The sequence below is a fragment of the Mesorhizobium sp. BR1-1-13 genome, assembly GCF_020165515.1.
Classification (GTDB): Bacteria; Pseudomonadota; Alphaproteobacteria; order Rhizobiales; family Rhizobiaceae; genus Mesorhizobium.
The window spans coordinates 335,641-560,218 of record NZ_JAIUIH010000001.1 but is presented as its reverse complement, the minus strand read 5'-3'; the positions used below and the strand labels follow the sequence as shown (position 1 = coordinate 560,218).

Genomic DNA, 224,578 nt, shown 5'->3' with positions numbered 1-224,578 from the left:
GACAATGGTAAAATGATCGCCCTCGATCTTCTCGAAGAGCTGGATGCCTTCGCCTTCGACCTGGTAGGCCCCGACGCTCGACAGCGCCCTTGAGCCGACGCGCGCCAGATGGCGGCCGATGAAGGCCGGATCGAGCTTGCGCATGGTGAGGCTGGCTATGCCGACATGGCGCCACAGCACCCCGCCGTCGCGGACCAGGACCGCGGCGCTGTTGAGCTGATGGGTCTTTCCCGACAGCGCCAGCAGATGGCGGCGCGCCCCTTCCATGTCGGTTGGCTTGTGGAACACCTCGTCGCCGAGCGACAGCGTCTGGTCGCAGCCGAGCACCAGCGCACCGGGCCTGCGCTCGCTTACTTCGGTGGCCTTGGCCTCAGCCAGCACCAGCGCGACATCCTCGGGCGAGGCGCCGCTGCCTTGCAGGGGCGCCTCGAGCGCGCGCTCGTCGACCTCAGGCGCAACCGCCTCGACGTCGATGCCGGCAGCGAGCAGCATCGCCTTGCGGAATGGGCTGCCGGAAGCGAGGATGATTTTTTCGGTCATGGGCGTCTCGTTCCTTCGCGCCAGCGTTCCGGACCTAGCGCGTCTTCCCCCGCAGGGCAACGATGGCCGCCGCCGTTTCCTCGATCGAGCGGCGGCTGACGTCGATCATCGGCCAGCCGTGGCGGGTGCAGATCTGGCGGGCATAGGCGAGTTCCTCGTTGATGGCGGCGCGGTCGACATAGTCGGTCGGCACATAGGCGCTCGAGTTGCCGAGGATGCGGTTCTGGCGGACATGCGAGATCCGCTCGGCGGTGGCGACGAGGCCGACGATCAGCGGCGTCCTGGCGTTGACCAGGCTTTCGGGCACCGGCACGCCGAGCACGATCGGAATGTTGGCGGTCTTGATGCCTCTGTTGGCGAGATAGATGCTGGTCGGCGTCTTGGACGTGCGCGAAATGCCGACCAGCACGATGTCGGCATCGTCCATATTGGCCGGCAACTGGCCGTCATCATGCTCCATGGTGAAGTTGAGCGCGTCGATGCGGCGGAAATATTCGGCGTCGAGGACATGCTGGGCGCCGACGCGGCGGCCGGCCGGCGTGCCCAGATAGGACTGGAAGACGGTGAGCACCGGCTCCAGCACGGAGACGCAGGGCAGGCCCATCGCGGCGCAACGCTCGTCGATGCCGCGCGCCAGCTTCTGGTCGACGACGGTATAGAGGATGATGCCCGGCTCCTCCTCGATGTCCTCGAACACTTTGGCCACCTGTTTTTCGGTTCGGATGAGCGGGTAGATGTGCTCGATGGCGCGCGCATCCTTGTATTGGGCCGAAGCCGCGCGGCCGGCGGCGAGCAGCGTTTCGCCGGTGGCGTCGGAGATCAGGTGCAGGTGGAAGAAGCTCTGGGGTTTGTTCACAGGGTTTTACCTAGGGCTGTGGGCGGATGTGGATAAAGCAGGGTTCGGAAAACCCGCCGGCCGGAGCGACTGTATCAGATGCCGGTTTGTCCACAATTCGACGCGCTGTAGGCTTCGTCGGGCGGCTGGGGACAAGTCCGTGGACGAAGATTTTTGCCTTTTGTCTGTCCACAGGACCAGCCTGCAGGATCGCTGCTCTAGCGTATTGAGTCCAATGGAAGATTCCGGCTCGTCCCCAGAACCCTGCAAGGGGCGATTGGAAATGCGCGACAATATGCTTGCTGGTGTTTTGACGGCCAAAGCGGGACAGGTGACAACCACCACAACCAACAGACTCTTAGAATCAGAAGATTCTCTAGAAATAAGATATTTGTTTAAGGGAAAGCCGGGAGAGGCGAGCGCTCTATGCCTGCAAGACGGATCATGCTGGACGTGCTGAAGGGTGAGACGGTGTTTCCGCCGCCGCTCTGGATGATGCGCCAGGCCGGGCGCTATCTGCCGGAATACCGCGAGACGCGCCGACGCGCAGGTTCATTCCTCGACCTCTGCTATGATCCCGACCTTGCCTTCGAGGTGACCATGCAGCCGATCGAGCGCTTCGGCTTCGACGCCTCGATCCTGTTCTCCGACATCCTTGTCGTTCCGCATGCGCTTGGCCGCGACGTGCGCTTCGAAGAGGGGCGAGGGCCGCTGCTGACGCCGATCACGGCGGCTGAAATCGCAGCCCTGGACAGCACGGTGTTTCACGTGAATCTCGAACCGGTCTACGAGACGGTTCGCCGGTTGCGGGCGAAACTGCCCGATGAAACCACCTTGATCGGCTTCTGCGGCGCGCCATGGACGGTGGCGACCTACATGATCGCCGGGCACGGCACGCCGGACCAGGCGCCGGCGCGGCTGTTCGCCTATCGCGAGCCGGCGGCGTTTCGTCAGTTGCTCAAGGTGCTGGCCGATCATTCGGCCGCCTATCTCATCAGGCAGATCGAGGCTGGCGCCGATGTGGTGCAGATATTCGATTCCTGGTCCGGCGTGCTCGACGATGCTTGTTTCGAGCTGTTCTGCGTCGAGCCGGTGGCCGAGATCGTCAGGCAGGTTCGAGCGGTCCATCCCGATGTGCCGATCATCGGTTTTCCGAAGGGCGCCGGCACGCGCTACCGCAGCTATCGCGAGAAGACCGGCGTCACGGGGCTGGGGATCGACTGGACGGTGCCGCTGGAGACAGCGAAGGCGTTGCAGCGGGAAGGAGCCGTCCAGGGCAATCTCGATCCACTGCGGCTGGTCGCCGGCGGCAAGGCGCTGGCCGACGGCGTCAGCGCGATATTGGAGAGCCTGGGAAGCGGACCGCTGATCTTCAATCTCGGCCACGGCATCACCCCGGAAACGCCCATGGCCCATGTCGAGGCGATGGTGAAACTGGTGAGGAGCGCGACACGCTGATGGCCGGAATGAGCAACACCAACAGCACGGGCCAGGCGATGATGCGCATGGTGATCGGCATCGCCGCTTTGGTCGTGCTGACGGCGCTGCTGTTTCTGGCAGCGCCCGACGGCTTTTATCTCTGGGCCAAGGCGATCCATGTTCTTGCCGTCATCTCGTGGATGGCGGGCATGCTCTATCTGCCGCGGCTGCTGGTCTATCACGCAGACGCCGAGAAGGGTTCGGTGCAGTCGGAGACCTTCAAGGTGATGGAGCGCCGGCTGCTGCGCGGCATCATCAACCCGGCGATGATCGTCACCTGGGTGTTCGGCCTGTGGCTGGCCTGGAAAGGTTTCGGTTTCCAGGGCGGCTGGCTGCATGGCAAGATCGCGCTGGTGCTGGTTCTGTCGGGCATCCACGGCTATCTGGCCGGCGCTGTGCGAAAATTCGCCGAGGACCGCAATGAAAAGCCCGCGAGGCACTGGCGGATCGTCAACGAGATCCCCACATTGCTGATGATCGCTATCGTGATCCTGGTCGTCGTCAAGCCGTTATGAACCTTCAGACCTCTCTCACGACTTGCTAAAAGGCGGCTTGCTCTTTCAGCCGGCCGACGATAAAAGACGGGTCTTCCTTCCCGTCATGCGCCGCCCTTCATTGCTTTTGGCCGCGCCCGGCATTTATCGCATCCCGCCGATTTCCTCCCAAAAGCCTACCCAGAGTCTATCCTAATGCAAGAAATGAAACTCACCGAGTTCAAGAACAAGAAACCGCCAGAGCTGATCGCCTATGCCGAATCGCTCGAGGTGGAGAACGCCAGCGTCATGCGCAAGCAGGAGCTGATGTTCGCAATCCTCAAGAAGCTGGCCGCCCAGGACATCGAGATCATCGGCGACGGCGTGGTCGAAGTCTTGCAGGACGGTTTCGGTTTCCTGCGCTCGGCCAACGCCAATTATCTGCCGGGTCCCGACGACATCTATATTTCGCCCTCGCAGATCCGGCGCTTTTCGCTCAAGACCGGCGATACGGTCGAAGGGCCGATCCGCAGCCCGAAAGAGGGCGAGCGCTATTTCGCGCTGCTCAAGGTCAACACGATCAATTTCGACGATCCCGAGAAGATCCGCCACAAGATCCACTTCGACAATCTGACGCCGCTCTATCCGACCAAGCGGCTGAAGATGGAGATCGATAACCCGACCTCCAAGGATATCTCGCCGCGCGTGATCGACCTGGTGGCGCCGATCGGCAAGGGACAACGCGCGTTGATCAACGCGCAGCCGCGTACCGGCAAGACGGTTCTCATGCAGAACATCGCCCACTCGATCACCGCCAACCATCCGGAATGCTACCTGATCGTGCTTCTGATCGACGAGCGGCCGGAGGAAGTGACCGACATGCAGCGCTCGGTGAAGGGCGAGGTGATCTCCTCGACCTTCGACGAGCCGGCGGTGCGCCACGTGCAGGTCGCCGAGATGGTCATCGAGAAGGCCAAGCGGCTGGTCGAGCATGGCCGCGACGTCGTCATCCTGCTCGATTCCATCACCCGTCTTGGCCGCGCCTACAACACCGTGGTGCCGTCCTCGGGCAAGGTGCTGACCGGCGGCGTCGACGCCAACGCGCTGCAGCGCCCGAAGCGCTTCTTCGGTGCTGCCCGCAACATCGAGGAAGGCGGTTCGCTAACCATCATCGCCACGGCGCTGATCGATACCGGCAGCCGCATGGACGAAGTCATCTTTGAAGAGTTCAAGGGCACCGGCAACTGCGAAATCCAGCTCGACCGCAAGGTCGCCGACAAGCGCATCTACCCGGCCATGGACATTCTGAAGTCGGGTACCCGCAAGGAAGACCTGCTGGTGCCGCGCGCTGACCTGCAGAAGATCTTCGTGCTACGCCGCATCCTGGCGCCGATGGGAACGACCGACGCGATCGAGTTCCTCATCGACAAGCTGAAGCAGACCAAGACCAATGCGGACTTCTTCGATTCGATGAATACGTAAGCGGGCAAGGCGGGCCTCGCTTTCGTCATCCTCGGGCTTGACCCGAGGATCGATGCCGTCTCCCCGGAGGGTGCGACGGGAGCAGAACTGGCACTGTTGCAACGCTCTGATGTCACGGCATGGATCCTATGGTCTGCGCCGCGTCGCTTCACTCCTTGCTCCGCCATAGGATGACGAACTCTATCGTCTTCGCCGCAAAAATCCTTCCAGTTCATCACCATCCGTGATGACCGGCAGACACACCTGCCCCGTACAGAGCCACGCACCGGGCTTGTCCGTCGGCGGCAATACTCCACCCGGCAAGGAAGCTCGATTCGCCTGCGTACCGATCGCCAGCACAATATCCACCCGACGCGGATCGGGATTGCGATTCGCGACCGGAGCGAGCCCTGGATTCGCCAGATCGTCCACAAGCACCAGCTTTAGCGGCTCTATGGCGAGCGCCGAAGCGTTGACGATGCCGGCCTGGCCATAGGCCTGGTGCGCCGCGCGGCCGGCGGCGTGTTCGGCGACTTTCGTCGCTTTCTCCTGCAGGTCGAGATCGCCGGTCAGCGCGGCGAGCCGGACCAGCGCCTCGATGACCTGACCGGTGACCGACGCAATAGCCTCGTCGACGTCGCCCCTGATGCGGATCGGCACGTCGGTGCTGTCGGATGCGGTGAGATAATAACCGGTGCCGTCGGCATCGGCATGCCAGCGGTCGAGCTGCTCGACGAATTGCCGGGCCCGATCGGCGTAGCTCCAGTCGCCGGTGGCTTCGAACAGGGCGATCGCCGCATTGGCCATCGCCGCATAGTCGCTCGACAGGGCCGGGAACAGTTTCTTGGGGCCGAGCATGGAATGGGGCAGCCGTCCGCCCTCGGCGGAGGAGGCGATATGATCGAATGCGGCCTTGGCCGCGTCGATCCAGTCTTGGCGCGCCAGCGCGCGGCCGGCCTCGGCGAGTGCCAAGATCATCTGGCCGTTCCAGTCGGCGAGGACCTTGCCGTCGCGGCCGGGCCTGACGCGCCGTTCACGGACCGCCAGCAGCCTTGACTTGAGAGCGGCCAGAAGCGGTTGCTCGGCAATGCCTTGCACCTGCTGGGCCGGCGTCTGGTGGATGACAGGCTTGCCTTCCCAACCGGGTGGGCTGGAGAGCATGAAGTGATTGAAAAACAACGGAGAATCGTCGCCGAGCGCGGCCTCGATCTCTTCCCGGCTCCAGGTGTAGAAAAGGCCCTCCTCGCCCTCGCTGTCGGCATCGAGACTGGCGGCGAAGGCGCCGCCCTCGACGCGCATCTCACGCAGCAGCCAGTCGACGGTCTCCTCGATTCGGACCCGGAACAAATCCTTTCCGCCCGCGGCGTAGGCCCAGTTGCAAAAACGGATGAGCTGCGCGTTGTCGTAGAGCATCTTTTCGAAATGCGGCACCAGCCATTGCGCGTCCGTGGAATAGCGGCTGAGCCCGCCGCCGACATGATCGTAGATGCCGCCGGCCAGCATCCGTTCGAGGCTCAACAGGACATCGTCGCGGTGACCGGCATTGCCGTCGCGCAGCCACGACAGCCACAGTGTCTGCATGAACGGCGCGTTGGGGAATTTCGGCGCGCCGCGCAGGCCGCCGAGATCCTTGTCGATCATGCCGTCTATGCCTCTGGCGAGCGCGGCCAGCGTGTCGCGGTCGAGCGCGGTGCGGGCATGCGCTCCTGCGAGCCGGGTCTCGACATGCGAGGTCAGCCCATCGGCGCTCTGGTTCAGGCTTGCTCTTTTCTCGCGCCAAGCCTTGTCGATCGCCTCCATCACCTGAATGAAGCCCGGGCGGCCATAGCGCGGCTCGCGCGGGAAATAGGTGCCGCCCCAGAACGGCTTGCCCTGCGGCGTCAGGAACATGGTCAGCGGCCAGCCGCCCTGCTCGCCCATCGAGGACAGCGCCGCCATATAGATCTGGTCGATGTCGGGACGCTCCTCGCGGTCGACCTTGATATTGACGAACAGACGGTTCATGACGGCGGCGACGTCGTCATTCTCGAAGCTTTCATGGGCCATGACATGGCACCAGTGGCAGGCGGCATAGCCGACCGACAGCAGGATCGGCCGATCCAGCACCCTCGCCTCGTCAAGCGACGCCGGCGACCAGGCCCGCCAATGCACCGGATTGCCGCTGTGCTGCTGCAAATAGGGGCTGGCTTCGTCGGCAAGCAGATTTTGCGCAGGCAGTGTCACAATGAGCGGTCCGGCGAAACAGGGGTTGGATAGTGAAGCTAGGGCGGTCCAACAAGGCGGGCAAATGATTTCGGCCGACACCATCGTCGCGCTTTCCAGCGGGCGCCTGCCCGCCGGCGTCGCCGTCATTCGCATTTCGGGGCCAAAGACTCGATTCGTTATCGAAACGATTGCCGGCGGCATGGTTAAGAGCCGCGTGGCCAGCCTGCGCAGGCTGCGGGAGCCCGATGGGGGCGTGCTAGACAACGGCCTGGTGATCTTTTTCCCGGGCCCCGGTAGCTTCACCGGCGAGGACGTGGCGGAATTCCAGGTGCATGGCGGCCGCGCCGTGGTGGCGAGACTGTTGGAGACGATCGCCGGCTTCGAAGGCGTCAGGCACGCCGAAGCGGGCGAGTTCACGCGCCGGGCCTTCCTCAATGGCAAGGTCGATCTGGTGAGGACGGAGGCGCTGGCCGATCTGGTCAACGCCGAGACCGAGGCGCAGCGGCGCTTCGCGGTGCAGAATGCCGAGGGTGCGCAGGCCGAGCTTTATCTGAGCTGGCGGCAGCGGCTTATCCATGCGCGCGCCATGATCGAGGCCGAGATCGACTTTGCCGACGAAGACGACATTCCCGGCTCCGTTTCGGATACGGTCTGGTCTGATGTTTCGGCGCTGATCGGGGAGATCGAGCGCCACATTGCCGGGTTTCGTGCCGGTGAAATCATCCGCGACGGATTCGAGGTCGTTATCCTCGGCGCCCCGAATGCCGGCAAGTCGAGCCTGTTCAACGCTTTGGCGCGGCGCGATGCAGCTATTGTAACGGATGAACCGGGCACGACGCGGGATCTGCTCGAGATCGTGCTTGACCTCGAAGGCCTGCGGGTCAGGCTGACCGATACCGCCGGCCTGCGCGATACCGCCGGCAAGGTGGAAGCGATCGGCATCGAGAAGGCGCGAGCCAAGGCGCATGGCGCCGACCTCTTGCTTTTGCTCGAGGACATCGCCGACCCGCATCCCCTTGCTCTGCCACGCGAGGGTATCACGACATTGCGCGTGGGCACCAAGCTCGATCTGGTGCAGGAAAGAGCCCCCGCCGGCCTGACAGGTGGTTATGATCGCGTCATTTCCACCAAGGACGGGACAGGCGTGACGGAACTGCTGGCCGAAATCGCCAGGCTCGCGGCTGCGCAGGTCGGCGAAGCGGGCGACATCCTGCCTTCGCGGCTTCGCCATGTCGAGTTGCTCAGGGAAGCCAATCGCTTCCTGCTGCGCGCGGCCAAGAGCCCGGACGCCGGGCAGGAACTGCGCGCCGAGGATCTGCGGCTGGCCGCCGACCGGCTCGGCCGTATCGTCGGCGCGGTCGATGTCGAGGACATGCTGGATGTGATTTTTTCGCAGTTCTGCATCGGGAAATGATTCACGTGGAACATCGTCGGGGTGCGGAGGCTTCCGTCGCCATACGGGGAGAAGGTGCCAGCGGGCGGATGAGGGGCAGCGCTGACTTCGGCTCCTGTTACTCCGGACCCGGCCGATGACTCACGTGAAACAGGGGGCTCTCCGGCCCGGCGCTGTTTCACGTGAAACGGCTGCGCCGGGCCAATCGCCGGCGTCGGCGCTGCCCCTCACCTGCCTGCCGGCATCCTCTCCCATAAAGTGACCGGGAGAGGGATGCTGTCATCGCCGGCTTCGCCAATCGCTAACGTTGCAAGAATGAGCGCCGGCGTTGCGGCCAATTCCCTTCTCCCGTCACTATACAGGGAAAAGGTGCCCGCAGGCGGATGAGGGGCGGCGCCGACCTTAGCGCTTGACTCACGTGAAACACGCAACGAGGTTGGCCGTCCTGTTTCACGTGAAACTCCCGCGAAGTTTCTTGACACCGTCCCGCTGCGGGGACATCTCTCCACCAAACTTTGAATCCAGGGCGTTTAAAATGACCGATCACTATGATGTGGTTGTGGTGGGTGGCGGCCATGCGGGCAGCGAGGCGGCCAGCGCGGCTGCGCGTGCTGGCGCCAGGACAGCGCTGGTGACGCTGCGTTTCGACACGATCGGCGTCATGTCCTGCAATCCGGCCATCGGCGGGCTCGGCAAGGGCCATCTGGTGCGCGAGATCGATGCCATGGACGGGCTGATGGGCCGGGTGGCGGACGCCGCCGGCATCCAGTTTCGCCTGCTCAACCGGCGCAAGGGGCCAGCCGTGCGCGGCCCGCGCACCCAGGCCGACCGAAAGCTTTACCGGCTCGCCATGCAGGAAGCGATTCGCGAGCAGAACGATCTCGACGTGGTCGAGGGCGAGGTGCTCGATTTCGACATCGACGATTCGGGGTGCCTGCGCGCCGTTATCCTGGCCGACGGCCGGCGCCTTGCCTGCGGCGCGGTGGTCCTGACCACCGGAACCTTCCTGCGGGGGCTGATCCATATCGGCGAGAGGAAGATCGTCGCCGGCCGCATGAACGAACAGGCGAGCCTTGGGCTATCGGCGACGATGAGCCGCGCGGGCTTCAAGCTCGGCCGCCTGAAGACGGGCACGCCGCCGCGCCTCGACGGGCGAACCATCGACTGGGCGTCGCTTGAAAGCCAGGCGGCGGATGACGATCCGGTGCCGTTCTCGCTGATGACCGACCGCATCGAGACGCCGCAGATCGAGTGCGGCATCACGCGCACGACCGCGGCCACGCATGAGCTGATCCGCGCCAATCTCGGGCGCTCGGCCATGTATTCGGGTTCGATCGAAGGCGTCGGGCCTCGCTACTGTCCGTCGATCGAAGACAAGATCGTCAAGTTCGGCGACCGCGAAGGCCACCAGATTTTTCTCGAACCGGAAGGCCTGGACGACGACACGGTCTACCCGAACGGCATCTCGACCTCGCTGCCGGAGGAGGTGCAGCTCGAAATCCTGAAGACCATCCCGGGGCTGGAACGCGCGGTGATGCTGCAGCCCGGCTATGCCATCGAATACGACCATGTCGACCCGCGCGAGCTCAACCCGACGCTGGAGACCAAGCGCGTCGCCGGCCTGTTCCTGGCCGGGCAGATCAACGGCACGACGGGCTATGAGGAGGCCGCCGCGCAAGGCCTGCTGGCGGGCCTCAATGCCGCAAGGCGGGCGTCGGGCAGCGAGCAGGTCGTGCTCAGCCGCACCGAAGCCTATATCGGCGTGATGGTCGACGATCTGACCAGCCGCGGCATCAGCGAGCCCTACCGCATGTTCACCTCGCGCGCCGAATTCCGGCTTTCGCTGCGCGCCGACAATGCCGACGAGCGGCTGACGCCGCTGGCTGCAAGTCTGGGTATGGCATCAGCCGGGCGGATGCGGCGGTTCGGTGCGGTGGAGCAGCGCCTCGACGAAGCGCGCCGGCTGGCGCTCGGCGTCAAGCTGACACCCAACGAGGCGGCGCGCCATGGGCTGGAGGTCAATCGCGACGGCGTGCGCAGATCCGCCTATGAACTGCTCGCCTATCCCGGCGTCGATGTGGCCTGGCTGGCCCGGATCGATGGGAATTTCGGGACGATCGACGCCAGGACGGCGGAGCGCCTCGAAACGGAAGCGAAATATTCGGTTTATCTCGATCGCCAGAAGAGCGACGTCGCCCAGATTCGGCACGAGGAAAGCCGGCTCATCCCCGAGACGCTCGACTTCGCCGAGGTTCCGGGACTGTCGAACGAGTTGAAGCAGAAGATGCGTGCAAGGCGGCCGCGTTCGGTTGCCGACGCGCAGCGCATGGAAGGCATGACGCCGGCGGCGCTGGCGATCATCGTCGCTCATATTAGGCATTCCGAAAGCGCGCAAAGGGACGTCGCGTGAGCGCTGCTTCCTGGGAGAGCCTGCGCAACGCCGCCGGTCCGGTTTCACGTGAAACATTCGATCGCCTGGTGGCGTTCGAAGAGATGTTCCAGAAATGGAACCGCAGCATCAATCTCGTCGCGCAGTCGACGGCGGGCGATGTCTGGCAACGCCACATACTGGACAGCGCGCAGCTCTGGCGAATCGAGGACAAAGCGCGGCGATGGGTCGATATCGGCTCGGGCGGCGGATTTCCGGGACTGGTGCTGGCGTTCCTGCTTGCCGAGCATGACGGCGCCAGCATCGACCTGGTCGAAAGCAATCGCAAGAAGGCGGGATTCCTGCAAGCCGTCGTCGGCCAGTTCGGGCTGCCGGCGCGTGTCGTGGCGCGCCGCATCGACGAGAGCCATGCGCTTGTCGAGGCACCGGAAATCGTCACGGCGCGGGCGCTGGCGCCGCTTTCGACCTTGCTCGAGCTGGCGGGACCGTGGCTGATGGCTGGTGCGCGCGGGCTGTTCCACAAAGGCCGGGATTACCGCGCCGAAGTGCAAGAAAGCGTTAACCGCTGGAGCTTCGATCTGGTAGAACATCCAAGCATGACCGACCCTGGCGGCGTCATCCTTGAACTGTCCAATGTGCGACCTGTCTGAACAAAGACCTGTCCGAATCCGTGTTGGCGACCCAAAATGAATTCCTGGCATAGACCCATGATGAAGAACGGCCCTCGAATCATCACCGTAGCCAACCAGAAGGGCGGTGTCGGCAAGACCACCACTGCCATCAACCTGGCCACCGCGCTGGCGGCGATCGGCGAGAAGGTGCTGATCGTCGACCTCGATCCGCAAGGCAATGCCAGCACCGGCCTCGGCATCGACCGCAAGGACCGGACAGTGTCGTCCTATGACGTGCTGACCGGCGAGCTGGAGCTTGAGGAGGCGGCGATCCCGACGGCGGTGCCCGGCCTGTCGATCGTGCCGTCGACGCTCGATCTGCTCGGCATCGAGATGGAGATCGCCTCGGCGCCGGACCGGGTGCTGCGGCTGCGCAACGCCCTGCGCGCCGCATCTGGGCGTTCGGCCGGGTTTGGCTATGTGCTGATCGACTGTCCGCCGTCGCTCAATCTCTTGACCTTGAATTCGATGGCGGCGGCCGATTCCGTTCTGGTGCCGCTGCAATGCGAGTTCTTCGCGCTGGAAGGTCTCAGCCAGCTGCTCGAAACCGTCGAGCAGGTGCGCCGCTCTATCAACCCGGATCTCACCATCCAGGGCATCGTTCTGACCATGTATGACGGCCGCAACAACCTCGCCAACCAGGTGGTGCAGGACGTGCGCGAGCATATGGGGGACAAGGTCTACGAGACCATCATTCCGCGCAATGTGCGGGTGTCAGAAGCGCCGTCCTACGGCAAACCGGCGATCCTCTACGACCTCAAATGCTCCGGCAGCCAGGCTTATCTGCAGCTTGCGTCGGAAGTGATCCGCCGCGAGCGTAAATTGCGCGCCGCTTAACAAGCGGCCGCGCATGGAGCAAAAGCCGATTCGACACCGAAACAATCTGGAACCGAAATGAGCGAAGACCTTTCGAGAAAAAGACTGGGCCGCGGGCTGGCGGCGCTGATCGGCGAGATCGACCGTCCGAGCGCGCCGGAGAAGCCTGCCATGAGTGCCGACGGCAAGGTGCCGATCGAGTTCCTGACGCCCAATCCGAAAAACCCGCGCCGGCATTTCGGCGACGCCGAGCTGACCGACCTGGCGCAGTCGATCCGCGAGCACGGCGTGGTGCAGCCGGTGGTGGCGCGGCCTTCGCCGGCACAGGCCGGGCGCTACGAGATCATCGCCGGCGAGCGGCGCTGGCGTGCCGCGCAACGCGCCGGATTGACCGAGATCCCGGTCATCGTGCGCGAGGTCAACGACCGCACGGCGCTGGAACTGGCAATCATCGAGAACGTCCAGCGCGCCGATCTCAACCCGGTCGAGGAAGCGCTCGGCTATCAGCAGCTCATCGACGATCACGGCTACACCCAGGCCGATCTCGGCCAGGTCATCGGCAAAAGCCGCAGCCATGTCGCCAACACGCTGCGGCTGTTGAAGCTGCCCGACGTGATCCGCGACATGCTGGTCGACGGAGCCTTGTCGGCGGGCCATGCCCGCACGCTGGTGACGGCGGAGGACCCGGCGGGGCTTGCCAAGCGCATCGTCGAGGAAGGGCTCTCGGTGCGCCAGGCCGAAGCGCTGGCGCAGATGCCGGCCGGTCCGACGCCGGCCAAGCCGAAGCAGGCGAAAAGCGCGCCGGAAAAAGACGCCGACACGCTGGCGCTGGAAAAGCTGATGACCGGCACGCTCGGCATGATCGTGACCATCGACCACACGAACAAAGGCGGCGAGATTCGCGTGGCGTACCGGACGCTGGAGCAGCTTGACGAGCTGTGTCGGAGATTGAAACAAGAGCGGTAGTTAGCCGGCGAACTTCAACGAAGCGGAAGCTACAACGCAGGGAAAACGAGGGCTGGCTGTCCGCCAGCCCTTTCGTTTGAAGCGGTGGCGATCGGCGAAAAAACAGCGCCATCAGTATCTGTCGCCAGCCGCGCTCGCGGCTTGACAGTGCCCGGCAACGGCGTAACCTCTATTAGACAAGGCTTAAATGAATTGCCCTGGCGTGCCGGTCAGTCGCGGCGAGGGCTATCTGCCATTCCTGCAACAGGCGTGAAATGGCACCGCCTCGCCAAAGCGACATGCCGACGCGCGCCTGACGCAAATGGGAGGTGCAAATGGCAGTCCGTTGGCAATTGTCCGGAAGTTACTTCGAAAACTGTAGCTGCGATGTCGTGTGTCCTTGCCTGCTGTCCACCAACGCGCAGCTGACATCAAGGCCGACGAAAGGTTTTTGTGACGTCGGTCTGGTCTTTCATATCGATGCGGGCAGTTACGGCGACGTTCGGTTGGATGGGCTCAGCGTCGCCATGGTTGCCCACACGCCGGGTCCGATGGCAGACGGCAATTGGACGGCCGCCGCCTATATCGACGAACGGGCCGATGACAGGCAGACAGAGGCGCTAGGCGCCATCTTCACTGGCGTCGCGGGCGGCCCCATGGCGGTGCTGGCACCCATGATCGGCACGAATCTCGGCGCCAAGAAGGTGCCGATAAGCTACCGGATAGACGGCAACAAGCGGTCGGCGGAGATTGCCGGCGTCATGCGGATGGCGGTCGAGCCGCTGCCGACGATGCGCGAGGACGGGCAGATGTGGGCGGCCACCGGCCATCCCGTCAATCCCGACTGGCTCGCCTTGGCGATGGGGGCGGAAGGCAGCACATTCAGCGACTATGGCATGAGTTGGGACAATTCCCGTCGAAACGGACATTACGCACCAATCAATTGGTCTGGCCAGCAGTAGCCGTTGGCCGCAGAGTACGGGACGTACTTCGTCCATGGTGCAGACGTTGCAGCGATACATCATTCTCGCGCTGCTGATCGCTATCGCGGCGGCGGCGTGGACCTTGCTTATCTGGCAGCAGACGGGCATGGACGCGGACATGCGCATGGAAATGTACTCACTCACCATGGGCATGAAGGCGCCGCTGTTTCTTGCCGTCTGGATGATCATGATGATTGCCATGATGTTTCCGACGGCCGCGCCCATGATCCTGACATTTCACCGGGTCCAGGCCGGCAAACGGGGCCGGGGCGAGACCTTTGTCTCGAGCTGGGTGTTCGTGGCCGGGTACATGCTGGTCTGGGGCGTGATGGGCGTTATCGCCTTTGCCGGCGCGGCGGGTGCGGAGATGCTTGCCGGACATGTGGGATTGTCCACGGCGACGGCCGCGCGTATCGGCGGCGCGCTGCTGATGCTTGGGGGCGCCTATCAACTTTCCCCACTGAAGGATCTGTGTCTGGCCAAATGCCGCACGCCGATCGGCTTCATCCTGACCTCATGGCGCGATGGTTACTGGGGCGCGGTTCGCATGGGCCTGGAGCATGGACTTTTCTGCCTGGGCTGCTGCTGGCTTTTGTTTCTCGCCCTCTTTCCTCTCGGGATCATGAACGTTGCGGCAATGGCCGTGGTCACCTTGCTTATATTTGCGGAAAAGACCCTGCCGTCTGGAGATGGGATCGCGAAGCTGTCGGGTATCGCTCTGCTGCTCTACGGCGCTGCGGTGCTGGTCTTTCCACAGGCGCTGCCGACCTTTGAGCCGGTGGGCGCCATGACAATGAATTGACCAACGGAGGCAGGCGCCCGGCGCCAAAGGCCTAACGCTGCGCCAGCCTTGCGCTTTCCACCGCGATGCCGAGCAGCGCCTGCCTTGCCAGCGCCACCGACAGGTCCGGCCTTCGCCGTGTCTGCAGCACGGCGGTCTGCAGCCGGGTCAGCGCGCGGCCGAGCGCCTCGACGCTCCAGCGTTCCAGCGCCTTCTCCACCAGCTTGCGGCGCGAGAAGAAAACCGGCGGGCGCGCCGCCGCCACCACCGACGCGGCATTGCGGCCGCCGGCCTCCATCTGGCCGCGCATTGACTGCATCGCCTGAAACTGCCGCATCGCCGAGGACAGCACCAGGAAGGGCTGGCCGCCTGCCTGGCAATGGCGGGTGAAGGCGGTGTCAAACTCGCCGACCTTGCCTTCGAGAAGCGCGTCGACGGCATCATCGAAGGACGCGCCGGACACGTCGCCGGACATCGCCCTGACGTCGTCGAGGCCGATTTCCTTCTGGCCATGGACATAAAGCAGCAGCTTGTCGATCTCGCCGCGCGAGGCCAGCCGGTCGCCGCCGAGATTGCGGCGCAGCGCCTGTCTTGCCTCCAGCGTCATCGTCGCGCCGATCTTGCGCAGCTCGTCGTCGATGACGGCATCGATGTCCCTGGCCTCGTCGGCATAGCAGGGCAGCGCCATGGCGTTATCTGCCGCTTCGACGACGGCGCGCAGCCCGACGCCCTTCTTCAGATCGCCGGCCTCGATGAGGATGATCGCGTCCCGCACGGGCTCCGCCGTCAGCGCCTTGACGTCGTCGGCAAGCGCCTTCTGGCCGCCGGCATTGCGCACCCACAGCAGGCGCCGGTCGGAAAACATCGGCACGGTGCGCGCCTCGTCGAGCAGGCGGCCCTCGTCGCGCTCGACTTCGGAGCCGTCGAGCCTGACCACCGAGAAGGGGTCGTCGAGCGGCAGGCCGGTCGCGGCCGCAAAAGCCTTGGCGCGCTCCGAGACGAGGCCGCGATCGGGACCATAGAGCAGCACGATCGCCATGCGCGGATCGGGCTTCGCGAGCCAGGAATCCACCTCGTATGCTTTCTTCTGTGCCATCGAGGGTGGTTAGCATGATGTTGGGGCGGAGTGAACGTTTTCCAGTTCAACTCCGAAGGACTGCTTCGAGGGAAGATCGCCCCCCACTCCGTCGCCTTCGCTCGACACCTCGCCCCCGATCGACGGGGGAGAAGAAGGGCGCCAGGTTTGGCGAACCCGCGCTTTTCCTCTCCGAGAACCCAAGTCTTGCCACCCAATTCTCTCATCTGGCGGCAAACCTGCTGCGATCTTGCGCCAAGTTGCGCGCCGCACCGCAACATCGACAAGAAATTTCGCGGACATATCTTCATCCTGGTGCGGGGAGGCTGCATCGGCCGGCGTGGTCGGCGCGATGCGCGGAGGCTTGCCCGACGAATTGGCACTGGTGGGGCGATATGCGAATATCCACATCAGGCAACATTGGAGGACAGAGGTCATGGCCGATGCTGGGATGTTGCGCTTCCATGTTCCGGAGCCCGAGGTACGGCCGGGCGGCACGCCTGATTTCTCCAACGTGACCATCGCCGCTGCCGGCTCGGTGCCGCGCCCCGAAATCGATGTCGATCCGCGCACCATCCGCGACATGGCTTTCTCGATCATCCGCGTGCTGAACCGCAACGGCGAAGCCGTCGGGCCGTGGGCGGGGCTGCTTTCCGACGAGGAACTGCTCGAAGGCCTGCGCCACATGATGACGCTGAGGACCTTCGACGCGCGCATGCAGATGGCGCAGCGGCAGGGCAAGACCTCCTTCTACATGCAGCATCTGGGCGAAGAGGCGGTGAGCTGCGCCTTCCGCAAGGCGCTCGCCCCCGGCGACATGAATTTTCCGACCTATCGGCAGGCCGGGCTGCTCATCGCCGATGGCTACCCGATGGTCACGATGATGAACCAGATCTATTCCAACGAGGCCGACCCGCTGAAAGGCCGGCAGCTGCCGATCATGTACTCCTCGAAGGAACACGGCTTCTTCTCGATCTCGGGCAATCTGGCGACGCAGTATATCCAGGCGGTCGGCTGGGCGATGGCCTCGGCCATCTCGAACGATTCGCGTATCGCGGCGGCCTGGATCGGCGACGGCTCCACCGCGGAATCCGACTTCCATTCGGCGCTGGTGTTCGCCTCCACCTACAAGGCTCCCGTGGTGCTCAACGTCGTCAACAACCAGTGGGCGATCTCGACCTTTCAAGGCATAGCGCGCGGCGGTTCAGGCACTTTCGCGGCTCGGGGCCTCGGCTTCGGCATCCCGGCGCTGCGCGTCGACGGCAACGACTATCTGGCCGTCCACGCCGTGGCGAAATGGGCGGCGGAGCGGGCGCGGCAGAATCTCGGGCCGACTCTGGTCGAATATGTCACCTACCGCGCCGGCGCGCATTCGAGCTCCGACGATCCCTCCGCCTACCGGCCCAAGACCGAATCCGATGCCTGGCCGCTCGGCGACCCGGTGGTTCGGCTGAAGAACCATCTCATCCGGCTCGGCGTCTGGTCGGAGGAGCGGCACAAGCAGGCCGAAGCGGAAATCCTCGACACGGTGATCGCGGCGCAGAAGGAGGCCGAAAGCCACGGCACGCTGCACGCCGGCGGCAAGCCGTCGACGCGCGACATGTTCGAGGGCCTCTATGCCGAGATGCCGCCGCATCTGCGGCGCCAGCGCCAGCAGGCGGGGGTCTGAGCCATGCCGAGGCGGACCATGATCGAGGCCATTCGCGACGCGATGGACGTGTCGATGGGGCGCGACGCCAAAGTCGTCGTGTTCGGCGAGGATGTCGGCTTTTTCGGCGGCGTGTTCCGCTGCACGCAAGGCCTGCAGGCGAAATACGGCAAGAGCCGCTGCTTCGACGCGCCGATCAACGAATCCGGCATCGTAGGCTCGGCCATCGGCATGGCCGCCTACGGGCTGAAGCCCTGCGTGGAAATCCAGTTTGCCGACTACATGTATCCGGCCTACGACCAGCTGACCCAGGAAGCCGCGAGGCTGCGCTACCGCTCCAACGGCGATTTCACCTGCCCTATAGTCGTGCGCATGCCGACCGGCGGCGGCATTTTCGGCGGCCAGACCCACAGCCAAAGCCCGGAAGCGCTGTTCACCCATGTGTCGGGGCTGAAGACCGTCGTGCCCTCGAACCCGCATGACGCCAAGGGGCTGCTGATCGCCGCTATCGAAGATCCCGACCCGGTCATCTTCCTCGAGCCGAAGCGTCTCTACAACGGCCCTTTCGACGGCCATCACGACCGGCCGGTGACGCCGTGGTCGAAGCATGAGCTGGGCGAGGTCGCCGACGGCCACTACACCGTGCCGCTCGGCAAGGCGGCGATCCGCCGGGCCGGCTCCGCCGTCACGGTGCTCGCCTACGGCACCATGGTCTATGTCGCGCAGGCGGCGGTCGAGGAGACCGGTATCGACGCCGAGATCATCGATCTCAGGACGCTGTTGCCGCTCGACCTCGACGCCATCGTGGCGTCGGTGAAGAAGACCGGGCGCTGCGTCGTGGTGCACGAGGCGACGCTGACCTCCGGCTTCGGCGCGGAGCTGGTCGCGCTGGTGCAGGAAAACTGCTTCTACCATCTGGAGGCGCCGGTGGCCCGCGTCGCCGGCTGGGACACGCCCTATCCGCATGCGCAGGAATGGGACTATTTTCCCGGACCGGCCCGCGTCGGCCGTGCGCTCATCGAAACATTGCAAGCATAGATTGGGGAGCCTGAGATGGGCGAACACATCATCAAGCTGCCCGATGTCGGCGAGGGCGTCGCCGAGGCCGAGCTCGTCGAATGGCATGTCAAGGTCGGCGACATCGTGCGCGAGGACATGATGCTTGCCGCCGTGATGACCGACAAGGCGACGGTGGAAATCCCGTCGCCCGTCGATGGCGAGATCCTGTGGCTGGGCGCCGAGATCGGCGACACGGTGGCGATCGGCTCGCCCATCGTGAGGCTGAAGGTGGCCGGGGAGGGCAATGCGACGACGCAAAGCGGCGAGGCCCTGGCTGCCGAACCTCCAGCGAAGTTACCGACCCCGAAGCCCGAGACCGCCGTCCCGCCCGCAAAGCCCCCGCTAAAGGCCGGCGAGCCGGACGTGAAACCCGCTCCGGCAATCTCGAAAAACATCAGACAGCCTTCCGTCTCCGGCGCTCCTCGCCCGGAGGGTGAAAGGCCGCTGGCGTCGCCGGCCGTGCGGCTGCGTGCGAAGGAAGCGGGCATCGACCTCCGGCAGGTCCAGGGAAGCGGCCCGGCCGGCCGCATCGGCCATGAGGACATCGAGGCGTTCCTGGCGCGCGGGCCGCAAATGGCCAAGGCATCCGGCCTCGCCCGCAACGATGCCGTCGAGGACATCAAGGTGGTGGGCTTGCGGCGCAAGATCGCCGAGAAGATGACGCTGGCCAAATCGCGCATCCCGCACATCACCTATGTCGAGGAGATCGACGTCACCGCGCTGGAGGAGTTGCGCGCCGCGCTCAACAAGGAGAAGCGGGCGGCCAAGGGGGCGCAAAGGCCCAAGCTGACGCTGCTGCCGTTCCTGATGCGCGCGATGGTCAGGGCGATCGCGGACCAGCCCAGCCTCAATGCGCTGTTCGACGACGAGGCCGGCATCATCCACCAGCATGGCGGCATCCATATCGGCATCGCCGCGCAGACGCCGTCGGGACTGGTGGTGCCGGTCGTCAAGCACGCCGAAGCGCTGGATATCTGGGAATGTGGCGCCGAGGTCGTCAGGCTGGCCGAGGCGGCCAAGTCGGGAACCGCGACACGCGACGAGCTCTCCGGCTCGACCATCACCATCACCTCGCTCGGCGCGATGGGCGGCGTGGCGACGACTCCGGTCATCAACCACCCGGAAGTGGCGATCATCGGCGTCAACAAGATGATGGTGCGGCCGGTATGGGACGGCACCCAGTTCATCCCGCGCAAGATGATGAACCTGTCGTCGAGCTTCGACCACCGCGTCATCGACGGCTGGGACGCGGCGGTCTTCATCCAGCGCATCAAGACGCTGCTGGAAACGCCGGCGCTGATTTTCGTGGATTGAGGGTGACAAGGTTGATCGCGACGCGTGAGACGGATCGTCGGAAGTCGCCGGGGCCGGTGGGTGGGCTCCCCCTTCTCCCCTTGTGGGAGAAGGTGTCGCCGAAGGCGACGGATGAGGGGTGCTCCAGGGAACGCCAACGCCTCACTCCGCTGGAACACCCCTCATCCGTCTCGGCGCTAACGCGCCGATCCACCTTCCCCCACAAGGGGGGAAGGAAAGGGCGTGTCGTGGCCTTCGCCGAAAGGGAGCAGCTGCCATGAAAGAAATCTCCTGCAAGCTGCTGGTCATTGGCGCCGGGCCGGGCGGCTATATCTCAGCCATCCGCGCCGGGCAGCTCGGCGTCGACACCGTCATCGTCGAGGCTGGCAAGCCGGGCGGCACCTGCCTCAATGTCGGCTGCATTCCCTCCAAGGCGCTGATCCATGCAGCGGAGGAGTTCGAGAAGGTCGCGCAGATGGCGGGCGGCAAGAATCCGCTCGGCATTTCGTTGGCCGCTCCGGCGCTGGATCTGGGCAAGACGGTGGCCTGGAAGGACGGTATCGTTAGCCGGCTGAACAGCGGCGTCGCCGGCCTGTTGAAGAAGTCCGGGGTGAAGACCGTGCACGGCTGGGCGACGTTCCGCGACGGCAAGACGGTCGCGGTCGAGACCGAGACGGGAAGCCAGGTGATCCGCGCCGAAACGGTGGTGATCGCCACCGGCTCGGCGCCGGTCGAGTTGCCGTTCCTGCCGTTCGGCGGGCCGGTGATCTCGTCGACGGAAGCGCTGGCTCTGAAAGAAGTGCCGCAGCGGCTGGCGGTGGTCGGCGGCGGCTATATCGGCCTGGAGCTCGGCACGGCCTTCGCCAAGCTGGGCGCGGCGGTGACCGTGGTAGAGGCCTTGCCGCGCGTGCTGGCGCAGTATGACGCCGAACTGACGCGGCCGGTGGTCAAGCGGCTGGCGGCACTCGGCATCGAAATAATGCCAGGCGCCAAGGCCAAGGGCCTGTCGACGAAAGGCGATGCGCTGCTGGTCGAGACCCCGGATGGCAAGGATGCGAGGATCGCCGTCGACAAGATCCTGGTCACGGTCGGCCGCAAGCCGGTGACGGAAGGGTGGGGGCTCGACCAGATCGACCTCGACATGTCGGGGCGATTCATCCGCATCGACGAGCAGTGCCGCACCTCCATGCGTGGCATCTTTGCCATTGGCGACGTCACCGGCGAGCCGATGCTGGCGCACCGGGCGATGGCGCAAGGCGAGATGGTCGCCGAAATCGTCGCCGGCCATAAGCGGAGCTGGGACAAGCGGGCTATCCCCGCTGTCTGCTTCACCGATCCGGAGCTGGTCACCGTCGGCCTGTCGCCCGAAGAGGCCAAGGCGCTCGGCGGCGAAATCAAGATCGGGATGTTTCCCTTCGCCGCCAATGGCCGCGCGATGACCAGGCTTGGCGAGGATGGCTTTGTCCGCGTCGTCGCCCGCGCGGACAATCATCTGGTGCTGGGCATCCAGGCGGTCGGCCAAAGCGTGTCGGAACTGTCGACGGCCTTCGGCCTGGCGCTCGAAATGGGCGCGCGGCTGGAGGACATCGCCGGCACCATCCATGCCCATCCGACACAGGGCGAAGGCTTCCAGGAAGCGGCCCTGAAGGCGCTGGGACACGCGCTGCATATTTAGAAGAGGATGGAGCCACCCTTTTCTTCGTCATCCTAGGGCGGAGCTGAAGCGAAGCGGAAGCGCAGACCCTAGGATCCATGCCGTTCCTTCCGAGAGCGACTACGGTGCGGAATAGTCTTCTACCCTGCCAAAAGGACCCTTCTGACCGCTACGCGCCTCGGCTGAGGTCACGGCATGGATCCTCGGGTCAAGCCTGAGGATGACGAAGGCGAGCTGGCGACCTGAGAGAGTTAATTCGCCGCGCTCATCGCCTTGTCGAGCGCTTGCTTCACGTCGGCCGGCCAGTCCTTTGCCGGCGGCCATGCATCCGGCTGGCCGTTCTCGCCGCGGCGAGCGAAATAGAGCTTGTGCTGGCCCGGGTCGACCGCCATGAAGCCGTCATTGCCGCCGCAATCGTGCGGCACGCAGCCGCTGGCGTAGAAGGCGCCGGACGCGGTCTTTTCAGTGCCGCCGCCGACCAGCAGGCTGGTCGCCATGTCGGGCATGTCCTTGCCGAGCAGCGCCTCGGCCGCCTTGTAGACGGCCTCATTGTGGAAGGCATCGATGATGTTGTCGTATTTCGACGGATCAATGTCCTTCCAGTCGGTGCCGGGTTCGGGCATGTAGGTCAAATTGCCGGAGATCGTCAGCCCCGATGTCGGCGACCACTGCAATGCCGGTTTCGAATCGCCGGGCAGGAGATAAGGCACGAAATAGATGGCGCTGTCGGAGACGGCCGTGGGCGGCGCGCCGCACTCGTCCTGCTCTACGGTGGTGCTCTGGATCTCCGCGCCTTCCGGTTTCCAGACGATCACTGTCGCCGGCCCGCACTGATTGCCGCCGTCGCCGACGTCGAACAGCGCCACCTTGACGCCGCCGACCTCGACGATCTTGTCGAAGAAGACGTCGTAATTGCTGGCCAGCTGCTTGCCGTCATAGGCAAGCACCTTCTCGCCATACTGTTCCTGCTGGGTGATGGTGAACTGGCCGCCCTCGAACGGCACCGGCGCCTGTTTGTCGTCGTCGGAAACGTCGGCGGCTCCCTGATCCGTGGCCGGCGTCTCGCTTGCCGCCGGTGGCTGCGCTGGCGTCTCGGCCTGCGCATGCGCGCCGGCCATCGTCGCCACGGTCATGGCCAGGGCGCAGGCGCTGGCAAGAAGCGGGCGTGTCATGACTGTTCCTCCTTCAGCCGCCGCAAACCCGGCCAGCGGCGGCCGGGCCGATGTCGTCAGCCGCGCCACTCAGGCCCAGGGGCGCAGCTCGGCGTTCTTCTTCTCGAACGAAGCGATGGCGCCGGCCTTCTCCATGGTCAGGCCGATATCGTCGAGGCCGTTCAGCAGGCAATGGCGCTTGAAGTCATCGAGGTCGAACTTGACCACGCCGCCGTCGGGCCCGCGAATCTCCTTGGCCTCGAGGTCGATCGACAAAGTGGCGTTGGAGCCGCGCGAAGCGTCGTCCATCAGCTTGTCGAGATCCTCGGGGCTGACGGTTATGGGCAGCACGCCGTTCTTGAAGCAGTTGTTGTAGAAGATGTCGGCGAAAGAGGTCGAGATGACACAGCGTATGCCGAAATCGAGCAGCGCCCACGGCGCGTGCTCGCGCGAGGAGCCGCAGCCGAAATTGTCGCCGGCGACAAGGATCTGCGCCTTGCGGTAGGCCGGCTTGTTGAGCACGAAATCCGGATTCTCCGAACCGTCGTCCCTGTAGCGCATCTCGGCGAACAGGCCGCTGCCGAGCCCGGTGCGCTTGATCGTCTTGAGATAATCCTTGGGGATGATCATGTCGGTGTCGACATTGACGATCGGCATGGGCGCGGCGACGCCGGTGAGCTTGGTGAATTTTTCCATGGTCTTTGCCCGTCTTCCTGGCATTGCGGGGGATTGCTGGCGCCCGGTTTACACAAAGCCGGCGACAAATAAAAGGCAGGTGTTCGCGCGCGTCGGCACGGGTGTCGCACAAACGGCTTCGAATTCGCGGCCCGATGGTGCAGTCTGGCTGTGATGGCTGAAAAAATCCTCTATGCCCGCGAACCCGCGCTCGACGTCGCCGAATTCCGCCGCGTGCTGGTGGACTCCGGCCTTGGCGAGATCCGTCCCGTCGATGATGCCGACAGGCTGCGGGCGATGCTGTCGGGCGCCAATCTGGTGCTGACCGCGCGGCTGGACATCGAAGGCAAGCCGCTGGTCGGCGTCATCAGGGCCGTGACGGACTTCTCCTGGGTCTGCTACATCTCCGATCTCGCCGTTTCCGGATCGGCGCAGGGGCTCGGCATCGGCAAGGGACTGATGGACGAGGCGCGGCGGCAGCTCGGCCCGTCCGTCGCCATCAGCCTGGTTTCCGTGCCCGACGCCGTCGGCTTCTACGAACGCATCGGCATGATGCGCATGGCCGACGCCTTCTGGTTCTCCCGCACGCGCTGACATTTTTTCCCCTGTGGCCGGATCCAGCAGCCGTTGGCATGACATGTCGCGCTTGACATGCAACCAAATGGTTGCATATTAAAGCCATGAGCATGGACGCCGTCTTTCGCGCTTTGGCCGACCCGACCCGCCGGCAATTGCTGGACAGCCTCCATGCCAGGAACGGGCAGACGCTGAACGGGCTGTGCGCTGAGATGGATATGACGCGCCAGGCGGTGACCAAGCACCTGGCGATCCTAGAGGAGGCAAACCTCGTCACCACCATCCGCAAGGGGCGCGAGAAGGAGCACTACCTCAACCCGGTTCCGATCAACGAGATCGCCGAGCGCTGGATCGGCAAATTCGAGCGGGGGCGGCTCTCCGCCCTCAGCGATCTGAAGAGACGCCTCGAAAGGGAAGACTGATGAGCAATGCCTTCGTTTATGTGACCTACATCCGCACCACGCCCGAGACGCTTTGGGAAGCGCTGACCGATCCGGAATTTCACGAGCAATATTTTCTCGGCGCCCGCATGCAGAGCGACTGGAGAAAGGGCTCGGCGTGGAAGATGGTCTATGCCGACGGCCGAGTGACCGATAGCGGCGAGATTCTTGAGATCGATCCGCCAAGGCGCCTGGTGATCAAATGGCGCAATGAGTTCATGCCGGACGTGAAGGCCGATGGCTACACCACCTGCACCTTCGTCATCGAGCAGGAGGGCGACATGATGAAGCTAGCCGTCACCCACGCGGCCGACGGCCCGCACAAGCTGCTGGAGCATGTCGGCAAGGGCTGGCCGCTCGTCCTGTCGAGCCTGAAAAGCCTGCTCGAAACCGGGCGGGGCCTATCGCGGCCGGCGTCGAAAGGCTGAAAAATTGTTTCCGAGCCGAAATAATCCTCCGGAGGCATCGATGTTGCTTGCCCCAATGCCAACGTCAGCCGTGCAGAGCATGACCAATGGCGAGACCGTGATGGCCCAGGCCGAGATCGGCGCGCCGGCCGAGCGCGTTTTCCGCGCGCTGATCACCGACGAGGTCGAACAATGGTGGGGATCCGCCGACACCTGTCGGATGGTAAAATGGTCGGCAGACCTTCGCGCCGGCGGCCGATGGACTGTCACGGTCCGTGGAGCCGACGGCAGCGAGCTGCCGGCCAACGGGGAATTCCTCGATATCGAGGTGCCGCGCCGGATCGTGCAGACAAGGGCCTATGCCTGGGATCATCCGACGCTTGGCCGCCGGCAAACGACGGTCGCCTGGCTGCTGGAACCAACCGCCGCGGGCACGCGCCTCACCATCTGCCATGGCGGCTTTGCCGGACTGAGCGAAGCGGCAGCCGAACATGCCGAGGGCTGGGGACGCGTGCTGAGCTGGCTACAGGCGTATTTGGGTGCGGGAAGCCGAGTGGCGGGTTAGCCGACTGGTGGCGGTGCAGACCCCCCTTGATGTCAGCGTCAAAGAGGACCCTAAACTCGCCTCAAATCACATTCAATTCGCGGAACGCCCGCCCCTCGGCCACGCGTTCGTAGCCAAAGGGCGAGCAATCGACCGTGCGGTAGCCGCCATGGACGATCAGCTCGGCCAGCGCCTTGCCGACGGCGGGCGCCTGCTGCAGGCCGTGGCCGGAAAAGCCGTTGGCGAAGAGGAAATTGCCGACTTCGGGATGCGGGCCGATCACCGCGTTCTGGTCGAGCGTGTTGTAGTCGTAATGACCGGCCCAGGCGCGCGTCGGCTTGATTGCCTCGAAGGCCGGGATGCGGGTCGCCAGCACCGGCCAGATCACCTCTTCGAACAGCGGCCAGTCGACGTCGAAATCGGCGGCATCGGCCGGGCCGTCGCCCTCTTCCGGCTCGGCGCCGCCGGTGAGATAGACCGAGCCTTCCGGCCTGACATAGATGCCGGAGGGATCGACCAGCAGCGGCATGTCGGAATATTTCTCACGCGCCTCGAAGACGAACACGTTGCGCTTGCGCGGCTCGACCGGCAGCGCCAGCCCGGCGAGTGCGGCGACCTTACCGGCATTCGGCCCTGCGGCATTGATGAGGATGCCCGCCTCGAGCCGTTCGCCATTGTCGAGGCTGACGCCGGTAACGCGGGCACCCTGCCGCTCGATGCCGGTGACCGAAGCGTTGATGAAGTCGATCTTCTTCTCCCGCAACGCCTTGCGGAACAGCGTCAGCATGGCATGCGCGTCGAACCAGCCCTCGCCGCTGCGGCCATAGGCGCCGGCGGTGATGCCCTCGGCCGACAGCCAAGGGAAACGGCGCACGAGCTGTTCGGCGTCCTCCAGCAAAATGTCGGCGCCTTCGGCAAGCTGTGCCTCGTGGTTGGCCCTGAGGATCGGCAGCCCGGCCTCGCCGGCGAGAATAAGATAGCCGCCCTCGCGAAAACCGATGTCGGCGTCGGCGCCGAATTCTTCCTTCAGCCGACGGAACAGTTTCAGCGTGAATTGCGACAGGCGGATGTTTTCCGGAATCGAGAATTGCTGGCGGATCGAGGCCATGGATAGCGTCGTCGCCGCATGGGAAAATTGCGGGTCGCGCTCGACCAGCGCGATCCTGCCGGAAAAGCCCTCCTCGCGCAGATAATAGGCGATCGAGGAGCCGACGATGGCTCCGCCGATGATGACAATGTCGTAGCGCACTTTTTTCTCCGATCGCTGCCGGCGTCCTTACGCGACCGGCAAAACAATCTCGAAGCGCGTGCCGCGCTCGGAGTCAACCGGCCTGATCGTGCCATCCTGCGCTTTCAGGAGGGCCAGCACGATGCCGAGCCCCATGTCGGTAGCGCCGGTAGAGCGCCGCGCGATGCCGCCTGCTCCCTTGCCTCAACCCGCGGCAGGCGGCATAGATTTGGCATGACGACCGATCCCTACCGCCCGCGCCGCTCGGTGCTCTATGTCCCCGCCTCGAACGACAAGGCGCTGGCCAAGATGGCGCAGCTTGTCTGCGACACCGTCATCATCGACCTGGAGGATGCCGTCGCCCCGGCCGACAAGGCCGTGGCGCGCGAAAGACTGGCCGGCATCTTCAGCAGTCGTCCTGATACCAACCATAGTGGCCGGCGCTGCGAGATGGTGGTGCGCATCAATGCGCTCTCGAGTGAATGGGGTGGCGCCGACCTGCTGGCGGCGGCCAAGGCGGAGCCGGACGGCATCCTGCTGGCCAAGGTCGACACGCCCCGCGACGTGCTCGAGGCCGGTGACGTGCTCGACGACAATTCCGTTCCCGACAGCGTGAAACTATGGGCGATGATCGAGACACCCAAGGCCGTGCTCAATGTCGGCGCCATCGCCGAACTTGGCCGCGATCCTGCCTCACGGCTTGATTGTTTCGTTGCCGGAACGAATGACCTGACCAAGGACACCGGCATTCTGGCGACGCCGGACCGGCGTTATCTCCTGCCGTGGCTGATGCAGATGGTGCTGGCGGCGCGTGCCGGCGACCTCGATATCGTCGACGGGGTCTTCAACGATTTTCGCGCGCTCGATGCTTTCAGCCGCGAATGCACGGAAGCGGCCGCCATGGGCTTCGACGGCAAGACGCTCATCCATCCCGCCCAGATCGAGGCGGCGAACCGCGCCTTTGCGCCATCGGCGGAGGCGGTGGCCAAGGCCCGCGCAGTGAAGCAGGCCTTTGCGCTTCCGGAAAACACCGGCAAGAACGTGATTGCGCTGGAGGGAAGGATGGTCGAACGGCTGCACCTTGCGCAGGCCGAAAAACTGCTGGCGAAGACGGCGGCCGTCGGCGCATGATGTGCCGTGTTGGATTGCCGATCGCGGGCGATGGACTGACGACAGGAATTGAATGATGAAACTCTACCGCTTTCTCACCGCTCCGGACGACGCCAGCTTCTGTCACAAGGTGACGGCGGCGCTGAACAAGGGCTGGCACCTGTTCGGCTCGCCCACCTACGCCTACGACAAGAAGACCAAGACCATGCGCTGCGGCCAGGCCGTGGTGAAGGATGTCGAGGGCCAGGAATACGGGCCGGACACCAAGCTCAGCGACTGGTAGGCGAAAGCGCTGAAGGGGCCTACTCGGCTGCCTCTTCGATCTTCTCCATATCGTCGTCCGACAGGCCAAAATGGTGGCCGATCTCGTGGATGAGCACATGGGTGACGATGTCGCCCAAGGTCTCCTCGTTCTCGGCCCAGTAGTCGAGGATGGCGCGGCGGTAGAGCGTGATGCGGTTCGGGCCTTCGCCGGTCTGCGGGTTCCAGCGCTCGGCAATGCCGCGTCCCTCGAACAGGCCGAGCAGGTCGAAGGGGGTTTCCAGCGACAGGTCGTCCATGATCTCGTCGGTGGGGAATTCGGCGATCTGGATGACGATCTCGCCGGTCAGCTTGCGAAAATCCTCGGGCAGATGGGCGTAGGCCTCTAGCGCCAGGAACTCTATCTCGTCCATCGACGGCGAAAGCTGGTCGTGCCAAATGCGGGTCTTGTAGATGCGGGCCATGCTTTGTCCTTTGATCCCGGCATATAGGCTTTCGCGCCACAATCGGCAAATGACGCGGCGGCCAACCCCGGGGAATTGCTTACGGCGCCGGGGAGCCGTTTCGCATGGCTTGCGGCGCTGACCGGCTTTGCCGACTCGCGTTGAACCTTCTTATTGAAGAGGAATAAATTCCCCATGAGTCTGCTTGACTCTTCGGGTCGCCTCTGGAATCAATAGGAACATAACAGGAACAATTGTGAGTGGAAGCTGACCGTCATGGCGATGACCGCCGTGGCGCGGGAGACTGTTTTTGCCCTGCGCCGCCAGATCTCGAAAATCGAGGGAACGCTGCCCGAGCGCCTGCAGGCGCCGGCCGGCGCGGCTTCCGGCGCCGGCATGGCCGACGCGGACCGCACCGTGGTCCGGCGCGGCATCGCCGTGGCCAGGCCGGATGCTTTCCTGCGCACCGGCATCGGCCGTCTCGATGCCGCCCTCGGTGGCGATTGGGGCGGCAATTTGGGCGGCGGCCTGCCGAAAGCGGCCTTGAGCGAAATCCATGGCGTCGAGACCCGCGATGCCGGCGCCGTCGCCGGCTTCGCCCTGTCGCTCGCCAGCCTGATCCTCAAGCCCAGCCTGATCCTCAAGCAAGGGCCGCGATCGCCGGTGCTGTGGATCGGCACCCAGGAGGTTTTTCGCGAGGCGGGCTTTCCCTATGCCCGGGGCCTCCACGCCGCCTTCGGCATCGAGCCGGAGCAATTGCTGTTTTCCGAGGCGCCACGGCTCGCCGATGCGCTGTGGGTCGCCGAGGAGGCGGCCCGCATGACGGCGCTCGCCGCCGTCATCCTTGAAGTCCGCGGCAATCCGCAGCGGCTGGACCTGACCGCGACGCGCCGGCTGCACGCCCGCGCGCAGAGCGCCGGCCGACCGGTCTTCCTGCTGCGGCAGGCGGCCGAACCCGAACCGACGGCGGCGCCCGTCCGCCTCATCGTCTCGGCGGCGCCGGCAGGGCCGCGCGACACGGTGGCCGGGCCGCTTGCCGGCTCGATCGGCCGCCCCGCCTTCACCATCAGCATCGGCAAGAGCCGCACGGCCCTGCCAGGACAATTCATATTGGAGTGGAACCCCGATGAACGCATATTCGATGAAAGAAGGATTGGGGAAAGAAGGGCCGGGGAAGAACGAGCAAAGAATCCTGTCCCTGTGGTTTCCCTATCTCGCGGCCGAACGGATCCTGCGGCAGCGCCTGGGGCGGTCCTGGCGTTCCCGGCCGTCGGATCACCGGCCGCTGGTGATCAGCCATCGCGACAGCAACGCGCAGCGCATCTTAGCCCTCGACGAGCGGGCTGAGGCGCTGCATCTGAAGCCCGGCATGGGCATCGCCGATGCGCGCGCCATGCATCCGTCGATCGACATAATGGAGGCCGATGCCGAAGCCGACCGGCGCCTGCTCGAAGGCCTTGCCGACTGGTGCGACCGCTATACCCCGCTGGTGGCGCTCGACGGGACCGACGGCCTGTTCCTCGACGTCACCGGCTGCACCCATCTTTTCGGCGGCGAACGCACCATGCTGGACGAGATCCTGTCGCGCTTCTTCCATCAGGGCTTCGACGTCCGCGCCGGGCTTGCCGCGACGCCCGGCGCCGCCTGGGCGGCGGCGCGGTTCTGCGGCGACCGCATCGTTGCCGGCGGCGAGGAGGAAGCGCTTCTGGCGCCCTTGCCGTTGGCGGCGCTGCGTATCGCGCCGGAAACCCGCGCCAGCCTGGAAAGCGTGGGCCTGCGCACGGCGGGCGCGGTCCTGGCCGCGCCGCGCGCGCCGCTCGCCCGCCGCTTCGGCGCCTCCCTGCTCTTGCGCCTCGACCAGGCGCTCGGCCGTCTCGACGAAGCGGTGTCGCCGCGCCTGCCCGTCGCGCCGCTTTCGGTCGAACGCCATTTGGCCGAGCCCGTCACGCTGACAGAGGACATAGAACGGCTGGTGGGCATGCTGGCGACGACCCTGAAGATCGACCTCGAGCGGCGCGGCGAAGGCGCGAGAAGCCTGGCGCTGCTCTTGTTCCGCGTCGACGGCGCCGTCAGCCGCATCGCGCTCGGCACGTCGCGGCCGATGCGCGAACCCCGGCTGATCCAGAAATTGTTCCATGAGCGGCTGGCCGCCCTCGAGCAGCATATCGATGCCGGCTATGGCTTCGACCTGGTGCGGCTCTCGGTGCTGGCGGCGGCGGCCTTCGACATGCCGCAGGCCGACCTGACAGGCGAAACGACCGACGACGGCGCCGATATCGCGCTGTTCGCCGACCGCATCCGCGCCCGGCTCGGCGAGGGAGCGGTTCTCAAGCCGGTCGCCGTGGAAAGCCATCTGCCCGAGCGTGCCGTCGTCACCATCCCCTTCACGGAAACCCCGCGCCGCACCACGCCGCCGAAGAAACCGGACAGGATTGAGGCGCCGATGACCATCTTCCCGCCGGAGCGGCCGATCCGGCTTTTCCGCTCGCCCGAGCCGATCGAGGTGCCGGCCACCGAAATGCCCGAGGGACCGCCGCTGAATTTCCGCTGGCGGCGCGCGCTCTACCGGGTCACCCGGGCAGAAGGGCCCGAACGCATCGCGCCGGAATGGTGGCGTGAATTTTCGAGCGACGAGGCGGCGTCGACACGTGACTATTTCCGCATCGAGGATGCCGACGGCCGCCGCTACTGGCTCTACCGGCAAGGTCTCTATGGCGGCTCTGAAATCCCGCCGCGCTGGTTCCTGCACGGGGTCTTCGCATGAACGCGCTGACCGCCATTCCCTATGCGGAATTCGGCATCCAGTCGAATTTCTCCTTCCTGCGCGGCGCCTCCAAGCCGGAAGAGCTGGTGGTCGCGGCCAAGCTCATGGGGTTCTCCGCGATCGGGCTCGCCGACCGCAACACGGTGGCGGGCGTGGTGCGCGCCTGGCAGCAGGCCAAGGTCGAGACGTTTGCCTACCACCCCGGCTGCCGGCTGGTTTTCTGCGACGGCACGCCTGATATTCTCGCCTATCCGCAGAACCGCAAGGGCTGGGGGCATCTGTGCCGCATGCTCACGCAAGCCAATCTGCGCGAGGAGACCGAAAAGGGCGCGACCCTTTTGAGGCGCAGCGACCTTCTGGAATGGGGCGATCTGATGTCGCTGGCGGTCCTGCCCGACCTGACGACGGGGGCCGAGGGCACACTGGCCCTGCTTGGCGAGCTCAAGCACCGTTTCGGCGAAAGCCTGCGGCTTGGCGTTTCGCCCGACTATGCGGGAAACGACCGCTTCAGGATCGAGCAGGCGGCGGCGCTGGCCGAGAGTGCCGGCCTGCCCTTGATGGCGACCAACGACGTTCTCTACCACACGGCCGAACGCCGCCCGCTGCAGGACGTGCTGACCGCGATCCGCCTCAACATTCCCGTTTCGGAGGTCGGGCTGGAACTCACGGCGAATGCCGAACGTCATCTGAAGCCGCCGCTGGAGATGGCGCGCCTGTTCCGCAGGCATCCCGACGCGCTGGCCGAGACGCTGCGCTTCGCGCAGGAATTGACCTTCTCGCTCAGCGACCTTCAGTACAATTACCCCGACGAGCCGACGCAATCGGGCCTCGGCCCGCAGGCGGAGCTGGAAAGGCTGGCACGGGAGGGGGCGGCCAGGCGCTATCCCTCGGGCGTGCCGCAATCGGTGACGAAGCGCATCGAGGAAGAGCTCGCCCTCATCGAGCGCCTGAACTATGCCCGTTATTTCCTGACCGTCCACGACATCGTCACATTCGCCCGCAGCCAGGACATTCTCTGCCAGGGACGCGGTTCGGCCGCCAATTCAGTCGTCTGCTTCTGCATCGGCATCACCGAGGTCGGGCCGGATCGGATCGATACGCTGTTCGAACGCTTCATTTCCGAGGAGAGAAACGAGCCGCCCGACATCGACGTCGATTTCGAGCATGAAAAGCGCGAGACGGTCATCCAATATATCTACGAGAAATACAGCTCCAAGCGCACCGCGCTGGCCGCCGCCGTCATCAGCTATCGCGGCCGCTCGGCGCTGCGCGAAGTGTCGAAGGCGATGGGCCTGTCCGAGGATGTCAGGGCATCGCTCTCCGGCTCGATCTGGGGCTGGTCGACCTCGGAGCTTGGCGAGAAGGAAGCCCGGGCCGGCGGCCTCGACCGCGCCGATCCCATATCGCGACATGTGATGGAGCGCGCCAACGAGATCATGGGCTTTCCCCGTCACCTCTCCCAGCATGTCGGCGGCTTCGTTATCACCCGCGACCGGCTCGACGAGATCGTCCCCATCGTCAAGACGGCGATGGAGGAACGCAAGATGGTCGAATGGGACAAGGACGATCTCGACGCGGTCAAGATCCTCAAGGTCGACGTTCTGGCACTCGGCATGCTGACCTGCCTGAAGCGCGCCTTCACTCTGCTGACTGAGCATTATCCGCAGGCGCGAGACCCTTACGGGCAGCCCTATGTCCTTGCCACCCTGCCGGAAGAGGACGAGCAGGTCTATAAGATGATCGGCCGCGCCGACACGATCGGCGTCTTCCAGATCGAATCGCGCGCGCAGATGTCGATGCTGCCGCGTCTCAAACCAAAAAAATTCTATGACCTCGTCATCGAGGTGGCGATCGTGCGGCCCGGTCCGATCCAGGGTGACATGGTCCACCCCTATCTGCGCCGCCGGCAAGGCAAGGAGCAGCCCGAGTATCAGAAACCGGAGCTGGAGGCGATCCTCCGCAAGACGCTGGGCGTTCCTCTGTTCCAGGAACAGGCGATGAACATCGCCATCGTGGCCGGTGGCTTCAAGCCGGGCGAGGCCGACGAGTTGCGCCGCGCCATGGCAACCTTCAAGCGCACCGGCACGATCGGCAATTACCGCCGGCGCATGATCGACGGCATGGTCGGCAAGGGCTACACCCGGGACTTCGCCGAGCGCTGCTTCAAGCAGATCGAGGGTTTTGGCGAATATGGCTTTCCCGAAAGCCATGCCGCCTCCTTCGCGCTGCTGGTCTATGCCTCCTGCTGGTTCAAGACCTTCTATCCCGACGTGTTCTGCGCCGCGATCCTGAATTCACAGCCCATGGGGTTTTACCAACCGGCCCAGCTTGTTCGTGATGCGCGCGACCATGGCGTCGACATCCGCGAGGTCGACGTCAATTTCTCGGTCTGGGACTGCACGCTGGAGCAGGCGGCTTTCGACCCGGCCCGCATCCTGCCGCGCCATGCCGAAATGCGCGGCGTCATCGCGACGCAGCACGCGGTGCGGCTCGGCTTCAGGCAGATCAAGGGACTTTCCAAGGAGCGCATGGACGCCTTCGTCGAGCGGCGCGGTTCAGGCTACGCATCCGTCCGGGATGTCTGGCTGCGCTCCGGCCTCGATGTCGCCGAGATCGAAAGACTGGCGCAGGCCGATGCCTTCCGCTCGCTCGGCCTCGACCGCCGCGCCGCACTTTGGGCGGTGCGCGCCCTCGACGGCAAGAGTGCCGCCGAAAAGCTGCCGCTTTTCGACCAGCCGGCGCTGCGGCTACGCGAGCTGGAGCCGGAGACGAAGCTGCCGAAAATGCCGCTCGGCGAGCATGTCATCCACGATTATCGCTCGCTCGGCCTCTCCTTGAAGGCGCACCCGGTCGCCTTCCTGCGCGAGCGGCTCGACCGGGCCGGGGTCACGCCCAATGCCAGGCTGGGCTCCGTACGCGACGGACGGCGCGTCTCGGTCGCCGGGCTCGTTCTGGTGCGGCAGCGCCCCGGCAAGGGCAATGCGGTCTTCCTGACGCTGGAGGATGACGAGGCGGTCGCCAACGTCATCTTCTGGGAGCGGACCTTCGACCGCTTCCGGCCCATCGTCATGGGCGCGCGCTTCGTCAAGGTCACCGGCAAATTGCAGTCGGAATCGGATGTCGTCCACATCGTCGCCGAGAAGATCGAGGATTTGACGCCCTGGCTGACGGTGTTGCTGGAGGAAGTGACGCCCGACGCGGCTGCGCGACGGGACATCGCGACGTTGTCGGGAAAGGCGGAAGAGGTCATGCCGAAGGGGCGGAATTTTCAATGATGCTCAGGAGCGTCGCGGGACAGCGCCGTAGAACGCAGACCTTAAGAACCGCCTCACTCAGCCACAACGTCACGTCGAATTGCCCGGCCCGCCCAGCCGGGGCGGCGACAGCACGTCTTCCGCCGGGATGCTCCGCGCCTCCGAAGGCAGCATGATCGGGATGCCGTCGCGCACGGGATAGGCGAGCTTGGCGACCCGCGAGATCAGTTCGCCGCGCTCGGGATCCCAGGCCAGCGGCCCCTTGGTCAGCGGGCAAGCCAGCAGCTCCAGCATCCTGGGGTCGACATTCGTGTTCTTGCCGTCCCGTCCGTCCGTCGCCATGGTGCCCTCTCCATCTGCAGGCCGGCATCACCCGATATCGACGCATCTTACTGCAGGCTCGAGCCAAAATCCTCGTTCTCGCGCGCCAGCGCCATTTCGGTGATGGCGATCAGCGTTTCGGCGCGGGTTTTCAGATCGGCCGCTTCGAGCAGCGCCTGCTTCTCGGCCGGTCCATAGGGCGCCATCATCGACAGCGCGTTGACCAGCATGGCGTTTTCGGCACGGCTGACGCTTTCCCAGTCGGCCTCCAGGTCGTTGGCCTGCAGATAGGAGCGGAACGCCCGCAGCAGCGCCGGCCGGTCGACCTCGGCGGCCGCCTGGTCGTCGTCGAGATCGGCGAGAAAGGGGGCGATCTTGCCTTGGCGGAACGGCGTCTTGACCGTCAGCTCATGGGTGACACGGAACCGGCACACGCCCTGCAGCGAGATCAGATAGCGGCCGTCGCCGGTCTCGGAAAGCGCTATGATGCGGCCGGCGCAGCCGACATTGCACAGTTCCGGCTCGCCATCGTCGCGCAAGGCGCCGTCGAGGCTGGGCTGGATGACGCCGATGAGACGGGAGCCGGCGATCGCCTCGTCGACCATCTGCAGGTAGCGCGGCTCGAAAATGTTGAGCGGCATGCGGCCGCCCGGCAGCAGAAGCGCGCCCTCGAGCGGAAAGACCGGAATGGTCGACGGCAGGTCCTTGCCGAGCCGGTAGTGAGCGTTTCCCGCTTGCACCTCGTTCCTCCGATCGCTTCGCCCGGGAAGCGCGTCCATGCCGCGATCCGCCTGCCGCCGCCCGGGTTGTTGGCTTCCCGAGGGAAAGGCGGGCCGGATTCGTCCTATCTGGCGCGGCTGGCGCCGGGTGCAAGCCCCGCGCGACCATTCGGCCGCGCCGGCTCAGGAAAACAGCAGCGACGACAATTTGCGCCGCGCGGCAAGCGTCGCCTCGTCGGTCATGCCCCAGGCCTCGAAGAAGCGCAGCAATTGCGCCCTGGCGCCGTCCTCGTTCCAGCCGCGGTCAGCCTTGATGATGGCCAGGAGATTGTCGGCGGCCGCGTGGCGCTCGCCCCTGGCGTTCTGGACCATGGCCAGATCGAAGCGGGCCTGATGGTCGCCGGGATTCTCGGCCAGGCGGCGCTCGAACTCCGCCGGGTTGCCGAGTTCGGACGCTTGCGCGGCCAGTGTCATCCTGGCGCGCAGCGCGGCCAGCGGCGGCGCATCGGCCTTGGCCTCCGGCGCCCGCGCCAGCATTGCCTCGGCGCCTTCGGTATCACCAGCCTCGAACAGCAACTCGCCCAGCCCCGCTATCGCCTCGATCGTCTCCGGCGCCTGCTCGAGCACGGCGTCATAGATGTCGGCCGCCGTCTGCACGTCGCCCGCCGCGCGCGCCTCGGCCGCCGCCGCCAGCGCCTCGGTCACATCGGGGGCGCCATTGCCCTTGCCGCCGACCTTGTCGATGAACTGGGCGATCTGGCTCTCGGGGATGGCGCCCATGAAGCCGTCGACCGGCTGGCCGTCCTTGAAGGCGATGACCGCGGGAATGGACTGGATGCCGAGCTGGCCGGCGATCGAGGGATGGTCGTCGATGTTCATCTTGACCAGCTTGACCTTGCCGCCGGCGGCGCGGACTGCCTTTTCCAGTTGCGGCGTCAGCTGCTTGCACGGCCCGCACCACGGCGCCCAGAAATCCACCAGCACCGGCTGGCGGCGCGATTCCTGGATGACATCGGCGGCAAAGGCCGCGGTGGTCGTATCCTTGATGACGTCGCCGGCGGGCGCGGCGCCGGCCGCGGGTTTTTGCGGTTCCGCGCCGCCGCCATACTGCACCGTCGTCGCATACTGGCCGCTGCTGTTGCCAAAGGAGCCGCCAAACGGATTGTTGTCACTCATGTCGTCGCCCTTTCGGTGGCGCCAGCGGATCGGCGCACTGTCCTTGGTTGGAAACCGGTTTCGCCATCCATGTGGCGATCATGCCGAGACTTTCAAGATAGCAGCATCGTGCCCGGTTGCCTCGACGAATCTGACGAGGTCGCCCGATGCGATCGACGTCGTCGCCTCATTGGTCAGCGGGTGCGCGTTGATCACCGCATGCCGCATCAGCGCCTCGTCGAGCACGACCTTGACCCTGTGCTGCGTGTCGTTGATCAGGCCAAACACCGTGACTGCGCCCGGGGCGACGCCCAGAAGCTCCATCAGCATCTCCGGCTTGCCGAAGGAAACGCGGCCGGCGGCGCCGATCACATGATGGATCTGCTTCAGGTCGACGACAGCGTCCTCGCCGACCGTGACCAGGAAGAAGGCGTCCTTCTTGTCCTTCAGGAACAGGTTCTTGGTGTGGCCGCCGGCGATTTCGCCGCGCAGCGCCTGCGAATCGGCGACCGTATAGAGCGGCGGATGGCGTTTCGTCGAAACGGCGATGCCGAGTTCGGCAAGAAAGGCAAAGAGCTCGGCTTCGGTCCTGGGCATGGGGTTCTCGTCTTCGGCTGGTTTCCAGCCATGCCGTTTACGGCCAATGACAGGGTCGAGACAAGACCGCCGCGCGACGCGGCGCCGAATCCTTCCGCCTGTCGACTGCGGCCCCGCCGGCCTCGTCCGGCGCAATGAAAAAAGCCTGCGATTTCCCTGTTGCAATCGCCGCGCTCTTCAGCCATATAGGCCCGGCTTGCGGCCCAAAGCCGCGCGAGCGGGTGTAGCTCAGGGGTAGAGCACAACCTTGCCAAGGTTGGGGTCGAGCGTTCGAATCGCTTCACCCGCTCCAGTTTCCTTCCAAGGGAATCAAGCAATTAAAAGAAAAGCGCCGCCTAGTGCGGCGCTTCTTTTTTTGCCCGTAGGTCATAGATATCTCCCATGACTTGGCAAGCCAGGGCACGATCTTTGTCGGTTCGCCATAGCTCTGGTCTGTTAGCGAATCGACAAGCTGACAAACGTCAACCGATCCATACCCGTAGTTGCTTTCTTGCGAATCGATGCAATCCGCCTGACTCGGACTGTCGCACCATCTCCGCTACGCACTGCCCAGAGCGATCGCGATACCCTGTCCGACACCGATGCACATCGTCGCCAGGGCCAGTCGTGCTTTTCGGGACCGCAACTCAAGCGCGGCAGTGCCGGTGATGCGAATGCCCGACATCCCAAGCGGGTGCCCGAGCGCGATCGCTCCGCCGTTCGGATTCACATGCTCCGCGTCCTCGGGGATCCCGAGTTCGCGGAGCACGGCGATGCCTTGGGAGGCAAATGCTTCATTCAGCTCGATGATGTCGAAGTCCGAAGGCGCGATGCCGAGGCGCGCGCAAAGCTTGCGTGTTGCCGGAGCCGGGCCTATCCCCATGATCCGTGGGGCAACCCCGGCCGTCGCGACGCCCAGAATCCGGGCGATCGGTGTGAGCCCGAATGCCTTGACGGAAGCTTCGGACGCGATGATCAGCGCTGCCGCTCCGTCGTTCACGCCAGAAGCGTTGCCCGCGGTGACGGTGCCGCCTTCCTTTTTGAACGGCGCTGGAAGCTTGGCGAGCGACTCGGTTGTCGTTCCGGCGCGTGGATGTTCGTCGCGATCGACCACGATCGCAGCGCCTTTGCGCTGGGGTACGATCACCGGAGTGATCTCCAGCGCCAGCCGGCCATTTTCCTGAGCGGCGGCGGTCCTGGCCTGGCTGCGTGCCGCGAATCTATCCTGATCGGCGCGGCTGACCTTGAAGGCTTCCGCAATGTTTTCGCCCGTCTCCGGCATCGAATCGACGCCATACTGCTTCTTCATCAATGGATTGACGAAGCGCCAACCGATCGTGGTGTCGTAGATCTCGGCGTTGCGCGAGAACGCCTCGCCCGCCTTCGGAAGCACGAACGGCGCGCGGCTCATGGATTCGACGCCACCGGCGATGATCAGGTCGGCTTCGCCGGCCTTGATGGCCCGTGCGGCGATGCCCACGGCGTCCATTCCAGAACCGCACAGGCGGTTGACCGTGCTGCCGGGGACTTCGATCGGCAGTCCCGCCAACAGCGATGACATGCGCGCGACATTGCGGTTGTCCTCTCCTGCCTGGTTGGCGCAGCCAAAGATGACCTCATCCACTGCGAACCAGTCCAGGCCTGGATTGCGTTGCTGCAGCGCTCTCAGCGGCACTGCGCCGAGATCGTCGGCCCGGACCGAGGACAGCGAACCGCCAAACCTGCCGATCGGGGTGCGGATGAAGTCGCAGATGAAGGCCTCAGTCATTCAGAGCTCCGGTGCCGTCAAGGATTTGATTTCACCATCGACCTTAAGCTCTGCGCCCGTCAGCGCCTGCAATTCATCGAAGCCCAGCGCAAGCAGCTTCTCGCGCAGCACGAAACGACAATCGATGATGTCTATGACCGCCAGGCTCGTGTAGACCCTCGTCACGCAGTGCACGCCGGTCAGGGGAAGGCTGCAGGCTTTCACCAGTTTCGGACGACCGTCCTTGGTGACGTGATCGGTGATGACGGCCACGCGTTTTGCTCCGTGCACCAGATCCATGGCACCACCGACCGCTGGTATGCCCTTGGGTCCTGTGCTCCAGTTCGCGAGGTCACCGGTCTCGGCCACCTCGTAGGCGCCGAGAATGGCGACGTCGAGGTGTTCGCCACGCACCATCGCGAAACTGTCGGCATGGTGGAAGAACGAAGCGCCCGGATTGAGCGTGACCGCCTTCTTGCCCGCATTGATCAGATCCCAGTCCTCGTCGCCTGCCGCCGGGGCCTCGCCAAAATTGAGGATGCCGTTTTCGGTGTGGAAGATGGCCCGACGCCCAGGCGGCTGAAAGCTCGCCACCATCTCGGGAAAGCCTATGCCGAGGTTCACATAAGCGCCGTCCTCAATGTCCTGCGCGGCGCGCCATGCAATCTGCGCGTTGGTCAGCTTGACAGTCATGCGTATGCGACCCCTTGGCGGATAAGCGCCTCTTCCTGCATCGGATTCGAGACCTCGATCACCTGGTCCACGAAGATCCCGGGCGTCACGACCATCTCGGGATCAATCGCACCGGGCTGGACGATCCGGCGCGCCTGAACGACGGTCGTGCGCGCGGCCATCGCCATCAGCGGCGAGAAGTTGCGTGCCGCCTTCCTGTAGGTGAGGTTGCCATGATGGTCGGCAAGTTCCGCCTTGATGAGGGTCACATCCGCCTTTAGCCAACGTTCCTGCACATAGTGGCGCCCCTCGAACTCGGCCACAGGCTTGCCGGCCGCGAGATCGGTCCCGTAGCTCGTCGGCGTGTAGAAAGCCGGGATGCCCGCGCCACCGGCGCGGATTCGTTCGGCCAGGGTCCCCTGTGGAACCAGTTCGAGCGCGATTTCCCCGGCGAGGTACCGCTCGGTGAATGCCCGCGGATCGGACGAGCGCGGGAACGAGCAGATCATCTTGGCGACCATGCCACCGTCGATCATGGCGGCGATGCCGATCCCTCCGTTCCCTGCATTGTTGTTGACGATCGTAAGGTTTTTCGGGGCGCCGGTAGCGCGAAAGTGGTCAATCAGTGCGTGGATCAGCTCTATCGGAGCACCTGCGCCGCCGAAGCCGCCGATCATGACGGTCATGCCGTCTTCGACGACTGCCACTGCTTCCGCGAGGCTCGCGATTGTCTTGTCCACGTAACCAGCCTTTCCGGCACCAAGATCGATTTCGCCGCCACACGTATCGGCAGATGAGATCTTTCGGCAAGCTGGCTTGTGCGATATCATTCATTTGTTGACATATCGCACAAGGTGAATGGATGCCCATTTCCGAACGGGACACGATGGGTGGCTTAGCCAAGGGATTGTCTGTCATAGAGACGTTCACGGTGGAACGGCCACGGCAGTCGATCACGGACGTCGCGAATGCATCGGGTCTCGACAGGGCGACGGCCAGGCGCTGTCTCCTTACGCTTTCCCATCTCGGCTACGCCGACTACGACGGAAAGTTCTTCACGCTCACTCCGCGCGTATTGAGGCTCGGGACCGCCTGTCTGGCAACCATGCCGCTGCCGCATCTGGTGCAGCCTTTGCTGGATGGCCTTTCGGAGCGGCTCGGCGAAAGCTCGTCCGTCTCGATTCTGGACGGCACCGACGTCGTCTATGTCGCGCGCGCCGCGCAGCGAAAGGTGATGTCGATCGCGCTGATGCCCGGCTCGCGGCTTCCGGCGTACTGCACGTCCATGGGGCGCGTGCTCCTGGCAGCCATGCCTCCGGAACGCGCTGCACATCTTCTATCTTCCCATGCCCTGCCGGCGCGGACTGCTCACACCTTGACCGATCCCGACACCATCCTTGCGGAGTTGGGGCGGGTGCGGACGCAAGGGTTCGCGTTGATCGATCAGGAGGTCGAGCTCGGATTGCGCTCGATCGCCGTGCCGTTGATGACCGTGCGCGGGACAGTGATCGCAGCCGTGAACGTCGGCGTTGCGGCGACACAGGTGGGTGTCAGCAATCTCGTTCCGCTCTACCTGGAGCCGTTGCGCGCGCTTCAAGCTGAACTGCGGGCAGTGTTACGTTAGGGCGCAGCCACAGAGGGAACTAGCGTCCAAGTCGCTCGAGATAGGAGAGCATGTTCCCACCCATGATCTTGTCGATGCCCGCTTCATCGTAGCCGCGGCGGGCGAGCTCATGGAAGATCAAGGTCGCGGATCACGCCGAACACATCCGCGAGAAGGCGGTCCCAGCGCCTGCAGCCTTGGGCGCGAGGCGATATTCTATCCGGGCAGCAAACCCTGAACGCAATGGGCGAGGCCTTCAACCCCGAGGATTTCCATCGAGTGGTTTTCGGAGGGGTGGAGCCGGACATTCGCCGCCGTCGAGACGGAGATCGCGAAACTACATTCTCGGCTCAAGGCGCGACGGTTCTTCGCGCAGTGACCGGCCTCTTACGCACCGCCCTGTCGCTGATCCGCTGCGGCATTCTTTGTGGCCATAGCCGATCCGTTGTAGGCCTGCATCTGCGCCAGCTTCGCCATGCGCTGCGCGGCCTCTGCGAGCGCCGCGCAATGCTGTTTGAAGTTTTGCTCTATGATCTGACCGTAGGGTCCCGTAAGTCCCACCGCGTATATAACCTCACCGCTCGTCGGCCTTATCGGAAATGCGATCGAGCCCAGGCCCGGAACATGCTCGGCCAGGTCCATGGCGTAACCCTGCTCCCGAACCTCGGCCAATTCCCTGGTCAACTCCGCGATCTTCGTTTTCGTCCGATCGGTATAGCTGCGCAGCTCCATCGCCAGGATCCTCTTCACGGTCTCCTGCGGATGAAACGCAAGGATCGCCTTGGCGGAAGCGGTCGCATTTACAGGCATGGCCATGCCCGGCATGACATAGGTCCGGACCGGAGTGTCGGGCGCGACGCAGGTGACCGAGCGCACTTCGGTACCGTCGAACTTCGACAGGAACGCCGACTGGCCGGTGCGGTCGGCCAAATCCTGAAGCGGTCGCTGCGCGAGCGTCGTCAGCCAGCCGCTATCCGGAGACATCTGTAGCAGCTGCAGCAAGCGATCGCCGAGACGGTATGTCCGATTGCGAACGCTCTCGGCGGTGATCATCCCGCTTTCGATCAAGGCATGCAGCAGCCTGTTGATCGTGGTTTTGGGCAATCCAAGCGTCGTTTCGAGTTCGATCGCCGTCAGGCCATGCTCGAACGGCGCGACCGTCTCCATGATCGAGATGTAGCGCTCGAGGGGGCTGTCCTTGGCGCTCGGCTTCTTCGACTTCGTATTCAAGGGCACCTACGCCGATCTGACAATTGCAACTGCAAGAAGGTTATCGTTCAAAACAGACTTGAGGGGCAAGGTCGGCCCCTTGTTATTCCGCCGCGCCTTGAGTCCGAGGGGCTCCGTAGAACAGCCGAACGGCCGCACGCCCTCGGTTGTCGGGCTCCCGTTAGTAACCCCGAATCCGAAATGTCCTCACGAGTAATTCCGAAATTCGGTATTATCCCCATTTTATGGTCCCCTCGGTTGACTCGCAAGCCAAATCCTGATTATCGGACTAAATACCGATTTTCGGAGGAACTTGAAATGGCTGAACTCCCGCGTGTGACCTACTCGAACATCGGAGTGGATTTTTCCCCGGTTCACGTTCACCTCGACGCAATGATCCCGGATTTCGAGAAGAACACACTGGGTCGCGAGTGGTCGACGCCGTTTGCGACTGGCGCTCGGAAAGAGATCCTGAGCCCTATCGACAAGAAGATCTCTCTCGGCAAGTTCCCGGTTTCAACCCCGTCAGACGTCAAGTCGGCGATCCAGGCTGCCCGAGCCGGGGCGAAGGCCTGGAACCGTTCGACGCTGGACGATCGCCTTGCATTCGGCGCTCGCTGGCGAGAGGCGCTGGCGGAGCGGAAGTATGACCTTGGTTTGGCGGCGCTCTACGAGATCGGAAAGTCCCGCATCGAGGCAGTCGGCGAAGCCGAGGAATGCCTCGACATGGTCGAGTACTATGCGTCGGAGATGAAGGCGAACAACGGGTTCGTCCGGCCGATGAACGTGTTGGTCGAAAACGAGACCGCTACCAGCGTCATGAAGCCCTATGGCGTCTTCGCGGTCATCGCGCCTTTCAACTTTCCGCTCGCCTTGTCGATCGGCATGGTCTCGGGTGCGCTGTTGACAGGCAATGCGGTGGTCTACAAGCCGTCGCCGGGTTGCGCACTGACCGGACTGCTCATCGCTGAAACTCTCCACGCAGCGGGATTGCCCGAAGGTGTTTTCAACATCGTGCTCGGCGATGGAGAGGTGGGGCGCCTTCTTGCCACCGACAACGGCATCGATGGAGTTGCATTCACGGGCTCCCATAAGACCGGCATGAGCATCTTCCGTCATATGGCAACGCTGCCCCACATGAAGCCTGTCATCGCCGAAATGGGTGGCAAGAACCCCGCCTACGTAACCAGCAAGGCCGACCTCGACCGCGCGGCGCAAGGGGTAGCGCGCTCCGCTTTCGGCCTGCAAGGCCAGAAGTGCTCCGCATGCTCGGTCGTGTATGTCGACGAGAAGGTCAAGGCGGAATTCATCGAGAAGCTGGTAGCATTCGCCGGAAAGCTGGTGGTCGGAGATCCTCGCAAGGCCGAGACCTTTATGGGCCCTGTCTATGGCGACGCCACAGTCGCCCGTTTCCAGGCCGCGCTATCGGAAGTCGAGGGCAAAGGCAAGGTACATTTTGGGGGCGCCGCCCTGGGCCAGGGCTTTGCGGACAACTACGTCCTGCCGACGGTCGTCGAACTTGATGGTCCAGGCCGGCTGACCCGCGACGAACTCTTCATGCCTTTCGTGGTCGTCCGCGGTTTCGATAGTCTCGATGCCGCGATCGAAGAGGGCAACGACGTCGCCTACGGACTATCCGCCGGCATCTTTACCAACGACCAGAAAGAGTTGCGCCACTTCCTCGACACCGCCGAAGCAGGGGTTCTCTACGCCAACCGTGCGAGCGGCGCGACGACGGGTGCATGGCCAGGCGCGCAGCCATTCTGCGGCTGGAAGGGCACCGGGGTCAGCGGCAAGGGCGGTCTCGGCTCCTGGTTCCTGCCACAGTACCTGCGCGAGCAGAGCCACACGATCATGACCAGGTGATCGAAAGAGGTCGCGCCCTTCGTCGCGGCCATCCAGGGCTGTCTCCTTCATCGGTTTACAAGATTATGCGCCACTATCCAGATTCAATGCCGAAATCCCGCGAGATGTTCGAACGGGCCCGCAAGGTCATGCCGGGAGGGAACACCCGGACAACGGTCTTCATCGACCCGTTTCCGATCTATGCCCAGCGCGGCGAGGGCTGCCGCGTCTGGGACGTCGATGGAAACGTCTACTACGACTGCATCAACAATTTCACGGCCATGATCCATGGCTACGGCCATCCCGCCGTCACGGCGGCGGTGGTGGACCAGATCTCCCTGGGATCGGCTTTCGGAGCGCCCACCGAGAGCGAACTTGATCTTGCTGAACTGTTGGTGGAGCGCCTCCCGTCGGTCGAGCAGGTTCGCTTCGCCAACTCCGGCACGGAAGGCGTCATGATGGCGATCAAGGCGGCTCGGGCGTTCACCGAGCGACCGAAGATCGTCAAGATCGAAGGTGCCTACCATGGCTCCTACGACTTCGCGGAAGTCAGCCTGGACAGCTCGCCCGCCAACTGGGGCGACATGCCTGCCTCCACGGCATACGCGAAAGGCACGCCGAAGGGCGTTCTCGATGATGTCATCGCGGTACCGTTCAACGATGCGGAGGCGCTGCGCGCCGTCTTCGACGCGCATGGCGACACGATAGCGGGTGTTCTGATCGACCCGATGCCGAACCGCGCCGGACTTATCCCCGCGCGGAAGGATTATCTCGACGCGATGATCGAGATCGCTCATGCCGCCGGCTCGCTGGTAATCTTCGACGAGGTGATCTCGCTCCGCCTTGGTTATTCGGGAGCGCAGGGCCTGTGGGGCATCACGCCCGATCTGACGGCTCTCGGCAAGATCATCGGCGGAGGCTTCCCGGTCGGCGCCGTCGGCGGCCGCGCCGACGTGATGGCGGTGTTCGATCCAACGCGAGGCAAGCCTGCATTGCCGCATGGCGGCACCTTCACCGCGAACCCGGTGACGATGCGAGCCGGTCTGGCGGCGATGCGCGCGTTGACCCCGGCCAGCTTCGCGCATCTGGACGCTATCGGCAGCCTGCTTCGCGAGGGCATCACGGCCTCGCTTGTGCGCCACGGCCTCAACGGGCAGTGCGTCGGTCTGGGCTCGCTCTTCAAAGTCCATTTCACGGCGTTGCCGATCACGGACTATCGGTCAGTCTATCCGGGTGCGTCCGAACGCACGAAGCTCGACCTGTTCCACAAGGGTCTGCTCGACCGCGGCGTGCTTTCGGCGAGTTATGGGCTCTTCGCGCTTTCCACCTCGATGACCGAGGAAGACGCACGCGAGATCCTTTCCGCAATCGACGGCGCCTTCGCAGCAATCGCGGCGAAGCGATGACGTAGCGCGTCCGGCGCCGGATCCATCCGGCACGGGACGACGCAGCAACAGATGGAAGTCACATGACAGCTTCTCCTCACGTCGTCGTCATCGGTGCGGGCACCCTCGGCATGTGCTCTGCGCACGCGCTCGCGGAACAGGGCGCTCGCGTCACCGTCATCGACGCACAATCCATTGCGTCAGGATCCAGCGGCCGCTCGGTCGGGGTCGTTGGCACACAGCTGACGGATCCGTTCGAGATCCAGCTGCGCATGCAATCCGTGCAGCGCATCCGCCGGTGGCAGGAGCGCCTCGGTCTCGGCTTCAACCATATCGGCTACCTGCGTCTGGCACGCACCTCCGAGCAGATGGAACTGTTCGCCCGATCGGTGGAGATCCAGCGCGATGCCGGCTTCAGATCCAGGGTCTACCAGGCGAACGAGCTTCAGCAACTCGTGCCGCACTTGAGTTCAGATGGGCTCGAAGGCGGCATCTTCGGGCCGGACGACGGCTTCCTCGATCCCCACGAAATGTGCACGTTGCTGGCGCAAGAGGTGAAGAAGCTCGGTTCCGAGGTTGTCCAGTTCCGCAAGCTGCTTGGTGTTGCGCGGACATCCGGTGGCTATCGGTTGGACACCAGCAAGGGTCCGATCGGCTGCGACTTCGTCGTGAATGCGGCAGGCGCCTGGGCACCACGCGTTGCCGAGATGCTTGGACAGACGCTTCACATCCACCCCGAGCGCCACGAGGCGCTGACAATCCACCTGGATGCGCCGCTCCCCTACACAATGCCGATGGTCATGGATCTGGTGAACGGGCAGGGCACCGGACTCAACTTTCGGCACGAGAAAGCGAGCGAGCTCATCGCCGAGATACACAAGGTAAGTTCGCCGTCGCCCGAGGATCCGGACAATTACAACGAGCAGTGCGAGGAAGGGTCCAAGGTCATGCTGGCCGAGATGCTGATCGAGCGCCTGCCTGATCTGCCGGGCGCCCGGCTCGGCCGGGGCTGGGCAGGGCTTTACCCTGTCACCGCCGACCACCGTCCCTATGTCGGACCAGTCGATCAGTCCGAGCCCGGTCTGATCACCGCGGCCGGTGCGGGCGGCTATGGGATCCAGCTCGCGCCGGTGATTGGCCTGATCGTCGCAGACTGGGTGCTCAAGGGCTCTCCCGCATCGATCCCAGGCACCGAGAGTCTCGCTCCAACTCCGGAAAGAAACGTTCCCGCCGCACATACTGCGGCGGCCTGACCAGTAGGACACCGGCGTTAGCGCAAGGACAAAGAAGCCATGCCCGAGGCAGAAAACATCGTCCGCATCAAGAACATCAACGTGATCTATGGCGGCCATCACGCCGTGAGGAACGTCTCGCTCGACATCACGCGCGGCGAGGTCGTGGCGATCGTCGGACCCAGCGGCGCGGGGAAGAGCACGCTGCTGCGTGCGATCAACATGCTCGAACAACCGTCATCCGGTACCCTCGAAGTGGGCGCCATCCGGTTTTCGGTCGACCGCAATCTGTCCGCCGGAGAGCTGTTGAGGCTCCGACGTTCCACCGGGATGGTTTTCCAGTCCTTCAACCTGTTTCCGCACATGACCGTGCAGCGCAACATTTCGCTGCCGCAGATGCGGGTTCTGGGGCGCACCAGGGAGCAGGCGGACGCGCGCACCGCCCAATTGCTCGAACGCGTACACCTGACGGACAAGGCGCACTCCTACCCGGCGCGCCTGTCGGGTGGCCAGCAGCAGCGTATCGCGATCGCGCGCGCCTTGGCTCTTGACCCCAAGGTGATGCTCTTCGACGAACCCACGAGCGCCCTGGATCCCGAACTCGGGCTCGAGGTGTTGGCCGTGATGCGCGAGCTCGCCCAGGAAGGCATGACAATGATCATCGTCACGCACGAGATCGCCTTTGCCGCAGATGTCGCCGACCGCGTGATCGTCATGGCCAATGGAGAGATCATCGAGCAGGGCCCGCCTGATGCCGTGATCCGCAACCCGTCGTCGCCCCGCACGCGGCAGTTCTTCCGTGCCGTGGTCGATCGCAGATGATCGACCTGCTGATTTCACTGCTCAGAGGCGTTCCGGCCACGCTGCTGGTGACCTTCGGCGCTTTCGTAATCGGGGCCATCGCAGCCGTGCCGCTGGTGCTGATGCGACGGTCCCGGTGGCTCCTGCTAAGCACGCCGGCGCGCATATACATCGACGTTGTCCGAGGAATCCCACCGATCGTCTGGCTGTTCATTATCTTCTTCGGATTGGGCAGCGGAGTGATCGTTCTCAGTTCTTATCAGGCTGCCATCCTGGGTATGGGGCTGGTATCAACGGCCTATCTCGCTGAAATCTATAGGGGTGGCTTCCTGGCCCTCGCGAAGGGCCAGCGGGAGGCATCCACGGCGCTCGGTATGACGCGCCTGGATACGCTGCGCTACATCCTGGCGCCGCAGGTCCTGCGCGTCTCGGTCCCGCCCATGGCGACCTTCCTCGTCAGCCTGCTCAAAGACACGACCGTGGCCTCCACGATCGGTGTCCGCGACGTGATGATGTACGCATCGCAGCAGGCTCAAGGCGGAGGCGGCAGTTTCATGCCGTTCATTTTCGCAGCGCTTCTCTACAACGTGCTGTCGATACCCGTTGTCGTGTTGGCACGCGCCATGGACGAGCGGCTGCGCTCAAGAGGGCAAGCGAAATGAGCGAGACGCTGGCTAACTGGCTGGACTGGTCCCCCCAGCTTTTCCAAGGAGTTATTGTCAGTCTCCAGTTGGCGGGCCTGGCGCTGCTGTTCGGATTGCCTATCGGCCTCGTTCTTGCGCTTGCCTCCTCCTCTGGAAACAGGCTCGTCCGCTATTTCGCGGTGGTACTGGTCGAGATCGGGCGCGGTGCGCCTGCGCTCGTCGTCCTGCAGATGGTCTACTATGGATTGCCTGCTTCCGGGATGACCGTAAGTGCCTTCACCTCTGGCGTGATTGCGTTGGCGCTAACGACAGGCGCCTACACCAGCGAGATCCTTCGGGCCGGTCTGAACGCGGTTCCGCATTGTGAGATCGAGGCGGGCTTGGCGCTCGGCATGACCCGCCGGGACATCCTGCGCTTCGTGGTGATCCCCCAGGGAATCCTGTTCGCAATACCCGCATTGATGGGCTTTGCCATTCTCATCTTCCAGGCGACGGCCCTTACATACACGATCGCCATCCCCGAACTTCTGGCGCGCGCCTATCGCGTGGGTGCGGCCACCTACCTCTACCTCGATGTCCTGATCTTGGCGGGCCTGTTCTATCTCGCCATCACCGTCCCGTTCGGGTGGCTGGTCTCGTACACCGAACGTAGGCTGGGCAGCCATCTCGGCTGACCTGCAATCAAAAACCATCAATGTCAGAGGAGAGCAAAGTGAAAAATTGGAGTAAGATTATCTCGGCCGCAGCCATTGCCACGGCCTTGGGTGCCAGCGTCGCGTCCGCACAGGATTGCAAGCCGCAGCATGCTTTTGAAACCGTGTCGGCGGGCAAACTCACCGTCGCGCTCACCAACACCGCTCCGTATTCGCTCGAAAAAGACAGCGGCATCGCTGGTATCGACGGCGATCTCGTGAAGCGTTTTGCCAAGGAGAATTGCCTGGAGATCGCGTATGAGATCTTCACATATCCAGGTGCGGTTTCCGCAGTTCAGTCGCGGCGCGCGGACATCGCGCTTGGCGGCTTCTATCGTACCGCCGCCCGCGCCAAGGTCGTCGCTCTGTCCACGCCGGTCTATCTCGACCAACTGTCCGTCACCTCGACCAACGGCATTGATACCGTCGATGGTCTGCTGGGCAAGAAGGTCGGCACCGTGGAAGGATATCTGTGGGTCCAGGACATGGAGAAGCTCTACGAAGGCTCCAAGACCTATCCATCGTCGCTGAATCTCGCTCAGGACCTTCATGCCGGCCGTATCGAGGCGGCGCTCGACGGCTTCGGCTCCGCTGTCATTCAGAACGAAGGGCAGAACTACAAGGTGCATGTCCTGAAGCCGGATCCGCGCATCGATGCGACCATGAACCCGTCGCAGACCGCCTTCCTGTTGGACAAGAGCAATGAGGGCTTCGTTAAGGCGGTTGACGCTTCGCTCGATGTCTACCGCAAGAACGGCGCTATCGCCGAAGCGCTCAAGGCTTACGGGCTGGATCCGTCGGCCGCAGATGTCGGTGAAGCCCGCGTCATCGAGTAAGCCGCTGGTATGAAGGGCCGCTCCGCCTGCGCCCCCCGCTCTAGGAAGAAAACCGGGTGCGGCGGGCGGCCTGTACATTTGCTGCGCGGCTGCCATCCGCGAGCGGAATCTCATCGCGGCGCGGGTGACGGTCGAGTTCCACTCGAGCGGCAGGCGGTTGACGGCTCCCGCAAGCCTGCTTCCTCGCAACGTGGCGACGAGGCCTGCCAGTACCGGTAATAGGCTGACCGGCTCACGCCAGCCAGCCCGGACGCCATCATCGACTGGATGACCGCGTAGATGTCGTCCCGCGAGGCGCGCCGCTACGCTGGTGCGCTTTCCCGACGTGCCGCAAGGCTTCTTGAAAAAAAATCGAGGTCGGCCGCCTGCTGTCCGACGAGACGCTCCAGTTCGCCGATCCGAGCCAATGCCTTCGAGAACTCGTCAAGTGCACCACAGACCCCTCCGGTCACATAAGGTTACAGCGAGGAACGGCACCGGTTCAGGCTCGTTACCCTGCATCCAATCCAACCATGGAGAAAACGATGCAGGATATTTCCGGCAAGCGCGTCGCCATCCTTGCGACGAACGGGTTTGAACAGTCCGAGCTTGAGGTGCCGCTGAACAAGCTGCGCCAAGCCGGCGCCGAGGTCGAAATCGTGTCGCTCGAAAGCGGCAAGATCAAGGGCTGGGACCACAAGGATTGGGGCCGCGACGTTCCGGTCGACAAGACTTTGGACGAGGCCCGGGCCGATGCTTACGATGCGATCGTTCTGCCCGGCGGCGTCATCAATCCCGACCTGTTGCGGGTCGAGCGCAAGGCGCTGGATTTCATCAGTTCGTTCTGGTCGGCCAACAAGGTCGTCGGCGCGATCTGCCATGCGCCCTGGCTCCTGGTCGAGACCGGGATCATCAAAGCCCGCCGCGTCACATCCTACAAGTCGGTCAAGACCGACGTGATCAATGCCGGCGGCCTGTGGCAAGACAGCGAGGTCGTCACCGACCAGGGGCTGGTCACCAGCCGCAATCCCGGCGATCTCGATGCTTTCTGCGACAAGCTCGCTGAGGAGATCAGGGAAGGGCGGCACGACAGGCGGGCCGCGGCTTAGCACCGAACTTGTTCACCAGCCGCGCCGCGAAGGATCTCGGCGTGGGTTGTTCAGGCGCTCTTCGCCCTCTCCGCCTTGCGCAGCGACGCCTGATGCACCAGCGACGTCCAGCTGTTGGTCGAGGCAAGGTGGCAGTAGAGCAGGCTGAGCGCGCCGGATTTCCTCAGGTCGAGGAAGGCCTCGTCGCTCAATTTGTTGAAGGCGGCCTCGTCGATCACCTGGAAATCGGTGAGGTTCAGGACCTCGCCTCCTTCCAGTGTCACCTTGCTCTGGCGCGGCGCGAACAGGGTATGCGCGTCGATCTTGTCGACCATCTCGCGGGTCGCCCTGAAGTCGATCTGGAACTGGTTGCAGAAGGCGAGCGCCTGCTTCGTCGCCTCCGTCGCCTCGTTGCCGCTGAAGAACGGCAGCACCTTGTCGTCGCGGAACGGCGCCAGCGGCTGGTCGATGACGCGCTCGCTCGCCCGGTCGACGCACAGCGTCAGCCGGCCGGGCTGCTTGGGATCGTCGGCGAGAATGAAGGGATAGCGGCGGACATAGGCGGGGATATAGTGCGGCCCGGCCCAGTTGCCGTCGGGGTCGACGAACAGGTTCTCGTCCTGGCGCAGGCCGGTGATGATGACGGGCGCCTTGGCTGCGCCGATGAAAACGATCGGGTAGGAGCGCATCGCCGCCGGCATTTCCGAGGCCACCACCGGGATGGCATGCGCCGAGCGGGCGAAGGAGAAGTCGCTGCGCGCCGTCAGGCCGAGCGAGCCGTGCCGCGCCGGATTGAGCGCCTCGGGCCTGGAATAGAACAGCGGCAAGGCCTCGCCCGCCGTTTCCGTCTTCGCGCCGCTGTCAGCCATGTGTCCGTTTTCCTCCTCGCGCCGGCCGACCGGGCGGGCCCGTCCAGCATTGAATTCCCAAAGCGGGATCTGTTCTTGTTGCGCCGGTCTTGCTTCGAAGCAACCCCGGGCAGGGACAAAGTACTACAGCGTCGACGGCGCGCATAAAAGGACACGCGCTGCTGTATTTTGGCCTTTGCGCCCTAATCGCCTTGCGGGGCGCCCGCAACCATGCGGTCCCTGGAGCGGTTCACCGTTCGCGGAAACGGCGAGCCGCTCTATCTCCTTGTTTTTGCGCAATTCCCCAGGAAAAGCACTGCGCGTTTTTCCCAGGAAAACCGAACACTTTTCCTGAAATTGCTCTATGGACAGCTTGCCGCGAAGCGGCGACAGTGGCCTCGCATGGGAAAATTCCGGGAGCCGTAGCGGTCTTGCGTCCGGAAATTGCGAGGAAATGAGGAGCCGGAGCGGGGCTGCCCTTGGCCGCCCGCTCCAGCAAGCGCTTTGAGGCGGGGTGGCATGGCGTCGGCATCGGATTTCGAACAGGCGGTCGGGCAGGCATTCACCGTCGAGGCCGGCGGCAGGCGGATCGCGCTCGAATTGAGCGCCGTCAACCGCATCGCCTCCAGCCCGCGCCCGGGCGGCGGTTTCTCGCTGCTGTTCAAGGGTCCGCGCGAAACCGCGCTGCCGCAGGCGACTTACCGCTTCGCCGGCAACGGCGGCACCCACGATATCTTCATCGTGCCTGTGGCCGCCGACGCGACGGGGCGGCTTTATGAGGCGGTGTTCAATTAGGAAGCAAGCGTGAGCGCAGCAGCGGTGCGGTTTGTGAGACGCTGGCGCGAAGGGATCGATACCGAACAAGCACCGCCGAATTGTGGGACGACCGGAACAGGAAGCGGATGGCGTCCCCGTTCACCTACTGTCCGCGCCACCCCGCGGCGGCGCGCACGCCATCAGGTCGTAGACGCCCTTGTCCTCGACCACCGCGAAGCCGAGCTCGAGATATAGCCGCCTGGCCGGATTGTTCTTCTCGACATGGATCGATGCCGATTTGCCCGATGACCATGCCTCGTCGATGAGGTCGCGCAGCAGTGCGGCGCCATGGCCCTTGCGGCGATGGGCCGGCAGCAAGGCGATGTCGATGATGCGATGCTGGCTCGGCCAGCGCTCGATGTAGAGGCGGCCTATGGGCTGTCCGGCCCGCTCCACCACCAGCCAGTCGGCCTCGGGATAATGCTTGCGGTAATGCGCGTGCTGCGCCTGGAACTGCATGTCGAGGAAGGCGGCTTTCTGCGCCTCGCTCCAGTCTGTCACGGCAAGTTCTTCGATACGGGTCGAGGCGTAGAGCCGCGCCAGGAACGGCATGTCGGCCTCCGCGGCGGGGCGGAAAGTGAGGCCAACCTGCCGCGACCGGGGCCAGGCCGGGGGCCGCTGCGCCTGTTTCGCTTCTGTCACGCTGCCTGACGTCACACCGGCGGCGTCAGGTCGCGCACCACGGCAATCTGCTTGAGGTTGCTGGTGGCCAGCGCCGTCCAGGTCCACTCCCATTCCGAACTGTCCATGGCCATCTGACTGATGGTCCACAGACCATTCGTGCCGTCGTTCTGGATCATCATCGAGAACAAGGCAAGACGGCCATCGGCATTGTAGTCGAGCGACAGGCGGGTGTTGGCGCCGGAGGCGCTGAAATCGCGCCATCCCGACCAGTTCTGGGTTGTGGCGTCGTGTTGGGCGTTGAAGGAGTGAACATGCTGCTGGTCGGAGGCGACCAGCACGATGTCGCCATCGCCCTGCATGCCGGCGCAGAGCGTATACCTGGGAACCCTGCTGTAGCCGGGCGTCGCCCAGGCCGTCCAGGTGTCGGAGCCGGCCGGCAATTGCTTGGTGTGCAGGACCTGGCCCTGCTGCGTCATGGCAAAGAGATTGGTGGCGCCCAGCGGACCGACAATCGGCGCCATTTCCGTGAACGGGTAGCCGGCGTCGATCTGCACCCATGGCGTCCAGTCGGCGACCGTCCGCGCCTGCGCCTTGGCCTGCTGGCAGCGATAGAGATGGAGAGCGGAGTTGATGCCGAACAGCGCGATGCGGCCGTCTGCCTGGCGCAGCGCGGTGATCGCCACAAGCTGGCCGGTCAGCTGGATCCAGGCGCTCCACGGCTGGGCGGGCGGCCTGAGCTCGTCGACGGTCACGATAATCGGTGTCGTCGTGCCGGGCGGGGTTATGGTCTTCTGCACTTGAACAATCACATCCGGGTTCTGGTAGATCCACCAGACGCGGCCCAGATTGTCGGTGAGGAAGATCTCAATGCGGCCGTCGGCATCGCGCGCCATGCACAGCTTCTGGTAGCTGGCGGCTCCGGGCGGAGCGCCGATGCCGACCGGCGCGGTCCACTTGTCGATCGGGCCGATCTGGTTGGCATCCTCGGTGATGAAGGACAGGCTGGTGGTGCCCGACGGCTGCGCAACCACGGCGACGCGACCGTCCTTGGTGAGGCCCGCGGTCATGATCACCCAGGCGCCGGGCGCGATGACAGACCAGGCCGACGGCCATGGTCCGTTCGGCGAGGTCTGCGCCTTCTGGATCAGTTGTCCCTTGGCGGAATCGATGCCGACCACCATCAGCCGCGACAGCTCGAAAAAGGACCCGCCGGCGGGCATGTGCTGGTAGGCGGGGGTGTCAGGCCGTCGCGAGCGGGCGCCTTCGCGGGCTTTGGAAGCCGTCCTCGGCGCGGCGGCCGACGCCTTGGCCGCAGGGGCTTTCGATTTTGGTTCTGCTGTCTTGGCCATGATATCGGTCCTGCCCTGTTGGCGGGGAATTTAGCCTCTCGGCGGGAAGACGCCTTGCAGCGCGATGCAGAAGTTACAGGTGAGGTAGGGTTGCAGGTTGTTGTGCGGCTGGTCGCCGCCGGCGGGGGGGAGCGCGTTGGGGCTCATGGCCACCAGATCGACGTTGGTGGCCTTTTGAAACACGGCGCCACCGATCGAGGTCGCCAGCGTTATACTCGGGGTCAGCGTGCCCTGCGTTCCGTTTTCGACAGTCGCCCGCATTATATGATTGTGCATCGGGATTTCGGATTCCAGCAGCGACACGGTCTCGGAGCCGCCCGTCTCGCCGAGATCGTGAAGGGAAAGTCCAGGTCCCTGTCTCGGGTGCATCGGTGCGCTGCCCTGCAGATCGGGCAGGGCAAAGTTCGACGTGCCGTTGCCGCCATAAGTGGTGCCAAGCAGAGAAAAAAGCGCAGTATTCTGCGACAGCGGCAGCAGCTGGCCATCGCACCATGCCCAGCCCTTGGGCGCGAAATTGAACGGAAAGATGCGGATTTCGGCGACGAACGGATCGGCCATGGCGGTCCCTCTTCAAGTCGGCGACGGGAAGATGCCGAACAGCGAAATGATAAAATTGACGCAGAGATAGGGTTGAAAATTCGTATGCGGCTGGCTACCGCCCACGGAGGAAATGGCCGAGGTCGCCATGTTGGCGTCCGCTGATTCCAGAGCGTAGAGCTGGATCAGGGTCGAGCTTGCAAGAACATTGTTCGCTGGTGAAGCCTGCGATCCATTGCCGGTGTTTCCCAGGAACGGATGGGAGTGCGCCGGAATCTGCTGAATCGTCAGCGCAATCTCCTCGGCGCCACCGGTTTCCGCAAGGATGAAGCCATTGCCCTGATGCAGAGGCAGGCGGCCGCGCAGGTCGGGCAAGGCGAAAGTGCTCTCGCCGTCCCCGCCATAGGTGGTGCCGATCAGTTGGAACAGCGTTTCGTTCTCGGAGATCGGCAGAAGCTGCCCTTCGCAGAACATCCAGCCCGCCGGCGCGAAATTGCCAGCAAACATGCGGACTTCGCCAACATAAGGTTGTGCCATGATCGCGTTCCTCAGGTCTGCGACGGGAAAATGCCCTGCAGGGCGATGCAGAAGCTGAGCGTCAGGAAGGGCTGCATGTTAAGATGCGCCTGGCTGCCGCCGATGCTGGACACGCTTCCGGCGTTCAACGCCGCGAGATTGGCGGCGGGACCATAGATATTTCCGGGGTCCCTCGCCAGGACATTGCCGACGCCGGCGAAATTCGGATTGGGGGAGTCGCCCTGCGTGAGGGACGCATTCGCGACATGCGTATGCTGGGGTATCTCGCCGATTGAGAGCGTATGCGCCTGCTCGCCGCCTCGCTCGCCCAGCGTATGGCCGCTGCCGACATGGATCGGGATGCGCCCGCGATAGTCGGGCAGAGCGAAATTCACCCGGCCGTCACCGCCGAAAGTGGTGCCCAGCAGCGAGAAAAGCGCCTGGTTCTGGTTGATGGGCAGAAGCTGTCCGTTGCATAGCGCCCAGCCCTTGGGCGCGAAGACGAACGACATAATTCGAATTTCGGAAAGAAATGGTTCCGCCACAGTAATCTCTCCCGCGGCAATTCAACATACGGCACCGAACATCGCAAGAAACACCGCGATTGCTTGGAAGCTAATACGTAAGTTTTTCAGTAAATTGCAATCATGTACCGCAAGCCCATTGAACAACCGATCGGATTACTTTGCAAGACAGTATTTTTAGCTGACGCTGTTAAACGCCATCTTTCTGCCTTGGCCGGTCGACTCAGGGCAGAGGATTGATCGTCGGCAGCGGCGGGGCGCCAGCCGAGAACGTCACCGTCCCGGATAGGTTGAACAAGGTCGGGTCGGTCGAGCCATTGGCATTGTCCAGTTCCGTGGCGGTGTTGCCGACTGTCGGCGTGCCCTGCGTCACGTTCACCGTACCGGCGAGCTGTCGAATGCGCATGAACTGGCCATTACCGGCTTGTCCCGCTACGTTCGCGAAGGAGTTGCCCTGCACATTGGCCCAGATGGTCGGGAAAGGTCCGAAGCCCGCTTGCTGGTTATCCTGGATGGTGATCGCGCGGCTGCCGTTGATATGGTCGAAGATGTTGTTGGTGATGGTGACGTCGGTCTCGCCGCCGCCCGTTGCCTGGCCGCCAAAGCCCACATTGACGCTAACTCCAGGGGCCGACGCGATCTGGTAGATCTGATTGCCGTCGATCAGATATTTGCCGTTGATGGCACCTTCGTTCTGGATGCTGATGCCCGTACCGACCTGCGAGCCGGAATTGGTCACCGCGTTGTTGCCGATGATGTTGTTCCTGATCGTGCCGTTCACCGTCCTGTTGAAAGGCCCGTTGCCATTGTCGAAATGATTGATCGCCGTCGAACGCTGGCCAATGAACGTGTTGTTCTCGATGTCGAAGGTAAGCGAGGTCGCGGCCGGGTCGGTGGAGACGTCCACGCCCGCATTGTTGTTGGTGAACGTCGCTCCCGACACGTTCACCGTCATGCTGGTGCCGCCGGAATTGCCGAAGATGCCGGTTCCGGTGATGATATGCGTCGCATCCGAGACGGTGTTGCCGGTGAATGTGCCACCGGTCGCGGTGAGGCCCATCACGGACGTCCCGGTGCCGAGGAAGTTGACGAGGTTGCCGTGCGGCGAGCTGGCATTGCCGTTGATCGCCAGGCCGTTCGCCGAAATCGTGTTGTTGATGAGCTGCAGATTCGTCAGCGTGCCGGAAGCGTTCGAGATTTGAATTTCGAACTCGTTGTTGTTGCTGATCACGGAATTGCTGATCGAAGTCGCATGTGCGCCGTTCGAGGCGGTTCCGGTCAACTGCGTTATGTTGATGCCGGACTCGTCGGTCGCCGCGTCGTTGCCGTTGCCCGAAATATTGAGCCGGTTCAGCACCAGGCCGTTTATGCCCGAGCCGCCGATGCCGTCGCCCAGATTGTTGATCACGTTCATATAGGCGAGGTGGACGTCCTGGGTCGAGATCAGGCTGATGCCGTCGCCGCTCGCATTCTGGATCGTGCCGCCCGAGCCGTTGTTCGAGCCGCCGCCATCGCCCGTCACCGTCAGCCCGCCGCTCATGCCGGTGTTGTTGAGCACGATGCCATTGGCCGCGCCGTTGGACGAAATGCTGCGGAATGTGAGGCCGCTCGCGCCGATCGCCGTGTTGGCGACGTTGAGCGCGGTGCCGGTACCGGACGTGATCGTGTTCGGATTGGCGCCGGTTGTCACTGTCACCGTGCCGCCGCCCGTGGCGCCGAAGCCGATGCCGCTGGTGGTGGTGATCGCCAGTCCACCATTGGTGAAGTTGATCGTCGCGCCGGTGTTGTCGGTCAGGTTGACTCCGGCCGCGCTGCCCGACGTGATCGACTTGGAGGCACCAGAGAAAGTAATCGTGCCGGCGGTGTTGTCGTCCAGCAGGATGCCGGTCTGGCCGGCCACATTGTGGCTGATGTTGCCCGACAGCGTGATGTTGCCGGCGCCTGCGGCGCGATCCTGGATATTGACCGCCTGGCCGGTTCCGCTGGTGATGGTGCCGGCATAGGTGAAAGCCGCCGTGCCGCCGGTGTTGGCGCCGCCCGCACCGTCGCCGATGCGGATCGTGGCACTGCCGCCGCCGACCAGCGCGCCACCGCCGAGGTTGACCGGTCCGCCGGTAACGGTGTCGAGGATCACGGCGCTGCCGCCACCGGCGCTCGTGTTCGTGGAAGCGAAGGTCATGCCGCCGGCGCCGAGAGCGACGGTGTCCATGTCGACCGCCGCGCCGCTGCCGGTCGAAATCGTGTTGCCGGAGCCGGTGACGCTCACCGTGCCGCCGCCCGAGGCGCCGAAGCCGATGCCGCTGGCGGTGGTGATCGCCAGGCCGCCATTGGTGAAGTTGATGGCCGTGCCTGCGTTGCTGGTCAGAAGCACGGCGGCGTTGATGCCGGTCGAGAGCGTCTTCACCGCGCCGCCGAAATTGATAATGCCGCCAGCATTGCTGAGCGCGACGATGCCCAGCCCGCCATCGTTTCGGGTGATGGAGCTTGCGGCATCGAAGTTGACGGAGCCGGCAGCCATGCCGCGGATGTTGGCGACATTGCCGCCAGGATTGGTGATGTCGACATTGTTGAGGTTGACGATGGCGCTGACGTCGTCGTTAGCCGGCGTGCCCTGGTCGCCGTCGACGACGAAAGCGTCATTGCCGGCACCTGTGGCGGTGTCGATCGCAACATTGTTGAAGGTGTACGTTCCGGTCGCGTTGTTCGCCGCGTCGCCGAGGATAGTGATGCCGCGCGTGCCCGAGAGGCTGGCATTGTTGATGGCGACGTTGCCCGCCGCGCCATCGATCACGATGCCGGTGCCGGCGGTATCGTTGAGGCCGTTCGCCAGGGCGGTGGTGAAGTTCACCGTGCCGCCGGTGGTGTCGGCAACGACGATCAGGCGCTGGCCGCCCATACCTTGCGTGATCGTGCCGGCATAGGTCACGGTGGCGTTGCCGCCGTTGACGTTAAACGCGGTTCCGCTCGGACTGGTGATGGAGGCGGCGGTGCCGAAGCCGAACGTGCCACTCGAGCCGTTGAGGATGTCGACGCTGGCATTGCCGCCATTCAGCGTCGTCGTGCCGTTAAAATTGTAGATGCCGTCGGCATTGTCGAACTGCAGGCCGGTGCCGTTGGTTGCCGACAGCGTGCCGGTCTGGAAGGTGATCGTTCCCGTGGTGTGGCCGGCGATGGCGATTAGCGCGGCATTGCCGGCCTGGGTGATGTTGCCGCTATAGGTGACGTTCGCCGCGCTTGCGTCGACGTTGAAGGCCGTGCTGTTCGGGTTGACGATCGAGGTGCTGGTGCCGAAGTTGAACGTGCCGCCCGAATTGTTGACGATATCGATGCCGGCGTCGCCGCCATTCAAGGTCGTCGTGCCGTTGAAATTGTAGGCGCCGTCGGCATTGTCGAATTGCAGGCCGGTGCCGTTGGTTGCCGACAGCGTGCCTGAGAAGGTCAGCGTGCCCGTATGGCCTGCTGAAACCGACACCAGAGCCGTGTTGCTCGCCTGGGTGATGCTGCCGCCATAGGTGGTGCTTACGGTGCCACCGCCGACGCTGAATGCCGTGCCACCGCCGCCGCTCAGCGTGCCGGTGCCGAGGCTGGCGGCGCCGGTGACATTGGTCAGGACGACACCGCCGCCACCGGATGACGTCGAGTCGAGCGCGATGTCGAGAGCGGCATTGGTGAGATCGATCGCCTTGTAGCTGGTGGAATTCACCGTTTCGCTGCCGGCGGTGGCGATGATGTTGATCGTCCCGCCGGGGCCGGTAATGCCAGCGCCGGTGGTGGTGTCGATTGTCAGCCCGCCGTTGAAGCTGGTCGTGCCGCCGCCCTGGAACAGGCCAGCTCCGCTGGTCGTATCTATGTCGGCGAGCCCGCCGACGTTGAGCGTGCCGCTCTCCCAGCCGATGCCGCCGCCCGTTGAGGCCGTGTTCTTTACCGTCACCGTGTTGAAATTGAAGGTGCCAGTGGGATTGCTGGCGTTGGAACTGATGCCTGCGCCCGTCGTGCCGGTGACGGTGGTCGCGCCCGTGACGGTGAAGTTGCCGGCGACGCCGTCGAAGATGATGCCGCTGGCGCCGCCGCTGGCGGTGACGCTGTTTACGACCATGTTGACGGTCAGCGGATCGAGATTGAACGCCACGCCGTTGATGGTGTCGACCGTGCCCCCGCTGCTGTTCAACGCAAAGGTTGTGGCCGGGGGGCCCTTGGTATCGACGAGGACGCCCGTGCCGCCATCATTGAACGTGGTGAACGTGCCGAGATCGAGCGTGCCGCTGGTGCTGGTAAAGGCAAGGCCGTTGCCCTGGACGCGCGCGCCTGATGTGCCGACGTCGAGCGTGCCCACGCTGACCGTGCCGCCGGCGCCAGTGGAATCGAACGTGACGTCGTCGAAGGCAATGCCGCCGCCGGTGCCGCCGACGACCGTGTTGCCGGCGAAGGAGCGGATGGCGATCGAATTGTCCGTCGCGTTGATGTTCTGGCCGGCGAAGAACGCGGCCAGCGCGGATCCCGTCGATCGCAGCGTATTGCCGTCGATCGAAAGCAGCAGCGTGTTGGCCGCCGCGCCGGTCGTGGAGAAGTCGAGCGCCCTGCCGCCGGCTGATATGTCGTTGTTGCGGAGGAAGAAACTCGACGCGGCCGACGCATCGACGGCAACACCGGCGCCGGTGCCGGTGTTGCGGATGATGAGATTCTCGATGCCGCCGGTAGTCGGGCTGGGACCAGTGGTCGCCAATGTGATCACCGAGCCAGCAGTGTTGCTCTGCAGGATCGGCCGCAGCGTGTCGATGCCGATCGGTGCGGCGATGATCGGCGAATTCTGCACCGTGCTGAAATGGAATGCCGCCGACGCGCCGCTGCTGGTGTCGACACCGAGCTGCGAGACATCGATGGCCGTATCGTTTTGCCCGAAGGCGAGCAACACCTGCCCGTCATCGAGCTGGAACGACGTGCCGCTCAGGTCGATCGTTTCCTGGCTACCGGTGCCGTTCTTGTCGATCAGCACGATGACATTGGCCGTGGACGCCTGGGCGTTGGCATAGGTGCCTGGATTGAGGAAGCTGCCGTCTCCGCCGACGGTGGCGTCGGTGGTGACGTAGTAGACCTTGTACGCTGACAGGTTCGAGATGTCGCCGGTGAAATTGACGTCGTTGAAATTGTAGTCGCCATTGGTCGGCAGCGTGTCGGTCGCGTGGATGACCTGGCCGCCGCCGAAGGTTGCGATCGTGGACTCGGCCGGGCCCTGACCGTCGCCGAAGACAAGCCTAGCGCTGGTGAAGCTGTTGAACTGAACGCCCTGCGCGACATTACTGATGGTCGATGAGGGCCCGCTATTGTTTGCGGTGTCACCGAGCTGGATCGTGCCGGTGCCCGTCGTGAACGCCATGTCGATGCCGAGCGTGCCGGCGAAGCCGCCGCCGGCGACGTCGAAATCATCAGCCGTGATGGTGCTGGCGCCGAGCAGGGCACCATTCAGGTCGAGGCCGATCGCGTTGTCGGCACCCAGCCCGACGTTCAGGCTGGCGAAATTCAGCGTCGAACCGAGCGTGGTCGAAACGTCGACGCCGCGCGAAGTGATACCCAGCAGGTTGACCGTGCCTAGGTTGATGGCGCCGCCGGAGACGTCGTCGAGCGCAACGCCGGTCGCCGCGCCGTTGACCGAGATGGAGCTGAAGTTGATGCCGCCCGCGCCGACCGTCGCGCCGTCGAGGTTGAGCGCCGTTCCGCTCTGCGCGGTGATCGTGTTGTTGCTGCCGATGACGCTGATCGTGCCAGCGTTGAAGGTGCTGGCGTTGAACCCGGTACCGCTGGTCGTGGTGATGGCAAGACCGCCATTGGCGAAGGCCAATGTGCCTGTGCCTTGCAGCAGGTCCAAGCTGGGAGCCTTGAAGATGGCATCATTGATGCCGGTGTCGAATGTCTTCGACGTGCCGGAGAAGGTAATCGTTCCGTCCGATGCGCCATCGACGGCGACGCCTCGGCCGCCGGTATGCTCGATGGTACTCGAAATCGTGTAGCTGCCGTCGGCGCCGGCGAAATCGAAGGCCGTGGATGCCGTGGTCGAAGTGACCGAACCGCTTAGGTTGAGGGTGGACAGGTCGGTGAAGGGGACGCCCACCACACTGCCACCGGTGACGTTGATCGAACCGTTGTAATTGAGCGCGCCACCGGTATTGCTGTCGAGCGCTATTGCCCGATCGACCGTGCTTGTCGTCGCGCCGATGCTGGCGGCTCCGCCATTGCCGCCGATGTTGACGCTGCCGCCCTGCACGCCGTTGAACCAAACGCCGGTCGCACCGCCGTCGATGGTTAGGCTGGACCCCGCGATATTGGCGATGTTGACGGTGCCGACCTCGCCAACGAACTGGAGAGCTGCGTTGCTGACGTCGAAATCGGACGTTCCAGTGAAATTGACTCCCCCGGTGCCGGTCACGCTGCCCAAATAGACGCCGATGTATCCCTTATCCGTCAGGCCGCCGATGTTGACATCGCCGCCAAGGTTGACACCGACTATCAACACGCCAGCGGCGGTACTGGTGGACACCGCCGAGATGCTGTCGAAGGTGACGCCGGCGCTGCGGACATTGGTGCCGCCGGCCAGCACCAGTCCATCAGCGCCGGAATTGATGGTGTTGCCGGCGCCGGTCACCGTGAGGATGCTGCTCCCAACGAGGAAGCCCGTCCCGGTTGTCGTCGTCAGGGCGAGCCCGCCGTCGGTGAAGCCGATCGTGGCGTCCGGATTATCGAGCAGGCTGACGGCGGCGATCGCGCCCGAGCTGATCTGCTTGGTCGTGCCGGAGAAGGTGACCGTCGCCGCCGTGCCGTTGTCGATGCCGGCAACGACGATATTGCCGCCGGCGCCCGCAAGGCCATCGGTCAGGATGCCCGACAGCGTCACAGAACCGCCGGTCAGTTCCTGGATCGAGACCGCCGCGCCGGTGCCGTTGCTGACGATGGCGCCGGCGTAGGATATGTTCGCGTTGCCGCCGCTCGCATTGGTGCCCGAGCCGACATTGAAGGCCGTGCCCGAACCGGTGTTGGTCAGCGTGCCGGTGCCGAAATTGAACGTGCCGCTGAGGTTCTGCAGGTCGATGCCGCTGCCGGAACCGAACGACGCGCTGGTCGAGGCGAAATTGATGTTGCCGGCGATGCCGTCGAGGGCCACCGCCTGTGCGTTGGTGGCATTGACTGTACCCGTCAGGACATTGACCGTGCCGACGCCGCTGGCGCTGAACGCTGTCACGCCGTTCGTGGAAATGTCCACATCCGTGAAGTTGATGGTGGTGCCGGCGTTGTTGGTGAGCGAGACGCCGTTGCCGCCAACAGTCACCTTGTCGGTGAAATTGATCAGACCGCCGCCGTGATTGGCGATCGAGATGCCGCCGCCGGTCAGCGTGCCGGCCGGCCCGCTGTTGGGCAAAGTGCCGCGCGTCACGGTGATGTTGCCGGCGCCGCCGTTGACGTCGAGCAGCGTGCCGGCGACGTTGACGTTGTTGTTGGTGATCGACAAATTGCTGTCGAGGCCGGCGACCTTGAACGCCGTCTGGCCGGCGCCGACATTGCCGACCGTGACGCCTTCGATGACGATGCCGCCGGCATTGTTGAAGCTGCCCGCGCTCTGGTCGATGGTGAAGATCGAGCCGCTGCCGCCGGTGAAATCGAAGGCGGTGTTGCGCACCTGGTTGCTGCCGAGCAGATGCAGGGTATCGCTGCCCGTGCTCTTGACCACGCCCTCGTCGCCGGTGACATCGCCGCCGGTGGCGCCGAGATTGCCCTGCACGTTCACCGGCTGGATGGTGCCGGTCGTGGTGATGGCGTTGCCGTTGCCGAAGCCGGTGATCGACTGGCCGGAATCGAGCGTGAACGGCGTGCCGCTGAGGTCGACCGTGCCGACGAAGGCAAAGGTCTGGGTGCCGGTCTTCAGATCGGCATCGGCAACCGAGACGGTATTGACTGACGTACTGAGCCCAAATGAGCCGGCGGCGATGACGCCGCCATTTTGCGACACCATGAACACCCCGCCGACGGCGCTGGCCAGATTCGCGCTGCCGGTGAAGAGCACGTCATCGAAATCATAATTGCCGAGCGCGGCGAGACCGACGGTGTTGACGGTGAAATTGCCCGCCGCCGCAGTGATTGTCGAATTGCGGCCGTTGGCGTCGGCGAATTCGCCGTCGCCGAAGGTGAAGCTGGCGTTGGCGCTGGTCGCCGCCGTCTGGCCGGCCGACAGATCGACGCCGATGCCGGCGCCTGAGATCGACGACCCGGTCAGGAAGGTGATGGTGCGGTTGGCTGTCGTCGAGGACAGGTCGATGCCGCGCGAGCTCGCGGCGTCGTTTCCGGTGATCGCCGTCAGCCCGAAATCGGCCGTCGTGGCCGAGCCGGAGAAGTCGATGGCGGTCTGGCTGGCGCCCGCGCCGAGGCCGCTGACGGTGGTCGTGCCGAAGCTGACGTCGTTATTGGTGCCGGAGAAATCGATGCCGGCATTGCTGTTCGCGCCCAGCGTCACATTAGTCGTGCCGAAGGTGGCGCTGCCGGCCGCGTTCGAGATGGACAGCGCGGCGCCCGTCGCGCCGGTGATCGACAGCGTGCCGCTGACCTCGAATGTCGAGTCGGCGCCAAGGCTGGTGATCGACGCGCCGCCGCCGCCGGTCGCCGTCAGCGGACCCGTGAAGCGGATCGCGGTGTCGGTGGGAGCGGTTATCTCCCCGATATCGAAGAGGCCGCCGGTGCCGGTCGAAGTGATGGCGCCGCCGAATGTGATCAGGCCGCCGGTGGTGCCGTCGATCCTGACGGCTTTTGCCGCGCTGCTCTGGTTGATCGTGCCGTCATAGGTGACGTCGGCCGACGAACTGCCGATAACGATCGCGCTGCCGCCGGTGTTGGCGATGGAGCTGGGCGCCCCGAAGGTCAGGCTTCCGCTCGAGCCGTTGAGGATCACGACGCCGAGGCCGCTGCCGCCTGATATGTCGAGATCGGCGAAATTGGCGGTGCCGCCGAAATTATTGACCAGCAGCGCGATATTGCTCCCGCCGGCGATCGTCGTGGTGCCGGTGAAGTCGACCGTCGCGGATGTGTTGGCCAGCACGACGCCGGTCGGCACCGACCCCTGGATGGTCAGATCGTTGACAGTGATCGCGCCCGACGAGCTGCCGAGGTAAAGCCCGATCGTCGCGCCCAGGATCGTCACGCCGGTGCTGGTGAGACCGTTGATCGACGCCGTGCCGTCGATCGCCAGGAACGAGCTGTTGACGCTGAGGTTGGAGACGGTGTTGCCGCTGGCGAGGTCGATGGTGTTGCCGGCGCCGTTGTTCAGCGTCGCGCCGCCGAAGCCCGTCGGATCGCTCATCGTCACGCCGGTGACGACCTCGGCGCCGGTGACGTTCGCGGGCGGCCCGCCCAGATCGACGGTCCCGGCATTGGCGAAGGAAACGAGCGACTGGCCGCTGGCCAGGGTGAAGCCGTCGGCATCGGTGTCGGTGGTCTGCACGGCCGCCGTCTTGACCAGCACGAAGGTCGTGTTGGCGTTGGTGGTCAGGTCGTCGGCCGCTGCGGCATTGATCAGGTTGGCGACGCTCGATCCGTCGCCGGTTCCGGTGTCGGTGGAACCGACATAGACGACATTGGCGACGTCGAACAGCTGCGGCCCGACCAGGTGCGTGCCGTTGAAAGCATAGGTGCCGCTGCCGGGCAGCAGGCCGCGCATGTCGAGCGAGGCGGTGACGCCGGTAATCGACGCGCCCCCGGCCGCGCCGAACGAGAACGCCGTGTTGGCGGTAGTTCCCGCAAGGCCGTTGGTGCCCATCTGGACGCCGGTGTCGGTGGAAATAACGCCGCTGCCGATCGTCACCGAACCGCCAACGGTGCCGGAGAGGTCAATGCCGGTCGAACCGGCGGGACCCGAAACGTCGAGCGTGGCGGCGGTGAAGACCGAGGTGCTGTCCGACAGGTCGAGGCCGATGGCGGAGCAACTGCACAGGTTGGTAATGTCGACATTGCCGAAGCTGATGGCGCCGTTGACATGCTTGACCGAAATGCCGTCGGACGGCTGATCGATCGTCACGTCGCCAAACGAGACCGCACCCGAATTGCCTGCGAAGAAGCCGAGCGAAATACCAGGACCGAAGGTCTGCGAAATATCGACCGGCGCGGCGAAGGTCACCGGCCCGCTGCTGTCGTCGACCTGGATGCCGGCCGAGCCGACATTGGTGATGTTGACCGGCCCGCCGAACGTGACGGCGCCGGTGGTACCCTGCACGAGGATGCCGCCGCCGAACGCGATATTCGAGATGTCGACGCTGCCGAAATTGAAATCGGCGGTGCTGTTGGCGATGATCACACCGCCGCCTACAACGTCGCTGACCGTCGTCGCGCCGGACACGGCGAAGTTCCCCGATACGCCGACAAGCAAGGCGCCGTACAGGCCATTGCCGCTGATGCTGTCCTGCGAGAGGCTATCCAGCGTGACGTCGAGGTTGGCGCCGAACACGGCGATAGCGCCTCCGTCATTGCCCGATATCGTGCCGCCGGTGGTGCGCAGCGTACCGGCGGTGGACATGACGCTGACGCCGAAGCCGAGATTGTCGGACGCATTCAGCGTTTGGAAGGCATAAGTCCCGTCGCCGTCGACGAACAGTCCGCCGCCGCCATTGCCCGAAAGCGCTGTCGTGCCGTTGAAGGCATAGGTGCCGTCGCCGTCGATACGCAGGCCGGCGCCGGCGTTGTCGCTCGAGGTCACATTGCTGGCGCTGACATTGCTGACGCCTTCGAACAGCAGCCCGTCCAGGCCGGCGCCGCTGACGCTGACGCCGCTTATCGTGACGCCGGTGACGTTGTTGCCATGGATGCCGTTGCCGCCACCCGGATTGGCGTTCGCCACGTTGAAATCGAGCAGCGCGGTGTCGTTGGCCAGCGTGACGGTGTCGGTGCCGGCCGAACTGGTCAGCGTCGCCGCGCCGCCCGCGTCCGAGATGGCGGTGGTGTGCGCGACATTGTCGCCCGTCACGTTGACCGGAATGCCGCCGAGCGAGAAGGTCCGGCCGTTGCCGAACGAGGCCAGCGTCTGGCCGGCGCTCAGCGAGAATCCGTCGGCGTCGTCGATGGCCGTGCCGCGATTGACCAGCACGAAGATCGCGGTGCCGTCGGTGTTGGCATCGGCCGTGGCGATCGAGGCGAGGTCGAGCAGCGAGGAGCCGGTGCCCGAGCCGGTCGCGGCGGCGCCGACGAAGATGACGTTCTGCACGTCGAACAGCTGCGGACCCGTGAACGTCGTCGAACCGAAGGCGTAGTGGCCGAGCGTCTGGTTGAGGCCGCGCGCGTCGAGCGAAGCGGTGATGCCTGATATCGAACCGCCGCCGAAGCTGAATTCGGCATTGGCCGAATTGGCGAGCGAGCCGGAAATGCCGAAGTGCACGCCGGTGTCGACGCCCGTGATCGCGCCGCCATCGGTGATGACGATCGTTGCCCCGCCCGAGCTCGGCGAGGCGAGGTCGATGCCGATCGAGCCGGCCGCACCGGTGCCGGTGATGTTGAGCGACTGCGCGGTGAAATTCGTATGGCTGCCGGAGAAGTCGAGCCCGGTGCCGACGCCCAGGCCGGAGATGACGATGTCGCCGGCCACCACCGCCGCGTTGACGCCGGCAAACGAGATGCCGTCGCCGGCGGGAGCGCTGATATCGATATCGCCGAAGCGGATCGCCGCCGGCGAATTGGAAATGGCGATCGCCGGGCCCGTCGTGTCCGAGATCGTCGTCTTGCCGTTGACGGTGAAGCTGCCCGAGACCTGGTCGAGCACCACGCCCGATGTGCCATGGTCCTGCGTGATCGAATCGAGCACCACATGCGCGGTGATCGGATCGATGAAGACGGCGGTGCCGCCATTGCCCGACACGGTGCCGCCGGTGGTGGTGAAGCTGCCTGAGGTCGAGGTGCCCTGAACGGTTATGCCGCGGTCGGCATTGTCCTTCGCGTTGAGCGTCGCGAATGTATAGGTGCCATGACCGCTGGCATCGAGCCCGTCGTCGCCATTACCCTGCAGCAGTGTCGTGCCGGTAAAATTGTAGGTGCCGTCGCCTTCGATGTGCAGGCCGTCGAGGCCGTTGCCGGTGGCGGTGAAATTGGAACCGGTGATGCCGGTCGAGGTGCCGGTGAAGGCGGCGCCGTTGCCGCCGGCGCCCGTCACCGTGACATTGGTCAGCGTGGCGCCGGTGATGTTGTTGCCGAAGATGCCGTCGGCGCCGCCGGTGATGGTGATACCGTTCAGCGTGTTGCCGTTGCCGAGCGTGATGACGTTGTTGGCGACATTGGTGCCCTGGATGGTGCCGTCGCTGCCGCCCAGGTTGAAGGTGCCGGTGCCGCCGCCGAAAAGCTTCGCGGTGACGCTTTGGCCGCCGCCGATCACGGTCTGGCCGTTGGCGAGCGTCGTGCCGGTGGTGGTGATGTTGCCGTTGCCGCCCAGCGCCACCACGAAGCCGCCGCTGCCGGCTTTGGTCACCGCGTCGTCCAGCGTCGTCGGGTCGGCCAGCGTGCCGGCGCCGGCCAGGCCGCCATCGGCGTAGTAGAACTTGCCGAAGGCCGCATTGGTGGCGGCGTTGATGGCGACGCGGGTCGTCGTGCCGCCGATCGAGTCCTGCGACTGGATCCTGACGCCGATGTCGCCGCGCACCCGCTCGTTGACGCGCTTGCGCAGGCCTTCGCTGACCGGATAGACCGGCTCCGGCCCGCCGTCCGCGCCGCCTTGGCCGGGATTGAACGGGATGTTCAGCCGCACGCTGCCGGCGAACTGGGTGTCGTCGCGGTTGTCGTTGCGTACCTCGCCCGTGAAGGTCAGCGACGTTCCGGTGCCGAAGACATCGCCGATCTCATATTCGATGCCGGCCTTGACGCCGGTGACGCTGCCGTCGTCGCCATGCGGATCCTCGAAATGGTAGCCGCCTATGTCGAGACGCAGCGAATGCTTGTCGGGCAGGTTGAGCGGCACCCGGGCGCCGACCTCGCCCTCTATGCCCCAGGCCGCGTAGTCGCGATGGTCGAGCACCGAGATCTGCTCGATCAACTGGTTCGAGACCATCGACAGGGTCGAGGAGACCGAATGGTCCGTCGTGTCACCCTTGATCGGCACGAACACGTTCACATGCGCGTCGAAATGCGGGGTGATGGCCTCGGCGCCCAGCGTGGCTGACGTGAACTGGTTGGAGTTGTAGTTCTCGACGTTGAGATAGGCGTAGCCGCCGAGCATCAGGTCGGGATTGACGATGCGGCGAATGCCCAGGCCGACATCCTGGCCGAACGCGTCCTTGAAATCGTGCTTGGCCCTGACATCCAGGAACAGCACCGATTCGGCGGTCTGCTTGATCGGGATGAAACCTTCGAGCGCGGCGTTGCCGCCATTGTTGTCGGCGCCGATGATGGCCCGTATCTGCGGCTGCCAGAGGGCGTCGCCGCCATAGGCGGCCACGCCTGACAGGGCCAGCGCCAGCGTCGAAAGCGCCGTCGTCTTCCAGAGATGCCTTGCAAAACGCGAACGACCATAGGCCATGCGCACGCGGAAATCCTCCCCGCGCGCTGCCATGCCCTCAACCTGCCGAGATGTCTCGGTAGTTCCCATCCCTGGCCGCCCTTTGGGGACTGCTCGCCCCCGCACCAATTCTTGCGCGAATTCTATTGTATAGCGAGTCGCCAACGTCGTGACTGCTGTTGTTGCGTCGTAAAGTTCTTACCTGTGGCTATACCGCAACAGTAATTTTGCCGGCTCTCCTCGCCGGGGCGCGGCTTTCGGAACAGTCAGGAGTATTGTATCAAGCCGCCGGCGGGAAAATATCTGCCGTATCGAGAAAAATGCGGGGGCATGAAGAACATGGCTGCCATTTTAGCGCGTGCTAATCTGTTAAATATGGCCGCAGCACTGGGCGCCTTGGGGCTGATCGCATCGGTCGCCGGGCCGGCGCTTGCCGAGGACGCCAAGCCGGCGCAGCCCCCGGCCGCTCAATCCAAACCGGCCGACGCCAATCCATGGGCGGTGAACTGTTCAAGCGGCGCGGCCAACAGCGAGCTTCAATGCCAGGTGTCGCAGAACCTGACCGAAGCCAAGACCGGACAGCGCGTGCTGACCGTGACCGTGCGCCGCGACAACGGCAACGGCTCCCTCGCCATGCTGCTCGCTTTGCCGCACGGGCTGTTCCTGCCCTCCGGCGCCAGCTACCAGATCGATCAGGGCCAGAAGACGACGATCGCCATCCAGACCAGCGACCAGAACGGCGCCTATGCCGCCACGCCGCTGCCGCCGGAGCTGATCAAGGCGATGAAGTCGGGAACCAATCTCAACATCGGCATGGAATCGGTGACCCGCAAGCCGGTCACCATCCCGGTCTCGCTGGCCGGCTTCACCGCGGCAATCGCCAAGCTGGAATCGATCAAGTAGCGGGCTCGGCGTGCGTTGGGGTGGGCGCGCTGCTGAACGGATCGAATGCTCCTGCGATTGGCGGAGCGCCACCCACGACTTCGTCATCCACGGGCGGAGCAAGGAGCGTAGCGACGCGGCGCAGACCCGAGGATCCATGCTGGGACTCCAACGCGCCACCACGGTACAGAATTCTGCTCCGCTGCACTTCATGTCGAGGTCGCGGCATGGATCCTCGGGTCTCCGCGACGGAGCTTCGCTCCTGCTTCGCCCGTGGATGACGACGTTGGTTGGCACCAAGGAACTCGCTTGATTGTCTGCGTCCGCAATGCTCCGATGTCCCTTCAGCCATTCGGAGAGAACCATGACCGGCTTTGTCGACCGCCAGCGCGCGACGCAACTGATGCAGCGCGCCGGCCTGCAGGCGCTGGTGCTCTCAGCGCCCGAGGCCTTCCACTATGCGACCGGCGTGTCGATCGGACCGGCGGGGCTGTTCCGGCGTGCCGGCGCCGGCTTCGTTGTCATCCCGGCTCGGCAGGACCTGCCGATCGGCGTCGTCGTCGCGGATTTCAACGCGGCGCAGCTGCGGATCGCAGCGCCCGAAGCGGTGGTGCGTTCGCACCCGATTTGGATCGAATCCGCGCCGGTCGAGACGGAAGCCCGCGGCCTTCTTCTGGCGGAGCGCATCGAGGCCGGCCTTGTCTCGCTTGCCCGCGCGCCGGATTTCGCGCGCCCCGCCAGCTTCGATTTCGCCGGCTCGGTGCGCCAACTGCAAGCTTTGCTTGCCGAATTCGGACTGGAGCGCGCAACGCTCGGCGTCGACCTCGACTTTGTTCCGGCCGCCGATTTCGCGGCCATGCAGGCGCTGCTGCCGCATTGCCGGATGGTCGACGGCTCGTTGGTCTTGGATCGGCTGCGGGCGATCAAGTCGCAACGCGAGATCGAGCTCCTGCAGCAAGGCATCATCCTGTCGGAAGCAGGGCTGGAGCGGCTGCAGGTGGATGCGATGGCCGGCATGCGCCAGGCCGATCTCATCGCGCTCTACCGGCAAGGCGTGGCCGCGGCGGCGGCGGGCCTCTCCCATCCGGTCGCGACGGCGGAATATGTGACGCTTGGCGCCCGGGCCAAGGGTGCCGATGCCAAGGCAATGCCCGGCGATCCGCTGAAATGCGACATGGTCTGCACGGTCGGCGGGTATGCGTCCGACATGTCACGCAACTTCACTTTCGGCCCCGCTTCCGCCGACCAGGTCGAACTGCACGCGATTGCCGAGCGCGCCTTCGAGGACGGGCTGGCGGCACTCGTGCCGGGAAATTCGATCGGCCATGTGCACCGCGTCGCCACCGACAGCCTGGCGCGGCAAGGCCTGCGCTCCTACCGCCGTGGCCATTTCGGCCACGGTGTCGGGCGGTCTGTGTTCTCGGAGCAATGGCCGTTCATTGCGGCCGACGGCGATGTCCTGGTCGAAGCGGGCATGGTGCTGGCCTTCGAGATCCCGCTCTACATCGACGGCCTCGCCAGCTTCAACCTGGAGGACCAGTTCCTGATCACGCCGGATGGGCCAGTCGCGATGAACCGGCTGCCGAGACGGCTGGAGAGGATAGGATAGGGCTGGTTCTTGTCGCCACAGAACTCGGCGATGGGTGCCCTGCCGCGAGCGATTAACCGCTCACCGGCGGCCGCCGATCCCTCCACGGCAGCTCCCGTTCGAGCTGCGCCGACGCCGCCAGCACCGTCGCTTCGTCGCCGTAGCGGCCGGCGAGCTGCACCCCGATCGGCACGCCGTCTTTCGACCAGCCGAGCGGCAGCGAGATCGCCGGCTGGCCCGAGATGTTGAAGGGGAAAGCGAACACCGCATCCGTCCATTTGGCGTTGTAGCGATCGATGTCGGTCTCCGACATGTCGTAATAGCCGAACGGGCGCGGCAGCTGCGTCAGCGTCGGGGTGACGAAGAGATCGTAGGGCGAAAGGTCGCTGACGATGTCGCGGCCGACCTGCCTGAGCTGCTCGACATCGGAGATGTGCCTGATGCCGCTGGTCGCACGGCCGCGTTCGATGATCGCCCAGGTCACTGGTTCGACATCATCAGGCGTGACCGGGCGGCCGATCACCGTTTCATGATAGTCGAAGGTCGCCGCCGTCTGCACGCAGGTCATGTTGGTGTAGGTGGCCCACACGGCATCGGCGTCGAGCGGCATGTCGTGTTCCTCGACATCATGTCCCAGCCGCTCCAACGCCGCCACGGTCGCCAGCACCGCCACCTTTACGTCCGCATCGATGGCCGTGCCGTTGGGCGGGGTGACGGTGAAGCCGATGCGCAGCTTCTTCGGCGCCTGCGCCGACAGGCTGAGCCAGGAGGCGTCGGGGACCGGCGGCGTATAGGGGTCGCCCGGCAAGGCGCCGGCCACCGCGTCGAGATAGGCAGCAGTGTCGCGCACGCTGCGCGAGCAGCACAGGAAATAGGCGCCGCCATACCAATAGTCGCCGAACGGCGCCAGGCTGACGCGGCCGCGCGACGGCTTCAGCCCGACGATGCCGCAGCAGGAGGCCGGAATGCGGATCGAACCGGCGCCGTCGCTGGCCTCGGCGATCGGCACCATGCGCGAAGCAACGGCCGCCGCCGCGCCTCCGCTCGAGCCACCTGGCGTGATGCCTTCCTTCCACGGGTTCCTGGTCACGCCGTAGAGTTTTGGCTCGGTCGTGATCGACCAGCCATTCTCCGGCGCGTTCGACTTGCCGACCAGCACCAGCCCCGCCGCCTTCATGCGGCGCACGACTTCGGTGTCGAAATCGGCGACGACATCTTTCAGGTAGAGGCAAGAGTTGGTGTTCGGCGCGCCGGTCCAGGACGAGGCCAGTTCCTTGAGCAGGAACGGCACGCCGGCCAAGGGCGCCGATCTGTCGACGGTGCCTGCCTGCGCGCGCGCCATGTCGTAGAGGCGGTGGATAACCGCGTTCAGCGCCGGGTTGAGCCGCTCGACCAGCGTGATCGCCGCCTCGACCAGTTCCGCCGGCGAGACCTGGCCTCCACGCACCAGCGCGGCCAGATCGAGCGCGTCGGAGTCCGCGTAGGTTTTCAACAGACTGTCGGTGACGGCGGCCATGTATTGCTCCTTTTATGGATCGATGGCTGCGTGACTTACCCTCACCCAGCCTCCGCTTCGCTCGGCTGACCTCTCCCCGAGGGGAAAGGAAACTGTCCCGCGCCGGCGCCTCCCTCTTCTCCCCCACGGGGAGAAGGTGGCCGCGAAGCGGCCGGATGAGGGGGCTGCCGCAACGTCAGGCCAGCTCGACGGTGCGCCCCAATTCGATGCTCTTTTCGGCGGCGAGCACGATGCGCAGGCTGTTGACGGCAGCGTCCATCTGTTCGGTCAAATCGAGATCCTCGCGGATGGCGCGCAGGAAGAAGGCCTGCTCGCGGTCGCAGAGCTCCTGGTGGCCGGGCTCGTCTTCCATGCTGACGATCTCGTCGGGTCTCGAAAAGTTCTTGTCGGCGTCGACCGCCGCATAGTGGATTTTCAGCGCGTCGGTCTTGGTGTGGCGGTCGATGTCGGCCGAGTTCGAGACCTCCGCCGCTTCCGCTGCGCTGCTCGCCTGCTGGCCGGCGACGATCGACACCGCGCCCTTCGGCCCCACCACGTCCTTCACGAAATAGGCCGTCTCGCTCATCATCGGGCCCCAGCCTGCCTCGTACCAGCCGACAGAACCGTCATCGAAGGTGACGTGGAGATGGCCGTAATTCTGCTTGTCGGCTTCCGCCCAGAGCTTGGCGCCGATGCCATGCACGCGCACGGGCCTGGCGCCGGTGAGCTGGCACATGACGTCGACATAGTGGACGCCGCAATCGACGATCGGGATCAGCGAATCGATCAGGTTCTTGTGCCAGTGCCAGGCGCTGCCGCTGCTCTGCTGGTTGAGGTTGAGGCGCATCACCAGCGGCTTGCCCAGCGTCTTGCCGACCTCGATGAATTTTATCCAGGAGGGATGGACGCGCAGGATGTAGCCGAGCACCAGCTTGCGGTTCTTGGCACGCGCGGCCGCGACGACCTTTTCGGCATCCTCGATGTTGGTGGCGAGCGGCTTTTCCATGAACACATGGCAATTGGCCGCGATCGCCTTCAGCGCGTATTCGGCATGGGTGTTCGGCCAGCTGTTGATCGAGACGGCGTCGGGCCTGGTCTCCTTCAGCGCCTGGTCGAAATCCTCATAGAGTGGGTAGCCGGACAATTCGGAGGGGATTTTCTTATTGCTCTTGATCGAGCGGCTCATGATGCCGACGATCTGAAAACCCTCGGAACGGTGATAGGCGCTGGCATGCGAGGCGCCCATATTGCCCAGACCCACCACCAGCACTTTTACCTTGTCGGCCATGTCAGCCTCCCATGCTAATTTATTGAATTGCGGGCGGCAGAGCGCCGCCGCCGGTATTCACTTCAAGTTTGCGCCGCCCCTCATTGCCCTGCCGGGCATTTCTCCCCGTATAGTGACGGGGAGAAAGGGCTGGCCGCAACGTCGGCGATTGGCGAAATCGTCGATGAGAGCGTCCCCTCGCCCCGTTTACGGGGAGAGGATGCCGGCAGGCAGGTGAGGGGCGGCGCCGACCTCGACAATTGCCACCCTACTTCACCGCCGAATCGAACAGATGCGCCTTGATCTTTTCGACATCGAGCGCGGCAAAGCCTTCCGACAGTTTCGCGCCGTCGGCATCGGCCTTGACCTTGGCCTTGTCGAAATCGTTGGCGGCGGGGATCAGGTCGTTGGTGCAGACATCCTGCGCCTTCACCGGGTTGGTGATCTGGCCGATCTTGTGGATCTCGTCGAAGAAGCCTTGCCAGCTCGCCATGTCGTGCGAGCCCCAGCCGCCGCGCTTGTCCATGTCGCCGCGGAAGACGTTGATCTGCTGCAGGATCGAGGTGGTGCCGAGCTCGGGGCCGAGGTTCTTGGCCAGCGTCGGGAACTGCTCGAACACCGCTTCGACCGCCGCGCGCGGGTTCTGGTAGCCGAACTCCAGCCCCATCGCCCAGCCGCGCAGATATTTTTCCAGGAATGCCTTCTTGTCGGGATCCTCGAGATCGGCGGCGCGCACGACGAAGGTGTTGGCCGGCAGCTTGGAATTCTTCACGCCGAGCCAGTATTCGAAGTCGAGACCCTTGGCGATCCATTCGGCGCGCAGCCCCTCCCACGACAAGGCAGCGTCGCCCTGGCCGCCGGCGAGCGCGGTGCCCCAGGTCGGCCAGCCGGCCTCGACATACTTGACCTTCTTGATGTCGACCCCTTGCGCGGCGAGCAGCGGATCGGTGATCGACTGCCAGGCGGCGGAGCCGAGCAGGATGGTCTTGCCTTCGAGCTTCTTCAGGTCGTTCGTGCCCTCGCCCTTGCGGAAGGCGATGGAGAACGTGTCGCGCGCGCCCATATGGAACACCGACTTCAGCTTCATGCCGTTCTGGATGGCGAAGGAGAACACGCCGGGCGAGGGAAAGCCCATATCGGCCTGGCCGACATCGACGAACTTCACCGTCGCCGTGCCGTCCGACGGGCCTGGCTGCATGTCGGTGCTGAGCCCGTCGAAATAGCCCGCCTTCTTGGCTGCCCAATAAGGATAGTCGTCGAGCACTTCGAGTGTGCCGCGCGGCGAGATCCAGGTGAATTTTTCATAGGCCGCCGCCCTGGCCTTCAAGCCCGATGCACCGAGCGCGGTGGCGGTCACGACGCCGGCCGCCGTCACCTGCAGGAAGGTGCGGCGGCTGATGCCCGTTCTTGTCGCCGTCTGGAATGAGTTCTGGTCGGTCATGGCATTCCCCTTTTGTTGATTGACCCTCTTATTGATCGATGGCCTTTCGCCCGCTCCCGGGCGTTCATGGATCTCGTGCTCAAGCCTCCCAGCTCGCCCATTTCTTGCCGATCAGGAAGAACAGCACATAGATCAGGATGCCGAGCGTCGACAGGATCAGCACCACGGCGAAGAATTGCGGCATCTGGATCATCGACGAATAGGTGGTGAGCCGGTTGCCGAGGCCGAAGCCGCCGCCGACCATCTCGGCGCCGACGGCGGTCAGCAGGCCGAAGATGGCGCCGATCATCAACCCGACCAGGATCATCGGCAGCGCCATCGGCGCGCGGATCTTCCAGAATATCTGCAAGGTGCTGGCGCCATAGGAGCGCGCCAGCGCGATCTTGGCGCTGTCGACGCGGCGGAAACCGGTGGCTGCGTTGATCATCACCATAGGCCCGGCGGCCAGCGCCACCGCGATGATGCGCGGCGTGTAACCGAAGCCGAAGCGCAGGATCAAAAGCGGCACCAGCGCCAGCATCGGCGTGGTGACGAGCAGCAATATGTAGGGCGCGACGATCTTCTCGGCGAAGGGGAACTGGGTGATGACGGCGGCCAGCACCAGGCCGACGACGGCGCCGATGGCGAAGCCGGAAACCAGCTCGACCAGCGTATAGCCGAGATGCGGCGCGATCAGCGGGAACTCGTCGAACAGCGCGTAGGCGATCGAGCTTGGCGGCGGCATGATGTAGAGCGGCACATGGAACAGGCGCAGCGCCAGTTCGATGCCGCCGATGATGATCACGGCGACAGCGATGATGGCCGCCACCTCCTTGCCCGACTTGATGCCGGGACCGCTGGCGAAGGCCGAGAGATTGGTCAGGCTGACGTCCTGCCCCTCGCCGGACTTGGCACCCGATTTCGAGAATTCCGGGATGGCGTCGCTCACGGCCTGATCCTCACGATCTCGGCGCTGGCTCGTTCCTGTTCCGGTGCCTTGGGCCTGGCGCGCTCGCCGACGATGTCCATCTTGATCCGGTTGGTGAGGTCGAAAACCTCTTTCGTCGCCATGATCTCCAGCGAGCGCGGCCGCGCGAACGGCACGCGATACTCCCTCGCGACGCGGCCGGGCCGCGCGCTCAGCACCACCACGCGGTCGGAGAGGAAGATCGCTTCCTCGATGCTGTGGGTGATGAAGACGATGGTGGTCTTGGTGTCGAGCCAGATCTCCTCGACGAGACGGTTCATCTCCTCGCGGGTAAAACTGTCGAGCGCGCCGAACGGCTCGTCCATCAAAAGCACGGAGGGTTTTGGCGCCAGCGCCCGCACGATCGCGGCGCGCTGCTGCATGCCGCCCGAAAGCTCGCGCGGGAACTTGCCGCCGAAACCGTCGAGCCCGACGCGGTGGAGCAGATGCGCGATCCAGGCGCGGTCTGGTTTCTCGCCCTTGATCTCGAAGGGAAAGCGGATGTTGGCATCGAGATTGCGCCAGGGCAGCAGGTTCGCTTCCTGGAACACGATGCCGATGTCGGGATGCGGCCCGGTGATCTTGACGCCGTCGAGCCGGATCTCGCCGCCGGTCAGGCTGTGCAAGCCCGACATCGACCACAAAAGCGTGGTCTTGCCGCAGCCGGACGGGCCGACGATCGAAATGATTTCATTGGCGTGGACGTCGAGGCTGCACCGGTCCAGCGCCAGGAGGTCGCCGGATGCGGTGTGATAGATCTTGGTCGCTGCCTGCACACCAAGCTTCGGCGCTGTTGTTTCGCCTGCGTTCATCCGCCCCTCGGAGAGTGCGTCCAATCGACTGCCAAAAATCAATCTGTAACTATCCTACTTTGGTGTCAAGCGAAGAGCGCGATCGTTCCGCCTTTCAGAGCCGCCTATTCCTCCATATGTCTGCTTTCATTGTCTTTTCTTTATCTTGAAATGCGTGTTGCTTTCCTACATACTCGGGAAAAGTGGCACAAGAAGGCGGACGTTGCAGATGGGCAAAGCCGGGTGACATGCCGCAACGGCACGCAGCAGTTGCAGCGGGGCCGTGCACATGGAACGACAGCGTGCAAGCATGGTAAGAGGTCGACAAGGGACCAGGGAAGGCCACTTCATGACCGAAGCTGACAGCCGGGAAAACCTGATGACGGATGGCGAAGCGGACGGGCGCGAGCCTGTGCGGCGCATTCCCGACATCATCTCGCTGGTCAAGGATACCTATGCCGAGCTGCGTCCGGCCGAGCGCCGCGTCGCCGATGTCGTGCTCGACGACGTCAAATACGCGGTCGATGCCTCCAATGCAGCCCTTGCCCAGCGTGCCGGCGTCAGCGAACCGACGGTGACCCGCTTCTGCCGCGCCATCGGCTGCGAGGGCGTGCGTGATTTCAAGCTGAAACTGGCGCAGAGCCTGGTGGTCGGGGCGCTCTATCTGGACACTTCGCCAGCCAGGGAGAGCGACACCGGCATGCCGTTCTGGAACGCGGTGTTCGGCGAAGCGCGCCGGGCGCTGCAGGAGGCCGAGCGGCAGCTCGACCCGGTCCAGCTGCAGAAAGCCGCCGAACTGATCGCCAAGGCACGCCAGGTCACGGTGTTCGGACTGGGCGGCAGTTCCTCGGCGCTGGCGCAGGAAACGCAATACCGGCTGTTTCGCTACGGCATATCGATCAGCGCGCAATGCGACCCCTATCTCATGCGCATGACCGCCTCGACCTTGAAGCCCGGCGACCTGGTGATCGCCATTTCGGCGACGGGGCGCACGCGCGAGGTGATCGAGGCGGTCGAACTCGCCAAGCACTACCGCGCCAATGCCATCTGCGTGACGGCGCCCGACACCGAGCTCGCGCGCGTCGGCGATGTCAGGCTGACCGTGGCGGTGCCGGAATATCCCGATACGCTGAAGCCGACGGCGTCGCGCTTCGCCTTCCTGGCCATGATCGACCTCATGGCGGTGGCTGCCGCCTATAAGCTCGACGGCTCGGCCCGCGAGACGGTCCGCCGTATCAAATACAATGCCCAGATCCACCGCACCGGCAAGGAGATGGAGCCGCTCGGGGACTAGCGCACGTTTTCCTTCTCCCACAAGGGGAGAAGGACAGGACGGGCGGCGCTGACTTGAGAAGTAAAGAGGGAAAGAGAAAAATGCTCGAAATAGCACCGACGAAACAGGCAGCCGCATGGCTCGCATCCCTGGCGCAAGCGCTCGATGCCGGCGATGTCCCCGCCGCGACCAACCTGTTCGTCGACGATTGCTACTGGCGCGACCTCCTGACCTTCACCTGGAACGTCACCACGATGGAAGGCCGCGAGGCGATCGCCGACATGCTGCAGGCGACGCTGACGACGACGCGGCCGGCAAGATGGCAGCTCACCGGCGAAGCCACCTCGGACGAAGGCATCATCGAGGGCTGGTTCACCTTCGAGACCGCTGTGGCCTCGGGCCAGGGCATCATGCGCCTGCGCGACGGCCGCTGCCGGACATTGTTCACGGCAATGACCGACCTCAAAGGATTCGAGGAGCGCAAGGGCGCGGCGCGGCCGCTGGGCGTGCGCCACAAGGCCGACCCGGAGCGCGAGACCTGGTCGGAGGCGCGGGCGCGCGAGACCCGCGAGCTTGGCGCTTCGGAGCAGCCCTATTGCCTGGTCATCGGCGGCGGCCAGGGCGGCATCATGCTGGGCGCGCGGCTCAGGCAGCTCGGCGTGCCCTCGATCGTCATCGAGAAGAATGCCCGGCCGGGCGACTCCTGGCGCAAGCGCTACCGCACCCTCGTGCTGCACGATCCGGTCTGGTACGACCATCTGCCTTATATCCCGTTTCCCGACAATTGGCCGGTCTTCACGCCCAAGGACAAGATGGGCGACTGGCTGGAAATGTACACGCGCGTCATGGAGCTCAACTATTGGGTCGCCACCAGATGCGTCAGCGCCAGCTATGACGAGGTGGAGAAGGTCTGGACCGTGGTCGTGGACCGCGTCGGCCAGCACATCACTCTGAAGCCGAAGCACATCGTCTTCGCCACCGGCGCCTATGGTCCGGCGCGACCGATCGACCTGCCCGGCGCCGACCAGTTCAAGGGTGAGATCCTGCATTCCAGCCAGTATTCCAGCGGCGAGAAATTCCGCGGCAAAAAGGTCGCCGTCATCGGCGCGGCGAGCTCCGGGCATGACGTCTGCGTCGATCTCTGGGAAAGCGGCGCCGAGGTCACCATGATCCAGCGTTCGCCGACGACCGTGGTCAAGTCGGACACGCTGATGGAAGTCGGTTTCGAGATCTTTTCGGAGAACGCGCTGGCGCGCGGCATCACCACCGAAAGGGCCGACATGATCGTCGCCTCGACGCCCTTCGCGCTGGTGCCCAAGGGCCAGCGGGCGCTCTACGACGTCATCCGCGCGCGCGACGCGGCTTTTTACGAACGCCTCGCCGCCGCCGGCTTCGCCCTCGACTTCGGCGACGACGAGACCGGCCTGCTGATGAAGGCCTACCGAACCGGCTCCGGCTACTACATCGATGTCGGCGCTTCGGACCTGATCATCGACGGCAAGATCGGCATCCGCAGCGGTGTGGCGATCAAGTCGCTCACGCCCGGCGGCATCCTGTTCGAGGACGGCAGCGAGCTTGAAGCCGACGCCATCATCGCCTGCACCGGCTATCAGTCGATGAACGAGACCGTGGCGCAAATCGTCTCGCGCGAGGTCGCCGACAAGGTCGGCCCGTGCTGGGGCCTCGGCTCCGGCGTCAAGGGCGACCCCGGGCCATGGCAGGGCGAATTGCGCAACATGTGGAAACCGACGGCGCAGGAGGCGCTCTGGTTCCACGGCGGCAATCTGGCGCTGTCGCGCTTCTATTCGAAATATGTGGCGCTGCAGATCAAGGCGCGGATGGAGAGGATTGCGACGCCGGTTTACGGAGCCGTCAGCAACGCACAGCGGTGACGTTCTATCTCCCCCACGAGAGGGGAGATTGGCCAATCATCGCCCGAAATGCCTCGCCGCCACCTCGACATGCGTATGCGCGGCATGCGCCTCGAAACGCTCGGTGTCGCCGATATCGTTCACCGTCTCGTTCGGCCACCAGGCGCCGCCGATGGCGATTCCTTCGCAGACCAGCCGCTGGTCGGCGACCAGCGAGGCGCCGACCGCATCGACGAAGGTGAAGCGGCCGGAGTGCTGCCGCAGCAGCGCGACGTCGCCGGCGGTTCCGACCTTGAGCGTGCCCAGGTCAGGCCGAGCGATCGCCTGAGCCGGCGCTTGCGTGGCGGCGCGCAGCACCTCGACCAGCGGCATGCCGAGCGCCAGCAGCTTCGACATGCACACCAGTATGTCGAAGGCCGGACCGTCGACGCAGTAGAGATGCACGTCGCTCGAGATGACGTCGGGCGCCAGCCCTTCGGCCAGCATGGCGCGGGCGACCTCGAAGTCGAACGAGCCCATGCCGTGGCCGAGATCGAAGATGACGCCGCGCTCGCGCGCCAGCCGCATGTCGGGCCGCACCGCGCCGGAGGCGAAGACCGGCGCGTTGGGAAACGGCCGGAAGCAGTGAGTGAGAATGTCGCTGCGGCGCAGGCGCGGCAGAACCTCCGAGCGCCCGGGCGGGGGTTCGTCTATGTGCGCCATCAGCGGCAGACCGGATTTGTCTGATGCCTCCAGCGCCAGATCGACCGGCGCGATGCCGCTGGCACCGCCGGCATGCTTGCCGGAGCGGACCTTGACGCCGACGACGACGTCGGCATGCTCGCGCACTGCCGCCACCACCTCGCGCGGTTCGCAGAGCCTGAGGTCGCTGCACTCGCCGACCGACACTGTCTGCGAGAAGCCGAAAATGCCAGCGAAGGAGATGTTGACATAGGCCAGGATGCGCACCTTCGAGCGCTCCATGACATGACGGCGAAAGCCGAGGAAATTGCCGGCGCCGGCACTGCCGGCGTCGACGAAGGTGGTGGTGCCGCTCTTGGCCGCCAGCCGGTCGGCATCGACGCCGAGCGAGGTGCCGCCCCAATAGACGTGGCTGTGCAGGTCGACGAGGCCGGGCGCGACGATGCGGTCCCTGGCATCGATGACGCGGGCCGCGCGGTCGGCGAGAATGTCGGCATCGATGGCGGCGATGCGGCCATCGGCGATGGCGAGATCGCGCGGCGCGTCGAGCCCGGCCGCCGGATCGATCAGCCGCCCGCCCTTGAACAGAAGATCAAATTGCATCGGGCGCGCCTCTCCGCTTCGTTCCATCCTCGCCGACGGCCGTCAGAGCGGCCGGTAGGCGACGGCTTCCACTTCGATCTTGATGTCGATCATCAGCCGCGATTCGACCGTGGTGCGGGCCGGCGGGTTCTTCGGGAAATGCCTGGCATAGACGGTGTTGAAGGCGCCGAAGTCGCGCGCGTCCTCCAGCCAGACGGTGGTCTTGACGACATCGTCCATGGTGCAGCCGGCCAGCGCCAGCGCCGCCTTGACGTTGGAAAGCACCTGCTCCGTCTGTTCCGTTATGCCGCCCTTGACGACGATGCCGTCGCCGCCGACCGGCACCTGGCCCGAGACATAGACGAAGTCGCCGGCCCGCACCGCGGGTGACAGCGGGACATGCGACGTTCCAAAACATTGCTTGGGCAAGAGCGGACCTCCTCTGACGATATGACGGGACACTATGGGAGCGCCCGCTTCGGCCGAGATTTACCCCGATCGAGGCGATCCCGATAGAGGCCTTGTTGGAAAGCAACATTCTTGGAAATCCACGTTGCTTTATTACAGAAGCGCTTGCATCGTGCGCTCGCCGGCCGAGCTCCAAGCCATTCGGGCCGGGCGCATTTCCAGAGCGGAGAACCGAGAATGACCTTCGACAAGAATCCGTTTCCATCCGGCGATGCCGACCGCCACGCGCTTTGGGAGATGCTGGTGCGGCGCGACATCGATGCCTTCATCGGCCAGGACTGGTCCATGGTCGAGGACGATTTCGTCGCCGAGAGCTTCTTCGGCATGCACGCGCATTTCCTGCCCAACGCCGACGCCTGGCGGCTGCAATTCCCCAGGCTGGAGATCTACCGCGACGAGTGGCTGCGCCAGGCCAAGGAGACGGCGGCGACCAAATTCGCCGAGCCGCTGCGCGAGGCGCTGTTCCGCGTCACCAATCTGCGCGACATCGATGTCGACGGCGACCGCGCCGTGCTGCACAAGAAATTCGACGGCACCGTCGCCAAGGCGGATGGCGGCGTCGACAGGCTGAAATGGCAGACGCTGTATTTCTGCAGGAAGGTCGGCGGCAGCTGGAAGATCGCGGGCTTCGTCGGCTACATGCCCTATCCGTTGGGAGACTGAGGCGGGCGTATTCATCCGGATCGCCTGTGGGCCGAGTGCTTTAGCGATCGATGCGCGTCGACAGGATGATCGAGGACGACGTCCGTTCGACCCCTTCGAGGGCGCCGATCTGGTCGAGCAGCGTGTCCAGGTCCTTGATCGACGGCGCGTCGGCGATGACGATCATGTCGAAATTGCCGCTCACCGAATGCAGCGTCCTGACCGGCGCCAGGGCGCGCAGGCTGCGCACCACCTTGTCGGCGAGCTTGGGCGTCACGGTGAGCAGCACATGCGCCCGCACCAGCCCCTGCTCATAATCGGGCGCAAGCTTGACGCCGTAGCCGGCTATGATGCCGCGCTGCTCCAGCCGTTCGATGCGGCTCTGCACGGTGGTGCGCGACACGCCGAGCCGGCGCGCCAGCGCGGCGGTCGAGGCGCGTGCGTTCTCGCGCAGCAAGGCAAGCAGGGCCTGGTCGGCATCACTGAGCATTTCAACGAACCTGGTCGGCATATCGGCAAAAAGGGTACTTCATTTCGTACAATTCCACGCTTCCTTTCGTCCAGCAAGCCGCGATTGTAGCGGGACAAATCAACTGTCGGGCGAGGGAACCGCATCATGAAGAAAATTGTTGTCGTCGGTGCCGGCAAGATCGGCTCGACCATTGCCGAGATGCTGTTTTCAACCGGGGACTATCACGTCACCCTCGTCGACCGCTCGGCCGCGCAGCTTGCCGCGGCCGAACTGGCTGATGGCGTCAAGACGCTGGAACTCGACATCGCGGCCGCGGGCACGCTGGAAGCTGCGCTCGCCGGAAAATTCGCGGTGCTCAGCGCCGCTCCCTTCCATCTGACCACGCGCATCGCCGAAGCCGCCGCAAGCGCCGATGTGCATTATCTAGACCTCACGGAGGACGTCGTCTCGACCCGGCGCGTGAAGGAACTGGCGCGTTCGGCCAACGGCGCCTTCATCCCGCAATGCGGGCTGGCGCCGGGCTTCATCTCGATCGTCGCCAACGATCTCGCCAGCCGTTTCGACACGCTGGAAAGCGTGCGCATGCGGGTCGGCGCGCTGCCGCAATATCCCTCGAACGCGCTGAACTACAATCTGACCTGGAGCACCGACGGCGTCATCAACGAATATTGCGAGCCCTGCGAGGCGATCGTCGAGGGCGAGCTGGTCGAGGTGCCGCCGCTGGAGGAGCGCGAGGAATTCTCGCTCGACGGAGTGACCTACGAGGCCTTCAACACTTCGGGCGGGTTGGGCACGCTGGCCGAGACGCTGAAGGGCAAGGTGCGCACGCTCAACTACCGCACCATCCGCTATCCCGGCCACGCCGCCATCATGAAGGCGCTGCTCAACGATCTCGGCCTGCGCCATCGCCGCGAGGTGCTGAAGGACATTTTCGAAAGCGCGCTGCCAGCGACGCTGCAGGACGTGGTCATCGTCTTCGTCACCGTCTCGGGGCGCAAGAACGGCCGCCTGCTGCAAGAGACCTATGCCAACAAGATCTATTCGAAGCGGGTCGGCCAGACGGTGCGCAGCGCCATCCAGATCACCACGGCATCCGGCATCTGCGCCGTGCTCGACATGCTCGCCGACGGCACCTTGCCGGCGACCGGCTTCGTCAAGCAGGAGGACATCGCGCTCGACGCCTTCCTCGCCAACCGCTTCGGCCGCGCCTACGCCCAGCACGAGATGGTCAGCCGGCTGGCGAGCTGAGGCCTGGCGGGACGATCAAGGCCATCGAGATAATGGCCAGCTTCGTCTGGCCTATGGCCGCGCGAGGCCTTTGCCCGCAAAGTGGTTGCGAACACCCTTTGCGAGGTATGCCATGCGAAAGCTGATCTCCACCGGTTCGCCCTTCGAGAAGACCGCCGGCTATTCGCGCGCCGTGGTGCAGGGCGACTGGTGTTTCGTGTCCGGAACGACCGGCTATGACTATGCCTCGATGACGATGCCGGAAACGGTCGAGGCGCAGACGCGCAATTGCCTGGCAACCATTGCCAGTGCCTTGCGGGACGGCGGCTTCGACATGGAAGATGTGGTGCGCGCGCATTACTACATAACCGACCAGGCCTTCGTCGACGTGGTGTTCCCCATTCTCGGCGAGGCGTTCGGCGAGATCAGGCCGGCGGCGACGATGATCGTGTGCCAGCTCAACAGGCCGGAGATGAAGATCGAAATCGAGGTGACGGCGCTTCGGCGCACCGTCCGAGGAGGGCCAATGCCATGAAGGTCCGGCGCATCGTGGCCAATGTCGAGACGCGGGACATCGCGGCGGCGAAGCGCTTCTATCACGACGTGCTCGGCCTCGATGTACTCATGGATCAAGGCTGGATCGCCACCTATGGTTCCGGGGAAAGAATGCAGGTGCAGGTCAGCTTCATGGCGCAAGGTGGTTCGGGCACGCCGGTGCCGGACCTGTCGATCGAGGTCGATGATGTCGATGCCGCGTTCGACGCCATGAAGGCAGCGGGCTTCGTCATCGAATACGGGCCGGCCGACGAGTCCTGGGGCGTGCGCCGCTTCTATGTGCGCGATCCCTTCGGCCGACTGGTCAACATTCTCTCGCATCGGTGAACATGGAAGTCCCTTGCGGGCTTGCGCGGCAAGCGCTTGGCGTTTAGCAAGGCCGCGGTCGCACAGCGCCGCGCCTCCTGGCGGCCAAAGGGCGCTGTGCAAAATCGAAACGAAATCTTTCTGGGACGGTTTCTCCATGGCAACGAAGCATCTTTTCCTGCTCCCCGGCGACGGCATCGGCCCCGAGGCCATGGCCGAGGTCAAGAAGCTGCTAGCGGCCATGAACGAGAAACTCGGCAGCGGCTTCGTCACCGATGAGGGCCTGGTCGGCGGCTGCGCCTACGACGCGCACGGCGTGGCGATTTCCGATGCCGACATGGAAAAGGCGATGGTCGCGGACGCGGTGCTGTTCGGCGCCGTCGGGGGGCCGAAATGGGATACGGTACCTTACGAGGTTCGCCCCGAGGCCGGCCTGCTGCGCCTGCGCAAAGACATGGAGCTGTTTGCCAATCTCAGGCCCGCGATCTGCTATCCGGCGCTGGCGACGTCCTCCTCGCTGAGGCAGGAGGTGGTCGAAGGCCTCGACATATTGATCGTGCGCGAGCTGACCGGCGGCGTCTATTTCGGCGAGCCCAAGCAGATCATCGATCTGGGCAACGGCCAGAAGCGCGGCATCGACACGCAGGTCTACGACACGTTCGAGATCGAGCGTATTTCGGGCGTCGCCTTCGAATTGGCGCGCACGCGCAAGAACCGTGTCACCTCGATGGAAAAGCGCAACGTCATGAAGTCCGGCGTGTTGTGGAACGAGGTCGTCACCCAGACCCACAAGGCCCGATATTCCGACGTCAAGCTCGACCACATGCTGGCCGATGCCGGCGGCATGCAACTGGTGCGCTGGCCCAAGCAGTTCGACGTCATCGTCACCGACAATCTGTTCGGCGACATGCTGTCCGACATCGCCGCCATGCTGACCGGCTCGATCGGCATGCTGCCTTCCGCCTCGCTCGGCGCGCCGGATGCCAAGACCAAGAAGCGCAAGGCGCTCTACGAGCCGGTGCACGGCTCGGCGCCCGATATCGCCGGCAAGGGCGTCGCCAACCCGATCGCCATGATCGCGTCCTTCGCCATGTGCCTGCGCTATTCCTTCGCCATGGTCGATGAAGCCGACAAGCTCGAAGCGGCAATCGCCGCCGTGCTCGACGACGGGCTGCGCACCAAGGACATCTTCTCCGCTGGCATGACCGAGGTCGGCACGGTCGAGATGGGCGACGCCATCATCGCCAAGTTCCTGGGCTGAGCCCATGACGGTCGACGTCCGCCGGGCGACGACCGACGACGCGACGGCGCTCGCCACCGTGCTGTGCGAAATGGCGGTGCAATACCGGCAACCGCCGCTCGACCACGCGCGCCTTGTCGGCGGCACGGAAATGGCTCGCGAGGAAGCCCGGCCTATCCGCATTTCGCGCTGGCCTTCGTCGAGGGCAAGGTCAGCGGCCTGGCGTCGGTGGCGATCGCGCATTCCGGCATCGATCTCGAGCGGTTTGCAGTTTCTCAAGGACCTGTTCGTGCGCGACAAGGCTCGCAACGCCGGCGTCGGCCGGGCGCTGATCAGCTTTCTCACCGGGCATTGCCGACGTCACGGCATCGGCCGCATCGACCTGACCACCGAGGACTGGAACGAAGGCGCGCTGCGCTTCTACGACCGGCTTGGCGCCGAACGTCATGGCCAGAAGCTATTTCTCAGGCTTTCGGGCGAGGCGCTGGAGGCGGTCAAACCCTGACTCCCGCCGGCACGGGTCCCCAAGGGTTGTCGCCCAGCTGAGGCGGCATAAGCCCGAAGACTAGCAAGGCGATGCCACCGATGAGCGGGATGAAGCAGAGCAGGGCAAACCAGCCGCTCAGGCCGGCGTCATGCACACGCCGCACGACGAGCGCAATCCAAGGCAGGATCAATCCCGAAAGGAAAACCAGGAGGGGTATGAACCCTGTGGACCCTATCGGCGCCCTGTCCGCGTTGGTTTCGAAGCCATTGATCGCCAGGTCAACAAGTATCCCGAAGCCGAAAAGCGTGAATATCCCGAGAGTGTAGAATAGCCAGAAGGCCCAGAATTCCTTGCGGCGGGAGCGTCCGTTGAAATTGCTGTAGTCCGCAATCACCGCGCGCCAGAAGTAAGCCCACAGCCCTGTGGGGTAGGCCGGCCGACTTGGGGCAGAACGACTGGTCTGCCGTGGCTGACCGGTACTAGACGGCGGTGCGGCCGAGGCCACCGCGACTATGTTATGCGCAGTGCCGTCGTCCGGCTGGAACTCGACAAGAGCACCCCTGACTAGGATGAGTTCCTGGCTCAGATCGGTACGGGAAAAGATATAGCGTTTGCCGTCGATTCCGTCGATGTAACCATAGTCCTGACCTTCGTCATAATGGAACACCGCCCCGCGCATGCTCTGCCCCCATTTCACATTGCGTCGCCACATACTACCCGAGATTGCATGTATTACAATACGCACGCGACACTACGTTCTGACGCCCGCCGGCACCGCTCCCCACTGGTTCTCCCGGCCCTGCGTCGGGATGAGCGCAAAGACCAGGATGATCAGGCTGCCGATGATGGGGATCAGGATCACCGGGAAGAGCCAGCCGGTCAGGCCGATGTCGTGCAGGCGACGCACTGTCGTGCCGAGGCCAGGCAGAAAGGTGGCAAGCCCCACAGGCCGGGCTCGGCCGATCCGGCGATGGCGGAGCGGCCAAAATGCCGCGGCGGCGCGACTTGAGCAGCGAAAGAGGCGCAAGCACTGGTTCGCGCATCGGCGGCCGCGCCGGCTGGAGGCGCAGGTTGGGTACCGGCCGGGAAGATGTCGCGCGCCTGCCGCCGCCGGGCTGGAATTCGACGGCCGCGGCTCGGGCTATTTCGATTTCGCGGCGCATATCCTCACGCGCGAAAGTATAGCGCTCGCCATCCGCCCCGGTGATGAAGCCGAAGCCCTGGGCCTCGTCATAGCGAAGAACTTCGCCGCGCATGTCCCGATCCCCGAACGCCCCGCCCAGACTGTTCAAAGTTCCGGCGGATCGCAAGGGCGGGCATGAAAATGCGACGGCTGCCTTGGCGCCGGAAGACTTCAGCTCGGCCGCTTCTTCGCCTTCTTATGTTTCGGCGGTCCGGCGTTGTCGAATTTCGGCTTGCCCGGCTTCTTCGCCCAGGGCTTCGCGTCCGATGCGGCGGGGCGCTGATCGCCAGCCGGCACGCGCTTCTCGAATTTGCGCTTCGGCGCGTTCGGGTCGAACGGTGTCTTGCCGCGATGCGGTTTCTTGTCGAGACTTGGCGGCTGGTAGCCGGCGCGCGACAGGTCCGGCGTGCCGTCCAGCCGTTTCACCACGATGTTACCTTGCAATTTGCGGTCGGGACCGATGGCGGCGAGGAAACGGTCGGCCCAGTCGGCTGATATCTGCACGAAGGTCTCTTCCGGCTGCATCTTGATGGCGCCGATCTCGCGCTTGGTGATGCTGCCGGTGCGGCACAGCATCGGGATCAGCCAACGCGGCTCGGCATTCTGCCGGCGCCCCACCGAGAGCGAGAACCAGACGCTGGCACCGAAATCGTCGCGGCGGCTGGGCGCCTCGTCGCGGCGCGCGAAGTTTTCGCCCGCCGGTCTTTCACGCGACGGCGTGAACGGCGCGACATCCATCAGATCCTCGGGCGCAGAGCGGCTGGAGCGGCACAGCCGCACGAAGGCGGCCGTCACCTGCTCGGCGCCGTGCCTGGCGAGAAGCGCGTCGATGAAGGCGCGCTCGTCGTCCTTCACCGGTTCGTCGAAAGCGGGATCGGCAAGGATGCGCTCGTCGTCGCGCCGCATCACGTCGTCGGCGGATGGCGGACTTGCCCATGTCGCGGTCAGCTTGGCGCTCGCCAGCAGCCGTTCGGTGCGTCTGCGCGCGCTGCCCGGCACGATCAGCGCGCTTACGCCCTTGCGCCCGGCGCGTCCGGTGCGGCCGCTGCGGTGCAGCAGCGTTTCCGGATTGGTCGGCAGGTCGGCATGGATCACCAATTCGAGATTGGGCAGGTCGATGCCGCGCGCCGCCACGTCGGTGGCGATGCAGACCTTGGCGCGGCCATCGCGCATCGCCTGCAAGGCGTGGCTGCGTTCGTTCTGGCTGAGCTCGCCCGAGAGCGCCACGACGGAAAAATTGCGGTTGTTGAAGCGCGCCGTCAGGTGGTTGACGGCGGCACGAGTGTTGCAGAACACCAGCGCGTTCTTCGCCTCGTAGAAACGCAGCACATTGATGATGGCGTTCTCGCGGTCGGCCTGGGCGACGCTGAGCGCCCGGTATTCGATGTCGAGATGCTGCTTCTCCTCGCCGGCGGCGGAAATACGCACCGCGTCGCGTTGATAGCCTTGGGCGAGGGTTGCGATCGAGCGCGGCACGGTGGCCGAAAACATCAGCGTGCGGCGCTCGGCGGGGGCGGCGTCGAGGATGAATTCGAGATCCTCGCGAAAGCCGAGGTCGAGCATTTCGTCGGCCTCGTCCAATACGACCGCCTTCAGTGCCGACATGTCGAGCGAGTTCCGGGTGATGTGATCGCGTAGCCGGCCGGGCGTGCCGACGACGATATGGGCGCCGCGCTCCAGCACGCGCCGTTCCGTGCGCATGTCCATGCCGCCGACGCAGGAGGCGACCGTGGCGCCGGTCAGCTCGTAGAGCCATTCCAGTTCCCGCGTCACCTGCAGCGCCAGCTCGCGCGTCGGCGCCACCGCCAGCGCCAGCGGGGCCGCGGCATGGGCAAAGCGATCGGCGACGCCCAGGAGCGTCGGCGCCATGGCAAGGCCGAAGGCCACCGTCTTGCCCGAACCGGTCTGTGCCGACACCAGCGCGTCGGCCTGGCCAAGTTCCAGGACCGCCTTCTGCACCGGCGTCAGTTCGGCATAGCCGCGTTTTTCCAGCGCCTTTGCCAGCGCCGGAACGATACCTTCGAAGTTGGACATCTCGCTCTTTCGGAATTCAGGGTTCTGCGCTCATCATGGAGCACGAGGCGGGCCGGCGCCACGCCAGCCAGACAATCTTGGCCGTTCGTACTTGCTGGCGCCGCTCTTGTACAGGGCAAGCGGCTCCGCCTTCGTCACGACGAGAGAAGGGCACGCCGCCCCTCATCGCAATTGACTCCTGCCGCAAACCGCGTAAAAGCCCGCTTCGAACGGGATCGTTTTTCGATGCGCGGCCTTTTGATGGCTCTTCTTGCATTCGACGCCCCCAGCCTCAATGAGCATCATTGGGCCGGGCGTCTCGGCGCGTCCCCCCGTTCCAGCAATATAACGGCCAAAACCACCACCAAAACGGTGTGATTCCCTTGGCCTGACCACCCTCTCCCGGGTTCGGCCCGGGGGACGGAACCCGCACCTGGCCGGCGGGTTTCTCCAACAACCAAGCGGAGAGGGATAGGAGATCTTTATGAGTTTCAAGGTTGCGGTAGTTGGCGCCACGGGCAATGTGGGCCGCGAAATGCTCAACATACTGGAAGAGCGCGGTTTTCCGGTCAGCGAAGTGGTGGCGCTTGCCTCGCGGCGCAGCCAGGGCACGGAAGTGTCGTTCGGCGACCGCACGCTGAAGGTCCGGGCGCTCGACACCTACGACTTTTCCGACACCGACATCTGCATCATGTCGGCCGGCGGCAATGTCTCGAAGGAATGGTCGCCCAAGATCGGCAAGCAGGGCTGCGTCGTCATCGACAATTCCTCGGCCTTCCGCTACGACGCCGACGTGCCGCTGATCGTGCCGGAAGTGAACCCGGACGCGATCTCGCTGTTCACCCGCAAGAACATCATCGCCAACCCGAACTGCTCGACGGCGCAGCTTGTCGTGGCGCTGAAGCCGCTGCATGACGCGGCCACCATCAAGCGCATCGTCGTGGCCACCTATCAGTCGGTGTCGGGCGCAGGCAAGGAAGGCATGGACGAGCTGTTCACGCAGACACGCGCCGTGTTCGTCGCCGACCAGGTCGACGTCAAGAAGTTCACCAAGCGCATCGCCTTCAACGTGATCCCGCATATCGACGTCTTCCTCGACGACGGCTTCACCAAGGAAGAGTGGAAGATGGTCGCCGAGACCAAGAAGATGCTCGATCCCAAGATCAAGCTGACGGCGACCTGCGTGCGCGTGCCGGTGTTCATCGGCCATTCGGAAGCGGTCAACATCGAATTCGAAAAGCCGATCACCGCCGACGAGGCGCGGGACATCCTGCGCGAGGCGCCGGGCTGCCAGGTCTTGGACAAGCGCGAGGACGGCGGCTACATCACGCCGCTGGAATCGGCCGGCGAGGACGCCACCTTCATCTCGCGAATCCGCGAGGATTCGACCATCGACAACGGCCTGTCGATGTGGATCGTTTCCGACAATCTGCGCAAGGGCGCCGCCCTCAACGCCGTGCAGATCGCCGAACTGCTGGTCGAGCGTGGCCTGATCCAGCCGAAGAAGAAGGCGGCCTGACGGCTGTTTGGCTGTCGCTCACGGGCCGCACCGCCGCTTGCGCGGCTCACCCTCCGCGCGGGCGTCGGACAACCGGCGGCCCGCAGTCGCGGGCTCGGCCTTCGGCCGGGGCGCTTCTCCCTTCTCCCTTGCGGGAGAAGGTGGATCGGCGCGTTGCGCCGAGACTGTTGAGGGGTGCTGGACGGAGTGCAGCCGCCGCCGTTTCAGCCGGCGCTGTCCTTGGCCAGTTCCCGCAGCAGATGCAGTGCTTCCTCGGCCCGGCCGGCCGGCACGAACAGGTGGTCGTGATAGAAGCCGGAGACGGGATTGACGCCGATGCCCGCGGCAGCAAGGCGCGCGGTGATGGCGGCGAGGAAGCCGACGGCTTCCAGCGACGAATGGATGTTCAGCGTTATCATGCGGCAACGGAAAGCGGCTTCCAGCCCGGCTGCCTGCGCCTCGTCTTCGAGCAGGATCAATGTCGTGCCTTCGCGTTCGCGAAACAACATGACCGCTTCGAGCCCTTCCGGAACCGATACGCCCGCCGGCAGCGTGACGAAGACATGGATGCCGGCAATCAATTCCGGCTTCATCGACGCCAGCAATGCCTTCAGATCTGTCTCTCCGGCCATGTCGCCTGCTCTTGTCTGACGGGCCACGCCCGCCGGCTCTTCATATACGCGACCGAAGCGCGCCGATAGCCGCGCCGGCGCGGCACGGACGAATCGGCGAAAGAACTGCGCTACGGCGTGAGAACATCAACGATTTCACATGCTTGCCGGAGATCGGTATGGCCTTGGCAGGCGCGGCGAAGCGCCGGCCTTCAATGTCTAGGGATCAAATTGGCCGCCTGGGAGTTAAGAACATGGCGGCGAGGACGGCGATCCCCGTGAGAGAGGAACGACAATGAAGAAAATCATGACCATTCTGGTGCTGACGGCAGCGCTTGGCGCCTGTTCGCAGACGGAAAAAGGCGCGGCCGTCGGCGGCCTGGGCGGAGCAGCGGTTGGTGCGGCGGTGGCGGGCGATCCCGTCCAGGGCGCCGTGGTTGGCGGCGCGGTCGGTGCCGTGGCCGGCGCGCTGATCGGGCGGGCCAGCGAACCGGGCCGCTGCCGTTATCGCGATAGCCGCGGCCGTGTCTATATCGATCGCTGCCCGAGCGGGTATTGAGAGGCAGCATCCGTCGAATGAATTCGAGATAGCAAACGGCGGGCCCTTAGCCCGCCGTTTCGAAAACGCCGATCGATGATCGATTACTCGGCCGTGGCGGGCTCTGCCTCGGCCGGTGCGGCCGCGGCCGCCGCGACGGCGGCAGCGGCGTCGTCCTGCGCCTTCTTCAGAAGCGCGGCGCGCTCCTGCGCCTTCTTTCCGGGCTCGGCCTTCTTCGGGTTGGAACGGGCGTCGCGCTTGGCGAGGCCGGCCTCGTCGAGGAAGCGCAGCACGCGGTCGGTCGGCTGGGCGCCGTGCGAAAGCCAGTGCTTGACGCGCTCGGCGTCAACCTTGACGCGCTCGCCGTCCTTCGGCAGCAGCGGGTTCCACGAGCCGAGCGACTCGATGAAACGGCCGTCGCGCGGCGAGCGCGCGTCGGCGACGACGACGTGGTAGTAGGGACGCTTCTTCGAGCCCGCGCGGGCCAGTCTGATCTTCAGTGCCATTTCTTATCTCCTAAAGCTCTGATCTCGTTGATAGGTTGCGGCTAAATCTCTGTCTTCAGCCGGTTTTCGTCACGCCGTTGGCAGCGGCGATCTGTTCGTGGTGGCGGATCACTTCGCGGACGACGAAATTGAGGAATTTCTCCGCGAAATCCGGGTCGAGATGCGCATCATCCGCCAGCTGGCGAAGACGGGCGATCTGCTGCTGTTCGCGGGCCGGGTCGGCCGGCGGCAAGCCATGCTCGGCCTTGAGCAGGCCGACCGCCTTGGTGCAGCGGAAGCGCTCGGCCAGCATGTGGATGAGGGCGGCATCGATGTTGTCGATCGAAGCACGGTAGCCTGCCAGGATGGTGCGGGCGTCCGCCATGTCCTTTTCCTCGTTCATCCGTATTCTCACTTCTTCTTGCCAAGGCCCGGCAGTCCGCCTCCGCCGAGGCCGGGAAGCCCCGGAAGTTTCATGCCGCCGGGCAGGCCTGGCAGGCCGCCGCCGGGAAGTCCGCCGGGTAGGCCCTTCATGCCGCCGAGGCCGGCGGCCTGCGCCTGCTTCTGCAAGGCTTCAAGCTGCTTGGGATCCATCTTGGAGAGGTCAGGCATGCCGCCCATGCCACCGGGCATCATACCGCCGAGGCCCATCTTGGAGGCGAGTCCGCCCATCATGCCGCGCATCAGGCCGCCCCCTTTGCCCTTGCCGCCCATCGCCTTCATCATGTCGGCCATGCCGCGATGCATCTTCAACAGCTTGTTGATCTCGGCGGCATCGGTGCCGGAGCCAGCGGCGATGCGCTTCTTGCGCGAGTGCTTGAGAATGTCGGGGTTGGCGCGCTCGGCCTTGGTCATCGAGGAGATGATGGCGAGCTGGCGGCCGAACATCTTGTCGTCGAGCCCGGCGGCGGCCATCTGGTCCTTCATCTTGCCCATGCCGGGCATCATGCCCATGATGCCGCCCATGCCGCCCATTTTCGACATCTGCTGCAGCTGCTGGGCGAGGTCGTTCAGGTCGAACTTGCCCGACTGCATCTTTTTGGCCATCGCCGCCGCCTGCTCGGCGTCGATGTTCTCGGCGGCTTTTTCGACAAGCGAAACGATGTCGCCCATGCCGAGAATGCGGTCGGCGATGCGCTTTGGGTGAAATTCCTCCAGCCCGTCCATCTTCTCGCCGGTGCCGATCAGCTTGATCGGCTTGCCGGTGACGGCGCGCATCGAGAGCGCGGCGCCGCCACGGCCGTCGCCGTCCATGCGGGTCAGCACCAGCCCGGTGATACCGACGCGCTCGTCGAAGCTCTTGGCCAGGTTGACGGCGTCCTGGCCGGTCAAGGAATCGGCCACCAGCAGGATCTCGTGCGGGCCCGACACCTTCTTGATGTCGGCCATCTCGACCATCAGCGGCTCGTCGATATGGGTGCGGCCGGCAGTGTCGAGGATGACCACGTCGTGGCCGCCGAGCCTGGCTGCCTGCACGGCGCGCTTGGCGATATCGACCGGGTTCTGGCCGGCGACGACAGGCAGCGTCGCCACCTTAACCTGCTCGCCGAGCTGGCGCAACTGCTCCTGCGCGGCGGGGCGCCGCGTGTCGAGCGAGGCCATCAGGACCTTCTTGTTCTGACGCTCGGTGAGCCGCTTGGCGATCTTGGCCGAGGTCGTCGTCTTGCCGGAACCCTGCAGGCCGACCATCATGACGACGACGGGCGCCGGTGCGTTGAGGTCGACGGCGACGCCTTCGGCGCCGAGCATGTCGACCAGCTCGTCATGCACGATCTTGACGACCATCTGGCCGGGCTTGATCGACTTCAGCACCGCCGCGCCGACCGCCTTCTCGCGCACCTTGTCGGTGAAGGAGCGCACCACTTCCAGCGCCACGTCGGCCTCGAGCAGCGCACGGCGCACCTCGCGGAGCGCCGCCGAGACATCCGCCTCCGACAGCGCGCCGCGGCCGGTCAGGCCGTTCAGGATGGAGCCAAGGCGCTCCTGAAGTGATTCAAACATTCTGTTTCCTTTTCCCTGGCAACCGGATGGTGCCCGAGAGGTAATGCGTTCGCGCCAAGTGTCCAAGTCTCGTGGCAAGCAAAAGCCAAAACCAAAAAGCACCCGGGGGCGCACAGCGCTGCCGGGTGTTGGCCTCCAGGATCTGTTTACAGCACTTGGCCTCAAAGAGGCTTCGGCGTCCTGGTCGGCTTGCTCGGAGGGATACTCGTCGCGGAATTCGGGGCTGTAGACATGAAAACGGCCGCGGAGTCAAGACAAGGATCCGCCGGTCTCCCTGCGCAGCAATCAGGTCGCCTTCGTTCCGTCTGCAGGTTCGGCCGAGACCCTCAGCGGCGAGCGCGGGTGTAAGAGCAGCAGTATCGTCAGCAGGCTGCAGGCGATGCCGATCATGGCGATGAGGACCGCATCCGATGTCGCCCAGCCCGGCCCTTCGAGAGGTCTGGCGGTAAACAGGGCGAAGGAGTTGTAGCTTTCCTGATGCGAGATCAGCAGGAAGCCGGTCAGATTGTTGCCGAGATGGGCGCCAAGGGCCGCGCCGAGATTGCCGGTGGCATAAACGACAAGCGTCAGAAGCAGTGCAAAAGCGGCGATCGAGACCAGTACGGAGGCGTTAATGGCCGCCGAGGAGCTCGGGCTCCAGTGGAGCGAGGTGAACAGCAGGCCCGGCAGCAGCGCCCAGATCAACGGGCTCTTGAAGCGGTACGCCAGACCGCGCAGCAGGTAGCCGCGGAACAGCACCTCTTCCGACGACGTCTGCAGAAAAGTGAGCGCGAGGATCGGGATGAGGAACAGCAGCCAGGACGACAGGGCGATCGAGCCGCGCGCGATCTCGGGCTGCATCAGGTAGAGCAGGACCTCGGATACAAGCGACGTGACCAACACCGCGACCAATCCCTTGACGAAGCCCGAGCGCGAAATGCGGCGGCTGTTGCCGAGGAGCGCCGACAGCTTCTCGCCATGCACCCAGCGCATGGCGATCCACAAGCCGATCCAGATGCCGGCGAAAGACGCGAGCGCAGTGAGAATGCCTATGGGCGACGCAAGGAAGCCCTGCATGCCGCCGGCTGGCGCAGCCCCGCCTTGCGCTGTCCGCCAGGCGAAAAAGGCGTAGGTGCCGCCCAGCAGCACGACCACCGTCGTTGCGGCCCAGAACAGGACGACGATCCCGGTCCCGAGAAGCAGGCGCGGCAGGGTCGTCTTTTCGTTGGCTGTGTTTCGATAATGCTCGAAGGCGGCAGGGTCCGATATCACGCTCTCTCGCAAGCTGGTGCTTCGCGTCGCATGATCTATGGGATCGGGCGGTTCTGCGCAATCATTCCTGTTCGGTACGCCCCGCCAGCCTTCGGCACATTCGAGCCGCCCTCGCCTGCCTGTCGGCAGGCGAAAGGCATGCTCCGATATTAAACTCGTGTGCTATCCGCCTCAACGCACCACATACACGATGCGCCGCGTCTGCGGGTCGATCAGCGCCGGCTGGCCGTTCACATAGACATAGCGGTAGTCGTAATCGGGAATCTCGCGCAACTCGACGCTCTCGGGCAATACGGCCCCGGTGACCACCTCGCCCTCAAGATAGACAGGGTCGACGCGATGCGTGTCGACATAGGTCCTGACTTCGGCGGGAGGCTGCGGGATAGCGTCCTCGACCGGCTCGCCGGCGATGATCGAGCCGGTGTAGTCGGTGGAATAGCCCTCGGGCGGCGACACGACGGCGACGCTGGAGCCGAGCGGACGTCGCGTCAACACGACCCGGTTGCCGCCGAAATCAGCCGTCACATAGTCCGAATAGACCCAGCCCTGGCCACCGGCTTCGGCGATGGTGCACCATTTGCTGTTTTCGATACAGCCATTGAGCGTAGCCGACTGGCCGGCGGCGAGCACGCCGATGACAGGATATTGCGGGCCTGGGCCGGCGCGGACGTTGAGATCGGTGATTGCGGAGACGGGGGTGTCGGCCATGGCGGCGCCCGAGAAGAGCGTGAGCATCCCGGCGACCGCGGGAAACAATACGGATTTCATGTTTTCTCTCCGTTTCATGGTCCCTCGGCAGCGAAAACGGGAGAGCGGCGCATGCGTTCCAGCTAAAATGTTGAAGCCAACTCACGATTTGTTCCCGTTTCTTGCGGCGGGCCGGTCAGAAGGTCGTGAACGAAGGCCAGTTTGCGCGCGGCGACATCCGAGATGACGAAGGGGTAGAGGTCGGGCAGGCCCATGCAGCGATTGATGGAATTGGAGGCTTCCGACAGCACCAGCCAGCGCGACAGAATCTTTTCGAACGGTTCGGGAGCGGGTGTCGGCTCGGACGGCGCTGGTTGCAGCATGCCCCCGGTGTCGCCCTGGGGCAATTCGTTGGCTTCCACCGTCTCCAGCCGGCCGAGCGGGAAGTTCAGCGCATGGACCATTTCCAGCGTGTCGGTGATGTGCAGGTGGTGGGCCCAGCTTTCGGCCCAATCCTCCCAGGGATGGGAGGTGGCATAGGGCGAGATGTGGCGTTGCTGCCAGTCGGGTGGGGCACCATTGGCATAGTGGTTCTTCAATGCCTGCTCGTAGCCGGTGCGCTCGTCGCCGAACAGCGCGCGGAAGGCGTCAAGCCTTTGCGGATTGTCGCGGATCAGCCGGTCCCAGTAGTAGTGGCCGAGCTCGTGGCGAAAATGGCCGAGCAAGGTGCGATAATTCTCGCCCATCTCAACGCGCCGCCTTTCGCGCTCGGCGGAGTCGGCTTCGGCGACGTTGAGGGTGATCAGGCCATTGTCGTGGCCGGTCAGGATGCGCTCGCCGCCCGGCCCGCCGCCGATCGGATCGGCAAGGAAGTCGAAGGCAAGGCCGGCCTCGTCGGCGGGGTTCTGCTTGGGCGTCACCGGCAGTCCGAAAGCCAGCAGCGAATAGACCGCGCGCTTCTTCGCGGCCTCGACGCGTATCCAGCGGCGGCGGTTGCCGTCGACGGAGAGGTCGGGGATCAGCTGGTTGAGCGCGCAGGCGCGGCAGAAGGGCTGTCCCGGCTCGGCCATCCAGTTGCAGGCGCATTCGTCGGCGTTGGCGCATGGGGAGCCGCCGTCGGCACCGGACAGGGCAAAGCGGGCGCGCTGCGGATCGTAGAGCACGGCACTGGAGCAGTTCAGGCACCGGGCGTTCTCGAAATAGAGACGATGGCCGCAATGAGGACAGTCGAAGAGTTTCATCTCGGTCTCGGACCAGGGAACAGGGGGAAGGCGCGTCGTGCAAAACGCCGGCCGACAGACGTCGTTCCCGACTGTGACGTCATTGAGCAACATGGCGCAAGGATCGTCAGGCCATGGGTGGTTCTTGCCACAATATTTGCTTGATCGTAGGCAAATTCCCTTCCATTGGCCAGCTTGCGCGCGCGACAGTGACAAGTGCGCGTTTCACTGGCAAATTCCGGCCGGGACGTGATTCAGGCAACCAGGAGAGAACAACATGGCATTTCTTGCCAAGGGTAAGATGTTTGCAGCGGCCACTGTGGTGGCGATGCTTGCGCTGGCGACGGGCGCACAGGCGGCGGCCAGCTGTGGCAAGACCGGAGCCGGCTTCGATGCCTGGAAGCAGGACTTCGCAGCGGAGGCCAGGGCCGAGGGCGTGGGTTCGAGAGGACTGGCCGCCCTGGCCGGCGCGACCTACGCGACCAGGACCATTTCCGCGGACCGCGCCATCCACAAGGCTTTCAGCGGCTCGGTGGAAGCCTTCATGAAGCGCCGCGGCGGGGCGGCGATCATTTCCAGGGGCCGGGCGCTGAAGAAATCGAATGCGGCACTGTTCGACAAGATCGAACGGACCTACGGCGTCTCGCCGGGCGTGCTGCTTGCCATCTGGGGCATGGAGACGGGCTTCGGCGCCTCCATGGGCAATCAGAACACGGTGTCCGCCATTTTGACGCTTGCCTATGACTGCCGCCGCCCGGACTACTTTCAGCCGCATGCCATTGCGGCCCTGAAGCTGGTCGATCGCGGAACGTTGACCGCCTCGTCGGTCGGGGCCATGCATGGCGAGATCGGCCACACGCAGTTCCTGCCCGGAAATGTCCTGAAATATGGGGTGGGCAGCGGAAACCTGCGCGACAAGAGCACCGCGCTGGCATCCACGGCCAACTTCCTCAAGGCGCATGGTTGGCAGGCCGGCGCGAGCGCTCAGTCGAATATGGGTGCAATTGCCGGCTGGAACTCGGCGAGTGTCTATCAACAGGCCATCGCCCGTATCGCCACCGCAATCGATGGCGAGTAATCGTCAGGGCAGTTCACCGTTTCACGGAAACGGCGAACCGCAATAGGGAAAGCGCTGCGCGCTTTCCCGGGAAAACTGTACACACTTTCCTGGAATTGCTTTTCAGCAGAAAGCCCGGCCGCGACGCCGGGTTTCCTGTTCGCTGACTGGGAGAGTGGTCAGTCCCGGCGGTTGCGTGCGGCCAGTGTGCGCAGCCTCAGCGCATTGAGGCGGATGAAGCCGGCGGCGTCCTTCTGATCGTAGGCGCCGCGGTCGTCCTCGAAGGTCACCAGCGCGTCGGAATAGAGCGTCTTCTTCGACTTACGGCCGGTAACGATGACATTGCCCTTGTAGAGCTTCAGACGCACCGTGCCTTCGACATCCTCCTGGCTCTTGTCGATCATCGCCTGCAGCATCAGCCGCTCGGGCGCGAACCAGAAGCCATTGTAGATGAGTTCGGCGTAGCGCGGCATGAACTCGTCCTTGAGGTGGGCAGCTCCCCTGTCGAGCGTGATAGATTCGATGGCTCGGTGGGCAGCGATAAGGATGGTGCCGCCGGGGGTCTCGTAGACGCCGCGCGACTTCATGCCGACGAAGCGGTTCTCGACGAGGTCGAGCCGGCCGATGCCGTTGTCGCGGCCGAGGTCGTTGAGTGCCGCCAGCATCGTCGCCGGCGACAGTTTCTTGCCGTCGAGCGCGATCGGATCGCCCCTCAGGAATTCGATCTCGATCTCGGTGACCTTGTCCGGCGCGTCCATCGGCGAGACGGTGCGCTGATGGACGAATTCCGGCGGCTCGCTCCACGGGTCCTCGAGCACCTTGCCCTCGGAGGACGAGTGCAGGAGATTGGCGTCGACCGAGAACGGCGCGTCGCCCTTCTTGTCCTTCGGCACCGGGATCTGGTGCTGCTCGGCGAAGTTGATGAGGTCGGTGCGCGACTTGAACGACCAGTCGCGCCAGGGCGCGATAACTTTGATGTCGGGATTGAGCGCATAGGCCGAAAGCTCGAACCGTACCTGGTCATTGCCCTTGCCGGTGGCGCCGTGAGCGATGGCGTCGGCGCCGGTCTCCTTGGCGATCTCGACGAGATGCTTGGAGATCAACGGCCGGGCGATCGAGGTGCCGAGCAGATAGGTGCCCTCATAGACGGCGTTGGCGCGAAACATCGGGAAGACGAAGTCGGCGACGAATTCCTCGCGCACGTCGACGACGCGGATGTCCTTGATGCCCATCAACTCGGCCTTGCGGCGCGCCGGCTCCAATTCGCCGCCCTGGCCGAGGTCGGCCGTGAAGGTCACGACCTCGGCGCCGAGCTCGGTCTGCAGCCATTTCAGGATGATGGATGTGTCGAGGCCGCCGGAATAGGCGAGCACGACCTTCTTGACGTCTTTCGTTTTCGACATTTGGCGGTTCCGCGACAAGAGTTCTCGGCCGGCGAGGTATCACGCCGTTTCCGGTCACCGCAAGGGGATGAACGCGGCAAGGCGCGGAGAAACAGGCATCCGGGACAGCTGGATCATTCTTTCCGTCGCACAGCCGCTGGCAACCACAGTAGCCATTCGTTATAGCAGCGTCTTTAGAGCCAACGGACCGCCCATGTCCTTCATTCCCGACACCGCTACGCTGATCCAGTTCGCCATCGCCACGGTCATCCTGGCGATCACGCCGGGACCGGACATGACGCTGTTCGTCTCGCGCACGCTTAGCCAGGGCCGCGCCGCCGGCTTCGCCTCGATGGCGGGGGCGCTGTGCGGCACGCTGATCCACACCACGCTGGTGGTGGTCGGCGTCTCGGCGCTGATCGTCGCCTCGCCGATGGCCTTCTTCGTACTGAAGATCTTCGGCGCCGGCTATCTCGTCTTCCTGGCCTGGCAGGCGATCACCAAGGGTTCGGCCTTCTCGCCGGAGAAGAAGACGGGCCCACAAATCTCGCTGTTCCGGAGCTGGATGGTGGGACTGGGCGTCAACCTGCTCAACCCGAAGATCATCCTGTTCTTCATGACCTTCCTGCCGCAATTCGTCTCGGCGCATGATCCGCACGCGCCGGGAAAGCTGTTCTTCCTCGGCGCCATGTTCGTGGTGCTGTCGACCCCGGTGACGACCCCGATGGTGCTGGCGGCGGAGAAATTCTCGGCGGCGATGAAGGCCAGCCCGCGCGTGACGCGGGTGGTCGACTATCTCTTCGCCGGCGTGTTTTCCGCGTTCGCGCTCAAAATCCTGACTGCCCAGGCGAAGTAGGATTTTGCTGTTCGCTGCTGATCTCTTCCGAACCGGAGGTCAGCAAAGCTCCCCGCTTACGCGGGCGCTCGGTTCGGGGTCACGGTTCGGCTTTCCACCAGCTTCCGGCCCAGCGCCCGGCGCTGAGCCAATAGAAGATGCCGCCGACCATGCCGCCGCCGATGACAGCGGCCATGGCGCGCGGCTCGGTGACGGCGAATGGCGTATCGCCCATCTGGTCGGCGAAGCCGAGGAAGACGGCGGCGACGATCGCACCGGCCAGCGCATAGAACAGCCAATCGCGTCGGCCGAGGATTTCGGCGATCAGGATCGCGAGGGCCGCCGGCATGAAGGCGAAATAGGCGGCAAACAGCGCGACGAAGGGGATCGAGAAATAGAGCGAGGCGGTCGCCGCCGGCTCCGCATGCGCCGGCGTATAGCCGAGCGAGGCCAGGAACAGGACATTGAGGAACGCGCTCGCTGCCAGCGCGGCGACGGCATAGCCGAACAGGATGACGGCAAGGCGCACGATATAGGCGACGAGACGGGTCATTGCTGATCCCGGCGCATGAGATGACCGGACTTGCGCCCGGCCAGAAACCAGTAAACCGAACCGGCGGCAATGCCGGCGGTGGCCAGGAAGCCGAGAAAGCCCGGATTGAAAACGAACCCTCCGGCCGAGCCCGGGATCAGAACCCCGAACGCGATGGACGTGATCGCGCCCGTGGCCGCGAAGTAGAACCACCCCCGAAGCGACAAGCGTTCGGCCATGAAGATCGCGGGGCCGACGATCAACAGCGCGCAGACCGCCACGGTCACTACCGCGAGCGGGAAGGAAACCAGCCAGTCGAACGCGAAAACGATGGACCAGTTGCCATATTCGAGCCCTTCCAGAAGAGCGATCAGCAGCACAGGCACCAGGATCGAGGTCAGCACGGCGGCGATATAGCCGACTGCTATGATGACGAAGCGCTTGAGCCCGGCGACGAGACGCCTCACGCCTCGCCGTGCCCTGCGATCATCATGGCTTCCAGCGCCAGCCGGTCGACCTTGCGCATGCGCTCCGATTCCGACTTGAGCTGGCCGCAGGCGGCGAGGATGTCGCGGCCGCGCGGCGTGCGGATCGGCGAGGCATAACCGGCATTGTTTATGTAGTCGGCGAATTTCTCGATCGTCTCCCAGTCCGAGCACTGGTAGTTGGTGCCTGGCCAGGGGTTGAACGGGATCAGGTTGATCTTGGCCGGAATGCCCCTGAGCAGCTTGACCAGCGCCTTGGCATCGTCGAGGGAATCGTTGACGTCCTTCAGCATCACATATTCGAAGGTGATGCGCCTGGCGTTCGACAGGCCGGGATAGGCGCGGCAGGCGGCGATCAGCTCCTTGAGCGGATATTTCTTGTTGATCGGCACAAGCAGGTCGCGCAGATCGTCATTGGTGGCGTGCAGCGAGATCGCCAGCATGACGCCGATCTCCTCGCCGGTGCGGAAAATCTCCGGCACCACGCCGGAGGTCGACAGGGTAATGCGGCGCTTGGAGAGCGAAAGACCATCCCCGTCTGAAGCGATCAGCAGCGCTTTCTTGACCGCCTCGAAATTGTAGAGCGGCTCGCCCATGCCCATCATGACGATGTTGGACACTTTGCGGCCCTCGGCCGGCACGATGGCGCCGTCGGGCGTGTCGCGGTCGGGGAAGTCGCCGAGCCGGTCGCGCGCGGTGAGCAACTGGGCGAGGATTTCCTCGGCCGTCAGGTTGCGGACCAGTTTCTGGGTGCCCGTGTGGCAGAAGGAGCAGGTCAGCGTGCAGCCGACCTGTGAGGAGATGCAGAGCGTGCCGCGGCCTTCCTCGGGAATGTAGACGGTCTCGATCTCGACAGGGCGGCCGGCGCCGCGCGGCGGAAAGCGGAACAGCCATTTGCGCGTGCCGTCGGCGGAGATCTGTTCCTCGACGATCTCGGGCCGCGCCACGGTGAAATGCTTGTCGAGTTCGGCGCGAAGATCCTTGGAGATATTGAACATGCCGGCGAAATCGGAGACGCCGCGCACATACATCCAGTGCCAGAGCTGCTGTGCACGCATTTTTGCCTGACGCTCCGGCACGATGCCGGAAGCAATGAGGGCCTCGCCGAGCTCGGCGCGCGTCAGGCCGATCAGCGACGGTTTTTCGGCCGGCACGGCGCGGGCGCGCAACGCGTCACGGGCGCCTTCGGCGGTGAGGTCGAATGAAAGGGTCATGGTCGCACTGATATAAGCGGTTTGCGGCCGATTTCATCCATCGGCCCGATATGAAGCGCGGCCCATAGCACAGCTTGGCGGCGGAGTCATGCGATGGCGAGGCGATCCGTGTGCCGACCAATTGACAGATGCGCTGCCCGGTCAGACCTGCGGTCCCGTGTTTTTCGACTGAAAACGGATCACTTGATCGTGTTGAAGTAACGGTTCTCACCGCGTGTTCGAACCCCCTGAATGGGGCAACCATGCCCCGACAAATGGGAGTATGCAGCATGAACTCTATCAAGCTCGCCGTCATTGCCGGCTTCGTCGGCCTTTTCGCCTCGCAGGCATTTGCCGAAGACGCGATGGGCACGATGACCATGATGAAAGCAGGGCAAGTCACGGCAATCATGCCGGACGGGCATATGGGCACCATGACGCCGGACGCGAAAATGAGTGCCGAGATGATGAAGATGGCAAAGCCGATCAAGCACTGCATGATGATGATGACCGACGCCAAGGGCAAAGCCTTCATGATCGACACGTCGACCAAGAAGGCTCAGGCGGAATGCGAAAAAATGGCCATGTGAGGCCGGCCATCGATCGATGTTCCCGCCGGCTCGGAGGTCGGCGGGAGTCTATTCGAGCCTTGTCCCCGGAGGCCGATCGGAAAACGATCGGGATCGTTGCGGCGAACCGGGCATAGCTCATGGTTCCTTGTTAATGGTCCCGAACCGCCGCCATGGACATTTGGTCCACGTCCGTCGTCCAATCCACGTTCGATGCGAATGCTTGATCGAGCCCATGCCTGTGTTAGGGCTGGGTTTCCGTCGAGAGGACAGACATGGCCGGCACATCGCGAAAATACCCCTTGCTGCGGCGTTCGCGCGCGATGTGGGGCTCGCGGCGGGTGTGGCAGCCGCGGCTGGTGTTCTGGGCCGGCGCGGTCTGCATCGGCATGATCAGCGTTATGTTCGCGGTGCTGGCCGACAAAGCGCAGGCGCTGTTCCATGCCATGACCGGCGATGACGGCGGCTGGCGCTTCTACCTGCCTTTGGCGATCACGCCGCTCGGCTTCGTGCTGTGCGCCTGGCTGGCGCAAGCCTTCTTTCCGGGCTCGCAAGGCAGCGGCATTCCGCAGGCGATCGCCGCGCGGCATCTGCGCGACGATGACGACCGCGGCCATATCCTGTCGCTGAAGCTGGTGGCGGGCAAGATCGCGCTCACCCTGGTCGGCCTGTTCTGCGGCGCTTCGATCGGCCGCGAGGGACCGACCGTGCAGGTCGGCGCGTCGCTGATGCTGCAGGCGGCACGCTGGGGCGGCATGGCGCAGGCGCGCGGCCTGATCCTGGCCGGCTCCGCCGCCGGCATCGCAGCCGCCTTCAACACGCCGCTCGCCGGCATTGTCTTCGCCATCGAGGAAATGGGCCGCACCTACGAAGCGCGGACCAACGGGCTGGTGCTGACGGCGGTGATCCTGGCCGGCATCGCCTCGCTCGGCCTGCTTGGCAACTACACCTATTTCGGCGTCTCGAAGGAGACGATCTCGTTTGCCGTCGAGTGGCCGCTTGTCATTGCCTGCGGGATCATCGGCGGCGGCTTCGGCGCGCTGTTCTCGCTCCTGGCGCTGAAGGCGACGCGCCGGATCCGGCGCTGGAACACGGGGCAGCCCTTGCGGCGCGTCCTGCTGGTCGCCGCCATCTGTGGGCTCGGCGTCGCCGCGATCGGCATCGCCTCGGGCGGCTTGACCTTCGGCACCGGCTACGCGCAGGCGCGGGGCGCCGTTGAAGGCACGCCGCTGCCCTGGTTCTTCTTCGCCGAGAAGTTCCTTGCCGGGCTGCTGTCGATGGTCTCGGGCATTCCGGGCGGCATCTTTGCGCCTTCGCTTTCGGTCGGCGCCGGCATCGGCAGCTCGCTCGGCCTCGTCTTCGGCGCCAGCACGGGTGCGGCCGCGCTGCTCGGCATGGCCGGTTATTTCGCCGGCGTCGTGCAGGCGCCGATGACGGCCTTCGTCATCATCCTGGAGATGACCGGCAATCACGACAATGTCATCGCGCTGATGCTGGCCTCGATGCTGGGTTACGGCACGGCGCGCATGATCTCGCGCGAGCCGCTCTATCATGCGCTGTCGCGCGTCTTCATCGCGGAAGCCATCCGCCGGCGCAGGGCGGAGGCGGCGCCGGAACCAGGTCCGGCGTGAAAAACAGAGGCCGGACTCAAGGGTCCGGCCTCTCTGTTCAAAGCGAAATTTCGATTATTTGCAGTTGGCGATCGACGACAGCGCCGCCGAGATGCCTTTCAGCGAGAAGACGTAGGAAGTGGTGTTGCCGCGGCCGGACTTGGCCTGCACCTTCATGTCGGTGCCGGATTTCATGGCGGCGATCAGCACCGGCTCCTCGGCGGCGTTCTCGACCCAGGCCGACTTGCCGCGCGTGAACATCGAAAACGTCTTCTTGTCGATGGTGACGGTGGCCTTGGAGTTTTCCTGGAAGGTGTAGCCGGCGATGAATTGCGGCTCGTAGGACACCTGCTGGCCGGGCCGCTGGCTGACGAAGAAGAACATGTCGCCATGGTCGAGTGTCGGCGGCTGCTTGTCGGTCGGCACGGTGAGGACGTAGCAAACCTTGCCGCCCGATGCCTGGTAGCTGTAGGTGCCCCAGGCATTGTGCTGGCCGATCTTGGTCGCCTGCTGCGCCATCGCCGGCGCTGCGAAGGCCACCAGGACCAGGCTCGAAACTGTAGCAATCAATCCGCGCATCGTTTTTCCCGTATTCCAAATGGTGCGGAGGCGGGCCGCGTGGCGTCCTGCCGTCGCTTCATTTTGATTTAATCTGGGTTACCAAACGGTGAATACCTCTGAGAAAAGGACGCTCACCCCAGGAAACCGCCGCCGTCTTCGCGCCGCCGCCTTTGAAGCGGCTGGCGCGATGTCCCTTCGGCGACTTGGAGGGCACGAAAGCGGCAAGAGTTTGACTTTTCCACAAGCCCTCTGAACGCTGGTGTCCAGAGCGCGCGAAGGCGGTGTCAGGGCTCAGCCCCTGTCTGATATGGCGTCTTTCGCGGCTTGCCGGTGCGCCGGCGTGATATGGGCGCTGACGGCGGTGATCGCTGCGGTGAGCACGGCGATATCATCGGTGAAGCCGAGGCCGAGGACGAAGTCGGGGACCATATCCACCGGCAGGACGAAATAGCCGAGTGCCGCCACCAGGATGCCTTTCGCGCGCAGCGGCGTGTTCTTGTCCATGGCGCAGTAATAGGCCGCGACGACATCTTCCATGAACGGGATCTGCCGCGCGGCCTTCTTGGCGGTGCGCCAGAATTTCTCGCGCACCTCGCCCTCACCGCCCAGCCTGTCGCCAAAGCCGAAGAAATCAAAACCGGATTTTTGCGCCATCAATTTCTCCTTGCGGGCTCATGCGCTTGCCTGCGCCTGGTCGCGGGGCAAAATGTGGTGAAACCCGACGCTTGCTGCAAGAGCTTGGCGGATCGCTGGGCTGAAAATCGGAATCAGTCTTGACCGCGTCGAGCCAAAGTCTAGGGACGTTGCACTGCGTCGCCCAACCACCCTAGCCAACAAAGCGGTTCATTTTCTTCGCCAACTCGATGTCGAGCGCCGTGACGCCGCCGGCATCGTGGGTGTTCAGCGTCACGTCGACGGTTTTGTAGACATTGGACCAGTCGGGATGATGGTCCATCTTCTCGGCAGCAAGCGCGACGCGGGTCATGAAGGCGAAGGCTTCGGAGAAATTTCTGAAGGTGAACGTCCGTTTGATGGAAGCGCCATCCGCAGCCAGCGACCAGCCTTCGAGGTCTGTCAGCGCTGCGATGATGGCTTCCCTGCCAAGTTTCTCTCTCGTCATGTCCGGTTCCTGTGCTATTTCGAAGATGACCTTCACCATAGCGCCGGATCGATGAGCACGAAGCCCATAAAATCCATTCTGTTCGTCTGCCTGGGCAACATCTGCCGCTCGCCGCTGGCGGAAGGCGTGCTTCGTTCCGTGCTGACGGAACGTGGACTGGGCCAGGACATAGTGCTCGATTCGGCCGCAACCAGCGACTGGGAGGCGGGCTCCGCCCCCGATCGGCGTTCGATCGCCATCGCGTCGGCCCACGGCATCGACATATCGGAACTGCGGGCACGCAAGATCATGCCCGAGGATTTCTCGCGTTTCGACCTGATCTTCGGCATGGACAGATCGAACGTCGCCGACCTGAAGACGCTGGCGCCCGCCGCCGTGCGCGACCGCATCCACCTCTTCCTGGAATTTGCGCAGGGAAAGGGCCGCGACGTGCCGGATCCCTATCACCACGGCGAGGAAGCCTTCGCCGAGGTCTACCGCATGATCCGCGAAGCGTCGGAGGCGCTGGCGACCCGGCTTGCCGCGCGCGTATCGGCGCCCGACAGCGGCCAGGCTTCCTCGACGATGTAGGGGCCGCCGCCGACCGAATCGCGCGACGACATCAAGACGAACCGGCTGATGCGGAACGGCAATGTCGAAAAATTGCCGCGCGCCGAAAGATATTGGGCGACGTCCAGCGGGCTCGAATTGCGCAGGCGCGCCAGTGTGACATGCGGCATGAACTTGCGCGGATCGGCCGGAATGCCGAGCCGCTGGCAGATGCGCTCGATTTCAGCCTGAAGCGCCGCGAGGTCCGGCGAGGCAGAGACCCCGGCCCATACGGCATGCGGTTTCTTCTGGCCGAAAGCGCCGACGCCCGACAGCGTCAGCGGGAAGGAGGGGCGGTGGACGCGGTCGAGCGCGTTGGCGATTTCGTCGGCGACATGGCCTTCGACATCGCCGATGAAGCGTAGCGTCAAATGATAGTTCTCGACGTCGATCCATCGGGCCCCGGGCAGGCCGCCCCTGAGCAGGGACAGCGAAAGGGCGGCGTCACGCGGAATTTCGAGGGCGGTGAAAAGACGCGGCATGAAGAGCCTCCCTTCCTCGAATCGAACTGTGCCCCTAGCGAATCATCGATAATCAAGCGGGGCAAGAGATTTGTTGGTCACAGGTCTCGTCAAAAAGATTTCCCCAACGGAAAGGACCTATCCCGTCTCACGATCCTCCCGGCGCTGCCGCGATAGCCTTCTCGACCGCAGGCAAGATGCGCTCGACCATCTGGGCGACCCCCTTGGCGTTCGGATGCAAGCCATCCTCAAGCTGCAGGGCGGACTGGCCGGCTACGCCGTCGAGAAAGAACGGGTACAAAGTAACGCCATATTTTGCGGCCAGTTCCGGAAAGATGGAGTCGAAGGCATTCTGATAATCGGCGCCGAGATTGGGCGCTGCGCGCATGCCGGCCAGCAGAACGGCGATCTTGCGCTCTTTCAGCTTGGCCAGCATCGTATCCAGGTTCTTGCGGGTGATGTCGGGCGAAACGCCGCGCAGCATGTCGTTGGCGCCGAGTTCGAGGATGACAAGCTGCGTGCCGTCCGGCACCGACCAGTCGAGCCGCGCCAGCCCGCCGCTGGAGGTGTCGCCGGAAACGCCGGCATTGTCGACGGTTACATCCCTGCCCCTGGCGCGCAGCGCCGCCTGCAGCCTGTCGGTAAAACCCTCGTCGGGTCCGAGGCCGAAGCCGGCCATAAGGCTGTCGCCGAAACCGACGATCTTGAAAGGCTCGGCGCGTGCCGACGAAATGGCGCCGCAACTGGCGAGGAAAACGATCAGGCCTGCGGCAATTCTGCGTTGGAAAGACATGCGGCAGGTCCCATATGACAGAGAATTCTTCCGGCGACGGCCCGGCAGGCGGAGCCCTCATCTCCATATAGGACGCTTTCATTTTGACAGAAGCCGTCATCGAGCTGAAAGACGTATCGCTGACATTGGGCGAAGGCGCCTCGTCCGTCCATGTGCTGAAGGGCGTCAGCCTCGATGTGGCGCGCGGCGAGGCGACCGGCATCGTCGGACCGTCGGGGTCGGGCAAGTCGACGCTGCTCATGGTTCTCGCCGGTCTGGAAAGGGTCGATTCGGGCACGGTACGAATTGCTGGCGAGTTGCTCAACGGCAAGAGCGAGGATCAGATCGCATCGTTTCGGGGGCGAAACATCGGCATTGTGTTCCAGTCCTTCCATCTCATCCCCAATATGACGGCGCTCGAAAATGTGGCCGTGCCGCTGGAGCTGGCCGGCCATGCCGATCCGTTCTCGGTGGCGCAACGCGAGCTGACGGCGGTGGGTCTGAGCGACCGCGTCACGCACTATCCCGGCGAACTTTCGGGCGGCGAGCAGCAGCGCGTCGCGATCGCCCGGGCGCTTGCGCCGTCGCCGCGCATCCTCATCGCCGACGAGCCGACCGGCAATCTCGATCAGGCGACCGGCAGGCAGGTCGCCGATCTCCTGTTCGCCAAGGCGGCCGAGCGCGGCATGACTCTGGTGCTGGTCACCCATGACCAGGCGCTCGCGGCGCGCTGTTCGCGCCAGGTCTCCATGCGCTCCGGCAGGATCGAGGCACCGGCGCCGACCAAGGCCATCGCCTGATGTCGCCGGCGCGGACGTTAAAACTCGCCGTCCGCTTCTCCCTGCGCGAAATGCGCGGCGGCCTGTCCGGCTTTCTGATCTTTCTTGCCTGCATCGCGCTCGGCGTCGCGGCGATCGGCGGCGTGAATTCCGTCGCGCGCTCGATCAGTGCCGGCGTCGCCAACCAGGGCCAGACGCTGCTTGGCGGCGATCTGCGCTTCCAGCTTAACCAGCGCGACGCAAGCGAAGCCGAACGCGGCTTCCTCGATGGACTGGGCACCGTGTCGAGAACCGCCAGCATGCGCTCGATGGCGCGGCTTGCCGACGGCTCCGATCAGGCGCTGGTCGAGGCCAAGGCCGTGGACGAGGCCTATCCGCTTTACGGTGCGCTGGAAACCGAGCCGGCGCTGACGAAGAAGGAACTGTTCGGCGAACAGTTCGGTGTTTTCGGCGCGGCCGCGCCCGACCTGCTGTTCGAACGGCTGCATGTGAAGCTCGGCGATCGGTTGAAGCTCGGAACCGCCACCTTCGAACTGCGCGCCAGGCTGGTCACCGAGCCCGATGCCGTGTCCGAAGGCTTTGGTTTCGCGCCGCGCCTGATGATCTCGACCGAGGGTCTGGCCGCCACAGGGCTGGTTCAGCCGGGCAGCCTGGTCGAGAATGCCTACAAGGTCCAGCTGCCTGCCGACGCCGACGAGGCGCGGCTCAAGGCCATCCAGGACGAGGCAGCCAAGGATTTCCCCGAGTCCGGCTGGTCGATCCGCACGCGCAGCAATGCGGCCCCGGCGCTCTCTTCCAACATCGAGCGCTTTTCGCAATTCCTGACTTTGGTCGGGCTGACGGCGCTGGTGGTCGGCGGCGTCGGCGTCGCCAACGCGGTGCGCGCCTATCTCGACGGCAAGCGCGGCGTCATCGCCACCTTCAAGAGCCTGGGCGCATCAGGCGGCTTCGTCTTTGCCGTTTACCTCGTGCAGATCCTGATGATCGCGGCCCTCGGCATCGCCGCCGGTCTGGTGCTCGGTGCGCTGATGCCCTTCGCCGCGAGCGCCGCACTTCAGTCGGTCATTCCGGTGCCGGCGCAAGGCGGCTTTTATCCCGGCGCGCTCGGCATGGCGGCTCTGTTCGGGTTGCTGGTGACGCTGGTCTTCGCGCTGCTGCCGCTCGGCCGCGCCCACGATGTACCGGCGACCGCGCTGTTCCGCGAGATGGGGCTGGAAGGCCGCGGTTTTCCGCGCCCTGTCTATGCCGTTTCGGCGCTCGGCATCGCAGCGCTTCTTGCAGCGCTCGCCATTCTGTTTTCGGGCGACCAGCGCATCGCTTCGATCTTCGTCGGGGCCACCATCTTCGCTTTCCTGGTGCTGCGTCTGGTCGGTGCGCTGGTGCAATGGGCGGCAAGGAAGAGCCCGCGGGTGCGCTTCGTGGCGCTCAGGCTCGCCGTCGGCAACATCCATCGGCCAGGCGCGCTGACGCCGTCGGTGGTGCTGTCGCTGGGGCTTGGGCTGACGCTGCTGGTGACGCTGGCGCTGATCGACGGCAATCTGCGGCGGCAGATCTCCGGCAGCCTGCCGGAGCGGGCGCCGAACTTCTTCTTCGTCGATATCCAGAGCAGCGATGTCGACGGCTTCTCCAGTCTGATCAGCAAGGAGGCCCCACAGGGGACGCTTGCCAAGGTGCCAATGCTGCGCGGCCGGGTGATGGCGCTGAACGGCGTCGCCGTCGACAAGGTCAAGGTGCCGGCGGAGGGCGCCTGGGTGCTGCGCGGCGACCGCGGCCTGACTTATGAGGCCAAGCAACCGGACAACGCGACGCTGACCGATGGCAGCTGGTGGCCGGCCAATTATACCGGCGAGCCGCTCGTCTCGTTTTCCGACAAGGAAGGCAAGGAAATCGGGCTCAAGCTCGGCGATACCGTCACCGTCAACGTGCTCGGCCGCAATGTCACGGCCAGGATCGCCAATTTCCGCCAGGTCGAATGGGAGACGATGGGCATCAACTTCGTCATGATGTTCTCGCCCAACACATTTGCCGGCGCGCCGCATGGCTGGGTGGCGACGCTGACCGAAAAGAGCGCCACGGCGGCCGACGACGCCCGCATCCTCAATGCCGTCACCCGCGCCTTCCCGGCAGTCACCACGGTGCGCGTCAAGGATGCGCTCGACATCGTCAACCGGCTGGTCGGACAGCTCGGCGCGGCGATCAGGGCCGCGGCCGGCGTGGCACTGATCGCGTCGGTGCTGGTGCTGGCCGGCGCGCTCGCCGCCGGCAACCGGGCGCGCATCCACGACGCGGTGGTGCTGAAGACGCTGGGCGCGACGCGGCTGACGCTGATATCGGCCTTCTCGCTCGAATACATGCTGATCGGCCTCGCCACGGCTGTCTTCGCGCTCGCCGCCGGCAGTGCCGCTGCATGGTTCGTCGTCGCCCGCATCATGACATTGCCGTCGCATTTCATGCCGGAAGTGGCGGTGGCGACCATTCTCTTTGCGCTGGTCATCACCGTCGGCATCGGTCTCGCCGGCACCTGGCGGGTGCTCGGCCACAAGGCAGCGCCCGTGCTGCGCAACCTCTGAGTCCGCATCGGTTCCACCCCGCCGACCGCCGTCATTTGGTTAAATCGGCGTAATGTTTCGCGGCCAAAGGGCTGGAAAACCGCGCCATGCGTGCCTCACGAAGCATTACACCCGGTTACGGTCTTGTTCTTGGCGCGAATAACCATCATATTTCGCCGCAGGCATGCTGGAGTCCCGCCAGCGGCGCCTGGGTCCGGGTGGACCCGACACCGGACGGGGCAGAAGCAATAGAGGACCACAATGGCTGAACCCATTCGCAACTATCAGACGCGCGCCGTGCCCGGCGCAGCCGTCGACATCGATCAGGGCCTACGCGCCTACATGATCAAGGTCTACAATTTGATGGGGCTTGGTCTCCTCATCACTGGTCTTGCCGCCGTCGGCACGATCATGCTGGCCACAACCACCGATCCGGCCTCGGCTGTCGCGACGCTGCCGAGCGGCGAGATGCTGACCTCGTTCGGCTACGCGATCTTCGGCTCGCCGCTGCGCTGGCTGGTGATGCTGGCCCCGCTGGCCGCCGTTCTGTTCCTGTCGTTCCGCGTCCAGTCGATGAGCGTGTCGGCGGCGCAGACGACGTTCTGGGTCTATGCGGGCCTGGTCGGCCTATCGCTGTCGTCGATCTTCCTGGTCTATACCACCGCCAGCATCTCGCAGACCTTCTTCGCCACCGCCGCGGCCTTCGGCGCGCTGTCGCTGTTCGGCTACACGACCAAGCGCGACCTGACGGCGATGGGCTCGTTCCTGATCATGGGCGTGTTCGGCATCATCATCGCGATGGTGATCAACATCTTCCTGCAGTCGTCGGCGCTGTCCTTCGCCGTCTCGGCGATCGGCGTGCTGGTCTTCGCCGGCCTCACCGCCTACGACACGCAGAAGATCAAGGAGATGTATTTCGAGGGCGACGCTTCCGACGTCGCTGGCCGCAAAGCCATCATGGGCGCGCTGACGCTCTATCTCGACTTCATCAACCTGTTCATGTTCCTGCTCCAGTTCATGGGCGACCGCCGCTAAGGCCTGGTCCGCGTCATGGTCTGACTGGACCATCGGGTTGGAAGGGGCGGCCCAACGGCCGCCCTTTTCTTTTGCGTCGACCTTTGCTGTTATTGCAGGCAGACAAAGAGGTCTGCATAAAGAGTGAGCACTATCGTTATACGGGCCGCACGCGCGGCCGACCTCGACACCATTACCCAAATCTATGCCGACGCTGTGACCCGCGGTACGGCGAGCTACGAGCTGGAGCCGCCGGGGCGCGCCGAAATGGGCACGCGATTCGACACGCTCCAGGCCGGCGGCTTCCCTTACCTTGTGGCGGAAAAGGCTGGCGCCGTGCTCGGCTATGCCTATGCCGGTCCCTTCCGGCCCCGCCCGGCCTATCGCTTCATCGTCGAGGACTCCGTCTATGTCGCGCCTGATGCCAAGGGCCAGGGTGTCGGCCTCAAACTGATGCAAAGCCTGATCGCGGCGGCCGAGGCGGCGGGCTTTCGCCAGATCGTCGCTGTGATCGGCGACGGCCATCCCGACAGCGCTTCCGTCAAGCTGCACGAAAAGCTCGGCTTTCATCATTCCGGCCGCCTCGAAGGCTCCGGCTACAAGCACGGACGCTGGCTGGACACGGTGTTCATGCAACTGGCGCTGAACGGCGGTGCATCGGTGCCGCCCGATCCGGACTCGCTGCCGGAACGAAAGTTCCGCGAGGCGTCAGAGAGAACTGAAGAAATGAAGAATTGAAGAATTGGCACTCAGCGTCTGACATGGCGGCCGTCTTCTTTGTTCTTCAGTTCCCCAATTCCTCAATTCTTCAGTTCCCAGCTCAGGCCTCGACCAGCTTCAGCTTGCTGTCGAAGACGCCGAGCACACGGCCAAGCTCCTGCCCGCGCTTGAGGATGCGGCCGCCCGCGGCGATGACGGCGAAGGCGCCTTGCTTGCGTGCCAGCTTCGGGTCCTTGACGATCTGGAACAGCGGCACTTCGCTGGCCCGGCGGAACACCGAAAACACGGCCCTGTCGGTGAGATGATCGATAGCGTAGTCGCGCCATTCATTGGCGGCGACCATGCGCCCGTAGAGTTTCAGGATCTGGTCCAGTTCGCGCCGCTCGAAGCGCACCGGCTGGTCGAGGCGCGCACGGCGTGCCTCGTGGAGCGGGATCAGTATTGCGGATGCGTCGCCATCCTCCGTCCCGCCGCCGTGATCGGTCATGCCTCGATCCTTCAAAAATGAATCTTTGCCAACCAAAGTTGGCGCTTTCGCCATCGAATTGCAAGTGCCGGCGAAGCGGTGCGGACCCGCGCCATTTCCGTCGCGTCCAGTCACGTTTGCAAACGACATGTTGGAATTGGTGATGCTCCGCCACATTCTCGCCATTTTTTATCCGCGCTCATGCCCCAATGTCCGACGAATTTACCGGCGTTGCCTGAGACGGTTCGGTCCGGCACCGGCTCGTAAACCCCAAGCCCCCCGCCCACGGGTCTGCGTCGGATCGAACCAACCTCGGTTTTTCTTCGGAAAGACCGGGTGCGACGATCCCAAACCTAAATGACCGACGTCAGAAGCAAGCTGACGTCGGTTTTTTCATGCCTGGATCGCCGCGGAGGTGGATTTCCCGCCGCAGGGGACGGTTTTCAGCCCGATCCCGGTGCGACCGACAGGATCGATCCGCACCGACATCTTGGCACGCCGCCGTCGCTTGCAAACGCCATCGCCACTTAATAAGGTGTTAAGTGAAACGGGAGCGGCAATGCCACGCGTATCGGACTCCACGGCGAAAGAGGTGAATGGCACGATCGCGGCCACCCCTGAGGCCGGCGGCGTCGGTCCCCGCATCAAGGCGCTGCGCATGGCAAGGCGCGTCTCGCTGCGCCGGTTGGCCGACATGACCGGCACGACGGCGAGCTTCATCAGCCAGCTCGAGCGCAATCTGTGCGGCGCCAACACAGGCACGCTGCTCAAGATCGCCGCCGCTCTCGATCTCGGCATCAACGACCTGTTCGAGGGCAGCAGCCGTCCGTTGCACAAGGTGCTGAGGCGCGAGGAACGGCCCGTCGTTCCCGTCGGCGTGCGAGGCCGCAAGATGCTTTTGTCGCGGCGGCCGATCCACCAGTTCGAGGTCTATGCGGGCCATTTCGAGGTCGGCGGCTCGACTGGCGACGACGCCTATGTGCATGGCGGCGAGCATGAGATGTTCATGGTGCTCAAGGGAACCGTCGAACTGACGCTTGCCGACGAGCGCCATCTGATGCGCGAAGGCGACAGCGTCGAGTATGCGACCTCGGTGCCGCACCGCACGGTCAATGTCGGCGACACGCCGGCGGAGGTGCTCTGGATCATCGCGCCGCCGACCGCCGGCGCGCTCGAACTCGATCAGTACAGGCCCGGAAACCGCTCGCATCCGGGTGAATGAGAACAAATGCGAGCTCTGGAATGGGAGAGTTGAACATGAAAGTGAAATTTGCACATGCGGCGTGCCTGGGCGTGCTTCTGGCGGCGACGGCCGCGCTCGCGCAATCGAAGCCGGTTGCCGGAGAGGTGGCCGAAGGCTCGCTGAAGGGCAAGACGCTGACCTTTGTGTCCTATGGCGGCATCTACCAGGACGGCCAGGCGGCGGCGCTCAAGGAGTTCGTCGACAAGTCGGGCGTCAAGCTGCTCAATGACGGCCCGACCGAGATCGCCAAGCTGCAGGCGCAGGTCGAGTCCGGCAATGTGACATGGGACGTTGTCGATACCGACGATCTGCCGCCCTATGTCTATTGCGGCAAACTGTTCCAGAAGCTGGACCTCACCAAACTCGACATCTCGAAAATTCCCGAGGGCCAGGTCGGCGAATGCTCGGTGCCGGCGATGAACTACGGCGTCGTGCTGATGTACAACACCGAAAAGTACAAGGATAATCCGCCCAAGAGCTGGGCCGACTTCTTCGACACGCAGAAATTCCCGGGCGTGCGCGGAATCGACGGCTCCGGCAGCCCAACCGGTGGCTTGCTGGAACAGGCATTCAAGGTTGCCGGCGGTGACCCGAAGGCGATGACGGTGGCCGATATCGACAAGGCCATCGATGTGGTTCGCAAGCTCGGCCCCGATACCATCTTCTGGAAGACGGGTGCAGAATCGCAGCAACTCGCCGAATCCGGCGAGGCCGACATGCTGATGATGTGGACAGGCCGCGCCATGACCGCGGTCAAGAACGGCGCCAAATACGCACCGGCCTGGCAGGACTGGCTGGTGGTGATGGATCAGATGACGATCCCTGTCGGCGCCAAGGACACGGAGGCATCCTACGCGCTGCTCAACGCCTATCTTGGCAAGCACGCGCAGGAGGTGTTGACGGAGCAAACGTCTTACACGCCGATCAACAGTGAAGCGCAGCCCAAGGTCGACGCTTCCGTCTCCGCTTTCCTGACCAACACGCCCGAACGCCAGAAGCAGGGCTATAAGCAGAACTTCAAGTTCTGGGTCCCGAATTTCGCGGTGGCGCAGGAGAAGTGGTCCGCGCTGATGTCCGGCAACTGACTAACTGAGGGAGGCCAAGGCCGTGAGCGTGTCCAAGCCAACCATTCCGGCCGCCGAAAGGCGCCGGGCATGGCGGCCGTTCGCGCTCGCGCTGCCGGCGCTGGTCCTGCTCTTCGCGGTGATTGGCTATCCGCTGCTCACCATCGTCGTGCGCAGCCTGTCGGAGCCGCAGTGGGGCCTTCAGAACTATATCTGGTTCTTCGGCGCGCCCATCAACCTGGCCGTGCTCCAGCGGACCTTCCTCATTTCAGCGTGGGTCACGCTGGTCTGCGTGGTTTGCGCCTATCCCTATGCCTATCTGATGACCGCGGTCCGACCACGCGTGCGCTTGGTGCTGCTGCTCTGTGTGCTGATCCCGTTTTGGGTGAGCGGCGTGGTACGCACTTTGTCCTGGGTGATACTGCTGCAGGATTCGGGGGTCATCAACTCGATCCTGCGGGCGCTCGGGTTCGGTGGCATCAGGCTGATCCGCACCCAGACGGGCGTGGTCATCGGCATGGCGCAGGTGCTTTTGCCTTTCATGATCCTGCCGCTCTATTCGGTCATGAAAGGCATCGATCTCAGGCTGGTGCAAGCCGCGCGGAGCCTCGGGGCAAGACCCTCGCGCGCGTTCCTCACCGTGTATCTGCCGTTGTCGCTGCCTGGCGTCTATGCCGGCGCGATCATCGTCTTCATCCTGGCGCTCGGCTTCTACATCACGCCGGCCCTGCTCGGCGGACCGCGCTCGACGATGCTGTCGACGCTGGTGCAGACACAGGTGCTCAGCCTCCTGCAATGGGGCAGGGGCGGCGCCATGGGCGTGGTGCTGCTCGTCGCGACCTTCGTGCTGCTGGCGCTTGCCGCGCCCGTGATGCGGTCCAGCCATCGGCAAGCGGCGCGGCCCTGATGGAAATGAAGCTGCTCACCCGCGTCATGCTGGGCCTTGTCTGCCTGCTGGTAGCCATCTGGCTGGTGGCACCGACGCTTGTCGTGGTGCCGATGTCATTCAACGAGAACAAATCGCTGGCATTTCCACCGCAGGGCTTCTCCTGGCAATGGTACGAAAATTTCGTCACCAATCCGGATTGGTCGACCAGCTTCCTCAATTCGCTGAAAGTCGCATCGATCGTTGCGGTTCTGGCAACCGTGCTCGGCACCCTTGCCGCGTTCGGCCTCGACCGCATGCAGGCGCGGCCGGCAAACCTCCTGCGCATGCTGATGCTGACGCCGATGGTGGTGCCGGGCGTTGTCCTGGCCATCGGCATCTACGCCGTCTATCTCGACACGCGGCTTGTCGGCACGCTGCTCGGCTTCGTGCTGGCCCACACCATCCTTGCGCTGCCTTTCGTGCTGATCGCCGTTTCGGCCAATCTCGAAGTGTTCGACAAGCGGCTGGAGACAGCCGCGGCGAGCCTGGGCGCAGGTTCGCTCACCACGTTCCGCACGGTGACGCTGCCGCTGATTGCCCCCGGGATACTGTCCGGCCTGCTGTTCGCCTTCGCGACCTCCTTCGACGAGATCGTCGTGTCGCTGTTCATCACCAATCCCTATCTCAAGACGTTGCCGGTGCAGATCTTCGCTTCCATCACGCGCGACGCCGATCCGACGGTCGCGGCCGTCGGCGCGATCCTCTTATGCGCAACGACACTGCTGATCGGCGGCGGCATGCTGCTTCTTGGCCGTGAGCGGAAGGGAGGCTTATGAATCAGAAAGCGGAAAATCGCGGTGCGGCGATCGACCTGGAGTCGGTAAGCAAGGCCTATGGTTCCTTCAAGGCGCTCGACGGCGTGTCGCTGCGAATCGAGCCGGGCGAATTCATGACGCTGCTCGGTCCGAGCGGCTCAGGCAAAACGACGACGCTGAACGTGATCGCCGGCTTTACCGACCTGACCAGCGGCAAGCTGCTGGTCAGGGAAAAGAGCGTGGTCGGCGTGCCGGCGCACAAGCGCAACATCGGCGTGGTCTTCCAGCATTATGCACTGTTCCCGCACATGACGGTCGGCCGCAACGTCGCCTATCCGCTGAAGCTGCGCGGCGTCACCGGAGCAGAACGCGAACGCCGCGTCCGCCACGCGCTCGACATGGTCAAGATGGCCGATTTCGGCCACCGCTTCCCAAGCGAGTTGTCGGGCGGCCAGCAGCAGCGCGTAGCGCTGGCCCGCGCCATCGTCTTCGATCCGCCGCTGCTGCTGATGGACGAGCCGCTCGGTGCGCTGGACAAGAAACTGCGCGAATGGCTGCAGCTCGAGATCAAGCGCATCCACCGCGAACTCGGAACCACCTTCGTCTATGTGACGCACGACCAGGAAGAGGCGCTGGTGCTCTCCGACCGCATCGCCGTGTTCAACCGCGGCGGCATCGAGCAGATCGGCACCGGCCGCGAACTCTACGACGAGCCGGCGACGCTTTTCGTCGGCAAATTCATCGGCGATTCCACCGTGCTGCGCGGCCCCGCCGCCATCTCGGGCAACGAGACGGCGATCGAGATATCAGGGCAGAGAGTGGCGACCGCCAAGCGTCTCGCTAATGGCGGCAAGCCGGTGATGTTGCTGCGTCCCGAAAAGCTGGCGCTTGTTCGTCGCGGCGGCGGCGGGGATGGCCGCAACCGGCTCGCCGGGCGTATCGGCGAGGCCATCTATCTCGGCTCCGGCTCCAAATACGAGGTGGAGCTCGCCGACGGCTCGAAAGCCATCGTGCGCTCGACGCTCGACGCGGACACTTTTGCCATTGGAGACGAGGTCGACGTGCTCTTCGCCAGCGGCGACGTGAAACTGCTCGCCGATGACGACAACGCCGACCTGACCCTTACCTGAAACAAAGCGGCCTCGCCTTTCCATGGAAAACGACGGGCCGCTTCCTCTCTTGGTTTTGAACGCAGTTCCGGACGGGAAACCGCTCCACCTTTTCCTGAAATCGCACGGAGAACGGATCACAAGATGCAAGCCCAGCGCAATGGCGACGTGTCGTTCTGGTATGCCGACATAGGTGGCCCGCCGGCCAGCCGCCCACCCTTGCCCGGCGACATCGAGGCCGATGTCTGCATCGTCGGCGCCGGCTATACCGGACTGTGGACGGCCTACTATCTCAAGAAAGCGGAGCCCGCGCTGCGCATCGCCATCGTCGAAAAGGAGTTCGCCGGCTTCGGTGCCTCGGGCCGCAATGGCGGATGGCTGTCCGGCGGCTTCAGCTGGTCGCGCGAGAAATATGCAAAAACCTCGTCGCGCGGCGCTGTGATCGACATGCAGCGCGCCATGTCCGGCACGGTCGACGAGGTGATCGCGATCGCCGCTGCCGAAGGGATCGACGCCGATATCCGCCGCGTCGACAACATCACCGTCGCCACCAACGCCGCGCAGCTTGAGCGCGCCAAAGCCGAGTACGAAGAGGCCCGGCACTGGGAAATGCCGCCCGAGCGGCTGGCCTTCCTCGGTGCGCAGGAGGCGCGCGAGCGCATCGCCATCGACAATGTATTGGGCGCTTTCGTCGTGCGCGACGTCGCGCGCGTGCAGCCGGCCAAGCTCGTGCAGGGTCTGGCGGCGGCGGTCGTTCGACTCGGCGTTCCGATCTACGAGCAGACGCAGGTGCTGGCGCTCGAGAAGGGCAAGGTCACCACCGATCGCGGCATCGTGCGCGCCGGAAAGATCGTGCGCGCCACCGAGGGCTTCACCGCCGGCATTGCCGGCTACGAGCGTCTCTGGTTGCCGCTGAACAGCGCCATCGTGGTGACCGAGAAGCTGCCGCAAAAGCTCTGGGACGAAATCGGCTGGAGCGGCTACGAGGTGCTGGGCGATGCGGCGCACACCTATTGCTATGCGCAGCGCACGCGGGAAGGCCGGATCGCCATGGGCGGCCGGGGCGTGCCCTACCGCTTCGGATCGCGCACCGATACGCGCGGCAAGACACAACAGGCGACCATCGACCAGCTGCACGAGATCCTGACCAGGCTGCTGCCGCAGACCAAAGGCGTGCGGCTCGACCATGCCTGGTGCGGCACGCTCGCCCCCCCCCGCGACTGGTGTACGACATGCGGCTTCGATCGAGAAAGCGGCATCGGCTGGGCCGGCGGCTATGTCGGGCTCGGCGTTTCCAGTTCGAACCTGTCCGGCCGCACCTTGCGCGATCTCTTACTCGGACACGACACGGAACTGACCCGGTTGCCTTGGGTCAACCGCAGGGTGAAGAAATGGGAGCCGGAGCCGCTGCGCTGGCTCGGCGTGCATGCCATGTACCAGCTCTACCGCATCGCCGACCGGCGCGAGGCGAACGGCCTGGGGCGGACGTCGCGCCTCGCCGCTTTCGCAGATCGTCTGACCGGCCATTGAGGCAGGTCACTCAAACGTGATTCCGTTTGGTCGACAGGCATGAATGGAGACCGACAGCGCGTCACATCATTCCGTTTTCGGCGGCGCGCTTCAGAGCCTTCGATCGAACGGCGCCTCGGAACCGGGGCGGTGAATGAAGGCGGCGCCCAGGATGGGGCCCGGCAGGCCATCCTTGCCGACGGACTGCAAAAGCACGGCGCAGCCGCCCTTCTTGGAAATCTCACTCATCGGCAATTCGTAGCGCTGCGCCTTGCCGTGCCAGATGCCGGCGGTCTGGATGCCGGTCACCGCGTTCCAATAGGTCATCTTGCGGCCCGTGTTCTCGCCCTGGCCGATCGTGACCGTCTGCGGCGGCTCGAAATAGACGATGACGACATGGGCATCGCTGGGACCGGTCCCGCCATCGCCGGCATCGATCATGACACGGTCGCTGGTCCGACTGACTTTGATGGCGACCCGCATGTCTTCGCCGATCCTTGCCATGCGGGCGAGCTGGCCATCGACCTCGCCGCGATTGGCGCCGTTGACATGAACCCGGCCGTTGATGACCGCCTGCGGCGTATAGACTGAGCGGTTGCCGAAGGCCCGCATATACTCATATTGCCGCTCGGTGTTCTCCTTGCTGCTCAGCGTGTCGCGCCAGCCGAGATAATCCCAGTAGCCGACGTGATAGGAGAGCGCGACGAGATCCTGCCTGGCAGCAAGTTCGGAGAAGAAGGCGTCGGCAGGCGGACAGGAACTGCAGCCTTGGCTGGTGAACAGCTCGACCACGCCCACGGGCCTGTCGCCCTGGGGCTTGTCGGCCGGGAGCCTGCCGGACTCGCCGGCATGCCCGGCACCGGCAAACGCCGAGAAGGCCAGCGCGAACGCTGCCAGCCACAATGATCTACGCGAGGCCATGACCATCCAATTCCCGCCGGTGATGCCGGCTTTGTTTTGATTGGCTGAAATATGTGGCAGAACCGGAAGTCAACGGGAAGTCACGTTGCGGTGAAATTTTGCCATTGCAAGCCTGGGTAGGGCGGCAATAGGAGAAGCCACTGCATTTCAACCGGCGGTTCGATTCGGGGGCGGGATCATCAGCATGTGGCAAAGTTTCCTGGCTCCAGTCGATCTCTATTGCGAGCGAACGGGTCCTGAACTTTGGGCAGAGCCTGCGAATGCTTTGACCAACCTGGCTTTTATTGCCGCGGGACTATGGGGCGTCCGCGAAGTGCGGCGATGCAGAACCGGCATTTTCGCCGAGGTCCTGGCCTGGTGGGTGGTGGCGATCGGCGTCGGCTCGACGATCTTTCACATCTTCGCCACCAAGGGAACGGTCTGGGCCGACGTGGTGCCGATCGCCGGCTTCACGCTGGCCTACACGCTGTTCAACCTGCGCCGCTTCCTGCGCCTGGAATGGGGCAAGGCAATTGCGGTCTTCGTCAGCTTCTATGTCGTTGCCGGGCTTATCACATTCGCGGTGCCGGACTGGCTGCGCCAGGCGTCGAACGGCACCACAGGCTACCTGCCGCCGTTCCTTGCGCTCGCCTTCTTCGGTCTATGGGTGGCGGCGAGCGGCAATCGCGCCGGCTGGTACAATCTGGCCGGCTCGGCGATCTTCGTGCTGTCGGTCATCTGCCGCATGGTCGATCCGCTGGTCTGCACCAGCTTCCCGCTCGGCACGCATTTCCTCTGGCACTTGCTCAACGGGCTGATGCTGGGCGTGCTGCTGGCCGCCGCGGCGCGCTACGGCACGCCACAGCGAGGCAGTAGGCAGTAGGTCCTATTCCCTACTGCCTAAGCCCTGCTCCCTTGCCGCTACGCGGCAAGATCGCGCAGTACGTATTGCAGGATGCCGCCGTTCTTGAAGTAGTCGAGTTCGTCAAGCGTATCGATGCGGCAGATGATCGGCACCTTCTTCACCGTGCCGTCGCCATAGGTGATCCTGGCTTCCATCTTCTGGCGCGGCTTGAGGGCGTCCAGGCCGTCGATCTCGACCACCTCATCCCCTTTCAGGTTGAGCGAAGCCCATGAGGTGCCTTCCTCGAAGACGAAGGGGATCACTCCCATGCCGACCAGATTGGAGCGGTGGATGCGCTCGAAGGACTGGGCGATGACCGCGCGGACACCAAGGAGATTCGTTCCCTTGGCCGCCCAGTCGCGCGACGACCCGTTGCCATATTCGACGCCGGCGAAGATGACCAGCGGCACGCCTTCCTTCTTGTATTGCATCGCCGCGTCGTAGATCGATTCCTCTTCCTTCGAGGGATAGTGGATGGTGTAGCCGCCTTCCCTGCCGTTCTCGCCCAGCATGTGGTTGCGGATGCGGATGTTGGCGAAGGTGCCGCGCATCATCACCTCATGGTTGCCGCGCCGCGTGCCGTACTGGTTGAAGTCGGCGACGCCGACGCCATGCTCGGTGAGGTATTTGCCGGCCGGCGAGGCGGCCTTGATCGATCCCGCCGGCGAGATGTGGTCGGTGGTGATCTTGTCGCCGAACAGGCCCAGCACGCGGGCGCCCTTGATGTCGCCGATCTTGCCGAACCCCGTGGTCATGCCGGCGAAATAGGGCGGATTCTGCACATAGGTGGAATTGTCGTCCCAGGCATAGGTCTGGCCTTCCGGCGCCTTGACGTTCTGCCAGTTCTCATCGCCCTTGAAGACGTCGGCATACTTGCGGGCGAACAGCTCGCGCGTCACGTTCTTCTCGATGAATTCCTGGATTTCCGCCGAGCTCGGCCAGATATCCTTGAGGTAGACCGGCTTGCCGTTCCTGTCCTCGCCGAGCGGCTCGGTGGTCAGGTCTTTCGTCACCGTGCCGGCCAGCGCGTGCGCCACGACCAGCGGCGGCGAGGCGAGATAGTTCGCCTGCACGTCGGGCGAGACGCGGCCCTCGAAGTTGCGGTTGCCGGAAAGCACCGCGGCGGCAATCAAACCCTTATCGTTGATGGTCTTGGAGATCGGCGCCGGCAGCGGACCGGAATTGCCGATGCAGGTGGTGCAGCCGAAGCCGACCAGGTTGAAACCGATCTGGTCGAGCTCCTTCTGCAGGCCGGATTTCTCGAGATACTCGGCGACCACCTGGCTGCCCGGCGCCAGCGAGGTCTTCACCCAGGGTTTCTGCTTGAGGCCGAGGCGATTGGCGTTGCGGGCGAGCAGGCCGGCGCCGATCAGCACGCTCGGGTTCGAGGTGTTGGTGCAGGAGGTGATGGCGGCTATGACGACGTCGCCATGGCCGAGATCATGGCCGGTGCCTTCGACGGCGTAGCGCTTCGAGATTTCCGCCGCCTTCTTGTATTCGGTGTCCATAGCCTTGACGAAGCCGGTCGGGATGCCTTCCAGCGCCACGCGGCCCTCCGGGCGCTTGGGGCCGGCCATCGACGGCACGACGTCGCCGAGATCGAGCTCCAGCAAATCGGTGAAGACCGGGTCGGCGGAGCCTGCGTCACGCCACATGCCTTGCGCCTTGGAGTAGGCTTCGACCAGCGCGATGCGGCTTTCCTCGCGGCCCGACATTGTGAGGTAGCGGATGGTCTCCGAATCGACCGGGAAGAAGCCGCAGGTGGCGCCATATTCAGGCGCCATGTTGCCGATGGTGGCGCGGTCGGCCAGCGTCATATTGGAAAGGCCAGGGCCGAAGAATTCGACGAACTTGCCGACGACGCCCTTCTTGCGCAGCATCTGGGTGACGGTGAGCACGAGGTCGGTGGCGGTGACGCCCTCCTTCAACTTGCCGGTGAGGCGGAAGCCGATGACCTCGGGCAAGAGCATGGAGACGGGCTGGCCGAGCATCGCCGCCTCGGCTTCGATGCCGCCGACGCCCCAGCCGAGAACGCCCAGGCCGTTGATCATGGTGGTGTGCGAATCGGTGCCGACGCAGGTGTCGGGATAGGCGGTCGTTTCGCCGTCCTCGGTGTTGGTCCACACCACTTGGCCGAGATATTCGAGGTTGACCTGGTGGCAGATGCCGGTGCCGGGCGGCACGACGCGGAAATTGCGAAACGCCTGCTGGCCCCATTTCAGGAACTTGTAGCGTTCCTCGTTGCGCTCATATTCGAGCTCGACATTGCGGGCGAAAGCCATCGGCGAGCCGAATTCGTCGACAATGACGGAATGGTCGATGACGAGGTCGACCGGCACCAGCGGGTTGATCTTTTGCGGGTCGCCGCCGAGCGAGGCCATGGCGTCGCGCATCGCCGCCAGGTCGACTACCGCCGGAACGCCGGTGAAATCCTGCATCAGGACGCGGGCGGGGCGATAGGCGATCTCGACGCCGGCCGTCCCCTTGTCGGTCAGCCAGCCGGCGACGGCCTTGATCGAGTCCTTGGTGACGGAGCGGCCGTCCTCGTTGCGCAGAAGGTTCTCCAGCAGAACCTTCATCGAATAAGGCAATTGGGCGATGCCGGTGAGGCCGTTCTTCTCGGCCTCGACGAGGTCGAAATAGGCATATTCGGCGTCGCCCGCTTTCAGCGTGCGGCGGCAATTGAAACTGTCGAGAGATTTTGACACGTGCGATCCGTCCTTGTCTGTTCAGCCTGAAAGGGAACGGACGCCGATGGCATGCAATCACGCGCAAAGGTGCGGGTACGGCCATTTCCGCTGTCCGCTCCCAAGCAACCCGAGCCGTTCAAGGCGGCGCGTGCGCTGGTTCGGCGCTAGTTCTGTTCCCGCGCCGACCGCTGGCACGGATGCACCGCATATAGAGAATTTTCTGGAATAGTTCTAGACAGTTAAAAAGCAAATTTGTGCGATGCGGCAGGGGCCGAGGCGGATTGTTTCAGGGCGGGCGAGGGATGCGGCTTATCGCCGAAAATCTGGGCGGCGAACGCGGCGGCGAGACGGTGTTTTCGGGCATTGGCTTTGACCTCGATCAAGGCCAGGCGCTTGTTGTCACCGGGCCGAACGGATCAGGCAAATCGACCTTGCTCAGGATCGTCGCCGGACTGCTGCCGAAGGCTGAAGGCAATTTGCTGATCGAGGGCGGCGGGGATGAATTTCCGTCGATCGCTTCGGCCTGCCACTATCTCGGCCATCAGAACGCGATGAAAACGGCGCTCAGCGTGACGGAAAACCTGCGCTTCTGGCGCGACTTCAACGGCGGTGGATCCTTCGGCGTCGAGGAGGCGCTGGAGACGGTCGGACTGGGCGGCATCGGCCATCTGCCGTTCGGCTATCTCTCGACCGGGCAAAGACGACGCGCGGCGATTGCGAAACTGCTGGTCAGCCACCGGCCGATCTGGCTGCTCGACGAGCCGACGGCGGGTCTGGACAGGGATTCGGAGGCGCGATTCGCGGGATTGATGAGGGGGCATTGTTCCGAGGGCGGGATAATCGTCGCGGCAACGCATCTGCCGCTCGGGATCGAGGGAGCGACGGAATTGAGGATGGGGGAGTAATGCCGAGCTTGAACACCCCCCTCTGTCCTGCCGGACGTCTCCCCCGCAAGGGGGGAGATTGGCACCTTCGGCGCCTCGCCCGCCTTCCAACGTTGAAAATTGGCGATGGCCGGGGTGACATCCGATCTCCTCCCTTGCGGGGTAGATGGCCGGCAGGCCAGAGGGGGGTGCTCAAGCGCGAGCATCTCAAATCATGCTAGCGCTCTTCCTGCGCGACATCCGCCTTTCGATCCGGGCCGGCGGCGGGGCGCTGACGGGCGTGATCTTCTTCCTCGCCGTGATCGCCACCATTCCCTTCGGCGTCGGGCCGGACCTGAAACTGCTTGCCCGCATCGGCCCGGCGATCCTGTGGATCGGTGCGCTGCTCTCTTGTCTGCTCGGCCTCGACCGGCTGTTCCAGGCCGACCGTGAGGACGGCTCGCTCGATCTCTTGGTGCTTGGCAACGACCGCCACATGCTGGCGCTGACCGTGCTCACCAAATGCCTGGCGCATTGGGCGGGCAGCGTGCTGCCGCTGGTGGTCGCCGCGCCGCTGCTCGGCCTGTTCATGAACATGGAGCCGGTCGCCATCGGCGCCACGGCGCTTACGCTGCTGGTCGGCACGCCGGCGATCACTTTCATCGGCGCCGTCGGTGCGGCGGTGGCGGTGGCGCTGCCGCGCGGCGGGCTCCTGATCTCGGTATTGGTGCTGCCGCTGACCATCCCGGTGCTGATCTTCGGGGTCTCTGCGAGTTATGGTGCGACGGCCAGTCCCGATCCGTTCCTGCAACCTTTCCTCATTCTTGCCGCGCTGACGTTGTTTCTTGCCGTGCTTGGACCGCTGGCGGCGGCGCTGGCGCTGCGCCATGGTACGGATTGAGGCAAGCGACGACCGGCAGAGGCTGCGGCGCGGCGGCCAATTGCGCGGTCACCGGCGTGGGGCTAAGGGAAGGCATGATCGAGCGCGGCGGAAGGATCGACCTGGCGGGCGGCATGCCGATGAGGCAGCCGGCATGAGCCCGCATGCGCTCTACGTCACCGCCGCCTATGCCGTCACGGCGATTGCGCTGGCCGGGCTGATCGGCTGGGTCCTGCTCGATCAACGGGCCCGCAAGCGCGAACTGGCCGAACTCGAGGCGGCGGGCGTGCGCCGACGATCCGACAAGGGCGGGGAGCGCGCGTCATGAGCACGGATATGCCAACGCCGGCACCGGCCCGGCGCCGCCTGTTCGTGCTGTTGCCGCTGCTGGTCTTCCTCGGGCTGGCGGGGCTGTTCCTGGCGCAGCTCCTGTCGGGGCGCGACACTTCGGAGGTGCCGTCGGCGCTGATCGGCCTGCCGGCACCGCCGACCAACCTGCCGCCGCTGGACGGCACGAACCTGCCGGGGCTCGATTCGAAATCGTTCGCCGGCAAGGTGACGCTGGTCAACGTCTTCGCCTCATGGTGCGCGCCTTGCCGCGAAGAGCACCCGGTGCTTTTGGGGCTGGCGCAGGACAGGCGCTTCACCATGGCGGCTCTGAACTACAAGGACCGGCCGGAAAACGCCCGCCGGTTCCTCGGCGATCTCGGCAATCCGTTCCAGGCGATCGGCGTCGACGAGGCCGGCCGCACGGCGATCGACTGGGGCGTCTATGGCGTGCCGGAAACCTTCGTCATCGGCAAGGACGGCAAAATAGCCTACAAGCATGTCGGGCCGCTGACGGCCGAGGCGGCTCAGACGCTGCTGTTGCCGCAGATCGAGAAGGCGCTGGCCGCGCCGAACTGACGTGACCGGCCTTCTTACTTGCCTGCCTTGGCCCGCTCGATCGCGTCGACGATCATCTTCTTGGCGTATTTGGAATCGTGCCAGCCCTCGATCTTGACCCATTTGCCGGGCTCGAGATCCTTGTAGTGCTCGAAGAAGTGCTGCACCTGATCGCGGGTGATCTCGGGCAACTGCGTGTATTCAGTGACGTTCTCGTAACGCAGCGTCAGCTTCGGCGACGGCACGGCGATGACCTTCTCGTCCTGGCCCGCATTGTCTTCCATGATCAGCACGCCGATCGGCCGAACATTGATGACGCAGCCGGGCACCAGAGCGCGCGTGTTGCAGACCAGCACGTCGATCGGATCGCCGTCGCCAGACAGCGTGTGCGGAACGAAGCCGTAATTGCCGGGATAGCGCATCGAGGTGTGCAGGAAACGGTCGACGAACAGCGTACCGGCCTCCTTGTCCATCTCGTATTTGATCGGCTCGCCGCCGATCGGCACTTCGATGATGACGTTGACGTCCTCGGGCGGATTCTTTCCGGTGGCGATGGCTTCAATACGCATGACTTAATCCCTCTCTCGATTGGCAGACCGATAGCGGGCGGCGCAAAATGGTGCAATGCGGCGAATGGTGCTCAAGAACGCCCAGCAAGACGCAATGGCATTCAACGCGTTCAATCATTGGCAGAAGATGTTTCAGTGTTGTGATTGCGTAGGTTGCGCTTCGCGCCGCTTACGCGATCGTTCCTCGCCGGTCATTCCCAGACGAAAGCAACCTTCTTCAGCGCCTTCTGCTCGAATATCTCGACGCCTTCGGCGATATCGCGGCCGCCGGCGCCGGAATAGAAGGCGAGCGCGTTCTGATTGTCTTCCAGCGCCCACACCACCGTGCCCTTCAATCCGTGATCTGCAAGCCGCGCCCGTGCCGCCTTGAAAAGCCGGCTGCCGAGCCCGATGCCCTGATATTCCGGCCGCAGGTACAATTCATAGATCTCGCCCTGCTGCTTGAGTTCGCGGGCCCGGTTCTTGCCGATCGTGGCGTAGCCGGCAACCGTGCCGCCGATCTCGATCACCAGAACGGTGGCGGCGCGGCGGATGGCATTAGCCCACCAGTCGGCGCCGCGACGGTTGATCATCGATGTCAGGGTGCGGTGCGGGATGATGCCGCTGTAGGCGCCGCGCCAAGCCTGCAAATGCACGTCGGCGATCGCCGCGGCGTCGCGCGATTCGGCTTTGCGGATGTCGATGCTCAGCGTATTCATGATTTGTTAACCATAAACCCGCATCGCTCGAATGCAAGAGTCCGGGCAGTCCGGAGGCCGCTTTCTCACAGGCCGTCATCGCCTGCGCGATGCGCGTTCGAGGCTGTCGGTGGCGCTCAAATCTCGACCAGATGATCGTCGAGCTCGTTGGTGTCGCCCGACGTGACCGGGAAGTGCTCGGCGAGCACCGCTCCAACCGATTGGATCGCCTTGACGAAGCCGTCGGCAAGCCGGTCGTCGCCAGCATGTGCGGTAAGCTCGCGTACCACATCGTCCCAGACATGCTGGCCGACCTTGGCGTCAATGCCTGAATCGGCGACCACCTCGGCGTAGCGCTCGGTGACCGAGACGAAGACCAGCACGCCGGTGCGCGCGGTTGTGCGGTGGACGTTGCGAGCCAGGAACTGCTTCAGTGCGTTGTCATGTGCGGTCTGATAGCGCAGCCGTCTCGGCACCATATGGATGCGAAGCCCCGGAAAGGCCCATAACAGCAAAAGAAAGCAGGCCAGCGCCAGAAGCTGGGCAATGACGAAGTGCGGCAGGCGGATGGTGAGCCACCAGGCCTCCAGCCCATAGGCGACCGCGAGGCTGACCAGCAGCGTGGCGAGAGCAGCCACGAAGGCAGCCGGAAAGAAGTAGTTGCCGCTGCCATGCGCCACCACGCAGTAGATCTCGCCGTCGGTCCTTGATTCGGCGGCGCGGATCGCTCCGGCGATGCGCTCATGGTCCTGCGGACTGATCGGTCGTATCGCCATGGTCCCTCTCACCAGCTTCCCGAAGAGCCGCCGCCGCCGGAAGAGCCGCCACCACCGGAGAAACCACCGCCGCTACCGCCCGAGGACCAGCCGCCGCCGCCCGACCAGCCGCCGCCACCTGACGACCAGCCGCCACCTGACGATCGCCGGCTCGGCTCGAACGTCATGCCGAGCCAGCGGTAACGGCCGGGACCGATCTTCTGGCCGAAGATCGGCGGCAGCACCGAGGCCGCTATGCTGCCGAAGAAGATCAGCGCCCAGATACCGATGAAGATGGCGAAGAATAAATCGTCGGAATTGAACGGCGCCTGCTGGTTGCGCTTGCCGCGTGCTTCCAGCTCCTCGGGATTGCCGTTGAGCACCATGATCATGTCGTCGACGGCCTTGGTGATGCCGCCGGAGAAATCGCCGGCACGGAAGGCCGGCACCATGTCGTTTTCGATGATCAGCTTGGTGTGCAGGTCGGTCAGCGTGCCTTCCAGCCCGTAGCCGACCTCGATGCGCATCTTGCGGTCGTTCGGCGCGACCAGAAGCAGCACGCCGTTGTTCTCCTTCGCCTGGCCGAGTTTCCAGAACCGGTACAGCCGGTTGGCATAGGGCTCGATCTCCTCGCCGCCGAGACTGGGGACGGTGGCGACGACGATCTGATCGGAGCCTTTCGTCTCGAAATCGGCAAGCTTCCGCGTCAGTGCCGCCCTGGTCGCCGCATCGATGATGCCTGCATTGTCGACGACACGGCCGGTCAGCGCCGGGAGCTCGGCGGCGAGGGCCGCAAATGGCAGCACAAGAACGAGGATCAAGACAGCGACGCGATACATGGCGCGTCGTCCCTCATTGGCGGGCAGGATCACCACGTCGGAATCCGGCAATCATCCGCCCTGTTTCGTGCCGAAATCGACCTTCGGCGTCTGCAACTTGTCCTCCTCGACCGTGAAATTGGCGAACGGCTCGTTGCTACGGAACCAGAACGTCGCCCACAGCACCGAGGGGAAGGTCCGCAGCGTCAGATTGTAGTCCCTGACCGCCTGGATGTAGTCACGCCGCGCCACCGCGATGCGGTTCTCGGTGCCTTCGAGCTGCGCCTGCAGCGCCAGGAAGTTCTGGTTGGCCTTCAGGTCCGGGTATGCCTCCGACACAGCGAGCAGCCGCGACAGCGCGCTGGTCAGCCCTGCCTGGGCGTCCTGAAACCTCTTGAGGGCTTCGGGATCCTTCAACGTCTCTGGCGTTACCGTGACCTGCGTCGCCTTGGCGCGCGCCTCGACCACGGCGTCGAGCGTGTCCTTTTCGTGCGAGGCGTAGCCCTTGACCGTCTCGACCAGGTTGGGGATGAGGTCGGCGCGGCGTTGATACTGGTTCAGCACCTCGCTCCACGCGGCCTTGGCGTTTTCCTCCGCCGTCGGGATGGTGTTGTAGCCGCAGCCGGCAAGCAGCGGCAGCATGACGGCCATCACCAGCAAGGCGGGCAGCGTGCGGAATGTCGGGAAAGCAAGGCGCTGGGCAAACATGATCGGTCCCCTCGGTAGAAGTTGCATGCGAAGCATTACCACAATCGGCGCGCAAGAAAACGACCTCGGCGCAGACGGTTGTCGATGGCATCACGGTCGGTCGCAAGACGCTGTAATTGACGGGGCGAACGCGCTAAGGTCGCCACGAAACAGGACAGCATCATGGCGCAGCGCCAGGACAGCGACACCGAATCGCGCCGCATCCTCGAGCGCGTCGCGCGCGAGACCGATCCGGCCGCCACTTCGCTCGCGGCGCAGACCGCGAAGGCCGTGCGCGACCACGTCGCGGCGGCCGATGCCGACCGCGCCGATCCGATCGAAGTATGGGGCACGCGCATTGGCCGGATACTTGGCCTGCTCCTGGCGCTGGGCCTGATGGTCTGGCTCGTGCTTTTCCTCGCCAGGGGCAGTTAGGAATCCAATGAGCACCGAGCAAGCCGACGCGCCGCGCGCGGTCATCGTCATTTCCAGCCATGTCGCACGCGGCTCGGTCGGCAATCGCGCCGCCGTCTTTGCGCTGGAATCGCTGGGTTTCCCGGTATGGGCGGTGCCGACAATCATCCTGCCCTGGCATCCCGGCCATGGGCGCGCGACCCGCATCGTGCCGCCGCTCGATCAGTTCATGGCATTGATGGCCGATCTGGAGCGCGCGCCGTGGCTGGGCGAGGTCGGGGCGGTGCTGTCGGGCTATCTCGGCGAGGCCGGCCAGGCCGAAGCCGTCGCCTCGCTGGTTGCCGCGGTCAAGGCTAGGACGCCCGACGCCGTCTATATCTGCGATCCGGTGATGGGCGATTCGGGCGGGCTTTATGTACCGGAACCGACGGCGATCGCCATGCGCGACCGGCTGATGCCGATCGCCGACATCGCTACCCCTAACCGCTATGAGCTGGAGTGGATGGCCGGCGTGCCGTTGCCCGACCTGAAGTCGGTGATGGCGGCCGCGCTCCATGCCGGGCCGTCGACCATGCTAGTCACCTCGGCGCCGTCGATGATTTCAGGCGGCACCGGCAATCTTCTGCTCGACGGCAGCCAGGCGCTGCTCGCCGAGCACCGCGTTATCGAAAAGCCGCCGAACGGTTTGGGCGACCTGACGGCGGCGGTGTACCTGGCGCGCATCCTCTCCGGCCAGCCGGCGATCAAGGCGCTGCAATCGACGACCGCGGCGGTCTACGAAATCCTGGCGCGCACGGCCAAACGCGGCGGCGACGAATTGCAGCTCGAAACCGATGTACAGAGCCTGTCGCACCCGATGGCGATGGTGCAGCTTCGCCATCTCACGCATCCGGGGCGGGACCGCCGCGCGTGACATCGGCACGGGTGCTGGTCGGCGCGGACGGCTGCAAGGCCGGCTGGGTCGCCGTTCGGAGCGCTCCGAACGCGGCGCCTTCGGTCGAGGTCTTCGCCAGCTTCGCCGCACTGCTGGCGGCGGTTCCCGACGACGCGATCATCGCCGTCGACATGCCGATCGGCCTGCCTGAATTTTCGAGCAAGGGCGGACGCGGGCCGGAGGCGCAGGTCAGGCGGCTGCTCGGGCCACGCCAATCCAGCGTCTTCTCGATCCCGTCTCGTGCGGCACTCTACGCCGATACCGCCGAGTTCACTTCGATCGAAGCCTGGTACGCCGCGCACCGCCGGGCGAGCGACGTGGCCAGGACGACATCCGATCCGCCGCGCGGCGTTTCGATCCAGGCATTCGGCATCTTTGGCAAAATACGCGAGATCGATACGTTGCTGATCGCGCGGCCCGAACTGCGTGGCCGCGTCTTCGAATCGCATCCGGAAGTGGCTTTCTGTCGGCTCAACGGCGGGCAGGCCATGCTGCTGCCGAAGAAGGTCAAGGGCAGCATCAATCCGGCCGGCATGGCGGAACGCAAGGCGCTGCTTAGCCGGCACGGCTATGCCATAGACTTCCTCGATCAGGCGCCGCCGCGCGGTGCGGCCGCCGATGATTTCCTCGATGCGGCGGCGATGATGCTGATCGCCGGCCGCATAGCGAACGGCGCGGCAAGGCCTTTTCCCGACCCGCCACTCACCGACGGCTTTGGAATACCGGTCGCCGTCTGGGCGTGACAACATTGGCCAGCGTCGCGCCTGACGCATGGCATTTCTCGCCAACCCTACAATTCTGCATTGCTCGCGACGGGCTTTTACCGCTAGAGCGTTTCTCGACCGCAACGCGCTGCCGCCCTCCAACCGGAAAGCCGCCCATGCCTCACCTTCCCGATCACCTTCTCACCGGCTACCGCAATTTCATGAACGGCCGCTATCTCACCGAGAGCGGCCGCTATCGCGAGCTCGCCCGGGAGGGGCAAGCGCCGGAAACCATGATCGTCGCGTGCTGCGATTCCCGCTCTGCACCCGAGGCTATCTTCGACGCAGGGCCCGGCGAACTCTTCGTGCTGCGCAATGTCGGCAATCTTGTGCCGCCTTACGAGCCGGACGGCGAGTTCCACTCGACCTCGGCCGCGCTCGAATTCGCGGTGCAGAGCCTCAAGGTCAAGAACATCGTCGTCATGGGCCATGGCCGCTGCGGCGGCATCCGTGCCGCGCTCGACGCCAATTCCGCGCCGCTGTCGCCGGGCGACTTCATCGGCAAATGGATGAGCCTGATCGCGCCGGCCGCCGAGACCGTGTCGGCCAGCACCTTCATGACGGCGACAGAGCGCCAGACGGCGCTGGAGCGCATCTCGATCCGCTATTCCCTAGCCAATCTCAGGACCTTTCCCTGCGTCTCGATCCTTGAGGGCAAGGGGCGGCTGTCGCTGCACGGTGCCTGGTTCGACATTTCGACCGGCGAGCTCTGGGTGATGAACAAGGAGACCGGCGATTTCGAGCGCCCGGTGCTGGAATGACCGAAACGGCACGCCAAGCGATGAGCATCCGGCCGGTCATGTTCACCGCCGCCGCACTGCTGATGGCGATCATGGCCGCCCGCGCCGATGACGGCGCCATCATCAGCCGCTGGTATTCGGCCCTGCTGGTCGCCGACCGCACCGAACTTTCCGACCTGCTCGCCGACAATGTGCGCATCGAACTCGACGACCTCGGCATCGTGCAGGGAAAGCAGGAGTTCATCGCCTCGCTCGACGAATGGAAAGGTGCGGTTGCGGGTGCCGCGATCCGACACCGGATCGAGAAGAACGAAGGCGGCGTCACCACGGTGATCGCCTGCTACGACTTCCCCGACAATGACATGCTGATGCATGAGACCTTCGCCATAGCGGGCGATCGCATCACGGCCAGCACGCAGAAGGCGCTTGCGGAAAGCTGCGAAGCCTACTGACCGGCCACGCTGTTGCGCGCGCCGGACGAGCGCCCTACATCGGTGATTTCAGCCCTTCCCGACCTGCCAGCCCGAAAGACAATCCATGCTCGCCACGAAAGCCGTCGACCTCGCCGCTCATCCGCTGACCACGTGGCAAGGGCCGCTCGGCCTGCCCGATTTCGCCCGATTTGGCGACGACGAGTTCGCACCCGTCTTCGACGCGGCGCTGAAGGCGCATGAGGCCGAGATCGAGGCCATCGCCGCGAACGAGAATGCGCCGACCATCGAGAACACGCTTCAAGCCCTGGAGCTCGCCGGCGAGGCGCTCGACCATGTCTCGTCGATCTTCTGGTGCCGCGCCGGGGCCCACACCAACGAGGATATCCAGGCGCTGGAGCGCGACATCTCGCCAAGGATGTCGAGGCATTTCTCGGCGATCTCGATGAATGAAAGGCTCTTTGCCCGCATCGACGATCTTTACCAGCGCCGCGAGACGCTCAAGCTCGATGCCGAGACGCTGCGGGTGCTGGAAAAGACCTGGAAGGGTTTTGTCCGCTCGGGCGCGAAACTCGATGCCGAGGGCAAGAAGCGACTGGCAGGGATCAACGAGGAACTGTCGTCGCTCGGCACCAGCTTCGGCCAGAACGTGCTTGCCGACGAACGCGACTGGGCGCTGTTCCTGGATGAGGCCGACCTGGCCGGCCTGCCGGATTTCGTGAAGAGCTCGATGGCCGAAGCCGCCGAGATGCGCGGCCAGAAAGGCCGCTACGCCGTCACCTTGTCGCGCTCGGTCTACGAGCCGTTCTCGACCTTCTCGGAGCGCCGCGACTTGCGAGAGATCGCCTTCCGCGCCTTCACCATGCGCGGCCAGAACGGCGGCGCGACCGACAACACGGCCGTGGTGCGCGACATGCTGAAGCTGCGCGCCGAGAAGGCGAAGCTGCTCGGCTACGGCTCCTTCGCGGCGCTGAAGCTCGATGACACCATGGCCAAGACGCCCAAGGCGGTGCACGACCTGCTCGATCCCGTCTGGGAAAAGGCGCTGGAAAAGGCCGCCGCCGACCAGAAGGAGCTGGAACGGCTGGCGGCGGAAGCCGGCAGCAACGAAAAATTCGCAGCCTGGGACTGGCGGTTCTACCAGGAGAAGCTGCGCGCGGAGAAATTCGCCTTCGACGAGACGGAATTGAAGCCCTATCTCCAGCTCGACCGGATCATCGACGCCTGCTTCGACGTCGCGACAAGACTGTTCGGCATCACCTTCGAAGAGAAAAAGGGCATTGCCGCCTGGCACCCGGACGCACGCGTGTTCGTGGTGAAGAATGCCGACGGCAGCGAGCGCGGCCTGTTCCTGGCCGATTATTTCGCCCGGCCGTCGAAACGCTCCGGGGCCTGGATGAGCGCGCTGAAGTCAGGCTATCGCCTGGGTCGCGGTGCAAGGCCGATCATCTACAACATCATGAATTTCGCCAAGCCGCCCGTGGGCGAGCCGGCGCTGCTGTCGGTGGACGAGGCGAAGACCTTGTTCCATGAATTCGGCCACGCCCTGCACGGCATGCTGACCGACGTCACCTGGCCTTCGGTGTCGGGCACGTCCGTCAGCCGCGATTTCGTCGAACTGCCCTCGCAGCTCTACGAGCATTGGCTGACCGTGCCGGCGGTGCTGGAAAAGCACGCTTTGCATGTCAAGACCGGCCTGCCGATGCCGAAGGCGCTGCTCGACAAGATGCTGGCTGCGCGGACTTTCGGCGCCGGTTTCGCCACGGTGGAATTCACGGCTTCCGCGCTGATCGACATGGCCTACCACGCACGGCCGGACGCCCCGCAGGAGCCGCTTCGTTTCGAAGCCGAAACGCTCAAAGAACTAGACATGCCCGACACCATCGCCATGCGCCACCGCACGCCGCATTTCGGCCATGTCTTTGCCGGCGAGGGCTATTCGGCCGGCTACTATTCCTACATGTGGTCGGAAGTACTCGACGCCGACGCCTTCGCAGCTTTCGAGGAGACGGGCGATCCCTTCAACCCCGCGCTGGCCGAGCGGCTGCGCAAGAACATCTATGCCGCTGGCGGCTCAAAGGATCCGGAAGAGCTCTACACCGCGTTTCGAGGCAAGATGCCGTCGCCGGAAGCCATGATGGTGAAGCGGGGATTGGTGTGATTAGCCGATCTCCCCCTTCGTCGGGGAGATTGGCTGCTTCCACGGATCCACTACCCTTGGCCAGATCGCCCGCTTCAGTTTCTTGTAATCCGTCACCGCCGGATTGCTGGGGTACGCGCTCGGCGCCGAGACGTAGATGATCTCGGCGGCGATCGGTTCGAAGCCGGCGTAGAAATGGTTGGTCGATTTGATCAGCAGCATGTCCTTGGCCAGCGGATCGACGCCGATGTTGGAAAAAATGTCCGGCTCGAAGGTCTGCGTGCGGTTGGTGTTGAGGATGATGTCGACCTCGGTGCCCTCGATGCGGATCAACGCGGCGGGCCCGAGCGTCACCCGGCTCGGCCCGAAGCTCTGCCAACCTTCGGCGAGAACTTTCAGCACGGTGACACGGGCGTCGATCGGCTCGCCGGCCTGGGGCCCGGACTTGCCGCCGAAACGCAGGTCGATGACGGCGCCCTCGCCCGCGGCCTGGCAGAAGGTCACGGCGATCGGATCCCAGATCGTCGCCACGCCGACCTTATCGATGCCGCGCGCCAAAAGCTCCCGCAGCACGATGGTGCCGTCGCCCGGAACGCCGCCGCCCGGATTATCCCAGATATCGGCGATGACCACCGGCCTGCCGCGCTTTTCCGCACATACGGCCTGTGCCCGCTCTATGCCGTCCTTGGCGCTCAGCATCGTCATCGCCGTTTTTTCGCGCATCGCGTAGAGCTCGCGTCCGAGCGTTTCGGCCAGCGCGTCGCCCTTGGCCTTGTCATTGTCGGTGACGACGAGGATACGCGTGCCCATTTCGGGCACATCCGCCGCCATGAAACCATGGATGACCGAGACCGACAGCACGCCGTCCTTGCCGTGCAGCGCCTTGATACGGTCGACGAAGGAGCGCATCGGCTCGCGGCTGGTCGGCAGCACCTGGATCATGCGGCAGTCGAAGGTCGAGATGACGGGCTTGATCTCGCCACGCGCCGCGGCGAGGCCGAGCTCGACGACGTGCTCGCCGCGCTCGTAGAAATCGGTGTGCGGGAATTCGAGGAAATAGGCCATGACGTTACAGGCCGCCACGCGCTTCGGCGTCAGATGGCTATGCGGATCGAACTCGCAAGCGATCACCACGCCAGGCCCGACGATCTCGCGCACCCGTTCGAGCAGGTCGCCCTCGCAATCGTCATAGCCTTGCGCCACCATGGCGCCATGCAGGCCGAGAATTACGGCCTCGACCGGCAGCGCCGCCCTGAGCTGGCCCAGAATCTCGTCGCGCAGCGCCTCGTAGGTCTGCCGCTGCACAAGGCCGCCGGGTTCGGCCCAGGTGGCGGTACCCTCGACGACGTCGAGCCCCTCGCCGGCCGCGCGCCGGCGCAGGGCGACGATCGGCGAGGAGCACAGCGTCGGCGTCTCCGGATGCTTGCCCGGCCCGGCATAGAAGGCCATCTCGAACGATGCCCTGTCGGTCGGTACCGGCGAGAAGGTGTTGGTTTCCGTCGCCAGCGAGGCGGTGAAGATGCGCATGAAAGCTCCGTGGACAGGTTACTCTTCGCTCTCGCAATTCCGGACGGAAAAAACCGCCATACACTTTCATGAATTGCTATTTGACGGCCCCGAGCGCCAGCCCTCGCACGAGGTAGCGCTGCAGCCAGATGAACAGGATCGCCACCGGCAGCGTCGCCAGCAGCGTGGCGGCCATGACGTGATGCCATTCGATCGTGTAGCGCCCGGCGACCAGCGAGAACACCTGGATCGGCAGCGTGTAGCTCTCCTGGCTGCGCAGCATGGTGAGCGCCACGACGAATTCGTTCCAGGCGTTGATGAAGGTGAAGATGGCGGTGACGGCAATGGCGGGCAGGCAGAGCGGCAGGAACACTTTGCGCAGCGTCAGCCAGCGGCCGGCGCCTTCCATCCAGGCCGCCTCCTCGAGATCGCGCGGGATGGTGTCGAAATAGCTCTGCAGCATCCACACCGTGAAGGCGACGTTGAAGGCCATGTAGATGAAGCCCAGCGCCGTGGTGCTTTCCACCAGCCCCCAGGCGGCCATCAACCGGAACAGGCCCAGCACCAGCACGATCGGCGAGATCATCTGCGAGATCAGCAGGAACTGGCGGAAGGCGCCATAGCCGGCAAAACGAAAGCGCGACATGGCATAGGCCGCCGGCACGGAGATCAGGATGGCGCCGACGGTGGCGATCACCGAGACATAGAGCGAATTGGTGAGCGCCCGGCCGAAGCCGGTCGCCACCCACATGTCGGCGAAATTCGACCAACGGAACTCGCTCGGCCACCAGGTCGGCGACAGCACCTCCTGCCGCGGCTTGACCGACGTCAGGAACATCACCGCGAAGGGGAAGACCGTCACCATGATCAGCGGCGAAAGCAGCAGCCAGGCGATGATGGTGCGCTTCAGCTTGCCCGTCATGAGCCTGTTTGTCATGCGCGTTGCTCCCGCATAGCCAGCCGCACATAGATCATGGTGAAGACCAGCAATATGGCGAACATCACCAGCGACACGGCGGAAGCCTCGCCCAGTTTGCCGATGCGGAAGGCGAGCTTGTAGAGGTGAGTGACCAGGATGTCGGTCGAATTGGCCGGCCCGCCCTGCGTCATCACCCAGATGATCGGGAAGGAGTTGAAGACGTAGATGGTGTTGAGCACGATGGCGATGTTGATGAACGGCTTCAGGAGCGGAAAGGTGATCTCGCGGAACTGCTGCGCCGGCGTGGCGCCCTCCAGTGCCGCCGCCTCATAGAGGTCGTCCGGGATCGAGGACAGGCCGCCGAGGAAGATGGTGGTGGTGAACGGCACCGTCACCAGGATGCCGATCAGCACCTGCATGGGAAAAGCGGTCTCGGCGCTCGCCAGCCACTGGATGTTCTGGCTGATCAGGCCGAGACCGATCAGCGCCGAATTCAGCATGCCGCTTTCGCCGCTGAGCGCCCAGCGCCAGACCACCGCCGTCATGGTCAGCGACACCGCCCAGGGCAGCATGATGATGACGCGAGCAAGGCCGCGGCCATAAAAATCGGTGTTGAGGATGATCGCCACCGGGACCGATAAAAGCAACGCGCCGCCGACCACCAGCACGGTCCACAACCCCGTGCGCCAGAGTGCGGCGATGAAATCGGGATCGTCCAGCAGTGTCGAGAAATTGGCCAATCCGGCGAACTCGCGCAGCTGGCCGAAGCGGTTGACCTCGTGGGTCGATATCTGGATCAGGTCCCAGACCGGCCAGAAGATGACGATCGCCGCCAGGAACAGGCTGGGAAAGGTCAGGAGGTAGGGCAAGAAACGATTTTGCATCGGCTGGCTTGGGACCATGTTGCAGTGGACTTGAGTGGCCTCGAATTCCTTACACGCGTTGGCGCTGCCCTTCACCTGCCTGCCCGTCTTCCACGGCAGTTGCGGAAGGGGGCCCTTCCTCTCCCCCGTCGATCGGGGAGAGGTGTCGAGCGAAGCTCGACGGAGTGGGGGTCGACCCCAGCGCAAAGGCGAGGCGATGCTTGCGCCTAGTGCCCTTCCTATGTCCGTTCGCGGCAGTTGCCAGGTGGTTCCCCCACTCCGTCTCGGCTTCGCCGAGCCACCTCTCCCCCTCCGGAGGGAGAGGAAAGGAGCCTGGCTGGGCGGCGCTGACATCGACGAACTGTTTTTCTGCTAAAGTCTGGAAAAGTGTGGCGCGCCCCGCCTGAGTGGGCGCGCCACGGGCGCAGGGAGATACGCCCTATTTCTTCAGCACCGCGTTCGCCTTCGCGGCCGCATCCTTCAAACCTGCCTCCGGGTCGCCGCCGAGATAGATCTTTTGCATGGCGTCCGAGGTGATCTGGGCGATCTCTTCCCAGCCCGGGATGACCGGCGCGAAGCGGGCGTCCGGCAGAAGCGCCGTGAAGGCGGCGAGGTCGGCATTGTTGACGTAATAGTCCATCTTGGCCTCTTCCTTGTTCACCGGCAGGAAGCCTTCGCCTTGCGTGAACTTGGCGCGCTGTTCCGTGGTGAACAGGAAGTCGAGCAGCTTCCAGGCCTCGTCCTTGTTCTTGGAGTTCTTGAACATGATGATGGAATCGGTGACGCCATAGGTGCCACGCGCGCCCGTCGGGCCGGCCGGTATAGCCGCCACGCCATATTTTAGGCTCGGCGCCTCTTCCTTGATCTGGTTGGACAGGAAGGGCGCGGTGATCATCATGCCGACCTTGCCCTGCTTGAACAAGTTCTGCACGTCCTCACGGTTGTTGGAGGTGACGCCAGGCTCCGTCAGGCCCTCGTCGATCATCGACTTGTAGAGCTTGGCGGCTTCGAGCGCGCCGGGCGTGCTCAAGCCCGATGTGCCGTCCTTGTTGAGGATCTCGGTGCCGTATGACCACATCGCATAATAATAATAGACGTCGGTCTCGATCTCCTTGCCCTGCAGGCCGAAGCCGAATGTGCCGGACCCCAGCGCCTTGATCTTGCGGGCGTCCTCCTGCAGCTCGGTCCAATTGGCCGGCGGCTTGGCGATGCCGGCCTTCTCGAACAACTCCTTGTTGTAATACATGGCGCGCGCCGAAGCGGCGATCGGCAGGCCGTAGGTCTTGCCGTCCATGATCGAGGGCGACAGGAACGTGTCGATGAAACGGCCCTTGAAATCTGGCGTGATGTAGCTGTCGAGCGGCTCGGCGACGTCCTGCTGCACGAAGTCGATCAGCCAGCGCGTGCCGATGATCGAGAGATCCGCATTGGTGCCGGCGGTGATGTCGGTGGTCAGCTTCTGCAAGAGCACATCCCATGGCACCACTTCGAACTTGACCGTGATGCCGGGGTTCTTTGCCTCGAACTCCTTCTTGACCTCCTCGAAGTAGGGGCCGGTCTTGGCGCTGTATTCGGCGACGGTTACGCGCACCTCGCCGGCTTGCGCCTGCGCCGCGAAGGCCAGCATGCTCATTCCGGCCATCAAGCCGACAGTCCATTTCGCAATGCTCATCCGATCTCTCCCATTTTGTTCCGCGCTTTTGCGCTCCTCACGCCGATGTGGCGCAGGATTATGTGACTTTCCTACATTATCGAGGAATTGCCCGCACGCAAGCAGATTATCGTGTTGCTTAATTACATTCCATTCACTAGCCTGCCGACATCTGCCTAGAGCAGTTCACCGTTTCACGGAAACGGAGAACCACTCTACTCTTTGTTTTGACGCAATTCCGGACGGAAAACCGTATACACTTTTCCTGGAATTGCTCTAACTGCCGGAGGAGCAAGCGCCGTGGTTTCGAAAGCCGAATTCGAAGGCCGCACTGTCGTTGTCACGGGCGCCGGCGGCGGCCTTGGCACAGCGATCGTCGCGTTGCTGGCCGGGAGAGGCGCGCGGGTGGTCGGCTGCGATCAATCGGAGGAGGCTTTGGCAAGCCCGCACCTCGCCTCGCGCCATGTCTTCAACCTTCTCGACCGGGTGTCGGTCGAGGCAGCCGTCGCGGCCGTGCTCGACAAAGACGGCGTGCCCGACATCCTGATCAACAATGCCGGCTGGACGCGCGCGGAGACGCTCGGCGCATTGAGGGCCGACAGCATAGAGCAGGAACTCGATCTCAACCTGACCGGCGTGATGACGTTCGCCGATCCGCTGGTCAAGGCGATGGCGGCGCGCGGTTCGGGCAGCGTCGTCTTCATTTCCTCCGTCAACGCCATCGCCCATTTCGGCAACCCGGCCTATGCCGCCGCCAAGGCCGGCATCAACGCCTATGCCAAGGCGATCGCCGTCGAGCTCGGCCGCAGCGGCGTTCGCGCCAATGTCGTCTGTCCGGGATCGATCCGTACCGCCGCCTGGGATCATCGCCTGGCCAAGAACCCCGACATTCTCGGCAAGCTCCAGCGGCTCTATCCGCTCGGCCGCATCGTCAATGCCTCGGAGGTGGCGGAAGCCGTGGCGTTCCTTGCCTCCGACCGGGCGTCCGGCGTAACGGGCGTGGTGATGCCGGTGGATGCCGGCCTGACCGCCGGCTGCCTGCCGTTCATAGACGACATAGTGGGAGCGTGACCATGACCGACGTCCAGTTCCGCGGCCTTTCGAAATCCTTCGGCCAGCACAGCATCCTCGAGAACATCAACCTCGACATCGAGAGTGGCGAATTCGTCGTGCTGGTCGGCCCGTCCGGCTGCGGCAAGTCGACCCTGCTGCGCATGCTGGCCGGACTGGAAACGATAAGCTCCGGCGATCTGGTCATTGGCGGCGTGCGCGCCAACGACCTGCCGCCGCAGCAGCGCAACATCGCCATGGTCTTCCAGTCCTACGCGCTGTTTCCGCATCTCAAGGCCTCCGACAATATCGGCTTCGGACCGAAAATCCGCGGCGAGAGCCGCGCCGTGGTCGAGGACAAGATCAAGAAGGCATCCGGCATCCTCAACCTGTTCTCCTATCTCGACCGCTTCCCCCGGCAATTGTCGGGGGGCCAGCGCCAGCGCGTCGCCATGGGCCGCGCCATCGTGCGCGAACCCTCGGTCTTCCTGTTCGACGAACCGCTGTCCAACCTCGACGCGCAATTGCGGGTGCAGATGCGCACCGAGATCAAGGCGCTGCACCAGAGACTGAAATCGACGGTCGTCTACGTCACCCACGATCAGATCGAGGCCATGACCATGGCCGACCGCATCGTGGTGATGGATCGCGGCCGGATCCAGCAGGTCGGGCCGCCGCTGGAGCTCTATGACCGGCCGGCCAACAAGTTCGTCGCCGGCTTTCTCGGCTCGCCGTCGATGAGTTTCGTTTCGGGGTCCCTCAAGACGACGGCCACGAACAGCTGGTTCGAATCGACCGGCGGCGGAAGGCTCGCGCTTGCCGGCAAAGAGGTGCCGACCGGCGGTGCGGTGGAGGCCGGCATCCGGCCCGAGCATTTTGTCATCGGCGAAGCTGCCGGCGCGATGACCATCAAGGTGGACGTCGTCGAGCCGACGGGCTCGGAAACCCATGTCTACGGCGCTATTGGCGGCGATACGGTGCGCGTCGTCTTCCGCAACCGGGTGCCGGTGAAGCCAGGCGACCGCCTGCCGGTCTCGGTCGAGCCGCGCAACATCCATCTTTTCGACAAGGCGACGGGCCTGCCTCTATGAAAGCACAAGCGTGAAGACACCGGCCGACATCATCACCCGGCTGCAGCTGATGTCGCAGGACGGCACCAAGTCGGATCGCCGGCTGGCGGGCCTGGTCCTGTCCGATCTCGATTTCGCCTCCAAGGCGGCGATCTCGGAGATCGCCGCGCGCGTCGGCGTCAGTGAGCCGACGGTGACCCGCTTCTGCCGCAATCTCGGCTGCGAAGGCCTGCGCGACTTCAAGTTCTATCTGGCGCAGGCGATCGCTATCGGTGGACAGTATCTGTCGCCCGAGCCGCTGAGCCGCGACGCCCGTGAGCAGCGCATCGCGTCGGCCATCACCGAGGCGGCGATATCGGCCATCCAGCGCGCCAGCGAAAATCTCGACATGACGACGCTGGTCGACGTCGCCGCGCGCATTGCCGCGTCAGGCAACGTGCTGTGCGTCGGCTCCGGCGGCATTTCCTCGATGATGGCGACCGAAATGCAGAACCGGCTGTTCAGGCTGGGCCTGCCGGTGCTGGCGCAGATCGACGGACAATTGCAGCGCATGTACGCCGCCGTGGCCACGCCAGAGACAACGCTGGTCGCGTTCTCGGTTTCCGGCTATGCGCGATCGGTCATCGAGGCGGTGCAGGTCGCGCAGCAATATGGCGCCACAACGGTTGCCGTCACCGCGCCGGACTCGGCATTGGCCAGGGCCGCCGACACCGTCATCCATCTGCAGCCGCTCGAGGACGGCAACATCTACAAGCCGACATCGTCGCGCTACGCGCTGCTGGCGATCGTCGACATGATCGTCACGTCGGTGGCCGAGACGCGCGGCCCGAAGGTGCTGGAAAATTTGCGCCGCATCAAGCAGAGCGTGAACACGCTGAAGGTCGACGATCCGCGTTTGCCGCTGGGCGACTGAACTTCAGGCCGAAGCACTGAGCGCCTCGATACGCTGCATCAGCACCTCGGGTTCACCCGTCACGCGCAGCGTCTTGAGCCGTGCCGTGCCGCCAGCGACAACCGAGACGGCCGAGGCCGGCACTCCAAGCGTCTTGGCGGCCAGCTTCTCCAACGCTTGATTGGCGGCGCCGTTTTCGGGCACGGCGCGGACCCGTGCCTTCACATGACTTCGCCCGTCAGCCGATGTCTCGATGGCTTCGAACCTGTCAATGGAAGACTTCGGCGTCAGCCGGACAAACAGCTCGATGCCGTTCTCGCGGATGCGGAACGGGGCACTCATGCGATCGCCGGGTTCACAGCACCAGCGGTGCCACGGTGGTGAGCAGGAACTGCCTGAGGAAGAACAGGATCAGCAGCAGGATGATCGGCGAGATGTCGATACCGCCAAGGTCCGGCATGAAACGGCGGATCGGCCGCAGCGCCGGCTCGGTCAGGCGGTAGAGCATGTTGCCGATGCTGCCGACAAACTGGTTGCGCGAGTTGACGACGTTGAAGGCGTAGAGCCAGGAAAAGATCGCCGAGATGATGATGACCCACCAATAGAGGTCGAGCGCCATGACGATTGTTTGAATGAGGGCGAGCATGCCGGTCTCCAATTGTTGCCGACATGTAGCCATTGCGCGCGAAACCGGCAAGGGCAGGCTTCGGCCGCCAGGATTCGGCAAAACGTCGCCTTGACAGAAAACTGCCGTGCCCGATAAATGCGCCATCCGCTGGACGGGGCTGTAGCTCAGCTGGGAGAGCGCGTCGTTCGCAATGACGAGGTCAGGGGTTCGATCCCCCTCAGCTCCACCAGCGGAATAATCGCTTTTCCGCTCTTCGCTGCATCTGCAATGTCCAAAGCGCATGGTTCGCTTCGGCGCGACGTGTCGCACCACCAGTGCCCGCCCGGCCCGCGGCGATTGCGTGGGCCTTGCAGGCCAAACGCTTGCCAATTGGACCTATGCGATGGCCGCCGTCCAATCGACGCTTTTTTGGGAAGGCGTTTCGGGAGGGCGAGCCGTCTAAATTCCTGACCAGAAGCGTGTTTGACCGCAGCTCCGAGGCTAATGCCGAAGGCTGAACACGAACGGCGCCGTGCGGCTGACGCGCGAACCGAGCTCCGGCGGCGGCGCCGGCACCGTGGCGCCCTGCAGCACGGCGAGCGCGGCCCGATCGAGGTCGGGATCGCCCGAGGAGCGGACGACGCGCGCCGACGTCACCCGGCCGGAGGCGTCCACCGTGAAGGCGACGTCGGCATTGCCTTGAGAGCGCCTGGATCTCGCAGCGCTCGGATAGCGCGTATGCCGCTTGATCCATGACAGCAGCCGCGATTCCCATTTGGCCGGGCTGACACCGGCTGCCCCGGCTGCCGATTTCGGCGCGGCTGTCCTGGCGGCGGGCTTTGCCTCCGCGCTCGCGGCGGTTACAGTCTTCGGCGGCGGCGCCTTATTCTTCTTCGGCTTGGGCTTCTCGACGGGCTTTTTCACCTTGGCCTGGACGGGTTTCTTTTCCTTGGGCGTCTCGACCGGCTGTGGCAGCGGCACGGCGACGTCGGGCGCGACCGTCTCGGCGATATCAGGGACGACCTCTTCGAGCGGTGGTTGGTCAACCGGCTCAGTCCGCATCGTCTCAGTCGGTTCGGTTGCGTCAGGCGGCGGCGCATCCGGCTCGGCAACGGGCTCCGTTTGCTCGGCCACTTTCTCGGGTTCGGCTTCAGGCGCTTTTTCGGTCTCCTCGACCGGCTCGGCCTGGTCGGGCACAGCGGCGTCCAGCGTCGCGGCCTGTTCGCGCACGGCCGGCGTCACCACCATCGGCGCCATCTCGATCGCCAGCGCCGGCGGCGGCCCGCCATCCGCCGGGTCGACCGGGCTGAAGCTCTGCACCGCATAGGCGACCGCAACATGCGCCCCAAGCACCAGCGCGGCCGCAACCGCCCACAGGCCGAGGTCGCGCCAGCCGAGGCGCGACAGCTCCACCGTGGGCGAGGCGGCCGCTTGCCGGGTCATGGACCAGCGGCTCCGCCTGGCGCCGCTGCCGGAACATCGCCGGCGGGCGCAGCCTCCAGGCCGACCAGGGCGATCTTCAGATAGCCGGCGCCGCGCAGCAGGTTCATCGCCTGCATCAGGTCGCCATAGGCAACCGTCTTGTCGGCGCGAAGGAAGATGCGCGCCTGCTTGTCGCCTTTGGTCCTGCCGTCCAGCGTGGCGGCGAAAACCTGGCGCGGCACGGTGTCGTTGCCGATCGCCAGCGAGAGATCATCCTTCAACGTCAGGAACAGCGGCGTCTCCGGCCGCGGCGCCGGCGTCGCGGTCGAGCCCGGCAGGTCGACATTGACATCCACCGTCGCCAAGGGCGCTGCGACCATGAAGATGATCAGCAGCACCAGGATGACGTCGATGAAGGGCGTGACATTGATCTCGTGGCTTTCCTCGAGGTCATCGTCCATGGTCTGACGGATGCGGCTGCCCATGGTCTTGCTCCGCTACTGCGCCGCCAGCGCCGTTGCCGGCGCCACCGTGCGGAAATCGAGGTCGCGGCTGACCAGCCGCTCGACGCCAGCCGAGGCGTCGGCGAGGATCTGCCGGTAGCCGGCTATCGAGCGCGCAAAGACGTTGTAGATGACGACGGCCGGTATCGCGGCGACGAGCCCCATGGCGGTGGCGAGAAGGGCTTCGGCAATGCCCGGCGCCACCACCGCCAGGTTGGTGGTCTGCGCCTGCGAAATGCCGATGAAGGCGTTCATGATGCCCCATACGGTGCCGAACAGACCGACGAAAGGCGCGGTCGAGCCGATCGTCGCCAGCAGGCCGGTGCCGCGCGACATGCGTCGCGCCGCCGCCGCCTCGATGCGTGTCAGGCGCGAGGCGACCCGTTCCTTCAGCCCGTCGCCGCCGGCATGGTCGAGCGCGCCGGCCGAAAGTGCCGCTTCTTCCTCCGCCGCCCGCACCAGCAGGGCGCCGGTGCCGCCGTTGCGGCCGAGCGCGCGGCTCGCCTGCTTCAGCGTCGCGGCATTGCCGATGGCCCGCGCGGCGCGACGGGCGCCAAGCTTGCCGGCAAGCACTTCCAGCGACTTGGCCAGCCATATCGTCCAGGTGACGAGCGAGGCGAAGGCCAGCCCGATCATCACCGCCTTGACGATGATGTCGGCAGCCATGAACATGCCCCATGGCGACAGATCGTGCGGCAAGGTGAACGCCGGCGTCGTCGAGGGCTCGGCCGCCGTACCGGCCCCGGCTTGCGGCTGTGCAGGCGCTGCGGCTCCCACGGGGGCGGCAGGCGTGGCCGGCGATGGTGCTGGCGCCGTAATGGTGGCGGGCGTGCCGTTTGCCGGCTGCTCCTGCGCCGGCGCGCTGGCGGCCGCCAGCATGGCGGATGCAAACAGCGCTGCGACCAAACCGGTTCTCGACATCGTCTTCTTCCTCGTTCTCACAGCCGCCAGCCTTCCCCGCCGCGGCCCTGAAGCGTCACTGGACATAGCCGACGGGCTGGCCTGTGACGGGGTGCGCGAACACGCCCATCTCCACTCCGAAAATGCCCTCAAGCACATCGCCTTGCATGATTTCGCCGGGCGTGCCGCGCGTCAGCAGCCTGCCGTCCTTCAGGGCGATCAGCTCGTCGCAGTAGCGCGCTGCCATGTTGGGATCGTGCAGCACCACGACGACGCAAAGGTCGCGCTTGCGGCTGAGGTCCCTGACCAGCCCAAGCACCTCGACCTGATGGGCGATATCGAGCGCCGAGATAGGCTCATCGAGCAGCATGACGCCGGCGTTCTGCGCCACCAGCATGGCGAGCCAGGCGCGCTGGCGCTCGCCGCCCGACAGCTCGTCGACCAGCCGGTCGGCAAAGCCGGCCATGTAGGTCAGGGCCAGCGCCTCCTCGACATGCCGCCTATCGTCCTGGCCGAAGCGGCCGAGCGCGCCATGCCAGGGATAACGTCCGAGCCCCGCCAGCTCGCGCACGGTCAAGCCGGTCGCCGCCGGCGTCGTCTGCGGCAGATAGGCAAGCGCCCGCGCCAGTTCGCGCGCACCCCACTGGGCCAAAGGCCGCCTGGCGAAGGTGATGGCGCCAGAGCTTGCCGGCTGCTGGCGCGCCAAAAGCTTGACCAGCGTCGACTTGCCGGACCCGTTGTGGCCGATCAGCCCGTAGACGCGCGCGCGCTGCAATTCGAACGAAACCGGGCCGAGCAGCGTCCGCTCGCCCACGGCAAAGCGCACCGCGTCGATGTGGAAAGCAGTCTGGGTGTCTGTTCCCGTCAAGGTCCATCTCCAGTACGGCTGCGGGCATGCCATCAATCCGGTTTTCGGCAACCGTGCCCGGTTGACTATGAAACATGACTTTACTAGTCAACAATGAAGTTGAGTTTTTGCGTCAACAAAATATCGTGACGCCTGATGCCGCTTCGAATTCCAGGCAACGAAGCGTTTCCGTGGAGCGATGAACCGCTCTAAGGTCTTCGCTGAAACAGGAAACCGCGCATGATCAAGGCGACACCCTTCGACTTCCCCTATGACGGCAGGCTGGTGGCCGAGAACACCGCGCTGGTGGTGATCGACCTGCAGCAGGATTTCCTGTCTACGACGGGTTACTTCGCCAGGAAGGGATATGATCCGTCGCCGTTGAGAGCGATCCTGCCCGCGGTGAGCCGGCTGATCGCCGCTGCCCGCGAGGCGGGCGTCAGCATCGTCCATACAAGGCAAGGCTACCGGGCCGACATGGCCGACATGACACCTTACGAGAAATGGCGCCGCAGGCGGGCCGGCCTCGACGGCGCCGAGATCCTGCTTCGTTCGGGTCCGGGTTTTCAGATCGCTCCGGAGATCGACGTCGCGCCGCAGGACATCATCGTCGACAAGACCTGCAACGGCGCCTTCACGTATACGGATTTCGAGCTCGTGCTGCGCGCGCGAGGCATCACGCGTCTTCTGTTTTGCGGATGCACTACGGATGTTTGCGTGCACACGACGCTGCGCGAAGCCTGCGACCGCAACTTTCAGTGCCTGACGATCTCCGACGCCTGCGCCAGCGGCGACAGACGGGCGCATGAGGCGGCCCTTCACATGGTGACGGTCGAGGACGGCGTCTTCGGCGCGCTGGCGGATTCTGGTGCAGTCCTCGAAGGCCTGTCACGGCTGGGTAGCAAGGCGCGTTAAAGGATTAGGTACCGCAGAGCAGCCTCGCAGGTTATAGACACGGCAGGGATAGCACCCTCCGGCAGGCCAGAGCGGTTGGAAAGGAAATTTCTCCGCAGTTCAGCCCGTTGCCCGTGTTTCCAGTCCCATGCGCTGCGCGAAAGCCCCATGCTGGAACTCGCCGCTTTCACGCCGCGCCAGCGAATTGCGCAGCAGCGCGATCGTCTCGCGGCCGACTGTCGCGATCTCGCGCGGCGTGTCGACGCCGACGATCATGAATTCATCGATGCCGAGAGCCGCGTAAGCAAGCAGCGACAGGGCGGCCTGGGCCGGCGGCCCGGAGACATCGACCGCCTTGTGCCCTGCCGAGGAAACGCCCCGGTGGATGCGGACCGGAAGGGCGAAGCGCAGTCTGGCGGCCCGGCCATGTTCGGCGGCGGCGCCGCGCACCCGTTCCATCAACTGCCTGACATCGTCGATCGAACCGGGCGCCAGTTCGAAGACGTCGGCATGCCGGCCGGCTACTTTCAGTGCCGTGCCGGATTGCCCACCCATGCGGATGACGAGGTCGGCACCATGCGGTCCCTTGCGCTCGATATAGCCGCCCTTGATGCTGTAGAACGCGCCTTCATGGTCGAAAGGCCGCTCGTTCGACCACAGCCGCTTCAACAGAACCAGATACTCGTCGATGCGCTGCCAGATGACGCCGTGTCCGACCGGCCGCGTTTCGGCGTCGTCATCGCTCAACGGCTCGCTGATCATCCTGAGCGCAAGGCGGCCGCCGCTGCGGGCGTCGATCGAGGCAAGCTGCCGCGCCGCCACGGTCGGTTGGACCACGCCGGCCCAATGGGTGAGGACCACTTCCAGAGACGAGCTGCGGTCCAGCACCTGGGCGGCAAGATCCATATTGGTCAGCAGGCCGGCCGGATCGTCCACCACGAGGTTGCGGAAACCGCCATCCTCGATCAGCGCCAGCCTGGTCGCCGTCTCGGCAAAGTCGTAGAAAAAGGAAACTGCGCTATCGGCAGAGGTCTTGCCGGGGACATGCGTGAATTCGATCGGCATTGCCATCTCCTCCATCTCTGGAATCACGGATGCGGTCAAATACGAATCAATGGCGCGCGCGAAAGCGCACCGGGATCCGGTTCATTCAGCTCCGATTGCCTGAAGGCGGTGGGTCGTCAGCCTGGCCGGACCACGGCTCAGGGAATGAGGCCCAGAACAACAGCCCCGGTGAACACGAACGCAAGGGCAAAGACGACATAGGCGAAAGCACCGGCATAGGCCGGGCGGAAGCTCTGGGCATTGGCCAGCCTCTGGCCGCTGCTGCGGGTCTCGGTGTTCTGCATATAGGACATGTCGACCTCCGTCTCGCCGGTTAATCTATAAAAGTTGTAGACTTTGTCGATTGCTATTTTTCCGCCATGCGCAGAATTTTTTTCTAACAGCGCCGAGAAAATTGGCGCTGAGTTGCTGCAGAGCGGCATCGACGTGATCGACGGACATGGCAGCGTCGGTTGCACTTCCGGCGCTCGACGGCACTTCACTTGCCGATCCATTCGCGCATTGGCCGCCCCGCGCGGGCAGGATAGCATCGCGGCAGAGCGACAACGCGAGATCGTCCAAAGGACATTTGGGAGGAGCAAGGAAATGGGAGCAAGACTGGCCGGCAAGGTCGCCATCGTCTCGGGGGGCGCGACGGGAATGGGCGGGGCGGCCTCGGAACTGTTCGCGGCGGAAGGCGCAAAGGTGGCGATCATCGACCGCAATGGCGAAGCGGCGGCAGCCACCGCCGCGGCGATCCGGGCGCGCGGCCAAATCGCGGAGCATTTTATCGCCGACGTTTCCGACGAGGCGCAGGTCGAGGCGGCCGTGAGGGGCGCGGCCGAGAAGTTCGGCGCGGTTACCGTCCTGTTCAATCATGCCGGCACCATCGTGATAAAGCCGTTCCTGGAAACCAGCGTGCAGGAATGGGACTGGCTGCATGCCGTCAACGTGCGCTCAATGTTCCTGATGACCCGCGCCGTGCTGCCCGGCATGATCGCGGCCGGGGGCGGCTCGATCGTCTGTACCTCGTCGATCTCGGCGGTGGCGGCGACGCCGAACGAAGTGCTCTACGACACGACCAAGGGCGCCTGTCACATGTTCGCGCGCGCCATCGCCGTGGAATTCCGCGACCGCAACATCCGCTGCAACGCCGTCTGCCCCGGCTTCATCCGCACACCGCATGGGCTGCGCGAGGTCGCCGATCTGGGCAAGCTCGGCGTCGATGTCTCCGACGCGGCGCTGGCTGCACAGCAGGGGCGGATCGGCGAACCGGAAGAGGTGGCAAAGGCGGCGCTGTACCTCGCCAGCGACGAGTCGAGCTTTGTCAACGGGGCCCATCTGTTCGTCGACAATGGTTTTACCGCGATGTGAGGTGTCCCAAGGTCCAGGGTCTTCGTCCCAAGCCCTACTCGTCTATCGTTCTTCCCGTCGAAACGGCTTCAGCAGCGCCGACGGCGCCACCGCATTGCGCGACATCACCGCCATGGCGACAATGGTGAAGATGAAAGGCAGCATCAGGAACGCCTCGTAGGGGATATGCCCGAGGCCGCTCGCCTGCATGCGCAACTGCAGGGCATCGACAAAGGCGAATAGCAGCGCGGCGCCCGCCGAGCGCCACGGGTCCCAGCGGCCGAACACGACCAGGGCGATCGCCACCCAGCCGCGCCCGGAGACGACGCCGAAGGTGAAGGCGTTGAACTGCGCCATCGACAGGAAGGCGCCGGCCAGCCCCATCAGCGCCCCGCCGAGAATGACCGCCTGAAAGCGGGTGAGAATGACGCTGACGCCGGCGGAGTCTGCGGCGCGCGGGTTTTCGCCGACCATGCGCACCGACAACCCCCATGGCGTGCGGTAGAGCACGAAGGCGGCGATCGGGATGGCCAGGATCGCCATGTAGACCAGCGCGAACTGGTTGAACACCGCCGGCCCAAGCACGGGAATGTCGGAGAGGACCGGGATCGGCAGCGTCTGAAAACCCTTGATGCTCGGCGGCACCGATTGCTGGCCGAAGATCAGCCGGTAGAGAAAATAAGCCAGACCCGACGCAAGCAGCGTCACGCCGATGCCGCAGACATGCTGGCTTAAGCCCAGCGCCACCGTGAACAGCGCATGCAGCGCCCCCATCAGCATGCCGGTCAGCACCGCCGCCAGGACGCCCAGCCACAGGTTGCCGCTGAGGCTGGCGGCGGTGAAGCCGGCCATTGCCGACAACAGCATGATGCCTTCGATGCCGAGATTGAGCACGCCGGCGCGCTCGGAGAACATTTCGCCAAGGGTAGCGAAAGCCAAGGGCGTGGCGATGCGGATGATGGCGGCCAAGAAGCCGACCTGGAAGATCTGTTCGAACACCGCGCTCATTGGGCGGCTCCGACGCGGCGGATGCGATAGGCGGTGAACAGCAGCGCCACCAGCATGGCAAGCAGTGCCGTGCCCTGGATGACATCGCTGAGGAAGGCCGGCACGCCGGTCGCGCGCGACATCGCCTCGGCGCCGGTCATCACGGCAGCCAGGAAGATCGCCGCCGGCACCACGCCGAGCGGGTTGAGCCGCGCCAGCATTGCAACGACGATGCCGGAATAACCGTAGCCCGGCGAGATGTCGCTCATCACCTGAAAATGCACGCCGCCAACCTCGCCGACGCCGGCCAGGCCCGCCAGCGCACCGGACAGCAACGCCGTCGAGAGCAGCACCCGCTGGACATTGATGCCGCCATATCTGGCCGCTTCCGGATTTTCGCCGGTGACCCGGATCCGGAAGCCGAGCGTGGTGCGCACGATCAGGAACCAGATCAGCGGTGCCGCGATAAGCGCCACGATGACGCCGAGATGCAGCCGCGTGCCCTCGATCAGCACCGGGAAATTGGCCGAATCCTCAATCGGAGGCGAGATCGGATAGCCACTGAAACTATCCTTCCACGGCCCTTCGATCAGCGCCATCAGCGCGTAATAGATGACCGAATTGAGCAGCAGCGAACTGACGACGTCGTCGACCTTGAATTTCACCCGCAGCGTTGCCGGCACGAGCGCGACGGCTGCACCGGCCGCAGCGCCTGCCAGAGCCATCAAAAGCATGGCGAGCGGTCCCGGCATCGGGATCGCGCCGACGAAGCAGCTCGCCACCGCGCCGGCAAGCAGTTGCCCTTCGGCGCCGATGTTCCAGAATTTGGCGCGGAAGGCGACAGCCACCGCCAGCCCGGTGAAGATCATGGGCGCGGCGCGCACCAGCGTTTCGGTAATCGCATAGCTGTCGCCGAGCGAAGCCGTGAACATAACGCCGTAGGATTCGAGCACGCCGGCGCCGGCCAGCGCGATCAGGCCGCTGCACAGCACGAGCGCGGTACCGATGGCCAGCAGCGGCAAAGCCAGGTTGAACCAGGCTGGCGTCGAGCTGCGGACTTCGAGGCGGAACATCAGCTATGGCCCTCCGCCCCGGTCATCAGCAGCCCCAGCCGTGCGATCGTCGCATCGGCGCTGGGAAGCGTGCCGGCGATGCGGCCCTCATACATCACCGCGATGCGGTCGCAGAGCACGAGCAACTCTTCCAGATCCTCGCCGATGACGATGATGCCGCAGCCCTTGGCGCGCATGTCGAGGAATTTTTCATGGATGAAGCGGGCGGCTCCGATGTCGAGGCCGCGCGTCGGCTGCGAGACGACAAGCACCTTCGGATCGAAGGCGAGCTCGCGCGCCAAAAGCGCTTTCTGCAGATTGCCGCCGGACAGCGCGCCGGCTCGCGTCATCGGCCCGGGGCATCTGATATCATAGGCCTTGATCTGCGCCTCGGCGAAGGCCCGGATCGCGTCCGGCTTGAGCAGGCCCTTGCTGCTGAAAGCGGCGGTGCCGATGCGCGGCAGCACCATGGAATCGGCGAGCGGCAAGTTGGTGACCAGTCCCGTCGTCATGCGGTCTTCCGGGATGCGGCCAAGGCCCAGCGCCTGCACCTCGCGCGGCGAGAAGCGAGACACTTTCTGTCCCGCAATCGTCATCCGACCGGCATCGGGCGCTCGCACGCCCGAGATCACCTCCGCCAGTGCCCGCTGGCCATTGCCGGAGACACCGGCAATGCCGAGGATCTCGCCGGCGCGCACGGATAGCGACACATCGCGCAGCGGCGTGCCCGAATGGCTCGAGGTGGAAATGCCGTCGAGAGTGAGCACCGCTGCCCCCGGCGTCGACGGCCCCTTGGCCGGCGGCACGATCTCGTGGCCGCACATCAGTCGCGCCATTTCCGCCGACGTGGTGTTGGCCGGATCATCGACGCGGCCGGCAACGCGGCCATGCCGCAGCACCGTGCAGCGGTGGGTGAGCGCACGCACCTCGTTGAGTTTGTGCGAGATGAAGATGATGCCCAGACCCTGCGCCGCCATCGACCGCAAGGCCGAAAACAGCCCGTCGACTTCGCTCGGCGCCAGCACCGCGGTCGGCTCGTCGAGAATCAGCAGCTTTGCGCCGCGAAACAGCGCCTTGACGATCTCGAGACGTTGCTGCTCTCCGACAGACAGCGCCGAGACCGGCAGGCTGGGATCGAGTGTCAGCCCGTGCTGGCGGCTGATTTCGGCCAACCGCGCCAGTCCGCCGGACCGGTCGATCCGTCCGGACTTGCCTGGTATGCCGATAAGCAGGTTTTCCAGCACCGTAAGCCGTGACGCCAGGTGAAAATGCTGGTGCACCATGCCGATGCCCGCGGCCAACGCATCGGCTGAACTGGTGATCCGCACCTTCCGGCCCTGGATGAGGATCTCGCCGGCGTCGGGCGCATAGGCGCCGAACAGCACGTTCATCAGCGTCGTCTTGCCGGCGCCGTTCTCGCCCAGCAAGCCGAGGATCTCGCCGGGCGCCACGCTGAGGTCGACGGCTTCGTTCGCCTTGACGGCGCCGAAACTCTTGGTGATGCCACGCATTTCGATGAGGGGGGCGGGCAAGGGCGCTCCTGGCGAGGGGTTGGCTTTGCGGTTCGGTTTTATAGGGATGCGCTGCACCCCCTCTGGCCTGCCGGCCATCTCCCCCTCAAGGGGGGATCAGATGTCACTTCGGCTTTCGCCAATCTGCACCGCTTGAAGAGACAAGCACCGCCGGCGAAGCTGCCAATCTCCCCCCTCGAGGAGGGAGATGTCCGGCAGGACAGAGGGGGGCGCCATGCGCCAACCCCTCAAATAGCGACACTCAATCCGAGACCGGCGTATTCTCGTCGACATCCACCCGGAAATTGCCTTCGAGAATCTCGGCCTTCTTCTTCTCGACCATGTCCTTGACCTCGGCCGGCAGCGTCTTGTCGAACTTATGGTAAGGCGCGAGGTGAGAACCGCCCTTGGCCATGCGCGAGAAATCGCCATAGTCCTGCGCCGTAAAGACGCCGGCCTTGACCAGCTTGATGGCCTGTTCGACGGTGGGATACATATCCCAGACCGGGCCGGTAATGACGGTGTCGGGGCCAAGGGTCGACTGGTCGGACATGTTGGAGATGGCGTAGATCTTTTTCTCCACCGCCGCCTCGATGACACCGAAGCGCTCGGCATAGATGACGTCAACGCCGGCGTCGATCTGAGCGACGGCCGCCTCCTTGGCCTTGGGCGGATCAAAGAAGGAACCGATGAAGGCGACCTTCTTCTTGATGTTCGGATTGACCTCCTTGGCGCCGGCGAAGAAGGCGTTGACCAGCCGGTTCACTTCCGGAATGCCCATCGCCGCGACGGCGCCGACCGTGCCCGACTTCGACATCTTGCCCGCGATCATGCCGGAGAGATAGGCGGGCTCGTGGATCCAATTGTCGAAGACGCCGAAATTGGGCTCCGCCGGCCCGGCGCCGGAGCCGAACAGAAAAGCAGTCTTCGGGAACTGCTTGGCGGTGCGGCGCGATTCACGCTCGGCGGCGAAGGCATCGCCCAGCACCAGTTCATAGCCGCCCTGTGCATATTCGCGCATGACGCGGCTGAAGTCGGCGGTCTGCACCTTCTCCGACCATTTATACTCGATGCCGAGTTCCTTCTCGGCCTTCTGCAAAGCGACATGGATCTGATTGTCCCACGGCTCCTCGATGGGCGTGGCGAAGATCGCCGCTACTTTCAGCTTCTTGTCCTTGGCGAAGGCGGCGCCCGGCAGCATCGCCGCGGCCAGGCCAAGCGCGCCCAGCCCCAGCACGTTGCGCCGCGAAAGGCCTTCGCGCGCTGAATGAGATTTGTTCTTCCGGTTTTCCATTGCAGTCCCCTCTGTTCGACAGCCGTGTCGAGCCGACTGTTCTTAAAAAATCAGACGGGGAACTATGGAACGGGTCCGGACTTTTGTCCACATGGTCAAATTTGGCAGATCGATCATATCCGCTCTTCTGGACTAGCCGGGAGAGCGATTGTTCAGACCCCTTCGAGCGCGATGGCGATGCCCTGGCCGACGCCGATGCACATCGTCGCCAGCGCGTAGCGGCCGCCGCGTTCGCGCAGCTCCAGCGCCGCCGTGCCGGAGATGCGCGCGCCCGACATGCCCAAGGGGTGGCCGAGCGCTATGGCGCCGCCATTCGGGTTGACGTGCGGCGCATCCACCCCGATGCCGAGCTGGCGCAGCACCGCGATTCCTTGCGAGGCGAAGGCTTCGTTGAGCTCGATGACATCGAACTGTTTTGGCGTCAGGCCAAGCCGTGCGCACAGTTTTTGCGTCGCCGGCGCCGGACCGATGCCCATGATGCGCGGCGCGACGCCGGCGGCGGCCCCGCCGAGGATGCGGGCGATCGGCGTCAGGCCGTATTTCCTGGCCGCCGCTTCCGAAGCGACGATCAGCGCCGCCGCCCCGTCATTGACGCCCGACGCATTGCCGGCGGTCACCGTGCCGCCTTGCCGGAACGGCGTCGGCAGCTTGGCCAAAGCCTCTATCGTGGTGCCGCCGCGGGGATGCTCGTCCTTCGAGACGACGGTCGGATCGCCCTTGCGCTGCGGAATGGTCACCGCGGTTATTTCCTTGGCCAGCCGGCCATTGGCCTGCGCAGCGACGGCCTTGTCCTGGCTGCGCACCGCGAAAGCGTCCTGGTCCGCGCGTGAAACCGAAAAATCCTCGGCGACGTTCTCACCCGTCTCCGGCATGGAATCGACGCCATACTGGCTCTTCATCAGCGGGTTGACGAAGCGCCAGCCGATCGTGGTGTCGTAAATCTCGGCATTGCGCGAAAACGCCGTCTCGGCCTTGGGCATGACGAAGGGCGCGCGGCTCATCGATTCGACGCCGCCCGCGATCATCAGCTCGGCCTCGCCGGACTTGATTGCACGGGCGGCGATGGTCAGCGCATCCATGCCCGAGCCGCACAAGCGGTTGACGGTCGAGCCGGGGATTTCCTTCGGCAGGCCGGCCAGCAGGAGCGCCATGCGCGCCACGTTGCGGTTGTCCTCGCCGGCCTGGTTGGCGCAGCCGTAGACAACGTCGTCGACGGCCTGCCAGTCGACGCCGGCATTGCGCCCGATCAGTGCCTTCAGCGGAATGGCGCCGAGGTCGTCGGTCCGTACCGAGGACAGCGAGCCGCCAAAGCGGCCGATCGGCGTGCGGATATAGTCGCAGATATAGGCTTCGGCCATGTCAGGCAGCTCTCCCGTTTCCCTCATGCGCCGCCTTGGTGCAACGCGTGCAGGTCGCGCAATGTCGTAGCTCGGTTCGCTTGGCGCCGGCATTTCGTCAAGCGCCTGCGCGAACTTAACCACTCAGCCACAGCTCTCCTGCCCTTGCTGGCGGATCACACTTGGATACAGCGCCACGATCAGCGGGTTGGCCGCGAGCTCAATGCTTCATCCGATCCCTCATGGCATACCACAGCATTCCCAGCACATAGAGCGGCCCGCGCAGCGCCGTACCGCCGGGGAACGGCATCGGGGTCAACGTCGAGAACAGGTCCAGCCGCCAGGCGTCGCCTGTGATGGCTTCGGCGAGCAGCTTGCCCGACAGCGTCGACAGGATGGCGCCCTTGCCGGAATAGCCGTGCGCGTAATAGACCTCGCCATAGTGCCCGACATGCGGCAGCCGCGACGTCGTCACCGACACCAGCCCACCCCAGGCATGATCGATCCGGCAGCCCTTGAGCTGCGGGAAAGTGCCTTCCATGTGCGGCCTCACGAAGCCGGCAATATCGGCCGGCGGTGACGGTGTGTAGCGCTCGCCGCCGCCGAACAGCAGGCGACCATCCGCCGACATGCGGTAATAGTTGACGACGAAGCGCGTGTCGGACACTGCGACATTGGCGGGGATGACGTTGCGGGAGCCCTCCAGCGGCTCGGTGGCGACGATGTAGTTGCCGACCGGCATGATGCGGCTGTTGACGCGCGGCTCCAGCCCATTGAGCAGTGCGTCGCCAGCCAGCACGACATGCTTTGCGCGCACCGATCCTTTTGATGTCGAGACCCGGATCGAAGGCTCGCACTCAAGCCGCACGGCCACCGAATTCTCGTGGATGATGACGCCCGCCGCGCTTGCCGCGCGGGCAAGGCCGAGCGTGTAATTGAGCGGATGCATGTGGCCGCCAAGCGGCTCGTACATTGCGCCGTGATAGGGCGTGTCGACCTTGGCCCGCGCCTGAGCTGCTGACAGGATTTCGACGTCGCGGAATCGCATCACGCTCTCGAGGCATTTCGCCTCTTCCTCCAGATCCCTGAGATCGGAGCCGTTGACTGCGCCGACCAGATGGCCGGTCAGCCTGAGATCGCAGTCGATCGCATGGCGCTCGATAATGTCGAGCACCAGGCTGCGCGCCTCGAAGGCGAGGTCGAACAGCGCCTTCGCCCGTTCAGGCCCGTAAAGCTTGACCAGGCCCTTGGCGCCCTTGCGCAGGCCGGGGATCATCTGGCCGCCATTGCGGCCCGAAGCGCCCCAGCCGATCTTGCCGCCTTCCAGCAGCACCACCTTCAAGCCGCGTTCGGCGGCGTGAAGAGCGGCCGACAGACCGGTGCAGCCGCCGCCGACGACCACCAGGTCGGCCTCGACATCGCCGATGAGTGCCGGATGGTCCGGCGCCGGATTGGCGGTGGCGACATAGTAGGACTTGCCGATGTCGAGACCGGAATTGAAACCCGTTGAAGATGCCATGATCACACCTTCAAGAGCAGGTGGTCGCGTTCCCAGCTCGTCACCACGCTCTGGAACAGGTCAAGCTCGACGCTTTTCACGCGCAGATAGGTCTGGAAGAAATCCTCGCCGAGCAGTTTGCGCACCGGTTCGCAGGCCTCGAAACGATCCAGCGCCTCCTCCATTGTTTTCGGCAGCGTGCTCTTGATCTTGTAGGCATTTCCAGATGCTTCCGCCGAGCGCGCCAGCTTCTGTTCGACGCCCAGATAGCCCGCCAGAAGCGAGCCGGCGATCGCCAGATACGGATTGCAATCGGCACCCGGCAGCCGGTTCTCCACCCGCCGCGCGGCGCGCCCGCCGGCCGGCACGCGCAGGCCGCAGGAACGGTTGTCATGCGACCATTCGATGTTGGCCGGCGCACTGTGGTTCGGTCTTACGCGCCGGAACGAATTCACGTTGGGCGCGAACAGCGGCATGATTTCGGGAATATATTTTTGCAAACCGCCTATGAAATGACCGAACATCGCGGTATCGGCATCGTCGCTGCCGGCAAACAACGTGTTGCCGGCCTCGTCGATGACGGACATGTGCAGATGCATCGAGCTGCCGGCCTGTGCGGCAATCGGCTTGGCCATGAAGGTCGCATACATGCCGTCTTGCCGGGCGGCCTGGCGCGTCAGCCGTTTGAACAACAGCACCTTGTCGGCCAGCGGCAGCGCGTCGCCATGCAGGAAGTTGATCTCCAGCTGCCCCGGTCCCGATTCATGGATCAGCGTGTCGAGCGGCAGTCCGGCCGCCGCCGCATAGTCATAGACGCGCCGGACCACCGGTTCGTATTCCTCGAGCGCCGCCATGTCATAGGGATGCTGCACGGCCTCGGCGCGGCCATTGCCGCCGGTGGGCGCGGTCAGCGGCTTGTCTGGATCGGGATTGGGCGCGGTCAGGTAGAATTCGAGCTCCGGCGCCACTACCGCCCGCCAGCCGCGCTGCCGGTAGAGATCGAGCACGGCGCGCAGAACATGGCGCGGCGAGGCCATCCAGGGCCTGCCGTCCATGTGGAAGGCGTCGGCGAAGACGTAGGCCTTGCCAGTGCCGGCGCCCGGCGCCAGGCAAAGCGTCGAGACATCGGGCACCATGCGCATGTCGGGGTCCGAATACGCAAAACCCTCGTCGATGGAACCGGAATAGCGGCCGTCTATGCTGACCAGGAAGGCGCTGCTCGGCAGATAAAGCGCACGGTCTTCCAGCGCCTTGAGGAATTTTGCCGTCGGCAGCGCCTTGCCGCGCAGCACGCCGTTCATGTCGGGCACAAGGCATTCGACCTCGTTGATGCCGTGCTGCGCCAACCAGGCCTTGGGATCGGTGGAGGGCGCGGTATTCGTGTTCTTCTCAAGCATTTCATTCAAATCCGTATCAGAGAGAGTATGGCTTGCGCGGCCACGTCCGTTCCGGGGTTCAGCGCCATCTGGCTGCATTTCCCTTGAGGCGGGCGCGCATGGCGTCGTCGGCCAGCAGGCCGGGAATTGCGCTCTCCAATACTCCTTCGGTCCAGCCGTCACGGCCGATATGGTCGCCGGTGCCGGTCTCTTCGGCGCGGCGTGCATTGTCGTGGCCGTCCCGGCAATAGGGCATGATCAGCGACGCCACACGGAAGCGCTGCGCCTCAAAAAAGCAGTTGCTGCCGCCATGGTGGATGAAGAAATCCGACTTCGCTGCGGAAACCAGGGGTCGAGATAGACATTGTCGGGCACCGCTCGGTAAGCGTCGCGCAGGCCGCCGACATTGACGATGAAGCGCGCCGGCAGCTTGTCGGCAAAGACACCGGAAAGGCGGGGTTGGGAGATGAAGACGGGGCGGGCGCCCCGCACGGCCTGCGCGATCCCGACGCAATTCAACGCCGCGCCGAAGCCCGCTTCGGGAAACAGCGCGATAGTCGGGCTGGCTTTACGCGTCAATTATTCCTCTTCATTCCGGCCGGCTGATCATGCCGAACGGCGCGAGAGCGCCGTGGCCGGCCGCTTGCGGTCGCAGTTTGCGAGAGCCGCAGATGGACGCGAAGCAGATCGGCAGTCACCTAATACTGCCGGCTTTCGAGCTGGTCGAGTATTTTCAGATGTTCGCACCGCGATTGCCGCAGCCGGAAGCCATTGGCGGCCGCCGGCATAGATGCCGGCAGCCGCCGCAGCTTGAGGTGATCGGACAAGGCATCGGCCACGAAGCGATTGGCCGCAATCACGTGTGCAGGCCGGATGCCCCGTCGTCCTTGGCGATGCTACGGCGTCGGTTGCATTGCCGCGGCCGTCTCGTCGATCTTGCCGGCAAGGACGCCTTGAGCCCAAGCGGTGACCTCGGCGTCGACGGGCTTGTTGGCCATATCCGTCAACGCCGCATCGAGCGTGGCCGGGTCGGTACCGACCGCCGCCGCGTCGACCACTTCCTGCTGGGCGGCGATCTGGTCCTGCAGAGCCGATATCTGTCCAGGCAGTGCCGCCTGCTCCTCGGGGGTCATCGCGGCGATCTGGTCCGGCGTCAGCGATGTCAGTGCGTCCAGCTGTGAATTCAAAGCGTCCAGCTGGGTTTGTGCGACCTTGGCTTTTGCCGACTGCGTCACGAAGGCTTGAAGCGCAGCGAATTTCTTGCTCTTGGAATTCATATAGGCGTTGACGTTGCGCTGCAGCGAGTTCAGCCGACCAAGCTTGGCGTGGAGGTTCTTTTCCTTGGGCAGGGACGAGACCTTTGTCTTCGTATCGACCGTGGTCATTGTGTCCGTTGTCGCCTTGGCTACCTGCCCCCGGGCCGACGAGGACTTGCCGTGCGCAGCGCCGCTGTTGCCGTGGGCGCCACCATTGCCATTGCCGTTGCCGCCGCTGTGACCACCACCATTGCTATGCCCGTTGCCGCCGGCTCCGGCGAGCGCCGGAGAAGCGAGAAGCGCCAGTGCGGCTAACGCCGCGAAAACAGTTTTCCGGTTTGTCATGATAGTCTCCTCGGGAAACGCCGCCCCGCGCCCGCTGCTATGGTAAGTTCGTATGAGAAGCCGCTAACTATGCGCAGTAAACTTTGGACAAAGACTGTCTCAATCAGAGAGCTGGGCAACCTGTCGGCACAGTAACTAGTTGATATACAAAGGAAATCTATGCCTTTGAACGGCTGAGGTACTGAAGTCCCACGCCGGTCGGACCATGGTCCGAACTGTCGGTCAGAGTTGATTTCGGCGCTGCCGGCCGGCGACGCGGCTCTGGCCCAGAACGCGCAGGCGACGGCGCTTTTCACCAATCGGCCGAAGGCCAAAGACGGCTGATTCAGCCGATGCTTTCGCCACCGTCGATCACCAGCGCCTGGCCGGTCATGAAGGATGACCGATCGGACACGAGGAAGAGGATCGCCTCGGCGATCTCCTCGGCGCTGGCCCAGCGGCCCATCGGGATCTTGGTGCGGACATAGGCTTCGATTGCCTCGCGTCCGCCCATCTGGGCTATGAACGGTCCATTGAACGGCGTGTCGACCCAGCCGGGGCAGAGCGCGTTGACGCGCACATTGTGGCGGGCATAGTCGAGCGACATTTGCCTGGTCATCGCCACCACGGCATGTTTCGAGGTCGCATAGGCGATCATCTCGCGGTCGTAGAACACGCCCGAATTGGAGGCCGTGTTCAGGATGACGCCGCCGCCCTGTGCGACCATCGATGGCATGACGATCCTTGCCGCCAGGAACTGCGCCCGCACATTGACCCGCCAGGAAGCGTCCATGCCGCCGGTCTCGACCTCGGTCAGCGTGCCGCCGACCTGGATGCCGGCGTGATTGTGCAGGATGTCGATGCGCCCATGCCGGTCGAGCGTGCCGGCAAGGAGCTGCTCGACCGCATTGTCGTCCGAGACGTCGGTGGCTACCGCCTCCGCCCGGCCGCCCGCGGCGCGTATATCTGAAGCCGTCGCCTCGCCGCTGGTCCGATCCCTGTCCGCGATGACGACCACCGCGCCTTCCCTTGCCATGATCATGGCGCCGGCGCGCCCGATGCCGGAACCGGCGCCTGTCACCACGGCGATACGGTCTTCGAGGATCATGATGCGACCTTCAGTTTGACGGCTTGCGCTGGCGCAGCTGCCATTGGGCAAGCACCACGAGCAGGACGGACGCGACGAGCACGATCGTCGCGATGGCATTGATCTCCGGCGTCACCCCGCGCCGGATCGACGCAAAGACATAGATCGGCAGCGTCGTCTGCGCGCCGGCGACGAAGAAGGCGACGATGAAATCGTCGAAGGAGAAGGTGAAGGCGAGCAGGAAGCCGGCGACCACCGCCGGCATGATCTGCGGCAGGACGATGGAACGGAACGTCGTCAGCGGCGTGGCATAGAGATCGCTCGAGGCCTCGACCAGATTGCGGTCGAGGCTGCCAAGGCGCGTGCCGACGATCATCGTTACCAGCGCCATCGAAAACAGGCCGTGCGCGGCGATGATCGAACCATAGCCGAGCGACAGGCGCGGCGGCTGATCGTCAGGCCAGACCGAGGCGAGGAACGGATTGACGACGGCGAACAACTGGACGAGCGCGACCAGTGTCGAAATGCCGATCACGACGCCGGGAACGACGATTGCGGCTCCAAGCAAGGCGTCGAAGACAGCGCGGGTCCGCACCCCGACACGTGCTAGGCCGAGCGCGGCCGCCGTGCCGAACACCGCCGCCAGCAAGGCGCTGGTGGTGGCGATGAACAGGCTGTTCTTCAGCGCCTCGACCAGGAATGGGTTCGCCAGCGCCTTGCCGTACCATTGCACCGAAAAACCGGTGAACTCGCTGGCGTGGTGACCGGCGTTGAAGGAAAACAGCACGACCAGTGCGATCGGCAGGTAGAGGAAGGCGAAAACGGCAATGACGAAGGCGCGCATCAGATCAGATCCACCCGGCGGGCGCCCGAGACGCGGGTCGAGATGCGGTTGGCGGCAATCAGCACCACGACCGAGACCAGCACCAGCGTGATCGCGATGGCCGATCCGAACGGCCAGTTGCGCGACTGCAGGAACAGGTCGACCAGCGCATTGCCGATGAAGAACACCTTGCCGCCGCCGAGCAGCGTCGGAATCAGATACTCGCCAAGCAGCAGGATCATCACCAGCGAGAAGCCGGTCATCACGCCGGGCAGGGACAGTTTCAGGGTCACGCCCAGAAAAGTGGAGAGCGGCGTCGCGCCGAGATCGGCGGAGGCCTCCAGCAGGCGACGGTCGAGCCGCTCGAGGCTGACATAGATCGGCAGGATCATCAGCGGCAGGTAGCCGTAGACGATGCCGAGCAGGACGGCGCCCGGCGTGTTGATGAGCCTGACATCCTCGATGCCGACAAAGGTGAGCAGCGCCGGGATGCCGCGTCCGCCCAGAATGTACATCCAGGCATAGGTGCGCATCAAAAGGCTGGTCCAGAACGGGATGACGACCAGCGCAAGCAGGATCAGCCGCCATCGCGCCGGTGCGCGCAGGGCCAGGTAATAGGCGACGGGATAGGCGACGAGCAGACAGGCGAGCGCGCCCACCGGAGCCAGCACCATCGTGTTCCAGAACGCGGTCGCCCGCGCCGGAAGATTGGCATATTGCGCCAGCGTGAAGGCCGCCTGATAGCCGCCCTCCGGCGCCCGCTCGCCGACGCTGAAGACGGCGATGGCCATGAACGGCAGCACCAGGAACACGACGAGCCACGCGGCCGCCGGCCCGAGCAGCATGGCCGTCAGCAGGTTTTTGCGAATGCCGCGCATCGAAGGATTGCCCCGGTGCCGGCGGGTCTGGGCCCGCCGGTCAAGTTGTCTCGAATGGGATTTGTGCCCGCCTGGCTCAAGCCGACTTGAAGCGCGCCATCAGCTCGGCGCGGCCCGGATCGGTCAGCGTTGCCGCCGCGCCGAACTCCAGCGGCGTCAACAGGTCGGCCGCCGGATAGAGGATCGGATTGTCCAGCACTTCCTTGGGCAGCAGCTTGTTGACGCGCGCGTCGGTGGAAGGCGCGCCGTTGGCGAGGTGTTCCTTGACCGCGACCTGCGGGTTCATCAAGTAGTTGAGCAGGGCATAACCGGCCGGCTTGTTCGGCGCGTCCTTCGGAATGGCGTAGAAGTCGGTCCAGATCTCGCCGCCTTCCTTGCCCAGCACATAGGCGATCTCCGGAATGTCGCGATGAAGCTGCGCGCCGTCATTGGTCCAGCACATTGTCATCCAGGCATCGCCCGCGCGCATGCCAGGCTGGTAGTCGGATGACACCGCGAACAGATGCGGCTTGACCTTGAGCAACAGTTCCTCCGCCTTGGCGAGCTCGTCCTGCTTCAGCGAGTTGAAGGAGTAGCCATAATATTTCAGCGCATTGCCGATCGTGGTCAGCTGGTAGTCGTGGACCATGGTGCGGCCATCGCCTTCCGCCATGGCCGTGTCCCAGAACTCCTTCCAGCTCGTCATCGGCTTGGTCAGTTTCTTGGTGTTGACGGCAAAGCCAGTGGTGCCCCAGTTCTTCGGCACCGCATAGATGGTGCTGTCGATCGTGCCTTCCGAGGTGAAGCGCGGATCTTCCTGCGTGCCGTCGAAATTCGGCAGCTTGGCCATGTCGAGCGGCTCGATGATGCCGAGTTTCTTGTAGGTCGAGATCGTGTAGTTGGTCGGGACGAACAGGCTCCAGCCCGAGGCCCCGGCCTGCAATTTGGCCAGCATCTCCTCATTGGAGCCGAACACATTGACCTCGACAGCGACGCCGGTGTCCTTCTTGAAGTTCTCGAAGGTCTGGGGATCGTGATAATTGGGCCATGTGGCGATCGACATGCGGTCGCCGAGGTTTTCGTCGGCGAAGGCCGGCGTCGGCATAATGCCGACCTCGCGCGCCATCACCGCCGTCGCGATGCCGAGGCCGGTGAGGCCAAGGAAGTCGCGGCGGCCGATCGAGCCGCGCTTCAAACGCATCAGCTGGTCGACGAAATTCTCGGGGCTTATCGGCAGTCCGTCACGATATGATTTCGACATGTTTTTCTACCCTCTGGTTGGTCCCGTTGTTCTTTGGGTCCGCAAACGCCAGCGGCGTTCCGGCGGCAAAGCCGATGGCGACGGGTTCACCCGGCTTGAAGAGATTGCCATGGCCGATCACATGGTCGGCCTTGGCCAGCAGCGTTCCGATGCCCTGGATCTCGACCGCGTATTCCGCCGTCGAGCCAAGAAAAATCCGGTTGCGGACGATGCCTCTGAGCGGCCCGCTTTTAGGGCCACCAAGGCTGAGCGATTCAGGACGCAGGCTGACCGAAACGGTTTCGCCCTGCCGCAAGGCCGCCCGCTTGCGCGCGACAATGACCGTACCATCCGCCAGCTTCACATCCACCAGATCGCCTGAATGGCCGGCGACGGCGCCGCTCAACAGATTGGTCTTGCCGACGAAATCGGCGACGAACAGGTCGGCCGGTTCGTCATAAATCTCGCTCGGCTGCCCAAGTTGAACGATGCGGCCGCCATTCATGACGCAGACGAAATCGCTCATCGACAGCGCTTCCTCCTGGTCGTGGGTGACCAGCACGAAGGTGATGCCGATCTCGCGTTGCAGGTTCTGCAATTCGATCTGCATGTCGGTGCGCAGCTTCTTGTCGAGCGCCGCCAGCGGCTCGTCGAGCAGCAGCACCGCCGGCTTGTTGACCAGTGCGCGGGCAAGAGCGACGCGCTGCTGCTGGCCGCCGGACAGTTCGTGGACCTTGCGGCCGCCATACCCGGCGAGCCGCACCATTTCCAGCGCCTTGCCTGCCCGCAGGCCGATCTCGCGCGACGACAGCCGCGGTCGTGCCTGGCGCAATCCGTAGGCGACATTGTCGTTCACATCCAGATGCGGGAACAGGGCATATTGCTGGAACACCATGTTGACAGGCCGCCTGTAGGGGGGCGTGCCGGCCATGTCCTGGCCGCGGATGAACACCTTGCCCTCGCTCGGCTGCTCGAAGCCACCGATCATGCGCAGGCAGGTCGTCTTGCCGCAGCCGGATGGTCCGAGCAGGGCGACGAAGGCGGAAGGCGGCACGGCCAGATCGATGCCGCTGACCGCGGTCACCGCGCCATAGCGCTTGGTGACGCCGCGAAATTCGATGTCGGGCACTGCGGTCAAGGCTGCGGGCTCCAGCGACAGGACGATGCGATTTCGGGACGCTACCAGAGCTAATGGCAGCTAGTATATACCTCGCAGGTGGTATATCTGACCTATTTTCTCGTTTAAGGGGGTATTGGGATGTCCCGCAGCGACGACTACAGCCGGCTCGCCGCGCTGGTCACGGCGACGCGGGAGACAAGCGGCGACGTCTTCGGCAAGGCGATGGTCGCTTGGCTGCGGCAGCATGTCGGCTTCGACCACTGCGTGGTCTTCGGCTATCGCGGCGCTGCACGCCCGCCGCTGCTGTTCGAGACCTTCTCGTCGGCCGAGAGCCATGTCTTCGTTGCGCTCTACCAGGAAGGCCCATACCTGCTGGATCCGTTCCACCACGCGGCGGTCGAGCGCAAGGAAGGGTTCTGGCGCATGCGCGAGCTGGCGCCCGACCGTTTCTACGCCAGCGAATATTTTCGCTCCTATTACAGCCAGACCAGGCTGGCCGAGGAGGTCGGCTTCTTCGTGCCGCTGTCGGGCAAGGATGCGCTGGTGCTGTCGCTGATGCGGCTGCGCGCTTCAGGTCCGTTCGGAACCGCCGACGCCAGACTGCTGCGCGACATGGCGCCGGCGGTGGTCGCCTTCGCCCGGTTGCGCTGGCCCGCCCTTCCCGCCGACGAGCCGCCCGAGGCCACGCAAGACGAGGCGTTGGCGGCGGTCAACGAGTTCGACCGCGCCCATATCTGGAAGAGCCTGTCGCTGACGCCGCGCGAAAAGCATGTCGTCGACCTGGTGCTGCAAGGGCATTCCACCGAATCGATCGCCCGGGCCATGCGCATCGTGCCGGGGACGGTTAAGGTTCATCGCCGCAACATCTATCGCAAGCTCAAGATCAAGTCGCAGGCCGGCCTTTTTGCCCGCTTTGTCGAAATCATCGACGCGCGGATAAGATAGTCCAACGCTCTTCGACCACCTTTCGATCAGGGTCTTGCGCCAGCCTCCCAGGAGCCGGTCTCGGCCATCCGTTTCAGCAGCCGCACCGGCTTGAAAACATCCTTGCCCGTCCGCTGATGCCAATATTCGAGCCGCTGGACGATCCCGGTCGGGCCTTCCAGACCGGCCCAGAACATCGGCCCGCCCTTGCCGATGGGAAAGCCATAGCCGTTGACCCAGATGACATCGATGTCGGAGGCGTGGGCGGCTATCCCTTCTTCGAGGATTTTCGCTCCTTCATTGATCAGTGGGTAGTGCGTGCGCTCGATGATTTCTTCCGCACTGATTTCGCGCGACGCGATGCCCTTCTCGGCGGCCTTTTCGCGGATCAGCGCCTCGACCTCAGGGTCGCTAACCGGCATGCGCGCCCCGGCCTCGTAAAGATAGAACCCACGGCCGGTCTTCTGGCCGAAACGCCCCTGTTCACACAACGTGTCGGCGATCACGGCCGCCTGGCCTCGCGCCTTGCGGTTGCGCCAGCCAATGTCGAGGCCGGCGAGGTCGCTCATCTGGAAGGGCCCCATCGGCCAGCCGAAATCGGTGAAGGCCTTGTCGATCCGGCTGGGCGTCGCGCCCTCCAGCAGCAACGCTTCGGATTCAGAACCACGCGCAGCCAACATGCGGTTGCCGACGAAGCCGTGGCAGACGCCGACGACGACGGCCACCTTGCCGATCCGCCGCGCCAAATCGACTACGGTTGCCAGCGCGTCGGGCGCGGTCTTGTCGGCGCGCACGATTTCCAACAGCTTCATGACATTGGCCGGCGAGAAGAAGTGCAGGCCGAGCACGTGTTGCGGGCGCGAGATCGAGGCGGCGATCTCGTCGATATCGAGATAGGATGTGTTGGTGGCGAGTATCGCTCCCGGCTTGGCCACGGCATCGAGCTTGCCGAACACCTCTTTCTTGACCGCCATGTCCTCGAACACCGCCTCGATGATCAGGTCGCAATCGGCGAGATCGGAATAGTCGGTGGAGCCCTTGAATTGAGCGAGGCGTTGGCGCCTGGCGTCCTCGGTCAAGGAGCCGCGCGAAACGGAGACGGCATAATTCTTCTCGATCATGCCGAGCCCGCGCTGCAAGGCTTCCTCGCTGGTCTCCAACAAGGTGACTGGAAAACCGCCATTGGCGAAGGCCATGGCGATGCCGCCGCCCATCGTGCCGGCGCCGATGACGCCGACGCGGGCGATCCTGCGCCGGACAAGATCCTTGCCTGGGACCTTTGCGGCTTCACGCTCGGCGAAGAACAGATGCCGCTGCGCACGCGACTGATCGCCGGCGACCAGCTTCATGAACAGCGCGCGTTCGGCAGCCAGAGCTTCCTCGAACGACATCGTGACGGTATTGCGCACCGCTTGCGCGCAAGCGATCGGTGCGTCGAGGCCGCGCGCCTTCCTGGCGAGATCCGCCGCCTCGGCATCGAAAGCGGCCAGCTCGGTTTTCTTGATCTCGTCATCGCGATCGCGCACCGGCGTGAACGGCCCGCCCTTGCGGGCGATCTCCCTTGCGAAGTTCACAGCATGCGTGGTCACGTTACTCTCGAAGACAGCATCGACCAGTCCGGCTTCATGCGCCTCATCGGCACCGATCGGCGCGCCGGAAACGATCATCCTGAGCGCTTTGATCGCGCCGACGAGGCGCGGCAGCCGCACCGTGCCGCCGCCGCCCGGCAGCAGCCCAAGCTTCACCTCGGGCAGGCCGAGCCTGGCGCCTGCATCGGCAACGCGGAAGTGACAGCCGAGCGCCAGCTCCAGCCCGCCGCCCAGCGCGGTGCCGTGGACGGCGGCAACCGTGGGCTTGGCGATGGTTTCCAATGCGGCGACAATGGTACGCAGGTCGGGCTGCTGCACCGGCTTGCCGAATTCGGTGATGTCGGCGCCGGCAATGAAAGTCCGGCCGGCGCAAGCGATGACGATGGCCGCGACCGATTGATCGTCACGCAAGAAGGTCAGCGCCTGCATCAGCGGCGCGCGGACATGGAAGCTCAGCGCGTTGACCGGTGGGTTGTCGATGGTGACGATGGCGACATCGCCGTCACGGCTGATGCTGACGAAATTGGACAAGCAAAATCTCCCCGTAATGGTGAGCGGCCGTGGCCGCGCAAAGGGGATTTACAGCGCCGTGACCTGGATGGAAACCGGATGCCCGCCTGGCACAATGATTAGCGCCGGCCGGCAGCCTCCGCCGCCATCATCTCCGGCACCATAGCACCAGCATTGCGGCCGCCGCGCCAGGAGGCGAACGCCGCTATGAGATAGAGGATGGCCGAGAAGGTGAAGGCGAAGACCAGGCCATGCTTGAACGGTCCCGACATCAGTTCTGGGAAGAAGGCATGGCCGGTCAGCGTGTCGATGCTCTGCTGCGGCAGCGCATTGAGCACATCGGCCGGGATCAACTCGCCCATCGGGTTATAGCCCAGGAAAGCGGCGAACAGGCTGGCGACCGGCGGCATGTTGGCGATCTGGTGCGCGACAGCCTCCGGTACATGCTGCGCCAGCAGGCCGGCCTCCATGCTCTGCGGCAGGCTGGCGGCAAGGCCGACGATCATCAGGCTGAAGAACAGACCGATCGACAGGACCTGTCCGGCGTTCGTCGTCGTGGCGCGCATGCCCGAGGCCTGGCCGCGTTCGCGCGCCGGCACCGAATTCATGATCTGCGTCGAGTTCGGCGCCACGAACAGGCCCGAGCCAAGGCCGTTGAGGAAAAGAAGTGCCGCGAAAGCCGTGTAGGAGAAGTCGGCCGGCAGTGCCATCAAGGCCACGAAGCTCGCAGCCCCCACGACCATGCCGCCGACCGCGAAGGGCACGCCGCCGACGCGGTCGGAAAAGTAGCCGGACACCGGTCCGGCGATGAGGAAGCCGACAGTCAGCGGCAGCATGAAGATCGCCGACCACAGCGGCGTCTCCTCGAACGAATAGCCGTGCAGCGGCAGCCAGATGCCTTGCAGCCAGACGATCAGCATGAATTGCAGCCCGCCGCGCGCAATGCCCGATGCGAGATTGGCGATGTTGCCGTAGGCAAAGCCTGGAATGCGGAACAGCTTGAGGTCCAGCATCGGCTTGGTCACGCGCTGTTCGATGACAATGAAAGCAATCAGCGAGATAAAGCCGATGGCAAACAGCGCCAGCACTTTCGGGCTGGTCCACGCCATCACCTGGTCGCCATAGGGCTGCAGGCCGTAGGTTATGGCGGTGAGGATGAGCACGAGGCCAAGCCCGAAGCTGATGTTGCCGAGCCAGTCGATGGTGTGCGTGGAACGGTTCGGCGCGTCGTGCAGTTTCAGGTAGGCCCAGACCGTGCCGACGAGGCCGAACGGCACGTTGATCCAGAACACCAGCCGCCAGTCGGTATCGGCGAGCAGGCCGCCGATCAGAAGGCCGACGAACTGGCCGCCGATGGCCGCCACGACATTGATGCCGAGCGCGAAGCCGCGTTCGTTCTCCGGGAAGGCGTCGGTCAGCAGCGCCGTGGAATTGGCCATGATCAGCGCGCCGCCGATGCCCTGGATGATGCGCACCGATATCAGGTACATAGCGGCAAAGTCGCCCTGGCCGGGCAGCACGCTGAGCGCAATCGAGGCGGCGGTGAAGATAGCGAAGCCGAGATTGTACATCCTGGTGCGGCCGAACTGGTCGCCGAGCCGGCCGAAGGCAACGACAAGCACTGCCGTGGCGATCATGTAACCGATGATCGCCCACAAGAGATAGTTGATGTTGCCGGGGTCGAGTGCCTTGAGGCCAATGCCGCGAAACACCGCCGGCAGGCTGATCAGCAGGATCGAGCCATTAATGGCGGCGGCCAGCATGCCGAGCGTGGTGTTGCTCAGAACCATCCATTTGTGGCTCTGCGGGCGGCTGTCTGCGACGGCATTCATGGTGATAACTCTCGAAGGTGCTGGCGTGGTCGATGCCAGCGCTATATATGAGGATAGTCTCAGGTATGGAAATATGAGGATGACCTCGGAAAAAGCAAGAGCCTCGGCGTCGAATCCGCGTGCGCCGCAGCAAAAAAGAGGGCGCGAACGGGTCGCGGCGCTTATGGGGAGTGCTGCGGCACTGTTCGTCGAGAAGGGTTTCGACGCCACGACGATGACCGAGATCGCCGTGCGAGCGGGCGCGGCCATCGGCACGCTCTACCTGTTTTTCCCAACCAAGGAGGCGTTGGCTCAAGCCATATTGGCTGAGAACGCGGAAGGCCTGTCGGCACAGCTAGATGCCTTGCGCGAACGCACCGCGGGCCTGAATGCGGCCGTGATCGCCGATACGCTGTTTGACCTGCTTGGCGACTTCCTGTCCACGCATCCGGCCTACTCGGCGCTGCTCGATTTGCACGGCGACGAAGGCTGGCGGCGCAAGATGCGGGCGCGCCGGCGCGAGCAGATCGCCGCTCTGTTCGCGCAGGCCAAACCGCCGCTGCCTGCGGGTCAGGCCGAGCGGCTGGCCGTCATCGTGCCGCAACTGATGCGCATTCCCTTGGCGCTGGTCGGCGAGAAAAGACTGCGCGACGGCGTGCTGGAGGAATTGCGGCTGATGCTCGCCCGGCATCTGGGGTCGTAACGCGAGCGTTACCGCAGCGCCTTCTCCCCACCCGCCGCCGTAATCACGCCAACGATGATCAACCCCGTCAGCAACAGCCGCACGCCGGCACTGACCCCGAATGTGTTGAGCATGGTCAAGAGCAGCACCAGGAACAGCGCCGCGCCCCAGACGCCCGGCACGTTGGCCTTGCCGCCGGCCACCGACGTGCCGCCGATGACCACCACGGCGATCGAGGCCAGCAGATACTCGTTGCCGATATCGACATTGGCGCCGCGGAAATAACCGGCGAGCAGCGCGCCGTCGATGCCGCCGAGCGCCCCTGACAGCGTGTAGGTGAGAAAACGGACGCGGCCGACATTGACGCCGGCGAGCCAGGCGGCACGGATGTTCTGGCCTATCGCCAGCACCGAGCGGCCATAGATCATGCGCTGCAAGGCGATGGCCGCGCCGATGGTGAACAGCACGGTGAGAACCGCCAGCACCGGAATGCCGAGAACCTGCCGGTTGGCGAAATCGGCAAAGCCCGGGGGCGGCTTGATCTGCAATCCGCGCCCATAGCTGATGTCGACCGACTGGATGATGAAGCTCGCCGACAAAGTGGCGATGATCGGCGGTATTCGCAGCGCCCAGATCAGCAGATAGTTGACGGCACCGATCGCCGCACCACAGGCAAGCGCGGCCAGCAGCCCGACCACGATCATGGCATCGCTGCCGCCCATCACCTTCATGGCCACCGCGCTGGCGAGCCCGATATTGGCCGGCAGCGACAGGTCGACATTGCCCGGCCCAAGCGTGATGACGAACATCTGGCCGACGCCGACGATGACGGTGAACACGGCCAGCGACAGCGCGGCGGTAATCATGCCGCCGGCGCCATAGCCGCCGGTGAAGGCGATCGTCGCCAGCCACACCACAAACGCGCCGATGAACGACCAGATCCAGGGTTTGGCGGTCAGCGACCTCAGCAATGTCATCGCTCACCTCTCTTTGCGGCTGATCAGCACCCGCGCCGCCAGCACGATGATCAGGATGGCGCCATTGGCGGCCACCTGCCAGTCGGGCGGGATGTGCATGAAGGTGAGCAGCGGCGATGCCGCCAGCGCCAAGGTCAGCGCGCCGATTACTGCGCCGATCGGCGACACGCGGCCGCCGACGAATTCGCCGCCGCCGAGGATGACGCCGGCGATCGAAAGCAGCGTGTAGCCATTGCCGATATTGGCATCGGCCGAAGTGGTGATGCCGATCAGCGCCATTCCGGACAGCACGCCGAACAGACCCGTCAGAGCGAACAACACGACCTTGGTCTTGAGCAGCGACCATCCGGCGCGTTTGAGCGCAGCCGGGTTGCCGCCCGAGCCGCGCAGGATGACGCCATAGGAGGTGCGCATCAGGCCGAAATGGACGATGAGGCCAATCAGCAGCGCGGCGATGATCGGGAAGGGCACAAAGGGCGGCTTGAACGCCACGATCGCCAGCAGCCAGTCCGGCGCCTTGCCGCCCGGCTTGGGCAGGACGAGAATGGCCAGTCCCTGCCAGACGAAACTCATGCCCAGCGTCACCACGATCGATGGCAAATTGCGCAGGTGGATCAGCGCGCCGAGCAGCGCATAGACGCCGATCGATCCGAGCAGGACGAGGACGCCGATGAGCGGTGCGTCCTTTAACCAGGTCGCGGTGACGCAGCCGACGAAACCGACAAAGGTGCCGATCGACAGGTCGAGCTCGTTGCCCGATATGACGAACATCTGCGCGATCGTCGCCAGCGCGATCGGGATCGCCAGGTTCAGCATCAGGCCGAAGCCGAAATAGCTGATGGCGCGCGGATTGAGCCAGGCGATGGCGAGCAGCACCAGCACCAGCGACAGCGCCGGCAGCAGCCCGCGCAGCAGGCGGGCGCCTGCCGCTCCGCTCCCAAACGTCTTCGAACCGCTTTGAACAGAGACGGCCGTCATCTCAGGCCGCGTCGCCGAAGGAGGACTGGATGATCTTTTCTTCCGTCAGCTCGTCGCGCGTCAGATTGGCGACGATGCGGCCGTTCTTGAAGACATAGACATGGTCGCAATTGTCGAGTTCTTCCGTTTCTGTGGTGTACCAGAGGAAGGTGCGGCCCTTGCCGGCCTCCTCGCGCACGAGATCGTAAACCTCGAGCTTGGTGCCGATGTCGACGCCGCGCATCGGGTCGTCCATCAGCACGATCCCGGCATCGGAGCCGAGAGCCCGGGCGAACAAGGCCTTCTGCTGGTTGCCGCCCGACAGCGAAAAGATGTTGTTGTTCATATCCGGCGTGCGGATGCCGATCTTCTTTTGCCAGAACCCGGCCAGTTCGGCCTCGCGCCGCGGCGAGATCAATAGCCCGTTGCGCAGGCGTGCCAGCGAGCGGATGCCGATATTTTCAGCGATCGACCACTGCGGAAAGATGCCGTCCGCCTGGCGGTCTCCGGCCACAAGCGCCACCGGCGCCGTGACCTCGATGCCGGCCTTGGCGCGGGATGCGGCGGCGAAGATCGCCAGCAGCAGGTCGGTTTGGCCATGGCCGGCCAAGCCGGCAAGTCCGATGATCTCGCCGGCACGGGCCACCAGCTCCTTGTCGTCCTGTTGCCGCATCGGCCGGGCGCGCACGCGCAACGGGCCGGCCTCGGCTTTCCGGATTTCGGTGGCGGTCCTCCGATGCCCTTCGGCACCGCCCATGGTGGCCACCAGCCTATCGCGATCGAAGGCGTTCGCCGCGTCGGCGGCGACAACCTTGCCGTCGCGCATCACGACGATGCGATCGGCGTTCTGCAGCACTTCGCCCAGCACATGCGAGATGAGAATGCAGCTCCCGCCCGACCCGACGAAGCGGCGCACGAAGGCAAGCAGCTGACCCGCCGTGTGCGCGTCGAGCGAGGACGTCGGCTCGTCGAGGATGACCAGGTGCAGCGGCTCGCGGGTCAGCGTGAACGCGCGCGCCACCTCCACCATCTGGCGCCGGCCGATGGAAAGGTCACCGGCGATGTCGGACGCCGAAATGCCATGGTCTGGAAAGATTTCGTCCAGCTTGGCCGTGATCAGCTCGGCCGCCTTGCGCCGCCAGCCAAAGCCGGTGAGCGAGGCGTGGTTGATGCGCGTGTTCTCGGCGACGCTGAGATTGGGGCATAGCGACAGTTCCTGGAACACGCAGCGTATGCCGAGCTGCTGTGCCCGCGACACCGAGTAGTTCTCCTCGGCCTCGCCATGCACGCCGATCGTTCCGCTGTCAGGTGTCAGCGTGCCCGCCACCATGTGCATGAGCGTCGATTTGCCGGCGCCGTTGTGGCCGACGAGGCCGACGCACTCGCCGGGCTCGACACTGAAGTCGACGCCGCCAAGCGCGCGAACGGCGCCGAAATGCTTTTCGGCGCCGTTCAGTCTGATGATGTCCGCGTTCCCGTCAGGCATGCTCAACGATATCCGGTCGGCGATGCGCGCGGCAACGCGTGTATGATGTTCACTTGATGTTGGCTTTGATGGCCGCGATGGCGTCTTCCTGCGTATATTCGTGCGTGGCGACCCCGCCCTCCTTGATCTTCGGCAGAGCGGCCTCGAAATCATCCTGGGTGAAGGCGAGATACGGCACCAGCAGGTCGTGGGGAATGTCCTTGCGGCCGTCGAGCACTTGCTGCGCCACCCAGAAGGCCAGCGTCGACACACCGGGCGCGATGGAGGCCGACCAGGTCTGGTAGCCGTCCTTCTCCTTCTGCTCTTTCCACCACTTCAGCTCGTCCTGGCGGTTGCCCATGATGATGGTCGGGCGCGGCTTGCCGGCGGCGGCGAAGGCTTGCGCGGCGCCATAGCCGTCACCGCCCTGGTCGACGATGCCGACGATTTCGGGCAGTGACGGCAGAATGGTCGCGACCGCCTTCTGCGCCGTGGTCTGGTCCCAGTCACCGGTCACCGAGCCGACGATCTTGAATTCGGGGTGAGCGGCGACGCCTTCGAGGATGCCGGCATGAATGGCGTCGTCGATCGACGTGCCCGCGAGGCCACGGATTTCAAGCAAATTGCCGCCCTTGGGCTGGAACTTGGCCATCTGCTCGACTTCCTGCTTGCCCATGTCCTTGAAGTCGACGACCACGCGGTAAGCACAAGGCTCGGTGACGGTGCCGTCGAAGGAGACGACGACGATGCCGGCATCGCAGGCCTGCTTGATGGCGCCGTTCAGCGCATCCGGCGAGGCGGCGTTGATGACGATGGCGTCATAGCCCTGCAGGATCAGGTTCTGCACCTGGGCTGCCTGCGTCGGCACTTCCTTGTCGGCAGTGGTGAAGACATCGGCCGCTGCGACGATCTTGTCGTCCACCGCTTTCTTGGTGACGATGCCATAGCTGTCGAGCATCGCCTGCCGCCACGAATTGCCGGCGTAATTGTTGGAGAAAGCAATCTTCTTGCCACTGGTGTCGGCAAACGCCGTACCGGCTGCGAGCACCGCTGCAAGGGTGCCCAGAACGAACAATTTCTTCATGTCATACTCCTCCCGAGAGTTGCTGGTTTTGATGGCTGCTGGTGACTATCGCGCTTGCGTACCTGTTTTTTATCTATTGTCAGACAAAAGTGCAGAAGGCCGGCGAGCTGTCAACTGCAATCCATAAGAAGCCACCGATCACATTGCGGTGCGACGATTGAAAAGGCTTCGGTGGATGGGCTAGGCATGCAGGCAGGAGGCCGCAGACGCATGGCAGTGACGCCGATCGTTCCCCCGGGGGCTCCGGGAATTCCGGCGCGCTGGACGTCGAGCGCCAAGAGCGGCGTCGGCGCGGCGCTTTCGCCGTTGAGCCGCGTCTGGTTCACGCTCAGCCATGGCATCCTGAACGAGATCTACTATCCCGGCGTCGACAGTGCCTGCACCCGCGACCTCGGCCTGATCGTCACCGGCCCGAACGGATATTTCTCGGAAGAAAAACGTGATGCCACGCATGCCATCGAACCATTCGAAGAGGGCGTGCCAGCCTACAGGCTGGTCAACACCGCTGATGACGGCGCCTACCGGATCGAGAAGCGCATCCTGGCCGACCCGGCGCGACCCACCTTGCTGCAGGAGATTACCTTCACGCCGCTCAAGGCCGCCCCGGGCGACTACCGCGTCCACGCCTTGCTGGCGCCGCATCTGGTCAATGCCGGCATGGGCAACACCGCCTGGGTCGGCGACCATGAGGGAGAGCCTGTGCTGTTCGCCTGGGGCCGCAGCACCTGCCTTGCGCTGGCCTCGTCGCTATCCTGGCGGAGCTGCTCGGCCGGTTATGTCGGCGTTTCCGACGGCTGGCAGCAGCTCAAGCACACCGGCCAACTCGATCCGGCCTGCCAGCGGGCCGAGGACGGCAATGTAGCGCTGACCGGCGAAATCGGCTTTTCCGCCACCAGCACGAAAGCCGTCCTGGCGCTGGGCTTCGGAGCGACGCCCGAAGAGGCTGCTCGAAATGCCTTCGCCAGCCTCAGGCAGGGTTTCGCGGTGGCGGCAACATCCTACGCCGAACAATGGCGCGAATGGCAGGCGGGCCTGCTGCGGCTGGACCGCCACGGCGCGTCCGGAGTGAACAGCTACAGGATCTCCACCGCCGTGCTGGCAACGCACCGGTCATCGCTCATGCCGGGCGCGGCGGTCGCCAGCCTGTCGATCCCGTGGGGCTTCGACAAGGGCGACGACGATCTCGGCGGCTACCATCTGGTCTGGCCGCGCGATCTGGTCGAGACGGCGGGCGGCTTTCTCGCCGCCGGCGATGCCGCCTCGGCCCTGCAAACCCTCGACTATCTCTGCTCCATCCAGCAGCCGGATGGCCACTGGCCGCAGAACGCCTGGCTCGATGGGACAGCCTATTGGCCGGGCATCCAGATGGACGAATGCGCCTTTCCGCTGCTGCTGGCGGATGCGCTGCGGCGCCAGGGCCATCTGCCACGCGTCAGGCTCTTGTCCTTCCTGCCAATGATCGAGCGCGCCGCAGCCTATGTCGTGCGCAATGGACCCGTCACCGGCGAGGACCGCTGGGAGGAGGATTCCGGTTACAGCCCGTTCACCCTCGCCGTTGAGATCGCGGCGCTGCTTGCCGCCGCGGATATGCTGGAGGCCTGCGGCAAGCAGGACGCAGCAAGCTATCTGCGCGAGACCGCCGACGGCTGGAACGATCAGGTCGAGCGCTGGACCTATATCACCGGCACGGCAAGCTGCGAGGCGGCCGGCGTCGCGGGTTACTATGTCCGCATCGCACCGCCCGACAGCGCCGAGGCCGGTTCGCCGAAGGACGGCTATGTGCCGATCAAGAACCGCCCGCCTGGCGATACCGACCGGCCGGCGCAGGAAATCGTCAGCCCGGACGCATTGGCCCTGGTGCGCTTTGGCCTCAGGGCAGCCGACGATCCGCGCATCATCGACACGGTCAAGGTCATCGACGCGCAGCTGCGCCGGCAGCTGCCGCAGGGGCCGCTCTGGTATCGCTACACCGGCGACGGCTATGGCGAGCACGAGGACGGCGCACCATTCGACGGCACCGGCCAAGGCCGCCCCTGGCCGTTGCTCGCCGGCGAGCGGGCCCATTACGAGCTGGCGGCCGGACGCAAGGACAAGGCGACCTTGCTGCTCGCGGCAATGGAGGGCTCGGCCGGGCCGGGCGGCCTGTTGCCGGAGCAGGTCTGGGACGGCGCCGACCTGCCCAAGCGCGAACTGCGGCATGGCAAGCCCTCGGGCAGCGCCATGCCGCTGGTCTGGGCGCATTCCGAACACATCAAGCTGTTGCGCTCGTTGCGCGACGGCGCGGTGTTCGACAGGCCGCCGCAAGGCGTCGAACGCTATATCGACAAAAAGACCGTCTCGCCGTTCAGGACTTGGCGCTTCAACAACAAGATACGCTCCATCCCGGCCGGCAAGACAATGCGCCTCGAGCTTTTGGCAAAGGCGACCGTCCATTGGAGCGTCGACAATTGGGCGACCGTGCATGACAGCGCGACCAGCGAGAATGCCTTCGGCATCCACCTCGCCGATCTGCCGGTGGCCGGCCTGCCCGAGGGAAGCACGCTGATCTTCACTTTTTTCTGGCCCGGCAGCGGCGATTGGGAGAATGTCGACTTCTCCGTCATCATTGGTGAACAGGACAGACTGTAGAGCCTTTCCCGGCAGATCCTCTTCAAGACACAAGGACGAGACCATGCAGATCGGAATGATGGGACTGGGCCGGATGGGCGCCAACATGGTCCGGCGCCTGATGCGTGACGGCCACGAATGCGTCGTCTACGACATCAACCCGGCAAGCGTTGCGGCCCTGGTCGGCGACGGCGCGATCGGCGCAGCCTCGATGGAGGAGTTCGTCGGCAAGCTCGCCAAGCCGCGCAGCGCATGGCTGATGCTGCCGGCGGCGATCACCGGCACGATCGCCGACCAGGTGGCGGCGCTGATGGAACCCGGCGACATCATCATCGATGGCGGCAATTCCTACTATCACGACGCCGTCGACCAGGCGGCTGAACTCGCGGCCAAGGGCCTCAGCTATGTCGATGTCGGCACCAGCGGCGGCGTCTGGGGGCTGGAGCGCGGCTACTGCCTGATGATCGGTGGCCCGGACGAGGCAGTGCGGCATCTCGATCCGATCTTCGCCACGCTGGCGCCGGGCGCCGACGCCGGCGCCAATCCGGCCAAGGACGCCGGAACCGCGCCCTTCGGCTATCTCCACTGCGGGCCTAGCGGAGCCGGACATTTCGTCAAGATGGTCCATAACGGCATCGAATACGGCGTCATGGCGGCCTATGCGGAGGGCATGAACATCCTGAAGTCGGCCAATGCCGGCAAACGGCAACGTTCGGCCGACGCCGAGACCAGCCCGCTGGAAAACCCGCAATATTACCAGTTCGACATCGACCTTCCCCAGGTCGCCGAAGTCTGGCGGCACGGCAGCGTCATCGGCTCCTGGCTGCTCGACCTCACGGCCGGCGCGCTGAAGGCCGATTCGGCGCTGACCCAGTTCGGCGGCAGGGTCTCGGATTCGGGTGAAGGACGCTGGACGCTGAAGGCAGCCATCGACACCGGCGTGCCGGCCCCGGTGCTGTCGTCGGCCCTGTTCGACCGCTTCTCCTCGCAAGGCGAATCCGAATTCGCCGACAAGCTCTTGTCGGCCATGCGCTATGCCTTCGGCGGCCATGTCGAAAAACCGAAGGCCGGCTCGTGACGGCGACAGGAGAGACGCACTCATGAGCCAGGAACGGTCCGACACGCTGGTGCTCTTCGGGGCGACCGGCGACCTCGCCCACAAGAAGATATTTCCGTCCCTCTACGCCATGGTCGCCAAAGGGACGCTCAGCGAACCGGTAATCGGCGTCGCCTTCGACGCCTGGGATTTGAAGAAATTGCAGGATCGGGCGCGTGACGGCATCGTCAATGCGCTCGGCAGGATCGACGAGAAGGTGTTCGCCAAGCTCGCGTCGCTGCTGCGCTATGTCAGCGGCGACTATCGCGATCCGGCCACGTTCGAGAAACTGAAGAGCGCGCTGGGCACCGCCCAGCGGCCGCTGCACTATATGGCGGTGCCGCCGACCATGTTCGAGACGGTGGTCCAGGGCCTGGAGCAATCGGGCACGGCGCGCGGCGCGCGGCTGATGGTGGAAAAGCCCTTCGGCCATGACCTGCAATCGGCACGCTGGCTGAACCGGGTGCTGCATCTGGTGTTCGACGAACAGTCGATCTTCCGCATCGACCACTATCTCGGCAAGGAAGCGATCCAGAACCTGCTCTATTTCCGCTTCGCCAACTCCTTCCTGGAACCGATCTGGAACCGCAATTTCGTCGAGAGCGTGCAGATCACCATGGCCGAGGATTTCGGCATCGACGGGCGCGGCCGCTTCTATGACGAGGTCGGTTGCGTCAGGGACGTGATCGAGAACCATCTGCTCAACATCCTCCTGCTGCTGGCGATGGAACCGCCTGTCGGCCGTTCCGCCGACGACCTGATCGATGAGAAGGTCCAAGTGCTGCGCGCGATCCGCACCTTGACCAAGGACGATATCGTGCGCGGCCAGTTCGACGGCTATCTCGCCGAGCCCGGCGTGGCGCCCAACTCGCCGGTCGAAACCTTCGCCGCGGTGCGCTTCCTCGTCGACACCTGGCGCTGGCGCGACGTGCCGTTCTTCATCCGCGCCGGCAAGAACATGCCGGTGCATGCCACGGAGGTGATCGTGCGGCTGAAGCGGCCGCCGCTCGATGTCTTCGACCCGATCAAGCCGAACGACGCCAATTATGTGCGCTTCCGCATCGACCCGCAGGTGGCGATCTCGATCGGCGCGCAGCGCAAGGCAGCGGGCGACGACATGATCGGCGAGCAGGTCGAACTGACGGCGCTCGACGACAGCAAAGGCGACATGCCGCCCTATGAACGGCTGATCGGCGACGCCATGAACGGCAATGGCCAGCTTTTCACCCGTCAGGACGCCAGCGAACTTGCCTGGCGCATCGTCGGGCCGGTCCTCGGCGACACGACGCCGCCGCATCTTTATGAACCGAAGACCTGGGGGCCGGCCGAGGCGATGAACGGCTTCGGGCCGCCGAACGGCTGGATCAATCCGTCGAAATAGGCTGGGAGACGGCAGCATGGGCAGGACGGCAAGGTCGAAAACGGCGAGCAGCGACCCGACCGTGCTGTCGATCGACATCGGCGGCTCGCACATCAAGATCCTTACCAGCGCAGGCGGCACTGAGCACCGCGCCGATTCCGGGCCGGATCTCACACCGCAGCAGATGATCGATGCGGTGAAGGCGCTGGCCGACGGGCTCTCCTACGACGTCGTCTCGATGGGCTATCCCGGCCCGGTGCATCACAACAGGCCGTTGCTCGATCCCGCCAATCTAGGCAGGGGCTGGGCCGGCTTCGACTTCGCCGCGCAGTTCGGCAAACCGGTCAAGGTGGTCAACGACGCGCTGATGCAGGCCATCGGCAGCTATGAAGGCGGTCGCATGCTGTTCCTGGGGCTGGGAACCGGCCTGGGTGCGGCGATGATCGTCGACAACGTAGCCCAGCCGATGGAGCTCGCCCATCTCCCCTACAAGAAGGGCAAGAGCTTCGAGGACTATGTCGGTGAACGCGGCCTTGTGAAACGCGGCAAGAAGAAGTGGCGCAAATCCGTTTTCGACGTCGTCGAGAGGCTGCGCGCCGCCATGCAGCCCGATTATGTCGTCATCGGCGGCGGCAATGTCGACAAGCTCGACGATTTGCCCGCCGACAGCAGGCGCGGCGACAACACACGCGCCTTCGAAGGCGGATTTCGTCTGTGGCGAGACAAGGCCCTGATCGTCTGATAGTATTACAGTTCAGTATAGTTATTCAAAATAATGTGCGACGCTGGGCCAAGTCGTTGCATTGCGCAGATTTGCCGACTAGGAATTCCGGCGCACTACATCGCGACGCACCGCGAGGGACGTGCAAAGACGCCGCCGCACTTCAACTTTGCGCATCATCCCATCCGAAACTGTGCCGATTTCGGGCCCCATACGCCATAGACGGAGGAAAACAGATTGACCGACGACAGCAACGACGCTCGCAAGGATATCGACCTTCTCGAGCTGACCGCCCATATCGTGTCGGCTTACGTCGAGAAGAACCGCCTGCCCGCCTCCGGCCTGGCCGACCTCATCGCCAGCGTCAGCGCTTCGATCAGTGGGCTCGGCCAGCCGGCCGTACCCGTGGCGGCGCCGCTCGTGCCGGCGGTCAATCCCAAGAAGTCGGTGACGCCGGATTTCATCATCTGCCTGGAGGATGGCAAGAAGTTCAAATCGCTGAAGCGTCATCTGGGCGTGCATTTCGGCCTGACGCCGGACGCTTACCGCGCCAAATGGGGCTTGCCGTCGGACTATCCGATGGTCGCTCCCAATTACGCGGCCTCGCGTTCGGAACTGGCGAAGTCGATCGGTCTCGGCCGCAAGGCCGTCGCCCCGAAAGCGCCGGCCAGGGGCAGGAAAGCCAAGGTTTCGGCCTGAGCGCGCATTCCGGCGCTGAGCCAATGGTTTGATTGAGGCCTGCCGGCGGTTCCGTCTTGGCAGGCTTCATGCTTTTTTGGCTTGGACGTGCCAAGCCATGAACTACACCAGGATGGTGATCGAGAAAGAGGCGCCGGAGGAATACGGCTACGACCGCATCCGTTACAATCTCTCCGAAATTCGATCGCCAACCAGAAGTCTCCGCCGCGCTGAGGGAATGATTTTCCACCCCGCCTGCAGGCAGGCAGGAAAGCTCAGTTCGCTGCCGGAACGGAACAGCTCAGATCGCCTTCCTTGCAGTTCAGGTAACCCTCGAAGTCCTTGACCCGGGATTGCGTCAGGCCATCCATGCACATCGAGAGGAGCATAGGGACCATGCTGCCTCCGGCCGCTCCCGCGGTCTGGAAATTGCACTCGGCGTCGCGGAACTTGATCCAATCCTGCTGCGCTTGGACAAGAAGCTTCTTGGTATCCGCGTCGTCCTTCAGGCGGGTTTCGATCTGCTTGTAAAGTTCGTTGAGCTTCTTGTCGGATTTCCTGAACGAAGCATCGGCGCACTGGTTCATGGTGGCCTGATCCTTGGCATCGGCGCACTTGTCCTTGGCAAAAGCGAAAGCCGGCATGGCCAGAACCACGGCGGCGGTCAGAATTGCGGTTTTCATGGGTTCTCGTCCTCTTTGCAGGTGAGCGGCATCGTCATTCCGTAACGGTTTCGGCGAAGCACCTGGCCAGCTTTTCCGGTGCTCCAAGCTTCTTCGCCCAGGACACCAGTTCAGCCTTCTCCGATGGATCGGCATAGCCGCCCCATACGTCACGAAACTGCTTCCTTCCGTCGACGGTCTGGAAGAACATCACGCCGTCATCGCTAACAGGCGTGGAGACATACGCGGCGCTCCAGTTGCCGCTTTCCAAGATGGTGATGAACTTGGCGCGGGCGGGCTTGAACTTATTGTCCATCGCCGAAGCGACGAGCGGTGCATATTCCTGTTTGCGCGCCTTCGTCACTTCGACCTTGACGCCGTCGCAGGCATCGTTCGCGAAAGCAGATGTCGGTATCAACCCCGCCAGCCCGATCACGACGATTTTGGCGTGCCGTCGAACCAAGTCGCCGAGTTCAGACATAGGTGATTTCCTCTTCCTTCACGGAGTGTGGCTGTCAGTCGGAATCGCCGTCATCCGACGAATTGTCATCGTCAGGCGCCTCGACCTGGCAGCCAATGCCATTGCACCCCTGATAGTTGCCCTGCGTATCGAAGTTTGGATTGCCTTGCCTGTCGTATTGCGGCCTGTCGTCGATGCTTTGATCCTCATCATCAGGGTCATCGACTTTGCATCCGATCCCATGGCAGCCAATGTATCTGCCTCGCGTATCGAAATTGGGATTGCCTTGCTTGTCGTATTGCGGCCTGGTGTCGATGGTCTGATCGTCGGTGGTGCAGCCGGCGACCGCCAGTAAAACACTGGCGATAACCGAATAAACTATACGTTTCATGATTTATTCTCCTCGCTCCCCGGCGGCGGTTCATCCGTCGATCGGGGGACGATCGGAAGAGGACAAAAGCTTCGCGGACCACGAAACGCCCGGGCTGTGGTCCATGCATTCGACGACTTTGCGGCCGGCTGTCGCAATTCCTCAAGTCGAGGGGAACGCTCCCAGCGGGAGCCGCCTTGGCGAATGTCCATTTCCCTCTCCATGCCTAGCGCCCATCCGCCCAAGCATGCCAACGATCCGCCGGCGCGGTTGATGTATCCATAGGTTGTAACCGATGTCCCCGGCTAGCAAGGGAAAATTGGCCGATCTTGAGTTCTGTCTTGAAAATGCTTAATAATCCAGTAAGCACCCTGCTTGATTTAGCAAGTACTTAAATGCACGTGACAGAAAGGAGCCAGCAAAAGATTGCTGGTTACGCCTACGCTCTTCGCACTATTTTAAAATAAAATGTCCTATTATTCCAATTCACAAGGGACGGCGATATATAAAGGTAAAATGACGCTCGGCATTATCGCCAGAACCTCAATGTATTGGTAAGTTTCGGCCAGGCCAGTGGGCAGGCCGAAAGAATGCTGCTCACTGATCGGCTTTCAAGGCTATCGCGTGAACGATGGGGAGACATGCGGTCTTCGAGACACCCGATAAGCTTTCCTGTCCCGCTGGGTCTTATGGGTTTCGTGCGTTCGATGGAACACGTCAGAAAATCCTTGATCCAGAACCTGTTTTTGCGCGCCTCATACGTCGAACTGGGCTAAAGGGTTCCCTGGCCGGACCAGCGTCCATCGTGGAAGTGCCCCGCCGGCCTCCATCCTTCTAACGGGGCCTCGTTCCATGACCTCCGAACAGATATCACCGGACCAGCGCTATGCCGCGTTCCGCCATCGCTCCTTCCTGAGCTATTGGGCGGCGCGCTTCCTCACCACATTCGCCACCATGATCGTGTCCGTCGCGGTCGGCTGGCAGATGTACGATCTGACCCGCGACCCGCTCGATCTCGGCCTTGTCGGCATCGTCCAGTTCCTGCCTGCGCTGCTCCTGGTGCTGGTCACCGGGGTCGTTGCCGACCGTTTCGGCCGCCGGCTGATCATGGCGCTGGCGGTGCTGCTCGAGGCGATCTGCGCGCTCGCGCTGCTCATCCTGACCCTGCGCGGCATCAGCGGCCCGCTGCCAATCTTCATCGTGCTCGCCATGTTCGGCATTGCCCGCGCCTTCTTCGGACCGGCCTCGTCGTCGCTGTTCGCCAATCTGGTACCGCCCCGGGATTTCGCCAACGCCATCGCCTGGAACTCGTCGGCCTGGCAGACGGCGACCATCGTCGGGCCGGTCGCCGGCGGCCTGCTCTACGGCGTATCGGCCGAGGTGGCCTATGGCACGGCCACGGCGCTGATGCTCGTCGCCGGGCTGCTGATCTTCACCATACCGAGGCCGGCGCAGCGCAGCGAGACCGACAAGCCGACCATGCAGACCCTGTTCGCCGGCTTTGGTTACATCTGGGGCGAGAAGATCGTGCTTGGCGCCATCTCGCTCGATCTCTTCGCCGTGCTCCTGTCCGGCGCCTCGGCGCTGCTGCCGATCTATGCCCGCGACATATTGCAACTCGGCCCCTGGGGGCTTGGTCTGCTGCGCTCGGCGCCAGGGGTGGGTGCCATCTGTGTCGCCATCTGGCTCGCTGGCCATCCTATCCGAAACCACGCGGGCCTGATCATGCTCGGCTTCGTGGCCGCGTTCGGCGCCTTTACGGTGCTGTTCGGCCTGTCGACCATCGCCTGGCTGTCGATCCTGGCATTGGCCTTCCTCGGCGCCACCGACATGTTCAGCGTCTACATCAGGGAAACCTTGATCCAGCTCTGGACCCCCGATCATGTCCGCGGCCGCGTCAACGCCGTCAATCAGGTCTTCGTCGGCGCCTCCAACGAGCTCGGCGAATTCCGCGCCGGCACCATGGCGGCGCTGATCGGCACGGTGCCGGCCGTCGTCATCGGCGGCGTCGGCGCCATCGCCGTCGCCGGCCTGTGGGCCTACCTGTTCCCGGCGCTCCGAAGGGTGCGGCACCTCAATGGACGAAACTGACGGGGCATCGAATTCAGGTCCACCGGTATCGGCGAGCTGCGAATCTGTGCTAAGCCGCCGCCCGACCAACCAAAGGACGATACCTGTGAGCGAACCGACCGTGGCCGAGGCAACCGAGAGGATCTATGTGTCGCTGCGCGCCGACAATGCCGATCTCGACGCCCATATCGCGACGCTTAAGGCAGCGCTGGCACGAGAGGGGATAAAGCAGGCGGTGTTCGATCCCACCAAACTGGCGCAGAACAACCGCTCGGGCCGCAAATTGATGCAGGCTTATTTTCGCCAGCGCGGTGTGAGCGTGGCGTTTTCGGACTAGCAGGCGTTAAACGATCCGCCGTCAGGGGATGGTTGTGCCGCGACCGCGCCGTCGGGCGCCGAAAATCAGCACCAGGAACTCGTCCAGCCAGCGCTTGAGGTGCATGTCCCAGATGAGCCGGCCGCCGAGATGGTCGCGGCCGGGCTGGGCGCCCGGCAATTCGAAGCGGTGCGCGCCGCGCACCACCCAGCGCTGCATCATCACTCGGGTCAGTTCGCCATGGAACTGGATGCCCCAGGCATTCTCGCCGTAGCGAAAGGCCTGGTTGGGATAGGTCTCGTTCGTAGCCAGCAGTGTCGCGTCGCTGGGCAGCGAAAAACCTTCGCGATGGAACTGATAGACCATTTCGGGCCAATGCATCAGCTGCCTGCCGGCTTCGGTCGCCTTGAGCGGATACCAGCCGATCTCGACCAGACCTTCGCCATGGCCCTCGACCTTGCCGCCGAGATGGTTGGCCAGCATCTGCGCACCAAGGCAGATGCCCAGCAGCGGCCGGTTCTCACGCAGCGGAACCTCAAGCCAGTCGGTCTCGCGGCGGACGAATTCGTCCTCGTCATTGGCGCTCATCGGCCCGCCGAACACCACGGCGCCGGCATGGGCGTCGAGTGTCTCCGGCAAGGCATCGCCAAGCGGCGGACGGCGGATGTCGAGATCGAAGCCTTCTTCGAGAAGCATATGGCCGACCCGCCCAGGGCTCGAATTCTCCTGATGCAGCACGATCAGGATTCTCGGCTTCGAACGCGACGGCTTCGGCGGCATCGTAAGATGGGACCCTATTCGTCGCTAGACGTTCCAAGGGCGTCCGGCGACCCGGCCGCCGCCTTGCGGCGCGCCTCGATCCGGTCGTGGCGTTCGACGCCGATCAGCTCGGCAACGCGCCAGACCGTGTTGTCCTCCAGCTCGTGCAGCTCGCCATCGGCATAGACGATCTCCCACATCAGGCCGATAAAAGCCTTGCGCCCTTCGGCATCGAGGTGACGCTTCAGCACGCTGGTGAAGGCATAGAGGTCGATCGCCTCGTTGTCGGCGCGCTCGCCGGCCGCAGCCAGCGCGTCTAGTTCGTTGCCGTTGATCGAATAGGTCTGCGCCAGCACTGCCTTGAACCGCTCCCACTCGACATCCTGGCGCACGCCGTCCGCGTTCATGACATGGTAGAGCAGCGCCGAAGCCGCCACGCGTGGATCATCGGCGCTGGCGCGGGCACCGGCGCCGGTCGGCAAATCCCTCAGAAACGACAGAACGCGTTCGAACATCGATCCATTCCCAAACGACCGGGCCACCCGGACAACTCAAAACAACCGGAACCGGCGCGGCGATTTTTCCGCCTCGTCGTCCGGATCGACGCCGGGATCGTCCGGCAGGCGCGCCAATTCCTCCGCCGGCTCGACGGCCTCGGCATCGTCAGGCTCCGCGGCGAAGGCCTGCGCCGTCACCGGCCTGACATCGCCCTCGTGGGTCTCGGCCTGCTTGCCTGCCGTCTCGCTCCCCGAAGCGGCATGATCGATCACCTCGACCGGCTTTTCCGGCGCTGGCCTGCCAGGCGCTTCGATGGCCACCACCGGAGCGTCCGGCGCCTCGTCACGACTGTCGATCAGTTGGCCGAGGCGCTCCATCGGCGCGCGCCACTCGAAGGCATCGAGCCGGCCGGTGACCGGCGATACCGGCGCCCAGCGCTCCGAGACCACGCCGTCGGCGACCCAGGCCGGATCGCGCGGCGCCCGCACCGCCTTGGCCAGAAGCTGCCGCACCTTGCCCTGGTCGCCGGTCTCGGCTTCTTCGATGTCGGCCAGAAGCAGATAGGCGCCCTCGCGGCGGTCCATCCGGATTGCCGCCTCGGCCTCGCGGCGGGCGGTCGCAAAATCCTGCGCATCGAGCGCGGCGCGCGCCACCGTCATTGAGGATTCGGCGTGGTTCTTCCTCATCTCCTGCAATTTCTTCGCCCGGTTGAGGCGATCGAGCACGGCGTCGCCTGGCCTTGCATGGGTATAGAGCTCCGCTATCTCCGGATGCGGTTCGGCCCTCCAGGCCGTCTCGAGTATTTTCGAGCCCTTGCGCACGTCGTTCTGGCGAAACAGCAGCGTCGCAGCCGCGACCGCGGCCGGCGCGAACTCCGGCTGCAGCCGATTGGCCTCTATCGCCGCCGTGCGGGCGGCCGCGGGATCGCTGTCGGCGAGTGACTGCGCCTTGGCGGTCAACAGCACGGCGCGTCGGCGGTTGGCGGCGTCGCGTTCGATCTGGCGGGTCGCCTTCTGCGCCTCGACCAACTTCAGCGCGCCGTCCCAGTCGCCGCGACCGGTCAGCTCTTCAAGCGTCGATTCGGCCGCCCAGGCCAGTTGCGGCGCCATGCCGGCGGCGCGCCCGGCATAGTGCCTGGCGGCATTGCGGTCCCCCAGGCGCTCGGCTTCGAGATAAAGTCCGCGCAGGCCGAGCAGCCGCATCTCGGGATCGTTGAGCATGCTCTCGAATTTCTGGCGCGCGCCTTCGTGGTCGCCTTCGAGCAGCGAAGCCTGGGCCTCGAGCAGATGGATCAATGGCTCCTGGTCGGAGCGGATCAGCTTGGCCGCTTCCTTGGTCTTCTTGCGAGCCAGTGCGCCGTCGCCGGCGCCGGCGGCGATCATGCCGGTCGACAGCGCCTGATAGCCGCGGTCGCGGCGCCGCACCCGGAAATAGCGCGAAATGGTGTAGGGGCTGTTCCAGACCGACTTGATCAGCCACCACAGGATCATCACCGCCGCGACGACAGCGACCACCGCCACCGCCGCCACCATCAGGCTGACCTGATACTGGTAGCCGTTGAAGGTGATGACCATGTCGCCCGGCCGGTCCGCCAGCCAGGCAAAGCCTAGGCCCAGCGCGAAGACGACGGCGAGGAAGAGCAGGATTCGGATCATCGCTGGTTCCTCACGCCTTCATCGCGCCTGATATCAGCGCATCGATCAGCGTCTCGACCTCGATGCGTGCCTTCAGCTTGCCGGCAAAATCGGCGCCGGCCGCCTTTGCAGGCGCGGGCAGCGTCTCATATTCGGTGAGCGCCTTGGCATAGTCGCCCTGATTGACCGCCACCTCCATGCGCGCGATGGTTTCCGGTGCGCCGGCGCCCTGGACAGCGCCGATCGGCCGGACTTTGACCAGCGATTCGGCGCTCGACAGAAGGTTCTGCAGCAGCCCGGCATTTTCGTCCACGGGCGTGGCCGCCGCGACCATGGCGTTGGCTGCGGCATCCATCTGCGATGCGATCTCGGTGCGGGTCTGGACGCCCTTTTGCGCGTAGGCACGCAGAGCCGCAAGCTGCGGCGCGTCCGGCGCTATCGCGGCGAAGGTCTCAAGCTCGGCACCGAACGGCGCGCCACGGTCGAGCGCCGCCTTCAGCGCCGAAGCGGCGATGGCGAGCGCGACCTTCGGCTGTCCGGCCTGCGCCTCGACTTTGCCGGAAAGCTGCGCCACCGACTGCTCCAGCGCGGTGAGCCGGCCGTCCTGCTTCGCCGCCGCCTCGCCGGCCGATTTGACCAGCGCATCGAGGCCGGCCAGCCTCTCATTGAGCGGACCGAGATCCACTGGAGCCGGGTTGCCGGCCTTGCCTAGCGCCCCAACCGCCGTCTCGATCTGCCTGACCTTGTCGCCAAGCGCGGCCAGCCCGGCATTGTCGCCCGCTCCGCCTTGCTCGGCCGCCGATTTTAGCGCCGCGACATCCGTCCTGACCTGGTCCAACGCCGCGGACAAGCTGTCGACCTTGGCCGACGCACCGCCGTCGCCGGCTTGCTTCAGATCCGCGATCTCGGTTCTGAGCGCAGCGATTTCGCCGTTGACGCCTTCGAGCGAGACGCTGGCACCGGAGCCCGGCGCGCCGAGCAGGCCGGCAAACTGCAATCCGCCGGCGCCGACCAGCGCGATGACACCGCCGATGATGCCCGCCGCGATGCCGTTGACCCGCTTCGGCGGCGGTGGCGGTGCGGATGCGGTTTTCCCGTTCCCCGCCGAGGCGCCGGTCACCGGCCCGGCCGGATCAGGTTCGGCGCGCTTCGCCGATGCGTCCTCGAAACTGTAGTCGAAGGCGCCGGCCTTGCCAGCGGCGTCGTCCGGGGAACCGGGGTAGGCCGCCGCCGGTTCGTCCGCCTTGCGGGCGCTTTCCGCGGATCGATCCGATCGGCGCGCTGTCGCCTCGGCGTGCTCCCAGGGTTCGAGATCGGTCTGGTCGGCGTGCACAGGCTCTTCGGGCGCCTCCGGCTGCGAGGCGTTCGCGGCTTCCTCCGCCTTGGCCTCGTCGGTTTGCGCCCCGGCCTTGGCGGCATTCTCGTCGGCGATGCGGGAAACGGCGCCGGGCTCGAGTTCGATGGTCACCGGATCGCGGCGGCTTTTCGAATGTCGCATCTTCGGCGTCTTGACCATGCTTGGGCTCCGCGAATTCGCTTGGGGATGGTTCAAAGAGGGTCTAGCACATCACCAAGCGGTGAAAAGGGGCGGTGTGATGACGCGGCTCAGCGCCCGGGCCGCAAAAGCGAAAGCAGCGCATCCTCGTCGGGCCGTGCAGCTATGCGGATACGGTCGCCAGCGACGTCGCCAAGGACGGCGGCGATGCGATGCGACAGGGCAAAAACCCGCGTCTTGCCAAAGATTTCATGCAGCGCAGGCCGCCTGACCAGGACCCGCAGCGCGGCAGCCGCCCTGGCGGAATAGAGCAGCACCGCATCCGCGGTTTGCCCTGACAGACGGGCGAGCACGGCCTCGTCCGAATAGGTCACGGCGAGCGTGTCGTATGTCTCGACGGGGCGGACCCCGACATCGGCAGCTTGCAGCCCCTGCTCGAATGTCGGGAAGCGCACGCGTCCGCAGAGATAGACAATGGTCTTGCCCTGGAATTCGCCGGCAAGACTGCCGGCAAGACCCTCGGCATTGCCGGGACCTTCGCTGACGGACAAAAACCCTGCTTCACGCGCGGCTTGCGCGGTCCTCTTGCCGACGGCATGGCAAGGCAAGTCCGAAAGCCGGGCGACGACCTCCTTCGGCGCAAAGCGCACGGCATTGGCGCTGGTCACCGCAACGGCCCCGGCATTGACGATGACGAGGTCCGCATCGACCGGCAACGCCACCGTCTCGGTCAGCGGCAAAAGCACCGGTAGAAACCCCATGTCCTGCAGCAGTCGCGCGGTGCGGGAGGCGCCCAGTTCCGGCCGCGTCACCAGAACGCGCTGCACCGTCAGGCCCAGCCGTCGAAGAATGTCTCGCCGGCCCTGGCCCGCACCGTCCTTGCCGCCTCTTCACCGATGAGGGCGGCATCCAGCGCCGGGCCTTTCATCTCGACCATGTGCGACTGCGTACCATCAGGCGAGATGATCAATCCCGCGAAAGAAAGGTCCGCGCCGTCTATCACGGCATGACCGGCAATCGGTGTGCGGCAGGAGCCGTCGAGGGCCGCCAGGAAAGCGCGCTCGCAAGCCAGCGCCTGTCCGGTCGGCAGGTCATGAATGGCCGCCAGCATCTGTTCGACGTCGCCATCGCCGATGCGGGTTTCGATGCCGATCGCGCCTTGGCCCGGCGCCGGCGGAAAGATGTCGAGCGGGATCAGATCGGTGACTACATGGCCGAGCCCGAGCCGCTTCAGCCCGGCATGGGCGAGGATGGTGCCGGCGGCCACGCCTTCATCGAGCTTGCGCAGCCGCGTCTGGACATTGCCACGGAACATCACCACGTCGAGATCCGGCCGCATGCGGCGGATCAGCGCCTGGCGCCTGAGCGATGACGAGCCGACTTTCGCCCCTTTGGGCAGGTCGGCGATCGTCTTAGCCGCCCTGCCTACAAAGGCATCGCGTGCATCCTCACGCGGCAAAAAGGCTGAGAGCTCCAGGCCGTCGGGCAATTGCGTCGGCATGTCCTTCGAGGAATGCACGGCAATGTCGATCGCGCGGGCGAGCAGCGCCTCCTCGATCTCCTTGGTGAACAGGCCCTTGCCGCCAGCTTCCGACAGCGGCCGGTCCTGGATGCGGTCGCCACTGGTCGAGATGACAACTATTTCGAACGCTTCTTGCGGCAAATCATGCGCCGCCATCAGCCGCGCCCGCGTTTCTTGCGCCTGCGCCAGCGCCAGCGGGCTGCCGCGTGTTCCGATCTTCAAGATTGTTTGCATGGCGCGCGGTCCGTGATAACCCCCGGGCAGGCGAAGTCGCCTTTTCCGGGCGTCTCCTACCGGGGAAAGCCTCGATATACAATCTCTAGGGGATAGCGACCAGTTGATCCGCGTTCTGGGCATCGAAACGAGTTGTGACGAGACCGCCGCCAGCGTCGTGGCGCTGGAGGGCGATGCCGCGCCCAAAATCCTGTCCAATATCGTGCTGTCGCAGATCGAGGAGCATGCCGCCTTCGGCGGGGTTGTGCCGGAGATCGCCGCGCGCGCCCATGTCGAGGCGCTGGACGGCATTGTCGAGGCAGCCCTTGCCGATTCGGGCGTGGCGCTGGCCGACATCGACGCCATCGCCGCGACCGCAGGTCCGGGCCTCGTCGGCGGCCTCATCGTCGGGCTGATGACGGCCAAGGCGATCGCAGCCGCGGCCGGCAAGCCGCTGATCGCCGTCAACCATCTCGAAGGCCATGCCTTGACGGCACGGCTGACCGATGGGCTCGACTTTCCCTATCTGCTGCTGCTGGTTTCCGGCGGTCACACACAGATCCTGGCCGTGCGCGGCGTTGGCGACTACCAGCGCTGGGCGACGACCATCGACGATGCGCTCGGCGAAGCCTTTGACAAGACAGCCAAGATGCTTGGCCTGCCCTATCCCGGCGGTCCCAATGTCGAGAAGGCGGCGGCATCGGGCGATGCGGGCCGTTTTTCCTTCCCGCGTCCGATGAAGGGGTCGGCGCAGCCCGATTTTTCGTTCTCCGGCCTGAAGACCGCTGTGCGCCAGGCGGCGAGCGCGATCGAGCCCTTGAGCGACCGGGACGTCGCCGACATCTGCGCCTCGTTCCAGGCGGCGGTGGCCGACGCGCTGGGCGACCGTGTCTCGCGCGCGCTCGCCCGGTTCCGCCGGCAATTCCCCGGTACGGTAGCGCCGGCGCTGGTCGTCGCCGGTGGCGTCGCCGCCAACCACACGATCAAGGCGACGCTGGAACGGCTGTGCGCCGAGGCGTGCTTCGCCTTCGTCGCTCCACCGCTGAAACTTTGCACCGACAATGCGGCAATGATCGCCTGGGCCGGCATCGAGCGGATGCGCGAAGGCCTGGCGCAAGAAAACGGCTTCGATTTCGTGCCGCGCTCGCGCTGGCCGCTGGACAGCATCTCCGCGCCGATGATCGGTTCGGGCCGGCGCGGGGCCAAGGCATGAGCAAGGATGGCATGAGCAAGGAGGGCATGAGCGAAGAAGGCATGAGCGGCGTCGAGGCTGCGCCAACCGGCTGGCGCGTTGCCGTGCTCGGTGGCGGGGCCTGGGGTACCGCTTTGGCGCTGGCCATGCTACGCGCCGGCCATTTCGTCCGCCTTTATGCGCGCGACCCGGAGACCGTCGCCGCAATCGACCACGGCGAAAATCGACGCTATCTGCCTGGCATCGCGCTCCAGGCCGGCATCGTGGCGACGAGCAACATCCAAGCCGCGCTCGACGGAGCCGATTGCGTGCTGGCAGTGGCGCCTGCGCAATCGCTGCGGGCGATGCTGACAGCCACCAAGCCGCATATGCCTTCCGGCATTCCGCTTGTCCTTTGCGCCAAAGGCATCGAACGCGACACCGGCAACTTGCTCTCGGCGATCGTCGGGGAGATCCTGCCTGGGAGCCCGGTCGCCGCTCTGTCCGGCCCGAGCTTCGCTAGTGACGTCGCCCGCGGCTTGCCGACGGCGGTGGTGGTTGCCGCCCGCGACGAGGCGCTGGCGGCCAAGCTTGCCGCGCGCTTCTCGGCGGAAAATCTGCGCTGCTATTCGAATGATGATTTGATCGGCGTCGAGATCGGCGGCGCGTTGAAGAACGTCTTCGCCATCGCCGCGGGTGCCGTCACTGGCGCCGGGCTTGGCGCCAGCGCCCAGGCCGCCATGGTGACGCGCGGCTTCGTCGAACTGCGCCGCATCGGTGCCGCCTTCGGCGCCAGACCCGAGACGCTGATGGGGCTTTCCGGCCTTGGCGACCTGCTGCTCACCTGCTCGTCCGCGCAATCGCGCAACTTCGCCTACGGACTGGCGCTCGGGCAAGGCAAGCCGCTTGGCGGGCTGCCGCTGGCGGAAGGCGTGCCGACGGCGGCGATCGCCGCCCGCATCGCCACCGAGCGCGGCATCGACGCGCCGATCATCGCCGCCGTCGCCGCCATACTGGACGGCACCGTCACCATTCGCCAGGCTGTGTCGGCGTTGATGACCCGGCCGCTGAAGACCGAAACCGACGATTAATCCCCACGACTTTGATCCACCGACCAGGAGAAGACCATGCTGTTTGCTTTGATCTGCAAGGATAAACCGGGAAGCCTGCAGGTGCGCCTCGACACACGGCCCGAGCATGTCGTCTTTCTTGAAGGCCTTGTTGGCGAAAGGAGACTGGCGTTCGCCGGCCCGTTCCTCGACGCCGACGGCAAGCCGAATGGCACCTTGGCGGTGATCGAGGCACCCGACATGGCTGCTGCACAAGCTTTGTCGGCGGCTGATCCCTACGCCAAGGCCGGCTTGTTCGAAAGCGTCGAGATCCGCCAGTGGAACTGGACGATCAACAAGCCGGCGGCTAGTTAATCCCGGTCGCCCGCAAATGGGCCGCAAGGAGGAGAAAAAATGAACTACTGGCTGTTTAAATCCGAACCCTCGGTTTTCTCCTTCGACGCGTTGAAAGCCAAGGGCAAGGCCGGCACGCAATGGGACGGCGTGCGCAATTACGCGGCGCGCAACAACATGAAGGCCATGCAGATCGGCGATCTCGGCTTCTTCTATCATTCCAACGAGGGGCTGAACGTGGTCGGCATCGCCGAGGTCTGCGCGCTGGCTCATCCCGACACCACATCGGACGATCCGCGTTGGGAATGCGTCGACATCCGCGCCTTCAAGGATGTGCCGAACCCGCCGACGCTGGAGCAGGTCAAGGCCAATCCCAAGCTCGCCGACATGGCGCTGGTGCGGCTCGGCCGGCTTTCCGTGCAGCCGGTGACGCCGGCCGAATGGAAGGAAGTCTGCCGCATGGGTGGGCTGACGCCGGCTCCGTGACGGTTCTCACGAGCCATAGCGCGGAACGCTTCATCCTCGACAATACGACGCTGATGGCGCCGCCGCACGTGCCGGAGATTGCGCTGTATCTTGCCGACGAGGCGCATGATCTGTGGCAGCGGACCGAGGACGAACTGGTCGAGATCGGGCTGCCGCCGCCTTTCTGGGCCTTTGCCTGGGCCGGCGGCCAGGGGCTTGCCCGCCATATCATCGACAACCCCGCCATGGTGCGGGGCAAGCGCGTGCTCGACTTCGCCTCCGGCTCCGGTCTCGTCGCCATCGCCGCGGCCAAAGCCGGCGCGGCAGGGGTGACCGCCGCCGACATCGATCCATTCTGCGCCACGGCGGTCCGGCTCAATGCGCAAGCCAATGGCGTCGCGGTCGAATTCGTCCAGAATGACTGCGTCGGAACGGATGCGGACTGGGACGTGGTTCTTGCCGGCGATGTCTTCTACGACAAGCCGTTCGCAGACCGGCTGACGTCCTGGTTCGCGGCTCTGAAGCGGCGCGGCGCCGATATCCTGATCGGCGATCCCGGCCGCTCCTATCTGCCGCGGTCGGGGTTGGAACCGCTTGGCGTCTACCAGGTACCGGTGACGCGGGCGCTTGAGGATGCCGAAATAAAACGCACCACTGTCTGGCGGTGGAGCACCGCGCGCCCGGCTTGACGCCGCCACTGAACAGGCGTTTCCATGAGCTCCGGGTCAGTGGGGGATATCATGGATTTTTCAGCGGTTAACTGGCTGGCGGTGATCGTCGCCGCAATCCTGGCGTGGCTGTTCGGCGCCGGCTGGTACACCGGTTTGAGCAAGCCATGGCTGAAGGCTGCAAAACTCGATCCGGCAACCATGAAGAAATCGTTGCTGCCATTCCTCGTCTCTTTCATCGCCGAGTTGGTCATGGCGCTTGTGATGGCCCTGGTCGTCGGCGCGGTGACGGGCGGCGAGCCGACATTGCTGGCGGGACTGGTCTTCGGTTTCGTGCTTTGGCTCGGTTTCGTCGCAACCACGCTGTCGGTCAATCATCGCTACGAGAATTTCGGCTGGGACCTGACCGTCATTGACGGCGGCCACTGGCTTGGCGTGCTGCTGATCATTGGCGCCGTGGTTGGCTGGTTCGGCGCCGCGGCGAGCTGAAGGCCTCCGCTACACCCGGTCCGCAGTTTGGGATTTTGCCATTTCCTCCAGAATCCACGTGCGAAAGGCAATGATGCGTGGATCGTTCACCAGTTCCTTGGGATAGACCAGGAAATAGGCGAATTCCGGCGCGACCTTGATGCCGAGTTCGAACGGCCGCACCAACCTGCCTTCGGAAAGGTCGTTGGCCACCATGGCGAAATCGGCGAGCGCCACGGCGCTGCCTTCCATCGCCGCCTGGACCGCGTCGGCCGAGGTGCCGAAAACGATGGTGCGGCTGTCGTCGAAATCGTCGACCCCGGCTGCGGCCATCCACATGCGCCAGTTCGGCCAGGTCACGCCCTGCCGCGCCCATTCGATATGGGCAAGCGTGTGATGGAAGAGATCGCGCGGTTCGCGCAGCGGCGGACCTGATGCCAGCAGGCTCGGGCTGCACACGGGGATGATGACGTTGTCGAACAGCCGGTGCGCGCAAAGTCCCGGATATCTGCCGGCGCCGAAGCGGATGCCGACGTCGACATCGTCAAGGTCGAAATCCCGCAATCCGTAGGCGATGTCGAACCTGAGTTCGATGCCCTCATGTTTTTTTCGGAAATCCTCGACCCGCCGCATCAGCCATTTCGTCGCGAATTGTGCGTCGAGAGTCACTTTCAGCAGCGTCGTGCCGCGCGTCATCTTCTGTGCCCGCGAGACGGCCTTGCCAAGCAGGTCGAGCGCATCGGCAGAGGCCTCGAACAGCACCGTTCCGGCCTCCGTCAGCCGGATGCTGCGGCTGGAGCGCGTGAACAGGACGATACCGAGCTGGTCTTCGATCTCCTTGATCTGGTGGCTGACGGCGGCTGGTGTCAGGCCGAGTTCGTCGGCGGCCCGGGTGAAATTGAGATGCCGGGCCGCTGCCTCCAGCGTCCTCAGCGCCCGGGTTCCCGGCACCAGGCGGGCCATCAGCGTGGCCCCAGAACAGACGCGGTCATGGCGTCCTGATCCTCAAAGAAAACTTGATAATCCGGAAAGAACTACTCGTTTCTCTCCAATCTTTCAATCGGGCATGATGCGACCATCGAACCAATATCAAACCGGATTTTATATCCGGATGGAAGGAACCGCATCATGTCTCACATAGCTTTGAGAGCTCCCGCGAGCCGGCTGAACTGGCTGACCGCCGCGTTCGACTGGCTCCGCCAGGCCAAGGTCGCGGCAAGCCTGCCGCAGGACGATGTCGAGGACTTGTCGGATCGCCAGTTGCGCGATGTCGGCGCCACACGCAAAGACGTCTCCCGTGCCATGGACCGCGAACTCGGCCGGCTGGGCCTGCTCGACATCGGCTGGCAGCAGCCACGGAGGTAAAGGGGGTAGGCAGTAGGATTAGGAAGAGCCCTACTGCCTACTGCCTATTTCCCTACACCCAATCCCTACCTTACCACCCTCACCACCGTCCGGTCCGACAGCAGCGGCAAAAGTCGCGCCATCGTGCGTGCGGTCACCGCGACGCAGCCTTGCGTGGGCGTGAAGCCCGGGCGCGCCAGGTGGAAGAAGATGGCGCTGCCGCGTCCGCGTCGGCGCGGCGTTATATTCCAATCGAGCACAAGGCAGGCATCATAGAGCCTGTCGTCGCGCCGCATGCGTTCGTGGCTGGCGCCGTAGGGGATCTTGACCGGCCTGTTATAGTTTCGGTCGTCGGGCACTTCGCACCAGCCGAGATCAGGCCCGATCGGCGTCATCGCCAGCCGGGTGATGCGGCCGCTGGAGAAGTGGTCTCCCCGGAAATAACCCGACAGGATCCGCATTTGGCCAAGCGGCGTGGCGCCGTCGCCTTCGCGCTTGCCGGCCGAGATGCCGCCACGTCCCAGCGCGCAGGCAAACACCGTTCTGCCCGCCTGCAGCAGCCCCTGGCTGGGATGGCCGGGCCTCGCCCGCACGGTCAGCACCCGCAGTCCTTTTCGCAAAATTGCGCCGGCTGCATTGCGATCGTGTTTTTTCTTGTATGATCGTGCCACGGAACAAATCACTGTGATCGGCTGTTGTGCCGGTCAGCTTCCGCATAAACAGGCAGCGGTCAACTGAATTTTCTTTTCAAAACAACGGATTGATCCATGACTTCACGAACCATCCTGATCGTCGACGACGATGACGACCTGCGCGGCACGTTGGTCGAGCAATTGTCCCTTTATGAGGAATTCGACGTGCTGCAGGAGTCCACTGCGGCAAAAGGCGTCGCCGCGGCGCGTGGCGGCCTCATCGACCTGCTGATCATGGATGTCGGCCTGCCCGACATGGACGGCCGCGAAGCGGTGAAGATCCTGCGCAAGGGCGGCTACAAGGCGCCCATCATCATGCTGACCGGCCACGACACCGATTCGGACACGATCCTCGGCCTCGAAGCCGGCGCCAACGACTATGTGACGAAGCCGTTCCGCTTCGCGGTGCTCTTGGCGCGCATCCGCGCGCAGCTGCGCCAGCACGAGCAAAGCGAGGACGCCACCTTCTCGGTCGGCCCCTACACCTTCAAGCCAAGCCAGAAGCTGCTGATAGACCCGCGCGGCGCAAAGGTGCGGCTGACAGAGAAGGAGGCCTCGATCATCAAATATCTCTACCGCGCCGACCAGAAGGTGGTGACGCGCGACGTGCTGCTCGAGGAGGTGTGGGGCTACAATTCCGGTGTTACCACGCACACGCTGGAAACCCATGTGTATCGTCTGCGCCAGAAGATCGAGCGCGATCCTTCCAATGCGGAAATTCTTGTGACAGAAAGCGGTGGCTACAAGCTGGTTCCTTAAACATTTTATTATCCAATAAGCGGTCTGGGCGGGGCTGCTTTTGGGTGCGATCCTGTTGGAGGGGGATTCTGGATCGTACCGCGAAGGAGGATTGGACTGACCGTTCGGGGACACAGCTAGATGGCGCTGGATGACGACATCCGCATCCTGTCCGCCGTGAGGCTTTTCGAGGGCTTCACGCAGGAACAATTGCGCCTGCTCGCCTTCGGCGCCGAGACCATGCTGCTGCAGGCAGACCACAAGCTCTATCGCGAGGACGACATGGCTGATTCGGCCTATATCGTGGTCAGCGGAAAGATCGTGCTCTACCGCGAGCAGGCAGCCGAGCGCGTCCCTATCGGCACGGCCGGCCCGGGCACGATGCTCAGCGAACTGGCGCTGATCGCCGACACCAACCGGCTGACCAGCGCATCGGCCGTAGTCGATTCGGAGGTGATCCGGCTCAGCCGAAAGATGTTCCGCCGCATCCTGGAGGAATATCCTGAGCTGGCGGCACAGCTCCACCAGCGCATCCTGGAAGACTTTCAGGCACTGATCCACCGCATCGAGAAGCTGGCGCCGCGCTTTTCGGGGTGAACGGGAGAGTCGGGTGGACTTCCGGCTGGTTCGCGCCACCGAAAAATGACCTGCCCTTCATCATGGCGACCCAGCGGCTTGACGCAATTGTCGCCGGAGCGGGAAAGGCGCCGGCCCGGATGATCAGTCCAGGTTGAACCGCGCGATGACCGGAACATGGTCCGAGGGACGTTCCCAGCCACGCGCCGCCCGCAGGATTTCGTAGCCGGTGAAATCAGGCACCAGGTTCGGCGACGACCAGACATGGTCGAGCCGCCGGCCGCGATTGGACGCCTCCCAGTCCTGCGCGCGGTAGCTCCACCAGGTGTAGAGCTTCTGTTCTGATGGCACGTTGAGCCGCATCAGGTCGACCCAGTCGCCGGCCAGCCGCATGGCCTCGAAACTCTCCGTCTCGACCGGCGTATGGCTGACCACGTTGAGCAGTTGCTTGTGCGACCAGACATCGTGTTCGAGCGGCGCGATGTTGAGGTCGCCGACCAGGACCGAGGCGGACACTTCGCTGTGTTCGGCGCGGATTGCGTTCATCTCGGCGACGAAATCGAGCTTGTGCCTGAACTTGCGGTTGACGTCCGGGTCCGGTTCGTCGCCGCCCGCCGGAACGTAGAAATTGTGCAGCAGGATCGTCTTGCCACCGGCCCGCACGGTCACCGACAAATGCCGGCTGTCGTCGATGTCGCAGAAGCGGCGCTTCTCGACTACCGCGATCGGCCGGCGCGCGACCGTCGCCACGCCGTGATAGCCCTTCTGGCCATGAAAGGCGATGTGCTCGTAGCCGAGCCTGCGGAAAGCCTTTTCAGGGAACAGCTCGTCGGGAACTTTTGTTTCCTGCAGGCAGAGCACATCGGGCGCGTATTCATCGAGCAGGCGCTCGACGATCGGCATGCGCAGGCGAACGGAATTTATGTTCCAGGTGGCGATGGAAAAGGGCATTCGGCGGGTCCGGCGAAAGATCGCCGAACTACTGCCAGCCGCGCAGCGCAAAGACAAGTACTGCAACTATGGCGGAGATCAGCGCCGCCCTCATGGCCCTGCCCACCCTTCGCAGCAACCGCGCTGCAGCCCAGGAGAGTGAACCGGGCATTTCTTCCGTAAACCGGGACGAATGTGAGGGAGAGGAAAGACGCGAGCGTGGCCAGGCTGGCGCTCTTCCTCTCCCTACGGGAGGGCAGGGCAATCGCATATGACTTGCCGTAGCGACGGAAGTTATCTGGTCTTCGTATTCAGCTCGCGGTTGGCGGTATAGTCTATGGCAAACGTGTCAGGAGCGAAGCTGACACCTTCCTTGGTGTTGAAGATCATCACCGTAGTGTCCTTGCCCTGCGCATCGGTGATCGTCCACTGGCGCAGATCATAGGTCTTCGGATCGAACATCATGGTGATCCGCGCATTGCCGAACACCGACTTGTCCGAGAGCTGGATGGTGGTGAGGTCGTCCTCTTCCTTGACGCTCTTGACGCGGTTTCCGGAGAGGTCGATCCGGTCGTCGAGCAACAGTTTCAGCGGCGTCTTCGACAACGGATAAAGATCGGACGTGTTCAGTTTCTTGTTGAGGATGACTACCGACTTGCCGTCCGAAATCACTCGGAAATTCGAGGATCCGTCATAATTGAAGCGGATCTTGCCCGGTCTTTCCAGGAAGAACTTGCCGCCGGTCTGTTCGCCCTTGGGGCCGAACTGCACGAATTCGCCGCTCATCGACTTAACCGAGGAAAAATGATCGGCGATCTTCTGCGCGGCCGCCGGCACGGCCGCCTGCGCGGATGCCAGCAGCTCGAATCCGGGCACCACGTTGAGGGCGGCAGCGCCCGCAAGCACCAGGCCGAGGCCAAGCAGCTGACGGCGCGTCGGGGCAAGATCGCCGAGCGCGGAAAGATCGTTTTTCATGTCGGTCACTCTCATCCTAATCCTGATTTGTTGCTGTCCTGAACCCCCAGTTGGGCTGAAGTTTGACGGCGCGAACGCTGCTTACCGCTTGAACGCGCCAGGAGGTTCAAAGTTGCCGCCAGTATCTTTCGCGATCAGAATTTGTCCTCTTCGGTCGGCACCAGGATCTCGCGTTTTCCGGCATGGTTGGCGGGGCCGACAATGCCTTCTTTCTCCATCTTCTCGATGATCGAAGCGGCGCGGTTGTAGCCGATGCCCAGACGCCGTTGGATGTAGCTGGTCGAGGCCTTGCCGTCGCGCAACACCACGGATACCGCCTGATCGTAAGGATCGTCGGAATCCTCGAAGTTGCCGCCGCCACCGCCGCCACCGCCGCCCGAGCCCCCCTTGCCGGAGGGCTCGTCCTCGTCCTCATCATCGTCCTCGGTGATGGCGTCGAGATATTCCGGCACGCCCTGCAGCTTCAGATGCGCGACGATCTTCTCCACCTCGTCGTCGGAGACGAACGGGCCGTGCACGCGCTGGATGCGGCCGCCGCCGGCCATGTACAGCATGTCGCCCATGCCGAGCAGTTGCTCGGCGCCTTGCTCGCCCAGGATGGTGCGGCTGTCGATCTTCGACGTTACCTGGAAGGAGATGCGGGTGGGGAAGTTGGCCTTGATGGTACCGGTGATCACGTCGACAGACGGACGTTGCGTCGCCATGATGACGTGGATGCCGGCGGCGCGCGCCATCTGCGCCAGACGCTGGACGGCACCCTCGATGTCCTTGCCGGCAACCATCATCAGATCGGCCATTTCGTCGATGATGACGACGATGTAGGGCATCGGCTCGAGGTCGAGATTCTCGGTCTCGTAGATCGCCTCACCGGTCTGGCGGTCGAAGCCGGTCTGCACGGTGCGCGAGATCTTTTCGCCCTTCTTCTCCGCCTGTTGGACGCGTGCGTTAAAACCGTCGATATTGCGCACGCCGACCTTCGACATCTTGCGGTAGCGGTCTTCCATCTCCCGCACGGTCCATTTCAGCGCAACCACCGCCTTCTTCGGGTCGGTGACGACGGGCGTCAAAAGGTGCGGGATGCCGTCATAGACCGAGAGCTCCAGCATCTTGGGATCGATCATGATCAGCCGGCATTCCTGCGGCGTCAGCCGGTAGAGCAGCGACAGGATCATGGTGTTGATGGCGACCGACTTGCCCGAGCCGGTGGTGCCGGCGACCAGAACGTGCGGCATCTTGGCGATATCGACGATGACCGCCTCGCCGTTGATGGTCTTGCCCAGCGCCAACGCCAGCTTGGCCTTGGTGGTCTCGAAATCGCGGCTGGCCATAATTTCCCTGAGATACACCGTCTCACGCTTGGCGTTAGGCAATTCGATGCCGATGGCGTTGCGGCCCGGCACCACGGCGACGCGGCAGGCGATGGCGCTCATCGAGCGGGCGATGTCATCGGAGAGGCCGATGACGCGCGATGATTTGATGCCTGGCGCCGGCTCCAGCTCATAGAGCGTGACGACGGGGCCGGGGCGGACATGGATGATCTCGCCCTTGACGCCGAAATCCTCCAGCACGCCTTCGAGCAGGCGGGCGTTCTGTTCCAGCGCGTCTTTCGAGAGGCTCGGGTCGCGCGCGACGTTCTTCGGTTCGGACAGGAAATGCAGCGACGGCATCTCGAATTTTTCCGAGCCGATCAGCGAGGTCTGCGCCTCGCGCTGGACGCGCGCACCCGGGGCCGGGCGCGGCGCCGGCGCTTCAACGCGCGTGGCGGCATCCGAGCGGAACGGCTGGACCTTGGCGGTGGGAGCCGCGCGACGCTGGACGAGGGGTTCATCGTCGAAATCGACATCGTCATCGCCGGTGTCGAAGCGATCGTCGAAGACGTCATCGTCCGGATCGACGGAAACGCTGCGATCGTTGACCATGGCGGCGAAGAATTCCGGTTCGACGCGGGCACGGCCATCCGGGCTCATCCGCTGCTCGGCGAACTCGGCCGATTCGACCCGTTCGGCGGCGCGCCGCCAGGCGCTGGCGCGCGGCTCCATTCCCGGCTCGAAGTCGTCCCGCCGCTGCCTGCGGCGCACGGCGCGGCGGTGCATCCACGCGCGGAACGAAAGCCACCAATGGGTCATTGCGCCGAGCGCCAGTATGCCTTCGTCGCCTTCATCCTCGTCATTGTCGAACAGCAGCTCATCCTCACGCGGATCGGCGGCGGCCGGTTCCTCCATGACGGCGAAACCGTTCTTGCGCGCGATCAGCGCCGAACCGTAGGCGAACAGCCATAGCGCCGGCCCGGCCATCAGAATGGCGAGCACGCTGGCGACCAGACCGGTCGGGTAGCCGCCAATGACGAGGCCTGGAATCTTCAGCACCATGTCGCCGAACACGCCGCCGAGCCCCGTCGGCAGCGGCCAGGTCTTGGGCGGCACCACGCAGCCGGCGATCGCGGCGGCCAGCAGGGCAAAGCCGAACCAGAACAGACCGCGCCTGGGCAGCCTGTCGACGCCACGCGCCGAAAACAGCAGATATCCCCAGATCACGGCCGGAACCAGCGCCGCCACGGCGGCAAGGCCGAAGAACTGCATGGCGATGTCGGAGAAGACCGCACCCGCATAGCCCATGGCATTGGTGACGGTGTTGGCTGTGGCGTGGGAGAAGCTCGGGTCGGCGACATTCCAGGTGGCAAGGCTGGCGACACCGAAAGCGGTGAACGCGAACATGCCGGCGCCGACCAGCCGGCCGACCTGGCGTCGCGCGAATGCCTGGATGCCGTGCCCCGTATCGGTCAGCGCGAGCGGTGCTGAAGCCCCTGAACGCATGCTCTTCCCCGTCAGTGATTGCCTGGCCCGAGCGCGTGACGCACTTCGGCAGATTTGGCTGCCAGACTATGCGTGGGAAGGTTAAGGCCGCATTAACCATGGCAGGGCCTCAGCCGCCTGCCGCAAATAACAATGGCGAGCCTCACGGCCCGCCATTTCTGCATTGGCAACGGCAGGGTGATCAGGCTCGGTGGGCCTGATCCGCTCCGATCTCAGTTGGCTCCGCCGAGCGCCTGGACGTTGGCGCAGAACTCGGCATGCGGCTTGCTCATCGCCGCGTCCTGGCATTCCTTCTTCATCGCATCCTGCTTTTCCATTGGCATGGCCATGAAAGCGGTCTTGAATTCCGCCATCGGCTTCATGGTTTTCATGCTGGAATTGGTGAAGAACGGGGCCATATTGTCGGGTTCGTCGAGAGCCCCGGCAAATGCCATGCCGCTGACCATGGAAAGAGCGAGCGCGCCGAGACAGATATTCTTGACGTTCATTGGATGGTTTCCTTCCCTATTGTTTGAAACGACCGCCGAACAGTGGTCGTGCCCGGGAGTTCGATGCCAAGACGCCCGATGTTTCCTCGAAAATCTCAATCACGCGAACGTGATTGCGCTCGTCCAACCAAGTGGGCTCCAAAAAAGAGGCCCGGAGCGATCCGGGCCTCAAGGCGTGAGCACCTTGCGGAGCGCCACGACGGGATTTCAAAAACAGTTCCGGAAGACGTGCAGCGATTTTCCGTACGCGATTACAGAAAGAGGTGGGACCGGCGGGAGGAAGTCCGCCGATCCCATGGCTAAGAGGCCTTATGGCACCACTTCGCCGTGCTGGCTGATGTCGAGACCCTCGACCTCTTCCTGGGTCGACGGACGCAGGCCGACGAGCGCCTTGACGATGTAGAGGATGACGAAGGTGGCGATTGCCGTCCACAGGATGGTGAAGACGATGCCGTAGAGCTGCTTGCCGATCGACGCGCCCGAGGACAGGCTGTTGATTGCCGGGTCGGCGAGCACGCCGGTCAGCAATGCGCCGACCACGCCGCCGACGCCATGGACACCGAAAGCATCGAGCGAGTCGTCATAGCCGAACATGTGCTTTACCTTGACCGCCGAGATGTAGCAGACGACGCCGGCGACGATGCCGACGATGAAGGCGCCCGTCGGGTTGACGAAGCCGGAAGCCGGCGTCACCGCAACAAGGCCGGCAACGGCGCCGGAGATGATGCCGAGCACCGAGGGCTTCTTGGCGACGATCCATTCGGCGAACATCCAGGCCAGCGCCGCTGCCGCGGTGGCAACCTGGGTGTTGAGCATCGCGGCACCTGCGAGGCCGTCGGCGGCGAGTTCCGAACCGGCGTTGAAGCCGAACCAGCCGACCCACAGCAGCGAAGCGCCGATCACGGAATAGACCAGGTTATGCGGCGCCATGTTGGTGGTGCCGTAGCCTTCGCGCTTGCCCAGGACCAGGGCGCAGACGAGACCCGCGACACCGGCATTGATATGGACGACCGTGCCGCCGGCGAAGTCGAGCACGCCGGCAGCGCCGAGGAAGCCGCCGCCCCAGACCCAATGCGCGATCGGCGCATAGACGACCAGCAGCCACAGCGCCATGAAGATCAGCAGGGCCGAGAACTTCATGCGCTCGGCAAAGGCGCCGGCGATCAGGGCCGGGGTGATGATGGCGAAGGTCATCTGGAACATCGAGAAGACGAATTCAGGAATGTTGGCCACGCCCGGCGCCCACAGCGTCGAGGTGGTGATGCCGTGATGGAAGAACTTCGAGAAGCCGCCGAGATAGGCATTCATGCCGCCGCCGTCGGAAAAGGCCAGCGAATAGCCGAACATGAACCACAGCACCGTCACCAGGCAGGTGATGGCGAAGCTCTGCATGACAGTGGCAAGCACGTTCTTCTTGCGCACCATGCCGCCGTAGAACAGGGCCAGGCCAGGGATGGTCATCATCAGCACCAGCGCCGTCGAAGTCAGCATCCAGGCGGTGTTGCCGGTGTCGAGCACCGGGGTGGGAGCGGCCGGCGCGGCGGCAGCCGCGGCCGGAGCCGCTTCCTGCGCGAAGGCGGCGACGCTGCCCAACGCTGCGAGAGCGAGCGAGCCAAAAAGGGCGGCGCGTCCCGTCTTCTTCAAGGTGGAAGAAATATTCATTGAACTCTCCATTGGAATACGTGTTCGCCGCTTCAGAGCGCGTCGGTGTCTGTTTCGCCGGTGCGGATGCGCACCGCCTGGTCGATGCCGAAAACGAAGATCTTGCCGTCGCCGATCTGACCGGTCTTGGCGGCTGCGGTGATGGCCTCCACGGCCTTGTCGACCATGTCGGCGCTGACCGCGACCTCGATCTTGATCTTCGGCAGGAAACTGACCGCGTATTCCGCCCCGCGATAGATTTCCGTGTGCCCCTTCTGACGCCCGTAGCCTTTGACTTCGGTGACGGTCAGGCCCTGGATGCCGACGGCGGTAAGCGCTTCGCGTACCTCGTCGAGCTTGAACGGCTTGATGATTGCCATCACGATTTTCATAAGGTTTCACCCTTTTGCTGTTGCGGTCCCCCGCGTTTGCACACCTTCACCGATCCCGAGGAGCCGGAGAGTGCCGACGAGGATTCAAGCTCCGTGCCAATTGCCGAAGCAGCGTGTTAACTTGTTGTAAACAAAGGAATTGACACGCCGGCGATCGCACCGTGCCGATAAGCGCGGCACAGCTTCTGCTCAATAATTAAGCAATTTTCAGAAAACGCCTATTTGGGAGGCTTTGGTCGAACGGACTGCTCAACGCTTGAGCCGGATCAAGCCTTCCTGGGCCATCGAGGCGATCAGCGTGCCGTCGCGGGCATAAAGCGTGCCGCGGCTGAACCCGCGCGATCCCGAGCTCGAGGGGCTGTCCTGCGCGTAGAGCAGCCAGCCGTCGAGCGAATGCGGACGGTGGAACCACATCGAATGGTCGAGGCTGGCCGCCTGGATGTCGGGATCGAACAGCCCGCGCCCATGCGCGAAGGTCGAGGTGTCGAGCAGTGTCATGTCGGAGAGATAGGCGAGCAGCACCGATTGCAGCGCGCGGTCGTCTGGGACGGGGCCGGCGAGGCGGATCCAGACATTCTGTCGGGGCGGCAGCTTGTCGCGGCTTTCATAGTGCTGGAGATTGACCGGCCTGAGCTCCAGCGGTCGCTCGCGTGCCCAGAAGCGTCGCACTGCTTCCGGCACCCGGTCGGCCTTTTCGAGCAGTTGGCGCTGCGTCTTCAGCCCTTCCGGCGGCGGCACGTCGTCAGGCAAAGCGAACTGGTGCTCCAGCCCCTTCTCATCGACCTGGAACGAGGCTTCCAGCGAGAAGATCGCGTTCCCGTGCTGGATCGCCAGCACCCGGCGGGTGGTGAAGGAGCCGCCGTCGCGGATGCGGTCGACCTCGTAGATGATCGGCACCTTGATGTCGCCCGGCCGCATGAAATAGCCATGCAGCGAATGCACGTAGCGGTCGGGCTCGACTGTCCGCTGTGCCGCTACCAGCGCCTGGGCGATGGTCTGGCCGCCGAACACGCGCTGCCACTCCACCTGGGGGCTGCGACCACGATACAGATTGTGTTCCAGCCTCTCGAGGTCGAGAATGCGCAGAAGCTCGTCCATGGCCGCCGTCATGTGTCGTGACCTCGCCTCAAGATTTCCTTGGCGGGTTTCCGACAGGAAGGACGGGCCGTCAAGGGCGGATGGCAGGCTGGCTTGCAAGGAGCGAAGACCATGGAAGGCAAGGCAGAGGCGAAAACCAGGTCCGGGCTCGATGTTCTGGTCGCCGGCGCCGGCTATGTCGGCCTGGCTGCCGCCGTGTCGCTGAAACAGGCGCAACCGGAGCTTGCCGTGGCCCTGGTCGATGCCGCGCCCGCCGGCTCCTGGCAAAGGGACGGGCGCGCCTCGGCCATTGCGGCGGCCGCCTGCCGCATGCTCGAGCGGCTCGGCGTCTGGGCCGAGATCGCGCCGGAAGCGCAGGCGATCACCGAGATGATCATCACCGATTCGCGTACCGCCGATCCGGTGCGCCCGGTCTTCCTCACTTTCGACGGCGAGGTGGCGCCGGGCGAGCCCTTCGCGCATATGGTGGCCAACCGGGTGCTGAACGGCGCCTTGCGCCGCAGCGCCGAAAAGCTCGGCGTCGACATCATCGAAGGCGTTGCCGTGCAAGGGTTCGAAACCGATGGTGCGGGCGTCACCGTGCATCTGGCCGACGGCGCGACGCTGAAGGCACGGCTGCTGGTCGCCGCCGACGGCGTCAACTCGAAGCTGCGCGACATGGCCGGCATCAAGACGGTGAAGTGGGAATACGGCCAGTCCGGCATCGTCTGCACCGTGGCGCATGAACGGCCCCACAATGGCCGTGCCGAAGAGCATTTCCTGCCCGCCGGCCCCTTCGCCACGCTGCCGCTGAAGCCGGGCGAGGACGGCTCCAACCGGTCGTCGATCGTCTGGGTCGAGCGGTCGGAAGATGCTCAGACGCTGGTCGCCGGCGACGACCTCCTCTTCGAGCATGAGCTGGAACAGCGTTTCGGCCTCAAGCTTGGCGAGATCCGCGTCGCCGACAAGCCGCGCGCTTGGCCGCTGGGTCTTACCATCGCGCGCGCCTTCGTCGCGCCGCGCGTGGCGCTTGCCGGCGATGCCGCCCACGGCATCCACCCGATCGCCGGCCAGGGCCTCAATCTCGGCTTCAAGGATGTCGCCGCCCTGGCCGAGGTGATCGTCGAAGCCGACCGGCTGGGCCAGGACATCGGCGCGCTCGACGTGCTCGAGCGCTACCAGCAATGGCGCCGTTTCGACACGGTGCAGATGGGCGTCACGACAGATGTGCTGAACCGGCTGTTTTCCAACGACATCGGCCCGCTGCGCGCGGTGCGCGACATCGGCCTCGGTCTGGTCGAGCGCATGCCGCGGCTGAAGGAATTCTTCATCCGCCAGGCGTCGGGGCTTTCAGCCGGCACGCCGCGACTTTTGAAAGGCGAGGCGATCTGACCCCGCGCGCCACCTATGACCCGGGCACGTCATAGATCGCCCGGACCTCGATCGTGCCGAGTTCGGCCAGCGGAATGCCGCCGGCGATGTCCAGCGCCTCCTGGAGGTCCTTCGCCTCGATCATGACGAAGCCGAGCAACTGCTCCTTGGTTTCGGCGAACGGGCCGTCGGTGACCAGCCGCTTGCCCTTGCGACGGCGCACGGTCTTCGAGGTCTTCACCGATTGCAGCGCCTGCGCGACGATGAGCTTGCCTTGTTGGTCCAAGGACCGGTCGTAGGCAAGCGAATCGGCGTCGAGCTTGGCCGATCCTTCCGGGGTGAGCGCGTGGAGGTCTTTCTCCTCACCATAGACCAGGCAGACATATTTCATTTCGCGCTCCCTTGCTGCGATGAATCATAGGATGCGGCGACGAGCGTGTCAGCCTTGCCTTCGACCGCTGCCGCATGGTCGAGAAGGCATGCCGCGACCGCGATGATGGCGACAGCAGCCAGCAGCCTGCGGACACCGGACGGCGGCGGCTCCAGCCAGAAGTCTTGCCGTCGTTGAGCCTTGCGGCCTGGGACCTTCCATATTGCGAAAAACAGATTGTCCATGTGAACCTCCATCCGGCCACAATCCCGTGGTCGCCCGCAGGACGGTCGGGCCGAATGGAAGCCGACATTTTTGCACGCGGATTTTTTCGAAAGGAATGAACCGTCATCGCGCCGTGGTCCAAACAGCGCAGTGGTCTTCGCCCATGCCCGCGCTATAGTTGGCCGGACGCTGGGCTCACCTGGACAAGTTCACGACAACCAAGGAGGAATTCATGGACCGCACCGCAACCGCCGTCTGGAAGGGCAATCTGAAGGACGGCAAAGGCACGCTCGACAGCCAGAGCGGGACCCTGAACGGCACGCCCTATTCGTTCAAGGCACGCTTCGAGGACGAGAGCGGCAAATCCGGCACCAATCCCGAAGAGCTGATCGCGGCCGCGCACGCCGGCTGCTACGCCATGCAGCTGTCGCATTTCCTGGCCGAGAACGGCACCCCGGCGGCCGAGCTCGACGCCAAGGCCGTGGTGACGCTGGTTCCCGGCACCGGCATCACGGGCAGCGCGATCACCCTTGTCGGCAAGGTGCCCGGCATCGACGCGGCGAAGTTCAAGGAATTGGCCGAGAAGGCCAAGGCCGAATGCCCTGTTTCCAAAGCGCTGGGCGCCATCAACGTATCGCTCGACGCCAGGCTCGGCTGAGGGCCCGGTATCCCGGCGCGCATGGTCGCGCCGGGCATCCTCGAGCGCTCAGGCGCCCAGCGCGTCGAGCCGGGTGCGAAGGGCTGCGACTTCCTGCTCCAGCGCCTCCACTCTCGCTTCGAGGTCGGAAGCGGGCACGGCCGATGCAGTGCGCTGCGCCGACAGGGCCGCAACATCGACCGGCCCGGCGAGGAGATGCACGTAGCGGTCCTCGCGTTGGCCTGGACCGCGCGGGATTTCCTGGACGAGCGGCGGTCGACGGCCGATCAGCATATCGAGTTCACCGCGCAAATCCTCGATCGACGAAAACCGTGCCATGCGCTCGCTGCGTGCCAACAATTCATGCGCCGTCTGCGGCCCGCGCAGCAAAAGCAGGCCGACCAAGGCGGTCTGCGGCGTAGTCAGCGAGAAGCGCTGCGCCATCTGGTGCTCGTAGCGCTCGACGCGGGAGCCGAACATCTGCCGTACCAGCCCCTTCTGCTCGAGCACCTTCAGCGCCCGGTGCACCTCTGTCTGCTCCAGCGCCATGACGGGCTCGCGCGCCGTCTTCTGGTTGGCGGCGGCAAGTGCTGCGTTGAGTGTCAGCGGATAGACGTCCGGCGTCAGCTCCTTCTTCTCGATGAGGCAGCCGAGCACACGCGCTTCGGGAGGAGACAGGATGGGGAGGTCCGTCATTGGATTGCAATCCTTTCTGAAGCTGGCAAGACAGCGCCCCTCTGTCCTGCCGGAGAAAGGAGGCGCGAAGGATCGCTGCGTTCAAGATTGCCGCGAGCGAGCGCCTAGACCCTTCTCTCCACCATCATCTTCTTGATTTCCGCGATCGCCTTGGCCGGATTCAAGCCCTTGGGGCAGGTCTGCGCGCAGTTCATGATGGTGTGGCAGCGATAAAGCCGGAACGGGTCCTCGAGATTGTCGAGCCGCTCGCCCGTGGCCTCGTCGCGGCTGTCGATCAGCCAGCGATAGGCCTGCAGCAAGGTTGCCGGGCCGAGATAACGGTCGCCGTTCCACCAATAGCTTGGGCAAGAGGTCGAGCAGCAGGCGCACAATATGCACTCGTAGAGCCCGTCGAGCTTCTCGCGCTCCTCATGGCTCTGCAGCCATTCCTTGGCCGGCTGCGGCGAGACCGTCTTCAGCCACGGTTCGATCGAGGCGTGCTGGGCGTAGAAATTGGTGAGGTCGGGCACCAGGTCCTTGATGACGGGCATATGCGGCAGCGGGTAAATCTTGATGGCGCCCGATATGTCGTCGCAGCCCTTGGTGCAGGCGAGCGTGTTGGAGCCGTCGATATTCATGGCGCACGAGCCGCAAATGCCCTCGCGGCAGGAGCGACGCAAGGTCAGCGTCGGGTCGATCTTGTTCTTGATCCAGAGCAGCGCGTCCAGCACCATCGGCCCGCAATCGTCCATGTCGACGAAATAGGTGTCCATGCGCGGGTTCTCGTCATCATCCGGCGACCAGCGGTAGATGCGATATTCCCTGAGATTGGTCGCGCCTTCCGGCTTCGGCCAGGTCTTGCCCTGCTGGATCTTCGAGTTCTTGGGGAGCGTGAGTTCGACCATTACCTCAGGTCCTTTCGGATGACGTGGCTGGACGTCATTTCAATACACCCTGGCCTTGGGCGCGATCTTGGCGAGACTGATGCCGCCGTCCTTTTCGGCCAGCAGCGGTTCGGTGTGCACCGGACGGTAGGAGAGCGTCACCTCACCGGTCTCGCTCAGATGGGCGAGCGTGTGCTTGCGCCAGTTGGCGTCGTCGCGGGCCGAGAAATCCTCCCGCGCGTGCGCGCCACGGCTCTCCTTGCGCGCCTCGGCGCCGTAGACCGTGGTGATGGCGTTGGCCATCAGGTTTTCCAGCTCCAGCGTCTCGACCAGGTCGGAGTTCCAGATCATCGAGCGGTCGAAAACCTTTATGTCCTTGAGCTCGCCCCAGATCTGCGAAATGCGCTTGCAACCGTTCTCCAGCGATTCCTGCGTGCGGAACACAGCCGCGTCTTCCTGCATGGCACGCTGCATCTTCTCGCGCAGAACCGCCGTCGGCGTTGATCCGTTGGCGTGACGCAGCCGGTCGAAGCGGTCCATGATCTTGTCGACCGAGGCCTGGTTGGGCGACGGGATTGCCGACTTGCGATCGATGACCTGGCCGGCGCGGATCGCCGCCGCGCGTCCGAACACGACCAGGTCGATCAGCGAGTTCGATCCCAGCCGGTTGGCGCCGTGCACCGAGGCGCAGCCGGCCTCGCCTACCGCCATCAGGCCGGGCGAAACCCGATCGGGATTAAGGATCGTCGGGTTGAGCACCTCGCCCCAGTAATTGGTCGGCACGCCGCCCATATTGTAGTGCACCGTCGGCAGCACCGGAATCGGCTCCTTGGTGAGATCGACGCCGGCGAAGATCTTTGCCGATTCCGAGATGCCGGGCAGCCGCTCGTGCAGCACCGCCGGATCGAGATGGTCGAGGTGCAGGAAGATATGGTCCTTGTTCTTGCCGACGCCGCGGCCCTCGCGGATTTCCAGCGTCATGCAGCGCGAGACGACGTCGCGCGAGGCAAGGTCCTTGGCCGACGGCGCGTAGCGCTCCATGAACCGCTCGCCCTCGGAATTGACGAGATAGCCGCCCTCGCCGCGCGCGCCTTCGGTGATCAGGCAGCCGGCGCCGTAGATGCCGGTCGGGTGGAATTGCACGAACTCCATGTCCTGCAGCGGAAAGCCTGCCCTGGCCGCCATTCCGCCGCCGTCGCCGGTGCAGGTGTGCGCCGACGTCGCCGAGAAATAAGCGCGGCCATAGCCGCCGGTCGCCAGCACAACCATCTTGGCCGAGAAGCGGTGGATGGTGCCGTCGTCGAGGTTCCAGGCGACGACGCCGGTGCAGGTGCCGTCCGGCTCCATGATCAGGTCGAGCGCGAAATACTCGATGAAGAACTGCGCGTTGTTCTTCAGCGACTGGCCGTAGAGCGTGTGCAGGATGGCGTGGCCGGTGCGGTCGGCGGCCGCGCAGGTGCGCTGCACGGGCGGGCCATCGCCGTAATTCATCATGTGGCCGCCGAACGGCCGCTGGTAGATCTTGCCCTCTTCCGTGCGCGAGAACGGCACGCCGTAATGCTCGAGCTCGTAGACGGCGGCCGGCGCTTCACGCACCAGATATTCCATGGCGTCGACATCGCCCAGCCAGTCCGAACCCTTGACGGTGTCGTACATGTGCCACTGCCAGGAGTCCGGGCCCATGTTGGAAAGCGAAGCGGCAATACCGCCCTGCGCCGCCACCGTATGCGAGCGGGTCGGGAAAACCTTGGTGATACAGGCGGTGCGCAGGCCCTGTTCGGCCATGCCCAGCGTAGCGCGCAGTCCCGCGCCCCCGGCACCGACGACCACGACGTCGAATTTGTGGTCGACATAGGTATAGCCTGCCGTATTGGCTTCTTTTGCGTCCTTGGCCAAAACGTCAGCCTCCGAATGCCAGTTTGAGCAGGGCGAAGAGCGAAGCCGCGCCGACCGCTATGGTGAAGAAAGTGTTGAGGGCGATCAGCGCCAGCTTCATGCCTTCGCCATGCACGTAATCCTCGATGATCACCTGCATGCCGATCCGCATGTGATAAAGCGGCGAGATGAGCACAAGGGCCATCATCAGCGCCACGAGCGGGTTGGCGAGCGCTGCCCGCACCTCCGCATAACCGGCGCCGTTGAGCGCGACCAAGAACCCGGTGAAGAACAGGATCAGCGGGATGTTGGCGATTGCCGTGAGGCGCTGGCGCCAGAAATGCCCGGTGCCTTCGCGGGCAGAGCCCAGGCCGCGGACTTTAGCCAGCGGCGTGCGCATGTCGGTCTTTCCAGTGCTCATGGTCAGGCTCCTCGCGCCATATAGCCGGCGATCCAGATCAGCAGCGTGAGCAGGATCGAGCCGGCCAGGGTCGCCCAGGCGATCTTGGAGGCGGTATGCTTTTCGAGACCGGCGCCGGTGTCCCAGATCAGGTGACGCACGCCCCCCAGCATGTGATGCATGAGCGCCCAGGTGTAGCCGAACAGGATCAGCCGTCCGAGCCAGGTTCCGAACGCCCAGCTCACCCAATCGAAAGTGGCTTGCGAGCTCGCCGCCGCCATCAACCATATCGCGACCAGGAGGGTGCCGAAATAGAGCGCGCCGCCGGTGATGCGATGGATGATCGACATCGTCATGGTGATCGGCGGCCGGTACACGCTGAGGTGCGGCGAAAGCGGCCGTTCACGTCCGGCGAATTCGCGGGTGGCTGGTGATTTGCTCATGGCTCCCCCAGTTCGGCGTTCCTGGAGCCTCAGGTGGAAATGCGGCATTGCCGCTTCCGGTTGCGACTTCGGACAGCCGGTTTCTAATGCTCTTTTTGCACCGCGTCAAAGCCAGAAAACCGTTTCGAAAACGTAATTTAGTCTGATTAAAAGGCAGGTCCGGGCTTCAATCGATTAGGCGTCGACGATGCCAAGCCGGCCCGTTCTCGCTGCGGTGCAGCATATATGTGACGGGCGCGGGCTTCGGCTGAGCGGGTGCAGGTCAGCGGCGCCGAGCCCGCCTTCATCACCAGCGTCTCGCGGCCGTCGATCACGATCGCGTCATGTGCCTCGCCGTCAGCAACGGGGACAAGCGATGATGACCGGGCCGGCTTTGGCTCCTGCGTTAACCATGTTTATCAAGACATGGCGGAGAAACGCGCCAACCTCTTAACAAAGGTTAAGAAAAGGTTAATTTCCGATTCGAGGAGGCTTTGTCTCCAACATGGAGGACGCCATGCGTTCGAATTCGGGCAGATCGCGCCTTGCGGCGCTCACAGTGGCGGTATTGGCCGTCGCCTTCGTCGCGCCGGCGCTGGCGGACGGACGCCACCAGGATCGGGTCTACGCCGATTCCTTCGGCAATCTCGTCATCGACAGTGCCGCCGGCTACAAGCGCATCCTCGTCGGCGAAGGCAAGCTCGCCAAGCAGCTGTCCGACTATACCAGCGCCGGCCAGCCCAAGGTGATCTACGAGAACGGGGCTGACGAGATGTCGGGCTATGGCGACTGCTATCGGCCGCCGGTGTTCGTGAAGGGGCGCAGTTATATGTATGGCCTCTCCGACGGCGAAATGCCCGAGCTCAGCCCCTGCCGATGAACAGCGCCACGGCCTGTGGCCCGGCGGAAACGCGCACGCAGTCGCGCCCGGCATCCTTCGCCTGATACAGCGCTTCATCGGCACGCCGCATCAGGTCGGAAAAATGCTCGCCGGCATGAAGTTCGGCGACGCCGAAGCTCGCCGTGCAGCGATTGTCGGCGGGGAGCCCGTCTATAGGCAGCGTCCCGAAGGCGCTGCGCGCGCCTTCAGCGAACAGCCGTGCGGCGGCAAGATTGGTGCCTGGCAAGATGATGGCGAACTCTTCGCCGCCTATACGACCGGCGACATGGTGGTCGGCCGCGGCCTCGCGCAGGAAGCGGGCAAAGGCCTCGATGACCCGGTCGCCCGAGGCATGGCCGTAATTGTCGTTGATGGACTTGAAGTGATCGAGATCGGCGATGACCAGCGCGACTGGGACGCCGCGGCGCGCCGCGTCCCCCAGCGCCGTCTCGGCGTGACGCTCGAAGCCGCCGCGGTTGAGGAGCCGCGACAGCGTGTCCGTTTCCGACTTCGACGTCGCCTCGGCGAGCACGTCGCGCACCAGTATCGCCAGCGCCAGCAAGGCCAGCGCCACGCCGAACACGGTGCCGAGCGATTGCGATACCAGGGCATAGCTGGTCTGCAGATAGGATTGCGGGGCGGCGCCGCGGCCGCCAAGCGCATCGGCGATGAATGGCTTGCTGGCGAACTGCACGGCGCTGGCCGTCAGCACCGCCATCAGCATCCGATCGAGCCGGTCACGCCTTTGCCTGGACGACCAGACAATGCCGAACCCGGTAAGCTGCATGACGGCGTAGGGCAGTTGGTAGGCCATCTTGCTGACAAGGGACTGGCGCGGCAGATCCTGAGCGAAATAGACCGCGACAGACGCAACGGCCAGGACCAGGAGCATCGCCGACCAGGGCGGCGTCACGCCGTATCTATGCGCAAGCCCGCCGTTGAAGGCGATGGTGGCGCCAAGCAAAACGGCAAAGGCTGCGACGACCACCAGCCGCGCATTGTCGAAGGCGGGGATGCTGAATTCAACGACGAAATAGGCCATGCCCAGCACATAGCCGAACGCCAGCCAGCGTGCCGAGACGCGTCCGATGTCATAGACGGCGATCGCCATGAAGGCCGCCGCCAGCAGCCCGGCAACGAACAGGTTGATGACAAGGATGAAGTCCGCGCCGCCCATGATTTCCCAAGTCCCTGACGGCAGCAAACCATCGACGGGCGAAAAAGAAGTTAACGTCAAGTCATACCGGAGGCTCGCGCACGCCTCGGAGATCGGCCGAACGATGCTTGCCATCGCCCTTCACGGCGAAGCAAGGAACGAAGCGGTGCGGCGCGGGCCCTGGATGATGAAGGCGTCAGGCCGATCGCCTTCAGCCGGCTTTGAGCGGCTCCGGCACAAACAGCGTTTCCGGCCGCTCATAGGACAGGCGCACGCTGTCGCGCCCGTTTTTCTTGGCCTTGTAGAGGGCCTCGTCGGCGCGGCGCATCAACGGCTCCAGCGCTTCGTCGCCGCTGCGCGCCGCGACCCCGAAACTGGCGGTGACCTTGGTGCCAGGCGGAAGTCCGTCGACGCCGCCAGCCGAGTAGGCCACGCGCACGGCCTCTGCGAACAGCCGCGCGGCGGCAAGATCGGTCAAGGGCAGGAGCACCGCGAATTCCTCGCCCCCAATACGTCCCGCCTCACCGCGCGCACCGGCGGCCGCGCGAAGCCTGGCGGCGAAGTCAGCGATCACCCGGTCGCCAGCGGCGTGCCCATGCAGGTCATTGAGCGCCTTGAAGTGGTCGAGGTCGGCCAGAACCAGGGCCACCGGCAATTTCGCCGCCGCGCAGCGTTGCAAGAGCAGGGCCGCCCGTTCCTCGAAGCCGCGCCGGTTGAGCAGGCCCGACAGCGGATCGGTGTAGGTTTCGACCTTCAACGCCTTCATCACGTCGAGCGCGGCGGCGGAGAACAGGCAAAGCGCGATCAGCAGCGACAGCAGCGCGTGCGACAGCAACGCCGTCGTCCAATAGGAGGATGTATAGAGCTCGTCATAGGTCGTGAAAGGCCCGTGCGCGACGATGACGGCAAGCGTGCGCACGAAGAAATTCAGCCCCGCGAGCAACGCCAGGACGAACAGGATACTTTCCGTCGGGCCATTGCCACGCACCTTGCGCAATTCGGCGGCCGCCACCAGACTGATGCCGCCGAGTGCGAAGTTGATGACGAGGACCCGCCATGTCAGGTCCGGCTGGACGAACAGGAACCAGCAAAAGGCGACCATGCCGCCGCTCGCCAAGACGCAAAGCCCGGCATAGGGCACTCGCCGGCCATGCCGCGCCACGATCGCGCCGGCCAGGCAGGATCCGGCAACGCAGAAGCATAGATTGGAGAGCAGCTTCGACGGTGCCAGGCCAACGGGCAGCGTGAAATGCTGGAACAGGAACCCGGCCGCCGCGAGCGAATAGCTTACCGCCAGCACGGCCAGATAGGGACGGTGGCGCTGATAGAACCAAAGCACGAGGAACGCCGCGCCGAGGGCCAGCGCGATCGTCGGGTTTAACAACGCTATCAGCAGGCCGGTGTCCAAAGGACCGTCACTTCCCCTCGCTTGACGTCAGGGAAGACCTTAGGCCGCAAGCCCAAACAAGCGGTTAAGCGAAAGCGAATATGTGTCACGCGGGTGCGGAGCGTGACGTGGAACCGGCGCGCCGGACCTGCGTTTGTCCAGCGCAGAAGAGGAACCGATAATGGCCGATACAATCACCCTGACCGATCACGAGGCAATCCGTTCGTGGGCCGCGTCGCGCGCCGGCTTTCCGGCCATTGTCGATGTGTCGCCCGAAGCCGGCACGCAGGCGATGCTGCGGCTGGTGTTCGGCCAGCACGCCTATGAGGACGAGGACCAGCCGGAGCGTCCGATCAATGCCGGAGGTTATGAGCTGGTCGAGTGGGACGAATGGTTCAAACTCTTCGATGAACGCGGGCTGGCCCTGGTGGTCGCCGCCGAAGAACCCGGGCGCCGCGAGCAGTTCCACGAGATCATCCGCCGCGACGACCGGTGAAGCCGCAACATGTTCTGGTCAAGCAGAAGGCCCGGATCGCATCGCGATCCGGGCCCTGGCGTTTCGATCGAACCAGCCGCGATTTACTTCCAGTCGCGAATATCGACGAAGTGGCCGGCGATCGCCGCCGCCGCAGCCATGGCCGGCGACACCAGATGGGTGCGCCCCTTGAAGCCCTGCCGGCCCTCGAAATTGCGGTTCGAGGTCGAGGCGCAGCGCTCATGTGGCTTCAGCCGGTCGTCGTTCATGGCAAGGCACATCGAGCAGCCCGGCTCGCGCCAGTCGAAGCCGGCGGCGAGGAAGATCTTGTCGAGCCCTTCGGCCTCGGCCTGTTCCTTGACCAGGCCGGAGCCCGGTACGATCATGGCGTTGACGCGCGGATTGACTTTTCTGCCCTCGACCACCTTGGCGGCGGCGCGAAGATCCTCGATGCGGCCGTTGGTGCAGGAGCCGATGAAGACACGGTCGAGCGCGATGTCGGTGATCTTCGTTCCCGGCGTCAGGCCCATATAGTCGAGCGCGCGCCGCTTTGAGGTGCGCTTGTTTTCGTCGGTGATGTCTTCCGGGTTCGGCACAATCCCTTGCACCGAGACAACATCCTCCGGGGAAGAGCCCCACGAGACGATCGGCGGCAGTTTGGCCGCATCGAGCACGATCACCTTGTCGAAATGCGCGCCTTCGTCGGATTGCAGCGTCTTCCAGTAGGCGAGCGCGGCGTCCCAGGCGGCGCCCTTGGGCGCGCGCGGCTTGTCCTTGACATAGGCGAAGGTCGTTTCGTCGGGTGCAATCAGGCCGGCGCGCGCGCCGCCCTCGATCGACATGTTGCAGATCGTCATGCGGCCTTCCATCGACAGCGAGCGGATCGCCTCGCCGGCATACTCGATGACATAGCCGGTGCCGCCGGCGGTGCCGATCTCGCCGATGATGGCGAGGATGATGTCCTTGGCGGTGACGCCTTCCGGCAACTGGCCGTCGACACGCACCAGCATGTTCTTGGCCTTGCGCTGGATCAGCGTCTGCGTGGCCAACACATGCTCGACTTCCGATGTGCCGATGCCATGCGCCAGAGCGCCGAAGGCGCCATGGGTCGAGGTGTGGCTGTCGCCGCAAACGATGGTCATGCCGGGCAGCGTAAAGCCCTGCTCCGGGCCGATGATGTGGACGATGCCTTGGCGGATATCGTTCTCGGAATAATACTCAACGCCGAAATCCTTGGCGTTCCTGGCCAGCGCCTCGACCTGGATGCGGCTTTCCTCGTTCTTGATGCCGAACTTGCGCTCGGGCGAGGTCGAGACGTTGTGGTCGACCACGGCCAGCGTCTTTTCGGGATGACGGACTTTGCGGCCACTCATGCGCAGGCCCTCGAAGGCCTGCGGGCTGGTCACCTC

217 protein-coding genes, 2 tRNA genes and 1 pseudogene (2 of these 220 running past the window's edge) are annotated in these 224,578 nt (G+C 64.5%); 101 read left to right on the top strand and 119 right to left on the bottom strand.

Going from position 1 to position 224,578, the window contains the following annotated elements:
• Positions 1-540: the 5' portion of a Maf-like protein gene (locus tag LB533_RS02785; RefSeq protein WP_140639482.1), read on the bottom strand. The gene continues 60 nt to the left of window position 1, outside the view; 540 of the gene's 600 nt are visible here — the first part of the coding sequence; it begins with the start codon at positions 538-540; its stop codon lies beyond the left edge, outside the window.
• 34 nt (positions 541-574) lie between these two features.
• A complete protein-coding gene (locus tag LB533_RS02780; RefSeq protein WP_140639483.1) occupies positions 575-1,396 on the bottom strand; it encodes a pyruvate, water dikinase regulatory protein in 822 nt (273 codons plus the stop codon).
• A 405-nt stretch (positions 1,397-1,801) separates the two neighbouring features.
• Here LB533_RS02780 and hemE point away from each other — a divergent pair, with 405 nt between their 5' ends.
• The 3 genes from hemE to rho all read left to right on the top strand — a co-directional run bounded on the left by hemE (position 1,802) and on the right by rho (position 4,809).
• Positions 1,802-2,833: a uroporphyrinogen decarboxylase gene (gene hemE / locus LB533_RS02775; protein WP_140639484.1), complete on the top strand. Its 1,032-nt coding sequence runs from the start codon at positions 1,802-1,804 to the stop codon at positions 2,831-2,833.
• Positions 2,833-3,369: a protoporphyrinogen oxidase HemJ gene (hemJ, locus tag LB533_RS02770; protein WP_140639485.1), complete on the top strand. Its 537-nt coding sequence runs from the start codon at positions 2,833-2,835 to the stop codon at positions 3,367-3,369. Before hemE ends, hemJ begins: the two co-directional genes overlap by 1 nt.
• 174 nt (positions 3,370-3,543) lie before the next feature.
• Entirely contained in the window at positions 3,544-4,809 is a 1,266-nt protein-coding gene (rho, locus tag LB533_RS02765) for a transcription termination factor Rho (protein WP_140491913.1), read from the top strand.
• 180 nt (positions 4,810-4,989) lie between these two features.
• Here the strand turns inward: rho and LB533_RS02760 are convergent, their stop codons facing one another.
• Positions 4,990-7,011 carry a thioredoxin domain-containing protein gene (locus LB533_RS02760; protein WP_140639486.1) on the bottom strand — a complete coding sequence of 674 codons (2,022 nt, stop codon included), beginning with the start codon at positions 7,009-7,011 and terminating at the stop codon, positions 4,990-4,992.
• A gap of 64 nt (positions 7,012-7,075) precedes the next feature.
• Here LB533_RS02760 and mnmE point away from each other — a divergent pair, with 64 nt between their 5' ends.
• From mnmE to LB533_RS02725, 7 genes are all read left to right on the top strand, one after another.
• Positions 7,076-8,407, top strand: coding sequence for a tRNA uridine-5-carboxymethylaminomethyl(34) synthesis GTPase MnmE (gene mnmE, locus LB533_RS02755; RefSeq protein WP_224676581.1), 1,332 nt, complete (start codon positions 7,076-7,078; stop codon positions 8,405-8,407).
• A gap of 514 nt (positions 8,408-8,921) precedes the next feature.
• Positions 8,922-10,796, top strand: a complete 1,875-nt coding sequence (mnmG, locus tag LB533_RS02750; protein WP_224676580.1) for a tRNA uridine-5-carboxymethylaminomethyl(34) synthesis enzyme MnmG — start codon at positions 8,922-8,924, stop codon at positions 10,794-10,796.
• Positions 10,793-11,425: a 16S rRNA (guanine(527)-N(7))-methyltransferase RsmG gene (gene rsmG / locus LB533_RS02745; protein WP_224676579.1), complete on the top strand. Its 633-nt coding sequence runs from the start codon at positions 10,793-10,795 to the stop codon at positions 11,423-11,425. The genes mnmG and rsmG overlap by 4 nt, the downstream gene beginning before the upstream one ends.
• A 57-nt stretch (positions 11,426-11,482) precedes the next feature.
• Positions 11,483-12,283 (top strand): ParA family protein, encoded by an 801-nt coding sequence (locus LB533_RS02740; protein ID WP_140639490.1) that lies wholly within the window; start codon positions 11,483-11,485, stop codon positions 12,281-12,283.
• Positions 12,284-12,340: 57 nt separating this feature from the next.
• A complete protein-coding gene (locus tag LB533_RS02735) occupies positions 12,341-13,228 on the top strand; it encodes a ParB/RepB/Spo0J family partition protein (protein WP_224676578.1) in 888 nt (295 codons plus the stop codon).
• A gap of 314 nt (positions 13,229-13,542) precedes the next feature.
• Complete coding sequence (locus tag LB533_RS02730) at positions 13,543-14,169, top strand: DUF1326 domain-containing protein (protein WP_224676577.1); 627 nt, start codon at positions 13,543-13,545, stop codon at positions 14,167-14,169.
• Between the two features lie 34 nt (positions 14,170-14,203).
• Positions 14,204-14,992: a DUF2182 domain-containing protein gene (locus LB533_RS02725; protein WP_224676576.1), complete on the top strand. Its 789-nt coding sequence runs from the start codon at positions 14,204-14,206 to the stop codon at positions 14,990-14,992.
• Between the two features lie 31 nt (positions 14,993-15,023).
• Here LB533_RS02725 and holA read toward each other — a convergent pair whose 3' ends face one another.
• Positions 15,024-16,067 carry a DNA polymerase III subunit delta gene (gene holA, locus LB533_RS02720; protein ID WP_140639494.1) on the bottom strand — a complete coding sequence of 348 codons (1,044 nt, stop codon included), beginning with the start codon at positions 16,065-16,067 and terminating at the stop codon, positions 15,024-15,026.
• A 415-nt stretch (positions 16,068-16,482) separates the two neighbouring features.
• Here holA and LB533_RS02715 point away from each other — a divergent pair, with 415 nt between their 5' ends.
• The 4 genes from LB533_RS02715 (at position 16,483) to lpdA (ending at position 21,721) form a co-directional block, all read left to right on the top strand.
• Positions 16,483-17,715, top strand: coding sequence for a 3-methyl-2-oxobutanoate dehydrogenase (2-methylpropanoyl-transferring) subunit alpha (locus LB533_RS02715; protein WP_140639495.1), 1,233 nt, complete (start codon positions 16,483-16,485; stop codon positions 17,713-17,715).
• Between the two features lie 3 nt (positions 17,716-17,718).
• On the top strand, positions 17,719-18,732 hold the full coding sequence (locus LB533_RS02710; RefSeq protein ID WP_224676575.1) for an alpha-ketoacid dehydrogenase subunit beta: 1,014 nt from the start codon (positions 17,719-17,721) through the stop codon (positions 18,730-18,732).
• A gap of 15 nt (positions 18,733-18,747) precedes the next feature.
• Entirely contained in the window at positions 18,748-20,067 is a 1,320-nt protein-coding gene (locus tag LB533_RS02705; RefSeq protein WP_224676574.1) for a dihydrolipoamide acetyltransferase family protein, read from the top strand.
• A gap of 256 nt (positions 20,068-20,323) precedes the next feature.
• On the top strand, positions 20,324-21,721 hold the full coding sequence (lpdA, locus tag LB533_RS02700; protein WP_224676573.1) for a dihydrolipoyl dehydrogenase: 1,398 nt from the start codon (positions 20,324-20,326) through the stop codon (positions 21,719-21,721).
• 230 nt (positions 21,722-21,951) lie between these two features.
• Here the strand turns inward: lpdA and LB533_RS02695 are convergent, their stop codons facing one another.
• Together LB533_RS02695 and leuD are read right to left on the bottom strand one after the other, a co-directional pair.
• On the bottom strand, positions 21,952-22,872 hold the full coding sequence (locus LB533_RS02695) for a hypothetical protein (protein WP_224676572.1): 921 nt from the start codon (positions 22,870-22,872) through the stop codon (positions 21,952-21,954).
• 69 nt (positions 22,873-22,941) lie between these two features.
• Positions 22,942-23,547: a 3-isopropylmalate dehydratase small subunit gene (leuD, locus tag LB533_RS02690; RefSeq protein ID WP_140639500.1), complete on the bottom strand. Its 606-nt coding sequence runs from the start codon at positions 23,545-23,547 to the stop codon at positions 22,942-22,944.
• Between the two features lie 153 nt (positions 23,548-23,700).
• Here leuD and LB533_RS02685 point away from each other — a divergent pair, with 153 nt between their 5' ends.
• The 4 genes from LB533_RS02685 (at position 23,701) to LB533_RS02670 (ending at position 25,514) form a co-directional block, all read left to right on the top strand.
• Positions 23,701-24,120 carry a GNAT family N-acetyltransferase gene (locus tag LB533_RS02685; protein WP_140639501.1) on the top strand — a complete coding sequence of 140 codons (420 nt, stop codon included), beginning with the start codon at positions 23,701-23,703 and terminating at the stop codon, positions 24,118-24,120.
• Between the two features lie 92 nt (positions 24,121-24,212).
• Positions 24,213-24,524 (top strand): ArsR/SmtB family transcription factor, encoded by a 312-nt coding sequence (locus tag LB533_RS02680; RefSeq protein ID WP_224676755.1) that lies wholly within the window; start codon positions 24,213-24,215, stop codon positions 24,522-24,524.
• Entirely contained in the window at positions 24,524-24,970 is a 447-nt protein-coding gene (locus LB533_RS02675; RefSeq protein WP_224676571.1) for an SRPBCC family protein, read from the top strand. The genes LB533_RS02680 and LB533_RS02675 overlap by 1 nt, the downstream gene beginning before the upstream one ends.
• A gap of 40 nt (positions 24,971-25,010) precedes the next feature.
• Positions 25,011-25,514, top strand: coding sequence for an SRPBCC domain-containing protein (locus LB533_RS02670; RefSeq protein WP_224676570.1), 504 nt, complete (start codon positions 25,011-25,013; stop codon positions 25,512-25,514).
• Between the two features lie 61 nt (positions 25,515-25,575).
• Here LB533_RS02670 and LB533_RS02665 read toward each other — a convergent pair whose 3' ends face one another.
• The gene (locus LB533_RS02665; RefSeq protein ID WP_140639505.1) at positions 25,576-26,742 is read right to left on the bottom strand and encodes an NAD(P)/FAD-dependent oxidoreductase; all 1,167 of its coding nucleotides are present in this window, start codon (positions 26,740-26,742) and stop codon (positions 25,576-25,578) included.
• A gap of 213 nt (positions 26,743-26,955) precedes the next feature.
• On the opposite strand from LB533_RS02665, the gene LB533_RS02655 reads away from it, so the two are divergent.
• Together LB533_RS02655 and LB533_RS02650 are read left to right on the top strand one after the other, a co-directional pair.
• Complete coding sequence (locus LB533_RS02655; protein WP_140639506.1) at positions 26,956-27,852, top strand: HpcH/HpaI aldolase/citrate lyase family protein; 897 nt, start codon at positions 26,956-26,958, stop codon at positions 27,850-27,852.
• A gap of 55 nt (positions 27,853-27,907) precedes the next feature.
• Positions 27,908-28,114: a DUF1737 domain-containing protein gene (locus LB533_RS02650; protein WP_140493464.1), complete on the top strand. Its 207-nt coding sequence runs from the start codon at positions 27,908-27,910 to the stop codon at positions 28,112-28,114.
• Positions 28,115-28,133: 19 nt separating this feature from the next.
• Here the strand turns inward: LB533_RS02650 and LB533_RS02645 are convergent, their stop codons facing one another.
• The gene (locus LB533_RS02645; RefSeq protein ID WP_140491980.1) at positions 28,134-28,556 is read right to left on the bottom strand and encodes a metallopeptidase family protein; all 423 of its coding nucleotides are present in this window, start codon (positions 28,554-28,556) and stop codon (positions 28,134-28,136) included.
• Positions 28,557-28,811: 255 nt separating this feature from the next.
• Between LB533_RS02645 and LB533_RS02640 the strand changes: the two genes are divergently transcribed.
• The 3 genes from LB533_RS02640 to LB533_RS02630 are packed head-to-tail and all read left to right on the top strand — an operon-like array spanning position 28,812 to position 34,574.
• Positions 28,812-29,882, top strand: a complete 1,071-nt coding sequence (locus LB533_RS02640) for an ImuA family protein (protein WP_140639507.1) — start codon at positions 28,812-28,814, stop codon at positions 29,880-29,882.
• Entirely contained in the window at positions 29,824-31,299 is a 1,476-nt protein-coding gene (locus LB533_RS02635; RefSeq protein ID WP_140639508.1) for a DUF6504 family protein, read from the top strand. The genes LB533_RS02640 and LB533_RS02635 overlap by 59 nt, the downstream gene beginning before the upstream one ends.
• Positions 31,296-34,574: an error-prone DNA polymerase gene (locus LB533_RS02630; RefSeq protein ID WP_224676569.1), complete on the top strand. Its 3,279-nt coding sequence runs from the start codon at positions 31,296-31,298 to the stop codon at positions 34,572-34,574. The genes LB533_RS02635 and LB533_RS02630 overlap by 4 nt, the downstream gene beginning before the upstream one ends.
• Before the next feature lie 69 nt (positions 34,575-34,643).
• Here LB533_RS02630 and LB533_RS02625 read toward each other — a convergent pair whose 3' ends face one another.
• The 4 genes from LB533_RS02625 to LB533_RS02610 all read right to left on the bottom strand — a co-directional run bounded on the left by LB533_RS02625 (position 34,644) and on the right by LB533_RS02610 (position 37,345).
• Positions 34,644-34,895 carry a Trm112 family protein gene (locus tag LB533_RS02625; RefSeq protein WP_140639510.1) on the bottom strand — a complete coding sequence of 84 codons (252 nt, stop codon included), beginning with the start codon at positions 34,893-34,895 and terminating at the stop codon, positions 34,644-34,646.
• Between the two features lie 47 nt (positions 34,896-34,942).
• Complete coding sequence (locus LB533_RS02620) at positions 34,943-35,614, bottom strand: LON peptidase substrate-binding domain-containing protein (RefSeq protein WP_224556342.1); 672 nt, start codon at positions 35,612-35,614, stop codon at positions 34,943-34,945.
• Positions 35,615-35,776: 162 nt separating this feature from the next.
• A complete protein-coding gene (trxA, locus tag LB533_RS02615; RefSeq protein WP_140639512.1) occupies positions 35,777-36,769 on the bottom strand; it encodes a thioredoxin in 993 nt (330 codons plus the stop codon).
• Positions 36,770-36,847: 78 nt separating this feature from the next.
• Entirely contained in the window at positions 36,848-37,345 is a 498-nt protein-coding gene (locus LB533_RS02610; protein WP_140639513.1) for a prolyl-tRNA synthetase associated domain-containing protein, read from the bottom strand.
• A 217-nt stretch (positions 37,346-37,562) separates the two neighbouring features.
• Between LB533_RS02610 and LB533_RS02605 the strand changes: the two genes are divergently transcribed.
• Positions 37,563-37,637: transfer RNA gene (locus tag LB533_RS02605), tRNA-Gly, on the top strand.
• A 246-nt stretch (positions 37,638-37,883) separates the two neighbouring features.
• Here LB533_RS02605 and pcaF (LB533_RS02600) read toward each other — a convergent pair.
• From pcaF (LB533_RS02600) to LB533_RS02590, 3 genes are read right to left on the bottom strand one after another with little or no spacing between them, the layout of a single operon-like run.
• Positions 37,884-39,092: a 3-oxoadipyl-CoA thiolase gene (gene pcaF / locus LB533_RS02600; protein WP_140639514.1), complete on the bottom strand. Its 1,209-nt coding sequence runs from the start codon at positions 39,090-39,092 to the stop codon at positions 37,884-37,886.
• Entirely contained in the window at positions 39,093-39,764 is a 672-nt protein-coding gene (locus tag LB533_RS02595; protein WP_140639515.1) for a 3-oxoacid CoA-transferase subunit B, read from the bottom strand.
• Entirely contained in the window at positions 39,761-40,483 is a 723-nt protein-coding gene (locus LB533_RS02590) for a 3-oxoacid CoA-transferase subunit A (protein ID WP_224676568.1), read from the bottom strand. The genes LB533_RS02595 and LB533_RS02590 overlap by 4 nt, the downstream gene beginning before the upstream one ends.
• A gap of 122 nt (positions 40,484-40,605) precedes the next feature.
• On the opposite strand from LB533_RS02590, the gene LB533_RS02585 reads away from it, so the two are divergent.
• Positions 40,606-41,367, top strand: coding sequence for an IclR family transcriptional regulator C-terminal domain-containing protein (locus tag LB533_RS02585; RefSeq protein ID WP_140639517.1), 762 nt, complete (start codon positions 40,606-40,608; stop codon positions 41,365-41,367).
• A gap of 366 nt (positions 41,368-41,733) precedes the next feature.
• On the opposite strand, the gene LB533_RS02580 is transcribed toward LB533_RS02585, so the two are convergent.
• Entirely contained in the window at positions 41,734-42,576 is an 843-nt protein-coding gene (locus tag LB533_RS02580; RefSeq protein ID WP_140639519.1) for an IclR family transcriptional regulator, read from the bottom strand.
• Between the two features lie 297 nt (positions 42,577-42,873).
• Between LB533_RS02580 and LB533_RS02575 the strand changes: the two genes are divergently transcribed.
• From LB533_RS02575 to LB533_RS02540, 8 genes are all read left to right on the top strand, one after another.
• A complete protein-coding gene (locus LB533_RS02575) occupies positions 42,874-44,421 on the top strand; it encodes an aldehyde dehydrogenase family protein (protein WP_140639520.1) in 1,548 nt (515 codons plus the stop codon).
• Between the two features lie 86 nt (positions 44,422-44,507).
• The gene (locus LB533_RS02570) at positions 44,508-45,806 is read left to right on the top strand and encodes an aspartate aminotransferase family protein (protein WP_224556338.1); all 1,299 of its coding nucleotides are present in this window, start codon (positions 44,508-44,510) and stop codon (positions 45,804-45,806) included.
• Positions 45,807-45,868: 62 nt separating this feature from the next.
• Positions 45,869-47,038, top strand: a complete 1,170-nt coding sequence (locus tag LB533_RS02565) for an NAD(P)/FAD-dependent oxidoreductase (RefSeq protein WP_140639522.1) — start codon at positions 45,869-45,871, stop codon at positions 47,036-47,038.
• A 39-nt stretch (positions 47,039-47,077) separates the two neighbouring features.
• Positions 47,078-47,839 (top strand): amino acid ABC transporter ATP-binding protein, encoded by a 762-nt coding sequence (locus tag LB533_RS02560; protein ID WP_140639523.1) that lies wholly within the window; start codon positions 47,078-47,080, stop codon positions 47,837-47,839.
• The gene (locus LB533_RS02555) at positions 47,836-48,480 is read left to right on the top strand and encodes an amino acid ABC transporter permease (RefSeq protein WP_224676567.1); all 645 of its coding nucleotides are present in this window, start codon (positions 47,836-47,838) and stop codon (positions 48,478-48,480) included. The genes LB533_RS02560 and LB533_RS02555 overlap by 4 nt, the downstream gene beginning before the upstream one ends.
• Positions 48,477-49,136, top strand: a complete 660-nt coding sequence (locus LB533_RS02550; RefSeq protein WP_140639525.1) for an amino acid ABC transporter permease — start codon at positions 48,477-48,479, stop codon at positions 49,134-49,136. Before LB533_RS02555 ends, LB533_RS02550 begins: the two co-directional genes overlap by 4 nt.
• Positions 49,137-49,174: 38 nt before the next feature.
• Positions 49,175-49,990, top strand: coding sequence for a substrate-binding periplasmic protein (locus LB533_RS02545; protein ID WP_181169345.1), 816 nt, complete (start codon positions 49,175-49,177; stop codon positions 49,988-49,990).
• A gap of 524 nt (positions 49,991-50,514) precedes the next feature.
• Positions 50,515-51,078, top strand: coding sequence for a type 1 glutamine amidotransferase domain-containing protein (locus LB533_RS02540; protein WP_140639527.1), 564 nt, complete (start codon positions 50,515-50,517; stop codon positions 51,076-51,078).
• 50 nt (positions 51,079-51,128) lie between these two features.
• On the opposite strand, the gene LB533_RS02535 is transcribed toward LB533_RS02540, so the two are convergent.
• Positions 51,129-51,926 carry a SapC family protein gene (locus LB533_RS02535; RefSeq protein WP_140639528.1) on the bottom strand — a complete coding sequence of 266 codons (798 nt, stop codon included), beginning with the start codon at positions 51,924-51,926 and terminating at the stop codon, positions 51,129-51,131.
• Between the two features lie 498 nt (positions 51,927-52,424).
• Here LB533_RS02535 and LB533_RS02530 point away from each other — a divergent pair, with 498 nt between their 5' ends.
• Positions 52,425-52,700 carry a DUF6916 family protein gene (locus LB533_RS02530; RefSeq protein WP_140639530.1) on the top strand — a complete coding sequence of 92 codons (276 nt, stop codon included), beginning with the start codon at positions 52,425-52,427 and terminating at the stop codon, positions 52,698-52,700.
• A 120-nt stretch (positions 52,701-52,820) separates the two neighbouring features.
• Here LB533_RS02530 and LB533_RS02525 read toward each other — a convergent pair whose 3' ends face one another.
• From LB533_RS02525 to LB533_RS02500, 6 genes are all read right to left on the bottom strand, one after another.
• A complete protein-coding gene (locus LB533_RS02525) occupies positions 52,821-53,363 on the bottom strand; it encodes a GNAT family N-acetyltransferase (protein ID WP_224556336.1) in 543 nt (180 codons plus the stop codon).
• An 11-nt stretch (positions 53,364-53,374) separates the two neighbouring features.
• The gene (locus LB533_RS02520; protein WP_140639532.1) at positions 53,375-54,694 is read right to left on the bottom strand and encodes a hypothetical protein; all 1,320 of its coding nucleotides are present in this window, start codon (positions 54,692-54,694) and stop codon (positions 53,375-53,377) included.
• Between the two features lie 30 nt (positions 54,695-54,724).
• Positions 54,725-55,252 carry a phage tail protein gene (locus tag LB533_RS02515; RefSeq protein ID WP_140639533.1) on the bottom strand — a complete coding sequence of 176 codons (528 nt, stop codon included), beginning with the start codon at positions 55,250-55,252 and terminating at the stop codon, positions 54,725-54,727.
• A gap of 12 nt (positions 55,253-55,264) precedes the next feature.
• The gene (locus LB533_RS02510; protein WP_140639534.1) at positions 55,265-55,768 is read right to left on the bottom strand and encodes a phage tail protein; all 504 of its coding nucleotides are present in this window, start codon (positions 55,766-55,768) and stop codon (positions 55,265-55,267) included.
• Between the two features lie 11 nt (positions 55,769-55,779).
• The gene (locus LB533_RS02505; protein ID WP_246674433.1) at positions 55,780-56,259 is read right to left on the bottom strand and encodes a phage tail protein; all 480 of its coding nucleotides are present in this window, start codon (positions 56,257-56,259) and stop codon (positions 55,780-55,782) included.
• Positions 56,260-56,494: 235 nt separating this feature from the next.
• On the bottom strand, positions 56,495-69,829 hold the full coding sequence (locus tag LB533_RS02500) for a right-handed parallel beta-helix repeat-containing protein (protein ID WP_140639536.1): 13,335 nt from the start codon (positions 69,827-69,829) through the stop codon (positions 56,495-56,497).
• A 321-nt stretch (positions 69,830-70,150) separates the two neighbouring features.
• On the opposite strand from LB533_RS02500, the gene LB533_RS02495 reads away from it, so the two are divergent.
• Positions 70,151-70,678 (top strand): invasion associated locus B family protein, encoded by a 528-nt coding sequence (locus LB533_RS02495; protein ID WP_224676566.1) that lies wholly within the window; start codon positions 70,151-70,153, stop codon positions 70,676-70,678.
• 343 nt (positions 70,679-71,021) lie between these two features.
• On the top strand, positions 71,022-72,266 hold the full coding sequence (locus LB533_RS02490; RefSeq protein ID WP_224676565.1) for a M24 family metallopeptidase: 1,245 nt from the start codon (positions 71,022-71,024) through the stop codon (positions 72,264-72,266).
• A gap of 52 nt (positions 72,267-72,318) precedes the next feature.
• Here LB533_RS02490 and LB533_RS02485 read toward each other — a convergent pair whose 3' ends face one another.
• The 5 genes from LB533_RS02485 to LB533_RS02465 form a co-directional block, all read right to left on the bottom strand.
• Entirely contained in the window at positions 72,319-73,761 is a 1,443-nt protein-coding gene (locus tag LB533_RS02485) for an amidase (RefSeq protein ID WP_224676564.1), read from the bottom strand.
• Between the two features lie 175 nt (positions 73,762-73,936).
• Positions 73,937-75,028, bottom strand: a complete 1,092-nt coding sequence (locus tag LB533_RS02480; protein ID WP_224676563.1) for a Gfo/Idh/MocA family protein — start codon at positions 75,026-75,028, stop codon at positions 73,937-73,939.
• A 247-nt stretch (positions 75,029-75,275) separates the two neighbouring features.
• A complete protein-coding gene (locus LB533_RS02475) occupies positions 75,276-76,448 on the bottom strand; it encodes an ABC transporter substrate-binding protein (protein WP_224676562.1) in 1,173 nt (390 codons plus the stop codon).
• A 79-nt stretch (positions 76,449-76,527) separates the two neighbouring features.
• Positions 76,528-77,376 carry an ABC transporter permease gene (locus LB533_RS02470; RefSeq protein WP_224676561.1) on the bottom strand — a complete coding sequence of 283 codons (849 nt, stop codon included), beginning with the start codon at positions 77,374-77,376 and terminating at the stop codon, positions 76,528-76,530.
• Positions 77,373-78,206 (bottom strand): ABC transporter ATP-binding protein, encoded by an 834-nt coding sequence (locus LB533_RS02465; RefSeq protein WP_140639544.1) that lies wholly within the window; start codon positions 78,204-78,206, stop codon positions 77,373-77,375. The genes LB533_RS02470 and LB533_RS02465 overlap by 4 nt, the downstream gene beginning before the upstream one ends.
• Before the next feature lie 328 nt (positions 78,207-78,534).
• Here LB533_RS02465 and LB533_RS02460 point away from each other — a divergent pair, with 328 nt between their 5' ends.
• Together LB533_RS02460 and LB533_RS02455 are read left to right on the top strand one after the other, a co-directional pair.
• Positions 78,535-79,479: a MurR/RpiR family transcriptional regulator gene (locus tag LB533_RS02460; protein ID WP_140639545.1), complete on the top strand. Its 945-nt coding sequence runs from the start codon at positions 78,535-78,537 to the stop codon at positions 79,477-79,479.
• 80 nt (positions 79,480-79,559) lie between these two features.
• Positions 79,560-81,350 carry an NAD(P)/FAD-dependent oxidoreductase gene (locus tag LB533_RS02455; RefSeq protein WP_224676560.1) on the top strand — a complete coding sequence of 597 codons (1,791 nt, stop codon included), beginning with the start codon at positions 79,560-79,562 and terminating at the stop codon, positions 81,348-81,350.
• Positions 81,351-81,386: 36 nt separating this feature from the next.
• Here LB533_RS02455 and LB533_RS02450 read toward each other — a convergent pair whose 3' ends face one another.
• Positions 81,387-82,613: an amidohydrolase/deacetylase family metallohydrolase gene (locus LB533_RS02450; RefSeq protein ID WP_224676559.1), complete on the bottom strand. Its 1,227-nt coding sequence runs from the start codon at positions 82,611-82,613 to the stop codon at positions 81,387-81,389.
• A 42-nt stretch (positions 82,614-82,655) separates the two neighbouring features.
• Complete coding sequence (locus LB533_RS02445; RefSeq protein WP_140639548.1) at positions 82,656-83,021, bottom strand: RidA family protein; 366 nt, start codon at positions 83,019-83,021, stop codon at positions 82,656-82,658.
• A 216-nt stretch (positions 83,022-83,237) separates the two neighbouring features.
• Between LB533_RS02445 and LB533_RS02440 the strand changes: the two genes are divergently transcribed.
• Entirely contained in the window at positions 83,238-83,723 is a 486-nt protein-coding gene (locus tag LB533_RS02440; protein WP_224676558.1) for a hypothetical protein, read from the top strand.
• Positions 83,724-83,763: 40 nt separating this feature from the next.
• Here the strand turns inward: LB533_RS02440 and LB533_RS02435 are convergent, their stop codons facing one another.
• Positions 83,764-84,192, bottom strand: coding sequence for an Lrp/AsnC family transcriptional regulator (locus tag LB533_RS02435; RefSeq protein ID WP_140492118.1), 429 nt, complete (start codon positions 84,190-84,192; stop codon positions 83,764-83,766).
• Between the two features lie 126 nt (positions 84,193-84,318).
• Here LB533_RS02435 and LB533_RS02430 point away from each other — a divergent pair, with 126 nt between their 5' ends.
• The 5 genes from LB533_RS02430 (at position 84,319) to LB533_RS02410 (ending at position 88,007) form a co-directional block, all read left to right on the top strand.
• Positions 84,319-85,422, top strand: coding sequence for a saccharopine dehydrogenase family protein (locus LB533_RS02430; RefSeq protein WP_224676557.1), 1,104 nt, complete (start codon positions 84,319-84,321; stop codon positions 85,420-85,422).
• Positions 85,423-85,534: 112 nt separating this feature from the next.
• On the top strand, positions 85,535-85,936 hold the full coding sequence (locus LB533_RS02425) for a RidA family protein (RefSeq protein WP_224676556.1): 402 nt from the start codon (positions 85,535-85,537) through the stop codon (positions 85,934-85,936).
• Complete coding sequence (locus tag LB533_RS02420) at positions 85,933-86,283, top strand: VOC family protein (RefSeq protein WP_224676555.1); 351 nt, start codon at positions 85,933-85,935, stop codon at positions 86,281-86,283. Before LB533_RS02425 ends, LB533_RS02420 begins: the two co-directional genes overlap by 4 nt.
• Positions 86,284-86,419: 136 nt before the next feature.
• Positions 86,420-87,523, top strand: coding sequence for a 3-isopropylmalate dehydrogenase (gene leuB, locus LB533_RS02415; RefSeq protein WP_224676554.1), 1,104 nt, complete (start codon positions 86,420-86,422; stop codon positions 87,521-87,523).
• 4 nt (positions 87,524-87,527) lie between these two features.
• On the top strand, positions 87,528-88,007 hold the full coding sequence (locus LB533_RS02410; RefSeq protein WP_224676553.1) for a GNAT family N-acetyltransferase: 480 nt from the start codon (positions 87,528-87,530) through the stop codon (positions 88,005-88,007).
• On the opposite strand, the gene LB533_RS02405 is transcribed toward LB533_RS02410, so the two are convergent.
• Both LB533_RS02405 and LB533_RS02400 read right to left on the bottom strand, forming a co-directional pair.
• Entirely contained in the window at positions 87,997-88,668 is a 672-nt protein-coding gene (locus tag LB533_RS02405; protein ID WP_140639581.1) for a DUF805 domain-containing protein, read from the bottom strand. The genes LB533_RS02410 and LB533_RS02405 overlap by 11 nt on opposite strands.
• Positions 88,669-88,740: 72 nt before the next feature.
• A complete protein-coding gene (locus LB533_RS02400; protein ID WP_411970872.1) occupies positions 88,741-88,935 on the bottom strand; it encodes a DUF805 domain-containing protein in 195 nt (64 codons plus the stop codon).
• Between LB533_RS02400 and LB533_RS02395 the strand changes: the two genes are divergently transcribed.
• On the top strand, positions 88,922-89,311 hold the full coding sequence (locus LB533_RS02395) for a hypothetical protein (protein WP_224676552.1): 390 nt from the start codon (positions 88,922-88,924) through the stop codon (positions 89,309-89,311). The genes LB533_RS02400 and LB533_RS02395 overlap by 14 nt on opposite strands.
• 32 nt (positions 89,312-89,343) lie before the next feature.
• On the opposite strand, the gene LB533_RS02390 is transcribed toward LB533_RS02395, so the two are convergent.
• Positions 89,344-91,206: a DEAD/DEAH box helicase gene (locus tag LB533_RS02390; RefSeq protein ID WP_224676551.1), complete on the bottom strand. Its 1,863-nt coding sequence runs from the start codon at positions 91,204-91,206 to the stop codon at positions 89,344-89,346.
• A 463-nt stretch (positions 91,207-91,669) separates the two neighbouring features.
• Between LB533_RS02390 and LB533_RS02385 the strand changes: the two genes are divergently transcribed.
• On the top strand, positions 91,670-92,704 hold the full coding sequence (locus LB533_RS02385) for an aspartate-semialdehyde dehydrogenase (RefSeq protein ID WP_140550592.1): 1,035 nt from the start codon (positions 91,670-91,672) through the stop codon (positions 92,702-92,704).
• Positions 92,705-92,907: 203 nt separating this feature from the next.
• On the opposite strand, the gene LB533_RS02380 is transcribed toward LB533_RS02385, so the two are convergent.
• Positions 92,908-93,315, bottom strand: a complete 408-nt coding sequence (locus LB533_RS02380; RefSeq protein WP_224676550.1) for an ACT domain-containing protein — start codon at positions 93,313-93,315, stop codon at positions 92,908-92,910.
• 274 nt (positions 93,316-93,589) lie between these two features.
• Between LB533_RS02380 and LB533_RS02375 the strand changes: the two genes are divergently transcribed.
• Entirely contained in the window at positions 93,590-93,853 is a 264-nt protein-coding gene (locus LB533_RS02375) for a YMGG-like glycine zipper-containing protein (RefSeq protein WP_140639557.1), read from the top strand.
• 83 nt (positions 93,854-93,936) lie between these two features.
• Here the strand turns inward: LB533_RS02375 and rpsP are convergent, their stop codons facing one another.
• The 6 genes from rpsP to LB533_RS02345 form a co-directional block, all read right to left on the bottom strand.
• On the bottom strand, positions 93,937-94,338 hold the full coding sequence (rpsP, locus tag LB533_RS02370) for a 30S ribosomal protein S16 (RefSeq protein ID WP_140492156.1): 402 nt from the start codon (positions 94,336-94,338) through the stop codon (positions 93,937-93,939).
• 55 nt (positions 94,339-94,393) lie between these two features.
• Positions 94,394-94,720, bottom strand: a complete 327-nt coding sequence (locus LB533_RS02365) for a chorismate mutase (protein WP_140492160.1) — start codon at positions 94,718-94,720, stop codon at positions 94,394-94,396.
• Positions 94,721-94,728: 8 nt separating this feature from the next.
• Positions 94,729-96,318, bottom strand: coding sequence for a signal recognition particle protein (gene ffh / locus LB533_RS02360; RefSeq protein ID WP_140639558.1), 1,590 nt, complete (start codon positions 96,316-96,318; stop codon positions 94,729-94,731).
• Between the two features lie 285 nt (positions 96,319-96,603).
• On the bottom strand, positions 96,604-97,569 hold the full coding sequence (locus LB533_RS02355) for a CPBP family intramembrane glutamic endopeptidase (protein WP_140639559.1): 966 nt from the start codon (positions 97,567-97,569) through the stop codon (positions 96,604-96,606).
• A gap of 171 nt (positions 97,570-97,740) precedes the next feature.
• Positions 97,741-98,337, bottom strand: a complete 597-nt coding sequence (locus LB533_RS02350) for a DUF1236 domain-containing protein (RefSeq protein ID WP_140559212.1) — start codon at positions 98,335-98,337, stop codon at positions 97,741-97,743.
• A 62-nt stretch (positions 98,338-98,399) separates the two neighbouring features.
• Complete coding sequence (locus LB533_RS02345; protein WP_140639560.1) at positions 98,400-99,497, bottom strand: putative zinc-binding metallopeptidase; 1,098 nt, start codon at positions 99,495-99,497, stop codon at positions 98,400-98,402.
• A 256-nt stretch (positions 99,498-99,753) separates the two neighbouring features.
• Between LB533_RS02345 and LB533_RS02340 the strand changes: the two genes are divergently transcribed.
• Positions 99,754-100,554 carry a lytic transglycosylase domain-containing protein gene (locus tag LB533_RS02340; protein ID WP_140514033.1) on the top strand — a complete coding sequence of 267 codons (801 nt, stop codon included), beginning with the start codon at positions 99,754-99,756 and terminating at the stop codon, positions 100,552-100,554.
• Positions 100,555-100,712: 158 nt separating this feature from the next.
• On the opposite strand, the gene LB533_RS02335 is transcribed toward LB533_RS02340, so the two are convergent.
• Positions 100,713-101,936 (bottom strand): argininosuccinate synthase, encoded by a 1,224-nt coding sequence (locus tag LB533_RS02335; RefSeq protein WP_140639561.1) that lies wholly within the window; start codon positions 101,934-101,936, stop codon positions 100,713-100,715.
• A gap of 193 nt (positions 101,937-102,129) precedes the next feature.
• Here LB533_RS02335 and LB533_RS02330 point away from each other — a divergent pair, with 193 nt between their 5' ends.
• Complete coding sequence (locus tag LB533_RS02330) at positions 102,130-102,771, top strand: LysE family translocator (RefSeq protein ID WP_140492181.1); 642 nt, start codon at positions 102,130-102,132, stop codon at positions 102,769-102,771.
• Positions 102,772-102,850: 79 nt separating this feature from the next.
• Here LB533_RS02330 and LB533_RS02325 read toward each other — a convergent pair whose 3' ends face one another.
• Genes LB533_RS02325 through rlmN form a run of 3 tightly spaced genes read right to left on the bottom strand, consistent with a single transcriptional unit; the run spans position 102,851 to position 104,981 of the window.
• Positions 102,851-103,303, bottom strand: a complete 453-nt coding sequence (locus LB533_RS02325) for a hypothetical protein (protein ID WP_140550603.1) — start codon at positions 103,301-103,303, stop codon at positions 102,851-102,853.
• Positions 103,300-103,749 carry a hypothetical protein gene (locus LB533_RS02320; protein WP_140639563.1) on the bottom strand — a complete coding sequence of 150 codons (450 nt, stop codon included), beginning with the start codon at positions 103,747-103,749 and terminating at the stop codon, positions 103,300-103,302. The genes LB533_RS02325 and LB533_RS02320 overlap by 4 nt, the downstream gene beginning before the upstream one ends.
• Positions 103,746-104,981 (bottom strand): 23S rRNA (adenine(2503)-C(2))-methyltransferase RlmN, encoded by a 1,236-nt coding sequence (gene rlmN, locus LB533_RS02315; RefSeq protein ID WP_140639564.1) that lies wholly within the window; start codon positions 104,979-104,981, stop codon positions 103,746-103,748. Before rlmN ends, LB533_RS02320 begins: the two co-directional genes overlap by 4 nt.
• A gap of 269 nt (positions 104,982-105,250) precedes the next feature.
• On the opposite strand from rlmN, the gene LB533_RS02310 reads away from it, so the two are divergent.
• Together LB533_RS02310 and LB533_RS02305 are read left to right on the top strand one after the other, a co-directional pair.
• Positions 105,251-105,550 (top strand): hypothetical protein, encoded by a 300-nt coding sequence (locus tag LB533_RS02310; protein WP_140639565.1) that lies wholly within the window; start codon positions 105,251-105,253, stop codon positions 105,548-105,550.
• Positions 105,551-105,804: 254 nt separating this feature from the next.
• Positions 105,805-107,160, top strand: a complete 1,356-nt coding sequence (locus LB533_RS02305) for a chloride channel protein (protein WP_224556328.1) — start codon at positions 105,805-105,807, stop codon at positions 107,158-107,160.
• Between the two features lie 54 nt (positions 107,161-107,214).
• Here the strand turns inward: LB533_RS02305 and LB533_RS02300 are convergent, their stop codons facing one another.
• The 3 genes from LB533_RS02300 to LB533_RS02290 form a co-directional block, all read right to left on the bottom strand.
• On the bottom strand, positions 107,215-107,718 hold the full coding sequence (locus tag LB533_RS02300) for an invasion associated locus B family protein (protein WP_140492199.1): 504 nt from the start codon (positions 107,716-107,718) through the stop codon (positions 107,215-107,217).
• Between the two features lie 273 nt (positions 107,719-107,991).
• On the bottom strand, positions 107,992-108,354 hold the full coding sequence (locus tag LB533_RS02295; protein WP_140550608.1) for a YkvA family protein: 363 nt from the start codon (positions 108,352-108,354) through the stop codon (positions 107,992-107,994).
• Between the two features lie 172 nt (positions 108,355-108,526).
• Positions 108,527-108,820, bottom strand: coding sequence for a 4a-hydroxytetrahydrobiopterin dehydratase (locus LB533_RS02290; protein WP_140643491.1), 294 nt, complete (start codon positions 108,818-108,820; stop codon positions 108,527-108,529).
• A 51-nt stretch (positions 108,821-108,871) separates the two neighbouring features.
• On the opposite strand from LB533_RS02290, the gene LB533_RS02285 reads away from it, so the two are divergent.
• On the top strand, positions 108,872-109,390 hold the full coding sequence (locus tag LB533_RS02285) for a low molecular weight protein-tyrosine-phosphatase (RefSeq protein ID WP_140643489.1): 519 nt from the start codon (positions 108,872-108,874) through the stop codon (positions 109,388-109,390).
• Here LB533_RS02285 and thpR read toward each other — a convergent pair.
• Together thpR and LB533_RS02275 are read right to left on the bottom strand one after the other, a co-directional pair.
• Positions 109,294-109,890 (bottom strand): RNA 2',3'-cyclic phosphodiesterase, encoded by a 597-nt coding sequence (gene thpR / locus LB533_RS02280; RefSeq protein WP_140550611.1) that lies wholly within the window; start codon positions 109,888-109,890, stop codon positions 109,294-109,296. The genes LB533_RS02285 and thpR overlap by 97 nt on opposite strands.
• Positions 109,891-110,017: 127 nt before the next feature.
• The gene (locus tag LB533_RS02275) at positions 110,018-110,662 is read right to left on the bottom strand and encodes an arylesterase (protein ID WP_140643487.1); all 645 of its coding nucleotides are present in this window, start codon (positions 110,660-110,662) and stop codon (positions 110,018-110,020) included.
• A gap of 83 nt (positions 110,663-110,745) precedes the next feature.
• On the opposite strand from LB533_RS02275, the gene LB533_RS02270 reads away from it, so the two are divergent.
• The 4 genes from LB533_RS02270 (at position 110,746) to LB533_RS02255 (ending at position 115,721) form a co-directional block, all read left to right on the top strand.
• On the top strand, positions 110,746-111,441 hold the full coding sequence (locus LB533_RS02270) for an ABC transporter ATP-binding protein (RefSeq protein WP_140643485.1): 696 nt from the start codon (positions 110,746-110,748) through the stop codon (positions 111,439-111,441).
• Positions 111,441-113,990 (top strand): ABC transporter permease, encoded by a 2,550-nt coding sequence (locus tag LB533_RS02265; RefSeq protein ID WP_224676549.1) that lies wholly within the window; start codon positions 111,441-111,443, stop codon positions 113,988-113,990. The genes LB533_RS02270 and LB533_RS02265 overlap by 1 nt, the downstream gene beginning before the upstream one ends.
• A 240-nt stretch (positions 113,991-114,230) precedes the next feature.
• Complete coding sequence (locus tag LB533_RS02260) at positions 114,231-115,004, top strand: Bax inhibitor-1/YccA family protein (RefSeq protein WP_140492223.1); 774 nt, start codon at positions 114,231-114,233, stop codon at positions 115,002-115,004.
• 123 nt (positions 115,005-115,127) lie between these two features.
• Complete coding sequence (locus LB533_RS02255; protein WP_224676548.1) at positions 115,128-115,721, top strand: GNAT family N-acetyltransferase; 594 nt, start codon at positions 115,128-115,130, stop codon at positions 115,719-115,721.
• An 82-nt stretch (positions 115,722-115,803) separates the two neighbouring features.
• On the opposite strand, the gene LB533_RS02250 is transcribed toward LB533_RS02255, so the two are convergent.
• Entirely contained in the window at positions 115,804-116,190 is a 387-nt protein-coding gene (locus tag LB533_RS02250; protein ID WP_140514020.1) for a DUF2794 domain-containing protein, read from the bottom strand.
• 538 nt (positions 116,191-116,728) lie between these two features.
• Here LB533_RS02250 and LB533_RS02245 point away from each other — a divergent pair.
• From LB533_RS02245 to LB533_RS02220, 6 genes are all read left to right on the top strand, one after another.
• Positions 116,729-117,391 carry a helix-turn-helix domain-containing protein gene (locus LB533_RS02245; RefSeq protein WP_224676547.1) on the top strand — a complete coding sequence of 221 codons (663 nt, stop codon included), beginning with the start codon at positions 116,729-116,731 and terminating at the stop codon, positions 117,389-117,391.
• 35 nt (positions 117,392-117,426) lie between these two features.
• The gene (locus tag LB533_RS02240; RefSeq protein WP_181169547.1) at positions 117,427-118,497 is read left to right on the top strand and encodes an extracellular solute-binding protein; all 1,071 of its coding nucleotides are present in this window, start codon (positions 117,427-117,429) and stop codon (positions 118,495-118,497) included.
• A 22-nt stretch (positions 118,498-118,519) separates the two neighbouring features.
• Positions 118,520-119,383: an ABC transporter permease gene (locus LB533_RS02235; RefSeq protein ID WP_140643476.1), complete on the top strand. Its 864-nt coding sequence runs from the start codon at positions 118,520-118,522 to the stop codon at positions 119,381-119,383.
• Positions 119,383-120,180 carry an ABC transporter permease gene (locus tag LB533_RS02230; protein WP_224676546.1) on the top strand — a complete coding sequence of 266 codons (798 nt, stop codon included), beginning with the start codon at positions 119,383-119,385 and terminating at the stop codon, positions 120,178-120,180. Before LB533_RS02235 ends, LB533_RS02230 begins: the two co-directional genes overlap by 1 nt.
• Positions 120,177-121,289: an ABC transporter ATP-binding protein gene (locus tag LB533_RS02225; protein WP_224676545.1), complete on the top strand. Its 1,113-nt coding sequence runs from the start codon at positions 120,177-120,179 to the stop codon at positions 121,287-121,289. Before LB533_RS02230 ends, LB533_RS02225 begins: the two co-directional genes overlap by 4 nt.
• A 123-nt stretch (positions 121,290-121,412) precedes the next feature.
• Positions 121,413-122,798, top strand: a complete 1,386-nt coding sequence (locus LB533_RS02220) for an NAD(P)/FAD-dependent oxidoreductase (RefSeq protein WP_224676544.1) — start codon at positions 121,413-121,415, stop codon at positions 122,796-122,798.
• Between the two features lie 90 nt (positions 122,799-122,888).
• On the opposite strand, the gene LB533_RS02215 is transcribed toward LB533_RS02220, so the two are convergent.
• A complete protein-coding gene (locus LB533_RS02215) occupies positions 122,889-123,704 on the bottom strand; it encodes a DUF1223 domain-containing protein (protein WP_224676543.1) in 816 nt (271 codons plus the stop codon).
• 178 nt (positions 123,705-123,882) lie between these two features.
• Between LB533_RS02215 and LB533_RS02210 the strand changes: the two genes are divergently transcribed.
• Positions 123,883-124,560, top strand: coding sequence for a ceramidase domain-containing protein (locus LB533_RS02210; RefSeq protein ID WP_224676542.1), 678 nt, complete (start codon positions 123,883-123,885; stop codon positions 124,558-124,560).
• A gap of 38 nt (positions 124,561-124,598) precedes the next feature.
• On the opposite strand, the gene acnA is transcribed toward LB533_RS02210, so the two are convergent.
• Complete coding sequence (acnA, locus tag LB533_RS02205; RefSeq protein WP_224676541.1) at positions 124,599-127,289, bottom strand: aconitate hydratase AcnA; 2,691 nt, start codon at positions 127,287-127,289, stop codon at positions 124,599-124,601.
• A 284-nt stretch (positions 127,290-127,573) separates the two neighbouring features.
• Between acnA and ccmA the strand changes: the two genes are divergently transcribed.
• The 4 genes from ccmA to LB533_RS02185 all read left to right on the top strand — a co-directional run bounded on the left by ccmA (position 127,574) and on the right by LB533_RS02185 (position 129,920).
• Complete coding sequence (ccmA, locus tag LB533_RS02200) at positions 127,574-128,176, top strand: heme ABC exporter ATP-binding protein CcmA (RefSeq protein ID WP_140643463.1); 603 nt, start codon at positions 127,574-127,576, stop codon at positions 128,174-128,176.
• A gap of 193 nt (positions 128,177-128,369) precedes the next feature.
• Complete coding sequence (gene ccmB, locus LB533_RS02195; RefSeq protein WP_224676540.1) at positions 128,370-129,035, top strand: heme exporter protein CcmB; 666 nt, start codon at positions 128,370-128,372, stop codon at positions 129,033-129,035.
• Between the two features lie 133 nt (positions 129,036-129,168).
• Positions 129,169-129,342, top strand: a complete 174-nt coding sequence (gene ccmD / locus LB533_RS02190) for a heme exporter protein CcmD (RefSeq protein ID WP_224676539.1) — start codon at positions 129,169-129,171, stop codon at positions 129,340-129,342.
• On the top strand, positions 129,339-129,920 hold the full coding sequence (locus tag LB533_RS02185) for a DsbE family thiol:disulfide interchange protein (protein ID WP_140643459.1): 582 nt from the start codon (positions 129,339-129,341) through the stop codon (positions 129,918-129,920). Before ccmD ends, LB533_RS02185 begins: the two co-directional genes overlap by 4 nt.
• 14 nt (positions 129,921-129,934) lie before the next feature.
• Here LB533_RS02185 and ppa read toward each other — a convergent pair whose 3' ends face one another.
• From ppa to LB533_RS02160, 5 genes are all read right to left on the bottom strand, one after another.
• On the bottom strand, positions 129,935-130,468 hold the full coding sequence (gene ppa, locus LB533_RS02180; RefSeq protein WP_140514009.1) for an inorganic diphosphatase: 534 nt from the start codon (positions 130,466-130,468) through the stop codon (positions 129,935-129,937).
• Positions 130,469-130,659: 191 nt separating this feature from the next.
• Positions 130,660-131,166: a GNAT family N-acetyltransferase gene (locus LB533_RS02175; RefSeq protein ID WP_140492466.1), complete on the bottom strand. Its 507-nt coding sequence runs from the start codon at positions 131,164-131,166 to the stop codon at positions 130,660-130,662.
• A 116-nt stretch (positions 131,167-131,282) separates the two neighbouring features.
• A complete protein-coding gene (locus tag LB533_RS02170) occupies positions 131,283-131,921 on the bottom strand; it encodes a TPM domain-containing protein (RefSeq protein ID WP_140643455.1) in 639 nt (212 codons plus the stop codon).
• A gap of 8 nt (positions 131,922-131,929) precedes the next feature.
• Complete coding sequence (locus LB533_RS02165) at positions 131,930-132,739, bottom strand: TPM domain-containing protein (protein WP_224676754.1); 810 nt, start codon at positions 132,737-132,739, stop codon at positions 131,930-131,932.
• Positions 132,740-132,790: 51 nt separating this feature from the next.
• The gene (locus LB533_RS02160; protein WP_140643453.1) at positions 132,791-133,426 is read right to left on the bottom strand and encodes a LemA family protein; all 636 of its coding nucleotides are present in this window, start codon (positions 133,424-133,426) and stop codon (positions 132,791-132,793) included.
• A gap of 162 nt (positions 133,427-133,588) precedes the next feature.
• On the opposite strand from LB533_RS02160, the gene LB533_RS02155 reads away from it, so the two are divergent.
• From LB533_RS02155 to LB533_RS02130, 6 genes are all read left to right on the top strand, one after another.
• Positions 133,589-133,840 carry a hypothetical protein gene (locus tag LB533_RS02155; protein WP_140643451.1) on the top strand — a complete coding sequence of 84 codons (252 nt, stop codon included), beginning with the start codon at positions 133,589-133,591 and terminating at the stop codon, positions 133,838-133,840.
• A 7-nt stretch (positions 133,841-133,847) separates the two neighbouring features.
• Positions 133,848-134,732 (top strand): pyridoxal kinase PdxY, encoded by an 885-nt coding sequence (gene pdxY / locus LB533_RS02150; protein ID WP_140643449.1) that lies wholly within the window; start codon positions 133,848-133,850, stop codon positions 134,730-134,732.
• Positions 134,729-135,496 (top strand): DUF429 domain-containing protein, encoded by a 768-nt coding sequence (locus LB533_RS02145; RefSeq protein WP_140643447.1) that lies wholly within the window; start codon positions 134,729-134,731, stop codon positions 135,494-135,496. The genes pdxY and LB533_RS02145 overlap by 4 nt, the downstream gene beginning before the upstream one ends.
• Before the next feature lie 137 nt (positions 135,497-135,633).
• The gene (locus LB533_RS02140) at positions 135,634-136,278 is read left to right on the top strand and encodes a carbonic anhydrase (RefSeq protein WP_140550632.1); all 645 of its coding nucleotides are present in this window, start codon (positions 135,634-135,636) and stop codon (positions 136,276-136,278) included.
• The gene (locus LB533_RS02135) at positions 136,275-136,709 is read left to right on the top strand and encodes a nuclear transport factor 2 family protein (protein WP_140643445.1); all 435 of its coding nucleotides are present in this window, start codon (positions 136,275-136,277) and stop codon (positions 136,707-136,709) included. Before LB533_RS02140 ends, LB533_RS02135 begins: the two co-directional genes overlap by 4 nt.
• Before the next feature lie 85 nt (positions 136,710-136,794).
• Entirely contained in the window at positions 136,795-138,849 is a 2,055-nt protein-coding gene (locus LB533_RS02130; RefSeq protein ID WP_140643443.1) for a M3 family metallopeptidase, read from the top strand.
• Here LB533_RS02130 and LB533_RS02125 read toward each other — a convergent pair whose 3' ends face one another.
• The 4 genes from LB533_RS02125 to LB533_RS02110 all read right to left on the bottom strand — a co-directional run bounded on the left by LB533_RS02125 (position 138,850) and on the right by LB533_RS02110 (position 143,788).
• The gene (locus LB533_RS02125; RefSeq protein ID WP_140643441.1) at positions 138,850-140,355 is read right to left on the bottom strand and encodes a M81 family metallopeptidase; all 1,506 of its coding nucleotides are present in this window, start codon (positions 140,353-140,355) and stop codon (positions 138,850-138,852) included.
• A gap of 76 nt (positions 140,356-140,431) precedes the next feature.
• Entirely contained in the window at positions 140,432-141,256 is an 825-nt protein-coding gene (locus LB533_RS02120) for a carbohydrate ABC transporter permease (RefSeq protein WP_140643499.1), read from the bottom strand.
• Between the two features lie 11 nt (positions 141,257-141,267).
• Complete coding sequence (locus LB533_RS02115) at positions 141,268-142,137, bottom strand: carbohydrate ABC transporter permease (protein WP_140643439.1); 870 nt, start codon at positions 142,135-142,137, stop codon at positions 141,268-141,270.
• A gap of 418 nt (positions 142,138-142,555) precedes the next feature.
• On the bottom strand, positions 142,556-143,788 hold the full coding sequence (locus tag LB533_RS02110; protein WP_140643438.1) for an ABC transporter substrate-binding protein: 1,233 nt from the start codon (positions 143,786-143,788) through the stop codon (positions 142,556-142,558).
• Between the two features lie 279 nt (positions 143,789-144,067).
• On the opposite strand from LB533_RS02110, the gene LB533_RS02105 reads away from it, so the two are divergent.
• From LB533_RS02105 to LB533_RS02095, 3 genes are read left to right on the top strand one after another with little or no spacing between them, the layout of a single operon-like run.
• A complete protein-coding gene (locus LB533_RS02105; RefSeq protein WP_140643436.1) occupies positions 144,068-144,838 on the top strand; it encodes an SDR family oxidoreductase in 771 nt (256 codons plus the stop codon).
• Between the two features lie 2 nt (positions 144,839-144,840).
• Complete coding sequence (locus LB533_RS02100; protein ID WP_140643435.1) at positions 144,841-145,908, top strand: ABC transporter ATP-binding protein; 1,068 nt, start codon at positions 144,841-144,843, stop codon at positions 145,906-145,908.
• Positions 145,909-145,918: 10 nt separating this feature from the next.
• Positions 145,919-146,800: a MurR/RpiR family transcriptional regulator gene (locus LB533_RS02095; RefSeq protein WP_140643433.1), complete on the top strand. Its 882-nt coding sequence runs from the start codon at positions 145,919-145,921 to the stop codon at positions 146,798-146,800.
• Positions 146,801-146,803: 3 nt separating this feature from the next.
• On the opposite strand, the gene LB533_RS02090 is transcribed toward LB533_RS02095, so the two are convergent.
• Both LB533_RS02090 and LB533_RS02085 read right to left on the bottom strand, forming a co-directional pair.
• Positions 146,804-147,121: a DUF167 family protein gene (locus LB533_RS02090; protein WP_140643432.1), complete on the bottom strand. Its 318-nt coding sequence runs from the start codon at positions 147,119-147,121 to the stop codon at positions 146,804-146,806.
• Positions 147,122-147,134: 13 nt separating this feature from the next.
• Complete coding sequence (locus tag LB533_RS02085) at positions 147,135-147,425, bottom strand: YggT family protein (protein ID WP_140492518.1); 291 nt, start codon at positions 147,423-147,425, stop codon at positions 147,135-147,137.
• A 135-nt stretch (positions 147,426-147,560) separates the two neighbouring features.
• Here LB533_RS02085 and LB533_RS02080 point away from each other — a divergent pair.
• A tRNA-Ala gene (locus tag LB533_RS02080) sits at positions 147,561-147,636 on the top strand.
• 251 nt (positions 147,637-147,887) lie between these two features.
• On the opposite strand, the gene LB533_RS02075 is transcribed toward LB533_RS02080, so the two are convergent.
• Genes LB533_RS02075 through LB533_RS02060 form a run of 4 tightly spaced genes read right to left on the bottom strand, consistent with a single transcriptional unit; the run spans position 147,888 to position 151,112 of the window.
• A complete protein-coding gene (locus LB533_RS02075) occupies positions 147,888-148,829 on the bottom strand; it encodes an energy transducer TonB (protein ID WP_140643430.1) in 942 nt (313 codons plus the stop codon).
• Positions 148,826-149,293 (bottom strand): TonB system transport protein ExbD, encoded by a 468-nt coding sequence (gene exbD, locus LB533_RS02070; protein WP_140643428.1) that lies wholly within the window; start codon positions 149,291-149,293, stop codon positions 148,826-148,828. The genes LB533_RS02075 and exbD overlap by 4 nt, the downstream gene beginning before the upstream one ends.
• 12 nt (positions 149,294-149,305) lie before the next feature.
• Positions 149,306-150,232, bottom strand: a complete 927-nt coding sequence (gene exbB / locus LB533_RS02065) for a tonB-system energizer ExbB (RefSeq protein WP_140643426.1) — start codon at positions 150,230-150,232, stop codon at positions 149,306-149,308.
• A 55-nt stretch (positions 150,233-150,287) separates the two neighbouring features.
• Positions 150,288-151,112, bottom strand: coding sequence for an ATP-binding cassette domain-containing protein (locus tag LB533_RS02060; protein ID WP_140643424.1), 825 nt, complete (start codon positions 151,110-151,112; stop codon positions 150,288-150,290).
• A gap of 186 nt (positions 151,113-151,298) precedes the next feature.
• Between LB533_RS02060 and LB533_RS02055 the strand changes: the two genes are divergently transcribed.
• Positions 151,299-151,973 (top strand): cysteine hydrolase family protein, encoded by a 675-nt coding sequence (locus LB533_RS02055; protein WP_140643422.1) that lies wholly within the window; start codon positions 151,299-151,301, stop codon positions 151,971-151,973.
• A gap of 99 nt (positions 151,974-152,072) precedes the next feature.
• Here LB533_RS02055 and LB533_RS02050 read toward each other — a convergent pair whose 3' ends face one another.
• A complete protein-coding gene (locus LB533_RS02050; RefSeq protein ID WP_140643420.1) occupies positions 152,073-153,017 on the bottom strand; it encodes an LLM class flavin-dependent oxidoreductase in 945 nt (314 codons plus the stop codon).
• A gap of 137 nt (positions 153,018-153,154) precedes the next feature.
• The gene (locus LB533_RS02045; protein WP_140492547.1) at positions 153,155-153,310 is read right to left on the bottom strand and encodes a hypothetical protein; all 156 of its coding nucleotides are present in this window, start codon (positions 153,308-153,310) and stop codon (positions 153,155-153,157) included.
• 292 nt (positions 153,311-153,602) lie between these two features.
• Between LB533_RS02045 and LB533_RS02040 the strand changes: the two genes are divergently transcribed.
• On the top strand, positions 153,603-154,370 hold the full coding sequence (locus LB533_RS02040; protein WP_140643418.1) for an SDR family NAD(P)-dependent oxidoreductase: 768 nt from the start codon (positions 153,603-153,605) through the stop codon (positions 154,368-154,370).
• 42 nt (positions 154,371-154,412) lie between these two features.
• Here LB533_RS02040 and LB533_RS02035 read toward each other — a convergent pair whose 3' ends face one another.
• The 15 genes and pseudogenes from LB533_RS02035 to LB533_RS01965 form a co-directional block, all read right to left on the bottom strand.
• Positions 154,413-155,357 carry an ABC transporter permease gene (locus LB533_RS02035; RefSeq protein ID WP_140643416.1) on the bottom strand — a complete coding sequence of 315 codons (945 nt, stop codon included), beginning with the start codon at positions 155,355-155,357 and terminating at the stop codon, positions 154,413-154,415.
• The gene (locus tag LB533_RS02030; protein ID WP_140643415.1) at positions 155,354-156,409 is read right to left on the bottom strand and encodes an ABC transporter permease; all 1,056 of its coding nucleotides are present in this window, start codon (positions 156,407-156,409) and stop codon (positions 155,354-155,356) included. Before LB533_RS02030 ends, LB533_RS02035 begins: the two co-directional genes overlap by 4 nt.
• Before the next feature lie 239 nt (positions 156,410-156,648).
• A pseudogene (locus LB533_RS02025) lies at positions 156,649-157,899 on the bottom strand (ABC transporter ATP-binding protein); the annotation flags it as partial.
• A 262-nt stretch (positions 157,900-158,161) separates the two neighbouring features.
• Positions 158,162-159,193, bottom strand: coding sequence for a BMP family protein (locus LB533_RS02020; RefSeq protein WP_140643412.1), 1,032 nt, complete (start codon positions 159,191-159,193; stop codon positions 158,162-158,164).
• A 152-nt stretch (positions 159,194-159,345) separates the two neighbouring features.
• Entirely contained in the window at positions 159,346-160,551 is a 1,206-nt protein-coding gene (pcaF, locus tag LB533_RS02015; RefSeq protein WP_140643410.1) for a 3-oxoadipyl-CoA thiolase, read from the bottom strand.
• A 199-nt stretch (positions 160,552-160,750) separates the two neighbouring features.
• Entirely contained in the window at positions 160,751-162,049 is a 1,299-nt protein-coding gene (locus tag LB533_RS02010) for an NAD(P)/FAD-dependent oxidoreductase (RefSeq protein WP_224676538.1), read from the bottom strand.
• A 2-nt stretch (positions 162,050-162,051) separates the two neighbouring features.
• Positions 162,052-163,425 (bottom strand): glutamine synthetase family protein, encoded by a 1,374-nt coding sequence (locus LB533_RS02005; RefSeq protein ID WP_140643408.1) that lies wholly within the window; start codon positions 163,423-163,425, stop codon positions 162,052-162,054.
• A gap of 58 nt (positions 163,426-163,483) precedes the next feature.
• Positions 163,484-163,753 (bottom strand): glycosyltransferase, encoded by a 270-nt coding sequence (locus LB533_RS02000; protein WP_348641714.1) that lies wholly within the window; start codon positions 163,751-163,753, stop codon positions 163,484-163,486.
• Entirely contained in the window at positions 163,663-163,983 is a 321-nt protein-coding gene (locus tag LB533_RS01995) for a hypothetical protein (RefSeq protein ID WP_224556324.1), read from the bottom strand. Before LB533_RS01995 ends, LB533_RS02000 begins: the two co-directional genes overlap by 91 nt.
• A 317-nt stretch (positions 163,984-164,300) precedes the next feature.
• A complete protein-coding gene (locus LB533_RS01990) occupies positions 164,301-165,005 on the bottom strand; it encodes a hypothetical protein (RefSeq protein WP_140643406.1) in 705 nt (234 codons plus the stop codon).
• A gap of 325 nt (positions 165,006-165,330) precedes the next feature.
• On the bottom strand, positions 165,331-166,092 hold the full coding sequence (locus LB533_RS01985; RefSeq protein WP_140492572.1) for an SDR family NAD(P)-dependent oxidoreductase: 762 nt from the start codon (positions 166,090-166,092) through the stop codon (positions 165,331-165,333).
• Positions 166,093-166,102: 10 nt separating this feature from the next.
• Positions 166,103-166,915 (bottom strand): ABC transporter permease, encoded by an 813-nt coding sequence (locus LB533_RS01980; protein WP_224676537.1) that lies wholly within the window; start codon positions 166,913-166,915, stop codon positions 166,103-166,105.
• Complete coding sequence (locus LB533_RS01975) at positions 166,915-167,772, bottom strand: ABC transporter permease (RefSeq protein WP_224676536.1); 858 nt, start codon at positions 167,770-167,772, stop codon at positions 166,915-166,917. The genes LB533_RS01980 and LB533_RS01975 overlap by 1 nt, the downstream gene beginning before the upstream one ends.
• Before the next feature lie 76 nt (positions 167,773-167,848).
• Complete coding sequence (locus LB533_RS01970) at positions 167,849-169,012, bottom strand: PotD/PotF family extracellular solute-binding protein (RefSeq protein WP_224556323.1); 1,164 nt, start codon at positions 169,010-169,012, stop codon at positions 167,849-167,851.
• Positions 168,993-170,129, bottom strand: a complete 1,137-nt coding sequence (locus tag LB533_RS01965) for an ABC transporter ATP-binding protein (RefSeq protein ID WP_224676535.1) — start codon at positions 170,127-170,129, stop codon at positions 168,993-168,995. The genes LB533_RS01970 and LB533_RS01965 overlap by 20 nt, the downstream gene beginning before the upstream one ends.
• Positions 170,130-170,249: 120 nt before the next feature.
• On the opposite strand from LB533_RS01965, the gene LB533_RS01960 reads away from it, so the two are divergent.
• A complete protein-coding gene (locus LB533_RS01960; RefSeq protein ID WP_224676534.1) occupies positions 170,250-171,056 on the top strand; it encodes a helix-turn-helix transcriptional regulator in 807 nt (268 codons plus the stop codon).
• A gap of 26 nt (positions 171,057-171,082) precedes the next feature.
• On the opposite strand, the gene LB533_RS01955 is transcribed toward LB533_RS01960, so the two are convergent.
• Together LB533_RS01955 and LB533_RS01950 are read right to left on the bottom strand one after the other, a co-directional pair.
• Positions 171,083-173,155 carry a 3-hydroxyacyl-CoA dehydrogenase NAD-binding domain-containing protein gene (locus LB533_RS01955; protein ID WP_224676533.1) on the bottom strand — a complete coding sequence of 691 codons (2,073 nt, stop codon included), beginning with the start codon at positions 173,153-173,155 and terminating at the stop codon, positions 171,083-171,085.
• A gap of 98 nt (positions 173,156-173,253) precedes the next feature.
• The gene (locus LB533_RS01950) at positions 173,254-174,966 is read right to left on the bottom strand and encodes an MFS transporter (protein WP_224676532.1); all 1,713 of its coding nucleotides are present in this window, start codon (positions 174,964-174,966) and stop codon (positions 173,254-173,256) included.
• Between LB533_RS01950 and LB533_RS01945 the strand changes: the two genes are divergently transcribed.
• Positions 174,881-175,648, top strand: a complete 768-nt coding sequence (locus LB533_RS01945; RefSeq protein WP_318012491.1) for a TetR/AcrR family transcriptional regulator — start codon at positions 174,881-174,883, stop codon at positions 175,646-175,648. The genes LB533_RS01950 and LB533_RS01945 overlap by 86 nt on opposite strands.
• An 8-nt stretch (positions 175,649-175,656) precedes the next feature.
• Here the strand turns inward: LB533_RS01945 and LB533_RS01940 are convergent, their stop codons facing one another.
• The 4 genes from LB533_RS01940 to LB533_RS01925 are packed head-to-tail and all read right to left on the bottom strand — an operon-like array spanning position 175,657 to position 180,110.
• Entirely contained in the window at positions 175,657-176,604 is a 948-nt protein-coding gene (locus LB533_RS01940) for an ABC transporter permease (RefSeq protein ID WP_224676531.1), read from the bottom strand.
• Positions 176,605-176,607: 3 nt separating this feature from the next.
• Positions 176,608-177,582 (bottom strand): ABC transporter permease, encoded by a 975-nt coding sequence (locus LB533_RS01935; RefSeq protein WP_224676530.1) that lies wholly within the window; start codon positions 177,580-177,582, stop codon positions 176,608-176,610.
• A gap of 1 nt (position 177,583) precedes the next feature.
• The gene (locus LB533_RS01930) at positions 177,584-179,047 is read right to left on the bottom strand and encodes a sugar ABC transporter ATP-binding protein (RefSeq protein WP_224676529.1); all 1,464 of its coding nucleotides are present in this window, start codon (positions 179,045-179,047) and stop codon (positions 177,584-177,586) included.
• Between the two features lie 49 nt (positions 179,048-179,096).
• Positions 179,097-180,110, bottom strand: a complete 1,014-nt coding sequence (locus LB533_RS01925) for an ABC transporter substrate-binding protein (RefSeq protein WP_140662722.1) — start codon at positions 180,108-180,110, stop codon at positions 179,097-179,099.
• Between the two features lie 210 nt (positions 180,111-180,320).
• On the opposite strand from LB533_RS01925, the gene LB533_RS01920 reads away from it, so the two are divergent.
• From LB533_RS01920 to LB533_RS01900, 5 genes are all read left to right on the top strand, one after another.
• Positions 180,321-182,738, top strand: coding sequence for a glucan 1,4-alpha-glucosidase (locus LB533_RS01920; RefSeq protein WP_224676528.1), 2,418 nt, complete (start codon positions 180,321-180,323; stop codon positions 182,736-182,738).
• Between the two features lie 43 nt (positions 182,739-182,781).
• On the top strand, positions 182,782-183,795 hold the full coding sequence (gnd, locus tag LB533_RS01915; protein ID WP_224676527.1) for a phosphogluconate dehydrogenase (NAD(+)-dependent, decarboxylating): 1,014 nt from the start codon (positions 182,782-182,784) through the stop codon (positions 183,793-183,795).
• A gap of 22 nt (positions 183,796-183,817) precedes the next feature.
• On the top strand, positions 183,818-185,194 hold the full coding sequence (zwf, locus tag LB533_RS01910; RefSeq protein WP_140643378.1) for a glucose-6-phosphate dehydrogenase: 1,377 nt from the start codon (positions 183,818-183,820) through the stop codon (positions 185,192-185,194).
• Between the two features lie 16 nt (positions 185,195-185,210).
• On the top strand, positions 185,211-185,915 hold the full coding sequence (locus tag LB533_RS01905) for an ROK family protein (RefSeq protein WP_224676526.1): 705 nt from the start codon (positions 185,211-185,213) through the stop codon (positions 185,913-185,915).
• A gap of 216 nt (positions 185,916-186,131) precedes the next feature.
• Positions 186,132-186,593 (top strand): MucR family transcriptional regulator, encoded by a 462-nt coding sequence (locus tag LB533_RS01900; RefSeq protein ID WP_140492615.1) that lies wholly within the window; start codon positions 186,132-186,134, stop codon positions 186,591-186,593.
• Positions 186,594-186,847: 254 nt separating this feature from the next.
• On the opposite strand, the gene LB533_RS01895 is transcribed toward LB533_RS01900, so the two are convergent.
• From LB533_RS01895 to LB533_RS01885, 3 genes are read right to left on the bottom strand one after another with little or no spacing between them, the layout of a single operon-like run.
• A complete protein-coding gene (locus LB533_RS01895; protein WP_224659010.1) occupies positions 186,848-187,255 on the bottom strand; it encodes a lysozyme inhibitor LprI family protein in 408 nt (135 codons plus the stop codon).
• Between the two features lie 34 nt (positions 187,256-187,289).
• Positions 187,290-187,715 (bottom strand): hypothetical protein, encoded by a 426-nt coding sequence (locus LB533_RS01890; RefSeq protein WP_224676525.1) that lies wholly within the window; start codon positions 187,713-187,715, stop codon positions 187,290-187,292.
• Positions 187,716-187,749: 34 nt separating this feature from the next.
• Positions 187,750-188,085, bottom strand: coding sequence for a hypothetical protein (locus tag LB533_RS01885; protein WP_224676524.1), 336 nt, complete (start codon positions 188,083-188,085; stop codon positions 187,750-187,752).
• An 831-nt stretch (positions 188,086-188,916) separates the two neighbouring features.
• Here LB533_RS01885 and LB533_RS01880 point away from each other — a divergent pair.
• Together LB533_RS01880 and LB533_RS01875 are read left to right on the top strand one after the other, a co-directional pair.
• Positions 188,917-190,155 carry an MFS transporter gene (locus tag LB533_RS01880; protein WP_140580174.1) on the top strand — a complete coding sequence of 413 codons (1,239 nt, stop codon included), beginning with the start codon at positions 188,917-188,919 and terminating at the stop codon, positions 190,153-190,155.
• 85 nt (positions 190,156-190,240) lie between these two features.
• A complete protein-coding gene (locus tag LB533_RS01875; RefSeq protein ID WP_224676523.1) occupies positions 190,241-190,471 on the top strand; it encodes a hypothetical protein in 231 nt (76 codons plus the stop codon).
• 21 nt (positions 190,472-190,492) lie between these two features.
• Here the strand turns inward: LB533_RS01875 and LB533_RS01870 are convergent, their stop codons facing one another.
• The 6 genes from LB533_RS01870 to hemC form a co-directional block, all read right to left on the bottom strand.
• Positions 190,493-191,230 carry a glutamine amidotransferase gene (locus LB533_RS01870; protein ID WP_224676522.1) on the bottom strand — a complete coding sequence of 246 codons (738 nt, stop codon included), beginning with the start codon at positions 191,228-191,230 and terminating at the stop codon, positions 190,493-190,495.
• A 14-nt stretch (positions 191,231-191,244) separates the two neighbouring features.
• Positions 191,245-191,724, bottom strand: coding sequence for a TerB family tellurite resistance protein (locus LB533_RS01865; RefSeq protein ID WP_224676521.1), 480 nt, complete (start codon positions 191,722-191,724; stop codon positions 191,245-191,247).
• A 36-nt stretch (positions 191,725-191,760) separates the two neighbouring features.
• Positions 191,761-193,362, bottom strand: a complete 1,602-nt coding sequence (locus LB533_RS01860) for a heme biosynthesis protein HemY (RefSeq protein WP_224676520.1) — start codon at positions 193,360-193,362, stop codon at positions 191,761-191,763.
• Positions 193,363-193,372: 10 nt separating this feature from the next.
• A complete protein-coding gene (locus LB533_RS01855) occupies positions 193,373-194,857 on the bottom strand; it encodes a mitofilin family membrane protein (protein ID WP_140643361.1) in 1,485 nt (494 codons plus the stop codon).
• Positions 194,858-194,946: 89 nt separating this feature from the next.
• Complete coding sequence (locus tag LB533_RS01850) at positions 194,947-195,663, bottom strand: uroporphyrinogen-III synthase (protein WP_140643359.1); 717 nt, start codon at positions 195,661-195,663, stop codon at positions 194,947-194,949.
• A 2-nt stretch (positions 195,664-195,665) separates the two neighbouring features.
• Complete coding sequence (gene hemC / locus LB533_RS01845) at positions 195,666-196,592, bottom strand: hydroxymethylbilane synthase (RefSeq protein ID WP_140643357.1); 927 nt, start codon at positions 196,590-196,592, stop codon at positions 195,666-195,668.
• A gap of 103 nt (positions 196,593-196,695) precedes the next feature.
• Between hemC and tsaD the strand changes: the two genes are divergently transcribed.
• From tsaD to LB533_RS01815, 6 genes are read left to right on the top strand one after another with little or no spacing between them, the layout of a single operon-like run.
• The gene (gene tsaD, locus LB533_RS01840) at positions 196,696-197,784 is read left to right on the top strand and encodes a tRNA (adenosine(37)-N6)-threonylcarbamoyltransferase complex transferase subunit TsaD (RefSeq protein ID WP_140643355.1); all 1,089 of its coding nucleotides are present in this window, start codon (positions 196,696-196,698) and stop codon (positions 197,782-197,784) included.
• A gap of 26 nt (positions 197,785-197,810) precedes the next feature.
• Positions 197,811-198,833 carry an NAD(P)H-dependent glycerol-3-phosphate dehydrogenase gene (locus LB533_RS01835; protein WP_140643495.1) on the top strand — a complete coding sequence of 341 codons (1,023 nt, stop codon included), beginning with the start codon at positions 197,811-197,813 and terminating at the stop codon, positions 198,831-198,833.
• Between the two features lie 36 nt (positions 198,834-198,869).
• Positions 198,870-199,166, top strand: coding sequence for a YciI-like protein (locus LB533_RS01830; protein ID WP_140643353.1), 297 nt, complete (start codon positions 198,870-198,872; stop codon positions 199,164-199,166).
• A 39-nt stretch (positions 199,167-199,205) separates the two neighbouring features.
• Positions 199,206-199,631 carry an EVE domain-containing protein gene (locus tag LB533_RS01825; protein ID WP_140643351.1) on the top strand — a complete coding sequence of 142 codons (426 nt, stop codon included), beginning with the start codon at positions 199,206-199,208 and terminating at the stop codon, positions 199,629-199,631.
• Positions 199,586-200,299, top strand: a complete 714-nt coding sequence (locus tag LB533_RS01820; protein ID WP_411908870.1) for a class I SAM-dependent methyltransferase — start codon at positions 199,586-199,588, stop codon at positions 200,297-200,299. The genes LB533_RS01825 and LB533_RS01820 overlap by 46 nt, the downstream gene beginning before the upstream one ends.
• 51 nt (positions 200,300-200,350) lie before the next feature.
• Positions 200,351-200,767 carry a DUF1761 domain-containing protein gene (locus LB533_RS01815; protein WP_140643347.1) on the top strand — a complete coding sequence of 139 codons (417 nt, stop codon included), beginning with the start codon at positions 200,351-200,353 and terminating at the stop codon, positions 200,765-200,767.
• A gap of 9 nt (positions 200,768-200,776) precedes the next feature.
• On the opposite strand, the gene gcvA is transcribed toward LB533_RS01815, so the two are convergent.
• Entirely contained in the window at positions 200,777-201,709 is a 933-nt protein-coding gene (gene gcvA, locus LB533_RS01810; protein WP_140643346.1) for a transcriptional regulator GcvA, read from the bottom strand.
• Positions 201,710-201,874: 165 nt separating this feature from the next.
• Between gcvA and LB533_RS01805 the strand changes: the two genes are divergently transcribed.
• A complete protein-coding gene (locus LB533_RS01805; RefSeq protein WP_140643345.1) occupies positions 201,875-202,111 on the top strand; it encodes a hypothetical protein in 237 nt (78 codons plus the stop codon).
• 65 nt (positions 202,112-202,176) lie between these two features.
• Here the strand turns inward: LB533_RS01805 and LB533_RS01800 are convergent, their stop codons facing one another.
• Entirely contained in the window at positions 202,177-202,692 is a 516-nt protein-coding gene (locus tag LB533_RS01800) for a L,D-transpeptidase (RefSeq protein WP_224556321.1), read from the bottom strand.
• A 165-nt stretch (positions 202,693-202,857) separates the two neighbouring features.
• Here LB533_RS01800 and LB533_RS01795 point away from each other — a divergent pair, with 165 nt between their 5' ends.
• Together LB533_RS01795 and LB533_RS01790 are read left to right on the top strand one after the other, a co-directional pair.
• Positions 202,858-203,541 (top strand): response regulator transcription factor, encoded by a 684-nt coding sequence (locus LB533_RS01795; RefSeq protein ID WP_091576052.1) that lies wholly within the window; start codon positions 202,858-202,860, stop codon positions 203,539-203,541.
• Positions 203,542-203,661: 120 nt separating this feature from the next.
• Complete coding sequence (locus tag LB533_RS01790) at positions 203,662-204,117, top strand: cyclic nucleotide-binding domain-containing protein (protein WP_224676519.1); 456 nt, start codon at positions 203,662-203,664, stop codon at positions 204,115-204,117.
• A 123-nt stretch (positions 204,118-204,240) separates the two neighbouring features.
• On the opposite strand, the gene LB533_RS01785 is transcribed toward LB533_RS01790, so the two are convergent.
• From LB533_RS01785 to tesB, 7 genes are all read right to left on the bottom strand, one after another.
• Positions 204,241-205,047 carry an exodeoxyribonuclease III gene (locus LB533_RS01785; protein WP_224676518.1) on the bottom strand — a complete coding sequence of 269 codons (807 nt, stop codon included), beginning with the start codon at positions 205,045-205,047 and terminating at the stop codon, positions 204,241-204,243.
• 273 nt (positions 205,048-205,320) lie between these two features.
• Positions 205,321-206,001, bottom strand: coding sequence for an outer membrane lipoprotein carrier protein LolA (locus tag LB533_RS01780; RefSeq protein WP_140513951.1), 681 nt, complete (start codon positions 205,999-206,001; stop codon positions 205,321-205,323).
• Positions 206,002-206,135: 134 nt separating this feature from the next.
• The gene (locus LB533_RS01775) at positions 206,136-208,814 is read right to left on the bottom strand and encodes a DNA translocase FtsK (RefSeq protein WP_224676517.1); all 2,679 of its coding nucleotides are present in this window, start codon (positions 208,812-208,814) and stop codon (positions 206,136-206,138) included.
• 212 nt (positions 208,815-209,026) lie between these two features.
• The gene (locus tag LB533_RS01770) at positions 209,027-209,302 is read right to left on the bottom strand and encodes a hypothetical protein (RefSeq protein ID WP_224676516.1); all 276 of its coding nucleotides are present in this window, start codon (positions 209,300-209,302) and stop codon (positions 209,027-209,029) included.
• A gap of 309 nt (positions 209,303-209,611) precedes the next feature.
• Entirely contained in the window at positions 209,612-210,793 is a 1,182-nt protein-coding gene (locus LB533_RS01765; RefSeq protein WP_411969768.1) for an ammonium transporter, read from the bottom strand.
• Between the two features lie 203 nt (positions 210,794-210,996).
• Entirely contained in the window at positions 210,997-211,335 is a 339-nt protein-coding gene (locus LB533_RS01760; protein WP_013528889.1) for a P-II family nitrogen regulator, read from the bottom strand.
• 249 nt (positions 211,336-211,584) lie between these two features.
• The gene (gene tesB, locus LB533_RS01755) at positions 211,585-212,445 is read right to left on the bottom strand and encodes an acyl-CoA thioesterase II (RefSeq protein WP_140524665.1); all 861 of its coding nucleotides are present in this window, start codon (positions 212,443-212,445) and stop codon (positions 211,585-211,587) included.
• A 99-nt stretch (positions 212,446-212,544) separates the two neighbouring features.
• Between tesB and LB533_RS01750 the strand changes: the two genes are divergently transcribed.
• Positions 212,545-213,804 (top strand): ubiquinone biosynthesis hydroxylase, encoded by a 1,260-nt coding sequence (locus tag LB533_RS01750; RefSeq protein WP_224676514.1) that lies wholly within the window; start codon positions 212,545-212,547, stop codon positions 213,802-213,804.
• Positions 213,805-213,817: 13 nt separating this feature from the next.
• Here LB533_RS01750 and LB533_RS01745 read toward each other — a convergent pair whose 3' ends face one another.
• Both LB533_RS01745 and LB533_RS01740 read right to left on the bottom strand, forming a co-directional pair.
• The gene (locus LB533_RS01745) at positions 213,818-214,174 is read right to left on the bottom strand and encodes a YciI family protein (protein ID WP_140550698.1); all 357 of its coding nucleotides are present in this window, start codon (positions 214,172-214,174) and stop codon (positions 213,818-213,820) included.
• Positions 214,171-214,398: a hypothetical protein gene (locus LB533_RS01740; protein WP_224676513.1), complete on the bottom strand. Its 228-nt coding sequence runs from the start codon at positions 214,396-214,398 to the stop codon at positions 214,171-214,173. Before LB533_RS01740 ends, LB533_RS01745 begins: the two co-directional genes overlap by 4 nt.
• Before the next feature lie 212 nt (positions 214,399-214,610).
• On the opposite strand from LB533_RS01740, the gene LB533_RS01735 reads away from it, so the two are divergent.
• Positions 214,611-215,036, top strand: coding sequence for an OsmC family protein (locus LB533_RS01735; protein WP_140492697.1), 426 nt, complete (start codon positions 214,611-214,613; stop codon positions 215,034-215,036).
• 48 nt (positions 215,037-215,084) lie between these two features.
• Here LB533_RS01735 and LB533_RS01730 read toward each other — a convergent pair whose 3' ends face one another.
• The 5 genes from LB533_RS01730 to sdhC all read right to left on the bottom strand — a co-directional run bounded on the left by LB533_RS01730 (position 215,085) and on the right by sdhC (position 219,292).
• Positions 215,085-215,711: a YceH family protein gene (locus LB533_RS01730; protein WP_224676512.1), complete on the bottom strand. Its 627-nt coding sequence runs from the start codon at positions 215,709-215,711 to the stop codon at positions 215,085-215,087.
• Positions 215,712-215,815: 104 nt separating this feature from the next.
• Positions 215,816-216,595 carry a succinate dehydrogenase iron-sulfur subunit gene (locus tag LB533_RS01725; protein ID WP_224676511.1) on the bottom strand — a complete coding sequence of 260 codons (780 nt, stop codon included), beginning with the start codon at positions 216,593-216,595 and terminating at the stop codon, positions 215,816-215,818.
• A 39-nt stretch (positions 216,596-216,634) separates the two neighbouring features.
• Positions 216,635-218,470, bottom strand: a complete 1,836-nt coding sequence (gene sdhA, locus LB533_RS01720) for a succinate dehydrogenase flavoprotein subunit (RefSeq protein ID WP_140518102.1) — start codon at positions 218,468-218,470, stop codon at positions 216,635-216,637.
• Positions 218,471-218,474: 4 nt separating this feature from the next.
• A complete protein-coding gene (gene sdhD, locus LB533_RS01715; protein ID WP_224676510.1) occupies positions 218,475-218,870 on the bottom strand; it encodes a succinate dehydrogenase, hydrophobic membrane anchor protein in 396 nt (131 codons plus the stop codon).
• Positions 218,871-218,872: 2 nt separating this feature from the next.
• Positions 218,873-219,292, bottom strand: a complete 420-nt coding sequence (sdhC, locus tag LB533_RS01710; RefSeq protein ID WP_224676509.1) for a succinate dehydrogenase, cytochrome b556 subunit — start codon at positions 219,290-219,292, stop codon at positions 218,873-218,875.
• A 496-nt stretch (positions 219,293-219,788) separates the two neighbouring features.
• On the opposite strand from sdhC, the gene LB533_RS01705 reads away from it, so the two are divergent.
• Positions 219,789-220,151, top strand: a complete 363-nt coding sequence (locus LB533_RS01705) for a hypothetical protein (protein ID WP_140643322.1) — start codon at positions 219,789-219,791, stop codon at positions 220,149-220,151.
• On the opposite strand, the gene LB533_RS01700 is transcribed toward LB533_RS01705, so the two are convergent.
• Both LB533_RS01700 and LB533_RS01695 read right to left on the bottom strand, forming a co-directional pair.
• On the bottom strand, positions 220,135-221,328 hold the full coding sequence (locus tag LB533_RS01700; protein ID WP_224676508.1) for a sensor domain-containing diguanylate cyclase: 1,194 nt from the start codon (positions 221,326-221,328) through the stop codon (positions 220,135-220,137). The two genes, LB533_RS01705 and LB533_RS01700, sit on opposite strands and share 17 nt — an antisense overlap.
• A 190-nt stretch (positions 221,329-221,518) precedes the next feature.
• Positions 221,519-222,715, bottom strand: a complete 1,197-nt coding sequence (locus LB533_RS01695) for a sensor domain-containing diguanylate cyclase (RefSeq protein WP_224676507.1) — start codon at positions 222,713-222,715, stop codon at positions 221,519-221,521.
• A 160-nt stretch (positions 222,716-222,875) separates the two neighbouring features.
• Between LB533_RS01695 and LB533_RS01690 the strand changes: the two genes are divergently transcribed.
• On the top strand, positions 222,876-223,190 hold the full coding sequence (locus tag LB533_RS01690; RefSeq protein ID WP_140492726.1) for a hypothetical protein: 315 nt from the start codon (positions 222,876-222,878) through the stop codon (positions 223,188-223,190).
• Between the two features lie 83 nt (positions 223,191-223,273).
• On the opposite strand, the gene leuC is transcribed toward LB533_RS01690, so the two are convergent.
• Positions 223,274-224,578, bottom strand: the 3' portion of a protein-coding gene (leuC, locus tag LB533_RS01685) for a 3-isopropylmalate dehydratase large subunit (RefSeq protein ID WP_224676506.1). It continues 105 nt past the right edge of the window; 1,305 of the gene's 1,410 nt are visible here — the last part of the coding sequence; its start codon lies off the right edge, out of view; it ends in the stop codon at positions 223,274-223,276.

What these genes read in the sequence shown, in the direction of transcription:
- hemE (WP_140639484.1), top strand. Translation starts at nt 1,802, where the DNA reads ATGCCTGCAAGACGGATCATGCTGGACGTGCTGAAGGGTGAGACGGTG.
- hemJ (WP_140639485.1), top strand. Translation starts at nt 2,833, where the DNA reads ATGGCCGGAATGAGCAACACCAACAGCACGGGCCAGGCGATGATGCGC.
- rho (WP_140491913.1), top strand. Translation starts at nt 3,544, where the DNA reads ATGCAAGAAATGAAACTCACCGAGTTCAAGAACAAGAAACCGCCAGAG.
- mnmE (WP_224676581.1), top strand. Translation starts at nt 7,076, where the DNA reads ATGATTTCGGCCGACACCATCGTCGCGCTTTCCAGCGGGCGCCTGCCC.
- mnmG (WP_224676580.1), top strand. Translation starts at nt 8,922, where the DNA reads ATGACCGATCACTATGATGTGGTTGTGGTGGGTGGCGGCCATGCGGGC.
- LB533_RS02740 (WP_140639490.1), top strand. Translation starts at nt 11,483, where the DNA reads ATGATGAAGAACGGCCCTCGAATCATCACCGTAGCCAACCAGAAGGGC.
- LB533_RS02735 (WP_224676578.1), top strand. Translation starts at nt 12,341, where the DNA reads ATGAGCGAAGACCTTTCGAGAAAAAGACTGGGCCGCGGGCTGGCGGCG.
- LB533_RS02730 (WP_224676577.1), top strand. Translation starts at nt 13,543, where the DNA reads ATGGCAGTCCGTTGGCAATTGTCCGGAAGTTACTTCGAAAACTGTAGC.
- LB533_RS02725 (WP_224676576.1), top strand. Translation starts at nt 14,204, where the DNA reads ATGGTGCAGACGTTGCAGCGATACATCATTCTCGCGCTGCTGATCGCT.
- holA (WP_140639494.1), bottom strand. Translation starts at nt 16,067, where the DNA reads ATGGCACAGAAGAAAGCATACGAGGTGGATTCCTGGCTCGCGAAGCCC.
- LB533_RS02715 (WP_140639495.1), top strand. Translation starts at nt 16,483, where the DNA reads ATGGCCGATGCTGGGATGTTGCGCTTCCATGTTCCGGAGCCCGAGGTA.
- LB533_RS02710 (WP_224676575.1), top strand. Translation starts at nt 17,719, where the DNA reads ATGCCGAGGCGGACCATGATCGAGGCCATTCGCGACGCGATGGACGTG.
- LB533_RS02705 (WP_224676574.1), top strand. Translation starts at nt 18,748, where the DNA reads ATGGGCGAACACATCATCAAGCTGCCCGATGTCGGCGAGGGCGTCGCC.
- lpdA (WP_224676573.1), top strand. Translation starts at nt 20,324, where the DNA reads ATGAAAGAAATCTCCTGCAAGCTGCTGGTCATTGGCGCCGGGCCGGGC.
- LB533_RS02695 (WP_224676572.1), bottom strand. Translation starts at nt 22,872, where the DNA reads ATGACACGCCCGCTTCTTGCCAGCGCCTGCGCCCTGGCCATGACCGTG.
- leuD (WP_140639500.1), bottom strand. Translation starts at nt 23,547, where the DNA reads ATGGAAAAATTCACCAAGCTCACCGGCGTCGCCGCGCCCATGCCGATC.
- LB533_RS02685 (WP_140639501.1), top strand. Translation starts at nt 23,701, where the DNA reads ATGGCTGAAAAAATCCTCTATGCCCGCGAACCCGCGCTCGACGTCGCC.
- LB533_RS02680 (WP_224676755.1), top strand. Translation starts at nt 24,213, where the DNA reads ATGGACGCCGTCTTTCGCGCTTTGGCCGACCCGACCCGCCGGCAATTG.
- LB533_RS02675 (WP_224676571.1), top strand. Translation starts at nt 24,524, where the DNA reads ATGAGCAATGCCTTCGTTTATGTGACCTACATCCGCACCACGCCCGAG.
- LB533_RS02670 (WP_224676570.1), top strand. Translation starts at nt 25,011, where the DNA reads ATGTTGCTTGCCCCAATGCCAACGTCAGCCGTGCAGAGCATGACCAAT.
- LB533_RS02655 (WP_140639506.1), top strand. Translation starts at nt 26,956, where the DNA reads ATGACGACCGATCCCTACCGCCCGCGCCGCTCGGTGCTCTATGTCCCC.
- LB533_RS02650 (WP_140493464.1), top strand. Translation starts at nt 27,908, where the DNA reads ATGAAACTCTACCGCTTTCTCACCGCTCCGGACGACGCCAGCTTCTGT.
- LB533_RS02645 (WP_140491980.1), bottom strand. Translation starts at nt 28,556, where the DNA reads ATGGCCCGCATCTACAAGACCCGCATTTGGCACGACCAGCTTTCGCCG.
- LB533_RS02640 (WP_140639507.1), top strand. Translation starts at nt 28,812, where the DNA reads ATGGCGATGACCGCCGTGGCGCGGGAGACTGTTTTTGCCCTGCGCCGC.
- LB533_RS02630 (WP_224676569.1), top strand. Translation starts at nt 31,296, where the DNA reads ATGAACGCGCTGACCGCCATTCCCTATGCGGAATTCGGCATCCAGTCG.
- LB533_RS02625 (WP_140639510.1), bottom strand. Translation starts at nt 34,895, where the DNA reads ATGGCGACGGACGGACGGGACGGCAAGAACACGAATGTCGACCCCAGG.
- trxA (WP_140639512.1), bottom strand. Translation starts at nt 36,769, where the DNA reads ATGAGTGACAACAATCCGTTTGGCGGCTCCTTTGGCAACAGCAGCGGC.
- LB533_RS02610 (WP_140639513.1), bottom strand. Translation starts at nt 37,345, where the DNA reads ATGCCCAGGACCGAAGCCGAGCTCTTTGCCTTTCTTGCCGAACTCGGC.
- pcaF (WP_140639514.1), bottom strand. Translation starts at nt 39,092, where the DNA reads ATGACTGAGGCCTTCATCTGCGACTTCATCCGCACCCCGATCGGCAGG.
- LB533_RS02595 (WP_140639515.1), bottom strand. Translation starts at nt 39,764, where the DNA reads ATGACTGTCAAGCTGACCAACGCGCAGATTGCATGGCGCGCCGCGCAG.
- LB533_RS02585 (WP_140639517.1), top strand. Translation starts at nt 40,606, where the DNA reads ATGCCCATTTCCGAACGGGACACGATGGGTGGCTTAGCCAAGGGATTG.
- LB533_RS02575 (WP_140639520.1), top strand. Translation starts at nt 42,874, where the DNA reads ATGGCTGAACTCCCGCGTGTGACCTACTCGAACATCGGAGTGGATTTT.
- LB533_RS02570 (WP_224556338.1), top strand. Translation starts at nt 44,508, where the DNA reads ATGCCGAAATCCCGCGAGATGTTCGAACGGGCCCGCAAGGTCATGCCG.
- LB533_RS02565 (WP_140639522.1), top strand. Translation starts at nt 45,869, where the DNA reads ATGACAGCTTCTCCTCACGTCGTCGTCATCGGTGCGGGCACCCTCGGC.
- LB533_RS02560 (WP_140639523.1), top strand. Translation starts at nt 47,078, where the DNA reads ATGCCCGAGGCAGAAAACATCGTCCGCATCAAGAACATCAACGTGATC.
- LB533_RS02555 (WP_224676567.1), top strand. Translation starts at nt 47,836, where the DNA reads ATGATCGACCTGCTGATTTCACTGCTCAGAGGCGTTCCGGCCACGCTG.
- LB533_RS02550 (WP_140639525.1), top strand. Translation starts at nt 48,477, where the DNA reads ATGAGCGAGACGCTGGCTAACTGGCTGGACTGGTCCCCCCAGCTTTTC.
- LB533_RS02540 (WP_140639527.1), top strand. Translation starts at nt 50,515, where the DNA reads ATGCAGGATATTTCCGGCAAGCGCGTCGCCATCCTTGCGACGAACGGG.
- LB533_RS02535 (WP_140639528.1), bottom strand. Translation starts at nt 51,926, where the DNA reads ATGGCTGACAGCGGCGCGAAGACGGAAACGGCGGGCGAGGCCTTGCCG.
- LB533_RS02530 (WP_140639530.1), top strand. Translation starts at nt 52,425, where the DNA reads ATGGCGTCGGCATCGGATTTCGAACAGGCGGTCGGGCAGGCATTCACC.
- LB533_RS02520 (WP_140639532.1), bottom strand. Translation starts at nt 54,694, where the DNA reads ATGGCCAAGACAGCAGAACCAAAATCGAAAGCCCCTGCGGCCAAGGCG.
- LB533_RS02515 (WP_140639533.1), bottom strand. Translation starts at nt 55,252, where the DNA reads ATGGCCGATCCGTTCGTCGCCGAAATCCGCATCTTTCCGTTCAATTTC.
- LB533_RS02510 (WP_140639534.1), bottom strand. Translation starts at nt 55,768, where the DNA reads ATGGCACAACCTTATGTTGGCGAAGTCCGCATGTTTGCTGGCAATTTC.
- LB533_RS02505 (WP_246674433.1), bottom strand. Translation starts at nt 56,259, where the DNA reads ATGTCGTTCGTCTTCGCGCCCAAGGGCTGGGCGCTATGCAACGGACAG.
- LB533_RS02500 (WP_140639536.1), bottom strand. Translation starts at nt 69,829, where the DNA reads ATGGCAGCGCGCGGGGAGGATTTCCGCGTGCGCATGGCCTATGGTCGT.
- LB533_RS02495 (WP_224676566.1), top strand. Translation starts at nt 70,151, where the DNA reads ATGGCCGCAGCACTGGGCGCCTTGGGGCTGATCGCATCGGTCGCCGGG.
- LB533_RS02490 (WP_224676565.1), top strand. Translation starts at nt 71,022, where the DNA reads ATGACCGGCTTTGTCGACCGCCAGCGCGCGACGCAACTGATGCAGCGC.
- LB533_RS02485 (WP_224676564.1), bottom strand. Translation starts at nt 73,761, where the DNA reads ATGGCCGCCGTCACCGACAGTCTGTTGAAAACCTACGCGGACTCCGAC.
- LB533_RS02480 (WP_224676563.1), bottom strand. Translation starts at nt 75,028, where the DNA reads ATGGCCGACAAGGTAAAAGTGCTGGTGGTGGGTCTGGGCAATATGGGC.
- LB533_RS02475 (WP_224676562.1), bottom strand. Translation starts at nt 76,448, where the DNA reads ATGACCGACCAGAACTCATTCCAGACGGCGACAAGAACGGGCATCAGC.
- LB533_RS02465 (WP_140639544.1), bottom strand. Translation starts at nt 78,206, where the DNA reads ATGAACGCAGGCGAAACAACAGCGCCGAAGCTTGGTGTGCAGGCAGCG.
- LB533_RS02460 (WP_140639545.1), top strand. Translation starts at nt 78,535, where the DNA reads ATGACCGAAGCTGACAGCCGGGAAAACCTGATGACGGATGGCGAAGCG.
- LB533_RS02455 (WP_224676560.1), top strand. Translation starts at nt 79,560, where the DNA reads ATGCTCGAAATAGCACCGACGAAACAGGCAGCCGCATGGCTCGCATCC.
- LB533_RS02450 (WP_224676559.1), bottom strand. Translation starts at nt 82,613, where the DNA reads ATGCAATTTGATCTTCTGTTCAAGGGCGGGCGGCTGATCGATCCGGCG.
- LB533_RS02440 (WP_224676558.1), top strand. Translation starts at nt 83,238, where the DNA reads ATGACCTTCGACAAGAATCCGTTTCCATCCGGCGATGCCGACCGCCAC.
- LB533_RS02435 (WP_140492118.1), bottom strand. Translation starts at nt 84,192, where the DNA reads ATGCTCAGTGATGCCGACCAGGCCCTGCTTGCCTTGCTGCGCGAGAAC.
- LB533_RS02430 (WP_224676557.1), top strand. Translation starts at nt 84,319, where the DNA reads ATGAAGAAAATTGTTGTCGTCGGTGCCGGCAAGATCGGCTCGACCATT.
- LB533_RS02425 (WP_224676556.1), top strand. Translation starts at nt 85,535, where the DNA reads ATGCGAAAGCTGATCTCCACCGGTTCGCCCTTCGAGAAGACCGCCGGC.
- LB533_RS02420 (WP_224676555.1), top strand. Translation starts at nt 85,933, where the DNA reads ATGAAGGTCCGGCGCATCGTGGCCAATGTCGAGACGCGGGACATCGCG.
- leuB (WP_224676554.1), top strand. Translation starts at nt 86,420, where the DNA reads ATGGCAACGAAGCATCTTTTCCTGCTCCCCGGCGACGGCATCGGCCCC.
- LB533_RS02410 (WP_224676553.1), top strand. Translation starts at nt 87,528, where the DNA reads ATGACGGTCGACGTCCGCCGGGCGACGACCGACGACGCGACGGCGCTC.
- LB533_RS02405 (WP_140639581.1), bottom strand. Translation starts at nt 88,668, where the DNA reads ATGCGCGGGGCGGTGTTCCATTATGACGAAGGTCAGGACTATGGTTAC.
- LB533_RS02390 (WP_224676551.1), bottom strand. Translation starts at nt 91,206, where the DNA reads ATGTCCAACTTCGAAGGTATCGTTCCGGCGCTGGCAAAGGCGCTGGAA.
- LB533_RS02385 (WP_140550592.1), top strand. Translation starts at nt 91,670, where the DNA reads ATGAGTTTCAAGGTTGCGGTAGTTGGCGCCACGGGCAATGTGGGCCGC.
- LB533_RS02380 (WP_224676550.1), bottom strand. Translation starts at nt 93,315, where the DNA reads ATGGCCGGAGAGACAGATCTGAAGGCATTGCTGGCGTCGATGAAGCCG.
- LB533_RS02375 (WP_140639557.1), top strand. Translation starts at nt 93,590, where the DNA reads ATGAAGAAAATCATGACCATTCTGGTGCTGACGGCAGCGCTTGGCGCC.
- rpsP (WP_140492156.1), bottom strand. Translation starts at nt 94,338, where the DNA reads ATGGCACTGAAGATCAGACTGGCCCGCGCGGGCTCGAAGAAGCGTCCC.
- LB533_RS02365 (WP_140492160.1), bottom strand. Translation starts at nt 94,720, where the DNA reads ATGAACGAGGAAAAGGACATGGCGGACGCCCGCACCATCCTGGCAGGC.
- ffh (WP_140639558.1), bottom strand. Translation starts at nt 96,318, where the DNA reads ATGTTTGAATCACTTCAGGAGCGCCTTGGCTCCATCCTGAACGGCCTG.
- LB533_RS02350 (WP_140559212.1), bottom strand. Translation starts at nt 98,337, where the DNA reads ATGAAATCCGTATTGTTTCCCGCGGTCGCCGGGATGCTCACGCTCTTC.
- LB533_RS02345 (WP_140639560.1), bottom strand. Translation starts at nt 99,497, where the DNA reads ATGAAACTCTTCGACTGTCCTCATTGCGGCCATCGTCTCTATTTCGAG.
- LB533_RS02340 (WP_140514033.1), top strand. Translation starts at nt 99,754, where the DNA reads ATGGCATTTCTTGCCAAGGGTAAGATGTTTGCAGCGGCCACTGTGGTG.
- LB533_RS02335 (WP_140639561.1), bottom strand. Translation starts at nt 101,936, where the DNA reads ATGTCGAAAACGAAAGACGTCAAGAAGGTCGTGCTCGCCTATTCCGGC.
- LB533_RS02330 (WP_140492181.1), top strand. Translation starts at nt 102,130, where the DNA reads ATGTCCTTCATTCCCGACACCGCTACGCTGATCCAGTTCGCCATCGCC.
- LB533_RS02325 (WP_140550603.1), bottom strand. Translation starts at nt 103,303, where the DNA reads ATGACCCGTCTCGTCGCCTATATCGTGCGCCTTGCCGTCATCCTGTTC.
- rlmN (WP_140639564.1), bottom strand. Translation starts at nt 104,981, where the DNA reads ATGACCCTTTCATTCGACCTCACCGCCGAAGGCGCCCGTGACGCGTTG.
- LB533_RS02310 (WP_140639565.1), top strand. Translation starts at nt 105,251, where the DNA reads ATGAACTCTATCAAGCTCGCCGTCATTGCCGGCTTCGTCGGCCTTTTC.
- LB533_RS02305 (WP_224556328.1), top strand. Translation starts at nt 105,805, where the DNA reads ATGGCCGGCACATCGCGAAAATACCCCTTGCTGCGGCGTTCGCGCGCG.
- LB533_RS02300 (WP_140492199.1), bottom strand. Translation starts at nt 107,718, where the DNA reads ATGCGCGGATTGATTGCTACAGTTTCGAGCCTGGTCCTGGTGGCCTTC.
- LB533_RS02295 (WP_140550608.1), bottom strand. Translation starts at nt 108,354, where the DNA reads ATGGCGCAAAAATCCGGTTTTGATTTCTTCGGCTTTGGCGACAGGCTG.
- LB533_RS02290 (WP_140643491.1), bottom strand. Translation starts at nt 108,820, where the DNA reads ATGACGAGAGAGAAACTTGGCAGGGAAGCCATCATCGCAGCGCTGACA.
- LB533_RS02285 (WP_140643489.1), top strand. Translation starts at nt 108,872, where the DNA reads ATGAGCACGAAGCCCATAAAATCCATTCTGTTCGTCTGCCTGGGCAAC.
- thpR (WP_140550611.1), bottom strand. Translation starts at nt 109,890, where the DNA reads ATGCCGCGTCTTTTCACCGCCCTCGAAATTCCGCGTGACGCCGCCCTT.
- LB533_RS02275 (WP_140643487.1), bottom strand. Translation starts at nt 110,662, where the DNA reads ATGTCTTTCCAACGCAGAATTGCCGCAGGCCTGATCGTTTTCCTCGCC.
- LB533_RS02265 (WP_224676549.1), top strand. Translation starts at nt 111,441, where the DNA reads ATGTCGCCGGCGCGGACGTTAAAACTCGCCGTCCGCTTCTCCCTGCGC.
- LB533_RS02260 (WP_140492223.1), top strand. Translation starts at nt 114,231, where the DNA reads ATGGCTGAACCCATTCGCAACTATCAGACGCGCGCCGTGCCCGGCGCA.
- LB533_RS02250 (WP_140514020.1), bottom strand. Translation starts at nt 116,190, where the DNA reads ATGACCGATCACGGCGGCGGGACGGAGGATGGCGACGCATCCGCAATA.
- LB533_RS02245 (WP_224676547.1), top strand. Translation starts at nt 116,729, where the DNA reads ATGCCACGCGTATCGGACTCCACGGCGAAAGAGGTGAATGGCACGATC.
- LB533_RS02240 (WP_181169547.1), top strand. Translation starts at nt 117,427, where the DNA reads ATGAAAGTGAAATTTGCACATGCGGCGTGCCTGGGCGTGCTTCTGGCG.
- LB533_RS02230 (WP_224676546.1), top strand. Translation starts at nt 119,383, where the DNA reads ATGGAAATGAAGCTGCTCACCCGCGTCATGCTGGGCCTTGTCTGCCTG.
- LB533_RS02225 (WP_224676545.1), top strand. Translation starts at nt 120,177, where the DNA reads ATGAATCAGAAAGCGGAAAATCGCGGTGCGGCGATCGACCTGGAGTCG.
- LB533_RS02220 (WP_224676544.1), top strand. Translation starts at nt 121,413, where the DNA reads ATGCAAGCCCAGCGCAATGGCGACGTGTCGTTCTGGTATGCCGACATA.
- LB533_RS02215 (WP_224676543.1), bottom strand. Translation starts at nt 123,704, where the DNA reads ATGGTCATGGCCTCGCGTAGATCATTGTGGCTGGCAGCGTTCGCGCTG.
- LB533_RS02210 (WP_224676542.1), top strand. Translation starts at nt 123,883, where the DNA reads ATGTGGCAAAGTTTCCTGGCTCCAGTCGATCTCTATTGCGAGCGAACG.
- ccmA (WP_140643463.1), top strand. Translation starts at nt 127,574, where the DNA reads ATGCGGCTTATCGCCGAAAATCTGGGCGGCGAACGCGGCGGCGAGACG.
- ccmB (WP_224676540.1), top strand. Translation starts at nt 128,370, where the DNA reads ATGCTAGCGCTCTTCCTGCGCGACATCCGCCTTTCGATCCGGGCCGGC.
- ccmD (WP_224676539.1), top strand. Translation starts at nt 129,169, where the DNA reads ATGAGCCCGCATGCGCTCTACGTCACCGCCGCCTATGCCGTCACGGCG.
- LB533_RS02185 (WP_140643459.1), top strand. Translation starts at nt 129,339, where the DNA reads ATGAGCACGGATATGCCAACGCCGGCACCGGCCCGGCGCCGCCTGTTC.
- ppa (WP_140514009.1), bottom strand. Translation starts at nt 130,468, where the DNA reads ATGCGTATTGAAGCCATCGCCACCGGAAAGAATCCGCCCGAGGACGTC.
- LB533_RS02175 (WP_140492466.1), bottom strand. Translation starts at nt 131,166, where the DNA reads ATGAATACGCTGAGCATCGACATCCGCAAAGCCGAATCGCGCGACGCC.
- LB533_RS02170 (WP_140643455.1), bottom strand. Translation starts at nt 131,921, where the DNA reads ATGGCGATACGACCGATCAGTCCGCAGGACCATGAGCGCATCGCCGGA.
- LB533_RS02165 (WP_224676754.1), bottom strand. Translation starts at nt 132,739, where the DNA reads ATGTATCGCGTCGCTGTCTTGATCCTCGTTCTTGTGCTGCCATTTGCG.
- LB533_RS02160 (WP_140643453.1), bottom strand. Translation starts at nt 133,426, where the DNA reads ATGTTTGCCCAGCGCCTTGCTTTCCCGACATTCCGCACGCTGCCCGCC.
- LB533_RS02155 (WP_140643451.1), top strand. Translation starts at nt 133,589, where the DNA reads ATGGCGCAGCGCCAGGACAGCGACACCGAATCGCGCCGCATCCTCGAG.
- pdxY (WP_140643449.1), top strand. Translation starts at nt 133,848, where the DNA reads ATGAGCACCGAGCAAGCCGACGCGCCGCGCGCGGTCATCGTCATTTCC.
- LB533_RS02140 (WP_140550632.1), top strand. Translation starts at nt 135,634, where the DNA reads ATGCCTCACCTTCCCGATCACCTTCTCACCGGCTACCGCAATTTCATG.
- LB533_RS02135 (WP_140643445.1), top strand. Translation starts at nt 136,275, where the DNA reads ATGACCGAAACGGCACGCCAAGCGATGAGCATCCGGCCGGTCATGTTC.
- LB533_RS02130 (WP_140643443.1), top strand. Translation starts at nt 136,795, where the DNA reads ATGCTCGCCACGAAAGCCGTCGACCTCGCCGCTCATCCGCTGACCACG.
- LB533_RS02125 (WP_140643441.1), bottom strand. Translation starts at nt 140,355, where the DNA reads ATGCGCATCTTCACCGCCTCGCTGGCGACGGAAACCAACACCTTCTCG.
- LB533_RS02120 (WP_140643499.1), bottom strand. Translation starts at nt 141,256, where the DNA reads ATGACGGGCAAGCTGAAGCGCACCATCATCGCCTGGCTGCTGCTTTCG.
- LB533_RS02115 (WP_140643439.1), bottom strand. Translation starts at nt 142,137, where the DNA reads ATGCAAAATCGTTTCTTGCCCTACCTCCTGACCTTTCCCAGCCTGTTC.
- LB533_RS02110 (WP_140643438.1), bottom strand. Translation starts at nt 143,788, where the DNA reads ATGAGCATTGCGAAATGGACTGTCGGCTTGATGGCCGGAATGAGCATG.
- LB533_RS02100 (WP_140643435.1), top strand. Translation starts at nt 144,841, where the DNA reads ATGACCGACGTCCAGTTCCGCGGCCTTTCGAAATCCTTCGGCCAGCAC.
- LB533_RS02090 (WP_140643432.1), bottom strand. Translation starts at nt 147,121, where the DNA reads ATGAGTGCCCCGTTCCGCATCCGCGAGAACGGCATCGAGCTGTTTGTC.
- LB533_RS02085 (WP_140492518.1), bottom strand. Translation starts at nt 147,425, where the DNA reads ATGCTCGCCCTCATTCAAACAATCGTCATGGCGCTCGACCTCTATTGG.
- LB533_RS02075 (WP_140643430.1), bottom strand. Translation starts at nt 148,829, where the DNA reads ATGACCCGGCAAGCGGCCGCCTCGCCCACGGTGGAGCTGTCGCGCCTC.
- exbD (WP_140643428.1), bottom strand. Translation starts at nt 149,293, where the DNA reads ATGGGCAGCCGCATCCGTCAGACCATGGACGATGACCTCGAGGAAAGC.
- exbB (WP_140643426.1), bottom strand. Translation starts at nt 150,232, where the DNA reads ATGTCGAGAACCGGTTTGGTCGCAGCGCTGTTTGCATCCGCCATGCTG.
- LB533_RS02060 (WP_140643424.1), bottom strand. Translation starts at nt 151,112, where the DNA reads ATGGCATGCCCGCAGCCGTACTGGAGATGGACCTTGACGGGAACAGAC.
- LB533_RS02055 (WP_140643422.1), top strand. Translation starts at nt 151,299, where the DNA reads ATGATCAAGGCGACACCCTTCGACTTCCCCTATGACGGCAGGCTGGTG.
- LB533_RS02050 (WP_140643420.1), bottom strand. Translation starts at nt 153,017, where the DNA reads ATGCCGATCGAATTCACGCATGTCCCCGGCAAGACCTCTGCCGATAGC.
- LB533_RS02045 (WP_140492547.1), bottom strand. Translation starts at nt 153,310, where the DNA reads ATGTCCTATATGCAGAACACCGAGACCCGCAGCAGCGGCCAGAGGCTG.
- LB533_RS02040 (WP_140643418.1), top strand. Translation starts at nt 153,603, where the DNA reads ATGGGAGCAAGACTGGCCGGCAAGGTCGCCATCGTCTCGGGGGGCGCG.
- LB533_RS02035 (WP_140643416.1), bottom strand. Translation starts at nt 155,357, where the DNA reads ATGAGCGCGGTGTTCGAACAGATCTTCCAGGTCGGCTTCTTGGCCGCC.
- LB533_RS02030 (WP_140643415.1), bottom strand. Translation starts at nt 156,409, where the DNA reads ATGTTCCGCCTCGAAGTCCGCAGCTCGACGCCAGCCTGGTTCAACCTG.
- LB533_RS02020 (WP_140643412.1), bottom strand. Translation starts at nt 159,193, where the DNA reads ATGGAAAACCGGAAGAACAAATCTCATTCAGCGCGCGAAGGCCTTTCG.
- pcaF (WP_140643410.1), bottom strand. Translation starts at nt 160,551, where the DNA reads ATGGCCGAAGCCTATATCTGCGACTATATCCGCACGCCGATCGGCCGC.
- LB533_RS02010 (WP_224676538.1), bottom strand. Translation starts at nt 162,049, where the DNA reads ATGGCATCTTCAACGGGTTTCAATTCCGGTCTCGACATCGGCAAGTCC.
- LB533_RS02005 (WP_140643408.1), bottom strand. Translation starts at nt 163,425, where the DNA reads ATGCTTGAGAAGAACACGAATACCGCGCCCTCCACCGATCCCAAGGCC.
- LB533_RS01990 (WP_140643406.1), bottom strand. Translation starts at nt 165,005, where the DNA reads ATGACAAACCGGAAAACTGTTTTCGCGGCGTTAGCCGCACTGGCGCTT.
- LB533_RS01985 (WP_140492572.1), bottom strand. Translation starts at nt 166,092, where the DNA reads ATGATCCTCGAAGACCGTATCGCCGTGGTGACAGGCGCCGGTTCCGGC.
- LB533_RS01980 (WP_224676537.1), bottom strand. Translation starts at nt 166,915, where the DNA reads ATGCGCGCCTTCGTCATTGCCGTTTTCGCCTTCCTCTACCTGCCGATC.
- LB533_RS01975 (WP_224676536.1), bottom strand. Translation starts at nt 167,772, where the DNA reads ATGCGCGGCATTCGCAAAAACCTGCTGACGGCCATGCTGCTCGGGCCG.
- LB533_RS01970 (WP_224556323.1), bottom strand. Translation starts at nt 169,012, where the DNA reads ATGTCGAAATCATATCGTGACGGACTGCCGATAAGCCCCGAGAATTTC.
- LB533_RS01960 (WP_224676534.1), top strand. Translation starts at nt 170,250, where the DNA reads ATGTCCCGCAGCGACGACTACAGCCGGCTCGCCGCGCTGGTCACGGCG.
- LB533_RS01945 (WP_318012491.1), top strand. Translation starts at nt 174,881, where the DNA reads ATGGCGGCGGCCAGCATGCCGAGCGTGGTGTTGCTCAGAACCATCCAT.
- LB533_RS01950 (WP_224676532.1), bottom strand. Translation starts at nt 174,966, where the DNA reads ATGAATGCCGTCGCAGACAGCCGCCCGCAGAGCCACAAATGGATGGTT.
- LB533_RS01940 (WP_224676531.1), bottom strand. Translation starts at nt 176,604, where the DNA reads ATGACATTGCTGAGGTCGCTGACCGCCAAACCCTGGATCTGGTCGTTC.
- LB533_RS01935 (WP_224676530.1), bottom strand. Translation starts at nt 177,582, where the DNA reads ATGACGGCCGTCTCTGTTCAAAGCGGTTCGAAGACGTTTGGGAGCGGA.
- LB533_RS01930 (WP_224676529.1), bottom strand. Translation starts at nt 179,047, where the DNA reads ATGCCTGACGGGAACGCGGACATCATCAGACTGAACGGCGCCGAAAAG.
- LB533_RS01925 (WP_140662722.1), bottom strand. Translation starts at nt 180,110, where the DNA reads ATGAAGAAATTGTTCGTTCTGGGCACCCTTGCAGCGGTGCTCGCAGCC.
- LB533_RS01920 (WP_224676528.1), top strand. Translation starts at nt 180,321, where the DNA reads ATGGCAGTGACGCCGATCGTTCCCCCGGGGGCTCCGGGAATTCCGGCG.
- gnd (WP_224676527.1), top strand. Translation starts at nt 182,782, where the DNA reads ATGCAGATCGGAATGATGGGACTGGGCCGGATGGGCGCCAACATGGTC.
- zwf (WP_140643378.1), top strand. Translation starts at nt 183,818, where the DNA reads ATGAGCCAGGAACGGTCCGACACGCTGGTGCTCTTCGGGGCGACCGGC.
- LB533_RS01905 (WP_224676526.1), top strand. Translation starts at nt 185,211, where the DNA reads ATGGGCAGGACGGCAAGGTCGAAAACGGCGAGCAGCGACCCGACCGTG.
- LB533_RS01895 (WP_224659010.1), bottom strand. Translation starts at nt 187,255, where the DNA reads ATGAAAACCGCAATTCTGACCGCCGCCGTGGTTCTGGCCATGCCGGCT.
- LB533_RS01890 (WP_224676525.1), bottom strand. Translation starts at nt 187,715, where the DNA reads ATGTCTGAACTCGGCGACTTGGTTCGACGGCACGCCAAAATCGTCGTG.
- LB533_RS01885 (WP_224676524.1), bottom strand. Translation starts at nt 188,085, where the DNA reads ATGAAACGTATAGTTTATTCGGTTATCGCCAGTGTTTTACTGGCGGTC.
- LB533_RS01880 (WP_140580174.1), top strand. Translation starts at nt 188,917, where the DNA reads ATGACCTCCGAACAGATATCACCGGACCAGCGCTATGCCGCGTTCCGC.
- LB533_RS01870 (WP_224676522.1), bottom strand. Translation starts at nt 191,230, where the DNA reads ATGCCGCCGAAGCCGTCGCGTTCGAAGCCGAGAATCCTGATCGTGCTG.
- LB533_RS01865 (WP_224676521.1), bottom strand. Translation starts at nt 191,724, where the DNA reads ATGTTCGAACGCGTTCTGTCGTTTCTGAGGGATTTGCCGACCGGCGCC.
- LB533_RS01860 (WP_224676520.1), bottom strand. Translation starts at nt 193,362, where the DNA reads ATGATCCGAATCCTGCTCTTCCTCGCCGTCGTCTTCGCGCTGGGCCTA.
- LB533_RS01855 (WP_140643361.1), bottom strand. Translation starts at nt 194,857, where the DNA reads ATGGTCAAGACGCCGAAGATGCGACATTCGAAAAGCCGCCGCGATCCG.
- hemC (WP_140643357.1), bottom strand. Translation starts at nt 196,592, where the DNA reads ATGCAAACAATCTTGAAGATCGGAACACGCGGCAGCCCGCTGGCGCTG.
- LB533_RS01835 (WP_140643495.1), top strand. Translation starts at nt 197,811, where the DNA reads ATGAGCGAAGAAGGCATGAGCGGCGTCGAGGCTGCGCCAACCGGCTGG.
- LB533_RS01830 (WP_140643353.1), top strand. Translation starts at nt 198,870, where the DNA reads ATGCTGTTTGCTTTGATCTGCAAGGATAAACCGGGAAGCCTGCAGGTG.
- LB533_RS01825 (WP_140643351.1), top strand. Translation starts at nt 199,206, where the DNA reads ATGAACTACTGGCTGTTTAAATCCGAACCCTCGGTTTTCTCCTTCGAC.
- LB533_RS01820 (WP_411908870.1), top strand. Translation starts at nt 199,586, where the DNA reads ATGGAAGGAAGTCTGCCGCATGGGTGGGCTGACGCCGGCTCCGTGACG.
- LB533_RS01815 (WP_140643347.1), top strand. Translation starts at nt 200,351, where the DNA reads ATGGATTTTTCAGCGGTTAACTGGCTGGCGGTGATCGTCGCCGCAATC.
- gcvA (WP_140643346.1), bottom strand. Translation starts at nt 201,709, where the DNA reads ATGGCCCGCCTGGTGCCGGGAACCCGGGCGCTGAGGACGCTGGAGGCA.
- LB533_RS01805 (WP_140643345.1), top strand. Translation starts at nt 201,875, where the DNA reads ATGTCTCACATAGCTTTGAGAGCTCCCGCGAGCCGGCTGAACTGGCTG.
- LB533_RS01795 (WP_091576052.1), top strand. Translation starts at nt 202,858, where the DNA reads ATGACTTCACGAACCATCCTGATCGTCGACGACGATGACGACCTGCGC.
- LB533_RS01790 (WP_224676519.1), top strand. Translation starts at nt 203,662, where the DNA reads ATGGCGCTGGATGACGACATCCGCATCCTGTCCGCCGTGAGGCTTTTC.
- LB533_RS01785 (WP_224676518.1), bottom strand. Translation starts at nt 205,047, where the DNA reads ATGCCCTTTTCCATCGCCACCTGGAACATAAATTCCGTTCGCCTGCGC.
- LB533_RS01780 (WP_140513951.1), bottom strand. Translation starts at nt 206,001, where the DNA reads ATGAAAAACGATCTTTCCGCGCTCGGCGATCTTGCCCCGACGCGCCGT.
- LB533_RS01775 (WP_224676517.1), bottom strand. Translation starts at nt 208,814, where the DNA reads ATGCGTTCAGGGGCTTCAGCACCGCTCGCGCTGACCGATACGGGGCAC.
- LB533_RS01770 (WP_224676516.1), bottom strand. Translation starts at nt 209,302, where the DNA reads ATGAACGTCAAGAATATCTGTCTCGGCGCGCTCGCTCTTTCCATGGTC.
- LB533_RS01765 (WP_411969768.1), bottom strand. Translation starts at nt 210,793, where the DNA reads ATGCTGACTTCGACGGCGCTGGTGCTGATGATGACCATCCCTGGCCTG.
- LB533_RS01760 (WP_013528889.1), bottom strand. Translation starts at nt 211,335, where the DNA reads ATGAAAATCGTGATGGCAATCATCAAGCCGTTCAAGCTCGACGAGGTA.
- tesB (WP_140524665.1), bottom strand. Translation starts at nt 212,445, where the DNA reads ATGACGGCGGCCATGGACGAGCTTCTGCGCATTCTCGACCTCGAGAGG.
- LB533_RS01750 (WP_224676514.1), top strand. Translation starts at nt 212,545, where the DNA reads ATGGAAGGCAAGGCAGAGGCGAAAACCAGGTCCGGGCTCGATGTTCTG.
- LB533_RS01745 (WP_140550698.1), bottom strand. Translation starts at nt 214,174, where the DNA reads ATGAAATATGTCTGCCTGGTCTATGGTGAGGAGAAAGACCTCCACGCG.
- LB533_RS01740 (WP_224676513.1), bottom strand. Translation starts at nt 214,398, where the DNA reads ATGGACAATCTGTTTTTCGCAATATGGAAGGTCCCAGGCCGCAAGGCT.
- LB533_RS01735 (WP_140492697.1), top strand. Translation starts at nt 214,611, where the DNA reads ATGGACCGCACCGCAACCGCCGTCTGGAAGGGCAATCTGAAGGACGGC.
- LB533_RS01730 (WP_224676512.1), bottom strand. Translation starts at nt 215,711, where the DNA reads ATGACGGACCTCCCCATCCTGTCTCCTCCCGAAGCGCGTGTGCTCGGC.
- LB533_RS01725 (WP_224676511.1), bottom strand. Translation starts at nt 216,595, where the DNA reads ATGGTCGAACTCACGCTCCCCAAGAACTCGAAGATCCAGCAGGGCAAG.
- sdhD (WP_224676510.1), bottom strand. Translation starts at nt 218,870, where the DNA reads ATGAGCACTGGAAAGACCGACATGCGCACGCCGCTGGCTAAAGTCCGC.
- sdhC (WP_224676509.1), bottom strand. Translation starts at nt 219,292, where the DNA reads ATGAGCAAATCACCAGCCACCCGCGAATTCGCCGGACGTGAACGGCCG.
- LB533_RS01705 (WP_140643322.1), top strand. Translation starts at nt 219,789, where the DNA reads ATGCGTTCGAATTCGGGCAGATCGCGCCTTGCGGCGCTCACAGTGGCG.
- LB533_RS01700 (WP_224676508.1), bottom strand. Translation starts at nt 221,328, where the DNA reads ATGGGCGGCGCGGACTTCATCCTTGTCATCAACCTGTTCGTTGCCGGG.
- LB533_RS01690 (WP_140492726.1), top strand. Translation starts at nt 222,876, where the DNA reads ATGGCCGATACAATCACCCTGACCGATCACGAGGCAATCCGTTCGTGG.